This is a genomic window from Sorangium sp. So ce426 (assembly GCF_051475585.1).
Taxonomy (GTDB): Bacteria; Myxococcota_A; Polyangia; order Polyangiales; family Polyangiaceae; genus Sorangium; species Sorangium cellulosum_B.
In genome coordinates this window covers 5,155,188-5,385,873 of sequence record NZ_CP150341.1, presented here as the reverse complement: position 1 = coordinate 5,385,873, position 230,686 = coordinate 5,155,188, and the positions used below count along the sequence as shown (strand labels likewise).

Sequence of the window (230,686 nt, the reverse complement as noted above, 5' to 3'; positions counted from 1 at the left end):
GATGGGCGCCGGCCAGGGCATGGCGCAGGGCGGCGACGGCAGCGGCGTCGCGGGGCTGGGCGCCCAGGTGGCGATCGGCGCCGGCCTGGCGCAGGCGATGAACCCCGCGCTCGCCGCGCAGGGCCAGCCCCAGTTCGTGCCGCCGCACATGCAGCAGCCGGGTGCGCCGCAGGGCTACCCGGGTGCGCCGCAGGGTTACCCGGGTGCGCCGCAGGGCTATCCGGGCGCGCCGCAGGGCTACCCGGGTGCGCCGCAGGCTGCCCCGGCTGCAGCGCCGTCGATCGAGCAGCGCCTGGAGCGCCTCGGGGAGCTCAAGAGCAAGGGGCTCATCACCGACGAGGAGTTCCAGGCCCGCAAGGCGAAGATTCTGGAAGAGATCTGAGTCCTTACCAGGCGGCGCCGGCCGCCGCGCGCGGCGACCCGCGGGGGGGCGCTCCACCGCGGTCGCCAAACTGGCGCCATCTGATCCGAACCACTGAGCGCGCTTTCGGCTAGACTCGATGGGGTGCCAGTGACGCTCCGCATGGCCGGGGATGCTCAGCCCGAGATGACCGCCGGCGAGTCCGAGGCTGCCGAGCTGTTCCATCGGGAAGACATCCCGCGGCTGCACGGAGACGAATCATTTGCTCAGCCTCCGGCGCGCAGCGATGTGCCGCCGGCGCGCAGCGAGGTGCCGCCGGCGCACAGCGAGGTGCCGCCGGCGCGCAGCGACGCGCCGCAAGCGCGCAGCGAGGTGCCGCAAGCGCGCAGCGAGGTGCCGCAAGCGCGCAGCGACGCGCCGCTGCGCAGCGAGTTGCCGTTCCGCAGCGACGTGCCGCCGCGCGCGGATGCACTGCCAGCGCACGTCGGCGCGCGCCCGGCGCTCCCGCCGCTGCCGGCGCTCCCACCCCTGCCGGCGCGCTTCGACGGGCCGGCGCGCCGGGGGAAGGCGAAGCAGACCCCGCGCGCGCGGCGCTGCCCGACCTGCAAGCAGACCTTCTCCGGCGACTCCCGCTTCTGCCCGTTCGACGGCGATCCGCTCGCCGACGCGCCCGACTGGAATCCATCGGCCGATCCGATGCTCGGGCGCACCATCGACGGCCGCTACGAGGTGCAGGCGGTCGTGGGTGAAGGGGGGATGGGGACGGTGTACGAGGTGCGCCACAAGTCGCTCGGCCGCCTCTTCGCCCTGAAGGTGCTCCGACGCGACATCGCGCAGGACGCCGAGCTCGTCGCCCGCTTCATCCAGGAGGCCAAGGCGGCCGCGGCGATCGGCCACCCCAACATCGTCGCGGTGAGCGACTTCGGCGCGATCGAGGTCGAGACGGGGCAGGCGGAGCTGCCGTTCTTCGTCATGGAGTTCCTCTCCGGGACCTCCCTCGCGTCGCTGCTGCGCACCGAGAAGACGCTGCCGGCCGACAGGATCGGGCAGATCATGCTCCAGTGCGCCGCCGCGCTCGGGGCCGCGCACTCCGCGGGCGTCATCCACCGCGACCTGAAGCCCGACAACGTGTACCTCGTCCGCAACGGCGATCAGGAGTTCGTCAAGCTGCTCGATTTCGGCGTCGCGAAGGTGACCGGCGGCAAGCGGCTCACGCGCATCGGCATGGTGTTCGGGACGCCGCACTACATGAGCCCGGAGCAGGCGGAGGGGAAGCGCATCGACGCCCGCGCCGACATCTATGCGCTCGGCGTCCTCATGTACGAGTGCTTCGCGGGGCGCGTCCCCTTCGAGGCGGACACGTACATGGGCGTGCTGACCAAGCACATGTACATGTCGCCCGAGCCGCTCGAGCAGGTGATGCCCGACGCCACAGCGCTCGGCGCGTTCGGCCCGATCGTCATGCGCTGCCTCGCGAAGAACCCCGAGGAGCGCTTCTCCTCGATGGCCGACCTCGTCGAGGCCATTGAGCTCGCCCTCGCTCCGCCGGGCCGCGTGACCTCCGTCGCGCCCCCGGGCGAGCTGCCTCGCCACGAGTCGATACGGCCGCGCGCGACCGAGTCGATGCGGCCGCGCGCGACCGAGTCGATGCGGCCGCGCGCGAGCGAGGAGATGCTCGCCCCGGTCCAGGCGCCCGCGGAGCCGTCCGAGCCGCTCTCGATGGCCGCGCGCGTGGCGATCGCGCTCGCGGCCGTCCTCGTTCCCATCGTCATCGCCCTCGGCGTCCGCGCCTTGCGCGCCTCGGCGCCCGAGGCCGCCGCCGCCGACGCTCCCGGCGGCGCCCTCCCGGCGGAGACGGCGCTCGCCAGGGTGATCGACGAGCCGCCCGCCGCGCCCGCGGCCGCGACGGCGGCGCCCGCGCCGACCGCGCAGGAGCCGCCCCGCACCCAGGGCACAGCCGCCCCGATCCCGCCGAAGCCGACCGCGGCGGCGGCCCGTCCGCCGGCGACCGCGGCGCCCACGGCCTCCATGGTAAGGCCGCAAGCCACCGGCGATATCGTCGATCCCTGGAAGCGCTGATCGCCCGATCGGCGCGCGACGAAACCTGGCCTTCCCAGCCGTCCTGTGTGCACGATGGACGACGTCGATCGCCGGGCCCGCGGCCGCGGGACAAGCGATCGACGGCAGCGGCGACGCTCAGGGCGGAGCGCTTGACAGCGTCCGTTCGGGCTCGCCATCCTTCGCGAGGCGGAAACCTCTAGTGGCCAAGCAACAGCTCCTCCTGGTCGACGCGGATCCGCGCAGCGTTCGGGTCCTCGAGGTCAGCCTGAAAAAGGCCGGTTACAGCGTGACCACCGCGAAGGACGGAGCGGACGCTCTCGCGAAGCTCGAGGTCTCCACGCCGGACCTCGTCCTCAGCGACACGCGCCTCCCCAACGTGGACGGCTATGCCCTCGTCCGCAAGATGAAGGAGCACGCCGACTGGGCCTCGATCCCGGTCGTCTTCCTCACGAGCCAGCGGTCCATCGAGGACAAGATCCGCGGGCTGGAGCTCGGCGTCGAGGACTACCTGACCAAGCCGATCTTCGTGCGCGAGCTCATCGCGCGCGTGACGCTGCTCCTCGCGCGGCGGACGCGCGAGGGGATCACGACGCGCCACTTCTCGACGACGGGGCGGACCAGGTTCTCCGGGTCGATCCTCGACATGAACGTCGTGGATCTGCTGCAGACGTTCGAGGTGAGCCGGAAGAGCGGGATCGTCCACCTGTCGCACGCGGACAACGAGGCGCAGGTCTACTTCCGCGAGGGCAAGGTCGTCGACGCGACGCTCGGCCGGCTCTGCGGCGAGGAGGCCGTCTACCGCGCGCTCCTGTGGAACGAGGGGACGTTCGAAGTCGAGTTCTGCAAGGTCGACAACCCCGACGGGATCGAGACGTCGACGCAGGGCCTCCTCATGGAGGGCATGCGCCGCGTCGACGAGTGGGGCCGGCTCCTCGAGGCGCTGCCGTCGCTCGCGACCGTCTTCGAGGTCGACAGCGAGGAGCTGCTGGAGCGGCTGAACGAGATCCCGGACGAGCTGAACGGGATCCTGCGCCTGTTCGACGGCAAGCGCACGCTGATGCAGGTGGTCGACGCGTCCCCGTTCGAGGATCTCTCGACGCTCTCGACCATCTCGAAGCTCTACTTCGAGGGGCTGCTGGTGCCCGCCGCCGCGCTCCCGCCCGACGACGTGGTGCCGAGCGAGCCGGAGGCGGCGTTCCACGACGAGTTCTCGCCGCTCTCGTCGCCGTCGAGCGCGCGGCGCTCCAACTACCCCGAGGGGGGCCCGGGGAACGCCGGCTCCGACGACCTCGAGGACGCCGCCGTGGTCCCGGCGCCGCTCTCGAACCGGGTCTCTCCCGCGGTGCTCCCGCGCTCCCGGCCCGGTCACGAGCTGCACGCGCCGGCGGGGGACCCCGACGCGGAGTCCCCCGGGCGCCCCGTGACGACCCGCAGCGCGGTGCACGGGCCAGGGGCGGTCGGCCGAGCGGCCAGCGCGAGCGCCGCCGCGGCGCGCTCCGCGCCGTCGGAGCCGCCGCGGAGCGCCGTGTCGGCCGCGACGGCGCGCTCCGGCGCGGCGGGTGGCCGCGCGCCGTCGGAGCCGCCGCGGAGCATCGTGTCGGCCGCGGCAGCGCGCGCCGGCGCGACAGGGGGCCGCGCGCCGTCGGAGCCGCCGGGGAACGCGGTGGCGCGCCCCGTCGCGGCGGGCGGCCGCGCGCCGTCGGAGCCACCGAGGAACGCCGCATCGCCTGCCGAGGCCGCCCGGGTCACGCGGCCGCGCGCCGAGGTCGATCTCGACAAGGACACCACGCTCGCGAGCAGCGATGAGGCCCCGCTCACGCGACCGCTCGTGACGCCGCGCAGCTTCGCGCAGAAGCAGCGATCCACGAGGAGCGACAGGCCCGCGGCCGCGGCCGCTCCCGCCGAGCAGCGCGTTCGCTCCACGCCTCCCGAGGCGCCCGCAGCGGCGCCCGAGGCGCCCGCGGCGGCGCTGCCCGAGCCCGCGGCGCCGCCCGCGCCGGCGCTTGCGGCGGCAGCGGGCGTCGCGTCGCCCGCTGGCGAGGAGCGCACCGCGGCGGCGTCGACGAGCCCCACGCTGCGCCCCCGCCCGCCGAGCGACGCGCCGCCGCCTGTCGCCTTCCCGCGCGCGGCGGAGCGTGCGCAGGCGCCCCAGCCCGTCGAAGCGAAGGCCGGAGAGGCGCGCCCGATCGATGCCTCCCCGCCGCCGCTGCCGGTGCCGGACGCGGCTCCGGCGGCGAGCCTCGCGGCGGCGCCGGACGACGCGCCTCCTGGCGACCCCGGACCGATCAGCGAGAGCGAGCGCTTCTTCCTCGGCGGCGGGGTGGACGCGCCGGAGGGGATGGCGGCGCGGGAGCATCCCTCGGCCGAGGACGCCGACACGACCGCCGGCGCGGTCGAGGCCACGCTCTTCGGGCCCCGCCACGAGGAGCGTCGGGCCCGCATCGCGCGGATCGTCGCCGGCCTGGTCACGGCGCTCGCGCTCGGGGCCGCCGGCGTGTGGCTGGTCGGCCAGACGGGGCGCCCCGTGCCAGCGGCGCCGGTCCATGCGCCCTTGCCGGAGGAGGGGCCGGCGGGGCAGCACTCCGCGGCGGTGCCCGCAGCGGCTCTGGCCGCGTCGGAGCCGGAAGGAGAGCCGGCGGCGGCGGCCGCTGCCGCGGAGGGGCTCTCCGCGGCGCCGCCCGCCGACGCCCCGGCGAGCCAGCCGACCGCGCCGGCCTCGGCGAGCGCGCGGGCGAAGCCTGCCGCGGCGAGCCCCGCGCCGGCCGGAGCGCCTTCCGAGCACGCTTCGCACGCGCCGACCACCCACGCGGCGCCGCCGAGCGCGGCGGCGACCGCGGGCCAGGCCGCCGCACCGACGCGGGAGCCGGAGCCCTCGGCTGCCCCGCCCGCGTCGGCACCTGCCGCGCCCGCGCCTGCCGCGCCCGCGCCCGCTACGCCGGGCGAGGAAAGCGGGCCCCTCTCGACGCGCGTGATGCGCGCCCTGGAGTCGGGGCAGACCGGCAAGGCGGTGCAGCTCGCGCAGCAGCTCACGGCCGCTTCCCCGGGGAGCGCCGCGGCGTGGCACCTGCGCGGCGCCGCAGAGCAGGCGGCCGGGCGCGGCGGGCGGGCCTCGTTCCGCAAGTGCGCCGAGCTCTCCTCGCCCGAGTCCTCGCTCGGCGCCGAGTGCCGCGCGCTCGCCGGCATGCCGTGAGCGTGCGGTCCGCGCTCAGCGCGACCGCGACCTGAGCCGGGGATCGAGGGCCAGGGCCGCCACGTCGAGCGCCACGGTGGCGAGCACGATGGCGGCCGCGGAGAAGAGCACCGTCCCGACGATGAGCGGGCCGTCCCGGTTCTGGAGCGCCTCGACCGCCATGCTCCCGACGCCGGGCCAGCGGAAGAGCTTCTCCGTGACGATCGCGCCGCCCGCCAGCGCCCCGAGGTCGAGCGCGGCGAGCGTGGCGAGCGGCAAGAGCGCGTTGCGCAGCGCATGGACGACGAGCGCGCGCAGGCGAGAGGCGCCCTTGGCCCGCGCGGTGCGGATGAAGTCCTGGCGGAGCAGCGTCCGGAGCTCCTCGCGGACGATGCGCGCGTAGAGGGCGCTGCCGAACACGCCGAGCGTCAGCGCCGGCAGGACGAGGGAGCGCAGGTGATCGGCCGCCGTGGCGCCGTACCCGTCGTACGGCAGGAGCCGGAGCTTGTAAGCGAGCACGTACTGGAGCGCGGGGCCGATCACGAAGGTCGGCGCGCTCGCGCCGAGCAACGTGGCGCCGAGCGCCGCGTCCTCCCAGGCCGTCCCGCGGCGGACCGCCGCGACGATCCCGAGCGAGAGGCCGAGCAGGAGCTGCACCAGCAGGGCGGCCAGCGCGAGCTCGACGGAGCGCGGCACCTTCGCCTCGAGCAGATCCACGACCGGCTTGCGGTAATGGAAGCTGTAGCCGAGGTCGACGTGCAGGCCGAGCGGCCCCGCCGCGCAGCTGCGGTGCTCCGGATCGGCGCGCGCGCCCGCGTGGGCGGCAGGGGCGCCGCCGTCGCCGCCCCCCGCGGGGCCGAGGTGGACGAGCCGCCGGACGAACCGCGCGAACTGCACGGGGACCGGGCGATCGAGCCCGTGGATGGCCCGCGCGCGCTCGAGGTCCGCCGCCGAGGCCTGCGGTCCGACGAGCATCCGCGCGGCGTCTCCCGGGAGGAGGTACGTTATCCCGAACGAGACGGCGGTGACCCCCGCGATGACGATCGCGGCCCAGCCGAGGCGCCGGAGCAGGCGCGCGAGCGCGGAGCCCACCGCGGAGGCGCGGCCCGGGCGGGGCGTGGAGGCACGGCGCGCGGGCGGGGTGCTCATCGGGGGAGGACCGCGCGCGCGAGCAGCGCGCGGAGCGGCGTGGCGGTTCGTGGCGCGGCCGCGCGCGGCCCTCCGCCGGCCCCGGGCCGCGCCGACGGGTCGAGCCAGACCTCGTGCAAGCGCGACGTGAGCGCGGCGGCGCCCTCGTGGCCGCGCACGTAGGGGTGCCAGAGCTCGAGCTGCCGCGCCGTGTACGTGGGCACCCACGGCGCGCGATCGCGGACGATGCGCTCGGCGCGGTCGTACAGCGCGAGGCGCCGCGCGCGATCCTGCTCGGCGTGGGCGGCGTCGAGCGTGCGATCGAGCTCCTCGTCGCTGAAGAAGGCGTAGTTCTGCGAGCCCTCGTCGCGGATGGCGCGCGTGGAGAGCGTCGGCTCGAAGACGCTCGCCGGGTCGGGGAAATCGGCCTGCCACCCGACCCAGCCCATGGGGACGGCGCGGCGCCGCGAGGCCTCGGCGAGGTAGGTCGCCCAGCTGACGAGCCGCAGGCGGACGCGGAGGCCGATCCTGGCGAGCTGCTGCTGGACGATCTCGCCGATCGCCTGCTCCAGCGTGTCCGGGACCGCGATGTAGTCGATGACGCCCGGGTAGCCGCCCCTCCCGGTCGCCGGGTCGTACGGGTAGCCGGCCGCGGCCATCTGCTCGAGCGCCCGCGGGAGGTCGTGCTGCCGCATCGGCGCGTCGCGCGGGGGGCCCGGGATCGACGGCGGCAGCACCCGGTCGAGCGCGAGCAGATCGGGGCGCACCTTCTCGAGCACGGTCGGGTCGAGGGCGAACGCGACGGCGCGCCGGACGGCGAGCTTGTCGAACGGCGCGAGCTCGGTGTTGAGGAAGACGGCGTTGGTCCTGTCCCGCGTCACCCAGCGCCTCTGCCCCTCCCACCCGGGCGCGGCGCGGTAGGCCGCCGCGTCGATCGCGGTCAGATCGCGCAGGACGTCGAGCTCGCCCTCCTCGAACTTGTAGCGCTGGGTCGTCGCGCGCACGCCGGTCTGCCACGCGATGGCGTCGAGGTACGGCAGGCCCGGGCGGAAGTACCCCTCGTGGCGGGCGAGCCCGATGCTCCCGTCCTGGTCCCACCGCGCGACGCGGAACGGGCCGGCGCCGCACGGCGGCGGCGGGCTCGCCGCGTCGACCTCGGCCCCGGACGAGGGGCACACCGGCGCCATGAACGCGAGCGTCATGAGGGGCAGGAACGTCGCGTCCGGCGCGCGCAGATCGATCGCGACGGCGTGATCGCCGAGCACCCGCACGCCGGCGAGGTGCGGCGCCGCGCCCGCGTGGTACGCGGCGAAGCCCTCGATCATGTCGTACTGGCTCGCGCCCGGGCTCGGCGTCCTCGGGTGGAGCGTCCGCTCGATCGACCGCTTCACGTCGGCGGCGCGGAGCTCCGCGCCGTCGTGGAACCGCACGCCCTCGCGCAGCGTGAAGACGTACGTCCGCCCGCCGCGCTCCACCTCGATCGCGCGCGCGAGATCGGGCGTGATGCGGCCGCCCTGGTCCCACGTGACGAGGCGGGCGAAGACGAGCTCCGCGACGGTGCTCGAGAGCTCGTCGTAGGCGATCGCCGGATCGAGCGCGCGCGCGTTGACCGTCGTCGCGAGGCGCAGCGTCCCGCCGCGCACGGGCGCGCCGGGCGCCGGCTCGCCGCCGAGGGGCGCGCGGACGCCGCCCGCCGAGCCGCCCGAGAGCAGGAGCAGCGCCGCGCCCGCGACGAGCAGATCGACCGGCAGGCGACGGCCGCGCGGGAGCGACGCGCCGGCCGGATCGAGCGCGTCGCGGAGCCCCTCGCTCGCGCGGTGGAAGCCGAGCACGGCGAGCACGATGGCGAAGCCCGGCGCGGCCACAAGGAGCGGCCTTACCCCGAGGTACGGCTCGGCCTCGTGCAGCATGCGGCCCCAGGTCGCGGTCGGCGGCTGCGCGCCGACGCCCAGGTAGCCGAGGGCGGCCTCGGCGAGGATCATCTGCCCGGCGCTGATGGTCGCGAGCGCGAGCAGCGTCCCGCCCACGTTCGGCAGGACGTGCCGCCGGACGATGTGCAGCGGCCCCGCGCCGAGCGCGCGCGCCGAGGCCACGAAATCGCGCTGCGCGAGCTCCGCCGTCTTGGCCCGGACGACCCGCGCCGCCCCGGTCCACCCCGTGAGGCCGAGCACGAGCAGGATCGTCCCCACGTCCGCGCGCCCCACGGCGACGCCGATCGCGGTCACGAACAGGAGGTACGGCAGGGCGAGGATCACGTCGACGAGCCGCATGAGCGCGCCGTCGAGCGCGTCCGCCCGCGTGCCGGCGGCCATGCCGGCCGTGACGCCGACGAGCGCGCCGAGCCCCGTGGCGAGGGCCGTGGACGAGAGCGCGACGGCGAGCGAGAGCCGCGCGCCGTGCGCGAGGCGCGCGAGCAGGTCGCGGAAGAGCGGGTCCGTCCCGAGCCAGTGGGCGGCCGACGGCCCGGGCGGCGCGCCGGAGGCGTCGCGGGCCAGGGTGAAGTCGCTCGCGTTCGGGTCGTGGGGGATGACGGCCGGCCCCACCGCGGCGAACAGCGAGAGCAGCGCGACGATCCCGAGGCCGAGCAGCGCCGAGCGGTCCGCGAGGAACCGCCGCGCCGCGTCCTCGCCGAGGACGGCGCGCCCCGCGCGCCCGGCCGCTCGCGCCGCGCCGCGCGAGAGCCGAGCCCAGCGCGCCGCCGCCGTCACCGCTTCCCTTCGAGGAACTGCGTCACGAGCGCGACGAACTCCCCCGGCCGCTCCTCGTGGGGCGAGTGCCCGGCGTCCATGATCTCGAGCATCGCGCCGGAGATCTCGCGGGCGAGCCGCTGCGCGCTCGCCGCCGGGAAGATGCGATCGTCGCGCCCCCACACGACGAGGGTCGGCGCCGTGATCCGGGTGAGGCGCGCGACGACGGGGCGCGCGTCGAGCACCGCGCGCAGCACCGCGTGGGCGCTCTCGCGCGCCGAGGGGGCGTTGAAGAGATCGTAGTGCCGGTCGACGCGCGACAGCGGCACGGCCGCGTCCGCCCGGAACACGTCGTCGCGGAAGTACGACCGGAACGTGCCGCGGCCGTGGAGCTGCTTGAAGACGATGCCGCCCACGACCGGCAGGAGCGGGAGCTTCATCTTGAAGCTCATCGGGAACGGGTAACAGAGCGCGTCCTCCAGGACGAGCCGCTGCACGAGCTCCGGGTGGTTGGCGGCCAGCGTGATCGCGACGGCGGCGCCCATCGCGTGGCCGACGAGGTGCGCGCGGCCGACGCCGAAGGCGGCGATGAGGTCGGCCACGGCCTCGGAGAACGTCTCGATGCCGTAAGCGTACCGCGCCGGGCTCGGCTTCTCGCTCTCGCCGAAGCCCGGCAGGTCCGGGGCGATGACGTGGAACCGCTGGGCCAGCGTGTCGATCACGTCATCGAACTCCAGGTGGCTGACGAGGAAGCTGTGGATCAGCAAGAGCGCCGGGCCGTTGCCCGCGCCGGCGACCAGGACCCGCATCCTGACCCCCCGGGCGGTGACGTCCCTGATGACGCGTTCGACGGGTCGGGGGGCGGCGGGCGAAGCCGAGCTCCGACCCTCGCTGGCGAGGGCCTTGGCCATGGTGGCGGCGAGACTATCAGCCCTTTTGTCTGAAAGGACCGATGTGTGTCAGGGTACGGGGCATGCCGCTCCACGAGCCCCGCTGGGTGTCGGGCGCCCCCCTGCTCGCACCCATTGCACCGTGCGTCGCTTTTTTCCCATCCCGGCCCCCGACCCGCGTCGAGCCGGGCGGGCCGACGCGTCGCTCCGACGGACGAAAAATGTCCGAGGTACGTCAAGAACCCCGGCAAAGCACCGCGTCTCGCGACAGCCACACAATAATCGTAGTCGCGTCAATTGACTGTATTCCATTCAGTGGAATAGAGTCGCCCGCGTCGGTTGGGTAGGGCCTCCGGCAATCGATGGGAGGACCGGTGCAGAGGATCCCTGAGGAGGTGCTTGATCGCATCGAGCGGGAGCACGCCCAGGGGATCACATCGAGCGATATCCTCGAGCTGTTCGCGGCTCATGGCATCAAGTTCAGCGAGGCGACGCTCCGGAAGTATGTGCAGCTCGGCTTGCTCCCGCGCAGCGTGCGGGTGGGGCGCAAGGGCAAGCACCAGGGCTCGCAGGGGATGTATCCGGCCACGGTAGTCCGCCAGGTTCAGCGCATCAAAGAGATGATGGCCCAGGACTACACCATCGAAGAGATCCAGCGTGAATTCCTGTTCGTGAGAGGTGATATCGAGGAGCTCGAGCGCACGATGACCAAGGTCTTCAATGCGCTCAGGGATGCCGCCAAGGAGAGGCGGAGCGAGACGAGCGGCAGGGCGATCGCCCAGGACCTCGCGAGCGCGGAGTCGCTCGCGCGGGAGCTCGTCTCCAAGCTGGCGTTGATAGAAGAGCGCTTGATGGCGCAAGCGCGGCTCACGAAACAGGCGGCTTCCTCTTGAGGGGCCGAGTCGCGGGGCTTTCGTCGTCGTGAAGTACATGGGGCCGCGGGCGCGGCCCCGCCTGGGTTTGATGCGATCGACGGGACGGGCATCGGCTCGTTTCGTCGCGATTTTTTAGGGACGGCATCCGGCTTTACGTCGGGCTTAAGGAGCGGATCCCTCTGCGCTCGAGCTGGGACTCGGACGTACGGGGAGAGACGCGCGCGCTTGAGAGCGGAGACGCTACCAAACGGAGGCAGCGCATGGCGACGGTGTCTGACAGCGAGCTCGAGATCTTCGGCCTGGACGGTGCGGATGCGGCGGAGGGCGATCGCGGCCCAGCGGGCTCGACGGAGCCTGTCGTGGAGGGCGCGCTCGCGCTCCAGGCCGACCCCGCGGAGTCGGGGAACGCCATCACGCGCGAGCAGCGCAGGTCGCGGCGGAAGCGCGAGATCCGGGCGCGGACGATCAGCGTCAAGCGCATGACCAAGCGCGAGCTCGAGATCGGCCGGATGCTCTACCCCGAGACCGACTACTACAAGCCGCGGGCCCGCGCCGAGTGCGTCGACGGCCCGAGGCCGTGCCCGTACGTCTCGTGCCAGCACCACCTCTATCTCGACGTCTCCGCCAGGACGGGCGCCATCAAGCTGAACTTCCCCGATCTCGAGGTCTGGGACATGAACGAGACGTGCGCGCTCGACGTCGCGGATCGCGGCGGCACGACGCTCGAGGACGTCGGGGCGATCATGAACCTGACCCGCGAGCGGATCCGCCAGGTCGAGGTCAAGGCGCTCGCGAAGCTGGAGGCGCTGAAGGACATGATGGCGCTGCGCGATTACGTCGACGAGGGTCCGGTCGGCAAGCGCCGGCTCCCCGTGCTGACCCAGCCGGACGACGAGGACGAGGACGAGGTCGACGAGAACGATGACGAGGCCACGGGCGCGGACAGCGACGCCGACGACGAGGGCCCCGAGGCGACCCGCGCCGGGCGGCCGGCCGAGCTAGAGGACGCCGGCGACTTCGATGGCGGGGAGTGATCAGTCGGGCCGGGCCTCGACGGTCACCATAGCGTCCGCGCCGAGCGCGCCCGCCAGGAAGGCGCGCCACGCGGCCAGCGTGATCTTCGCGGCGGCCGCGCGGGAGGGGCGGCCGTTGAACAGGTGGATGAGCCGGCGCCTGGGCTCCGCGAGCGCGTCGCGCTCCCGCCGGGCGAGGTGGGCCTCGGCGCGGCCGAGATCGGCGTCGGTCACCCGCTGCGCCAGGCCGGCGAGGAGCTCCTTCACGCGGGCCGACGCCTCGCTCAGCTCGCCGGCCTCCGCCCTGATCTCGACGGCGAGCGCCGCCGCGCGTGTCCCGCCGAGGACGCGCGCGCTCGCGCGGGCCGCGAGCGGCCGCTTCGTCGGCGCCGCGCTGGCTGGAGCCGGGGACGCCGTGCTCGCCGCGGGAGAGAGCGCGGCCGCGAGCAGCCCGCCTTCGCCGTTGAGGGCGAAGGCCGTGAGCTCGGCGAGCTCGCGCGCCGTGGGAGAGGCCTCGCGCGCCGCAGGGAGCCGCGCGCCGACGACGGCCTGCGACAGGGCCGCCCCGGCCGGCAGGCGGGCGTCGTGGTGACCGAGCCGGGGCACCACCGCGCCGTCCGGTGAGCCGCACCCGCGCGGGGTGAGCCGCGGCGCGAGCCAGCGCTCGGCGGCCTCCGCCGCGGCGGCCGCCTGGGAAGCGTCGGCGTTCGCGAGGACGGCGAGCCGGAGCGGGCCGGTCGCGAGGGCCTGCCAGCGGAGCTGCACGGTCTCGAGCGCGCCGCTCGCCACCCGGTCCCAGACGCCGAACGGCTCGATCCAGGACGGGTGGTCGGGCGCGATCGCGGAGGCGAAGGCCTCGAGCGCCGCGGCCCGCCCCCCGGAGAGGTGCTCCAGGTGCTGGAGCGCCGCGGCGCGCGCCAGCGTGAGCGCCTCGGGGCCGGGCGTGGTCGCCGCGACCGTGCGCGCGGCGGCGTTCGCCACGCGGCGCCCGAGCTCGGCCGGGGTCTCGCGCTCGTCGCGGAACGGCGCGTGCGCGATCACGCCGACGGCATCCGCCGTGACCCACGGCTCGATCGTGACGTCGAGCTCGCGCCGCCGGGTCTGCACGGCGGCGAGCGCGGCGAGCGCCGTCGCGCCGGCGTCGTACAGCCCTTCCTCGGCGACGCCGCACGGGCTCCCGAGCAGGACCCAGACCTCGCCTTGCCCGCGCTCGACGAGCGCCCGCCGCTCCAGGGAGGGCTGGGCTCCCGGCGCGAGCGCGCGCGAGAGCTCGGCCTCGAAGCGCCGGGCGCCGGCCTCGCCCGGCGCCGCGGGCTTCGGCGGGTCGGCGCTCGGAGGGAGGCCGAGCGCCGTCGCCCACCGCTCCGGCGGCGCGCCCGGGGCGCTCCCCGAGAGCGCCCACCACGAGGCGCGCGCGCCGGCGTCGCGAGGGTCCTGCGCGGTGAGGACCTGACGCGTGGCGACGTCGGGGTTCGACGGCGCCGAGAGGCCGCGGCGGATCTCCTGCCGCGCCACCGCGGCCGCGAGCGCCGCCGAGGCCTCGACGGGCGGGGCCGTGGGCAGATCGGCGGCCTCGATGGTCACGCTCACGCAGCCGCCGCGCGGGCGGGCGACGCCGAGCACCTCGACGGCGCGAAACGGGGAGGGGAGCGCCGAGAGCCGCGCGCGCAGCGGGGACCCAGGCGCGCCGAGCCGCTCCGCCGCGGCGACGGCCGCCTGGGGGCTCGCGACGCGCGCGGCCACGGTCACCCGGGCGGCGCGCCGCCCGAGCTGGTTCGTCGTGTACACGCCGACCGTGTCCGCCGCCGGCCAGGGGTCCGCGGGCGGGCCGCCCGCCGGCCAGGCGTCGATGTCCTCCGCCGCGCGCGCCGCCTCCTCGCAGAACGCGGCCGGGCCGACGGCGGCGATCGAGGTGCGCCCGGCGTGAAGCGCCGCGGCGCGCCACCCCTCGAGCTCCCGCGCGCCCGCGGGCGTCGCCAGATCGACGACGGGCTCGGCGCCCGCGAGGCCCAGCTGGCCGGTGCAGGCCGCGATCGGCGAGAGCTCCGGCGCGTCGAGCGGGCTCGATCGGAGCGCCTGCGTCCGCTCCGCGGCCCGGGCGACCTCCGGGCTGCCCGCCGCGATGGGCTGCGCGAACGCCGCCGACAGCGCGCGCAGGAACGGCGCGACGCGCGCCGCGTCCCTGACGAGCAGGCGCACGCGGAAGGCGCCGCGGTCGATGCGCGCGTCCACGTCGAAGCCGGCGGCGAGCAGGCGCGCCTCGACCACGCTGGCGAGCGCCGTCGTCGCGACCGAGCCGAGATCGGTCGCGACCGAGACGACGAGCGCGGGCGCGGGATCGCCGTCGCGCGAGACGAGCGCGAGCCGCGGCCGGGCGTCGAGGTGGCGCACCTCGATGCGCCCGACGCTGCCCTCGGGCGTCGAGGCGAGGGCGTGCCCCGGCGCCGACGGGCCGCCGGGGGCCGCGCCCTGGCAGGCCGCGAGCAGGACGAGCGGCGAGAGGAGCGCGGGCCTCAGGGAGCGCATGCGTCGTCGGAGGGCAGGGGCGCGCCTTCCAGCTGGAAATCGGCCGGGCAACGCGGGGCGATCTTGAAGCCGTAGAAGTAGGTGAGCACGCCGGTGACGGACCGGAAGGAGGCGCCGTCCGCGAGCGGCGGCCCCTCGCGCTCGAGATCGTAGAGCTCGTTCGAGAGGCGCGGGACGTCGGCGGGGCGCACGCCGGCCCCGACGTCGATCGACGCCGCGTAGCGGCCGTCGCGGCTCGAGGGGGCGCCGGCGATCCTGACGCCCTCGATCCGCACGAGCATGCCGATGTACGGGCGCGCCGACGCGTAGCCCCTCAGGTCGTCGAGCGGCACGCGGATCGGGACGGCGGGGCGGTCCTCGAAGCGGAAGCTCATGGTCCCGCCGAGCTCGGGCAAGGTGCGGCATCCGCCGAAGCGGCCGGCGGAGGGGCCGAGGAACTCGGTGAGCTCGCCGAGCACGTCGACGACGTCGCCCGGGATGAGCCGCAGATCCGGCGGGTCGAACGCGGGCTGGAAGACCGTCATCCCCGAGTAGGGGACCGGCTCGTCGGCGCTGTCTTGCACGTAGTGGTTGCCGCGCGCGCCCTCGCCGGTCTCGTCGAAGCTGTCGATGGCGACGAGGGTGGCGCCGGTGACGTGGGCGCGGCGAGCGGGCGGCGCGGCGCAGCGCCGGCTCTCTTCGTCCTCCGGGTCGAGCCACCCGGCGTCGCCGACGATCTCGGCGACGCGCGCGCCGCCGCCGCGCTCGTCGGCGAGGGGGATCGCGGGGGCGTCTCCGCCGCCGCCGCCGCACGCGCCGAGCAGCGGGGCGGCGGCCGCGATGAGCGGGAGCGCGGAGGAGGTGCGGGGCGGGCGAGCCATCCTCCCCGGCTCATACCACAGGGCCGACGGCCGCCGAGCCCCCTTCGCGGGAGGGAAACGTCACGCCGCGAGGCTGACGCTGGACAGCATCGCCTCCAGGCGGCTCTGGATCTTGTGGCGCTTCGAGTACACCGTCTTCACGCTGATCCCCATCCGCGCCGCGATCTGCTCCGGGGGCAGGCCCTCGGCGAAGTAGAGCGCGACGAACTCGCGGTCCTTGCTGGAGAAGGCGTGGAGCACCCGCCCCACGATCGCGGCGCGCTCGCGGCGCTCGGCCTGCTCCTGCGGCGAGGGGCGCTCGCAGGGCAGCTCGACCGCCGCGTCGTCGAGCGGGGCACAGCGCGGCGCGCGCCTCCTCGAGCGCAGATGGTCGTACGCGCAGTGGACGGCGAGCGTGCCGATCCAGGAGCTCAGCCGCGCGCCGCGGCCTGCGTCGAAGGTCCTCAGCTTGCGCATGTCGTTCGAGAGCAGCTGCACGAGCAGCGTCGCGTGGATGTCGCGGATGTCGTCCTGCGCGACCACAGCGGAGAAGCGGGCGATCACGCCGCTGATGCAGCGGTGGACGAGCCGATCGTAGCGAGCGTGGAAGGCGCGCCAGGCGCGCTCGTCCCCCGCGATCATCGCCTCCACCAGCGCACCTTCGGCGAGCTCGCCGAGGTCTTCGGAGCGTCGGTCGTCGCAGAGAAGCAAGTCGTTGGGCATGCCTGGCTCCTGTGCACCCGACGTGCCAGCGAGGACCGATGCGCGGGGGCGTCGCGGCGCTGCGCGGCGTCCTCGCCCGGCGGCGGCCGTCGTCGCGCGATCTTCCGTGATCTTCCGCGGAGCGCCGGCGCGGCGCGCGATCTCCGGCGCCGCGGAGCTCGGGCGACGAGCGCGCGTCGCAGGGGTCATCGCAGCGGCGGCGGGTCGTCGCGGACCTGCGCGTGCCCGGCGCGCTGTTAACGCGGGTTCACGCGCCCGGCGCCGATCTGGAGACCCCGCGCGCATCGCCTCGGCGCGCGGGCCTGTTTCGGGTTATGGACGGATCGTGCTCTCCGGTCGTGCCCTGGCCCTCGCGGTCCTCGCGTGGTCGTTCCTCAAGGTTACCGTGCGCCGTCTCTTCGACGACGGTCCGAGCGGGCTCGCGCTCTTCCGCGAGAACTACGACGCCGATGGCCTGCCGCCGCTCTCGCCCGCCGAGCGCGCGGCCTTGCCCCGCTTCTCCCGCTGCATCGCGTGCGGGCGCTGCGATCTCGGGGAGGCCGAGCGCATCGCGGCCTCCAGGGGGGCCTACCGCGGCCTCATGACCGTGGTCCTCGCGTCGTCGCGGAGCATGCCGGACTTCGACGCCGCGGCGCTCGCGCTCGCGCACGTGCCGGAGGAGGTGCTCGCCGAGAAGGAGAGGATCTGCCCGACCGGCGTGCCGTTCCGCGCGCTGGCCGGGTTCGTGCGGGCCAAGGCCAGGCCCCAGGCGGCGCCGTCCGCGGACGGGGCGGGGAGCGGCGAGCCCTCGGCCCTGGCCCTCGTCGCCGCGGTGGCCTCGCCCGCGGCCGACCTCGACCCCTCGTCGGCCGATCGCGCCGCGCCCGAGGCGACGTGATGACGCCCCGTGGACGCCGCGGCGCGGCGAGGACGCTCGCCTTCCTCCTCCTCTCTTTCACCCCCGCCTGCTCCGCTCACCAGCCTGCAGCGCCCCGCACGGGCGCCGACGCGCCGATCGCGCGCGGCGTCGCGCCGAGCACCCCGCCGGCGCTCCCGCGGCCCCAGGCCGAGGGCGACGATCCGGACGACACCGACGGCATCTCCACGCCGCTCGCGCCCGCGAGCGCGCGGAGCGCGGCGAAGGGGACGCCGATCCAGCACGGGCGCGCCACCTACTACGCCGACAAGTTCACCGGCCGCCGCACCGCGAGCGGCGAGCGCTACAACCCGCGCGCGCTCACGGCCGCGCACCGGACGCTGCCCTTCGGCGCCGTGGTCGACGTGGTCCGCCGGGACGGCCGCCGCGTGCGCGTGCGGATCAACGACCGCGGCCCGTTCAAGCGCGGAAGGATCATCGATCTCTCGCGCAAGGCCGCCGAGCGGATCGGGCTCATCCAGGACGGCGTCACCCAGGTGACGCTGGAGCTCATCTGGAAGCCGGCGCGGCGGCCGCGCTGACGCGCGCCGCCGCGGCTACTGGACGAGGCTGAGCCGCGGGGCCGCGGCGAAGGCCGCGAGGTGGCCGCTCTCCTCGGCCACGTAGACGTCGCACCGCTCGTCCACCCGCAGGAGATCCGGGATGAGGTCCGTCGGCACCTTGCCGAGCAGCGCGCCGTCGCGCGGCCGGACGACGTGCACCTCGCTCTGCGGCACGAACAGCGCGCCCGAGCGGAGCACCGGCTCGAGGCGCCGCGGCCTGTCGCCCTCGACGCCGCCCGCGATGACGTGCCGGTACCGGACCGCGCCGTCGTGCGCGCCGACCCCGACGATCTCGCCTGCCTCGCTGTTCACGACGACCACATCGTCCACCATGAGGCACGAGGCCGTCGCCGCGCACGCGGTCAGCTCGAAGCGCGTCGCCCCGGTGCGGCGATCGAGCCCCACGAGCCCCGTGCCGCGCCGCCCGTGGGTCACCACGCACACCGTCTCGGGCCCGAGCAGCGGCGCGCCGACCGGCGCCACGTGCTTCGGCAGATCGACCGTCCACCGCGCCTCGCCGGACCACGGGTCGAGGTGGTGCAGCCGCGCCCCGCCGCGGCCGACGAAGGCGCCGTCGCCCGCCAGCGCGAAGAGCGCGTCGTGATCGACCGCCACCGGCGACGCGAACGGGAGCCGGTCGCAGAAGCGCCACACGACCTCGCCGCTCAGCACGTCGAGCGCCGCGAGGGCCGGCTCGCCGCTGCCCACGAGGACGAGCTTGCCCGCGCGGCGGAGCCGGAAGTTCTCGCCGCGCCGCGCGGCGTAGCGCCAGCGCACCTCGCCGGAGTAGAGGTCCACGGCCGCGAGGTGGCGCGTCCCCTCGCTCACGATGAGCATCCGCGGCAGCCCGGGGGCGCTCACCACCGCGCCCGAGGCGTTCGCGCCCACGCGCGGCGAGAGCCGCGTCGACCAGGCGACCTCGCCGCTCGACAGATCGTGCAGCTGCAGCGTGCCGTCGGGCAGGAGCCGCCCGAGGCCGACCGGCGTCATCACCGAGACCGCGCGCGGCGCGGGCTTGCGCCACAGGCACTCGCCGGTGCGCCGATCGATGCACGTCAGCTCGCGCGTCGAGCCCACCACCAGCACGTCGCCGCAGAGGAAGGTGGCGCGGAGATCGAGCGACGGGATCGCCGCGATCCACCGGGCCGTGAAGCGCAGGCGCGTCCTCCCGAACGTGTCCTCGGCGGCGGCCTGCGGGCGCGCCGCCGCCGCGAAGGCGCGGTACGTCTCCGGGGCCACGTTGATCTTCGCGTCGTTGCGCGTGAGCTCGCGGAGCCGCTCGGCGAGCTCGCGGACGCGCGCCCGGAACTCGAACAGGCGCAGGTTCGACGTCTGCCCGCGATCGCGGCGCACCAGGCTGCGCGCGAGCGCCCGCCCGAACGCGACGACGCCCTGGGCGAGCGCCGCCACGTCGACGGCCGGGAAGGTCCAGGTCTGCGCCCGCTCCTCGGCGGCCGCGAACGAGGGTACGCGGCCAGCGCCGGGCGCGCGGGGATCCGCGGAGGGGACGCGGCCCACGCGGGGCACGCCGAGCGTGAGCGACAGCGCCCCCTCGCTGTGCAGCCGGACGCCGAGGATCGCGCCGCCGACGGTCAGCCGCCGGTGGTAGGGCTGGCGCCGCGCCCACGCGTCGAGCGACTCGAGCGACAGCGACGCGAGCTGCTCGGCGAACGGGAAGACGAAGACGTCGGGCAGCTCCCGCGCCTCCTCGCCCACGAGCACGCGGATCTTGCCCCGGAAGAGGAGCGAGAAGAGGTCGGCCCGGAGCACGGCCGGCTGCGTGAGCGCCGCGCCCTGCGACGTGCGCAGGAGCGCCTCGGCCGCGATGGCGATCGGGATCTCGCCGGTCGGCTCGACGCCCACGATCGCGGGCTCTCCCCCCGCCTCGTCGGGCGAGAACGGCAGGGAGGCCGCGAGGCACCGCCGCGCGGCCGGGAGCCGCTGCTCGCCGAGCCCGCCGAGATCCGCGTCGTTGTCGGCGAAGGCGGCGTCGCGGCGCGCGCCTGGGCCCCTGCGCGAGGCGAGCCGGTCGATGGCCGCGAGGAGGCGCGCGCAGAGCGCTTCGCCGTCGAAGCGCCGCTCGTGCAGGGCGACCTCGGGCACGTCCCCGCCCTGGAAGACGGTGACGAGGAGGTCGCGGCCCACGCGCTCCAGCCCGAGCTCCCAGGGGTCGGGCTCGAGGCACAGGCGCACGACCGCGCGCGCGCGGCGTCCGGAGGCGAGCTCCGCCGCGGCCTCGGCGAGCTCGCAGAGCAGCGGCAGCGCCTCGGCCTCGGCGCGTAGCGGCAGCGCCGCTCCATCGAGCGGAGGAGACGCGTTGCGCGCCCCCTCCAGGACGAAGTCGAGCACATCGTGCAGCGACGTGCGCTCGGGCTCCGGTGAGCAACGGGTGTTGTCGGCGACAAGTGACAGTCCGGGCATCCGCCGACGGATGCTAGGCAGCGCGCGGCCCTATCCTAAGTTTTGTGCGCGGATCGCCGCGGAGTGGACAAGCACGTGCCACCTGGCTAGACGGCGCCGGCGCCGGGCGCGCCGCGGCCCGAGGCGCCCTGCGACGCGAGGACGCCCCGGCGACGGCGGCGCGCTCCGCGCAGAATGGTTGGCAATCGAACCGGACGTGCGACACTGCGCAGCCCGAGCGCCATGCCTGCCGAGAGACCGCCCCATTTCTCGATGCTCCGGTCGTTCGCGCTCGCCGACTTCGTCACGCTGGCGAACGCGGCGAGCGGCACGCTGAGCATCCTGCTTTGCCTGAACTACGTGGCCGAGCGCGAGCGCATCTATATCTGGGTGGCCTTCGGGCTCCTGCCGTTCGCGCTGGCGTGCGACGTCCTCGACGGCACGATCGCGCGCTGGCGTCGCAAGCACTCGCCGCTCGGGGCCGATCTCGACTCCCTCGCCGACGTGGTCTCGTTCGGCGTCGCGCCCGCGGTGCTCGGCTACGCGCTCGGCCTGCGCGGGCCGTGGGACGCCGCCGCCCTCGTCTACTTCGTCGCCTGCGGGATCAGCCGCCTCGCGCGGTACAACGTGACGGCGGCCGAGCTGTCGGACGATCGAGGAAAGGTGCGCTACTACGAGGGGACGCCGATCCCCACGAGCCTGCTCATCGTGCTGCTCTTCGGGGTGCTGTTTGCCAAGGAGCGCGTGCACGAGCAGCTCTGGCTCGGGTCCATCGCGCTCGGCCCCTGGGCGTTCCACCCGCTCAGCCTGGTCTATGTCGTGAGCGGCAGCGCCATGGTCAGCGGCACGTTGAGGATACCGAAGCCGTAGCGGGTGAGGGCCGGTGGGCGGCGCGGCGCGCCGACGCGCCAGCGTTCGGGTTCGGCGCGCCACACACCCTTGCCTCTCCCTGGGTGTCCAGGCAGGCTCCGGTCATGGGTCAGCCGGCCGAGAAGCAGCCCCGCGCCACGTACGCCGACCTCGAAGCCGTCCCGTCGACCAAGGTGGCGGAGCTCGTCCGCGGCACCCTGCACGTGTTCCCCCGCCCGGCGCCGCGGCATGCGCGCGCCGCGTCCCGGCTCGGGGGGAAGCTGTCCGGCCCCTTCGACCTGGGCGAAGGCGGGCCCGGCGGCTGGACCATCCTGGTCGAGCCTGAGCTGCACCTCCCCGACCCGCGCACGCCGGGTGAGTTCGACGTGCTCGTGCCCGACCTCGCCGGCTGGCGGATCGAGCGCATGCCCGAGCTGCCCGAGACGGCCTTCTTTCCGCTCGCTCCCGACTGGATCTGCGAGATCCTGAGCCCGTCGACCGAGGACGTCGATCGCAGGGAGAAGATGCCCCTCTATGCGCGCGAAGGCGTGCTCCACGCGTGGCTCGTCGATCCACTCCGGCGCACCCTCGAGGTCTTCTCGCTCGCCGCGGGCAGGAGCTGGGAGCCCGGCCCCGTCCACAGCGGCGCGGCGCGGGTCCGGGTCGTGCCCTTCGAGGCCATCGAGATCGATCTCTCGGTGCTCTGGGCGAAGTAGCGACGTAGCGGAGGCGAGTCCCCGGTCCGGCCGGGCCGCGCGCGGTGGCCCTCGATCACGGGCGCCCGGCGGCGATAGACTGTCCGGATGCGGCCCTGCAGGAGCTGTGGTGCCTCGCTGGAGGCAAGTCGTGATGGGATCGCATGCCCGCGCTGCGGCGCGGATGCGCCCGGCGTCGCCGGCGCGGCCGCGCCGCGGGGCGCGCCAGCGCCGGGGCCATCCCGGGCGACGAAGGTGCTCCTCGCCGCGGCGATGGCCGCGGTCGGGATCGGCTTCGCGGTGATGTTCTTCGCGCGCGTCGACCCGCCGCAGGAGCCCGCGCCGCGCGCGCGCCCGCTCTCCACGCAGCGCGACGCCCTCTGCTTCGTGGACGCGAACGGCGACGACACGCCCGACCCGGTGCTGTGGCAGGACGGCAAGACCCGCGGGCGCGTGGTGGCCGTCGACGGGCGCAGCGGGCAGGGGATCTGGGCCTCGCTGGAGATCGAGGAGCCGGACGCGCTCGCCTGCGCGGACCCGAACACGGTGCTCGCGGGCGGGGGCGACGCCGCGCTGCGCGCGCTGGACGCCCGCACCGGCAAGGCGCGCTGGGTGGCGGACCTCCCCGGGGTCCCCGACGAGATCGCGGGGGGCGATGGCTGCGCGACCGTGGTGATGAAGGACGGCACGGCGACCGGGATCAAGCTCGAAGGGGGCGGGGCGGCCGACTGCCCGACGGCGCCGCAGCCGTCGGCGATCACGGGGCACTTCTGGGAGCGCAAGAAGAACCCCCAGGTGGTCCAGGCCGGCGACGTGGAGGTCGTGCTCACCGCGCCGGCCGGGGGCCCGCCGCGGCTCACCGCCGAGGGGCGGCGCGGCGGCGAGTCGCTCTGGAAGAAGGAGCTCGCCGCGCGCGCGCCGCTCTCCGGCGGGCGGCCCGACCTGTTCCTCGTCGCGAGCGGCGGCGCCGCCGTCGTCGTCGGCGTCGACGTGGTGAACGGCACCGAGCCGCGGATCATCGCCCTCGATCCGGTGTCCGGGGCCGCGCGGTACGAGCGCGCCGCGGCCTACCTCGGCGACCGGCTCACGGCGGCGAAGGCGTCCGGCCCCTACGTCTACGTCATCAGCGGCGCCGCGGTGAGCGGCGCTGCGCTGCGCGCGATCGATCCGGCGACCGGAGAGACCGCGTGGCGCGCGACCACGCTGCCGTCGCCGTGAGCCGGTCGCCGGCGTGGCCCGCGGCGCGCCCTCAGCAGAGGCAGCCCACGAACGTGCCCGAGAACAGCGGTCGCTCCATCACGGCGGCGCCGCACGTCGGGCACGTATCGCCGAGCTTGAGCTCCCGGGGCTGCGGCGCCGGCTTCGTTGGCTGCGCGGAAGCGGAAGAGGACGTCCCCGCGACCGCGAGCGGCTGGAACTCCACGATCGACACGCGCGAGAACCCCTGCCTCGGCGTGGCGCTGCGCTGCGGCGACGCCAGGAGATCCAGCTTGCTGCGGACCGGCAGGATGGGCCGCGACATGTTGATGTACGCGAGCTCGATCGTGTAGAGCGCCGGATCGAGCATGCGCGGGTCCTCCGGCTGGACGATCCCGTGCTGGAAGGCCTCGATCAGCATGTCGACGTCCGTCCTCGCGTTGCGGTTGCGCGCGGCGTCGACCAGGAAGAGGCCATTGCCGTAGTAGGCGGCGTTGAGCCAGAAGCCGGTGCCCGCGGTGTGGTAGCCGCCGGTCGCCCACTTGTACCCGCGCAGCGAGCGCACGTGTGTCGTCAGCGCGTTCGCGAGCGCGTACGACGTCATGCCGAGGGGCAAGAGGCTCACGAGCGCCGCCGGGTGGAAGTTCAGGCAATCGCTGCAACAGACAGGCACCGTCGGCACGAGCGCCTGCGCGGGATCGATGCAGACCTGGACTTCCGATTCGCTGCGATAGCAGCCGGTAAAACACGAATGCCGCTCGACGGCGGCCAGGAGCGCGGCGGGAAGTGCCATGCGGGGAACTATACCGTCCACGAGGGCGCATGGCTGCCACGAGGCGCAGCGCCGCCGCCGTCGTCCGAGGCGTGCGCGCCGCGGCGAGCCCAGGTGTTCGCGACGTTCGCGCGCACGTGCCCGCGTGGTCGCGTCTCGCCTGCTCGCATGATTGTGGGCAGACGAGCGCAATTGCGTCCTTCGTGCGCCTGTCACAGGATCGCTGCGTGCCGATCGCCGTACACCCTGAGCGCTTGCTCCGCTGTCGGTGCGTCCTCGATGGAGAACGCGCAGAGCGGCGCGGGCTCCGGTCCAGCGCGGGCGTCAGCGCCTCGTGTCCATCGGAGTGCCGCGCGGACGCACAGGCGGCGTGACGGGGCGGGAGCGCTCGCTGCTCGTCGCGCTCGCCGGCGCGCTCTCGGCGCTGATCCCGGCGCTCGCGCTCTCGGGGTTCACGGTCGACGACGCCCTGATCACGGCGCGTTATGCGCACCACCTCGCCCTGGGGCTGGGCTACCGCTTCAACGCGGCCGGGCCGGTGACCGACGGCGTGACGCCGCTCGGGTGGGCGTTCGTGCTGGCGCCGTTCGCGGCCGGCGGGCCGCTCGCCGCGCTCGCGGCCGCGAAGGCGCTCGGCGCCCTCGCGTGGACGCTCGCCGCCGGCGTCCTGGCGCTCGCGATCGATCGGGCGTCCGCCCGTCCCATCCGGTTCGCCGCGCTCGCGCTCGTGCCGGCGTCGGCGCCGCTCGCCGCCTGGAGCGTGGCGGGCATGGAGACGGGCGTCGTCGCGGCGCTCGGGGCGCTCGCCGTCGCGTTACCGACGCTCGGCGGCGCGCTCGGCGGCGCGGCCTGCGCCGGGGCCGCGGCGGCGCTCCGGCCGGAGCTCCTGCCGTTCGCGCTCGTCGTCGCGCTCGCGGCCCAGGCGGCTCCGCGCCGCGACGCCGGAGGGGGCGCCCCGCCGCGCCCCGCGTGGGCGCGAGCGCTCGCCGCGCTCGCGCTCGCGGGCCTGCCCTTCGTCGCCGTGGCCGTGGCGCGCCTCGCGATCTTCGGGCGGGCCGCGCCGCTCGCCGCGCTGGCGAAGGCGCCGGACGCGGCGCTCGGGGCCCGGTACGCGCTCGCGTGTTTCCTCCTGACCGGGCCTCTGGCGCTGATCGCGCCGGGCGCGTGGCGCGCGCTCCCCGCGTGGCCGCGCGGGCTGCTCGCCGCGATCGCGGTGCACTTCCTCGCGGTCGCGGCGGCGGGCGGCGACTGGATGCCGCTGTCGCGGCTCGTCGTCCCGGCGCTGCCCGCCGTGGTGCTCGCGGCGGCCCACGTCGCCTCGGTGGCCGGCGCGCGCGCCACGGCGCTCCGGCTCGCGCTCGCGCTCGCGGGGGAGCTCTTCGTGATGGTCCGGGTCGGGCCGACCGCCGCGCGGGTGGGCAGCGACAGGCTGCGCGTCGTCGAGGAGCTCCGCGGCGCGCTCGCCGGGGCGGAGGTCGTCGCGGCGCTCGACGTCGGCTGGCTCGGGGCGGCGACGGGCGCGACCCTCGTCGATCTCGCGGGCGTCACGGATCCGGCGATCGCGGCGCTGCCCGGCGGGCACACGACGAAGCGGATCCCCGGGGCGCTGCTCGACGCGCGCCGGGTGGACGCGCTGGTGCTGCTGCTCGCCGGGGGCGAGGCGCTCGCGTCGCCGTGGCCCGCGTCGCGGTTCGCGCGCGGGGTGGAGCAGCGCGTCGCGCGCCTGCCGGGCGCCGGCGACGCGTTCGCTCCCGTGGCGGTGAGCGGCGTCCCGCACCTCCGCTACGTCGTGCTGCGGCGGCCCGCGGGCGGCGCGGACGCAGGCCAGGCGCCCCCTGACGCGGGCGCGCAGCGCGACAGGTAGGTGAGCCGGCGAGGTGCGCCAGCGTGTGCGCCGCGCCGACGCGCGCGCCTGCGCCGCCATATGCGTCCAGGCGAGGTGGCTCGGCGAGGTGATCGGCCGCGGTGAGCCGGCGCGCACGCCGCGCGGCGTCGAGCGAAGTGACAGTGGACGGACGGCGCGTGCCGCTGGCACGCTGTGCAATAGCGGCAGAGCGCCCGCCAGGAGCGCGTCAGCTCGATGCAGGCAGGAGAGGTCGTCGACGACCGGTTCGAGATCGAGGAGCACGTCGCCTCGGGCGCGACGGCGCGCGTGTACCGCGCGCGCGACCTCCGGTCCGGCGAGCTCGTCGCCCTCAAGCTCCTCCAGATAGCCGCGACCGCGTCGCTGAGCGCCCTCGCGCGCGAGCACCTCGCCCTCGCGACGCTCGCGATCCCCGGCGTCGCCCGTTACGTCGCGCACGGAGCGACGGGCGGGGGCCGGCTCTACCTCGCGATGGAGTGGCTCGATGGCGAGACCCTCTCGGAGCGGCTCGATCGCGGCCCGCTCACGCTCGCCGAGGGCCTCACGCTCGCCGCGCGCATCGCCGAGACGCTCGCCGCCGTCCACCAGCTCGGGTTCGTGCACTGCGACGTGAAGCCGGGCAACCTCATCCTCGAGGGCGGCGACCTCCAGCGCGTCCGGCTCATCGACTTCGGCGTCGCGCGCTTCTCCGGGGATGATGAGGAGGAGTTCCCGGCGCTCGGCGACATCCGCGGCACGCCCCAGTACATGGCCCCGGAGCAGGCCCGCGGCGAGCCGCAGATCGACGCGCGCGCCGACGTGTTCGCGCTCGGCAGCGTGCTCTTCGAGTGCCTCACCGGGCGCGCCGCGTTCGGCGGCAGCGACCCGCTCTCGGTCCTCATGAAGGTCCTCCTCGAGGAGCCGCCGCGGCTCGGGGAGCTCCGCGACGACGTCCCGGCCTGGCTCGATCGGCTCGTCGCGCGGATGCTGTCGAAGGCGCGGGAGTCCCGGCCGCGCGACGCGGGCGTCGTCGCGGCGGCGCTCGCCTCGGAGGCGCTGGACTCGCGCCTCGACGCGGGCCCGCCGTCGCTGCAGCCCCCGTCGTCCCACCCGCCGGCGCAGCGCGGCCGCGAGATCACGACCAGCGAGCGGAAGGTCATGTGCCTCCTGCTCGCCCGGGAGGGCCAGGCCGACGCGGAGGCGACGCTCTCCGACGTCGAGGACGAGGCGAGGGCGCGGGCGATCCGCGAGATCGTCGAGCGCCACCGCGGCCGGATCGAGCTCCTGGAGGCGCGGTGGCTGCTCGTGACGCTCTCGGGATCGGCCGCGCCCACCGACCTCGCGGCGCAGGCGGCCCGCTGCGCCCTCTCGCTCAGGGAGCTGCTCGGCGGCGCCCGCCTCTCGCTCGTCATCGGCCGGGCCGAGGTCGCCGCGCGGCTGCCGGTCGGCGCGGTGATCGATCGCCTCGTGCAGCTCGTGCAGGGCAGCCGCGAGCCGCTCCATCCGGCGGCGATCCGCATCGACGACACGACCGCGGGCCTGCTCGGCGCGCGGTTCGACGCCACCCGGGACGCGTCGGGGTGCTGGCTCCACGGCGCGCGCGAGGAGCCCCAGACGCAGCCCTCGCTCCTCGGCCGGCCGGCGCCCTACGTCGGGCGCGAGCGCGAGCTCGGGCTGATCGAGGCCGAGATCGACGCCTGCGTCCGCGGGGCGGCCCCGGGCGCGGTGCTGGTGACGGGCGCGGTGGGCTCGGGCAAATCGCGCCTCTGCTACGAGCTCGTCCGCGCGCTCGGGTCGCGCGGCGAGCCCCTCGCCGTGTGGCTCGGCCAGGCGGACCCGATGAGCGCGGGCTCCGCCTTCGGCCTGCTCCAGCGCGCGCTCCGCCGCGGGCTCGGCCTGCGCGACGGCGAGCCGATCGACTCGAAGCGGCGCAAGATCCGCGCGCGCGTCGAGCGCCGCTGCGGCGCCGCGGCGGCCGCGCGCGTCGCGCCGTTCCTCGGCGAGCTCGCGGGCGCGCCGTTCCCGGACGACGACGACGTGCAGCTCAGGGCGGCGCGGCGGCACCCGCTCCTGATGAGCGACCAGCTGCGCCTCGCGTGGGAGGATTTCCTCGACGCCGAGTGCGCCGCGCAGCCGGTGCTCCTCGTGCTCGACGACCTGCACTGGGGCGACCTGCCGACCGTGACGCTCGTCGAGGCCGCGCTGCGCAACCTGAAGGGCAGGCGGTTCGCGGTGCTCGCGCTGGCGCGGCCCGGCGTGCACGAGCTCTTCCCGGGGCTCTGGGGGCCTCACCTCGTCCGGGAGGTCCGCCTCGCTTCGCTCGCGCCGTCGGGCGGCGAGCGGCTCGTGCGGGAGGCGCTCGGCGCCCGGGCGAGCGCGGAGCTCGTGAGGACGCTCGTCGAGCGCGCCGACGGCAACGTGTTTTATCTGGAGGAGCAGATCCGCGCCGCCGCCCGCGGCCGGACCGCGGCGCCGCCGGAGACGGTGCTCGCGATGGTGCAGGCCGGGCTCGACGCGCTCGACCCGGAGGCGCGCCGCGTGCTGCGCGCCGCGAGCGTCTTCGGCGAGGCGTTCACCGAGGCGGGGGTCGCCGCGCTCGTGGGCCGGTCGGAGGTCGCGCGCGAGCTCGACGAGCTCGCGCGGCACGAGGCGATCGTGCGGATCGGGCCGCGGGGCGCGGCCGGCGACGCCGCGCTCCGGTTCCGCCACGCGCTCATCCGCGAGGCCGCCTACGGCATGCTGACCGAGGGCGACCGGCGGCTCGGCCACGCGCTCGCGGGCGGCTTCCTCGCGCAGCGCGGCGAGGCCGATCCCATGGCGCTCGCCGAGCACTTCGAGCGCGGCGGCGAGCCCGCGCGCGCGGCCACGGCGTACCTCGCGGCGGCGCGGCAGGCGCTGCGGGGCAACGACCTCGGCGCGGTGCTGGCGCGCGCGGCGCGCGGCGTCGCGTGTGATCCGGCGCCCGCCACCGTGGGCGAGCTCCGCCTTCTCGAGAGCCAGGCGCACTTCTGGCGCGGCGATCTCGCGCTCGCCGAGGAGCGCGCCGCGGCCGCCGCGGAGCACCTCGCGGAGGGCTCCGCCGCCTGGTTCGCCGCGCTGACCCGGATCATCATCGCCGCGGGCGCCACGGGCGGCCTCGAGCGGGTCGAGCGCTGGGCCGCCGTCGCGCGCGACACGCCTGCGCCCCTCGAGGACGGGAGCTCCGCCAAGAGCGCCTGCCTGAGCTCCGCCGCGCTCATGCTGATCTTCGGCGGCCGCTACGCGCTGGCCGACGCGCTGCTCGAGGGCGCGGAGCGCGCGATCGAGGGCGCCCCGGCGCCGGATCTCGAGGCCGTGGCGAACCTCCACGAGGCGCGCGCGATCCGCGCCCACGCGGGCGGGGACCCGGGCGCGAGCCTCGCGGGCATCGCGGCGGCGCTCGCGGCGTTCGAGCAGGCCGGCGACGTGCGGCGGGCGTGCATGGCGCGCATGAACCTCGGCTACTCGTACGGCCAGGTGGGTCAGCTCGAGGAGGCCGAGGCGGCGCTGCGCCAGGCGCTCGCCGAGTCGGAGCGCATGGAGCTGCGCGGCACCACGGCGTACGTCCTCCAGAACCTCGGCCTGGTGCTCTCGTACCGAGGCCGGCTCGACGAGGCGAGGTCGGTCGAGGAGACCGCGTGCGCGATGCTGGAGCGCCACGGCGACGTGCGGATGGAAGGCTGCGCGCGCGTCTACCTCGCGAGCATCCTGCTCCTCGCGGGTGATCCCGAGGCGGCGGCGCGCGAGGCGCGGGCAGCGGACGCGATCCTCGAGCGGGCGCCGCCGATGCGCGCCTACGCCGTCGCGGTGCTCGGGCGCGCGCTGCTCCACCTCGGCAGCCCTGGCGACGCGCTCGCCGCCGCCGAGCGCGCGCGCGCGCTGCTCGACGAGGTGGGCGTGGAGGAGGGCGAGTCGGTGGTGCGCCTGGTCTACGCCGAGGCGCTGTCGGTCTGCGGGCGCGGCGCCGAGGCCGCGCGGGCGATCGCCGAGGCGCGCGATCGCCTGCTCGCGCGCGCCGAGAAGATCAGCGACAGCGCGTTCCGGGCGCACTTCCTGGAGCGGGCCGTGGACAACGCGCGCACGCTCGAGCTCGCGCGGGCGTGGCTGGGCGAGGCGGCGGAGTAGCCGACTCCGGTCGACCGCGCAGCGAGGGATCGATGGCGCCCGATCACCCGGTGTGGGTGAGGTTTGCGCGCGCCATGGCCCCGTTGATGCGGCTCACGGCGCAGCTGATGGCGAATGTCGTCGAGGTGTCGGGCGGCAGGCCGATGCGCGTGCTCGACGTGGCGGCGGGCCACGGCGTCTTCGGGATCAAGATCGTCCCGAACGAGGACCGCGTCTCGCCCCCGAGCGCGGCCGCGTTCGCCATGACGATGCTCGTCCAGACGCCGCGGGGCGACGCGTACACGGACGCGGAGCTCGGCGCGATGTTCGGCCGCGCGGGGTTCTCGCGGACGGAGTTTCATCCGCTGCCGCCCTCGACGCAGCACCTGGCCATTTCCTACCGCTAGCGAGCGGGCGGCGCGGCCTCCTGACGGCGAGCGAGCGGGCGACGCGACCTCCTGACCGCGAGCGAGCGATCGGTGCGACGCCTCGTCGGAGGGCGGGTCGGCCAGGTCGTTTACACTGGGAGGCGGCGATGAGGAGCCGCCCTTTCATCACGCTGCGCCTCCCCAGGGTCGTTCATCCGGGCGAGGCGTTCGACGTCGGGCTCTCGCTCGAGAGCGCCGCGAAGACGCCCATCAACTTCGTGCGCGTGGCCCTGCGGCACACGCACGAGCGGCTGGTTCCGGGCGAGGGGACGTTCGAGGTTCGCGATCTGCTCCTCCTCAGCGAGGAGGTGGCCGGGGAGGGGCGGCTCGGCGAGGGGATTCACCGCTACCGGGTCGCGTTCGCGCTGCCGGGTGATCTCCCGCCGACGTTCGCCGGCGCCTTCCAGGCGTGCCGGTGCGAGGTCCGCGCGCACGTCTCCATTCCGTGGTGGCTCGACGCGCGGGAGAGCCAGGAGGTGCTCGTCCGGCCCAGATCCGCGCAGCGGCCGGACGACGGGCCGTTCATCGACGCGAGCCACCGGGGGCGCGGCGCCTTCGTCGAGGTGTCGCTGCCGGGCCGGACCCTCACCCCGGGCGCGATCGTGACCGGGGCCGTCGCCTTCGGGGGTCTCCCGGGGCGCTACCCCTTCGGGCTCCGCGTCGCGCTGGTCGGCAACGGGGTGGAGCAGGTGAACGCGCGCGGCGGTTCGTACGAGAGCTGCCCGAACGTGTTCTTCCAGGATGTCACAGGCGTCGCCGAGGGAACCGAGGTGCCTTTCCGCATCTCTCTGCCGGGCGATCTCGCGCCGTCCTTCCGCCTCCGCGAGGTTGCCCTGGAGTACGCGCTGGAGGTGACGATCGAGCACCTGGCGGGCGGCGAGCTGGTGCGGCACCGCGTGCCGGTGATCGTCGGCCTGTTCGAGCCGCGGGCCGGGCGCGACGGAAAGCGGCCCCGGATCGGCGCGGATCGCTGGCGCGCGGTCTGGGCGCGCGCGGGGCGGCGGGTGGGGCTCTCGCTGGAGCGGGGGCTGCGGCTCCGCGGCGTGCGCGCGGGTTGCGCTGTCGAGGTGGCCTCTGCCGTGAAGGGGTTGAGGGCCGGCCTGGGCGCGACGGTGCGGTTCGCGGAGCCCTGGGGGTTGCGCCTCGACGTGCAGTGGCGGCGCGTGCTGGAGCTCGATGGGCTGGAGACGGGGGACGAGGGATTCGATCGGCGCTTCCGGGCGGCGGGACGGGACGAGGCGCAGGTGCTGGCCGTGCTCGGGCCTGCGCTCCGGCGCGCGCTGCGTGCTTTCCATCGGGCCGACGTGGACGACAGGGAGGCGTGGGTGTGGAGCGCCGCGGAGGCGTCGGACGAGCAGGCGCTCGACGCGTTCCTGGCGCAGGTCGACGCGCTCGCGCGGGCGCTCGCGCAGGCCGGCGCGGCGCTGCCGCCGCCGGCGGCGATGGCGGCGTGGCTGCCCGCGTGGCGCCGCTTCGCGGAGGAGAGCGACGGGGTGCTCCGGGCGGGTTCGATGCGGCTCTCGGGGACGCTCGAGGGGGCGCGGTTCGAGCTGGAGACGCTGTTCAAGGGGGCCGTTCCTGCGAGGACGCGGGTCTCGCTGCGGCTGGATCCGCCGATCGAGGGCGCGGCCAGGCCGAGGAACGCGGCGGAGCAGGGGATCGCAGCGGCGATGCTGGAGCAGGCGGCGCGCCTCGGGGGCGTTGCGGATGCGGAGGAGGGGGTGGCGGTGGCGCCGGGCGCGATCGCGGTGGTGATCGGGGCGCCGCTCGCGGATCCGGCGGCGGCGCGGGAGGTGCTGCGTCCCATGCTGGCGCTCGCGCGGCAGATGCGGGGGGAGGGGCGCGGCGGGCCGTACCGGTGAGGGGGAGCGAGGGCGGGGACGGGACATGGCCGGGGTCTGGTCGGCAGGGCAGGCGGGTATGTCGGACATGGCCCGGGGTCTGGTCGGCGGGGCAGGCGGGTATGTCGGACATGGCCCGGGGTCTGGTCGGCAGGGCAGGTCGGCATGTCGGAGTTGGCCTGGGGCCTGGTCGGCGAGGCAGGCCGGTATGTCGGAGTTGCCCCGGCGGCTGATCGGCAGGGCAGGCGGGTAGGTCGCGAGTTGGTCCGGGAGCTATCCGGAGCGCGCTCGGAGCTCCGAGACCGCGCGGCGGATGCCCTTCACCACGTCGGTCCAGGCTTCGTCGCGATTCTCCCAGAGGGTGACCGGCTTGCCGTCATTCGGCAGCGCCTGGAGCCTGGCGAAGGGCGCGCTGTGCCAGCAGCGATGATGTGCTGACCGTCGGAGCTCACTGCGCATGCGTTGATGCCATCGGCGTGGCCTTCGAGGGTGGAGAGGTGCCGCCCGGTCAAGTGCTCGTGGCGGCTGCGCTCGATGCCGAAGTCGATGAGCTCTCTCGCCACCGCGGCAGTCTACCAGCGCGCATGCGCCGTGCGGCGCGGACCAGGGATTCGAGCGGCGTGTCCGCGCTCCCGGCCCCCGATCCTCAGTCCCAGCGGTCGAGCTTGTAGGTGACCCGCCCGTTCTTCGTTGTGACGCGGAAGAGGTAATCCCACTTGCCGGTGCTCTTCTGGAGCTTGATCCCGCAGGCTGACGCCTCCTTGGCTCCCGCGATGGTCGCGTTCTTCGCGTACGCCTCCATGGTGGCGCGGATGCCGTGGTACTCGCTTCGCAGGTCTTCCGGGAAGAAGCCGCCGCTGCGCTCGTGGTTCACGTCTCGCGCGCCGTCGAGGAGGAAGAAGACCGACTGGCCCTGGTGCGGGTACTTGTCCGGGCCGTCCCACATCGTCGGCTGGAGCGCGATCGCCGTGACGTCCTGGAGCTGCCCCGCCTTCAGGTTCCACGCGCTCGCCGGCGAGCCGTTGACGTAGAGGTACCAGCTCACCTGGTTCCGCTTTTCTTCGCGATCCCACTGGAGGATGGGCGGTGAATCAGGGTTCGTGGCCGTCACCAGCGCCGCGTACGACGCCTTCTGCTCGGGCACGAAGAACTCGATGCGCTCCGCGTCCGCGAGCACGGTCCGCTGGAACTTCTCCCAGGTCATGACGACCGGCGGCTGCTCCACGGACGCTGCGGCCGTGGCGATCTTGGCCTTCAGGTGGCCGAAGACACCGCCCTTGGGCGCACCCGCCTTCGGCTTCCACAGCGCCTGGATGTCTTCCAGCCTGGCGAACCGGCGTTCCAGCGCGCCGGCCGAGCCGAGCTTCTGCACGATGGCCTCGGCCTGCGCGATGTTGCCGGCGCTCGGCGCCGCCTGGGGGCGCTGGTAGAGGAGCGGGTGCATCTTGGCGTCGAACTTCGCCTTGATGTCGGCGAAGCCGAGCCCGGCCTGGATATCCTCCAGGAGGGTGCCGATCATGCCGCTGCGCACGTGGCAGAACCCGGCCGGCGCGGTCGCCGCGGCGAGCCATGTGATGTTGTCGCGGGCGACGGGGTTCTTCGTCGCCGCGCGCGCCTCATGCAGATCGACAAGCCACTTCGCCACGCCGATGCACTTCTCCGATCGGTAGAGGTTCCCGGTGGTCAGGAGGGTGTACGCCTGCCTCACGACCTCGAGCGGGAACTCGGCGAGCCCTCGGCAGAGGGTGCCGTGGTCCTGGAGCTTCTCGGCGATGACCTGCGAGGTCGTCTGCACGGCGGACGGCTTGAAGACGAGCTCCCGCCCCGGCGCGACGGCCATGTGCTTCCAGGAGAAGGGCGGCGTCTGGCTCTTGTTGCTCGGCATCCCCCACGTGTGCTCGTCGGAGAGGAAGACGCCGGTCACCTTCGCGCGCGCGACGAGGCGCGCCATGGCCTCGACGGAGCTCCGGAAGAACGGCGGCGCTGCATCGGGGGCCCACGCGATCGACGTCGCGGTCCCGTCGGGCGCGACCTTCACCAGCCCGCCGAAGCGATCGACGAAGCGGCGGCACGCGCTGCATGTGTAGTGCTGGCGCCGCTCCGCAGGGAGCCCGACGAGGAACGCGTCGAAGAGGCCGGCGGCGTCCGTGGTGAAGAGGCGCGCGCCGCCGGCGGTCCCCTCGCCGAAGCGGGCGCGGATGGCTTCGAGGAAGGCCGGGTACCGTTCGTCGTCGATCGGCTCAGCCTGAGACGTCGTGATCGCGTCGGACATCGCGTGCTCCTTGATGGGCGTCGGTGCGGCCATCGTAGCTCGGTCCGCTTCGTTTCGAGCGCCGTTCACGGCGGCGCTGCATCCAGCGCCCGCGTCGTCGCTGTCAGCTCCGCCTCGGCCGGGGCGAGCCGCGCCTCTCGAGCGCGGCGGCGAGCCCGCGCGCGCGGCCACGGCGTACGCGTGGTCGTATCCATCCCGTGGTGGCCCGTCGCGACACGGCCTGCGGCCGGTCCGCAATCCACGTCGCTCGCGTGGGGTCCGGGATTCTCTGGACCGCGGTTCGCTGTGTTCGCGCGGAAGCGACCGCGGTGGACCCCGCGGCGCCGACCCTCCGCGGCGCCGCAAATCCTTGGCGCCAGGCCGCGCGCCCGGGCGATACTGGCGTCTTCTCACCCGAGGGACGCCCATGAAAGACATCCTGTCTGCTCGCCTGGAGTCAGGCGCTTTCTCCGCCGACGCGGTCGAGCTGTACGAGCTCACCGGCTGCGAGGTCATCTCGCAGCTGTTCGAGTTCCAGCTCCACATCGTGTGCAAGAGCCCGGAGGGGCTCGACGAGGAGGCGCTGCTCGCGGAGCCCGCCGCCCTGGTGTTCCTCCGGGGCGACCGCGAGGAGCGGCGGCTGTTCGGCGAGATCGCGGTCGTGCGCGACGCGCTCCTCACCGAGGCGTCGCACATGGCGTACACCCTCACGTTCGTGCCGCGCGCCTTCCGCATGACGCTCACCGAGACGTCGGAGATCTTCATGGACCTCTCGGTCCCGGAGATCCTCAAGAAGAAGCTCGAGCGCGCGGGCCTGTGCGAGGGCGACGACTTCGAGCTCCGCCTGGTCGGGTCGTATCCGCCCCGCGAGTACGTGGTGCAGTACCGGGAGACGGATCTCCAGTTCGCCTCGCGCCTGGCCGAGCACCTCGGCATCTCGTTCTTCTTCGAGCACCGGGACGACCGCGACGTCATCGTCTTCACCGACGCGAACAGCGGTTTTCCGCCCATCCCCGGCGGCGGTCGCGCGTACTTCCATCCCCGGGGCGAGCACGTCGGCGTCCACCGGATCGAGGGCACGACGCGCAAGGTCCCGGGCCGCTACGTGGTCAAGGACTACAACTACCGCACGCCGCACGTGCCGCTCATGGCGGCCGCGGCGGTCTCCGACGCGGCCGGCGGCGGCATCGTCGAGTACGGGGCGCACTTCAAGACGCCCGACGAGGGCGAGCGCATCGCGGCCATCCGGGCCGAGGAGCTGCGCGCGGGCCGCAAGGTCTTCGAGGGGGCGAGCGACGTGCAGGCCCTCGGCGCCGGGGCGCGGTTCACGCTCGAGGGGCACCCGCGCGGCGACATCGAGCTCTTGCTCGTCGAGGTGCGCCACAGGCTGCAGCAGGCGACGATGAACATGGGGACGGGCGGCGAGCGCGCCTATGCGAACGAGCTGCGGGCGATCCCCTTCGCCACGACCTACCGCCCGCCGCGCGTCACCCCCAAGCCCAGGGTGCACGGGGCCATCACGGGGGTCATCGACGCGGCCGAGAAGGGCCAGTACGCGGAGGTCGACGAGGCCGGCCGCTACCGCGTGCGCTTCCAGTTCGACACGAGCGGCGCCGAGGACGGCAAGGCCTCCAGGCTGGTCCGCATGGCCCAGCCCCATGCGGGCGCGGGCTACGGGTTCCACTTCCCGCTCCGGAGCGGCGTCGAGGTCATCCTCACGTGCATCGACGGCGACCCGGACCGGCCCATCATCACCGGCGCGGTGCCCAACCCGCAGACCCCGAGCACGGTCGGGGCGAAGAACGGGCGGCGGAACGTCATCCGCACGGGCGGCGGCAACGAGATCAACATCGACGACACCGAGGGGGAGGAGCGCATCAAGCTGTCGACGCCGTTCGGGGGCGCCACGTTCCAGCTCGGCGCGCCGAACACGCCCGAGGCGGGGGCGGCGCTCACGACGACCGAGGCCTTCACGGCGGTCGGCGCCGCCGGCGTCAACACGCTCACCTCGGTCAGCACCACGCTCGCGGACGTGGCGTCCCTCTGGGCCTCGTCCAGCATCACCCATTTCGCCAGCGGCGCATCGAGCATCCGGAGCGCGCTGCTCGGCGACAAAGGCGTGAAGATAGTCAACGGGATCGCGAGCGTCGCGAAGGGCGCGCTCGACGGCTTCAAGAAGTGGGACGCCTACCAGCAAGCCCAGGCGGATGAAGCGGCCGTCGTCGAGGAGGAGCGCATGAAGAGAGCGCTCGCGGAGGCCCAGAAGAAGGATCCCTATCCCGAGCTCGATCCGCCGATGAGGTTCGATCGTTACGGCGTCCCGAGGTCGATGACGAAGGAGGAATGGGAAACGGAGCGGCCCGCGTACGCGAAGGCGGTCGAGGCGACCAGGCGCTTCACCGAGGCGAAGAAGCAAGCAGAGGATCTGAAGAAGACGCTCGCCGAAGAGGACCTGACACGGCGGCAATGGGCCGCGGGGGTCGATGCGGCCTCGGAGCTCGGCAAGGGCGCGAAGGGGCTCATCGATGGCTACAAAGCACGCGAGGACCTCATCAACAACAGCGCACAGCGGGCCGGGAAGGCCGCGGACGCCGCGAGCGTGGCCACGGCGAAGAGCATGGCCGCGGCGACCACCTCCTTCGCCGGCGTGGCCCGCGTCGCGGGCGTGGTGCCCGGCATCGGCTCCCCCCATTTCCTCGGCGGCGCGGTCAACTCGGCCGTGCTGATCGGCATGGCCGACGCCTTCGTCGGCGGCACCGCGAGCGCCGCCCTGTCCTCGGGCGGACAGGCCATCGTCGCCGGGGGTACGGCGGCGATGCTGAAGTCGCCGGTCACCGTCTCGATCGGAGCGGGCGCCAGAACGCTCATCACAGCCGGAGCGAAGCTCGACCTTCTCTCGCGCGGCAGCTACGTGTCCAGGTCGACCGGCCCCTCACGAACTCACAGCCGAGGACCCATGAAAATCTCAACGTCCTCCTCGCTCGACGTCAGCGCCAAGAACACGCAAATCAAGTCCAACGGGGCCATCGCGATCCAGTCCACCGACAAGACAACAATAAGCGCCGCTGCAGATCTGGACGAGACGGGCGCCAACATCAGCCTCAAAGCAAACGCCAAAGCGGAGGTCAGAGGTGGAAGCTCCGTGGAGGTCAAGGGCGGCGACTGGGGAATGACAGCAGTGGCCAGCAAGGTCACCGTAGGCAACGGCGCCGATGGCCTCGAGGTCACCAGCGGGATGACCGAGATCCGCAAGGGCGCATCCAAGTGCACCGTCACCGCGGGCGTCGCCAGGCTGGCAAAGGGAAACAACAGCGTCCAGTGCTCGTCGTCGAAGGTGACGGTGAACGGCAGCCGGATCGACCTCGGTTAGCGCTCAGCGAATCATCAGCCAGGCGACAAGCACGAAGGGGGCCAGGAGCAAGATAGCGATGCAGGGCAGAACGATGGCCATCTGGCGCCGGTCTACTTTGATCCTCTCCTGCTCCTCCCGCCGCCGCTGCTCCTCCTGCTGAGCGAGTGCCTTCTTGAAGGAGGCCATCATTTCTGAACCGGACGGGAAACCGAGATCCTCTCGGCTCGACTTCTTGGGTCTGGGCTCCCTCCGACTGTCGAAGAGCAGCGCGCCCCCCGGATCAAATTTCCATGCGAGCCCCTCCGTACCGAAGAGCCAGAACGCACCATCGGGGCATACGGCAAGGGTCATCTCGTCTCGGGGCAACCCGTCGCGCTTCGACTCCAGGACGATGCTCTGCTCGCCCATCGCGCTGATGCGCACCAGTTGCTCGCGGCGGAGGAGATAGGCATTGCCGTGAACATCAGCACCTAGGTTGCAATATACTGACATCGGCGAGTCGGACGAGATCGCCACGCCGTAGATTTTTCGTCCGCTGGCATCGAATCGGGCTATCTCATCCCGACTTATCAAGTAGACCGACCCGTCCGGACCACAATGGATGCGCGCCCCACAGGCGCACATTTGCACAGGATGGTCGGCAAGCTCACGCGGTCCTCGCAGACTATCGTCCGTGTGCCCCCCTGAAGCGCTGGGAGGCCAGACGGGTATCTCCACGCCGTTCGAAGCAATCCGCCGCAACTTATTCCCTTCCAGGATAAGAAGCGAGCCATCGACGCAACAGGTCAAGTCGTCACCGCCGCTAAGCTCCTCGACGATTCCCTGCGGCGCGCGTTGTGCCCCATCCTCGGCCGTGCCGGTCTCGGAGGACAGCCAGGGTTGCGGTGACTTGTTCTGGACTGTCACGAGGAGCGAGCCCCCGGGGGAGAGCAGGAGGCGCTTGGCCTGCGGGCGACCGCGCTGGATCCAGCGGACGCGCAACGAGGGATCGACGGACCAGAGCAGGTGATCGTACCGGAACTTCGGCTCGAAGTTCTTGCCCGAGAACCAGCGCCCCTGCGTGGCTGCGCAGTACAGGTTGCCCTCCGAGTCGACGGCCACCTGCGGCGGCTCGTCTTCCCAGTCGAACAGCCCCGCCTCGACGGCCTCCGCGGCAGGGGCTCCGTCCGTGATCGACGGATCGAAGCAGAGAAACCAGCTCACCGCCACCTTCCTCCGCCCGCGGAACACGAAGTCGTCCGGCACGTGCACGCTCGCGTTGCAGAACCTGCACACGCACGCGCGCGTCACGCCATCGAACGGCACCGGCGATCCGCACTGCGGGCAGGGAAACGTCGCCGCCTCGGCCGCACCTTCCGACGCCATGGCGGCCGGATCCGGGTCTTCGCCGACCACGTGCGTGATGCTCGGGAGCGCTCCGGCGAGCTCTGTGGGAACCGTTCGCACCCAGGTCCGCTTCGCGCACCGCGCGCACGTGACCGTCGCCTGCTCGCGCACCTCGCGGATGTCCTCGATGGGAATTTCCTTGTCGCAGCCCTGGCAGGAGGGCGCGCGCCGCGTGTAGGCAGCCGAGAGCTTGCCCGCGGACGTGGACCGCCCCTCCTTCAGCAGCATCTTCGGGCCGTCGTGGATCGGATGGCGGAGCAGCGCCTTCCAGAGATCATCGGCGAGCGCCGCGGGCCTTCCGCAGCTCGCGCAGCTCACCTCGCGGGCCAGCGTGTTCACCGGCATCGGCAGCCGGCAGGTGCCGCACTCCGTCTCCACCTTCACCGCGACGCAGATCATGGGTGTCTTCCGCTCCCCGATGCCTCTCGATCACCAGAGGGGCTCCCTCGGGCGTGCTCCGGCGAAAGCGCACCTGACGCGAGGCTATCGTGCCCGTTTTCGCGGGTCCAGCGCGGGGCCTGCCGGCCCGAGCGCGTCCAGGTGTCGCGCTCCATGCGCGGCGTGGCCAGGGGCTGGTCGGCGAGGCGGGCCGGCATGTCTGGACATGATCGCGTGCTGAGCCTGAGGGTTGGAGCGGGACGTCGAGCGGAGCGCCGTGTTTACTCCCGGCGCCGGTCCTCGCGGCGGCCGCCGATCGCCACGGCGACCGTCGCGCTGACGAACACGATCTGCATCAGCGTTCGTGGCACGAGCGGCGTCACCGGGCTGCCGCCCAGCGTGAGCCCCGCGCGCGCGGCATGCACGTTCGCAGGGAACATCGCCACGAGCAGCACCGTCAGCCCCGCAGCCGTCCACGGCGCGAGCCGCGGAGCCAGGAGCGCCGCCGCGCCTGCGATCTCCAGGACCCCCGTCGCGGCCACGAGGACCTCCGGGGAGGGCAGCGCCGGCGGCACCATCGCCACGAGCTCTGCCTTGAGCCACAGGAGGTACAGCCGCAGCGGCACGCCGACGCTCTCCGTGAAGGCGTGCATGAACCGCCCCGGCGAGAGCCGCGCGACGCGGGCCAGGGCTTCGAGCGACGTGTCCGCGTCTCCGGCGCCCGCTCGCAGCTGGCGCAGCACCCGCTGGACGCCCGGGTGCCTCGGCCTCGGCGAGGAGGGCGGGAGCGCGATCCCCAGCGCCTCGAACACGCCGGGCAGCGCCGCCGAGAGCCCGGCCTCTCCGCGCTCGGCGATGCGCGACCGCAGCCGATCCGACGTCTCGTTGCCCATGACCTCGATGGGCGACGCCCCGAGCGCCTGGGCGAGCCCATCTCCGACGTCGCTCTCCGGCTCGATGAACGCGATGAGCACACGGGCGCCCGACGCGTCGATCGCGTGCGCGGTGTCCGGGGCCGTGAGGACGGCGCCTCCCGGCTGGAACGGGCCCCTGTCGGCCGTCCCGACCTGCAGCTCCCCGTCGAGCGCCAGCACGAGGTGCCAGCAATGGTGGGCGTGCAGCGTGCTCCGCTCTCCAGGGCCCCACGTCGCCAGCACGGAGGGCCACGGGCGCAGGGCGCCCGCGGGCGCGGCGAGGCCTGTCGTTCTCGGCGGGAGGAGCATCGGTCCGGAGTCTACCCGGTCGCAGCGGACGCCTTGGCTGGGCGCATCGCGCAAGCGCCGCGCCTCTCGGGCGCGCTGCGCTGCTGCGTGCCGCTCGCAGAGCTGCCGCCCTACCGTCCGATGCGCGCGCGGATGGCGGCGCGCCTCTCCGCCGAGAGCGTGTCGAGGTAGGAATCGGACAGGGGCGCGGCGAACCTCCGGCGCGTGCCGCTCGGAGACGAGCCACCCGCGCCCGCGCGACCACGCCCCGCTGGACAACCGTCGCCGTCCAGGATTCTCTCATCCCGGATGACAGCTCGCCGGTTCAAGCGCGGCAGCCCCGAGCGCGCCGTCGCCTACGTCCGCGTCTCCACGGACGCCGCGTGCGCATCGGCTCAAGAGCAGCGTCAGGCGATCGAGGCCTGGTCCAGCCGGGAACGCGTCGAGATCGCGTCCTGGCACGAGGATCGCGGGGAGGACACCACCGCCCGGCCCGGCTTCACCGCGGCGCTCGAGGGGCTCACCCTCGCCGGCGCCGGCCTGCTCGCGGTCGCGAGCGAGGACCGCATCAGCATCGTGGGGATCAGCGGCCCGTACCGGTTCGCCGCGGGCGAGCGCGGCGCGCGCCTCGTGACCGCCGACGGGCGCGGGATGCCGGACGGGACGCACCGCTGCCCGATCTGCGGCGATCCCTTGGAGCTGTGGCCTCGCCACCCGCGCGTGGTGTGCGGGCTCTGCAAGCATGAGGCCACGGACGAGGGCGGGCGGCCTCTCGAGTTCTTCAACACGACGTTCGACGGCGGCTTCGGGGCGCGCTACGCCGATACCGGCGAGCCTCGGGACGGCCGCGCCTGCGTCATCCGGGGCGTGAGGTGTCGCGCCGACGAGGCCCGGTTCGGCGGGATCGTGATCGAGGCCATCGACGAGACACCGTAGGAGCTCGACGGCGCTTGCCGCGCGCCCCGCGGATCACCGGGGTCGGGCGCGAAGCGCGTCGACCGCGCGCCGGATGCCCTTGGCCACCTCGGTCCAGGCTTCGTCCTGGTTTTGCCAGGAGGTGACCGCCTTACCATCGACCGGAAGCGCCTGGAGCCGGGCGAAGGGGGCGCTGTGCCAGTCGGTCGGCCGGAGAAGAACCGGGATGACCCGGGCTTTGCCGGCGTCGTGGCGCTCTAGGGCGCGCTTCATCTCCCTGTCGAAGCAATAATCGGAGGCGAGGAAATCGGCGCTCACGAGGAGCAGGATCACGTCCGCCTCTTCGAGGTTCCTGTCGATCTGGCCGGCCCACTCGTCGCCGGCTGCAATGCGGCGGTCGTGCCAGCCCCGGACCAGGCCGTCGCGCTCGAGGGGGGCGAGGTGCTTCTCCAGGTCGTTGCGGAGCCCCTCGTCCTCGTGGGAATAACTGAAGAAGAGGCGGACGGGGACGGTCGTCAAGAGGCTATCGCTCGGCGTCGAGGCGCGGAGAGCAGGCGATGCGGAGAGCAGCGGCTCGTCGTCCGGGATGCGCAGACCGGGAAACAGCGCATCGAGCTCGCCCGGCTCGAAGCGGCAGAGGTTGGCGGCGTGCCAGAAGCCGCCTGCGATGTTGCCGCCGAGCTTGTAGCGGCCGTCGGGGCGGAAGGCGACCCAGCCCTCGGGGAGCTTGAGGAGTATGGCGAGGCAGGCGCCGGAGCGCACGTCCCAGAGGCGGATCGTGGTGTCGTGAGAACAGGAAAACAGGGTAGCGCCGTCGGGACTGAATGCCACGCTCGTGACCGCATCCAAATGCCCTGTCAGAACGCGAACGAGCTCACCAGTCGACGCGTCCCAGAGATGGATGCTCTCGTCGAATGAGCCGGATGCGAGAAACGCACCGCTCGGACTGAACGCGACGCTGGCGACGGGGGAAGTATGGCCCAGCAGCATGCCTGTCGCTTCGCCAGTCGCCGCTCGCCACAAGAACACCTTGTGATCGAAGCCGCCTGAAGCAAGCGTCACACCGTCAGGGCTGAAGGCCACGCTCGTGACACTGCTCGCATGCCGCTGAAGCTCGTGCCTCATGCTAGCGTCTGCTATCCGCCAGATCCGGACGGTCCCATCTCCCGAGCCCGAGGCCAAGGCCGCACCGTCAGGACTGAACGTCACGCTCCGGACACCGCTCCTGTCGACTCGGAGCACATGCAACGGCGCCCCGGTCGTCGCTGCCCAGAGTCGCAGTGTGCCGTCCTCGGAGCCGGAAGCCAGCGTTGCGCCATCGGGACTGAACGCGACACTCGATACGGCGAGGAGATGTCCTTCTAGCGTGTGCGCATGCTTGCCCGTGCTCCTGTGCCAGAGCCGGACGGTGTTGTTGTGCAAGCCCGCAGCGATGGTCAGGCCATCGGGGCTGAGAGCGAGATTCGTCAAATAGCCGATGCTCCCCGGTTGAATGCTCGACACGTTCCCCGTCGCCAGGCTCCAGAGATGAATACCGCGTTCGGGGAATGTGGTGGCGGTGGTCATCGTCGCACCGTCACGGCTCAGAGCCATTTTCGTGACGATCTGGGGGCGCCCCTTCAGCACGTGCAGCGTTTCTCCCCTCGACGCCTGCCAGAGCCGTACGATGCCGTCGTCAGCGCCTGTGGCCAGGATCGCCCCGTCAGGGCTGAAAGCTACACTCGGCACACGTCCTGAATGGCCCTCCAGCACGCGCAACGTCTCTCCCGTCGAAGCCCGCCAGAGGCGCGCTGTGCCGTCGCGGGAACCGGAAGCCAGCGTGACGCCGTCGTGGCTGAACGCCACGCCCAGCACCGCACCCGAATGCCCCTCGAGAACGCGCAGCGTCTCCCCCGTCGACACCCGCCGGAGCCGCACTCTGCCGTCGCGGGAGCCGGTAGCGAGCACCGCGCCATCGTGACTGAACGCCGCGCTCGACAGGCGGTCGACGTGGCCACCGAACTCTCGAAGCAGCCGCCCTGTCGACGCTTGCCAGAAGCGCACCGTGGCGTCGTGGGAGCAGGACACCAGCGTGTCCTCCGAAGGACTGAAGGCCACGAACGAGATGCCATGGGGCTGATTTCGTAGCACCCTGACCTCGGTGAAGGTGGTCATGTCCCAGAGCCGGATCTCCTGATCCGAAGAGCCGGAAGCGAGCGTCTTGCCGTCAAGGCTGAACGCCACGCTCATCACGGCCCGCGAGTGTCCCTTCAGCACGCAGAGCGCATTACCAGTAGAAACATCCCATATCCGGACCGTGCCATCCTTCGAGCCGGTAGCGAGCGTCTCGCCGTCAGGGCTGAACGCGATGCTCATGACCGGACCGGAGTGCCCCGTCAGCATGCGCAGGGGACTGCCGGTCGCCAGGTCCCACAGCGCGAGCCCATCCGCATGGCCGGAGGCCAGCAGCGCCCCGTCAGGACTGATCGCCACGGCGCCGCATTCCCCGACCTGCACCCAGGTCGGCTCGAAGCTCGCCGCCTCCGGCATCGCCGCGCCGAACGTATCGCACCCGTCGAACCGCGCGCCCCGCGCCCCCACGAGCTTCGCCCCACGCAGCCTCATCGAGGCGAGCTTCGCCCCCGTCAGATCCGCGCCAACAAGCCGCCCCCGCACCGCCGTCGCCCGCGTAAGATCCGCCCCGCAGAGCGTCGCCCCGGAGAGATCCGCCCCATCGAGCAGCGCCCCCGCCATCCGCGCCCCGCTCAGGTTCGCCCCCACGAGCTTCGCCTCGCGCAGATCTGCTTCTCGCAGATCGCATCCGCGGAGGTCCTTCCCGGACAGATCCTGTCCCCGCAGATCCGCCCCCGCAAGGTTCATCCGCTCACGCACCCCGAGCCCCATCCGCCCGTCGATCCGCAGCGCGTTCCCCGCCGCCACCGCCCCCCACGCCCCAGCGAGCGCGTTCCGCGCCCACCGCGCCGTCGCCCCGCGTCCGGCGAGCGCCCCGAAGAAATCCGCCATCAAGTCGCTCGCCTCCCGCTGCGCGAGCGCCGCTGCCTCCCCGGAGCGCTGCACCTCCTCGGCCGCCGCCCGCGCCACCAGCCACTCGAGCACCGACTGGTGGATGAACCGGAAGTTCTCCTGGTCGTCCCACACGAGCAGCGTCCCCGACCCGATCTGGTGCTTCGTCACATCCAGATCGAGCTCGTGCCGACCGAGCGCCTGCAGCGCCGCGATGAGCTCCACCGGCAGCTCGCGGATGTTCACGCTCTGCTCCGTCCGGTGCCACAGCCGCGTCGCGAGCTCCGTCACCGCGCGCCACCGCTGCGCCACCGACAACCCCGGCTGCGCGCCCTTCGGGTGCGCGCGCTCGTACTCCCAGACGAGCCACCGATCCAGGAGCAGCTTGTAGAGCCCCGCCGAGGTGATCTCGCCGTCTCCCGCCTTCGCTTGCCGCAGCTGCGCCGCATCGATCTCGGCGATGAACCCCAGCATCCGCGGGTTCGCCGACAGGCCGAGCAGGTCCTTCACCTCTGCGAGCAGCTGCATTCGCTCGTCGGCCGCCTCCTCGCTATCGAGCCGGTTCACCAGGAACCTGCGGATCTGCGCTCCTGTGAAAGGCTGCAGACGTGCGAGCCGGTAGCCGGGCAGCAAGGCGGCCTTCTCCGCGAGCGCGGACCTCACCTGCTGCTCCGAGATGAAATGCTGGCTCCGGCTCGTCACCACCACCTTCGCCGCCTTGCCCTGCGCCGCCTGGATCAGCGTGTCGAAGTGCTCGACCGCGCGGTCGTACGTCACGCGGAAGGCGAGCTCGTCGAAGCCGTCGAACAGGAGCGCGATCCGCCCCTCGGCCAGCATATGCCGGAACGCGGGCAGATCGATCTTGCCGAGCCCCGCGAGCGCGAGGTGCTGCGCGATGAGCGCGTTCAGGTCGCGCGCCTTCTCCAGCGCGCGCATCTCGATCAGCACCGGCGTCAGCGGGCCGCCCGCCTTGCCCATCCGCCGCGCGAGCTCGTGCAGGAGGAACGTCTTGCCCGTGCCGAAGTCCCCGAGCACCAGCACGAACCGGCTGTGCTCCGAGTCGAGCAGCTCCGCGACGGCGTCGAGCGCGCGCTCGTGCAGCACGTCCTCCTGGCCCGTCGTGAGCGCGACGCGCTGGTCGACGTAGAGATCCGGCGGATACGTGAGATCCCGCTCGAGGCCCGCGTTCTGCCACGCCAGGTAGCCGCGGAAGTCGATGAGCCCCTGGTACTCGAGGAACCGCACGAGGCGCACGCGCCGCGCGCTCGCGTAACGCACGAGCTCCTCCGGCGCGGGCTCGCCGCCGTAGACCAGCGTGGACACGAGGCCCGGATCCTCGCGCCGGTACGACGCGTCGATGCTCTCGATGAACGCGGAGACCGCCTCGGTCGAGATGCCGCTCTCGAGCGCCGCGAGCGGCGCGATCCGGACGATGCCGCCCTCGTTGACCGAGACGCGAAGGTAGACGCCGAAGGGGAGGGGCGCGTCGAACCACTCGATCTTCACGCCCTCGGGCTCGCGCAGCCTGCACACGCGCTCGACCCGCGAGAGGAAGTCGTCGCTGCGCCCTTCCCCGGGCAGGAGGATGTCGTCGCCGTGCGGCTCCGCGTGATTGCCCCGCACGCGCGCCGGGAAGCGGCGCATCCTCGCGCCTCGCTCGGCGCGCGCAGGCGCAAGAAAACGCCTCAGAAACGCGACGAGGAACTCCGCCGAGGCGCGGCACGCGAACGCGCGGAAGCTGTCGTCCTTGTCGTGATCGGCGTGATCCGAGACGGCCTTCGCGATGATCGACCGCCTCCCGAGGCGCTCCGCGACGTAGCCGATCGCCGCGGCTTCCATCTCGACGCCGAGCACCTTCCGCCCGATCGGCTTCAGCCGCTCGAACAGCCCCGCGTCCTCCTGCACCGCCTTGCCCGTGGCGATCGGGCCGATGTGCACGCGGAACGGCCGGGCCGGCGGCGGGCCGTCCGGGTGGAGCAGGCGATCCCGGCGGACCTGCGCCACGCCCGCCTCCGTGAGCTCGAGGCCGCCGTCGCCGATGCGGAGCGCGCCCGCCGCCTCCAGCTCGCCGATGCGCTCGGTCCAGCCCGGGCACCGCGCCGCGCGCTCCGGCCGCGAGACGGGCGGCGGGCCCCCCTCCACCTGGCTCTCGTAGAGCGCGTGCCGGAGCCACCACGCCTGCGAGGGCTTCGACGGCGGGCGCTCGGCCGCGAACGCAACCTGCCGCTCGAACTCGCGCGCGAAGAGCGCTGCATCCATGTTCCACGTGCGCTCGAGGTTGTACGTCTCGATGTCGTGGAAGAACGCGCCCTCGCTGCCGTGGTGGGCGACGCGCTTGCCCTCGTCGTAGCTGTAGACCCGGTCGGCGACGATGACGTCGCCGAGCGACACCTCGCCGCGCTTGCCGGCGCAGATGCCGCACATCGCGAGGCACCCTGGATCGAGCTCCTCGATGAGCCCCTGCGCCCTCGCCGCCGCCGCGCTCTCGCCCATCCGCCCCGACCACGCCGCGGCGACGCGGAGCGGCTCGCCGCGGTCGTTCGGGAGGTCGCGGACGAAGTACGGGAACCCGCCCGGATCCCGCGCCTCCCGCCAGCCGTCTCGACCACCCTCGCCGAGCGCGAGCACCGCCTCGAGCTCGTCCTGCAGCGCGGTGACGATCAGCGCGTCGACGCGCCCTGTAACGATGTCCGCTGGCACGGGTCCACTCTAACAACAGGCGCTCACGTTCCGGGCTCGGTCCAGGTCGAGACCTGGCCGAGCGCTGGTGGTCAGATCCTGAAGGGACCCTGACCTGGCGGTCCCCCTCGGCTTCGAGGCACCCCCCAGGTCGAGACCTGGCAAAGCGCCCGTCACCAGATCCTGAGCAGGGCCAGACCTGGCGGTCCCCTCGTTTTCGAGGCCCGCCCAGATCGAGATCTGTCCGAGCGCTCGTCGCCAGACGCTGAGCAGGGCCCAGACCTGGCGGTCCCCTCGTTTTCGAGGCCCCGCCCAGATCGAGATCTGTCCGAGCGCTCGTCGCCAGACGTTGAGCAGGGCCCAGACCTGGCGGTCCCCTCGTTTTCGAGGCCCCGCCCAGGTCGAGACCTCCAGCGAGGCTCCCCGGGGGAGCCTCCGGCCAGATCCGAGCCTGGCCGCCCGCCGCGCGGGCCTTCGCTTCTTCCTGGACGACTGCCCTCCCGGGAGGCTTTCATCCCGCCCATGGCGAGGCTCGTCGAGGCGCTCAACCGGTTCTTCGGGCGGGTCGAGATCCTCGCCCTCGGCCTCGAGAACGAGCGCAGCGCCGCCGAGGCCGCGCTCGCGAAGGGCATGCCCCTCGAGGCCCGCGAGCACGCCCGCTCCATCCTCTCCGTGCTGCCCGACTCGGCCGTCGGGCTGGCGCTCTGGGCCGACGCCGCGGAGGACGCGTGGCTCGACCAGGAGGTCGTCGCCTCGCTCACGGATCTCGCGAAGCGCGTCCCGTGGCGCGCCGACGTGTGGCTCCGCCTCGGCCGCGCGGGGCAGCGCATCGGCTGGGACGGCGCGCGCGACGCGCTCGAGCGGGCCACGTCGGCGCCGGAGGAGCGCGACGCGGCGCGCCTCGCGCTGCTCGATCTCTCGGACCTCGACCTCGCCGCGGGCGACCCGGCCCGCGCGCAGCGCTGGCTCGACCGCATCCCGGCGCCGCTCACCACCGTGCCCGACCGCGACGTGGCCCTCCGCCGCGCCGAGTGCGCGCTCGCGTACGGCGATCTCGACGGCGCGCGCGCCGCCGCGGAGATCCTCGGCGAGCCCACCGCGATCGAGGGGCGCGCCGCCCTCGTGCTCGCCCGGCTCGCGCTGGCCGAGGCGAGCGCCGCGGCGGGCTTCTCCGCGGCGGGCTCCTCCGCGGCGGCCCTGCCGCCCGCCGTGGTGGGGCGGGCGCTCGACCTCGGGCTGCGGGCGCTCGTGCTCGACGTCCCCGGCGCGGCGGAGCTCTGCGCCGCCCTGGTCGCCGCCTCCCGCGACGTGCTCGTCGTCGACCGCGTGCGCCGCGTCGTCCGCGCCGCCGGCGCGCTCGACGAGCCGACCTGGGCCGCCGCGTTCGCCTTCGCCGAGGGGCGGCGCGACGACGCGCGGCAGGCGCTCGCGCGCGGGCTCTCCGCGGGCGACCGCGCGGCCGCGGCGGCGCTGCTCCGCATGGCCGTCGAGACCCGCGACCTCGGCGCGCTCGACGCGCTCGCCGCGCGCGGCAAGAACGACCACGACGACGACAAGGCGCCGCGCGGCGCCGCCGCGCCCCCGCTCCCGCCCGACCTCGTCCGGCTGCGCGACGCCGCGGCGATGGCGTCCGCCGGGCAGGGGAGCGGCGCGCTCGACGCGCTCGACGCGGTGACCGGCGAGGGCGCGGCGTGGGCCGACGACATGCGCCGCGCGATCGCGCAGGCGTGGGTGCCCCCCGCGGGCGGCCCGGCCGGGGCCCGCGCCGCCGCCGCGTGGGGCGACGTGCTGCGCGAGCTCGCGCGCACGGCCAAGCTCCTCGACCGGCTCGACCTGCTCGCGGCGATCGAGGCCCTCGCGGTGGAGCGGGAGCGGCCGCTCCGCGCGGCCGTGGTGGGCGAGTTCAACGCGGGCAAGAGCACGTTCCTGAACGCGCTGCTCGGCGAGGACGTGGCGCCGACCGGCGTCCTGCCGACGACCGCGACGCTCCACTGGGTCGCCTGGGCGCCCGATCCGTTCGCGCGCATCGTCGTGCGCGGCGGCCAGGACCGCGTCGTGCCGCACGCGGCGCTGAAGGACACGCTGCGCGCGCTCGCGGCGGCCGGGGACAAGGTCGCGCGGGTGTTCATCTACGCGCCCATCGAGCGGCTCAAGCGCGTCGAGATCCTCGACACGCCCGGCTTCAACGCGCCCGACCCCGATCACATCGCCGAGGCGCGGCGGGCGTTCGACGAGGCCCACGTCGCCGTCTGGCTGCTCGACGCGCCCCAGGCGATGAAGGAGTCGGAGCGGCGGGTGCTCTCCGAGATCAGCGCGCTCGGCGTGCCCGTGCAGATCCTCGCGAACAAGGCCGACCGGCTCAAGCCCGACGCCCTGGAGACGGTGCTCGCGCACGTGCGCGACAGCCTCGCGGCGAGCGCCATCGCGTCGCTCACGCCGCCGATCGCGTTCTCGGCGCGGCTCTCGCTGAAGGGGCGCCTCGGCGACGAGGAGGCGCTCGCGGCGTCGGGGTGGGCCGAGGTCGAGGCGCTCTTCGCCGAGCAGATCGTCGACGCGAGCGACGCGCTCCGCGAGCGCGCGCTCCGCCGCAAGGCGGGCCGCATCGCGGCCGAGCTCGCCCATACGGCGTCGGCGCGCGCGGCCGAGGACCGAGAGGCCGGGCGGAGGGCGCGCGCGGAGGCCGACCGGCTCCGCGCGAGCGCGGCGTACCTGCGCCGCGAGCGGCGCGCGCTCGCGGCGGTGATCGACAAGGCGCTCGAGCCGGCGCGCCGGGAGCTCGCGTCCGACCTGCGCCCGATCGCGGCGCTGCCCGAGGAGCGCAAGCGCGCCGACGCGAGCGTCCGCGCCTACGTGCAGGAGCGGCTCGTGGCGCGGCTGAGCTGGCCGCTCTCCGCCGAGATCGCGAGGGCGGCGCGGGCCGGCGCGGAGCCGGGGGCGCGCGGCGCGAGCGGCGCGCGGGGCGTCGAAGAAGGGGGCGCCGCGCCGTCGCCGCGGGCGGCGGCCCACGTGCGCGCCGTCCTGATGGGCATGGTGGCGGTCCACGACGCCCCCGACGAGCTCGCGGCGCGCCCGATCGAGGGCGTCGTCGAGGCCGCGATCGACGCGTTCGCGATGGCGCTGTCGGCCGAGGCGGAGGCGCCGGTCCCGCCGCCCGCGTCGGCGGCGATCGAGCTGCGCGCGCAGGCGCTCCGGGCCGCCTTCGAGGCGCCCGTCACGCCGCCCTGCGCCTGAGGCGCGACGCGTCGGCGCCCGTCACGCCGCCCAGCGCCCGAGGCGCGAGGCGTCGGCGCCCGTCACGGCGGCCAGCGCCCGAGGCGCGAGGCGTCGGCGCCCGTCACGGCGGCCAGCGCCCGAGGCGCGAGGCGTCAGCGGCTCAGGAAGAAGGCGAGCACCCCGAGCGCCAGCCCGAGCACCAGCGCCAGCGGCACCACGAGCTTGACCATCCACAGGTCCGTGGGGCGCGCGGGCGGGCGGCGGTCGCGCCGGACCGGCGCCGGCGCGATCTCGATGACGTTCTCGGTCGAGGACCGCGAGGGCGGCCGCGGCGGCGCGGCGGCGGCGGTCGCGCCGGCGCCTCGCGGCGCCTCCGGCCTGGGGGACGGCGCGCGGGCGCCCGCGGCGGGGAGGAGCGGCCCGAAGTCCTTGCGATCGTGGATCACGACGTCGCTCGCCGGCGGATCGCTCGTCGGCGCGACGAGCCGCCGCACCGCGGGGAGCGTGCGCGAGAGGTCGTCCGACGTCGGCCCGGCCGGCGCCTCGCGCGGGAGGGGGATGCCGGGGAGCGTCGCGGCGAGCGACAGGATCGCGCTCGACGGCGGCCCGTCCGTCAGCGACGCCTCGCGGAACACGGACTTCGCCAGCACCTCGCCCCGCTGCGCCGGCGGCGGCAGATCGCCCTCGCGCAGCGGCGGCGCGGCCGTCATGGAGCTCCGGAGCGACGGCGGCATCGCCACTTCGAGGGTCGGCGCGTCCTCGGGCGCGCTCGCTCGGGCGGCAGGGAGCAGCGCGTCGGACAGGTGGGGGAGGAGCCGCTCGAGCTCGTCGCGCAGCTCGGCCGCGCTCTGCTGGCGCTGGTTCGGCCACTTCGCGAGCGCGGTGAGGATGATCGCCTCGAGGGCAGGGTGGATCTGCGGCAGGAACTGGCTCGGCGCGGGCGGCGGCTTCCGGAGGTGATCCATCGCCACCTCCCACGCGACGGCCGTGGGCGGGAAGGGGAGCCGGCCCGTGACGAGCAGGAACAGGAGCACCCCGCACGCGTACACGTCGCTGCGCCCGTCGATGACGTCGCCGCGGCACTGCTCCGGGGACATGTACGCGGGCGTGCCGACGACCACGCCGACCGTGGTGACCGAGCCCCAGACGCTGATGGGCGCGCTGTTCGGCCCGTCGTCGCCGCCGCGGGTGTTCCTCTCGACCATCTTCGCGATCCCGAAGTCGAGCACCTTCACGCGCTCGACCGACGGATCCGCGGGATCCCGCATGACCATCACGTTCTCGGGCTTGAGATCGCGGTGCACGATGCCCCGCGCGTGGGCGGCGGCGAGGGCGTCGGTGATGCCGATCAGGAACCGCGCGGCGCGGGCCTCGGAGAAGCGGCGCTCGGCGAGCAGGACCTCGAACAGGTCCTGCCCGGCGACGAGCTCCATCACGATGTACGGCAGGTGCCCTTCCACGCCGGAGTCGAGGATCTGCACCGTGTTCGGGTGGTGGAGGCGCGACGCCGCCTTCGCCTCCCGGTAGAAGCGGGTGACGAACGTCTCGTCGCCGAGCAGCTGCGGGTGCATGATCTTGATGGCGACGTCGCGCGGCTCCGCGTCCTGCTCGCCGCGGTAGACCGCCGCCATCGCGCCCTCGCCGATGAACCCGGTGACGCGGAAGCGCCCTGCGATCGTCTTGCCGATGAGTTGCGGGCCCGCGCTCATGAGCGAGACTTCACCATAAAGTCCACGGAAAGAGCTACCCCGGCCTTCGCGATCTACGGCTTCGCCGGCGCGGGGCGGGGCTCGCCCTTCGCCCCGAGGATCGCCTCCAGGATCGGCCGCGACCCCTGCACGGCGGTGCGCTGCGAGTAGAAATGGAGCCCGCGCAGGCCGCCGAGCTCCTCGCCGCCGCCGGCGCGGCCCGGGCCGCCGTGGATCGTCTGAGGGAGGACGGTGCCCGGGCCGGGCGCCTGATCGGCGATCTTCTCGCTGCCGAGCAGGACGCGGCCATGGTACGGCGCGACGCCGATCAGCACCTCCGCCGCGAAGGCGCGGTCGTCGCTGTAAACGGAGCAAACGAGGCTCCCGCGGCCCCGGCGCAGCAGCGCCACGGCGTGCGCCGCGCCGCCGTCGTACGGGAAGAGCGTGGCGACGGGGCCGAACACCTCGTGCTCGTGCGCGGCGGGCGCGCCGTCGGGGCCGCTCGCGACGAGCAGCGTCGGCGGCACGAAGTACCCCTTGCCCGGGGGCACCCCGATCGCCTCGAAGGGCCCGGCGCCGCCGAGCGCCACCGCGGCGCCCGCCGCGAGGCGCTCGATGCCCGCGCGCACGCCGCGGAGCTGATCGGACGTGGTCAGCGGACCCACCGTGACGCCGTCCTGCGCGGGATCGCCGACGCGCGCGTCGCGGAGGCGGTCGACGAGGTCGTCGCGCACGGCGTCGACGACGGCCGCGGGCGCGAAGATGCGGCGGATCGCCGTGCACTTCTGGCCGGCCTTCTGGGTGATGTCGCGCGCGACGTCGCGCAGGAACATCGCGTACGTCTCGGAGCCGGGGACGGCGTCGGGGCCGAGGACGGCGCCGTTCAGGCTGTCGGCCTCGACGTTCACGCGGACGCCCTCCCGCACGAGGCCCGGCATCAGCCTGAGCGCGGCGCCGGTGGCGCTCGATCCGGTGAAGGCGAGGACGTCCTCGCCGCCGAGGTGCGCGAGGAGATCGCCCGGCGGGCCGGCGACGAAGGAGAGCGCGCCGCGCGGCAGCGGGGCGCGCTCGGTGAAGAGCTTCATCAGCCGGAGCGCGACGAGCGCGGTGCTGGTCGCGGGCTTCGTGATGACGGGCATGCCCGCGAGGAGCGCGCAGGCGGCCTTCTCCGCGAGCCCCCACGCGGGGAAGTTGAAGGCGTTGATGTGCACCGCGACGCCGGGGCGCGGGACGAGGATGTGCTGGCCGAAGAAGCGCGGCGAGCGCCCGAGCTGCACGCCGTCGCCGTCCGTGAGCAGCCGCGCGTCGCCGAGCTGGGCGCCGAGGTCGGCGTAGTAGGCGAGCGTGCCGATCGCGCCGTCGATGTCGAACTTGGCGTCGCCGCGGGTGTTGCCGCCGTTCCGGATGGCGACGTCGATGAGCGCGTCGCGCTCGGCGTGCGCGGCGCGCGACATGGCGCGGAGCAGCTCGCCGCGCTGCGCGAACGTGAGCTCGCGCAGCGCCGGCCCGCCCTCGGCGCGCGCGAACGCCACCGCGGCCGCGAGATCGAGGCCGTCCGTGCTCGTCTCGGCGAGCGGCTCCTCGGTCGCGGGGTTGACGAGCACGTGCGGCGCGCCCTGGCCGGCGCGCCACTGCCCTTCGACGTAGCTCTCGAGCCGCTCCATCGGGCGCGTAGCCTACTCGCGCGGTCGCTCGGCACAACCCTCGCGCGAGGTCGTGGCCGCGCTCGGCGCGCGCCGCGCCGCGGCCGCGCTCGGCGGGCGCACGTCCTGCGCGCACCTCATCTGCACGAGGCGGACGCGAGCAGCGCGGTGATCTTCGCCTTCACCACCTCGAACTCCCGCACCGCGAGATCGAGCTCGGCCTCGCGCTGCCTGCGGCCGGACTCGACGAGATCGAAGCTCGTCGCGGTGCCGGCCTCGAACGCGACCTGCGTGAGGCGCGCGGTCTCGCGCGCGAGGTCGCGCGACTGCTCGGCGACCGCGCGCGACTGCTCGGCGACGGCGACGCCCCGGACCGCCTGGGTCGTCTCGAGCCCCGCGGTGCGCTCCACCGCCCCGAGGCGAACCCGCTGCTGCTCGACAGCGGCCCTGCTGATCTGGAGATCGCCGTAGCGCGCCCCGCCGTCCCAGATGGGGACGGTGAGCACGGCGCCGATGGACCACCCCCAGGACCGCGCCCTCCGGGTGGACTCGTCCCCGATCGCGGTGCGGGCGCTCAGCGTGCTCGACAGATCGACGTACGGGGCGAACGCGAGCTTCGCGTCGGTGAGGTTGCGCTCCGCGATCTCCAGCTCGGCCCGGGCGGCGCGGACGTCCGCGCGCTGATCCGAGCGCGCCTCGGCGCACTCCGATTGCACCTCCGCCGCGATCGCGTTCAGCGAGAAGCCCTGCGGGACGCCGACCTCGCCGCGCTCGCCCAGCACGGCCCCGAGCGTCTCCCGCGCCTTGCGCAGCGCCTCGTCGCCGGACACGAGCGTCGCGCGGGCGAGGGCGACGTCCTGCTCCGCGCGGACGACGTCGAGCTTCGTGCCGGTGCCGAGGCGCTCGCGCCGCCGGGTCAGCTCGAGCCGCTCGAGCGCGCTGCGCAGCCCGACCCGGTTGATCTCGCTGACCCGCTCGGCCGTGACGATCGAGACGACGGCGTCCGCCACCGCGCCGACGGTGACGCGGCGGCGATCCTCCAGGCTCAGCTTGGCGACGTCCACCGAGCGCCTGGCGGTGCCGATCCCGTACCAGGCGCGCGGGGCGAGGATGGGCTGGCGGAGCGTGAGCGACGCCGACGCGGTCGTCGGCGCATCCTCTATCGCCCCCGCGCCCGGCTCCCCTGGCGCGGGGAGCGAGGGGCTCACGCTGCTGCCGCCCGCCAGCTCGTGCGTCACGTCGCCGCGCGCGTCGAGGCTCGGGAGCGCCGCGGCGAGCGCCCGCCGCGCGACCCCCTCGGCGCGGGCGACCTCCTGCACGGCGATGGCGAAGTCGACCGACCGCTGTTCGATCATCGCGCGCGCGTCGTTCCAGCTCGCCAGCGTGCGCGCCGGCGGGGGGACCGGCGCGAGCGCCGGGTCGTTCACCTCGATGCGCTGCGGCATCGCCGCTGGCGCGGCGGCCGCCGTCGTCGGGGCCGTCGCGGGCGCCTGCTGGCCCGGCCGCTGCTGAGCTTGCTGGGCCGGTCGGCCCTGGGGAGGCGCCGGCTGCGCGAGGGCGACGCCTTGGCACAGGGCGAGGACGGCGAGGTGGCTGACAGCGACCATGCGGAGCCGGCGATGGGGCATGCGCGTCTCGATGCGCCGGACAGGGCGCGACGACAAGCCCGAAGCGGGCAGGGGCGCGCTCCCGCCCTGTGCGCGTGTGCGAAACCGTGCGCGCGGCGAGCCCGCGCCGTGCGTCAGGTCGTGGCGACGAACCGAGGATGCGCCACTATTCTGGACCACCGATGCCAAGCCGGTTGCCCCCGATCGACATCTGCCTCGGCTGCGGGACGCGGCGGCGATGTGGCCCCGCGGACCCTTGCGCTCGCTGCGGCGAGCCGCCTCACCGCGCCGTATGGCGGCGGTCCGAGCCGCGCGGCGCGTCGCCGAAGATCGAGCTGTTCCTGAGCGCGATCACGAGCGGGTTGCTGCTCGCGTACACGGCGCTCTACGGGCTGCTCCTCTCGGGCCTGGCCGGGGCCGCGGACGACTCCCTCGCGGCCGCCGCGCTGTTCGCGGCGAGCGTCCTGCTCGGCGCGAGGCTCGCGCGGTGGATCGTGCGGTCGCTGTTCGATCTCTGGGGCACGACGTGGGCTTACTGCTCGGCCGACGGCGCCCGCCGGGGGACCGTGCGCGCGCTCCTCGGGTGGTACGGCGCCGGCGAGGGCGTGAGCCTGACGGGGTTCCACCCGACGAGCCCGGGCTCGACGCTCTTCTGTTCCTCGGACGCGATCGAGGCGGGGCTCCCCGTCGTCGCCGCGAACCTCTCGCGCATCGCGGGGGCGAAGGGCGGCGACGCGTTCTCGCCGTTCGAGGTGCTGATGCTCAGCGCCTTCACGGGCCTCGTCGCGCGCGGCGAGGCGACCATCAGCAGGGCCACGGCGGTGCGCTGGCGGAAGGGCTGGCTCGGCGCGGCGCGGCGCGGCGCGGCGAAGCCGGTGTTCACGATCGAGCGCTCCGGCGATCGCGAGGAGGGCAGCGCGATCGAGCGCGAGATCCTCTCGGCGCTGCAGGCGAAGGCGGACGGCCTCGCGCTCCTCGCGGAGCCCTCGCCGCCGGGGGGCTACCGCGACGCCGCGTGGCGGCCGCCGCCCGCGCGGCTCTGCATCGAGGAGGTGCTGTGCCCCCGCGCGCTCGCGCTGGCGGCGAGGGCGCTCAGGAAGGAGCCCCGCGGCGGCGCGCCGGTCGCGGTCGCCGCGGCGCTCGACGAGTTCGGCAAGCGCGACCCCGCCCGGATGAGCCACCTCCGCGTGCTGCTCGCGGAGCAGCACCGCCGCGCGCTGTCAGCGTGAGCGGCGCCGCGGCGCTCAGTGCCAGACGCCGATGCCGGCGCTCACGCTGTCATAGCGGGGCGCGAAATCCATCGACGCCTGCAGCGTCAAGGCGGTGTCCGGGATCAGGCCCCAGAAGGTCGTCGAGAGCACGCGGACGTCCGCGCCGAACGTGAAGTGCTGCCGGCCGACGCGCCCGCTCCCCAGGCGGCCGAAGCGGTTCGGCTCGTAGTAGCTGCCGAACCGCGTGTGCACGCGGCCCGGGATCGGCTCGGTCTCGATCCCGAACCGCGGCGAGAAGCTCACGTGCGCGCCCGAGGTGCCCACCGCCGACGGGCCGTGCTCGCTCCCGGGCTGCTTCTGCGCCAGGAAGCGCTCCAGGCTCACCCCGTTCGACACCGGGCCCGTGACGAGGAGCTCCGCCGTGATGAGCAGGTGCTCGCGCGGCCAGTTCCAGTAGCGCGCGCGCCGCTCCGCCTCGAGGACGGCCGGCCCCGCGGCGAGCTCGCGCTCGTCGGCGGCGCGCTCGCGCGCCCTCTCCGCCGCGAAGACGCGCTCGCGCCGCGCGCGCTCCTCCGGGTCGTCGATGGCGCGGAGCTCGCGCTCCCTCCGCTCTTCCCGCGCGGCCTGCCTGCGCGCGACCGCCTCGCGGAGCTCCCGCTCCTGGACGCGCGGGTCGATCCACGCCGGGTTGAGCGGGCGCGGTCCGACCTGCACGGCGAGGCCGATCTCGAGCTCCCAGGGGAGGACGACCTCGTTCGGCAGGATCAGCCCGCCGGCGCGGCGGACCTGCCCGTCCATCACCACGCCCTCGCCGAGCAAGCGGCCGCCGTTCACCGGGAAGCGGAACGTGGCGCCGAGCCGGTAGGACGCCCAGTCGGGGCGCACGAGCACCCCGAGCTCCGGGGAGATGCCCGCCATGGTCAGGTCGGTCTGCTCGGCCTGGAGGTTGAGCGTCACCGCGCGCGCGCCGGCGCCCAGCACGAGCGCGTCGCCGAGCAGGCGGACCCCGCCGAGGAAATGGTACTTGCCGATCACGACCGTGGTCTCGGCGCCGGCCTCGTCCGTCAGGGAGTACCGCTGCAGCTCGGCGTTGACCCCGACGCCGAAGTCGCCCGCCTGGAGCTGGCCGCCGAGGGTCAGGTACACGAAATTCGAGTAATCGAGATCGATGTCGCCGCTGTTGTCGAAATCGTTGTTCTCGAAGAGCTCGATGGGCAGCGAGATCGACGCGGCCACGTCCCACTCGAACCAGCGCATGCTGAACGGCTCGCGGAGCGCGGGCGCCGCGGCGTTGGCGACCATGCCGGCGATCCCCTCGGCGTAGCCGGCGTAGGCGCCGGCGATCCCGGTCACGCGCAGCGGCGCCAGGATGGGCCCCTGGAAGAGGTCGATGGTGTAGGCGTTGTCCTGGAGCGGCTGAGCCAGCGCGGCCCCGGGCGGGCCCAGGACGAGGGCCAGCGCGGAGAGCGCCGCAGCGGATCGGCGAGCGATGATGCGGAGCGCCGCGGTCCTGTCGGTCACCTCGCGCTGCTCCCGTCCAACAGCATCTCGTCGCGCCCGCCGCGAGGTGATAGCACTGGCCCGCGCGGAAGGGACCGTGGAAGCGGGGCCCGACCGTCGGCGGCCGCGCACCCCTGCCCGCCCTAGGAATCGCAGCTCCCATGCCCGCTCAAGCTCCCGCGCCCATCGCTCCCGCCCCGGCCGTGCCGGGGACCGGGGCGGGAGCGCCCCCTCCTGGAGCGCGGCGCCGCCCTGGCGGGCCTCGCGCCCGTGGCCGGCGCATCGCGCTGGTCGCGTACTACAGCTTCGCCGCGCTCATCATCACCTCGTGCACCCTCCAGCTGATCCGGCAGGTCTTCTTTCTGCCGGCCGCGCCGTCGCCCTACGCGAGCTGCGAGGAGGGCCTCCTGGCGCTCGTCCGGGCCGTCGAGCGCGCCAGGGAGGCCGCCCCCGGGACCGACGGGGAGGACGCCGCCCTCGCCCGCTTCAGGAGCACGCTCGCTCCGGCGTGGACCTACCGGGACGGAGTGGCCGCCTCGTGCCGGGGCTCGGCGGACAACGAGCGCGCTCTCGACGCCATCGAGCGGCTCCGCTATGCGGAGGAGCACGCAGCGCGGCGCGAGGCAGGCGATCTGGCTCCGCTGCGGCGGCGGGTCCGGGCGATCGTCGATGGCCAGCTTGGGCCCGCGTCCCCGAGATAATACCCCGACGCGGCGATCACGCAGGACGATATGACCGACATGACCGTTCCTTCTCCCCCTGCCGCAGTGGCGGGTGAAGCGCCGACCGGCGACAAGCCCCAGCCGCCGCCTACCTTCGATGTGCTCCCCCTGTCGTCCGAGCTGCGCGAGACCCTCGCGGAGATTGGCTACGTCCACCCGACGCCGGTGCAGCTCGCCGTCTGGGAGCCGGTGACGCGCGGGCGCGACGCGGTCGTGCAGGCGCGCACCGGCACCGGCAAGACGGCGGCCTTCGGGCTCCCGATCGTCGATCATGCCGTGAAGCGCTCGCTCGCGCAGGCGCAGGTGCTCGCGCTGTGCCCGACGCGGGAGCTCGCGCTCCAGGTCTCGGCGGAGGTCGAGCGCCTCGGCAAGCGCAAGGGCATCAAGGTGGTCGCCGTCTACGGCGGCGCGCCGATGCAGCGGCAGATCGACGCGCTCGCCGCGGGCGCGCAGGTCATCGTCGGCACGCCGGGCCGCGTGCTCGACCACCTGCGCCGCGGGACCATCGTCGCCAAGCACATCCGGCTGCTCGTGCTCGACGAGTGCGACGAGATGCTCTCGATGGGCTTCGAGCGCGAGCTCACCGCGATCCTCGCCGAGCTGCCGCCGGAGCGCCAGACGCTCTTGTTCTCGGCGACGCTCCCGCCCGACATCGAGCGCATCGCGCGCAGCAAGCTGCGCTCGCCCGAGTTCATCACCCTCTCGGGCGACGCCGTCGGCGCGCTCCAGATCCAGCACTACGTCTACCTGATCACGGGCGACAAGCTGACGTCCCTCGTCCGCATCATCGAGGTCGAGAACCCCGAGAACGCGGTCGTCTTCTGCAACACGAAGGACGAGACCGAGGCGGTCGCCGGGGCGCTGAAGCGCCAGGGCTACGACGCCGACTGGCTGAACGGCGATCTGCCGCAGTCCGATCGCGAGAAGGTGATGAGCGCGACGCGCGAGGGGCGCCTGCGCTTCCTCGTCGCCACCGACGTGGCCGCGCGCGGCATCGACATCTCGCACCTCACGCACGTCATCAACTACGATTTCCCGCAGGACGCCGAGGCGTACGTGCACCGCACCGGCCGCACCGGCCGCGCGGGCCGCACCGGCACGGCGATCGCGCTGATCACGCCGCAGGACGTCGGGCCGCTCTACATCCTCCGGCTGACGTACAAGATCCGCCCGCTCGAGAAGCAGCTCCCCACGGAGGGGGAGCTCAAGACGCGCGCCGAGGCCGATCTCGTCGCGATGCTCGCCGAGGCGTTCCTGTCGAAGGGCACGCACCGCGACGATCTCTCGCTCGCGCGCCGGCTGCTCACGCACGACCAGGCCGAGGCGATCGTGGCGGGCCTGCTGCGCGATCACCTCGGCGCGCGGCCGACGGCGCAGGAGGAGGCGAGCGCCGCGCGGCGCGCCCAGCAGCCGCAGCGCGCGGCGGCGCGCGAGAGCGAGGGGCGGGGCACCGATCCGTCGACGAAGCCCGAGCCCGCGGCGCGCGGGCGGGCGGCGCGGGAGGCGATCCCCCGCGCGGCCGACTCGGCCGAGCCGCGCTCGCCCGAGACGGAGCGCAGCGAGCGCGAGCGCGAACGCGAGCTGGCCCGCGAGGGCGATCGGGACCGCGGGCGGGAGCGCGATCGGCGATCGCTGCGCCTCCGCCGGGACGAGGGGCGGCGAGGCCCTCGCGGCGCGGACGCGCCCGGGGGGGAAGAGCCGCGCCGGCCCGAGGGGGCGCGGGCGCGCGATGACGGCCCCGTCTCGGTCGAGCCGCTCACGCGGCCGGAGCCGCTGATGCGGATCGAGCCGCCGCGAGCCGAGGGCGGGCCGGGCCGCGGCCCGGCGGAGCGCCTGCGCGATCGGCCCGCCGCGACGCTGCTGTCGGCGCGCCGCGGCGCTGGCGCCGCTGGCGCTGCTGGCGCCGCGCCGGGCAGGCCTCAGGGCGGCGCGTCGGGACAGCCGTTCTCGCGCCACGCCGACTTCACCATGTGGCAGCCGCCCGAGGAGGAGGGCGACGACGAGCCGATCCTCGGCGAGCCTCCGTCTCCGGCGCCCGGCTCGCCGGTGTCGCGCGGCGGCGAGCGCGAGCGCGCGAGCGGCGCCCTGCCGTCGGCCACCGGCGAGGCCGCGGTCGAGATCGAGAGCGGCGAGGCCGGCGAAGCGCCGCGCGCCGAGCCCTCGCGCGACGAGGCGGACGGAGAGTTCGTCGAGGTCTTCATCAACCTCGGCCGCCGCGACGGCGCGCGCGCGGCGGATTTTCAGCGCGCGCTCATCGAGCGGGGCGGGATGGCCAAGGGGGACATCCGGCGCATCCGGGTGCGCGAGCGCAACGCGTTCGTCAGCGTCCCGAAGGCCGAGCTCGCGCGGGTCGTGGCGACGCTGAACGGCGCGACGATCGCGGGCAAGGAGGCGCGCGCGGAGCAGGCTCGGGAGCGCACGTCAAGCGCCGAAGAGGTGGCGGAGGACGCCTGAGCGCGGGTCGCGCGGATCGACGCAAGAGCGTCTGTCCGCTGCCACATGGCGGCGGAGCGGGCTCCACGCGGGCGTTTCAAGCGGTTCCGCGCGGCGCACGACACCGCCTGGCGGCGCAGGTCGATGGTACGTCGGTGGGGGCTTGCGTGCGACGTCGTCCAGGCGTCGCCGCTCGGCGCGCAACGCGCTAGCCAAGCTCGCCCACTGGTCGTATCACGGAAGGGATGGGGCGCAGTGGAGCGGAGGACATCGACCGGCTTCGACGGGACATCGATCGAGCGCTTGCTGACAAGCTCGATGCGGACAGGGTGCTCCCGCTGCTCGCGCGCCTGGCCCGCGCGACGGCGCCCGGGAGCGAGCCGTGGCTCTACGCGCACCGCCACCTCGCGGAGATGGGCGTGGAGCACGATCCGTGGCGCGCCGCGCTCTTCGCGCGCCGCGTGCTTCAGTTCCACGAAGAGGACGACGGCGCCTGGGCGGTGCTGGGCCTGGCGCAGTCGCTGCTCGGCAACTACCGCTACGCCGCGCGCGCCTACGAGCGCGCGCTGGCCATCGCGCCCGAGAACCCCTGGTACGCGCACAACCTGGGGCACCTCTACGACGTCGCGCTGAACCGCCCGCAGGACGCCTTGCCGCTCCTGGCGCAGGCCACCGAGGCGCAGACAGGCGAGGCCGACATCGCCGCGAGCTACGCGCACGCGCTCGCCCGATGCGGCAAGCTGGTGCTCGCCAAGAAGATCTTGAAGCGCGCCATCCGTCACGGGGCGACCGCGGACCAGATGGCGCTGTGGCGCTGGCTCGACGCGGGCGCCCCGACCACGGGCGAGAGCGGCCCGGACCCTCAGCGCCCGGCCGACTCGAAGCGCAAGGCCAAGCGACGGCGCGCTCGCGAGCGTCAGAGCCTCGGCGATTGAGGTGGAGCGACCCGCGCGCGGCTGTGATCACGCAATCCGCGCAGGTGACCGGCGCGCGTCGTTATGGGCGGAACCTCACGTGAGCTTGGACCCTCTCCATCCGCACATCCGAGGAGCGGAAGCAGGAGGTGCGTGCCGACCGAGCTTGGCTGCGCTGCGGCGCGGCATAAGCTGCTTCTGGCGTGCTCGATCGTGACGCGGGGCACGGGCGCGTTTGTGCGGGCACGGGCTACCTCGGCTGGGCGACGGTGGATGCCGTCGCCACAAGCGACACGCATGGCTGACGCGAAGCTTGACGGTGGGTTACCCGGTTGGCGATAAGCTGTGTTTCTCGACTGGTGCTGGACACGGTCCCCGCCTGGGACAGGGCACCCTGCGAGGAGAAGAAATGAGCGTCACGAGCGTGCAAAGGACGGACAGGACGGCGAAGAGCCACGCGCTCTCCGCGGCCGTCTCGTTTCGCCCGCGCGGCTCATCCTCCCGGCGCGCGCATCTGGAGCAGTCCTGCAAGGGGATTCGCCGCGCCGCGCACCGGAGGGACGCGCTGCCTGGCGCCACCCACGGCGCGCGCGGGCTTACGACGGGGAGTTCGCGATGAGCGAAGAAGCTCTGCGGCAAGAGATTGCGAGGCTCACGGAGCGCGTCGCGACGCTCGAGCAGCAGATCGAGGGGCACGAGCGCGCGGCGAAGGAGCAGGCCGCGCAGCTCGACCGGGCGACGCGCGACGCGCGCGAGCGCGGCGAGCAGCTGGCCCGAGCGGACGAGGAGCTGCGGCGACAGGCTGGCATCTTCAAGCTCGTGCTCGACAGCATGGCGGACGGCGTCGCCGTGGTTGACGACAGGGGCGAGCTCCTGATGCGCAACCCGGCCGCGGAGCACATGCTCGGCCGCGCGCCGCTCGACCTCACCTCGGGGGACGACGTGGGGCCCGGCGACGCCACGCTGTTCTTCCCCGATCGCGCGACCCCCTGGCCGATGTCCGAGCACCCGCTGTCGCGCGCGCTGCGCGGCGAGACGGTCGATCAGGTCGAGCTCTTCGCGAGGAAGTCCGCCGACCAGGACGCGCGGGTCGCCCGCCGATCCAACGGCATGACGGGCGGCGCGATGCCGACGCTCGCGCCCACCGCGGGGCCGCAGGGGGACGACGTCGAGCCGCGGTCGGTCCGCGTGCCGCCGGTGTTCTCCGAGCCGCGCATCGAGACCGGCCCGGTGTCCGGCCTGTTCCTGACGGTCAGCGCCAGCCCGATGCGGGGCAAGGACGGGGCGATCTCCGGCGCCGTCGCCGTGTTCCGCGACGCGACCGAGAAGAAGCGCCTCATCGAGGATCTCGAGGCGAAGAACCGCGACCTCGTGGAGAGCGAGAGCGCCAAGAGCGAGCTCGTCGAGCGGCTCCGTTACGCGATCGACGAGATCTCGACGCCCATCCTCGAGCTGTGGGACGACGTCCTCGCGCTGCCGATCATCGGCGTCGTCGACTCGCGCAGGAGCGCCCAGATCATGGAGCGGCTGCTCGACGAGATCGTCCACCGCCAGTCGCGCTACGTCATCATCGACGTGACGGGCGTCGAGGTGATCGACACGCGGACGGCCGACCATTTCATGAAGCTGATGAAGGCGGTCGAGCTGCTCGGCGCGCGGTGTCGGATCACCGGGGTCAGGCCCGCCGTCGCGCAGACGATGGTGGAGCTCGGCATCAACCTCGGCACCGTGCGCGCCGCGCGCAACCTCAAGCACGCGCTGCGCGAGAGCATGGCGCTCGCCGGCCAGAAGCCGACGCCCGCGTCCCTCATGGGGACCCGCCGCGGCGCGGCCAAAGACAACGAGAAGCAGACAGGACAGCCGTACACACCTGGCGGCCCGCGGGCCGCCTTCGATCCGTCGGGCAGCGGTGCAATGACCACGACACAGCTGCAGCTCAGCGCGAGGAAGGAGACGTCCACTTGATGCAAGCGGGTAGGGTCCCCATCGTGGGCCTCTTCGGGAACTTAATCGTCTCGGTGCAGGGCGGGCTCACCGACGGCCAGGTGGAGCAGCTGCGCGACGACGTGACCGGGTCGATCGAAGCGCGATCTCCCCGCGGCCTCATCGTCGACCTCTCCGGTGTCGAGATTCTCGATAGCTATCTCACCCGCGCCATCCGTGACATCGCGCTCACGGCCCGGCTGATGGGCGTCCGGACGGCGGTGTGCGGCTTGCGCCCCGCGGTCGCGATCGCGCTCGTGGAGATGGATCTCGAGATCCCTGGCGTGGTGACGGCGCTCAACCTGGAGCGCGCCGTCGAGATGCTCGCGCCGTCCGCGGAGGACGACATGATGCCGCCGGAGCTCACGAACGAGGTGTCGCATGAAGATCCCTCCTCGTGACGGACCGCCCTCCAGCGGCGGCGCCACGGGGCCGCCGTCGAGCCGGTCCAGCGGACCGGTGTCGACGCGCTTGCCGGGTACGCCGCAGTCGGGGCGCGGCCCCGTGCCGTCGTCTCCGCAGATCGTCGGCCGCTCGATCACCGATCAGATCGAGACGGTGCTGGCGCAGTTCCTCTCGCCCGCGGTGAGGAAGAGCGTCATCGACTGCGGGATCCGGCAGGCGAAGGTCGATCCGCTGGTCGCGCGCGAGGGTGATCTCCGGCGCCTCCTCGTCGAGGTCAAGCGCGGGGTGAAGCTGTTCGTCCGCGACCAGGCGCAGCTCGATCGGTGCATCTCCGAGCTCGGTGAGCTCGATCACGCGGCCCCCGCGCCGCGCGAGATCACCATTGATGTGCGCAACGAGGAGGACGTGCTGCGCGCGCGGTCAGCCGGCCGCGAGCTCTGCATCGAGCACCTCGTCAGCGACGTCCTGCAGACGAAGATCGTCACGGCGATCTCCGAGCTCGGGCGCAACATCGTCAGGTATGCGGGCAGCGGGCAGGTCGTCGTCCGCTCGCTCACCTCGCCGATGCGCGCGATCGAGATCGTCGCGCAGGACAACGGGCCTGGGATCACGAACCTGCCGGAGATCCTGAGCGGCAAGTACCGCTCGCGTCACGGCATGGGCGCGGGCCTCCGCGGCACGAAGGCGCTCATGGATGCGTTCGACGTCAAGACGGCGCCCGGCGCGGGGACGACCGTGACGGTCAGGAAGTACCTCGGATGACGGTCGCCATCGGGACCGCGTGCTGCGTCGCCGCCGGCGAGGAGATCGCCGGCGACGAGGTGGTGGTGGTCCGACAGTCCCCGTGGGTGCTGATCGGCCTCGCCGACGGGCTCGGCCACGGTCCCCACGCCGCGCAGGCGGCTTCCGCGTTCTGCCGCTACGTGGAGGACCACGCGTCGATGCCGATCGAGGATCTCTTGACCGGGGCAGGGGAGCAGCTCGCGTCGACGCGCGGCGCCGCGGCTGCGCTCCTGCGCATCGACGAGAGCGTGGGCGAGCTCGAGTTCTCGGGCGTCGGCAACATCGCGATGAAGGCGATCACGCGGACGGCCATGCCGAGCTTCTGCTCGGCGGGGATCCTCGGGCGGCGCGTGCGGCGGCTCCGCAGCTTTCGCTTCCCCATATCGCCTGGCGATGTCGTGCTGCTCCACTCCGACGGGATCTCCAGCGGCTTCGATCTCGGCGCGTTCCGCGACTTCGACCCCGAGGAGATGGCGCGCCGGATCGTCGACGCCCACAAGAAGTCGTTCGATGACGCCACGTGCGTCGTCGCCGTGGTCCGCGACAGGGGCGCGGCGTGACGCAGCGGTCCCCGCCTGCGTTCAGCATCCCCGTCACGCGCGAGGAGGATCGCTTCGCCTGCGCGGCCGAGGGCGCGCACATCGCGCGCTGGGCAGGGCTCTCGGAGCGCGCCCAGCACGAGCTCGCGATCGCGATCGCCGAGCTCGTGTCGAACGCGGTGCGCCACGGCGGCGGCGGGAGCATCAGCATCCGCGCGATCCGCGACGACACGCAGACGGGCGGCGGTCGGTGGGGCGTCGAGGTGATCGTGCGCGACTCCGGCCCAGGCCTGGACCCGAAGCTGGCGCTGCTCGAGGACGTCGGGCCGAAGAGCGATCGCGGCCCGTCCTCGTCGAGCTCCGCGCGGCTGACGCCGAGGATGCCCGGTCAGGGGCTCGGCGTCGGGCTCGGAGCGGTGCATCGGCTGATGAGCTCCGTCATCATCCGTTCGTCACCCGGCATCAGCACCGAGATCATCGCCGTCAAGTGGAAGTGAGCGCCGGCCCGCGCGCGCGCGGCGCGGCGGTCGTGGCGAGGAGCGCCTCGCCCGAGAGGAGCGCCTCGCCCGATCAGTTGAGCTCTTTCTCGGTCCGCTCGTTCTGCTCGGCCTCGAGGAACGTCGCGGTGATCTCGCGCTCGAGCGCCAGGTTGATCTCGCGCTCCAGCGCCTCGATGCTGCCCGCGAGGCGGGCGACGTTGAGGGCGTAGACGAAGACCCGCGCGCACGGGTGGACCTCGGCGCTGCCGCGGAGGCCCCGCTCCCGCTCGTCGGCGTTGAGGCCGTCCAGGAGGACCAGCGCGCGGGGATCGACGCCCTCGGCGACGAGCTCCATCCCGGGCACGTCGGAGATGTAGAGCTCCGCGCCCTCGACGTAGCGCCGGAGCACGGGGTTGAGCGCGGCGACCGTCTTCTGGGCCAGCGTCACGAAGCCCTCGCGGCTCGGCGCCCAGGGGGGCATGCCGAGCTCGACGTCGAGCTCGCGGGAGCGCAGGAAGGCCTGCGTCGCGCCGCGGACATCGCCCCGCTCGTCGCGGATGAGGCCGAGGTAGTAGTGGGCCTCGGCGTGCCGCGGGTCCTTGAGCGCCGCCTCCTCGATGAGGGCGGCGGCCTTGTCGGCCTGGCCGATCTCGTAGAACGCGCGGCCCACGAGGAAGGTGTGGTTCGGGTTGTCGTAGGGGCCCTCGGGGATCCTCCCCGCGACCTGGGCCGCCTCGTCGAGATCCCCCTTGCCGAGGAGCGCGTCGAACTTCAGGAGGAGCGCGTCGATGATCTCCTCGTCGACCTCGGCCAGGTCCAGCGCCTGGTCGCACATCTCGATCGCCTGGTCGAAATCGCCGAGCGGGTGGATGTAGACCTCGGCGGCGTTGAGCATCGCCTCCAGGTAGGTGTCATCGAGGGCGATCGCCTGGCGGTACGCCTCGATGGCTTCCTCGCCCTCGCCCTCGAGGGCCGCGACGAAGCCGAGCAGGTTGTGAGCCTCCGGCGAGTTCGGATCGAGCTCGAGCGCCCGTCGGGCCGACGCCTCTGCTCCGCGCGTGTCCCCGCGCTGGACGAGATCCCACCCGCGGTCGAGGTGCGCCGAGAACTGGTCCATGGCGGCTCCACAAGTGTGCGAAGGGGAGCCCCGAGTCAAGAGGGAGCCCTGTCAAAGCGACCGTTCGAGCTGTTCCGGGCACGGCCCGCCCGGATTTCCAGCAACCGGCGGAGGCAGGACGGCAGGCGGCTAGGCTCGCCAGGTGGGTCCAGGCGAGGCGCGGCTCCGGCGCGCGCTCGTACCCACGCGTCGCGGCGAGCCCGGTCCGACCGCTCCCGCGCGGCCCGCTCGATGGGGAGCGTACTGTGTTGCTGCGTCCTCGGCCGCGCGGCCGCGCGGCCCGCTCACTCGTGGATGGACACGAGCGTGCCGCGGTTCTCCGGCGTGGCCCAGACCCCGTGCCAGCCGCGCGGGAGCCTGGGCTCGCTCCAGAAGAAGACCTTCTTCGCGTCGAGCGGCGAGAGGTTCACGCAGCCGTGGCTCATCTCCCGGCCGAAGTTTCCGTGCCAGAAGGCGCCGTGGAGGGCGTACGAGCCGTCGTAATACGCGACGAACGGCACGTCCTCGATGCTGTACGGCAGATCGCCCGCGACCGTGCCGTCGCCGTCCATCGTTGTCGCGATGTGCTTCTCGCGGATGCGGAACACCCCCGTGGGCGTGGCGTGGTCCTTCTTCTTGTCCTTCGAGCGCCTCCCCGGCGAGACGAGCGCCGCGAAGACGGGCTTGTCGCCCTCGATCGCGACGAGCGTCTTGCGCGACAGGTTCACGTCGATCCACTTCTCGCCCGGCGCGAGATCCGGCGGCGGGGCGCCGAGATCGGTGTACGTCCCGTCGGCGCCCTTCATCCACCAGCCCTCGGTGGTCTTCCGGTACACCGTCGACCTGTGGGTGTGGCTCTCGCCCGTGAGGCCGAACGCCGCGAAGCGCTCGAGCGAGCCGGCCACGGAGACGGACTTCTTCTCGGCGTCGAACTGGTATTTGCTCGCCGACTTCGCGAGGATGAAGCCGACCGACTTCGCGCCCTCGGGGAAGTCGATGCCCTGCGAGGCCGGCGGCTTGATGATGTACATGCGGTCGCTCGGCGCGACGAGGCCCGCGGTCGTCTTGTACCAGCTGCGGCCGTTCCACCCGAAGGTCTTGTCGACCGCGACGAAGAAGCCCTTGACCATCCGCTTCGCGACCGTCGAGTCGGCGTCCTTGTCGAGATCGGCGAGCGTGACGTTGAGCGGCCTGCCCTTCTCGTCGACGTTCTCCCACCAGGGCTTCTCGGGCTCCTCCTCGACCGGCGCCGGCGCGATGCCGAGCGACGCGGCCGCGGCGACGGCCGCCGCCTTGTCCTCGACTGCAGCCGGATCCGCGGCGACGGCGGCCACCGGCGCGGAGCTCGCGGCGGCCTCGGCGCTCGCCGCGGCGCGCGCGGCGGCCGCCGCGGCGACCTCCTTCTCGGTCTCCTCGTACAGCGCCTCGGCGCGCTGCTTCTCCTCTTCCTTCCGCTTGCGCTTCGCGGAGTCGAGGTACGGCTCGTAGCGCGTCATCTCGTCCTTCGAGGGGACGGAGCGGTAGAGCGGCGTGCCGTGGGTCGTGTTGAAGGCGTACTTGTACGGGAGGACCTCGTCGAGGTTCGGCGGCGTGATGCCGAGGCGGACCTGGGGGTTCGACAGGTCCGTCGTGGCCGACCTCCCGCAGACGTAGCCGCCGTCGAGGAGGCGGTACCAGCCCTTGGCGCAGCTCCCGCCCTTGATCGGCTTCGGATCGACCGGCACCTTGCCGCCGAGCCGGATGTAGCCGAGCCGCTGCTTGGAGAACTCCATCGTCGGATAGACCGACGCTTGCGGCATGATCGAGCCGAGCAGCGGCCCCGTGTACGGCGTGTCGGGCGCGGGCGGCTCCGGGGCCTCGGAGGGCGCGGTGGCCGGGGCCTCCCTGGGCGCCTCGGCGGACGCGGCGGCGCGCGCCGAGGACGCGGGCGCGGGGCGGGGGAGGGACGATGTCCGCTCGGGCGGCGAGTCGCCTTCGGTGGAGGGGCCGGGAGGGGCCTCGCCCTGGCAGCCGCTCGCCCACGCCGCGGTGCCGGCGAAGGCCGCCGCGGCGATGAACCCGAGCGCGCTGGACACGAGCGAGGTGCGCGCGCCGCCGGCGCGTCCGGCGCCAGGCGCCGGTTGCGGGTTCCGCAGGTCGTCGGTGCGGACATTGCCGCTGCCGTGCGATCGTGCGGGGTCCTTCTGCCCGCGGGGGCGGGGCGCCTGAGAGCGGTTCATCGCATCCACAGCGTTGGGCGAGGACCGGCCTTCCCGATCCTCGCGGTCTGATGATCGACCCGTAGGGTCGGGTCGGCTCGGCGGTCTTAGTACCTGGTCACTCACGTGTCGATCCACTTCTCTGCGGAGCGCGCGCCCCTCGAGCTGACGACGGCGGACGCCGGGGCAGGCGACATCGCATGACCATCGCTTGAGCGAACGACGTGCCACGACGCCGCGACGCGCGGCGCGGCCGCGCTCCGGGGCATGGATGCCGTTCGGACGGCTGCTGCTAGGGTACCGCCGTGGCGGAACGGACCCCGGGGCGTGGCTTGAACAACACGACGGAGGCCCAGCGCGTGGGCCGTGGCACCGCGGTCGTCCCGCTCGTTCGCGCCGCGTCCAGGCGGGCGCTCGTCACCGCGGCCGTCGTCGCGGCGCTCCTGCACCTGCCCCTGCTCCCGACCCCGCTGTTCGCGTGGCTCGACGCGATGTTCGCGCTCCGGGGCGAGCTGGCCGACTACGACGCTGGCGAGACGATCGTGCCGATCGATCTCGATCTCCTCGCCGACGACCCCAGCGCGGTCGCGGCGGCGCCCTCCGCGAGCGGCGGCGAGGGGGCGCCTTCCGGGGCGGGCGCCGCTGCGCCCGCGACGCCGCCCGCCGCGTCGGCGAGCGCCTCGCCGGAGGCGCCGGACGCGGGCGCGCCCGAGCGGCCGCGCCGGAAGCCGCCAGGCGACGCAGGCCCGGACGCGTCTGGCGACGGGGGCACGGAGAACGACGGCGACCCCCCGAACCTGCGGACCCCGCTGAGCGCCGCGGGCGCGCCGGGCAAGCTCGCGTCGAAGGACCCGAACGTCCAGGTGCTCATCGCCGGCGACCGGCTCCGCAACCACGAGCTCGGCGCGTGGTTCGGCCGGATCCTGACGACCATCCCCCAGTGGCAGTCCTTCTTCAGCGACACCGCCGTCGACCCGATCCGGGACATCGACCACCTCCTCATCGCCGGGCCGCAGCTCCGCGACTCCAGCAAGGTCGTCGCCGTCATGGACTACCGGGCGCCCGAGGAGACCATGCGCGCGGCCGTCGACGTCATCGTGCAGCGGTCGAACGGCTCGTGGATCGAAGACGCCCCCGTCCCCGCCGCGCGGGCCACCGCCGACCGCAGCAAGCGCATCTTCGCGATGGTCCCGGACCGGCGATTGCTCGTGGTCCTTCCCGCTGCTGAAGAAGATCAGCTGTCCAAGTTGAAGTCCATGAAAGGATTCAACAAATCTTCGACGGCGGGCATCGTCGTCTCGATGCTCACGCCCGCGAACGCGTTCCGCGGGGTCCAGGCGGTCCCGCGCAGCCTCGCTTGGATGCGCCTCACCGTCACGCCGACCAAGGACGGGGGCGCGGACCTCGCCCTCACGGCGGGCGATGAATCCGCTGAAGATGCGCTGGTTCACGCGCAGGAGCTCACGAAGACCTTGAACGCGATCCGGACCATCGACCTGGGGATCACGAGGATCGATGTGGTGGATGAGATCGCCTTCAACACCGACGGGAAGGTCATCTGGTCGAAGCTCCACGTTACGAACCGGCAGCTGAAGCTGATCATGGGCTTCGTGGAGAAGGCGCTCCTGGAGCAGGGCGGCGCGCGGAAGCCGTAGCGCGCGGGGCGAGAGCGGCCGCGCCGGGGCGAAGGCGGCCGCGCCGGGGTCACGGGGGCCGTGCCGGGGCGGAGCGCGGCCCGGGCCGCGCGGAACACTAGCCAAAGCGGCGGCGTTCAGTTAATCCGACCAGCCCGCGCCGATGACGCCCGAACACTCTCCGTACGCCGTGCTCGATGAGCTTGCCGGACACCCCCGCGGCGACGACCTCGCGCGGGTCGTCCACACCGCGGCCTTTGCCGCCGCGGACGAGCGACGGACGACCCTGGAGGGCGGCCTCGCGGAGCTCGTCGACCGGGCGGGCCTGTCGGTCGCCGACGTGGAGACCCGGTTCGGCAACGTGGTCCGGGCGCTCGAGCGCGGCACGAGCGAGGGCGCGGGGAGCGCGACCCGTGTGCTCCTGGCCACGCTGCTCGCGCGCGGGGTCGCGCTCTCGCCGCCCGACGGGCCGGAGGCGGAGGGCCGCGTCGCCGAGGCGCTCGTCTGGCTGGCGACGTACACCTCCGTCGACGCGCTGACCGCGCTGGACGCCGCGCTGGGCGAGCGCGCCGCGGGCCTCTGGCGGTCGATCGCCGCGCTGGTCCGGCGCGCCGACCAGGGCGCGCTGCCGCAGCTCGGCCGGGCGGGCGCGATCATCGCCGCGGCGGCGCTGCGGGGGAGCCCCTCGCCCGATGCGCGCGCCGAAGCCGCGGCGCTGGTGGACGACGTGCGCGATCCGATCGTGCGCTCGCTGCTGCGCGACGCGCTGTCGCCCGCCAGGCGGCCGAGCCGCGCGCCGAGCGCCAGCGGGGCCGCGCAGGAGAGCGCCGGGGCGACCGGGGACGAGAGGTGGGCGCCGGAGCGCGACGGCGGGGCGACGGCGCGGCTCGCGGGCGAGCTGTCACCGCCGCCGCGCGGGCCGGTGGCGCTCGTGCTGCTAGCGGCGACGGGGATCCTGCTCGTGATGCACGTCCTCCGGCTCGCCGGGCGCTTCCTTCTGCGGTACCGCCGGCCCGCCGCGCTGGAGGTCGGCCCGAAGGGCGTGACCGTCCGGAGCCGGACCGAGCTGTTCGGCCGGACGCTGAAGGAGCGGGAGACGTACATCCCGGTCGAGGCGCTCCTCCGGGCGACGCGCGAGGTGCGCTACCCGCGGCTCGCCCTCTACGCGGGGCTCGTCGCGCTGGGGCTGGGGACGTACCTGGGCGTGTCGCTGCTCGTCGACGGCGCGCGCGCGGGCTCCCCGGAGCTGCTCGGCATGGGCGCGCTCGTCTTCGCCTTCGGCGCGGCGCTCGACTTCGGGCTGTCGCACCTGGAGACGGCGACGCGCGGCCGCTGCCGCGTGGTGCTCGTCCCACGGAAGGGCCCGGGGGTCGCGCTCGCGGGGATCGAGCGCGACGCTGCGGACCTCGCGCTGGGCAAGCTGCCGCGCGCCTGAAACTTGGCCGGATCGCGCCGCCTCCGCTAGGCCGATCGGGCGAGGTGATGGCGATGCGCTCGAAGACCGAAGCGATGGCGGGGCTCAGGCGGATGCTGCACGACATGCTGACCGCGCGGGAGGGCGGGGAGACCGCTCCCCGCCTGGCGCGGGTGAAGGGCTGCGTGGACGGCGCGATGCGCGCGCTGCTCGACAGCGGGCAGGCGACCCGGCAAGAGCTCCTCGATCTCGTGGCCGCGGAGCGCGCGCGTGTGAGCGGCCCGGCGACGGCGGAGATCCGCGCGGTGTCGCTGAGCGCCTGACGGCGCGGCGGCGCCGATCACGGCCGCGGGCAGCTCTGGTTCGTTGCGAAATCCCAGCAAGCGCCGCTCACCCCGGCCGCGCCGCCGCTTCCGGGGGAGCCACCGAGACCGGCGGAACCGCCGTTGCCAGCCGTGCCTCCCGTGAACGGCACCTCGGCGGCCGCGGGGCTCGGCGTGACCTTGTAGGCGATGCCCACCGCGTGGCCGCCTCGGCCGCCGCCGCCAGGGCCGCCATCGCCGCCCGCACCGCCCTTGCCACCCATGCAACCCGCGAGCGAGCCAGCGCCGGAGACGCGACTCCCCCCCTTGCCCCCCATGCCGCCCTCGCCGCCGGGGCTTCCACCTCCGCCCTCGCCTCCATGGCCCGCCTTGCCGACGGCGATGGTCACATCGGTCAGCGCCAGCTTGGTCCCCAGGCTGAGGATCCCGATGCTCGACCCACCGGCCTTGCCACCGCCGCCTCCCGTCCCACCGCAGCCGCCGGCCCCGCCGCCGCCGCCGCTGGCGCCCGCGCCGTCGATGTAGCCACCCCCGCTGGACATGCAGAAACGTCCTGCTTTCGCGCCGCCGCCTCCTCCTCCGCCTTGACCGCGCGTCCCGCCGCCGCCTGTGCCGCCGTCTCCTCCGGTGATGCTGGCCAGCGTCAGCGTGGTGCCGTTGCCAGCTGTGCCAGCGCCGCCAGAGGCGCCCCTCGCGCCGCTCGCGCCGTCCCTGCACTCCACCGTCTCTCCCGTCTCTCCGGTCTGCCCGTGTCCGATGCCGCCGATGCCGGATGCGGGCGGGGAGGCCGCACCAGGCGTGCCGTCGCTGCCGGTCTGCCCGCGCCCTTCATCTACAGCGGGCTGTCCACCCAGGCCGCCGGCGCCGCCGCTCGTCTCGCCATCCGCGCACGTCGTTACGCCGGGCTGGCCGCTGTAGACCGCCACGAGGCACGCGCTCGAGACGTCCTCCAGCGCGTCCGCGCCATCCTGCACGACCTCCGGCGTCTCGCCGCTCGCGCCGTTCACCCCGTTCCCCGCGATCACGTCGACCTGCTCGAGCTGCGCGTCGATGTCCGCGACCGCCACGCCGATCGACGACCCGCCCGGAGCCGTCGCGTTGGCCGCGCTGATCGTGAAGCTCCGCACCCGTGCCCCGCCCGCTTCCTCCGTCAGCGTGAGCGCCACCTTGTTCGCGGGCCCGTCGATGGCGCTCCGTGCCGCCGGGCTCCACGCCCAGCCCGCGCCGCAGTCGAAGCCGCCGATCACCTCGACGGCCGCCCTGACCGTGACGCTCTCCGCGAATACGCCGCTCGAGCACGCCAGCACCCGCTTGCCGTTCGCGTTCGCGAGCGCCTCCGAAAGCGACGCGTACGGCCTGGCCTTCGTCCCATCTCCTTCGGACGCCGCGCCCGCGCTCGCGAACACCGCGCACCGGTCCACCACGGTGCTCGCATCCTGGGTCGGGTCCGGCTCGCACGTGGGGCCAGGGCCGTTGCCGCCGCCCGTCGGCTCGGAGGGGCAGTACCTCGAGTCTTCCTTGCAATCCTCGACGTAGGACAGCGGCCAGCACCCGGCGAGGTGCAGCGCCGCGACGGCCGACGCGGCGGGGAACAGCCACAGCGAGAACGGGACGCCGATCCGCCGCCGCGCGGCGCGCCGCGCGGGCGCACCGGCCTGACCCTGCGCTCCACCGGACGGCGCAGGGGATGCGTTGCTCACCGCGTTGCTGCTCGTTCGTTCCGTCGCTCTCATCGTCCCAAGCCTTTCCTGTGACGCTTCGCTCTGCCTGCGGATCCTCGCAGAAGACGCACCCGCGCCCTGGCCGCGCCGACCCAGGAGCATACCCAGTCGGCGGATCGCCTGCTCGACGGCGATCGATCGGCCGAGCGCTCCAGGGGGACGCCGCACGCGGTGATCCCGCCGTCTCACGGCCCAGGCACTCGCGCTCCGGCGCGCGCTTCAGGGGGTGACGAGCGCCACGTCTCCCTTCGTGGTCTGTCCGCCGACGCGCCACCAGTTCGCGATGAGCAGCCGCCCGTCCACCTCCACGATGCGCGAGAAGGCGCCCGCGAACCCCTCCTGCGCGATCTCCTGGATGAGCCAGCTGTGGCCGTCGCCGCTCTTCGTCCCGATCGCGAGCCGCAGGGTCCCGCTCGTCGCGTCCTGGTAGCTGATGCGCACCTCCCCGGCCGCCGTCACGAACACGTTCGCGTCGTCGCCGATGAGGTGCTGCCCGTCCTCGAAGGGGACACCCTCGATCCCGAGCCCGTCGTCCGCCACCTCGGAGGGCTCGACCTCCGTGCCTCCCTTCACCCGCGCGTACCGCAGCCCCTCCGAGCGGCCGTCCGCGTAGGCGAGGTGCCAGTCGCCGGCGCGATCGATGAACAGCGACGTCCCCATGCCCACGTCGCCCGTGTCCGTCCCGTCCGGCGCCGCGCCGTCCACGATGCGGGTCTCCCACGCGCCCATCGACCTCGACGCGATCACCACGTCGCCGTGGATGCGATCGTAGAACGCCAGGCCGAACCCGCCCGCATCGTCGGGCGCCATCGCGATGTAGTCGCCGATCGCCTCGGGGTACGTCTCGATCCGGTTGCCGTCGGAGGTCGCTGCGCACGCCGGCGAGCCGCCGTCGTCGATGCACGCCTGCCCGGAGGCGCACCCCGGCTCGCAGTCGCCGGCCGCGAGCGCCGTCGCGCAGCGCCCCGTGCTCCGGATGCACTTCGCCCCGGCGCCGCAGAGGGAGGCGCGGCACGGCGTCGCCTCGTCCTTCGCCGCGTCCTCGAACCGCCACGCGCCCTCCCCGGGCGTGGCGCTCTCGCCGGTCGCGATCCGGACGCTCGACGTGACCGCGCCGCCCTCGCCCGGCTCCATCGCGAGGTAGGCGATGACGGGCGACCCCTTCACGAAGAGCAGCTTCGCGTAACGGCCGATGTCGCTGCTCGGCGCCTGCTGCACGAAGCTCACCGCCCACGTGCCGCCCTGCCGCTGCGCGAACTTGAGCGCGCGGTTCGTGCGGTCGTAGTAGGCCACCGCCGGATTGCCGTCCGGCCCCACCGCGATCGACGTCCAGAGGCCGACGTCGTCGCCGGGGTCGGTCTGGCCCCCGCGGAACCCGCTCACGTCGAACCGGGCCGGGTCGACCGGGGGCTCCGCGGGCACCCCGTCGATCGCCTCCCACGCGACCGCCTCGCCGTCCCACGTGCCGACCACGAGGTCGCCCCACGCGAACGCGTTGCGCCAGTCGGCCTCCGCGTAGCCGGCGACCCAGACCGTGCGCTTGTCGGCGGCGACCGCGACCGAGGTGTACGCGCCGATGAGCCCGTGCTCCAGCGTCATGCAGTCGGGCGCGACGCACCCCGGCTCCACCTGCTCCGGCTCCTCGCTGCACGAGCATCCGGCGTGCGAGCCGAGGAGCGCCATGACGGCGACCCCGGCCAGCGCGCCCTTCACGCCGCGCGCGCCGCGCGCGGCGTGAAGGGCGCGGCGCCGGGGCGACGAGCCCCGGTCGCCGCGCCGCGCGAGCCGCAAGGCCGCCGCGACGGCGAGGCCGAGCCAGCGGACGCCCGACGGCGTCTCGCCGGCGCCGCCAGCCATGACGCAGCCGCAGCCCGCCGACGGGTCGACGGGGACCCGGCCGCGGAGGATCGCCTGCCGCGCCGTGCCGAGGTTCCCCTCCTCGTCCACGGCCTCGACCTCGATGTCGACCGCGTCGCCGACGTCCACCGACGTCGTCTCCGCCGCCGTCGACCACGGGGACCACGCGCCGTCGTCGAGCCGCACGCGCACCTTCGCGCGCGCGGCGTCCGAGACCCGATCGCGCACCTCGAGCGGCGCCCGGCCGTCCACCGCCGCGCCGACGGAGATGACCGGCGGATCGACGTCGACCACCATCTCGACGGTCGCCGGCGTCGGATCCAGCGACAGGGGAGCGCCCGCGATCCGCGATCGCACCGAGATCACGTGACGCCCCGGGAGCCGCAGCCAGTCGTCGCGCAGCTCGACGATGCGCTCGCGCGTGAACGGGCGCCACACGCCGCTGTCGATGCGGTACGAGTACTCGACGGCCCGCGTGCCGTCGTCGAGCGGCGAGCTCATGACGAGCCGCGCCGTCGGCCCGTTATCGCGGGTCATCGTGGGCAGGCGGAGCCCCTCGGCGCGCACCTCCTTGCGGCTCAGCTCGGCCTGCGTGTCGCTCATCGTCGCGCGCTGCTGCGCCGTCGTTCCGAACGCCGCGAAGATGCCGAGGTAGTTGTCCTGCCCCTTCGTGAGCTTCCGCAGGCCGGGGGAGCCCGCGCCCTCGGCCGACTCCGGGATCACCAGCGAGAGCCCGAGCGCGGAGAGCGACCCGTCGAGATCGATCGCCGGGATGCCGCCGCCGATCAGCTGCCCGAGCTGGCCGCCGAGGAGGCCGCCCAGCGCCTCCGCGATGTTGTCGGGGTTCTCCCGCAGAAGTCCGTTGTTCGTCACCTTGCCGTTCTCGACCCTGAGCGCCTCGATCACCGGCGTGAGCCCCTCGGGGGTGACCGAGAGGTTCATGGGCACATCCACGTCGAACGTCGCCGTCATGAACCGGATGAACCTGTCGAGCGACCAGACGTAGAAATCGAAGCTCGCCCGGTCCAGCTGGATGCGGATCAGCGGGTCGTCGCTTCCGTTCGTGCCATTGCCAAAGGTGAGCCGAGGGGGCACCTGCGGACGGATGACGACCGCGACCTGCTGCGACTCGCGCTGCAGCGCGAGATCCTTTGCGGAGGGGGCCAGCAGCCCCAGCGTGCCAGAGTTGAGGAGAGGCACCGTCTCCGTGGAGATCCCGAGACAGAGCAGGCCGCTGTTGTAGAGACCGTTCATGGCATAATTCGCGAAGCGCTCGGAGATCGCGAGACCGACGTGGGGGCCGGGAAGGTCCGCTGGCCAGTCGGAGACGGTGTTGGCGACGAGCTCATCGGGAATCGGGATGCCCGCCGGGAGCGCCATGTTCGACAGCGGCACACATTTCGATGTCGGCACCGGCTCGGCGCCGCCGTAGAGGCCGAGGGTGAGCCCGTTGCCGACCGGGTTGAGATCGCCCCACGCGAGATCGGAGCCGTCGTCCCGCTCGCCCGTGCCGCCGCCGGCGAGCAGGAGGTCGAACCCGCCCTGCGTGCCCGGGGAGATGCTCGCGAACAGCCGGCCGAGATCGATGTGGCCCTCGACGCCGAGCAGGATCGAGGCGCACTCGTCGTTCGCGTGCGTGCCGTAGCGGCAGACGCCGCCGATGTCGTTCGTGCCGTCGGGGCAGGCCGGGTCCTGCGTCGGCTCCGCCTTCAGACAGAGCTGCTGGTCGAGCTGGGCCTTCAGCGTGTCAGCGAGCGAGCCGGTCAGGAGGGGGAGGACGATTGGGCTCAAGAAATCGAGGATGTCGCCGGCGACGGAGTCGCCGCAGTCGAGCTGCAGCCTCGACTCGAGCTGATCCTGGGCGATGCCGAGCCGGACGATCTTGACGCGGGAGTAGCCCTGCCGCGAGTGCTGCGGATTCACGTCGATCTCGACCGAGAGATCGACGTCGAGGTCGATGTTCGTGAAGGTCTGGTCGGCGGGCGGGCACGCGTCGTTGCCGTTGAGGGTGGCGATGACCGTGCTGTCCGTGACGAGGAAGTCGATCAGGATCGGGAGGTTCTGCAGGCGCACCGGCAGAGACCCCCGGATTCGCAGGTTGTGCGGGGTCCGCGGTTCGAGGTGAAGCGCCGCGCTCCCCACGTCGATCTCCGCTGCGCACCTCGGCGGGCTCGCGTTCGGGTCGGCTCCACCAGGACAGACCGTGTAGTCGACCAGCGCGGACCCGGAGGACCGGGGGATCGGGAAGGTGATGATTCCACCGTCCCCACCCCCGAGGAGCGCGCGCCCGAGGACACCCAGGTTCTGCTCGAGAAACTCGACGCCCGACTGCGTGAGCCGCGCCGCGCCGGCGTTCTCGATGCGGTCCGCGGGCTTGAAGCCGGCGGGGAGGGGAGTCATTCCACAGCCGGCGCACCCGCCGCCCGAAGCGGCACATCCGGCGATGACGAGGAGAACAAGGATGGCGGAGAAATGCGTGATGACGCGGGGCATAAGGAACCCTCCGGGGGAGCACGACCCGCAGCGCCGCGCCCGCTGGGCGCGGGCTCCAGGACGCCACGACAGATCGTACGCTCCCCTGAGAGCCGCCCGCAAGCGCTACTGGGGACAGAGACCGGTAATCTTGACAGCGCTCGCGGCATACTCGCCGCCGAGCGCATAAGCGTCGGCGCACTCGTCCGTCGCGGCCGAGTTCGTCGCGCTGCACCAGTCGCCCTTCAGCACGATCTCGCCGCTCGCGTCGCGCTTGCACGTATTGGGCGTCTCACCGGTGCCGTACTCTCCAATATCGCCCGAGAGCACGACACAGAGGCTCTGCTCGATCCCGGGGATGATCACCCGGTCGACCTCCTCCAGCGTGATGAACGCGGCGAGCTTGCCGCCGTTGATGAACGCAGGGGGATCGCCGTCCGGGCCGGGGAGGCAGGCCTCGATCGGGCTGAGCCCCTCCCGGTTGTACCGTCCGATGCAGTTGTTGTCCGCCGACACCCTCGTGTCGGTGAGCTGCACCTGGTGCATGGGCAGGACGATCGGCTCGGCGGCCACGTCTCCCGAGCCCGTGTCCAGGAAGATCGGGACGTTCAGGATGTCGGACGCGCCGCTCCATGCGCCGTCGGTCAGGGGGGCGTCGATCTCCTTCGGCGCGATCTCGAACTCGCCTGCAGACATGTTGGCGAAGCAGTAGCCCGCGAGCGGGTCGCTCGTGGGCATCGCGCCGCCGGTGCGCAGCTTGCCGGTCGCCGTGTCGAACTCGAGCAGCCAGGAAAAGGTCCCGGTGCCATTCAAGTTGCACACGGGCAGGTTCATCGTCAGGCCCTCGGCGACGAGGCGGGCGATATAGCCGACCGCGAGCACGTCGGGCTTCGTGATCGTCAGCTGCGCCATCCGCAGACCGAACTTCGTCGCGCCCTGATTGTCGTGGACGGCAATGCACTCGGAAGCGACAGCCGTGCAGACCGGGTTCGTCGGCGAGCAGTCGCCTGGAGCCCCGCCGCCGGTCCCTCCCGCCGAGCTCGAGCTCGAGCTCGTCTTGCCGGCGTCGTCGCCCCCGCACCCCGCTCCCGCCGCCGCGCCCACCAGCGCGGACACACCTAATACGCAAAAACCCTTCAGAAACCGCATCTCTCGCCTCCTCTGGTGTTGCAAGGTGCGGAGTATAGGCGGCGGCACTGCGATGACCACGCGGTCGAGGTGACGCCGCGCCGCGTCGCTACAGCCACATTCACGTCACACGCCGATGAGCCCGGCGCGCTTCGTCCGGCTTCGTCCGCGTTGCCGCGCGGCGTGACGCCTAGCGGCGCTCGTAGCGGTCGCCGAGCCGGGCGCCGACGGGGAGCGCGCGCAGCAGGCGAATCATCGTCCACACCGTGCCAGCCAGCTTGCGCAGCTTCGAGGTGCCGACGCGCTCGTTGTACTCGATGGGCATCTCCACCACGCGATAGCCGCACTTCGCGGGGAAGAGCAGCGTGTCGATGGGCAACGCGTCGCCCTCACCGTCGAAATCGAACGCGCGAATCACCGAGCAGCGGTAGGCGCGCATTCCGCTGTGGACGTCAGATGTCGGGATGCCATGCATCGCGTGTGTCATGGCGGCAAAGGCGCGGTTGGCGATGTAGTTCGGGACCGGCATGGCCGCCGGCCTCGTGCGGGTGCGCGCGCAGTTCACCACGTCGGCGCCCTCCTCCTCGATGAGGCGCCTGAACACGGGGATGTTCTCGGCCGGATAGGTGAAGTCACAATCGAGGTAGATGAGCAGATCGCTCCGGGCGGCGGCGCTGTACATGAGGAGCTCCATGGCCGGCCCGTGGCCGCGGGGCGGCACCTGCCGGAGCACGCGCGCCCCGAGGCCGGCCGCGATCTCGGCGGTCCTGTCCCGCGTGGAGCTGTCGACGCAGAGGATCTCCGCGTCGGGCGCCGCCTTCCTGATCTCGCCGATCATGGCGCCGACGCTCTCCTCTTCGTCCATGGTCAGCATGCCGACGGTGAGCCGCATCCGGCGCGGGCGCGGCGGCTTCCTGGCGACGATCACGTGCTGGAACGCGAGGAGGCCGGGCGCGCGGTCGGCGACAACGTCCTCCAGCGGGCGGACGAGCGCGTGATACGCCTTGTAGGGGAGCGAGCTGGCGAGATCGCCGGGGTCGTCTCCTGCGCCGAGGCCGCGGAGGATGAGCCCCTTGGCGGCCCGGACGAGCATCGGGTTCTGCTCGACGCGGAGCACCTCGAGCCCGGCGCGCTCGATGAGCCGGACCGCCGACGCGCGGGTGAAGAAGCGGAGGTGTGTGTCGTCCAGGATGCCGCTCGGCTCGTAGTCGAACCGGCCGGCGAGCAGGCCGAGGCGCACCGGCCAGGCCGCGACGTTGGGGAGCGAGATGATGACGTGGCCGTCCTCGTCGAGGTGGGGCAGGAAGCGGCAGAGCACGGCGAGCGGGTCGGCGGTGTGCTCGAGGACGTCGGCGAACAGGAGCAGGTCGAAGCGCCGGTCGCCGAGCGCCTCGCGCACGGCGGCGTCGCTCGTGATGTCGGCGGCGAGGACCTCGTCGAGCGCCGCGCCGGCGCGCGCGAGCGAGCCGGGCGCGATCTCGATCCCGGTCACGCGCGCGCCCGTGCGCTTGACGGCGGCGCCGTTGAGCCCGATCCCGCAGCCGACGTCGAGCACCGTCCGCGGCCGGCCGGCGACTGCGACGAGGGCCCGGTTCACCTCTTCGACCGCGTACTTGCGCCCGGCGAAGGCCTCCGGCGCGGCGCGGGGCGGCGAGCGCCGGCCCGGGGCGTCCCCGTTGCCGAGAGGGCGGGGCCCGCGGTCTTCGCGGCCTTCGCGGCCTTCGCGGCCTTCGCGGCCTTCGCGGCCTTCTCCGTCTTCCCCGTCTCCTCGCGCGTGGCCGGGCTCGGCGTTCACGCGCGGCTACTTAGCACGCTTCTCCCAGGCGGCGTTGAATTCGCGGATCGTCTCCTCGGTCTTCGGGTTGTGGAGCATCTTCCGCAAGATGGCGGGAGGCACGGTCACGATGTGCGCGCCGGCGTCGAGCGCCTCGTTCACGTCCATGAGGTGGCGGATCGAGCCGACGATGATCTCGGCGCCCAGCCGCTCGCGCTCGATCCTCGCGCGCGTGCGCTCGATGACCGGGGTCGCGGCGTAGCCCATGTCGCGGATGCGCCCGCTGAAGATCGAGACGTACGCGCCGCCGGCGAGCGCCGCGAGGTACGCCTGGTTGAAGCTCATCACGCACGTGACGTTGGTGCGCACGCCGCGCTTCGCGAGGGCGTGCGTCACCTTGAGGCCGACGTCGCTGAACGGCACCTTGACGCAGATCCGCTCGGGCGCCCACGCGTGATAGCCGCGGGCCTCGTCGAGCATCGCCGCCTCGTCCTCGCTCGTCAGCTCGACCGACACGGGCCCCGCCGACGCCGCGAGCACCTCGCGGATGCGCCGCTCGAGATCGACGCAGCCCGCGTCGCGCGCGAGGATGAGCGGGTTCGTCGTCACGCCGGCGAGCACGCCCCAGGAGAAGAGCTCCTTGATCTCGGCCGGGTTCGAGCTGTCGAGGAAGAACATGGAGCGCTCCAGCGGGCTCGCTCGAGCCCCGGCGCGGTCTAGGCCAGTTCGATGCAATAGAGAAGGGGGATAGCGAAGGGGGATAGCGAAGGGGGATAGCGAAGGGGAATAGCGAAGGGGAATAGAGAAGGGGAATAGCGGAGGGGAGAAGGGGAGAAGAGAGAAGTGGAGGAGGAGAGAGAGCGAGACACCGTCCACGCTGCGCGGCTCGCCGCGCCGCCCTGCGGTGACGTTCGCGGTGCGGCCGGTGTGAACGACGTTGCAAAGACGGAGAGTCCGCGCTTCAGTTCTGGTTGTCGGAGATGTCTCTCCTACGGAACGTTTTCTCCACGGCCATGCGTCGATGAGCAGCGGACGATCGTCGAGGGATCCGGTGGCGCACAGCCCGCTGCTCGCGGCTTGCTCGCCGGCCGGGCTCTACGTCGCCGCGCCCGACGGCCACCTCGTCGACTGCAACGAGGTGCTCGCCCGGCTGCTCGGCTATGGCTCGCGGGAGGAGGCGCTCGCGGCGGGCGATCTCCACCTCGGCGGGGGCGCGGCGGGCGCGACGCCGCCGCCGGCCGGCGCGGTCGAGGGCTTCCTCACCCGCCGCGATGGATCGGCGGTCCGGGTGATGAGGACCGAGACCATCGCGGAAGCGCGCGGCGAGCGGCTCGTGGTCGGGGCCGTCGTCGATCTCTCCTCCGCGCGCTGCACGGACGATCGCCAGCGCGAGCTCTCGGAAGGGCTCGGCCAGGCGCAGAAGATGGAAGCGGTGGGGCGGCTCGCGGGCGGGATCGCCCACGACTACAACAACCTGCTCGCGATCATCCTGAACTACACGAGCCTGGTGATAGAGGAGCTCGACGAGCAGAGCCCGGTGCAGAAGGATCTCGCCGAGATCAAGCGCGCCGCGCAGCGGGCCGCGTCGCTGACGCGGCAGCTGCTCACGGTGAGCCGGCGGGGGCTCGCGCAGCCGGTCGTGCTGGATCTGCGGGACGTCGTGCGCGGCATGGACGGCGCGCTCCGCGCCGCCGTCGGCGGCAGCATCGATCTCGCGATCGCGCTCGGTCCGTCGGCCTGCCGGGTGCTGGCGGACGCGGGGCAGATCGAGCAGGTGGTGATGAACCTCGCGCTGAACTCGCGGGACGCGATGCAAGGCGGCGGCCGGCTGTCGATCGAGACGCGCGCGGTCCGCGTCGGCGCTGCGGGGAGCCTGCGCGACGCGCACCCGGCGGTCCCGCCTGGCCGGTACGCGCGCCTCGTCGTGAGCGACACCGGCAGCGGGATGTGCGACGACGTGCGGACGCGCGCCTTCGAGCCGTTCTTCACGACGAAGCCGAGGGGGAAGGGGACCGGCCTCGGGCTCGCCACCGTGTACGGGATCGTCAAGCAGTGGCACGGCCACATCGAGCTCGCCTCCCGGCCCGGGGAGGGCACGCGCGTCGAGATCTACCTGCCGCTCTCCGCGCGCGCGGCGTCCTCGCGGCGAGCGCGCGCGGGGCATCCGCGCCGCGCCGCGCCGCGCCCGGGCGAGGGCGGGACGGTGCTCGTCACCGACGATGAGGACGCGGTGGTCGCGCTCGCGAGCCGGATCCTGGGGCAGAACGGCTACACGACGCTGACGGCGCGCGGGCCGCGCGAGGCGCTGCGCGTCTGCGAGGCGCAGCGCGGGCGCGTCGACCTGCTGCTCACCGACGTGCTGATGCCCGAGATGTCCGGCGGCGAGCTCGCCGCTCGCCTCGTGGAGCTCAGGCCGGACATGAAGGTGCTCTTCATGTCCGGCTACACGGGCGACGCCCTCGACGGCCCGTTCGCCGTCTGCCCTGGCGCCGCGGTGCTGGGGAAGCCCTTCACGGCCGAGTCGCTGCTCCGCGCCGTCCGCAGGGCGCTCGAGGGGGCCGCGTAGGCCGGACGCGCCGGCCTTGCTTACGGCGCCTCACCTCGCTTGATGCCGTAGGTGCGGATCTTCTTGTGGAGGTTCGTGCGCTCGACGCCGAGCAGGACGGCCGCGCGCGAGATGTTCCAGTCGAGGCTGGCCAGCACCTCGACGATGTAGCGGCGCTCGGACCGATCGCGGAACTCGCGGAGCGTGAGGCGAGGGCGCCCCGGCTCGTGGCGGGCCGCGCCCGCGGGCGGCTCGGCCGCGCCGGGGGCGGGGGGCGCCGCCGCGCCGTCACCGGCGGCCCCCTGCGCGTCGTCCTCGAACGGGTTCTCGTGAGGATCCTCCGGGAGATCGGCGATCGTGACGACGTCGCCCGAGAGGATCGCGGCGCGCTCGATCACGTTCTTGAGCTCGCGGACGTTGCCCGGCCAGCTCCGGCGCTCGAGCGCGGCGTAGACCACCGGATCGATGGCCTTCTGCTTGAGGCCGTTCTCGTTGCAGAACGCCGCCATGAACGCGTCGGCGAGCGCGCGCAGGTCCTCCATGCGATCGCGCAGCGCCGGGCTCTTGATGGGGAACACGGCGAGGCGGAAGAAGAGATCCTCGCGGAAGCGCAGCGCGGCGACCTCGCGCGAGAGGTCCTTGTTCGTCGCGGCGAGAACGCGGACGTCGACGTGCCGGCTGTGCTCGCTGCCGACGCGGCAGATCTCGCCCGACTGCAGCGCGCGCAGCACCTTGGCCTGGGCGGCGAGGTCCATGTCGCCGATCTCGTCGAGGAACAGCGTGCCGCCGTGGGCCTGCTCGAAGAAGCCCCGCTTCGGTCCGCTCGCTCCGGTGAACGCGCCGCGCTCGTGGCCGAAGAGCTCGCTCTCGATGAGCTCGCGCGGGATCGCGGCGCAGTTGACCCGGACGAAGGGGCCCCGCGCCCGCGGCGACAGCCGGTGGATGGCGCGGCTGACGAGCTCCTTGCCCGTGCCGCTCTCGCCCGTGATGAGCACGCTCGCCTTCGTGGGCGCGACGCGGTCGATCTCCTTGAACAGCCGCTGCATCGCCGCGCTCTGGCCGATCATCTCGTAGCGCGCCTGCACCTGCGCCTTGAGGTCCTCGACCTCTCGAGCGAGCCGCGAGTTCTGCAGCGCGTTCTTCACGCCCACGAGGACGCGCTCGCGGTTCAGCGGCTTCTCGAAGAAGTCGCTGGCGCCGAGCTTGATGGCCTTCACCGCGTCGTTGACGGTCGCGTGGCCGCTGATCACGATCACCGGGAGCTCGCGGGTGGCGTCGTCCTGGCGCACGCGCTGGAGGAGGTCGAGGCCGTTCATGCCGGGCAGGAGCAGGTCGACGAGGGCGAGGTCGACGGGGCTGTCGCCGTGCGCGAGCAGCTCCAGCGCCGCCTCGGCGCTCGGGGCCTCCGCGACCTGGTAGCCCTCGCCCTGCAGCACCAGCGCGAGGGTGCGGCGGATGTTGCGCTCGTCGTCCACCACGAGCACGGTGGGCGCGGCTGCGCCTCCGGGCGGGGCGGTGGCCACTAGGGCGGGCGGCGGAGAGGAAGCGGGCATGGGTCGACCATACCCCAGCTCAGCCGTGCGCCACGATGCGGGGAGCGAAGGAGCACAGGCTCGGCTCCGCGGCGGAAGCCCTGGCGCGCCGGCGCCGGATTGGGTACGAGGCCTGCTCGATGAGACCCTCCGCCGCTGTCCTCGCCCTCGCCGGGTGCCTCGCTGCCCTCGGCGGGCTCGTGGGCTGCGATTTCGAGTTCAACGACGGCCGCACCGCGACCCTCACGTACACCGAGGACGCGCGCGCCGCGTACAACGAGGCGATGGCCGCCTTCCAGGCCAAGGACTGGGAGGACGCTCGCGCCCTCTTCGGCGAGGTGAAGCGGCTCTTCCCTTACAGCCGCTACGCCCGGCTCGCCGATCTCAGGATCGCGGACCTCGATTTCGAGCAGGGAAAGTACCCGGAGGCGATCTCGGAGTACCGCGCGTTCATCCAGGAGCACCGGACGGACCGCAACGTCGAGTACGCGAAGTACCGGATGGCGAAGGCGCTCTACCTGGACATCGACGACACGGTGTTCCTGCCGCCGGCCGAGGAGCGCGATCAGGCGACCACGCTCGAGGCCTACAAGGAGATCCGGACGTTCCTCCGGCAGTACCCGCGCAGCCGGTACCGCGAGGACGCGGCCTACATGCTCGAGGTCGTGACGGGGCGGCTCGTGCGCCACGAGCTCTACGTCGCGCGCTACTACCTCAAGGAAGACGTGTTCGACGCGGCCCTCGCCCGGATCGACTACGCGCTGCGGACCTTCCCGGGCTCCGGGCTCGATCCGGAGGCGCTCGTCCTCAAGGGCGAGACGCTCCTCAAGATGAAGAAGCCCGACGAGGCGCGCGCCGTGTTCGAGTCGGTCATCCGGGACTGGGGCGGCCCGTTCGCCGTGACCGCGCGCCGGTTCCTCGACGAGATGGGCGGGCCGCGCGGCACGCCTGCCAAGAAGGCGGCGTCGGGCCGCGCCCCCGCGGGGCCGCGGCTGTGACGCAGGCCGTCGGACGGCCGTCCTCCGGCGCTCGCTATGTGCTGGAGCAGGCCGACGCCGGAGATGCGCCAGGGGAGTTCGTGTACCGGGGCCTCGTGCGACTCCCGGACGCGGACGTCCCGGTCGAGGTGCGGGTCGCCGAGGCGACCGGCGCGGCCACGGCGACGGTGGACACCGCGGCCGTCCCGCACGGCGGACCGCATCCCGAGGAGCTCTCCAGGACGGCGGCGGCCCTCGTCCGGAGCGCGACCAAGTCAGCGGACGCCCATGCGCGGCGGCCGCCGCGGAAGATCGTTCGCTGGCGCGGCTAGGCGAAGGCGGCGGGGGCACGCGCTGCGGTCCGGGCGCCTGGCGCCCCGGGCGATCGGCGCGCCCAGGGCCGTCGTCTCCCGGCCGGGAGGCATGCTAAAAGCGTCCCACCATGTCCGAGAAAGTACCGATGACGCCCGAGGGGCAAGCGCGGCTCCGCGAAGAGATGCGACGGCTGAAAGAGATCGACCTGCCGCAGGTCGTCAAGGACATCGGCACGGCCCGGGAGCACGGCGATCTCTCCGAGAACGCCGAGTACCACGCCGCCAAGGAGCGGCAGGGCATGATCGTCGCCCGCATCAGCTACCTCGAACAGACGCTCTCGCGCGCCGAGGTGATCGATCCGTCGAAGCTGAGCGGCAGCAAGGTCCAGTTCGGCGCCAAGGTCAAGCTCGCGAACGTGGACACGGACGAGGAGCAGAGCTTCCAGATCGTCGGGCCCGAGGAGGCCGATCTCAAGGTCGGGCGCATCTCCATCGCCTCGCCGCTCGCGCGCGCGCTGCTCGGCCATGAGGTCGGCGAGGAGGTCCGCGTGAACATGCCCGCCGGGCCGCGCACGTACGAGATCCTCGAAGTCTCGTACGCATGACCGATCGCAACGGGGCCGCTCCGATGCGCCCGCGGGGCCATGGGGGCGCCAGCCGGCCTCCTGGGGGGCCCGCGCCTTCCGGGCGGCCCCTCCTGGGGAGCCGGCCTGACACGGCGGCCGCCGGGGAGGGGATCGCCGGCGTCGTGCCGGGGCCGGCCGGCCACCGGGCCCCGGCGGCGCCGCGCCCGCAGGCCGGGCCGGCGCGCCCGTCCACGCCGGCGCCCGCGCCGAGTCGCGCCACGTTCCCGAGCGGGAACTCCGACGCGCCTCCGAGGAAGCTGGAGACGGAGATCGGGTGGCGCATGGCGGACGCCTACCTCGCGATCGCGGCGCTCGCGCTCGCCGAGCTCCTGGTCGTCGGCGTGTGGCGGTGGCGAGAGCTCCTCGGGCCCTACGAGCTCGGCCGCGCCTTGCGCGACCTCCTGCCGCTCGCGCTCTCGGCCGCGGCGCCGTGCGCCGCCGTCCTCGGCGCGGTGCTCGAGATCGTCATGCGCGCCGAGCGCAAGGCGTTCCGCGCTGCGGCCGCGCTGATCGCGGGCGCGTTCGGCGGCGCGGTGGCCTTCGGGGTCTCTACGGGGCGCATGCTCGAGGGCGGCCGGCGCGCGCCCTTCATCGCGGCGCTCGCGCTCGTCGCCGCCGCCGCGACGTTCGCCGCCGCGCCGCGCGCGGCGCGCGTCCTGAAGCGAGCGCGCGCCGCGGCCTCCGGCAGGTGGCTCCTCCTCGCGGCGATCTGCGCGATCGTCCTGCTCGAGGTCGCGAACGTGCGCGTCTTGCCGCGCCTCTACGCCGCCTTCCACCTGGGGCTCGCGGCGCTCACCCTCGCGGCGGCGACCTTCGCGACGCCGGCGCTGCCTGCCCGCGCGGCGCGCCTGGAGGACCTGCACGGGCGGCGCTCGCCCAGGCTGGTGCGCGCGGCGCTCGCGCTCGTCCTCTTCGCGTTCGGCGCGGCGCTCGCGCCCGGCGCCGCGGACAGGCTCGCGTCGGCGGACAACATCCGGCTGATCTACGCGACGCACGGCCCGCTGCTCGGCCACGTGGTCGAGCTCGCCGCCGTGCTGTCGCCGCCCGAGCCGCTCGACGCCGCGCCGCTCGACGAGCGCGCGAGCGGGCACGCCATCGATCTGCGGGGGCGCGACGTCGTGCTGATCAGCGTCGACGCCCTGCGCGCCGACCACGTGGGGGCGTACGGCTACGACAGGAAGATCACCCCGAACCTCGATCGCCTCGCGGCCGAGGGCGTGCGCTTCGACGCGGCGTACACGCCGACGCCGCACACGTCGTACGCGGTGTCGTCGCTCATGACGGGCAAGTACATCCGCCCGCTCGTGCTGCAAGGGCTCGGGGACGACTCCGAGACGTTCGCGCAGCACCTCCGCCGCTACGGCTACAAGACGGCGGGCTTCTATCCGCCGGCGGTGTTCTTCATCGACGGCGAGCGCTTCGGCGCGCTGCGCGACCGGGCGCTCGACTTCGAGTACCGGAAGATCGAGTTCGCGAGCGCCCAGCTCCGGCTGGAGCAGGTGCGGAGCTACCTCGCCGGGCTCGGGCCGGCGCAGCGCGCGTTCATGTGGGTGCACCTCTTCGAGCCGCACGAGCCGTACGAGGCGCACCCGGAGCACCCGCTCGGCGACCGCGACATCGACCGCTACGACGCGGAGATCGCCGTGGCGGACGCGGGGGTGGGCGCGATCGTGGACGAGGTCCGCAAGGGGCGCCCGGACGCCGTCGTGATCGTCACGGCCGATCACGGCGAGGAGTTCGGCGAGCACGGCGGTCGCTACCACGGCACGACCGTGTACGAGGAGCAGGCGCGCGTGCCGCTCCTCGTGAGCGCGCCCGGCCTGCTCTCGCCGCGCGTGGTCCGGGCGCCGGTGCAGCTCGTCGATCTCCTGCCGACGGTGCTCGCGGGGCTCGGCATCCCGAGGCCGGCGCGCGTGCGCGGCGCCGACCTCGGGCCGCTGCTCGCCTCCGGCGACGAGGCGGCGGAGCAGGGCAAGGCGGCCCCGCCGGGCGGGCCGCCCTCGCTCCCGGGCTTCGCGTTCGCCGAGACGGACACGCAGACGCTGCTCGCCAAGGGCACGCTGCGGCTCGTCTGCGCGCGCAAGATCGGCGCGTGCGCGCTCTACGACGTGGCGACCGATCCGCGCCAGCGGGAGGACATCTCCGCGCTGCGCCCGGCGGAACTCGCCGCGATGCGGTCGGAGCTGCGCGCGATCGAGGCGTCGCACGGGCGTTACGAGGTCCGCGGCCTCCGGCAGGAGGGCAAGGGCTGGCCCGACGCGCTCCGCCGCGGCATCGCGGGCGACGCCGACGCGGTCGTCGAGGTCGCGGCGCTGCTCGACGACGCGGACGTGGCCATCCGGCGCAAGGCGGGCGAGGTGCTGTTCGATCTGCGCCGCTCCGAGGCGGCGCCCTCGCTGCGCCTCGCGCTCGTGCGCGACGAGGACGACGAGGTGCGGCGCTGGGCGGCGCTCTCGCTCACGCGGCTCGGCGAGGGCGCGCCGCTCACCCGCGATCTCGTCGTCGATCGCGATCGCAAGTGGCGGCGCCTCGCGGCGCTCGCGCTGGCGGAGACGGGCGATCGCCGCGGCGACGACGTGCTCGTGGCGTGGCTGCGGCAGGTGGTCCGCGGCCCCGAGCAGGACGGCGGCGCCGACGCGGGCGAGGTGACCTCGTTCGAGCGGGCGCGCGAGATCGTGGACGCGCTCGCCAAGATCCGGGTGAAGGCGGCGCTGCCGCCGCTCATCGCGGCGCTCGGCGACGTGCGGCTCCGCCCGTACGCCGCGGCCGCGCTCGCGGCGATCGGCGAGGACGCCGCGCGGCCGGCGCTCGCGGAGCGGCTGAGCCAGGAGCCGTACCAGACCGCGCGGGTCGCGATCGCGGAGGCCCTCGTGAAGCTCGGCGCCGGCCCCGAGCTCCGGGCGCCGCTCCTGCGCATGCTCGGCACGCCCGATCCGCTGCCGGGGGGGCTCGGGTTCGCGCTCCGGGCCGACATCCTCGACCTGCTCGGCGGGCCGCGCGAGCGCGATCTCGGCCGCCTGCGCCGCTTCGCGAAGAGCGGGGTGGGCCTCGGCGTCGTGATCCCGAAGGCCGGCAACGGCAAGGGCGTGCGCGTCATCTGCCGCGCGCGGACCGACGACGGCCGCCCCGGCGAGGTGCGGTTCGGCAGGCCCACGCGCGCGTGGCGCCCGCCAAAGCGGGACGGCGCGTCGCTCGTCCCGGCCAGCGCGCCGGAGCTCGATCCGGAGCGCGCGGTCACGCTCGCCATCCCGCCGGGGAGCGAGCCGACCGAGGCGTTCGCGGCGCTGCCGCCCGCGGCGGGCGCGCAGGCCGGCAATTACGGCGATTTCGTGGTGTACGCGACCCAGAACGTCGAGGTGTCCGCGTGCGCGGTCGTCCCGCTGAGCGACGAGATCCCGCCCCCGCCGCCTGCGCCCTGGTCGCCCGGGGAGGCCGGGGCGCCGCCGCGCTCGGACGACGAAGCGCCCGCCGTTCACCGGCCAGATTGACGCCGCAGGCCGCGAGACTAGAGTCCGCCGCGTGTCGGACAAGGACCGAGAGCAGGCCGAAGAGAAATCCGCGCGGAGCGACGGCGATGTCGCCACGCGGAGCGATGGCGACGAGGACGGGGCCGCGGAGGCGGCCCCGGCGAGGCCGCCGCGCGGCGCTCCGGTGAAGGACGCCGGCGGCGACGGCGACGACGAGGCCGCGCAGCGCGTGGCCGATGCGCTCGGCGTCGGCGAGGCGGACGAGGCTCCCGCGCCGGAGGCGGCGGGCGAAGAGGCGGCCGAGGCGGCGCCGAACCGCGCGGCCCGCCGCCGCGACGAGGCCACCGCGCGCCGTCGCAAGAAGAAGGCGACCGGCGAGGAGCTGCCCAAGGACAAGAACGCCCGCGCGAAGGAGCTGCTCGCTCGCCGCAGGGAGCAGGCCGAGGGGCGCCGCCCGGTCCAGCTGCTGCCGGGCGAGATGGTCGAGGACGCGCTCAGCCGGATGAGCAGCGGCGCTGGCCGGTGGATCAAGGCGAACTTCCACATCCTCCAGTGGGGCGTGCTGGCGGCGCTCGTCGCGACGGGCGGCGCGCTGTTCTACGTGTCGCGGGCCGAGAAGAAGGACGCCGTCGCTTCGTCGGCGCTCGTCTCGGCCGTCGCCGCGGACCGGGGCAGGGTGCTCGCCGAGGACACGCGCACCGAGGAGGAGAAGGAGCTCGACGTCACGAGGACCTTCAAGACCGCGGACGAGCGGTCGGCCACCGCGCTCGCCGAGTACAACAAGGTCATCGACGAGCACGCCGGCACCGGGGCGGCGACGCTGGCGAAGCTCGGGCAGGCCGGGGTGCTGCTCGACAAGAAGGACTACGCGCACGCGCTGGACGCGTACAGCGTCGTGGTCTCGTCGCCGCTGGCCGGGGCCGATCCCGACGTGAAGGGGCGCGCCATCGAGGGCATCGCCTTCGCCCGCGAGGGCAAGGGGGATCTCGACGGCGCGCTCGCGTCGTTCAAGGAGCTCGAGGCGATCGACATGAAGGGCTACAAGGAGCTCGCGCTGTACCACCAGGCGCGGCTCCACCTGGCCAAGGGCGACACCGACAAGGCGAAGGAGCTGCTCAAGAGCGCGCACGAGAAGCTCCAGGCGCCGTCGACGGAGGGACGCCCGTTCCAGTTCCTCGAGGCGGTCGTCGAGGAGATGCTGCGCAAGATCGATCCGGCCGCCGTGCCGCCGCGCGCCGCGTTCGGCGGTCCGAAGGGCCAGTCGATGACGCCGGAGGAGATCGAGCAGCTGCTCCGCCGGGCGCGTGAGAACGCGGAGAAGAAGGCGGGCGATGCGCCGCGCTAGCCGCGCAGCGGGCGTCGCGCTCGTCTGGCTGGGGCTCGCGCCGCTGAGCGGCTGCGGCAACCTGGGCGTCGCTGCGGCGCCCGACGCGCCGCTCTGGCTGCACCACCCGGGCGGCGCCCTCGGCATCACGATGCGCCGCGAGCTCACCGCCGAGACGCGCAAGGTCGGCGAGGCCTACGAGCGCGGCCGCCCCGAGATCGACGTGGCGCACCGGCGCGTCTTCGTCGGATCGAGCGATCACGGGCTGTACGCGCTGCGCGCGGACACGAGCGACGTCCTCTGGCGCTTCGAGACGCTCGGCCCGGTGCAGTGCGAGCCGCTCTACGACGCCGCGTCGGACGCGGTCTATTTCGGCTCGGACGATGGCGCGCTCTACAAGGTGCGCGCGTCCGACGGCGCGCTGCTCTACCGCTTCATGACCAACGCGAGGGTCGCGCGGCGGCCTGTGTTGCGCGACGGCGTGCTCTACGTGACGAACTCGAACGACACGCTGATCGCGCTCGACGCGGCGACGGGGGCGATGCGCTGGCACCAGCACAGGACGCCGGCGGGCGGGATGGAGATCTCCGGGCACGCGGGGCCGGCGCTCGGCCGGGACAAGGTCTACACCGCGTTCTCGGACGGGGTCGTGATGGCCTACGACCTCAAGAACGGGTCCGAGCAGTGGGCGCTCGTCGACCTGGCTGCCGAGGCCGAGCAGAGCGCGGGCGGCCAGACGCCGAAGTACCTCGACACGGACACCACGCCGGTCCTCGGGAAGATCGCCTCGGGCGATGTGGTCTTCGTGGCGGGTTACGCGGGCGGGGTCTTCGCGCTCGACGCAGAGAACGGGACCCGGGCCTGGATGAACGAGGCGGCGGTCGGCGTGACCGAGCTTCTCCTGTGGGAGCAGCCTGCGCATCAGCCTCGGAGCGGAGGCGGTCCGATGGTGCCCGCGAGGAAGGTGTTGCTTGCGTCCTCCGGCATGACCGGCCTGTGGGCGCTCGATCCGGAGGATGGCCGCACGATCTGGCGCCGGGACCTGCCTGACGGCGGCATCTCGGCCCCCGTGCCGTTCTCGGGGGCGCTGCTGGTGACGACCACGCGCTACGGGATCTTCCTGTTCTCGCCGCTGGACGGGGCCGTGATCGACGGCATCGAGACCGGCGGCGGCATCGCGATGACGCCGGCGGCGTACGGCCGGCGCGCGTTCGTCCTGACGAACGGCGGCTCGCTGCTGAGCCTCGACGTCGAGACGCCCCCGGTTCCGAAGGGCTGAACACACGCACAGGCTGAGGCGCGGCGGCGCGATGCTGGCGGGCCGAAGGGCGCGCGGGGCGTTGCGGACGACGCCTTGAACCGGCTCCGGAGTGGTGCCTCCGGCGTGCTCTCGTGGCGGGCTGAGCCATGGGTGGCGGCGACCGTGGGCGAGGCCGACCGACCCAGGTTGCGGCGACCGACCCAGGTTGCGGCGACCCACCCAGGTTGCGGCGACCGACCCAGGTTGCCGGCGAGGCCGACCGACCCAGGTTGCGGCGACCCACCCAGGTTGCGGCGGGCGAGGCCGACCGACCCAGGTTGCGGCGGGTCGGGTGGCGGTGGGCGAGGCCGACCGACCCAGGTTGCGGTGACCCACCCAGGTTGCGGTGACCGGCGGTGACCGACGGCGGCGACCGCCGCGAGATGCGGCCCGAACGGCCCTCAGATGCATGAATTGCTCGTGAAATCGAGCCGAGCTCCCCTGCCCGCCGCACCGGCCTTGGATCGCATAAGAAACATTATGTCAACTCGCGCCCCAGGCCGGTTTTCCGAGCCCCACGGCTGGCGCGAGCGCAGCCAGGCGAACCCCGGCCGCGCCATCGCGCGCCTCTGCAACCGCGCCCCTTCGCCCGGGCGCCCCCCGGGTCACAACGGCCCGAGCGAACCGTCCGCCCGGCCGGGCTCAGCTCTCGCTGCGCTCGTCGCCCCCGTCGCCCTCGTCCACCGCCTCAGGGCGTTGCGGCGGGATGGCCGCCCACAGGATGACCTCGCCGGCTCGGGCCGGCGGGCTCCCGGAGGCCTCCTGCTCGCTCCACCACGCGCGGACCTTCGCCGGCGCGCCCTCGCCGAGCGGCTCGAAGCCCTTCTTCTCGTAGAAAGCCTGCGCCCAGCTCGCCTTCTCCCTGGAGCGCACAACGACTTGCTCCATGCCGAGCTCGCGCGCTCGATCCTGGAGCTCCGCGAGCAGCCGCGTCCCGACGCCGCATCGCTGGTGGTCCGGGTGCACCGAGAGCTCCTCCAGCACCGCGACCCCAGGCGCCTCGTCACGCCACGCCAGGTAGCCGGCTACCTCGTCGTCCGCCTCTGCCACGCGCACGTCGTGCCGCCGCGTCAGCGCGGCGAGATCGGCGAGCGTCCGCGCCTCGATCTCCGCCGCCCCAGGGCCAGCCTCGCGGTGCGTCGCCGTACAGGCCTGCTCCAGCGCCACGAGCGCCGGCAGCTGGGCCTCCTGCAGTCCTGTCACGCGGATCCGCTTCGGGGCTGTCCGTTCGTCATCCATCCCCCGAGGCTACCGCCGATGCGCGGGATGCCCCACTTCTTGCCGAACGTGTCCCCTCGGCAGCTCAGCTGCGCAGCTGGAGCAGCCGCGCGATCGTCTCGCCGTCCCCGGGGCTCAGCGGGACGAGGATCCCGAGCGCTGCGCCCCGTGGCGGAGCGTTCCTTCCGTCCATCGGGACGAGCCGGAGCTCCCCGGCGCTCGAGATGCCGATCACCGCGATCCGCAGCGCCGGCAGCGGCTCGATCTGCGACGCGGGCAGCCGCGGCGGCGGCGCCTGCCATTCCGCTTCGTACGGCGGATCGTTCCACGACGAGCCCTCCGACGAGCCCCCACGATCGTCCGTGGGGGCTCCCTGCGACCAGGACGCCGCCTCCTCCGCGCTCTGGCCCTGCACCGCGTCCGAGGGATCCCCCGCCAAGGTCGGGTCTCCCTGCCGGTCCGCAGAGGCGATGCCGGCGTCGGCTTCCGCTTCATCCGGCTCGGCCTCGGTCCAGTCGGCGCGGTCGTCGGACGCGTGGCCCGCCTCCGGTGCGGCGGCGGGCGGCTTGCCGTCGCCCGCCAGCTGCTCCAGGGCGAGCATCGGCGTCTCTTCGTCCAGGTCCTCGATCCGGAGCTCCATCAGCACCCGCTGCTCCTGCGGGGTCAGGGGGCGGCGCGCGGTGCCCTCATCGTCCGTGCTCGGCCAGAGGCCTGGGCGCCGCTCGGTCGCCTCCTGCGAAGAGCCCGCGCCGAGCGGGACCGCCGGCCGCCGCGCCAACGCCGCGGCCATGGCCGTCGGCGTCGGCACCGTCGCGCGCTGATCGGCCGGAGGATCCGCGTCGGCCGGCTGCTGCTCCCCGCTGGAGCTCTCGCGCGCGGCGTCCGACGCACCCCACCCCGGCTCCTGGCCAGCGAGCGCACCCGCGGCCGGGAGCCTGACCGCTGGGACCTCCTCGGTCACCGCGGTGGTCGACGACACCCTCCCGTGGGGCGACGCCGCGAAGCTGGTGATCGCACGCGCGTTCGCCGGGACGGCGCGGCCAGGCGATCCGGCCGTCCCCGGAGGGGCGCCGGTCTTCGTCGCCGCGGCAGGGCGCGCCGGGAGCCCTGGTGCGTGGCTCGGTGTGCGCGCCGCGGGCGACAGCTGGGTCGGGGTCACCTCGCGCAGGGCCGCTGCGCTCACCGGCGCCGGGGCGCGCCCCGGCACCACCGACGCCGGCCGGCCCAGCCCCGCCGCGGGCCTGGGCACGGCGCTGTCGCGGAAGGTCGCCACCGCGGACGGGATCGGCCCTGTCGGCGCATCGCCCGCAGGCGCGCGGACCGAAGGCGCTCGCATCGCGGCGGGCGGCGCGCTCGTGCCCGCGCCGCCGCGCTCGGCTCGTCCTGCCTCCACGCCCGGCGGATACGACGGTCGCGCCAGTGCCCCCGGCGCGCTCGGCCTGGGCGGCGGCGCGCTCGCCGCTGCCAGAGGCGCGCCGGACGCCTGGGGAGGCGCGCTCGCGGCCGCATTCGGCGGCGCGCTCGCGGTCGTGGGCTGCGAGGCCGTGGCCGTATCCGCCTCGAGCGTCGCGATCTTCTGCGCCACCTCCGCGGCGGCCTTGAAGAGCTCGAGGGCGCGCAGGTCGGCGTTGGCATCCGAGGCCTGCTCCGCGGCGCGGCGCAGCCATTTCAGGGCCTCATCGCGCTCCCCGCGCCCCCACAGCGCGGTCGCGGTCGACAGCGCCCAGTGCACGTCTTCGTTGTCTTCGTCGTGCGGCGGCGGGATCGGGCGCAAATTGGCTTCCATGAGGCCTCGTCGAGCAGGTCGCTCACCGTGTATCACGACTCCAGCGCCCGCGTCTTCAACGCGAGCTGGCGCACTTTTCGCACCTTTACGCGCACTTTTACACGCGTCTTTACACGCAACGAATCATTCCCGTTCGCCGCACGCGGTTCCCGTCGGTTCGCGTCGGTTCGCGTCGGTTCGCGTCGGTTCGCGTCCGTTCCGATCTCCTCGCGCGCCACATCGATCGCCCCGGCCGCGCTCGCCGCGTCCTCTCTTCGGGCCGCGCTCGCCTACCCTCCGCAGCGATGCGTCCCTCCGAGGCGCCTTCGCCCCCGAGCTTGAGGTCCGTATCCGCTTCGTGGCACCCTGGCTTTGCGGGACCTCCTTCGTGACGTGCAGGCGCGATGGCGCTGCGTCGCTCCGGCAGACGTCGAGGCTACGGGCCTCCACGAACGTAACGGTGGCACTCGAGCCCTACCCCTCCAAACTCCGCCTCCCCATCTAGTAGGACCACCGCGTGCAGATCCTGTCGGACCTCAAGCCTGGAGACACGCTGGGCCGCTACGAGCTCCTCATGCCGGTCGCCCGTGGAGGGATGGCGGCGGTCTGGGCGGCGCGCCTCGTGGGATCCCGCGGCTTCCAGAAGATCGTCGCCATCAAGACGATGCTGCCGGAGTTCGGCGACGACCCGGCCTTCGAGGCGATGTTCCTCGACGAGGCGCGCCTCGCGTCCCGCATCCGGCACCCCCACGCGGTCGAGATCGTCGAGCTCGGCGACGAGAACGGCGTGCTCTACATCGTGATGGAGTGGGTCGACGGCGACACGATCGCCTCGCTGAACAAGCAGGTGAAAACGACCGGCGGCGTCCCGCTGCCGATCCTCCTGCGCATCGCCTCGAGCATCTGCGCCGGCCTGCACGCCGCGCACGAGCTGCGCGACGACGAGGGCAGGCTCGTCGACCTCGTGCACCGCGACATCTCCCCGCAGAACGTGATGGTGTCGTTCGACGGCATCGTGAAGATCGTCGACTTCGGCGTCGCCAAGGCCACGGGCCGCCTGCACGAAACGCACGTCGCCGGCCAGCTCAAGGGCAAGATCCCGTACCTCTCGCCGGAGCAGCTCACGTCGGGCAAGGTCGATCGGCGCGCCGACATCTTCTCGCTCGGGGTCCTCCTCTACACGACCCTCAGCGGCTACCACCCGTTCCGCGGCAAGACGGACGCGAAGACGATGGAGAACATCATCCGCTTCGCCCCCGTCCCCATCCGCGAGCTCGTGCCGGACGTCCCCTTCGATCTCGCGCTGGCGATCGAGCGCGCGCTGGCCAAGGATCCGGCGGACCGCTGGAGCGACTGCGCGTCGTTCCAGCGAACGATCGACCAGATCGCGATCTCTCTCGGCACCCCGGTCACGGAGGGCGACGTCGGCCGCTTCGTCCGCGAGACGCTCGGCGACGCCGTCGCCGAGCGCCGGAAGAAGCTCGCGACGGCGATCCAGCTCGCGGACAGCCGCTTGTCGGCGCGGGGGGAGCTCCGCGCCACGTCCGGGCGGCGAGGCGAGCCGCGCAGCAGCAAGCGGCCGCCCGCCGGGAACACGCCACTCCCGGCCACGTTCGCCGGCATCCTCCCCGTCTCTCTCGACGAGCCGCAGCCCAAGTCGTCCTTCCCGCCGCCGCCCTCCAGCCGCAAGCTGCCGGTCAAGTCCGCGCCTCCGGCCCTGATGACGCCGGCGCCCCGCCGGCGGCGGCGGTGGCCCCGCCGCATCTTCCTCGCCTTGGTCGTGGTCCTGCTGCTCGTCTCGGGGGCGGCGCTCGCCGCCCGCGCCGGCATCCTGCCCGTGCCCGGCGAGGTCCACGACGCCGTTCGCGACGTGCGCGCGCTCCTTCGCGGCGTGCGCGAGCTGCTCCGCGGCGTCCTCGAGCGGCTGAGCGCGCTCCTCGCGGACTAGCTCCGCGCGGCCGTCACTTGATGCCGGCGGACGGCTCCGGCAGGCAGACGCCGAGCGCGCAGAGCAGCAGGTTGACGTCGCCTGCGGCGCAGTACACCTGCCGCGCGCAGTAGTCGTCGTAACCGCAGAGCTGATGGCAGGACGCCTCGTTCCCGAGCGCCCCGGTGAACGTCATGCAGGACCAGCCGCTCGACAGCCAGAGCCCCTCGGGCCGCTTCGTGTCGAAGAGGCACGCGTCGGCGCGCGTCTCCGGGTCGAACACCTCCGCGGTGCAGGCGTCGCCTCCGGACAGCTTGCCCCGCGCGGCGGACATCGTGTTGAGCAGGTAGGTCACGTCGCACGCCTGATCCGAGGCCGAGTCCCGCGCGATCCGGGCGCGCAGCTCGTCCTTCCTCGCCGCGTACGATCGGACCGCGCGGATCGCGCCCGTCACCTGGTTGTTCCCGCCGTCGGGCTTCGTCCCCTCGGCGAGCGCCGCCAGCACCTTCTCGACCAGCTGCTCCGTCTCCGGATCGGCGCCCGCCGAGCCGTCCTTCGCGTAGCCGAGCCGGATGGTCGAGGGCGGCGTGCGCGACGTGCACGGCTTCGCGTGCGCCCAGAGCTCCTCGCTCACGATGGGCGGCCGCTTCGTGAGCGGCTGCTTGCAGACGCCCACCGATCCGGGAGGCAGCGAGCCGGAGGCCCGCGGCGTCGGCTGCCCAGGGCCTTCGTTGACGTACTCGGTCGACGCGCAACCCGCGGCGCCCGCGGTGACGGACAGCGCGAGCAGCCAGCCCACCGAGAGAGCTGCGACGCAGCGATGCGGAGCGTTTCCCACGGCCGCACGGTAGCAGAGCCGGAGCGCGAGCAGAAATTCTCGCACGGCGGCGCGCCTCGGCCGGCGGCCGCCTCTCGATGCACCCCGCCGCCCCGCCGCTCCGCCGCCGCTGGCCCGCCGAGCGCCTCCGCCGGAGCCGCGCGCGGCCGGGAGGAGCCCTCCTCCCGGCGCGCGGCCTCCCCACGGCGGCCTCCGCCGCCGGGCAGCTCTTACAGGCCCAGGCTCGACTGCTCGATCAGGTCGTCGACCACGGCGTGGAAGCTCTTCGTCCGGGCGTAGACCGTGAGCTGGCGATCCGCGCTCGTCCCTTCGTGGAGGATCCTCCGGACCCGCTCGATCTCGCCCTGCGATCCGAAGATCTCCGCCGACTCCTGCACGAACTCGAGGAGCTCGCCGACGAGGTGGCGGACGGGGACCTGCTCCTGCTTCCCGAAGTCGATGAGCTGCCCGTCGAGGCCGTAGCGCACGGCGCGCCACTTGTTCTCCTCGATGAGCTCCTGCCGGTACTCGCGGAACCCGAGGTTGCGCCGGTAGAGGAGGTAGAGCTTGCCCATGACGGCCTGGACGAGCGCGGCCAGCGCCACGGTGTCGTCGAGGCGCGTGGTCATGTCGCAGATCCTCACCTCGACCGTGTCGAAGAACGGGTGCGGGCGGACGTCCCACCAGATCTTCTTCGCGTTGTCGATGCAGCCCGTCTTCACGAGCAGATCGACGAAGCGCTGGAAGTGGCCGTACGACTCGAAGCGCCCCGGGATCCCGGTGCGCGGGAAGCGCTTGAAGATCTCGCTGCGCGTGCTCTTCAGCCCCGAGGGGCGGCCGAGCCAGAACGGCGAGCTCGTGGAGAGCGCGAGGATGTGCGGCAGGAAGTAGCGGACCTGGTTCGCGAGGGCCATCGCCACCTCGCGGTCCTTGACGCCGACGTGGACGTGCAGCCCGAAGATGAGGTTGGCGCGGGCGACGTCCTGCAGGTCCTCCACGATGCACCGGTAGCGCTCGCCGTCGGTGATGTCCTGCTTCTTCCAGTCGCTGAACGGGTGCGTCCCGGCCGCGACGATCCGCATCCCCCCTCGCCGCGCGAGCGCGTTCAGGCTGCCGCGCAGCTCGACGAGCTCTCCCCTCGCCTGCCGGATGTCCCGGCAGACGCCGGTGCCCGTCTCCACGACCGACTGGTGCATCTCCGGGCGGGCCCGGCCGCGCAAGAGCTCGTGGCCCGGCCCCCCCTCGAGCAGCTGGCTCACGTACGACCGCAGCTCGCGCGTCTCCGCGTCGACGATCTGGAACTCCTCCTCGATGCCCAGCGTGAACTGGCCGTCGAGGAGCCCCTCGAGGTCGGTCATGACGACGCCCCGAGCCGCACCTTGCCCACGGAGGGCCGGACGAGCCTCGACCACGCGTAGCCGTCCCGCGTCCGCCGGTCGCCCCGCGAGCACTCCACGGCGAACGCGACCATCCAGTCGACGGCGATATTGAAGTACCGCTCCCGCAGGTGCTCGATGTGCATGTCCGGCGCCGGGTTCGTGAAATCGATCGCGTACGGGACGCCGTCGCGGATCGCGAACTCGATCGAGTTCATGTCGTAGCCGAGCGCCTTGTTGATCTTGATCGCGTCCTCGATGACGCGATCGTGCAGCGCCTTCGGGAGCCACCGCTCGCTGTCGTGCTGCACGTAGCAGCCGCGGAGCCCCGTGGGGCCGATCGCCCTGGGGTCGTACTGGATCGGGAGGATGCGATCCTTCCCGACGCAGATGCAGCGGACGTAGTCGTCGAAGTCGATGAACTCCTGCAGGGTCATGACGTTCTGCCCCGAGGCGTTGTAGGCGGCGAGCAGCTCCTCGTGGCTGCGCACCACCGACACGTCCTTCCACCCGCCGCCGTCCGCGGGCTTGAGGATGGCCGGGAAGCGCACGTAGTCGATGATCGCCTCCCAGTTGAGCGGATACTCGAGGTTGCGGAGGCTGCGCTCCTTGACGATCGCCGGGATGTAGTCGCGCTGGGGCAGCATGACGGTGCGCGGCGTCGCGATGCCGATCTGCGACGCCAGCGAGTAGCCGAAGAACTTGTCGTCGGCGCTCCACCAGAACGGGTCGTTGATCACGAACGCCCCGCCGAGCGCGGCGGCCTTCAGGTAGAAGCGGTAGTGCTTCACCTCCTGGCTGATCCGGTCGATGAGCACCCGGTACGGGCTCTCGAACCGCTCGGGCGTCCCGCCCAGCTTCGCGATCTCCGCCCGGACGCCCGGAATCTTGTTGCACCTCTCGAGGAAGGCCTGAGGGAACGACTGTTCCCAGCCGACGAGGATGCCGATCTTCTCCGCCATACGTTGCTTGCTCCTCCACTACGCGACCACGCGGCTGGCGCCGCTGACGCACAGCGTAGCGCGGACACATGGGAATTTTACGCTGTAAGTGTGTCGATGAGTCAGGTTGTCACACGGTCCAACAGCTCTGTTCGCACGTCCGCCGGCGCGTTCGTGATGGCGCTTGCCATCGCAGCAAACGAGCGACGCGGACGCGAACGAACGCGGACGTGGATCGCGGCGGCGGCGGGACCGGTGCGGGCGCGTGTGGCGGCGCGCGACGCGCGGCGAAAGCCACGGAGATCCAGGGGCAGGCGCGGGCTCGATCAGCCAGGGACGGAGGCCACGAGAAATAAATCTTGACGGACTCCGTTCGGCGAGTACAGTCGCGCACCTCTCCGACGGGGCGGGTAGCTCAGCGGCAGAGCGTCGGCCTTACAAGCCGATGGTCGCAGGTTCGACCCCTGTCCCGCCCACTTCCTGGGCTCAGGGGCCTGGGTGATCTGTAGTGATGTCAGTCTGGGGTGGTAGTTAAGTTGGTTATAACGCCGGCCTGTCACGCCGGAGGCCGCGGGTTCGAGTCCCGTCCACCCCGCCAGCTTTCTTCCCTGTCATCTGAGTCGATGCTCGTCTGAGCCTCCCTCGGTTGGCTTGCATCGCTCGGTGCAGGCCAGGCGAGGAGGTCTGGCTCATAGCGAGCTTGCTCATGGGAAGCAAAGCCGAGCTGGCTCGGCGCTCGCTGAGCGGTCGTATCCCTGACGTCTGGGGTGGTAGTTAAGTTGGTTATAACGCCGGCCTGTCACGCCGGAGGCCGCGGGTTCGAGTCCCGTCCACCCCGCCAACGCTTCTTGAATCGCCGCCGCGCCGCCGTCCGCCGTCCCTCTTCTGACAGGCCGGGCGCTCTGGGCGTGGCGCGCGTGGCGCGCACGGCATCGCGTCTCAGTCGGCGCGCTGCGAGAGCGTGAGCAGCGCCTTGACCTTCGCGTACGAGATGTAGGGGTTGTCCTCGGCGCCCCCGAGATCGTCGGCGTCCTCGCCCGTGCCCTGGGCCCGGACCGGGATCCAGAGATAATCCGGGTGGAGCTCCTTGCCGTTGACCCCGTTCACGATCGAGGGGTTCTTGATCCACTCGCCGCCCAGGATGGTGAGGTTCTGGTCGAGCTCGAGCACGTAGTGCAGCTCCGACACGGAGAGCGGGACGGTGCGCTGCTCGGGCGGCGTGAGCAGCGTCTCGCCGGTGACCGAATCGGAGATCATCCAGAAGCGCGCGGCGACGCGGACGAAGCGCGTCGCGGCCGGGTTGAACCTGTAATTGTAGCAGTCGGCGCCCGCATACGCGCCGCCGCAAAGGAGCCGCGCGGCCTGCCGGACGTCCACCTCCTCGATGACGTCGATCGAGAACTGCTTGACGGGGAAGCTCCAGACCTCGACGTCCCACGTGTGGTCGACGACGAACATGAGCTTCTGTCGCTCGGTCGAGTCGCCGTGGAGCGGCTTTGCTCCGACCCCGAGCAGCCCGGTCATGGCCACGTGCATCGTGGCCGGGTTCAGGTCGCGGCAGGCGGGGTCGACGGGCCTGCCGTAGACGTCGCGCATCGTCCGATCCGCCCGCGTCTCGCAGCGGCGCCCCGAGAAGGTCACCGAGTCGCTGAAGTAGAGCTCGCTCATCAGCGCCTCGATGTCCGCCATGCGGAACAGGACGCAGCCGGTCTCCGCCGCGGCGCACTCGGTCACCGTCGTGCCGGAGAGCTTCACCCGGACATCGCGGCGCGGCCCGGCCCCCTCGGCGGCGACGTAGGCCGACCACCCGTTGCAATGCCCCCACCAGTACTCCGGATAAACACCCTGGTAGAGCCCGTGATGCTGTAGCTCCCAGCGCGTGGCCGGGCCGGCCACGACGACCGTCGGCTGGATATAGGGAGGATTGCGCAGGTAGGGAGGCCTCCTGAGGTCGTCCATGCTCCACGAGGCGATGGCCCCGAGCCTCTCCATCTGCCCCGAGTGGAACAGGACATCGTATTTCTCGACGGGAGAGATGTTGTCCGGGTCGGAGATCCGGTCGGAGTAGTTCTTGTTGGTCGAGTTCCAGCGATCGGCGATGCCGTTCTGCCGCTGCGGCCACCAGTTCGAGGCGAACGCGGTCGACTGCGCCTCGCCTTCCCGGAGCGTCGAGTTGAGCTGGAGCAGGGAGCCCCGGAGCTCGGGGTGCAGGTGCGAGGGCAGGTTGGCGCCGTCGAGCGCCTCGCGGCCGCCGGCTCGAGGGATGAGGAGCTGGTGCGCGCCGCCGAGGATCTGGCCGGTCTCGGGCGAGAAGCCGAGCACATACGGCAGCTCTCCGCCTTCCATGAAGCGGAAGGTCGAGACGTTCAGGCTGCTCGCCGCGGCGGCGACGCTCTCTCCCGGCGCCGGGTCGAGCTCCGCGCAGCCCTGGACCAGCAGCACCGAGCTCACGACGCTCGCCCTCATCCACGTCTTCATCGCCGACCCCCCCGGAGACCGACGCCCGCCGATCTCTCGCGCGTGCTCTGCAGAGGGCGCGCCACCGAGCCCGGCGGTAAAGAGCGCAGCCATTGCACGGCGCGGCGGCCGGACGATTCACCGTGCGCCGATGCGCCAGAGCACGACCTTCACGGTGTCGATGAGGATGGAGATATCGAACCAGAGCGAGAAGCTCTTCATATAATAGAGATCATACTGGAGCTTCTCCAGCGCGTCCTCGGCGGACGCGCCGTAACGGCAGCGCACCTGTGCGTGCCCCGTCACTCCCGGCTTCACGAAGAGCCGCTGCCGGAAGAAGGGGATTTGCTTCTCCAGCGCGGCGATGAACTCGGGGCGCTCGGGCCGCGGCCCCACCATGCTCATCTCGCCGACGAGCACATTCCAGAGCTGCGGCAGCTCGTCGAGCCGCGTCTTCCGGATGAAGCGCCCGACGCGGGTCACGCGCGGATCGTTCTCGGTCGCCCACGCCGCCCCGTCCTTCTCGGCGTCGGTCCTCATCGAGCGGAACTTGTGGATCCTGAACGGCTTCCCGAGAGCGCCTGTCCGGATCTGCGAATAGAGCGCCGGCCCCCTGGAGTCGAGCTTCACGAGGGCGGCCGTGAGCGCCATCAGCGGGAGCGCGAGGACGAGCCCGGCGGTCGCGCACGCGACGTCGAAGATCCGCTTCGCGATCAGCGTCCGCCGCCGCACGCTGAACCCGTGAGAGAAGATGATCTGGCTCGGCTTCAGCTCGCGCACGCAGATCTTGCCCGTCACCCGCTCGTAGAAATCCATGCCCTCCTCGATCTGGACGCCGCGGAGCTTCAGATCGAGCAGCTCTTCCAGCGGGAAGGCGGCGCGGCGATCGGACGTCGCCACGATCACCGCCGCGACGCCGCGCTGCTCGACGAGGCGGCGGAGGTCACGGTACCTGCCCGCGATCTCGGCCTCGTCGATCGGCTCCTCGTCTCGGACGAGCCGACCGGCGAGGCGCAGCCCGAGGACCTGTCCATCCTTCCGGAGGAGGGCCGCGCACGAGCGGGCCAGCTCGCCTGAGCCCAGCACGACCGCGCGCTTGGAGAAGCTCTCGCTCCTCATCACCCGATCACACGCCGCGCGCCACGCGGGGAGCACGAGCGCCGCCGCCCCGAGCGACGTCAGGAGCACCCGGTCGCTGATCTCCGCGTCCGGCACGAGCCAGAACGCGAGCCACAGCACAGCCGCCGCCAGGCCGAGCGCCCGGAACGTCGTCAGGACCAGCGCCCGTGCCCTGGGAGGCTCGGGCCCGTAGAGGCCGTGATAGTAGAGCGACGCCAGCGCCACCAACGAGATGCTCGCTGTCCGTCCGAAGCGCTCCCCATCGAGCATGTGCTCCCAGCCCACGAGCACGCCCGGCGCGCAGCACACCAGGAGCGAGAGCAGGCTGGCCTCGACAAACCACACCATCGCCCGGCGCGGCGACCGGAACAGCTCCAGCATCGTCCCTCCACTCGTCGGCCCCGGGCGATCGCACATCACGGCGCGTCGCCTCTGACGGGGCACCTACGGTTGTAGTTGAACCTACACTAGAGCAGACCGGGGCAGACTGCCAGATGCCTCCGACGAATCTCATTTCATGACGGCGGACTGAGCCGCCGCGCGCGAGGCCGGACCCGGCGAAATTCGCGCTTCTGCGGCCGGGTTGCGGCGATGACGTGCGACCTGTCGTGGGGAGTCGCGGCGCGAGAACGCCGTCGACGGATTGCCTACGTCGAGTCCTTAGCGTCACGTGGACCGAGGCGGAGCCGTCGCGCGGGTGGGCGCGCCGCCCGCCGCGGGGGAGCGATTGGCGTGTCGAGGGGGCTTATCGCGCGTCGCGCGTCGCGCGCGGGCCGGCTTGCGCGGCGCGCGCGGGTGGGGCCTCGCCGGAGGTGTCGCCGCCGTCGTCGGGCTCGCGGCCTGGCTCGGGCGCCTGCCAGCGGCCGGAGGGCATCCCCTGGATCATCGCGCCGCGACGCTCGTCGTCCCATGCGCCGTCGGGATCGCGGCGGAGCGTCCGGTGTCGATCCGTCGATAACGTCCCCGAGATCCCGGCGCTGACGATGCTCCTCAGCGAGCCGCCGGCCTCGCCTGCGCCCGGCGCTGGATCGAGCGCGGCGCGCACGTACTCCAGATCGACGCCGCCGCTCAGCGCGAGCCCGCGAAAGAGGGGATAGGAGATCTCCGCGCCCGCGAGCGCGGTGGTCGTGGACACCGACCCTTCCCTGGAGGGCGCCGCCGCGCCGGGGGTGAGGTGGAGCGGCGGATTGGCGGCGACGGGGGCGCTGCCGGTCGAGAAGCGGGCGACCCCGGTCACGATGAGGTCTCGGGTCGCGCCGCCCCGGGCGGGCCGAAAGCTCGCTTCGAGGGACGCCTCGTGCTCGTGTCCGAATCCGATCCTCGGCCCGAGCGACGTGTAGGCATAGGCATAACCCGCTGTCAGCCGATAGCGCTCCTCCACGTAGGTGAGCCCGAGCCGCGCCGCCGGCGAGATCACCGCGTCGCGCGACGACAGCACCGGAGGCGGGCTCGCGACGGTCACGCCGCCGGCGACGCGCGTCGAGAGGTTCCGCGTGAGCTCGTGAGACTCGGAGAGGAGCGCGGCGCCGGCGTGGACGCGGGCCGCGCCGCGCGTGAGATCGGTGTCGAGCAGCGCGTGATGGTACTGGGTGACCTCGTACCGGAGCTCGGGTGTCAGCGTGTCCAGCGCGCCGAGGTCGAACGAGGTGCTCACCTCGGCGCGCCCCGTGTGCGCGTCGATCCCGACAGCGGCAGGGTCGTCGGCCGAGAGCGCGCCCGCCTGCTCGTAGCCGACGCCGACGCGCACCGAGGAGCGCCGCGACGCCGCGATGGAGAGGGCCGGCGCGGCGGAGAGCGTGTATTGCAGGCGATCGCCGGACAGGAACGGATCGCGCGCGGCGAGCGCGTCGTCGGCGCGCACGCCGAGGCGGGTCGCGAGGTAGCCGGCCGCGGCCATGGAGAGATCCGCGAGCGGCGAGAGCGCCCAGCCCGCTCCCCCGCCGAGCCGCGCCGAGGCGCTGTCGGAGGGCGTGAGTCGAGCCGGGTCGAACGAGACCTGAAATACCCGCTCGTAGCTTCCATCGACGCTCACTCCATAACGAGAGACCTCGCCCCGGAGAGAGCCCTCGAGCGAGCCAACGACGCCAGCCATCAACGCTCCCGAGCCCACGTCCCCGACGTTCGACGCCACGCTCTGCTCCAGCGCCGCCCGCGCCGTCACGTCGGAGTCCCACATCGGCAAGACGAACGAGAACACGCGCCCCCTCGCTGTCGAGCGGCAAGCCCCGCGGCACGGAGCGACCCGAATCGGCCGCCCTCCCCTCCCCGGCAGCACGCCCGGCGCCCGGAGCGTCCCACGTTCGATGGTGTTTGCAACATTACAAATCTGGCCTCGGCGTGCGCGTGCGCATGCCACAGCGTGCAGCGCGCCGGGCTGCGCGGCGCCGCCGGGGACGCCCCGGAGAGCGGGCCAGGTCGTGCCATGCGCGTGCTCGCGGTGTGGACGTGCGCCGACAGGGCAGGACGTACCCCGGAGTCCATCGCTGCCCCGCTGAGGGCGGACCCATCGAATGTAACAAATGTTACACCATGAAGTCGGGTGTGAACGGGGGCATGAAGGGGGCGGGCTGGCCGAGGCCGCTGCGCGTCCTCTGGGTGACGCGCATCTTTCCGAACCGGGTTGAGCCGCTGTCGTGCGCGTTCCAGCGGCAGCAGCTCGCGGCGCTGTCGCGCCGGTGCGCGGTGGAGGTGCTCGCGGCGATCCCGTACCACCCGGGCGTATCGCTCCTGGGCGATCGCACACGCCCGGGCCGGCTGGTGGCGGTGCCCGCGCGCGACGAGATCGACGGCGTCCCGGTGGTCCACGCGCGCGCGCCGTACCTCCCCGGGGCGGGCCGGGTGCTGGCGCCCGTGAACGCGCCGCTCTACCTGGCGGGGCTCCTGCCGTACGTCCCGCGGCTGCGGGGGCGGTTCGACGTCGTGCTGGGGGCGTGGCTCTACCCCGACGCCTGCGCCGCGGCGCTGCTCGCCCGGATGCTCGGCCTCCCTTATGCGGTGAAGGCCCACGGCACGGACGTGAACGTCGTGGCGCGCTGGCGCTCGGTGCGGCCGCTCGTCGGCAGCGCGCTCCGGTCCGCCGCATGCGCCATCGGCGTGAGCCGGCCGATGGTCGAGGCGCTCGTGGCGCTCGGCGCGCCGAAGGAGCGCGCGGTCCTCGTCCGCAACGGGGTCGACCGCGCGCTCTTCCGCCCCGCCGACCGGCGCGCTGCCCGGCGCGAGCTCGGGCTCCCGGCGCGCGGGCGCATCGTCACGTTCGTCGGGCACGTCAGCCGGGAGAAAGGGATCCACGAGCTGCTGAGCGCGTTCGAGGCGCTCGGCAGGGACGGCCGCGACGGAAGCGAGCCTGTCCATCTCGTGATCGTCGGCGACGGTCCGGAGCGGGTTGCGGTCGAGCAGGCCGCCGCGCGGCGCGATCGCGAGCGCGCGCCCGCCGATCTGGGCGAGAGGCGCGGGCGGATCCTCGCGGTCGGGGCGAGGCCGCTCTCCGCGGTCGCCCGCCACCTCGCCGCGACGGATCTTCTGGCGCTTCCGAGCTGGGCGGAAGGAACGCCGAACGTGGTGCTCGAGGCGCTCGCGGCTGCGCGGCCTGTGGTGGCCACGCGCGTCGGGGGCATCCCGGATGTGGTGACGCCGGGGCGCACCGGCCTTCTCGTCCCGTCGCGCGATGCCGGGGCGCTCGGCCGGGCGCTCCGTGAGGCGCTCGCGCGAGCCTGGGACGAGGACGCGTTCACCGAGGCGGCGCCGCCGTCGTGGGAGGAGAGCGCCGAGGCGCTGCAGCGGCTGCTCGCGCGGGCGGCGTTCGGGGACGACGGGCGGGCCGCCGCCTGAGGCGGGATCACCACAAGATCGACCAGGTGCACCGCGGCGCCCCGCGGTGCCTGCAGGCCGTATGCTCGACCGCGCTGCGCCGGCTGCCGAGGAGCGCGAGTCCCGCCTCGACCCAGCCCGAGATGCCATGGCCGCACATGTAGAGCGGCAGGCCGCCGCCCGAGAGCGTGGCCCTCCCCGCCGCGTCGCCGGTGACCGTCACGCTGAAGTCGCCGTACCTGAAGTAGGTCTTGTACATGAGGCCGAAGCGCTTGAAGAGCACCGACGGCGAGCCCACCACCGCCATCGTCTTGTAGGTCGTCGTCAGGTCCTTCCGGGCGATCTCCGCGCCGAGGAAGCGCATCTTCTCCATCCTACCGCCGAAGAGCCCGTGCAGGAGCGCGCAGTCGATCTCGAGGAGCGGCGCCATGTCGTGCCAGGCCAGAGGCATCGGCGGATCGTCGAGGTAGCGGGCCGCCTGCGGCGAGAGCCGGCGGCTCAGATCCGCCACGGCCCGCTCGCCATAGCTCTGCCGCAGGGCCTCGGCGCGGGAGCCGATCAGGGTGCCTTTCACGAGATTCCCCTCGCGCAGGACCCGAGGATCGCCAAGGAACTGGGAGGAGTCTGGCGTCGGCATGCTGCAGAGCGCTCCTATCTTCGCCGAGTATAGCGACAGATCCGCGCGGAGGTGCGGCGGATTCGCGTCATGTGCCCTAGAGCCTCCAGGCGCGTGTCCTCCGAGGTTCCGCGGTGTCCGAGTCTTCCGGGGCCGCGGTGGGGCGCGGAGGCAAGGGCGCACTCCGCCCGCCACTCGATTGCGTTCGCTATTTCTACGTCGCCGCCACCCTGCCCCGCGAAGCGCGAGCGCCACCTCGGCCGCGATGGTGTCGCCTGACCAGGCGAATGGTATGCAGTATCACCACCTGCGCGACGTGCATGGCGCCTTCCTCCGACGGTCGAACACAGGGATGAAGCGCGCGTCTCGGCCCGAGAGTTGATGAGTTCGCCACGCGCGAGCCGCTCGGCGGCGCCGTCGATGTTGGCCATGTGACACGGACGCACACCGCTCAATCCTCGTGACGCGCGATGCGCACGCAAGCACTCGGCACGACGCGTGCTGTTCAGCGTGGGTCAACGCTGGCCGGCGCGGCTGTTCGCGCCCAGCGATACAGAGAACCAGCATGCGACCGATTCACCACATCCTCACCGCCGCGGTGCTCTCCCTGGGCCTTGTCGGGGCGCCGGGGCGCGCCGCCGCGCAGCCTGTCACCGGTCACCCGCGACTCTGGCTCACGAACGAACACCTCCCGAGGCTGCGCGGGTGGGCCGCGGACAGCCGAAACCGCATGTACACGGAAGCCCTGTTGCCCGCGCTCCGGGGTGCGATCGCAGCTTACGAAGGCCGGTTCTACCCGAATGGGCGGCCGAACCCGACGTGGCCGGACGGCGGCACCAACGCCTACGAGCAGTATCCGACCGAGGCGTATGCCGAGTTTTTCGCGTTCATGTCGCTCATCGACGCCGACGTCGCGGCCCGCCCCACCCACGCCGTCAGGGCGCGCAACCTCTTGATGGTCGCCATCGAGGAGGCGAGCAAGGGGAGAGCCGACGGTCAGCCCTTCCGCCGCCCGGGGTTCGCGACCGGCGATCGCTCGCGCTGGTGGGGTGAAGGGTTCCCGCTGACGGTCGATTGGATCTACAACGCGACCGACAGCGGCGGCCGTCCGGTGCTCTCCGCCGGCGACAAGGCCAAGATACGGCAGGTCTTTCTCAGGTGGATTGACGACAACCTCCACGCCTCGACGGCGGGCAACGAGCACCCCCACCCCGTCGGCGTCATGAACGATCCGGCGCTGCTCCGCGATCCGCTCCAGCTCAGGTGGGCTGCGAACAACTACTATCTCGGCCATCTGCGCAATGTCACGCTGATGTCGCTCTCGATGGACGACGCGGACGACCCTCCGCTCGATCCGAGCGCGCCGGCGGGGAAGCTCGGCAACACGCTGCGCAGCTATCGCGCGGACGCGACGGGCGCGTGGCTCTACCAGGCCTTCGCCGTCTTCGAGGCCTCCGAGACCGCGGCCAAGCAGCTCGGGGTCCCGTCCGACGGGCTCGGCGTGGCCAGCGGCGGCATGCCCGTGGAGGGCTTTCTCTACGGCAGCGGCGGCGTCGCGACCCTCCACCAGGCGCTGCTCGGGCTGTATACGGCCGGCTACGGCGCCCAGGCCCAGTCAGGACCTCAGATCGGGCTGCTGCGCAGCGGAACCTGGGACCGCTTCATGGACGGGTTCCTGCACTCGATCGCGCCGGGCCCGGTCACGTACCCGTCGAGGAGGGACCTCGGGCCGGTCTACGAGATGGCGAACTACGGCGACACGCTGCAGAGCTGGGTCGAGCCGCGCTTCGCGGAGCTGTTCGGCTCGCTGGGCGTCTACGACCAGCTCACGGGCAACACCGCGCGCTTGCAGCGGTCGCGCTGGATCGTGGCCAACACGATCGCGGGCGGCGCGCCCGAGCTCTACGCGCGCACGTCCAAGATCTGGGGCTCACCCGCCCCGAGCCGGGCGATCCTGAGCTTCATGCTCTTCGACCCGGCCGCGCCGCTCCCGCCGGATCCTCGCCCGGCGATGCCCACCGCCTTCTTCGAGCGGGCGCAGGGGCGCGGCTCGCTCCGCGCGCGCTCGGACTGGACGGCGGGCGCGACGTGGTTCACCTGGCGGTGCGGCTGGGTCACCATCAACCACCAGATCGGCGACTGCAATCAGATCGAGCTCTACCGGAAGGGAGAGTGGCTGACGAAGGAGCACACGAGTTACTCGAACAACCTGATCGGGGCCACGACCGACTACCACAACACCCTCTCCCTGCAGAACGACAAGCCGTCGAATGTCCGCTGGTACGAGAAGGAGATCGTCGCGCGAGGCGGCCAGTGGCGCGAGGGGCGCGCCGCCGGCGATCCGAAGACGCGCATGACCCGCGGCGCCGGCTACGTGTTCGCCGAGGGGATAGCGACGGATCTGTACAACACCCGCGAGAACGTCTGGGTGCCCGCGGACGCCGCCCGCGACATGGTCCATGCGAGCCGGTCGGTCGTCTGGCTGCAGCCGGACCACGTGGTCGTCTACGACCGCGCGACGTCCCGCACCGCCGGCCGGTTCAAGCGGTTCAACCTGATGACCACGTCGGCGCCGCGGATCGCCGGCCGGACGGCCAGCGCCGTGACCCCGCGGGGGCAGACGCTGTTCATCCAGAGCCTCTTGCCGCGGAGCGCCCGCATGGCGGCCGTGCCGGTCGAGAACGTCAACAAGCCGGCGGCCATGGAGCCGACGACCCACCGCCTCGTCGTGGAGGATCAGGCCGCTCCGGCGGACGTCCGCTTCCTGCACGTGCTGCAAGGCGCGGACGCGGGCGCGGCGATGGATGCGGCGACGCGGATCGACAGCGCGCAGGGCTCCGGCTTCGACGGCGCGCTCGTGGCGGGCACGGTCGTCCTCTTCCGGGCGGATCTGCGCTCGGAGCCGCGACCGAGCTCGGGGCCGCTGTCCTATCAGGTGCCTCGCGCGACGCGCAGGCACGTGATCACCGGTCTCCTGCCGAAGGGCGGCTACGACGTGGCCGTCGTCTCCCGGGAGCCGGAGCTCGCGGTGCGCGTCATGCCGGGCGGGCGCTACACGACGGACGACTCGGGCGTGCTCTCGTTCGACACGCCGTAGCGCGCGGTCGGCGGCGCGGACGGCGCCGGTGCGATGAACGGCGGGGCGCTCCCGTCAGGGCTTCGGGGCGAACACCCTGTCGAGCTCCTCCTTTCCGAACACCGGCGCCCAGGGCAGGAGCTCGTACTGCGCGAGCCCCTTCGCCGTGAAGGGATCGCCGTCCCGGATCCGATCCAGCGTCGCCCCGGCCGCCTCGTCGGGCACCCGGAGCAGGAGCGCCCCGCCGTAGCGGGGATCGAGCGGCCCTGACACGAGCACGAGCCCCTGCTCGATGAGCCCCTTCAGATAGGCGCGGTGGGCGTCGACGGCCGGGAGCACCTCGTCGAGCGGTCGCCTGTAACGAATGATCGCAATCGCGTACATGATGTCGTGAGTCCTCGCGCCGCAATCTACCAGAGCACAGCGCGTCCGGCCGGAGAGTCTGTTCGCGCCAGGGCGCCCTCCGGCCGAGCCTCCGGCGGCGATCGCGGCGATCGCGCGGTCCCCCTTTCCCTTCGCGCTTCTGTCTGGCAGTGTGCGCGCCCTCCGCTGGAGACACCTGTATGGCGAGACCCCCGAAAGCAGCACCTGCTCCCGTTCTCCCGTCCTCGCCGGCCGCCGCGCTCGCTGCGTACGGCCGCGTTGAGCCGAAGCTCCTCGAGCTCGGCCCCGACGATCTCGTGACCGTCTACGTCGAGGTCCCCAGGGCCGTGAGCTCCGTGCTCTCCGCCCTGCCCCACCTGCGCGAGCTCCGCGACGAGATCGTCCGGGATCTCCCGAACCATCCGATCGCGATGCTGGACGAGCTCGAGGACTTCGCCCTCGCGGCCTGGTACGCGGATCTTCTCTACAGCACGCCCGCGAGCGAGCTCGACGCGAAGAAGCTCACGGAAGACGCCGGCACGCTCCGCGAGGCGCTCCTCGTCGCCGCCGAGGCGCTCGGTCACCGGAACCTCCTCGACAAGCAGCGCGTCGCCGACATCCGCAAGGGCAAGGGGCACGCGGATCTCGCGAGCGATCTCATCGCCCTGGCCGAGCTCTTCCGCGGCTCCTGGGACAAGGTCCGCGCCAAGACGGCGGTCGAGGACGAGGAGCTCGAGCGCGCCGCGGATCTCGGCGTGCGCCTCCTCGCCGCGCTCGCCGCGAAGCCCGGCAAGGGCTCGTCCGCGGCGCCGAAGATCACCGACGCCGCCGATCGCCGCGCCCGCGCGATCTCGCTGGTCGCGAAGGCGTACGAGGAGTGCCGCCGCGCCGTCGCGTACCTGCGCTGGCACGAGGGCGGCGACGGCGACCTCGCCCCGTCGCTGCTGCAGAAGCCGCGCGGCCGGCGCCCGAACGCCGAGAAGGCCGCGGCGGCCGCGAGCAGCGCCTCGTCCGAGGCGCCGGCCAAGGCGCCCGACGAGGAGGCGTCCGCGGCAGAGGGCGGCGAGCTCTCGTCCCCCGAGCCGGCGAACGACGCCGCGCCGGCCGCGGGCGCCTGATCACCCGCGCCTCGCGGGCTTGAAGCGAGCGCGCGGGCGAGCGCGAAGCAGAGACGATGCGCGGGCAGCGCGGAGGCTCCTCTGGGCCTCCGGCTGCTCCGCTGCCTCGCCGACCTCGCCGGCTACCGGCTCCGGCTCGACTCCTCGATGAGCTCGACCTTGTAGCCGTCCGGATCCTCGACGAACGCGATCACGGTCTTGCCGTGCTTCATCGGGCCCGGCTCGCGCGTGATCTTCCCGCCCGCCGCCCGGATGCGGTCGCAGGCCGCGTGGATGTCGTCGACCCCGAGCGCGATGTGCCCGTACGCCGTGCCGAGCTCATATCTGTCCACGCCCCAGTTGTGCGTGAGCTCGAGCTCGGCGTGCTCGGGGTTCTTCCCGTACCCGAGGAAGCAGAGCGTGAACTTGCCCTCCGGGTAGTCCTGCCGCGACAGGAGCTGCATCCCGAGCACGTCCCTGTAGAAGCCGATCGAGCGCTCGAGATCGCCGACCCGAAGCATCGTGTGCAAGATCCTCATGCCGATTCCCGTCTCCTTACTCCGGCCCTGGCGCCGCGCGGCGCTCAGCCGTAACGCACCGAGATGAGCTCCATCTCCGCCTCGCCCGCCGGGCGGCGGACCGTGATCACGTCCCCCGCGCGCTTGCCGAGGAGCGACCGACCGACCGGAGAGCGCCAGCTGATGCGCCCTGCGGCGCTGTCGATCTCGTCCTCGCCCACGATCTGGTACGTGCGGCGCGCGCCGTCCTCGTCCTCGATCTCGACCGTCGCGCCGAAGAAGACCTTGTCGCCGCGCTGCTCGGACGGATCGACCACGACGGCCTTCTCCAGCCGCTTGGTCAGGTAGTGCATCCGCCGGTCGATCTCGCGCAGCTTCTTCTTGCCGTAGATGTACTCGGCGTTCTCGGAGCGATCGCCCTGCGCCGCCGCGTCGGCGACCTCCTGGACGATGCGAGGCCGCTCCACGGAGCGGAGCCGCGCGAGCTCTTCGGACAGCCTCCTGGCCCCGCTGGGCGTGATGTAAGCCGGGTCGGACATGGTCGATCGCGAGCGAGCCTACGCCGCGCCGCTCGCCAGTTCAACGCCGTGGATCCCGGCGCGGGGGCCCCGCCTCGGATGCCCCGATCTTCATGGATCTCCACGAGATTCTTCACATGTTGCGGACGGCTGTTGACGCGCCGCGGCGACATGCTAGGCGAATGCAGAACTATGCCGCAGCTGCGCGGAAGACCGGGAAGGGAACCGGCTGCCAGCGCCTCCCTGCCGCGGCAACGAGGAGGTCTCCCATGTCGAACGCTCAAACCCAACAGAACCGCTACAAGGCCGACCTCCGCGAGATCCGCTTCCTCCTCTTCGAGCAATTCCGCCTGGACGAGCTGCTCGGCAGCGCGCCCTACGACGCGTGGGGGCGCGACGAGGTCGGGATGGTCGTCGACGAGGTGTACAAGTTCGCGTGCGACGTCTTCGGCCCGCTCAACGCGGTCGGCGATCGGGTCGGCTGTCGCATCGAGGAGGGGCAGGTCAAGACGCCGCCGGGGTTCAAGGACGCGTGGGACAAGCTGTATGAGGCCGGGTGGAAGTCGGTCTCGGTCTCGCCCACCTACGACGGCCAGGGCGGTCCCTTCACGCTCTACACGGTGGTGGAGGAGTTCCTCTGCGGCGCGAACGCGGCGCTCAACATGTACCCCGGGCTGACGTACGGCGCGGCCGAGGTGATCGAGCACTTCGGGACGCCGAGGCAGCGCGACCTCTTCTTGAAGCGGATGTACGGCGGGCAGTGGAGCGGGACGATGTGCCTGACCGAGCCCCAGGCCGGGTCGGACGTCGGCTCGTCGCGGACGACCGCGGTGAAGCAGAAGGACGGCAAGTACCTCATCCGCGGCACGAAGATCTTCATCTCCGGCGGCGATCAGGACCTCACCGAGAACGTCGTGCACCTCGTGCTCGCCCGCGTCGACGGCGCGCCCCCCGGCACGAAGGGGCTCAGCCTCTTCGTCGTGCCCAAGGTCCGGGTGAACGACGACGGCTCGCTCGGCGGGCCGAACGACGTCGTCGTCGGCAACATCGAGCACAAGATGGGCATCAACGGGTCGTCGACGTGCGTGCTCAACTTCGGCGAGAGCGACGCCTGCCTCGGGGAGCTCGTCGGCACCGTCGAGCACCAGGGCATGCCGCAGATGTTCCGGATGATGAACGGCGCGCGCATCTCCGTCGGCCTGCAGGGCGTGTCGGTCGCGTCCTCGGCGTACCTGAACGCGCTCGAGTACGCGAAGGATCGCAAGCAGGGCTCGTCGATCCTCCAGTGGAAGGACGCGACGGCGCCGCGCGTGCCGATCATCGATCACCCGGACGTGCGGCGGATGCTGCTCGACATGAAGAGCCGCGTGGAGGGCATCCGCGCGCTCATCATCAAGCTCGCGCGCCACCAGGACGCGGTCGCCGTCTACCAGGGCAAGGACGACCGCGCGGCCGCCTACAACCAGGGCCAGGTCGACCTGCTCGTGCCGCTCGTGAAGGCCTACTCGTCCGACCAGGCGTTCCGCGTCTGCGAGACGGCGATCCAGACCTTCGGCGGCGCCGGGTACACGAAGGACTACCCGGTCGAGCAGTACTGCCGCGACGCGAAGGTCTTCTCGATCTACGAGGGCACGAACCACATCCAGGCGATGGACCTCGTCGGGCGCAAGCTCGGCCAGGGCGGCGGGGTCAACCTGCAGGCCTTCCTGAACGACGTGGACGAGTTCGTGAAGGCCAACGAGAAGCACCCCGTCCTCGCCGCGAGCATCAAGGAGCTCCGCGACGCGCACGAGGCCGTCGCCGGCACCGCGATGCGGCTGCTCTCGTGGTTCCAGCTGGGCAAGATGCCGATGGTGCCGCTCGCGGCGAACCGCTTCCTCGAGATGATGAGCGAGCTCGCGATCGGCTGGCTCCTGCTCGACGGCGCGGTCATCGCGCTCAAGGCGATGGAGGGCCTCCCGGCCGGCGACGCCGGCGCGAAGGACCGCGCCTTCTACGAGGGCAAGAAGCACGCTGCCGTCTACTTCGCGGCCAACGTGCTGCCGCACGCGAAGTTCTCGGCCGAGATCCTCGGGCGCGAGGACTCGTCCGCGCTCGACATCCCGGCCGACGCGTTCGCGACCGTCTGACCTCCCTCCCCGCGCCGCCCCGCCTCCGGGCGGGGGCGCGGCGCAGGGTCACGCGGGGACCGTGAGCCGCTCCGCCAGGTCCCGGACGGGCACCGGCATCGTCGGGTCGCGCGAGACGGCCATGATCTCGGCGCGGAGCGCGCGGACCTCCGTCAACCGGAGCCACGAGAGCGCGAGCCGCGTCATGCTCGGCAAGCCTCTGGCGAGCACCGTGCGGACGACGTCGGCCGCGGGGAACGAGAAGGCCACCTCCTCGGGGGGCAGGCCCGCGGCCTTCGCCGCCGCCTCGATGCTCGCGTCGAAGTCGTCCCGCTTCGTCTCCAGCACCTCGAAGAAGGCCCGCCCGCGCTCCGGCGCGATGGCCTGAGCCGCCCCGCCGCCTTCGGGCGCGAAGACCCAGGCGCCCGAGCCGTCCAGCCCCACCCGGGCGCCGGACTCCAGCGTCGCCAGCGGCAGGAAGCGACCGCCGTCGATCGGCTCGCCGCCGCCGGCCTCGATCAGCTCGCGCACGAGGTCCCTCAGGTTCGCGCTCATGGGCCGATGTTCGCACGGAATACCCGGCGATGGGCAACTGGCGGCAACTGGGGGCAACTGGCGGCGACTGGGGGCAACTGGCGGCGACTGGGGGCAACTGGCGGCAACTGGCGGCAACTGGGGGCAACTAGCGGCAACTGGCGGCAACCGAGCCGACACGCCGCGCGCCGGCAGGCGCGGGGCGCGCAGGTCGCTTTGCTTGGAAAACGCGCAGGGCTGACCGGAATAGGAATAGTATGAGGATTCGATTCAAGGTTGATGCATGGGTGGTGGGGTTCATTCCGGTCGTGATGGCGTTGAGCGGCTGCTTCAAGCAGCAGCCGGATAACATCATCGGGATCGCGAACCCCGAAGACGAGGTGTCCGACGAGGCTTGCACTCCGAGCAAGCACGAGACGGTCCCCTCGAAGTGCGGGGTCTGGGTCTCGAGCACCCTGGGGGACGACAGCAACGCGGGGATCCAGAGGGCGCCCGTGAAGACGATCTCGGAGGCGCTCGAGCTCGCCCCGGAGTACGGAAGACGCATCTATGTCTGCGCCCAGACGTTCGATGAGGCGGTGATCGTGCCGGGGGGATACAGGCTCTTCGGCGGGCTCGACTGCGACGACCGCTGGCGCTGGATAGGCGACAAGAAGAAGACCACGCTCACCGCTCCCGAAGGCGAGACGCCGCTCTCGTTCGACAACGGCGAAGGCGCGGCGGTGATCGAGGATCTCCACGTGATCGCGCGCTCCATCCCGGCGACCCACGTCGAGCTGGCAGGCAGATCGGCGATCGCCGCGAACAGCTCCGGGGTCCCTGTCCATTTCACGCGGTGCATCCTCGAGGCGGGCGACGGGGCGCCGGGGGCGAGCGGCGGGGCGTTCGTGGACGGCGCTGCCGCGAATGGGATGCTCGGCAACTTCGGCAATGCCGCGTGCTCGACCACGACGGTCGCCGGCGGGCTCCCCGTGAACAACACCTGCGGTACGCCCGACGATCGATCCGACGACTCGCGCGGCGGCACGGGAGGGACGGGTGGCCTGCAGTCCGGGGGGGATGGAACCAGCGGGGTTCCGAGCGATGTGATGAACGGCGGCAAGGGCGAGACCAGCACCCAGCCCTGCACCGCGGGGCAGGATGGCGCGGACGGGGTGGACGGGAGTCCGGGCGCCGGCGCGACGGGCTTCGGCGATCTGTTCCTGGATGGGTATACCGGCCCGCTCGCTGGCGACGGGACGCCGGGCAGGCGGGGCCAGGGCGGCGGAGGAGGCGGCGGCGCGAAGGGCGGCACCGGCGCGCAGATGTGCCCTTTCGAGGCCTCTGCGGCCGGCGCCGGCGGAGGCGCCGGGGGCTCGGGCGGGTGCGGGGGGCTCGGCGGCCGCGGCGGAGGCGCCGGCGGGGTGAGCATCGCCCTCTTCGTGGGGAGCGCGCCCATCGACTTGAATGACGTGGTCCTGAAGACCGGCCGCGGCGGCAATGGCGGCGATGGCGGCGAGGGTCAGCTGGGCGGCGAGGGCGGCCACCACGGGGCAGCCGGGGCCCGAGGCGAGGCCTCGGGGCTGAACGCCGCCTGCCCTGGCGGTCGCGGCGGCCGGGGCGGCCAGGGCGGCCGGGGCGGCGGCGGGCTCGGCGGCCACTCGATCGCCATCGCGTACGCGGGCACCGAGCCTTCGCTCACGAACACGACCATCGAGCCGGGTGAGGCCGGGATCGGAGGGCGCGGGGCCAGCCGGACCCATGACGGAGCCGACGGCGTGGCGGCGGAGATCTACGATATCGAGCAGCGTTTCCGGCAGTAGCGCGGCGTGAGGTCCGCGCCGCGACGGCGCCCGGCGTTACGCCGGCGCCGCCGGCGCGGGCCAACTCCGATCCTCCTGCATGCAGCGGAGCTGCGTCACGCGCCGTCCCTCGGCGGTGGTCACGACGATCTCCCGGACGGGCGTGTCGCGCCGCGCGCGTCGGCTCAGCTTCTCGACCACCAGGAAGCCCTCCCGCGCGTCCGCGAGGCGGAGGAACTCGTCGAACAGCGCGATGTGCGCGCCGCGCGCGCCCTCGTCGGCCGTCGCGATGCGCCGCTGCGTGGTGACGCCGATCGCCAGCGCGCCGCCCCGGGCCCGCACGACCATCGCAGGATCGAGCCCACGCTGGCTCTCGTCAGGCACCGTCCAGATGTCCGCGACCCCCGCCTCGGTGAGGCGCCGCTTCATGTAGTAGAAGGAAGACTCGAGCGTGTTGTTCCGGTACGGGATCGCCTTCGACTCGATCGGATCGACGTGATTCCGCCAGAACGCGATCAGAGCGCGCGCCCAGCGCCCGCCGTCGAGCCGGCGATCCTGGAACGGCCAGTCCTCCGCCATCGCCTGCGCGCACACGCCGCGCAGCGCCTGCTCGTCGATGCCGCGCGTCGCCAGGCAGGGCGCGCAGTGCATGTAGGCCGTTCCCCTGTCGAGGAGCGCGCCGCACATCGAGCAGATGTCGTTGCCGTAGCCGGGGCCCATGTACCGGAGCCAGCCGGCGCCGAGCTCCTCGTGCGCCGCGCGGCGCTCCTCGTTCCGCTCGATCTCCCGCAGTCCATCCCGGAGGGCCTTCGAGGCCGCGCGCCGCTCGTCATCTCGCTGCTTCATCCGCTGTCCTCCAGCGTGAGCCCGTCCGCGCCGGCTCGGGCAGTGTAACGCCCGAGCCTCCGCCACGCTTCGCAAGGAGGTGGGATCCGCCCGTGCGCGATCCTGCACACCAGCCCGGCGGGCGCGCCGCCCTGGGTTATTGACGCTGACTTTCATTTACGGCTACGGTTCCGGTCGACGACATGGCACGGTTTGCCCTGTTTCTTGCGCTCCCGCTGGTCTTCAATGGGGGTTGCGGCTCGGAGTCCGCTCCCGACGATCCTCTGGCTGGCATCACGCTGATCGGCGATGACCTCACCGACATCCCGCTGCACGGCGCTTCTGCGGAGCAGGTAGCTCGGTTCAAGGACGGCGACGCGCTCTTCGATTTCGTCTTTCGCGAGCGCGATGGCCTCGGGCCGCTCTACATCCGCGCGGCGTGCGCCGGCTGTCACGACGGCGCCGCGCGCGGCCCGGGCGCGGTCCAGAAGATGGCGCTCGTCGAGGACGACGGCGTGACGCCGGCCGCGGATCAGGGGGGGCTCCCCTACGGACACACGTTGCGGCCCTACGCCGTCGGGGGGGCGACGACGCTCTCGCAGCCCGAGACCGAGGCGACGATCAAGGTCTCGAAGCGCCTCGGCCCGCCGGTGTTCGGGCGCGGCTACATGGAGGCGGTCGACGACGCCGAGATCGAGCGGGTCGCGGCCGAGCAGGCCGCGCGCGGCGACGCCATCCGCGGGCGCATCAACCGCGTTGTGTTCCACTCGAAGAAGAGCGGGGACGAGGCGTTCCACGCCTTCGTCGAGGGCGACGAGGACCTCATCGGCCGCTTCGGGTTCAAGGCGCGGGTCGCCACGCTCGACGACTTCACGGCCGACGCCTACCAGGGCGACATGGGCATCACCTCGCCGCTCCGGCCGGACGAGCTGCCGAACCCCGACGGGCTCATGGACGACGCCAAGCCGGGCGAGGACGTGGTCCTCGACACGGTGAACGCCGTCGCCGACTACATGCGCTTGCTCGAGATCCCGAGGCGCGCGCCCGCCGACGCGCGCGGCCAGGCGCTCTTCGCCGAGGCCGACTGCGCCGCCTGCCATGTCCCCTCGCTGAGGACGCGCGCCGACTACCCGATCGCGCAGCTCGCGGACATCGACGCTCCAGTCTACACGGATTTCCTCCTGCATGACCTCGGCCCTGAGCTCGCCGACGGGCTGGCCGACGAGTCGGCCAGCTCCGTCGCCTGGCGGACGGCGCCGCTCATCGGCGTGCGCCACAGCACCTCGTATCTCCACGACGGCCGCGCCAGGACCATCGAGCAGGCCATCTTGCTCCACGACGGCCCCGGCTCGGAGGCCGCCGCTTCGGTCGCCGCGTTCCGCGCGCTCTCCTACGAGGATCGCGGGGCGCTCATCGACTTCGTGCGCTCGCTCTGATCGACGTCCACCGAGACGCACACGCACCCGTCCACATCGCGCGCTCGCCCCACGCGAGCGGTGACAAGGAGCTCGAACATCATGCACATCCCCGCCCGCCTGCGGTCCGGTCTGGCCATCGCCGCCGCCGCCCTCTCGCTTCCTGCGTGCGGAAGCGACAACGAGACGCTGCTCACCGACGCGGAGTACGAGCAGCAGGCAGTGCTCGACGTGAAGGCCTTCATCCAGGACAACATCGACAAGTTCGCCGCCGCCACGGCCGCGCTCCAGGCGGCCGCGCCCGCGCCGGACGCCGACGGGTGGAGCGCGACGAGCGACAAGGAGGCCGTCGATGCCATGAAGGCCGAGTGGAAGAAGGCACGGCAAGCCTACGAGAGCGTCGAAGGGGCCATCGCGGTCGTCTTTCCGGATCTCGACTACTCGACGGATGCCCGCTACGACGCGTTCATCGAGGAGCAGGCCGACGACAACCTCTTTGATGGAGAGGGCGTGACCGGCGTGCACGCCGTCGAGCGCATCCTCTGGGCCGACGCGATCCCGGAGCCCGTCCTCGCCTTCGAGTCCGAGCTCGATAACTACAGCGAGGCAGCCTTCCCTGCCACCGAGGCCGAGGCCGCGTCGTTCAAGGACGAGCTCTGCGCGCGCCTCGCGGCCGACGCGGCGAAGATGCAATCGGATTTCGGCTCGCTCGCGCTCGACGCGCCGTCCGCCTACCGCGGGGTCATCGCCTCCATCGCCGAGCAGGTGGAGAAGACCAGCAAGGCGGCGACCGGAGAGGAGGAGTCGCGCTACGCCCAGTACACGCTCGCCGACATGCGCGCGAACGTCGCGGCCGGCGTGGCGACCTACGAGGCCTTCCAGCCGTGGATCCTGACCAAGGGCGCCGATGGCGCGGAGGTCGACGAGGCGGTGCGCGACGGCTTCGAGCGGCTGTCGAGCGCGTACGACGCGATCGAAGGCGACGCGCTGCCGCCGCTTCCGGAGGGGTGGAGCGAGGCGGAGCCGACCGACGAGCAGCTCGCGACGCCGTTCGGGAAGCTGTTCTCGCTCGTGGAGCACGAGAGCGACGACGCGACCCCGGGCACGCTCGCCAGCGACATGACGAGGTCCGCGGATCTGCTCCGGATCAAGACGCTCCCGTAGAGCGGGGCGCGTCTTCGTGCGCCAAGGCGCGGCGCGCTCGGCCGCGTCAGCCGCCGGCGTTCCACCGCACGAGCACGCACGTGACGTTGTCGGGGCCGCCGTGCTGGTTGGCGCGGTCGATGAGGGACCGCGCCGTCGCGGCGAGGTCGCTCTCCTGCGCGAGCAGCTCGGCGATCTCCAGCTCGGGGACCGGGCCCGAGAGCCCGTCCGAGCAGATCAGCAGGAGATCTCCGGCCTCGGGCCGCTCGACGCGCGTGGCCACGTCGACCGTCTTCCCCATCCCGAGCGCGCGCGTCACGACGTTGCGGGCGAGCAGCGGATCCACATCGTCAGGCAGCTGCTCGCCGGTGTTCAGGTGCTCGTTCCAGAGCGAGTGATCCTCGGTGAGCCGCTCGAGCCGGCGCTTCCGGTAACGGTAGACCCGGCTGTCGCCGACGTGCGCGATGCACGCCGAGCTCCCGTCGACGTAGACGCCCGCGAACGTCGTCCCCATGCCGTAGCAGAGCGGGTCGCGCTGCCCGACCTCGAAGATGCGCTCGTTGGCGCGCCAGATGGACGAGACCAGGCGCAGCTCGAGGGGCGTCACCTCCTCGTCGTACCCCGTCGGCTGGGTGATCTCGCCCTCGCCGTCCTTGCAGAACGAGCGCACGATGTCGACCGCCATCCGCGACGCGACCTCCCCACCGGCGGCGCCGCCGATGCCGTCCGCGACGACGAAGAGGCCGAGATCCAGATCGACCGCGAAGCTGTCCTCGTTCTGCTCGCGCTGGTGGCCAACGTGGCTGTCACCGGCGGCTTCGATGTGGAGCGGGGGGTTCACAGAGCTTCCTCGTCAGCGGGACGCGTGTCGTGCCGGGAGCATCCAGCGGCGGGACGCCTCGCGCAAGTCAGGAAGGAGCTCAATTCGAGTGAAGAGCGCCGGCCTGCTCGGGCACGTGCATGACGCGTGACGCGCGTCACGTGCGCAGCGTGGCGGTCGCCGGCGACTGGAGAGGCGGATGGGCGCCGTGCGGCTCGCTGCGCTGCCCGGCAGGGGGCGGGACGCTGGCCGCGAGGGCCTCGAAGCGGCCGTTCTTCCAGGTCACGAGGCCTCCCGAGAGGCGCGCGGCGCTGCCCGCCCCCGGCTCGGACCTCAGCCAGACCAGGGGGCGCGCGGCGAAGACCGGCTTGGTGCAGGCCACGTCCTCGAAGGCGGCGGACCACGAGCCGGTGTTGCCGAAGAACAGCCCGCCCTCCCACGTGCCCTCGGGCGTGTGCGTGTGGCCGAAGACGACCGCTCTGGCGCGATGGGCGCGGGCGACGTGGCGCGCGGCGCGGCTGACGCGCTGCCACGTCGCGTCGAGCGGGAGCTTCGGCACGAGGCGCTCGTAGACGATGAGCGCCGCCGGCGCGACGAGCGCCCCCGGCGCGAGCCAGAGCGGAGCGAGCACCAGCCACACGAGCGCCACCGCGACCGCGAGCAGCGCCAGCGCGGCCCGGTCGAGCCACAGCTCGCGCGCGACGAGCCCCAGCCGATCCTCCGCCGGGGGCGCGAACAGGCGGGCGTGACGGGCCACGGCGCGGAGCGGGGCGCCCGTCTCCTGCGCCGCGGCGGCGAGGCACTCGCGCAGGCGAGCGCGCCGCTCCGGCTCGCGCCGACGCACGAGCTCGACGAGCGTGCGGAGCGCGCCGAGCGCCCACGCCCCCGCGAGCGAGCGGCTGGAGAACATGTAGTAACGCGCCCAGTGCGCGAGGTACCCGAACGCGGACAGCATGAACGAGGCGTCCACGTGCGGGTTGAAGTAGCCCATCCGCGACACGAGCAGCCGGCACACGAGCGAGCCCATGGTGGGCTGGATCTCGCCCGGTTTACGCCCGAACGGGACCATCGGGTAGCGGTAGCTGCAATACGCGTCGTACTGGTTGCCGTGCTCCACGATGATGCCGTCGGGCGTCTTGTGGAACCACGCGCGAAACACGACGCGCGCGCCCAGCGCCGCGCGCGCGTGCGGGGCGCTGGAGAGCTGCGCGTCGCCCAGCGCGGCGAGCGCCGCATCGACGACGCGGTCCCGGACCAGGTCGCGCACCTCGGGCAACGTGAGCTGGACGTCGTGGTTGCCGGAGATGAACACGACGGTGTGCCCGTCCGCGACGACGCGGCCGAGCGCCTCGATGAACACCGGGTGGTCCGCGAGGATCGCATTCATCGCAGGGACCGCGTGCTCGGCGCTGCGGGGGAGATCGTGAAAGACGCTCTGCTGATCGATCACGCGCGGCGCATCGAAGTCGAACACATCGCCGTTGAGCACGAGCGTGAGCTCATCGCGCCGCGCGCCGCGCGCCGCGCCCTGCCTCATCTCGTCCCGGAGCGCGTCCAGCATCGCCGCGACCTCGCTGTCGGGGGAGTAAGGAGCCTGACGGTAGCGCATCCACAGGCCGTCACCCGGCTCGAGCTCGCAAAGATGGATATCTGAGATCGCCACCGTATGGAGCATTCGATAAGGTGACACACTCGCCCGTCCATGGCCGTCAGGGAACGGTCACGGCCAGGTGTCGGGCGGCGGCGGAGGCGCATGCGGGCGCGGCGCAGCATGACGTGCCGCGGCGCCGCGATCGCCCAGGACTGCGAGGTATCGGCGTCTGCGCGTCCGGGCGGCTGTCGGGATTTGTGGTGTCTTGGGCGTTGTTTCGCTCGTGGTCGTGGCCGTCGCGCCGCGGCGCCGGCGCTTGCTCGCTAGGGCTTTCCCTTGCGCTTGACGATCACGAACTGCACGCGGCGGTTCTTCTGGCGCCCTGTCTTGACGCGGTTGTCCCCGACCGGCTGCTCGAAGCCGTAGCCCTTGGCGACGAGCTTCTCCCTCGGAACCCCGGCGGCCACGAGCCACGAGAGGACCGCGTCCGCGCGCTGCTGCGACAGGCGGAGGTTGTATTCCTCGGTCCCGTTGTCGTCGGTGTGGCCTTGCACCTCGACGAGCTCGATGTCGGGGTTCTGCCGGATGGTGTCGCGCACCTCGTACAGGACCTCGTCGGAGATGGGATCGACCGTCTCGGCGCGCGTCTTGCCGTAGACGACGAACTGCACCGGCTTGGACGTCTTGATCTCGTCGGCGTTGACGCGAACGAACCTGGGGCAGCCGTTCTGTCGTGGATCGGGGTCGGAGGGCCCCCGCTCGTTCGGGCAGGCGTCGGCGGCGCCGCGCACGCCGTCTCCATCCGGATCGGCCGGGCAGCCGTTCTGCTTCGGGTCACGGTTCGCCGGCCCCTTGACACTGGGGCAGGCGTCCGAGGCGTCGGCGATGCCGTCGCCGTCCACGTCGCCAGGGCAGCCGACCTTCTTCGGGTCGTCGCTCGCCCCGCCGCGCACGCTGGGGCAGGCGTCGATGCCGTCATGGAAGCCGTCGTCGTCCGAGTCCTCGGGGCAGCCGTTCTGCGTGGCGTCGGCGCTGCGGGCGCCCGGGGTGCTCGGGCACGCGTCGTCGATGTCGAGCACCGCATCCCCGTCGCGATCCGCCGGAGGACATCCGTCCTTCGCGCGATCGGGCGAAGGATCACCCTTCACGTCGGGGCACGCGTCGATGTCGTCGTTGATGCCGTCGTCGTCCTTGTCGCCCGCGACGGCGGCGGCTTGGCCGCGATCCGGGGCCGGCTTGGGGAGCGGCGTCCAGCCGACCATGCCGACGGCGCGGACCGGCGGTGTGCCGATGGCGTTCGTCAGGCCCGGGCCGACCGCGGCGCCGAACGTGAGGCCGTCGAGGACGCGCAGCTTGGCGCCGAAGAGCAGCTCGGCGTTGACGCCCGCCTCGTCGCGCTGCACCGGCGTACTGGAGAGCAGGAGCTCCTCGCCGAGCGGCGCGCCGCCGTACGCCTCGGCGCCGAGCTGGAGGAGATCGCCGGCGATCAGGAGCCCCGCGGCGCCGCCGAACGTGAGCAGCTGCGGTCGGTTCGGGCCGCCCCCGAGCTCGACGCCGCCGCTCGCGCTCCACAGGAACCCGAGCGACGAGCTCGCCGAGCCGACGCGCCCGCCGAGGCTCGCGTGGACGGCGCCGCGGGCCTCCGCGTCGCCGGTGTACTGCGCCGGCGAGCCGGTGGGCGCGAACAGGTAGCCGCCGATCCCGAGCTGGAACGGGCCCGCGTCTTCCCCGAGCAGGCGGACGCGCGCGCCGAAGCGCAGGTCGCCGAGCTCGGGCGCCGTCAGCTCGGTGAACGCGACGCCGGGGATGCCTGGATCGTCGCCCCCTTGCGCGACGGCGAGGGGGGCGTCGATCGAGAGCAGCAGGCGATCCCACAGCGCGAGCGAGGCGTCGAGGCGGAGGAACGCCTGCGAGGAGACGAGGTCGACCGGGGTCTCACCGCTGGTGTGGATGGGGCGGTGGGCGTAATCGAGCATCACGTAGGCGCGCGGCGCGAGGTGGCCGGGCGCGGCCGGAGAGGGCACGCCGAAGAAGGCGTCTCCAGCGGGCGCCGGCTCGAACCGGTCGAGGGAGAACCCGCCGGTGGATTGACCGCGCGAGGCGCCGGCGAGCGTCATGAGGACGGCCGTGGACGCGACCGCTGCGACGGAGGAAGGCCTCATCGGCCGGGCACGATAGCGGGGGCGCGTGGCGGGGGGCAACATCCGCATTTCTTCCCTGGCCGCGGCGATCCTGGGCGAGGTCAAGGAGACGGCCCGCGACCCGCTCGCGCCGCGTTCGACGTGGCCACGATTCTGGCCACGGACGACGGTGCGCGGAGGGCGCGCCGCGCCACGGACGATCAGACGATCAACGGCTATGGGATGGCCGAGCGCGGCGCGTCACGGACAGTCGCCGAAGGCGCTGTTGGGTACGACGCTGCGCGTGATATCCGCCGTGACGGTGGGGATGTCCTGTGTCCAGACGTGATCCGTGGGAGCCGCGTCGCACGTCCCATTCTGTGAAAGGTCCACGTACCAGTGCATCTTGTACGCTTTGTCGCCGGGTATCTGCCCCGTCACGCTGAACGTGCCGTCGTCCTCGATCGCGTCCGACGCGCTCAGGGCCGGCGCGGCATCGCCGGCAGCGACGACGGCCACGTAGACCATGTCCCCAGCGGTGTAGGCGGGAACGTAACCGGTGCCGCGGAGGGTGAAATTGAAGCTCTCACCCGACGTGCCGCCAGCGCCGCCTGCTCCCGCGCCGCCAGCGCCGCCCGCTCCCGCGCCGCCCGTTCCCGTCCCGCCTGAGCCGCCTGTTCCCGTCCCGCCTGAGCCGCCTGTTCCCGCACCGCCTGAGCCGCCTGTTCCCGCGCCGCCTGAGCCGCCAGCGCCCTCGCCGCCAGCGCCGCCCGTCCCTGCGCTGCTCGTGCCGCCCTCACCCGTGGTGGTGGTCGTCGTGGAGCTCGAGGTCGTCGCGTCCCCCGGGGCCTCGTCACCTCCGCATCCCGCGCCCGTACCGGCGATGACGAGCGCGCCCATCGCCATCCACACCGCGATCCACCGAGATGCCTGCATGAGGGTCCTCCTTGAAGCTCCGTTATGGCGGGGCGCATCTCCGTGCGCCGCGGGCTCATCCGCGCCGTTCGGCTCGCCGAGGCGTACTTTCGTACGCCTCACGCGCCTGCCTGGCGGCTGAGCCCGTATCACACGAATCTGCACCTCGCTATCCAAGATTGACGACATCGGACGGATGCGTCGACGAGGAGCCGCCGCGCTCGCCGGGCGTAGCTCTCAGGTGATCGCCAGAGCCCCGTTTCCGCGGCGTGGCGTCATGCTGCCCGTCGCGGTTGCGGCCGGCCTCGCCACCGGAGCACGGCGGCGAGGATCAGCAGCATCCCCCACGCTTCCCGGGGCATCGGCGCACGTCCCATGCGGCAGTCGCAGCCGCCCTGGAAATCTGGCGACGTCGCGCCGCCGCTGGTCGCCGTCGTCGTCGCGGCCTCACCGCCCATGCCGCCCATGCCGCCAGCGCCGCCCGCTCCGCCGGCCCCTCCGCCGCCGCCGGTGCCGGTCGGATCCGGCGGCTCGCAGGCGTCACCCTGGCCGTCCTCGTCGGTGTCGGTCTGTTCGGGGTTCGCCACGCTCGGGCAGTTGTCGGTGTCGGTCACCACCCCGTCGCCGTCGGGATCGCAGGCATCGCCGAGATCATCGCCGTTCGCGTCTTCCTGCCCGGCGTTCGCCAGGCTCGGGCAGTTGTCGCAGACGTCGCCGTCGCGGTCGCCGTCGGCGTCCGCCTGATCGGCATTCACGATCTGCGGGCAATTGTCGTCCGCGTCAGGTATCGAGTCGCCGTCGGCGTCGTCATCGCAGGGATCGCCGAGGCCGTCGCCGTCGATGTCGGCCTGCGGATCGCCCGGCGCAGGCGGCGGGTTCGCCGCGAAATCGCAGTTGTCGTCCTCGTTGATCACCCCGTCGGCGTCCGGATCGCCGTCTGGATCGCACGCGTCGCCGGTGCCGTCGCCGTCGGCGTCTTGCTGCCCTGCGTTCGCCAGGCTCGGGCAGTTGTCGTCGACGTCGAGCGTGCCGTCGTTGTCCGAGTCGCCGTCGCACACGTCGCCCTTGCCGTCGCCATCGGTGTCGACCTGCGGCTCGCCCGGCGCGGGCGGCGGGTTCGCCATGAGGCGGCAGTTGTCGTCGCCGTCGGGCACGCCGTCGTCGTCCGAGTCGGTGTCCCGGTAGTCCGGGGTCCCATCGCCGTCCGTGTCGATCGCCGGCGTGTTCAGCAGAGCGTCCCCGGCCTCTTCGGAGTCGAGCACCTCGTCGCCGTCGCTGTAGCGGTCCACGGCGTCGATGAACGCGTCACCGTCGGTGTTGTTGGCCGGATCGGCGGGATTGTCGCGGTTCAACACCTCCTCGAAGTCGCCGATCGTGTCGCCGTCGGAGTCGACGCTGGTCGGGTCGGTCCGGAGCGCCGCCTCCTCCGCATCCGTGAGGAGGTCGTTGTCGTCGTCGTCGTCGCAGACGTCCCCGTCTCCATCGCCGTCGGTATCGAGCTGGTTGGTGTTGATGTCGTATCCGCAGTTGTCATCTGCGTCGAGGACGCGGTCGTTGTCGTCGTCGTCGTCGCACGCGTCCCCGAGCGCGTCTTCGGGCCCGGTCTTCGGGTTGTTCTCCTGCCCCGGGTTCGGCGTGGTGCGGCAGTTGTCGCCGCCGTCCGGCACCCCGTCCGCGTCGTCGTCGTTGTCGCACGCGTCGCCCTGCGCGTCGCCGCCCGCGAGGCTCAGGTCGGTGTTGATCTGCGTGCTGTTCGGCGCGAACTGGCAGTTGTCGGCGGCGTCGAGCACGCCGTCGGCGTCGTCGTCATCGTCGCACGCGTCGCCCAGCGCATCGCCGCTTGCAAGGTTCAGATCCGTGTTGGCCTGGGCGCTGTTCGGCGTCGTGATGCAGTTGTCGTTCACGTCGGGCACGCCGTCGGCGTCGTCGTCGTCATCGCAGGCGTCGCCGAACCCGTCGCCGTCGGTCAGGTCCTCGTCCGTGTTCGTCTGATCCAGGTTGCGCTGGAGCGGACAGTTGTCGGTGGCGTCGGACACGCCGTCGGCGTCGTCGTCGTTGTCGCACGCGTCGCCCTGCGTGTCGCCGCCGGGCAGGTTCCGGTCCGTGTTGCGCTGGCTCGTATTCGGCTCGGTCGGGCAGTTGTCGGTGACGTCGGGCACGCCGTCGGCGTCGTCGTCGTCGTCGCACGCGTCGCCCTGCGTGTCGCCGGTGGCGGCGTCGGTGTTCGCCTGGTTCGCGTTAGGCACGTCCGGGCAGTTGTCGCAGGAGTCGCCTCTCTGGTCCCCGTCGCTGTCGTCCTGGTTGTTCGTGTCGTTCGGCCCGTTCGGCGTCGAGGGGCAATTGTCGCAGACGTTGCCGACCCCATCGTGATCCTCGTCGAGCTGGCTGACGTTGGCGATGCTGGCGCAGTTGTCGCAGGCGTTGCCGAGGCCATCGCCGTCGCTGTCGATCTGATCCGTGTTGGCGACCTCGGGGCAGTTGTCGCAAGCATTGCCGACGCGGTCTCCGTCGCCATCGGCCTGGTTCGGGGTGATGAGGCGCGGGCAGCTGTCGCAATCGTCGCCGAAGCCATCGCCGTCCGTGTCGACCTGGGTCAGGGTCGCGACGTACGGGCAGAGGTCGCACGCGTTTCCGAAGGGATCGCCGTCCTCGTTCTGCTGATCGTTCGCGCGGTCGACGCAGTTGTCGCACGCGTCACCGGTCCCATCGAGGTCGCTGTCCGACTGGCTGGGGTTCGACGTGGCAGGGCAGTTGTCGCAGACGTTGCCGAACGCGTCGCTGTCCCCGTTCGCCTGGTCCGCGTTCGCGCGGCTCACGCAGTTGTCGCATGCGTCCCCGACCCCATCGCCATCCGCGTCTTCCTGGAGGCTGTTGGGCGTGCCGGGGCAGTTGTCGCACGTGTCGCCGACCCCGTCGTCATCGCCGTCCGCCTGGTTCTCGTTCGCGTGGCTCGGGCAGTTGTCGCAGGCGGTGCCGATCGTATCGCCGTCGCTGTCCGCCTGGTTGGTGTTGGCCGTGTCAGGACAGTTGTCGCAGACGTCGCCGAAGAGGTCGCCGTCGGGGTTGCGCTGATCGGTGTTCGGGGCGTTTGCGCAGTTATCGCAGTCGTCTCCGATGCCGTCGTTGTCCCTGTCCCGCTGATCGTTGTTGAACGCAGTGGGGCAGTTGTCGCAGGCGTCGCCGTAGTTGTCGCCATCGGCGTTGGCCTGGCTGGCGTTCGAGATGTTGAGGCAGTTGTCGTTGAAGTCGCTGTCGCCGTCCGCGTCGTTGTCGGTCTCGCAGATGTTCCCCCGCCCGTCGCTATCGCTGTCGAGCTGATCCTCGTTGCTGGAGGTGTCGCAGTTGTCGCAGACATCCGGGACGCCATCGTCGTCGTCGTCGAAGTCTGGATCCGCTGCCATGGGTGTGGGAATCGTCGGACACTTGTCGGCGGTGTCCGCTATCCCATCGCCGTCGTCGTCGAGGTCTGTGTCGTCCGGGATGCCGTCGTTGTCATCGTCGTTGTCGCACGCGTCGCCCTGAGCGTCGCCATCGCCGTTGTACTGGCTCGGGTTGCTGACCCCAGGGCAGTTGTCGACGCCGTTCGCGACCTCGTCGTTGTCCGTGTCCCACGGCGCCGCGCTCGCCGGCCGCGGCGCGAGCGCCACGAGCGCGAGCAGGCCCGCGAGCAGCGGCAAGAGCCCGCGTCGCGCGGCGCCGGCGTGCGCGAGGTGGCGGGGCATCCAGGGCAAGGCGGGGAAAGTCATCGCGGCTCCTCCAGACAGATCGCGCCGTACGCGACAGCGCCCCCGTAAGCCTACCCAGTTTCGCCCGCCTCCTGGGGAGGTTTTCCTCGGTCGTGCGCTCGATCGAGCGGCTATCGCCCGCCGCCGCGTCCCCGTGTCGGAGGACACGTCGGGGGAGCCCGCCGCCGCTCTCGACGCGCCGCCTCACTGTTCGGCCGCGGGCCGCCTTCTGTTAGGATGGCCCAGATCCGCCCCCTCACGTCGCGCGCGCCGCGCCGACCACGGAACCACCCTTGCGAAACCACCGCGTGCTGCGACTCGGCTTCAGGCTGCGAACGGCTGCGCTGCTCTCTGCGTGCGCCATTCTCCCCCAGGTCCTTGGCTGCTCCGACGAGGGCGCCTCGCGCCGCTCCCCCCCGCCCGGCCCCGGGTCGCCTCAGGCGGCGCCGCCCGGAGCGCGCGCCCGCATCGCCGCGATCCGCGCGCGCTTCGCCGACGCCATCGCCGCAAGCCCCGTCAAGATCGCCGCGGCGACCCCGGCCGGCGCCCTGCGGGCGGCAGCCCCGGAGGCCGCCGCGGCGTCCGTCGAGCTCCCGGCGCGCGCCGCCGGGCCGGTGCGCCTCGCCGATGGCGCGTCTCGCGTGTCGATCGCCTTCTCCCTCGTCGACGCCGCCGACGTGCCTGCGGCGGTCGACGGCGGCCTCGTCCTCTACGCAGGCGCGCTGCGCGCCGAAGGCGGCGGCGCCCGCGACGTCCTGCACCGCGTCCTCCCGAACGGCACCGAGGACTTCGTCGTCTTCGAGCAGGAGCCGGCGCGCAAGGAGCTCCGCTACCGGGTCGACGTCACCGCCGTCTCGGGCCTCCGCCTCGTGGAGCGCGCGCTCGAGTTCCTCGACGCCGGCGGCTCGCCCCGCCTGCGCGTCGCGCCCCCCTACCTCGTCGACGCGACCGGCGCGCGCGTTCCGGCCTCGCTCTCCGTCGAGGGCTGCGCCGTCGACACGAGCCCTCGCGCCCCGTGGGGCCGGCCGGTCACCCCGCCGGGCGCGCCGGCGTGCACGGTGATCGTCGGATGGCAGCCCGCCGGCGTCCGGTACCCGGCGCTCGTCGACCCGCAGTGGATCGCCACGACGAACCAGATGATCACGCCGCGCGCCGGTCACACCGGCACCGTGATCGATCCAGCGAACCCTGCGAGCCCCGTGCTCTTCGCGGGCGGGTTCGACGCGTCCGGGGGCGCTCTCGCGACGGCGGAGCTGTACTTCCCGCTCGACCGCACGTTCGCGAGCACCGGCGCGATGGACGTCGCGCGCGGCGCCCACACCGCAACGGCGGTCACGAAGCTCGCCCCGGCGGCGCCGTCGGATCCTGCGCCTCCGCCGCCGGCGGTCGTCGTCGTGGGCGGCAGCAGCCAGCGCACCAGCGGCACGCCGGTCGCTGCCGTCGAGGTCTACAACCCGGCGACCGGCCAGTTCGTCAGGGACGCGGGGGCCTCTGTGGGCCGGTTCAACCACTCGGCCACCCTCCTCGATCCAGGCGTGGTCCTGGTCGCAGGCGGCCTCGCGGATCCGCTCAACCAGCCCACGAGCACCGCTTCCCTCTACACCTTCAGCGCCTTCGGACCGAACGGCGGCGCGCCGGTCACGAGCGCGCTCGCCTCCGTGGGCAGCATGGCGACCTCGCGCCACGCCCACACGGCGGTCCGCCTGAAGACGGGGAATGTGCTCGTCGCAGGCGGCTTCGTCCTCTCGGGCGCGGCGCTCACCTCGGCCGAGATCTTCCACGAGGACGAGGGCGTCTTCCGGCCGATCGCCGTCCTCTCGCCCTCCACGACCCCGATGACGGCGCAGATGAGCGCTCTCCGCGGCTTCCACACGGCGACGCTCATCGACCGCGCGGAGGCGCTGGGCGGTCAGGCGGCGACGGCGCTCGACTCAGGCGAGGTGATCCTCGTCGGAGGCACCACCCGGGTCTCTGGCGGCGCCTACGTCCGCACGATCGACATCTACCACGACGGCGTGGCCGATCCGACGAAGCGGGGCTTCGAGCTCCAGCCGACGCCGATCTCCATGGCGAACGCGCGCGCCAACCACACGGCGAGCCTGCTGCCCACCGGCGACGTCCTGATCGCCGGCGGGTTCGACGGCACGACCTCGCTCTCGAGCGCCGCCCTCTACGATCCGCTGACCAGGAAGTTCAGCGCCCTCAGCCTGCCTGCCGGCTCGCTCGCACAGGAGGCCCGTCGGGAGCACGCCGCCGTCGTCGTCAACGCCGGCACCGACCGCGTCGCAGGCCGGGCGGTGCTCGTCGCGGGCGGCATCGGGGCCACGAGCGCGCAGCCGCTCGCCAGCGCGCAGCTGCTCATCAAGGCGAACGGCGAGCCGTGTGCGAACGATCAGGAGTGCGCATCGGGGCATTGCTCCGATACGGAGAACGTCTGCTGCAACGAGGCGTGCGACCAGGAGTGCTTCTCGTGCACGGCGTCGGGCAAGGGGACGGGCAGCGATGGCACCTGTGGTCCTGCGAAGCTCGACACGGAGCTCCCCGTCGTTTGCGTCAACCAGATCGAAGTGCACAACCGCTGCGATGGCCAGGGGCGCGCGCTGGCTCATGAATCCACGAAGGACTGCAAGCCCGGCCGCTGCGGCAGCAACAACAGGTGCATCCTCTATTGCGTGGACGACTGCGGTTGCGACGAGAGCGGCTGGTGCGACGTCGGCGTCGGTGATCCGGACGCCTGCGGTGAGGTCGGCGGCGCCGGAGGTGCATCGTCCGGAACGGGTGGTGGCGGTGCGGGCGGCGCGTCCACCGGCGCGGGTGCAGGCGGCGCGTCCACCGGCGCGGGTGGCGCGGGTGCCGGCGGCGCAGCCGCTGGCTCGGGTGGTGCGGGCGGTGCCTTCGCCGGATCGGGTGGCGCGGGCGCAGGCGGCGCGTCCGCTGGATCGGGTGGCGCTGGTGCCGGCGGTGTAGGCGGCGCGTCCGCTGGATCGGGTGGCGCTGGTGCCAGCGGCGCCTCCGTTGGATCGGGTGACGTGGGTGCCGGCGGCGCAGCCGCTGGAAGCAGCGGAGGTGCAGGTGGCGCGGGCGGAGCGTCCGCCGGATCGGGGGGTGCGCCGCCCGGGTCGGGTCAGTGTCTCGATCGACTCGCCAACGGCGCCGAGTGCACGCGTGATCGCCAGTGCGTCTCGGGCAATTGCGTCGACGGTTTCTGCTGCGATTTCCGGTGCGATGGACAGTGTCAGGCATGCGACGTGGTGAACAACGTCGGCAGGTGCACGAACGTCGGGACGCCTGTCGACCACGAGTCGCCGCACCCCAACGAGGGCGGCACCTTCCAGCGTGAGGCCTGCCCCGGTGAGGGCGCGTGTGCCGGGTACTGCGGCGGCGCCACCGACGCCAAGTGCATGTTCCCTGTGGAAGGGGCGGTCGCGAAGACCTTCACGTGCTCCTGCCCGGACGAGGGCTGCGTCGTGGGTCCCGCGACGCTCACGCGCTTCTTCTGCGTAGGAGACGGCCGTGAGGACGAGCCGGTGGTCGAGCGCTGCGGCGGGTTCAAGTGCGCGGACGAGACCGCCTGCAAGACCTCCTGCGCCTCCGACGACGACTGCATCCAGGACTTCGTCTGCCTCGACGGCGTCTGCGCCGACCTCGAGGCGATCGGACCGAGCTGCGACGGCGAGCACACGCTCCGATCCCCGGGCGTCGACACGGACTGCACCCCGTACAGCTGCCCGCCGGGCGGCAGCGCCTGCGCCTCCCCGTGCAGATCGGTGGCCGACTGCGTCGACGGCATGGTGTGCAACCTCGCGAACCAGTGCGTCCCGCCGATCGATCCGTCGGAGGTCCCGTCCTGCTCCTGCGGCGTCGTCGGCGCCCCCGCCGAGCGCAATGCCGCGCGCTTCTCCGTCCTCCTCGGCGTCGCGGCGGCGCTGGCCGCCCTTCGCCGCCGGCGCTAGAGCGGCGGTCACCCGCTTCGGATACGGGCCCACCTCGACGTTTTCGGTGCTCAGCGCACTGGAGTGCGCTTGCGCGCCGAAAACGCCGATCTGGGCCCGTCTCCTGTGCGGGTGACCGCCGCTCTGCTGCGGCTCTGGATGGCGCAGAGGGGGCGGAAGCCGCTGTAAACGAGCAGGACGTATGCAACGCCGCGCGGCGCGGCCGCGCACCGGCGCGGGCTCGTCAGAACTGGTAACGCAGGCTCGCCCCAGGCGAGAACATCAAGACGAAATCGCCCATGAGCGACTCCGGCTCGTAGGTGCCGATCCCGTCCGTCGAGGCCGACAGCTCGATCGTCCTGTCCCACTTCGGCTTGCTGAGGCCGACCAGCAGCAGCAGTTTCAGGCTGCCGGACACCTCCCACCGCTCTCCGAGCCGCAGGCCGAGCCGCAGATCAGGATCCGCGTAGAAGTAGGTCGCCGAGGCGAAGTCGACCACCGGGAACGTGTTGAACCACTCCCCGCCGGTCGTCCTGAACCTGCCGGTCCGCTCGTCGCGGACCTCGCCGACGAGCACCCCCGCGCCCAGCCGGAGCAGCGCCGGGAAGCGCTCGTCGAGGTCGAAGTGGTACCCGAACGTCGCGCCGGCCAGGAAGCCGCCCAGGCGGAGCGTGTCGCTCGCCGTGCCATCGAGCGGATCCCGGTAGCCGACCGGCCTGAGCGTCGCCGAGCGCTCGTCGATCTGCTGCGCCGCGAACAGGCCGCCGAGCTCGATCCCGACGCCGATCCCCGAGCCGAGCTCGTAACCGCCGTGGATCATGCCGAGCCCGCCGAGGCCGAGCGAGCTGGAGCAACCCGAGCCGCAGCCGTCCGTGATCTCGCCGCCCAGCGTCGGCGCCAGCAGGAACGACGCGCTCACGTCGAGCGTGATCTTCGGCGGCTTGCGCCAGATATCCGCGTCCTCGTCGCGCTCGAGCCGCATGTCGAGGCTCTGGCGCTGGCCCTTCAGCAGCGTCACCGTGCGCGTCCCGGTGACGAACCCGTCGGCCTTCACCTCGACCCGGTGCGCGCCCGCCTTGAGCCGGCCGAGCCAGACGCCGTTGCCCACGTTGACCGAGTTGATCCACACGCTCGCGCCGGGCGGCGTGGGGTCGACCCGCAGCGACGCGTCGAGATCCTCGGCGAGCAGCGACAGCGTCGTGAGCTCCTGCGGCTTCACGGGCGCCGCCGTCGGCTGCGTCCCGAGCTTCCCCGCGCCGCGCAGCGCCACCATGTGATCGCCGACCGACAGCGCGCCGATCCACGGGGTCTGCCCCACGACGACGTTGTCGACGAGCACGTCGACCGTCTTGCCGGCGCGCTCCACCACGCGCAGCCGGCCCGAGCGGGTCAGCCTGCGGAGCTTCGCGTTCACCGTGACGGTCTGCCCGCCGGCGACGTCGACGCGCGTCTCCACCGGCTCGTAGCCCTCCTTGAAGACGCGGACGACGTGCGGGCCCGCCGCCACGCGGATCGGCTTGACAGGCGGGTACTGCCCGCGCTCCTCGCCGCTCACCACGATGGACGCCCCGGGCTCCGCGTTCGTGATGTCGAGCGTCCCCACGAGCGCCCGCAGCTCGGCGATCTCCCGCTGCGCGGCCGCGCGCTCGGCGGCCGACATCGTGAAATCGCGAAGGAAGGTCTCGAACATCTCGAGCGCCTCGTCGTAGCGCTGGAGCTTGCGCAGCGCGATCGCGGCGTTGTTCGTGGCCACGCGCGTCGGGAAGAGCTTGCGCGAGAGGAGGAACTCCGCGAGCGCAGGGCCCCACGCCTCCTCGCGCAGCAGCGTGAGCCCCTTCTCGAAGTGGAGCCGCGCCACCTGCCGGTCCGTCTCGGAGACGGGCGCCTCCTCGGCCGGGACCGCGGCGCCCGTGGCCGGCGCTGCGCCTTCCCTGGCCGGCGCGCCGGCCTCCGCGGCGGGCGCGGCGCCCTCCTTGACCGGCGTGGCGGCGCCCGTGGCCGGCGGCGCCGGCTGCGCGAGCGCCGGTCCGGCGGCGACCGCGACCGCGACCGCGGCCGAGAGCGCGCGCAGCCGCGGCGCTGCGCGGGGACGCCGCGCGAGGGAGAGAAGACGAGAGCCGCCGCGCCGCGTACGCAGATCCATTCGATCGAGCACCGTACTCAGCCTGTCGTTCCGCTGCTACTTTCCGAACTCGTCGGTGTTGTCGATGATCCCCTTGGGGGTCGTGGGCGCGGGCGGCGGCGCCGGCGGCGCGGTCGAGGCGCTCTTCGCCGACGTCGCAGGACCGCCCTTCCCCGACGTCGGCGTGAGCTCGACCTTCGGCGGCAACGCGCCGGTGTCGGTCACCACGACGTCGGCCATCGCCTCGCCTCCCCCCTTCTTGAAGACGCGCACCCTGTGCACGCTCCCGGGCGGCCCGGTGATATCGAGGATCCCGTTGCGCGTCGTCACGCGCTTGCCCTCGACCTCGACCGAGGCGTCGGCGGGCAGGATGACGACCTGAACGCGCTTCGGCTGCGGCTCGACCGCCGCGACCACCTCCGGCGTCGTCGGCGTCGCGGCCGGCGGCGGCGTCGGGGGCGGCGACGTCGGCGTGGCCGCCGCAGGCGGGAGCGTCTCGACGGTCGCCTTCGCCTCCGGCTGCGCGACCGGCTCCGGCGACGGCCGGCTGATGAAGTACACGCTGGCTGAGATGACCGCGGCGGCGAGCGCGGCGCCGGCCACCACCGGCACCCGCGGCACGCCGGGCTGCGTGCCGCGGTGCGACTGCGTGAGCGCCCCCGTCGTCGCAGCGCCTGCGTGGTTGGTGGCCGGAATAATCGGCGCCGGCGGCCCGCTCTGGAGCGGGGGAGGCGCGAACGACGAGTAGCCTCCGCGGTGCTCCTGCGGGACCGCGGGATACCCGCCGCTCTGGTTCGCCGGCGCTGTCGCGGCGTACGCGCCGCTCTGGTTCGCCGGCGAGATCGCGGGGTACCCGCCGCTCTGGTTCGCCGGCGAGGCCGCTGCGTACGCGCCGCCCTGGTTCGCGGGCGGCGCGTTCATCGCGAGCCGCGGCGCGGACTGCCGGTGCACGGCCTCCGGCAGCGGCACGAGCATGCTCTCGTGGATGCCCCAGCCGTACGGAAGGAGCGGCCGGATGGCGCCGAACATCTCCTGCGCGCTCTGGTAGCGCTGCGCGGGGGCTTGCAGGAGGCATCGGTGCACGATCGCCGCGATCTCGGGCGCCACCCACGGGGCGAAATCCTGCACCTGCGGCGGAGGATCCGAGCAGATCGCGATGATCAGCTCACCGAGCGCGGTGATGTGATGGTACGGCGTCCGCCCGGTCAGCAGCTGGTAGAGCACGGCGCCGAGCGACCAGATGTCGGTGCGGTGGTCGATCTCCTTCTGGCCGCGCGCCTGCTCGGGCGACATGTAGAGCGGCGAGCCGATCAGGTTCCCGGTGCGCGTCAGATCGGCGCTCTCGGTCTCGTTCGCCCGGTCCATCTTCACCTTGGCGATCCCGAAATCGAGCAGCTTGACGAGGATCTCGCCGGCGTCGCGGCGCGCGAGGAACAGGTTGTGCGGCTTGATGTCGCGGTGGACGACGCTCGCCTCGTGCGCCTTCTGGAGCCCGATGCACGACTGCGCGACGATGCGCAGCGCGAGGTCGGGCGCGAGCGGGCCGACGCGCTTGATGAGCTCGTGGACGTCCTCGCCCGCGAGGAACTCCATCGCGAGGAACGGCAGGTTCGAGCCGCGATCGACGCCGGCGTCGAGCACCTGGGTGATGTGCTGTGTGTCGATCGCGCCTGCCGCGCGCGCCTCGCGCTGGAAGCGGCTCACGACCTTCGGGTCGCGGGTGAGATCCGCCGAGCTGATCACCTTCACGGCGCAGCGCCGGCCGGTCCCCGTGTGCTCGGCCTCGTAGACCGAGCCCATGGCGCCCTCGCCGAGGAGCTTGCGAATCTGATATTTGCCGTCGATGATCGTGCCGATCACAGCGTTAGCGCCACTCTAAGGGATTGCTCGCGGCGTAGCAACGCCCGTGAAGGCGGCGCCTGCCGCCGGCGCGGGCTCGCTGGACTCAGGTGCAATTCGGCGCAATTTCGCGGGCCGCGCCGCGCTCCCGCGGCGCAGCGCGTCTCGCCTCACCTCGCCATCATCGCCGGCCATCCACCTCCCCGCCTTCCCGCCATCCCGCGCGGGCAGCGGGGCACGGCTGACGGCCGCGTGGCGCCGTCCCCCCTGCGTCCGCGAGCCGCGCTGGCGGCGACGACCTCACCTCACATGGGTCGCCCCCGCCGGCGCGGGCCCAGCCTTTGCCGTTGCGGCCGTTCGAGCGCTGCCGTCACGTCCCCGCCGTCCGCCGGCCGCCGAGGGGGTGAGCCCGAGGCGGCGCAGGCGGAGCTCGCGCGGGAGAGCGGCGACGATGGGCCGACCCGAGATCGGCCATCGAGCGCGAGCGACTCACGCTCTCCCGTGGCGGCCTGCGCGGCGCCGGGCCTGTTTCCTCCGCGCCCCGCGCCGTCGCCGCGGCCGGCGCTAGCAGCCGAGGCAAGAGGCCCCGTTGTTACCAGCCCGGCCCGTTGCCACCGCCGCAGCAGCCTCCCCCGCCGCCGCAGCTCCCCGAGCCCCCCGAGAACCCGAACCCGGGACCGCCGCCGCAGGGGCTGCCCACAAACCCGCCGAGGGAGCCCGGCACGAACCCGCCACCGCAGGGACCAGCCGAGAACCCGCCGTTGAACGGGCCGCCGATGCCGGGATTGCACCCCGAGAACCCACCACCGCCGCAGGGCGGCCGCCGGTTGCAGCAGGGGGGACCGAAGTTGTTGCAGGGGCTGCACGGAAAGCAGTCGGGAGCGAACACGTTGTTGCACGTGGTGCAACTCGTGATGATCGCGGCAGGCACGCCGAAGCCGCCGAAGCCGCCGAAGCCGCCGAACGGCATGCCGCCGAACGGCACGCCGCCCACGCCCGGCACGCCGCCCACGCCCGGCACGCCGCCCACGGGCCCCTGGCCGACAGGCCCCTGGCCGACAGGCCCCTGCCCGACCGGCCCCTGGCCGACAGGCCCCTGCCCCATCTGGCCGATCGGCGCCTGCAGGCCGGGGCTCGCCGGTCCCTGCACGCCGATCGGCCCCTGGCCGAGGTCCATGGGGCCCTGCGCGCCGATCGGCCCGCCCTTGCCACCATCGTACGGCCCCTGATACCCGCCCCTCGCCGACGCGCCAGCCTCGAGCGCCTCGGTGGTCGAATCGACCTGCTCGACCTCGTCGATGCCGGCCTCGTCGAGATCCGCGTCGCTCCCCGCATCGAGGGCGCACCCCGTGCCCAGCGCCGCCATCACCACCGCGAGCCCCAGCACCTTGCCATGAATCGAGAGCATGTGTTGTCCTCCTCAATATCCCGTGATGGCCGGAAGGTCCGAGCCACCTTGGGCTCATCGAAGAGCAGGCTGTGTGCCTCAGCCCTCGTGTGCAGACACTGCCGCTGCGAGCTCGCGTCACCCGCCTTGACGCGTCCGCAAAAAGGCATTCTCTGGATCGACGCCGGCCTTGGTTTTCCGGGTTCTCAACGCGGAGACCGGCGGGACGGCCCCCGATCGGAGGGCGGTTCGCGCGCGGGCCGCGCGTCCCATGCTGGAGATGGCGAACTCAACGCCTCGGGGGCAGGCGCCTCGCGCCGCGCGCCGCGCCTCTCTCGCGGGCTTTCGAGCAGAGCACCTGCGCTCCCGCCCGCACCGCGGCCGTCGTGAACGAGAGCCGTCGAGGCCCGATCGAGGCCCGCTCGCGACGGCGCGCGGCGCCTCCCCGCCGCCCGTCTGACCGGGCCGCAACCCGCGCACGACGTCGGACCCTCTGCGCCTGACGTGCTCAGGCTGCGCCGTTTGTGCCCCAACGGATGCACGACACGAATCGATCGCCTCGGGCCGTAATCGTCTGCCTCCGCCACCGCAACTTCGCGACGGGCGCTCGCAACGAGCCGCGTCAGCGAGATCCTGCGCCCGTGGACCACCCGATGCGCACACGTGGGCTCATGTGGTCAAATCTATGTGGATGGATTCACCTGGCGCCGTGGTGGTCGACACCCTCGCCTCGCTCGGCGCCGTCCGGCGGCGTGATGTCCTTGCAGCAGCGGAATCCAAGGTGGTAGTTCGCGTGGCTGCCCCTGCTCATGAGGCGCGTCGCGTGCCAGTCGGGGGCGCGAAAGCGGCAGTCGTCGGCGTGGACCTCCATCGACGAGAACGCGAACCAGCTGCCCTTCATCTCGGTGAAGCCCCGATCGCCGTGCCGCGCGAGCTCCTCGGGCAGGATGGGCAGGCTCATGTGCTCGGCCACGTTGCCGTGCAGATCGAAGACACCGAGGCTGCTGCGGCATGCGGGGAACGCGCCGGCGGGATACGTGTTGGAGCCGCAGCGGTCCCACCCGCCGCCTGGACAGCCCGGCGTGCGGGAGCTCCCCGTCCCGCAGAGCGCGTGGTCCTTCGCGGGGCCGTAGCTCCACACCTTCTCGCGCAGGAGGTTGTGGTGCCAGCTCGCCTCGTTCCGGGGGCGCGCCCACTCGTACTCGACGTCCGGATCCCGCAGGGCCCCGGCGCACGCCCCCTCCCACTCGTGCGCGTCGCAGATCCGTTTCCCGACCGCCCTGCACAGGAGCGCCGCCTCGCGGGCCCGGACGTGCACCACGGGGTACTCGCAGGGCACGTTCGGGAACTCGAGCTGATCGATGCACGCGGGCGCGTCCGCCGCGGTCTGACCGCGCGTGGGATCGAAGAGCGGCACCATCCCCGGCGCGCCGCAGGCCGGCTCGCGCGCCGGCTCGACGCCCGAGAGCGCTCGAATGCGGCGGCACTCGGATCGTGACATCGGGTGCCGCGTCAGCGCGGGGTTGCCCTGGCCGAGCACCGTCGACGCCGCGAAGATCGCCTCGACCTGCCGCATCGCCTCGTCGGGGAGCGCGAGCTCGCGCCGCATCCGCGCGAACAGCCGGAGGCGCTGCGCTTCCAGCGTGCCGGGCCCCACGTCGTCGTCATCCGCGTCCTCGTCATCCGCCGTGAGCGTCACCCGCTCTGGCGGCGCCGCCGGCGTGCGCTCCGGCAGCGCGCTCGTCGCGCTCGCCACGAGCGGCGCCGCGCTGCGCGCCGCCGTCGCGGGCGCCCCGGTCCACACCGCCACGGCCGCGCTGGTCCACACGGCCGCCCCCGCGCCGGCAGCGCCCGCGGCGACGAGGGCCGCGGCCCTGCCGCGCCGGCGCGCAGGCGCCGCGCGCGCGCCGGTCGAGAGCGCCGGCGGCGGGCCGCTCGACGCGGGTGATCGCAGGGCGCAGGCCGGCTCTATCGGCGTCTCGGTGCAGGACATCAGCGCGCGAACTCGCGCTTACTGCTACGAGCATCCATCGATTCCGGCAACTTTCGGGGCGCGCGCGGTCCGAGCGGCTCCTTGACGGTCCTGCCCGGGGCACGTCAAATGAGGCATGGCGCGAAGGGCGGCCCTCCGAGTCCTCTACCTGGCGCTCTTGCCGGTGCTCGTCCTGCTCGCGCTGGTCATCGTCCCGGCCCTCGTCGTCTCCAGCGTCGCGAGCCAAGGCCGCGTGTGGCGGCCGGAGACATGGAAGAAGATCTCCTACGGGAGCCTCTACTTCCGCTCGTCGTTCCGGGGGAGGCTCGGCGAGGTCGTCGACGTCATCGACGTCGTCCGCGATCGCCTGATCCTGCTGTTCGTCCTCCTCGCCGCGGCCTGCGGCGCCGGCGGGCTCGCCGTGCACGCCCTCGAGATCGGCGTCCCCGCCTGGCTCTCCGCGTGGCTGGACGGGTCGTTCCTCTCCTTCCTCGCGTCCTGGTTCCCCGCGGGCGGCAGGCTCTCCTTCGGCGGCGGGGCCGCGCTCGTCCTGGCCGTGTGCACGGCGCTCGCCGCGCTCGCGCTCGGGCTCTCGCTCTATGCCTGGCTCGCGTCCGCCCTGGGCGAGGCGACCCGCGTGATCCTGCGGTATGGCGGCGCGGCGACGCTCTTCCCCGACCCTGGCGACGCGATCCCCGGCGGGCGGCTCGTGCTCTGCCAGATCTCCGATCTCCACATCACGACGGGCGGCCGCGAGCCGTACGAGATCGAGGAGGGCTCCGCCGCGTGGCCGGAAGGGGCCCCTCGCCCCGACACCGCGGAGCTGACAGGCCGCCTCCAGCGGCTCGTGGCGGAGATCGCCGCCATGAAGCCGCCGCTCGTCGCGCTGACGGGCGACATGACCGATCTCGGGGAAGAGGCGCAGTGGGACGAGCTCGAGGCGGCGCTCTCCGGCATCCCGGCCTCCTCGCAGGTGCTCATGGTGCCCGGCAACCACGATGTCGCCATCAACCTCGGCACGTCGCCCGACCCCTACCTCACGAAGCGGGCGGAGCGCGAGCAGCGCTTCATCGAGGTGCTCACCCGCGTGGAGCGCGGCCCCTTCCAGCCTCCCCTGCACCTCCCGGCCCGCAAGCGCGCGCGGCGGCGGCTGCGCGCGATCGCCGGCCTGTATCCGAGGCGGCTCGATCTCGAGGGCGGTATCCGGATCTTCGGCCTCAACTCCAACCGTTACCGGTCGCGGTTCGTGGGGTCGAGCGCGATCGGGCAGATCGGCGGCGCTCAGCTGCGTCGCCTCGCCCGCGCGCTCCGGCGGGGGTCCGGCCCGGTCATCGTGCTGCTCCACCACCACGTGGCGCGCCTCGCGGGGCCGATCTCGCTCAACGACACGTTCATGATCGCCATGGATGGCCCGCGCCTCCTCGAGATGCTCGCGGCGTATCAGCAGAAGAACCCGAAGAAGAACAGCGCGCTCGTGCTCCACGGGCACAAGCACCTCGCGTTCTTCGGCCACTACCGCTCGAAGAGCGGCGGTCGCGTCAGCGTGTACGCGCACCCCTCGTCGACGCTCGGCCACGAGACCGACGGCCACCTCGACGGCGTCGCCAGGTTCGCGGCGATCCGCCTGACGGACGACGGGATCTGGCGCGTCGAGACCCACCCGCTCCGCCCCGCGCGCTCCGCCGCGCCGGCGCCGGCCCCCGCCGAGGCCGAGGTGTCTTGAGCGACCCGACCCGGGTCGGGTCAGCCCGCCCGTGCGCGTGGACGCGGATGCCCTCGCGCCTTGCGGAGCCCGGGGAGATCTCGGCCGATGAGGATGTAGCGCAGCGCGTTCTCGGCCGCGTTCGCGATCAGGAAGGGTGCACGATCCATGGCCTCGGACAGCGTGCATGGAGCCTCGAGGATCGACGAGAACGAGTCGATGCCGCACGCGTAGTTCACGCGCGCATCGTCGTCGATGGTCCCTGCCAGCGCGATGACCGGCAGCCTGAAGTGCTTTGCGCGTCTGGCCAGCTCCGCCGGCATCTTGCCGCGCGACGTCCGGGCGTCGAGCCCCCCCTCGGCGGTGACGACGAGATCGGCGTCGCGCAGGAGGTCGTCCAGGTCCAGGTGGCGGACGAGGACATCGTAGCGAGGCAAGAGCGTCGCCTTCAGCAGGGCATGAAGCCCCGCGCCGAGGCCTCCGGAGGCGCCTCCTCCCGCCATGGTCCTCACGTCCACGCCCACGTCGCGCGCGATGATGGCGGCATAGCGCTCCAGGGCCGCCTCCAGCCGCTCGACCATCTCCGGCGAGGCGCCCTTCTGCGGGCCGAACACGCGCGCCACGCCGCCGGCGCCGCAGAGGACGTTTCGCCAGTTGCACGCCACCTCGATCTGCACGCGGGGAATGCGGGGGTCCCTGCCTGAGAGGTCGATGCGGTCGAGCTCCAGCAGCGCTCCTCCTCCCGCTCCGATCTCGCCTCCCGCCGCGTTCAGCAGGCGGATGCCCAGCGCCTGGGCCATGCCCGCCCCGCCGTCGTTGGTGCCGGAGTCGCCGCAACCGATGAGCAGCCGCGCCGCGCCCGCGTCGAGCGCGGCGCGGATCAGCTCGCCGACGCCGCGTGTCGTCGTGGCCATCGGGTTGCGCGCGTGAGGCGGGACGAGGCGGAGCCCGGCGGCAGCGGCCATCTCGAGCACCGCCGTCCGTGGTCCGGCGCCGCCGAGGAAGCCGAAATGGGACGCGACAGGCTGGCCCAGCGGACCTGTCACGATCGCGGGGTGCAAGGAGCCGCCCGTCGCCTTGACCAGCGCCCGCGTGAAGCCCTCGCCGCCGTCCGTGAGCGGCGCCTTCAGGAGGCGCGCCTCCGGCAGCGCGCGCCGGAGGCCCGCCGCGATGGCCTCGGCGACCTGCTCCGCGTCCAGGCATTCCTTGAAGCCCGACGGAGCGATCAGGATGCGCAGGGGGCCCGTCATGGCGCGAGCCCCATCCAGCGCCAGCAGGTGAAGTGAAAGACGGCGATCAACGCCAGGTGGATCGGGAGCATGACGGCGCTGAGGAGCAGGAGATCCGCCGGGCGGAACGTCTCTCCGTCGAGCCCCTGGAACATCAGGAGCGCCTTGGAGCTCACCGGGAACGTCAGGCAGTAATCGATGCCGACCGTGCCGATGAAGATCACCGCCGCGGGGTCGAGATCGCGACCGGCGGCGAGCTGCAGCAAGACGGGGCCGAGCGCGACGATGCGAGCGACGTGGGAGGTGAGGTAGAGATGGGACGTCAGCGACATCACGCCGACCGCCACGACGAGGAACAGGCGCCCTCTGGCGCTCTCGATACCGCTGTTGCGGAGCAGCGCCTGAAAGAGCCAGCCGGACGCGCCCGTGTCGATCAGCGCGCCTCCCAGGACGAGCGCCGCTCCGACGAAGAGGAGGAGGTTCCAGTCGACCGCCTTCACGCCTTCCTTCCAGCGGAGCGCGCTGCCAGGCGCCGTGAGCGCGAGCGCGCCGGCCAGCGTGACGGTGGCGCTCTCGTAGCCGTGCCACCGCTCCGAGAGCCAGAGCACGACCATCGTCGCGCCGACGGCCAGGGTGATCCGCTCCGATCGCGACAAGGAGCCTCGCGGGCGCCGGGGGACCCGGATGCGTCGCCCGCGGCGCTCGCCGTCGAGGAAGAGCGCCATGATGACCGCGCAGGCGGCGCCGCTGGCCACCATGCCGAACGGCATCCCGTAGAGGACCCACTCGCCGAAGGACAGCCGACGGCCGGTGACCTGGCTCAGCAGCTGGTTCGCCACGAGGTGAGACCCCGCGCCGACCAGCGAGCCGATGGTGCTGACCAGGATCACGGTGGGGAACAGCAGCGCGAGGGCGCGGGTGATGCGCGGATCCGCCGTGATGGAAGCGACGCTGCGGAAGATGGGAATGGCGATCACGGCACGGCCGGAGACCGACGGGACGAAGAGCGACGACGGGATGAGCACGGCCGTCAAGCACCAGAACAGGCCGCGCACGGTGCGGGCGCGCTCGACCACGCGCTGCGCCAGCCGCATCGCCAGGCCGGACTGCTCGACTGCGCCGCCCAGGATGAACGCGCCTATCATCAACCAGATGACGTCGGACGCGAGGGAGTCGAAGAGCCGTTCCTGGGGGCTGACGCCGGTCAGGAGGAGGAGCAGCGCCGCGCCGAGCCCGACGTACGCCACGTCGAGCGACGTGGTCGACCAGAGGATGATCGCCAGCAGCACGGCGAAGAGCGCGATCCGGGCGGGCGCCGGCAACGTCGCCGGCAGGACGACGGCGATCCCCGCAGCGATCGTCAGCGAGAGGGGCAGGAGGACGCGAACCCGATCGGCCGGGCGCGGCGGGGCCGGCCGCGAGGGCGGCGGGCGGACGGCCACGGCATTGCTGCGATCCGCGGCGCTTTCGAGGTCGGGCGCATCCTCATGATTTGCGTCGCTCGATGACATGAAGATCGCCCGCTAGGAGGAAGGCATAGTCCGTGCCCCCCTCCTGCAACCGCGCTGACGAGGCGGGCTGCTCGCGCGCCGCGATCACGGCCGCGGACGCGCCCGATCCAGGCCCGGCGCGGCGTCGTTCTCGTCCGGCGCCAGGGTCGGCCCCGTCGACGGCGTTGCCCACCAGAGCCGGCGCTCTCAGCCCCTTCCACACACCGGGCGTCGCGCACCGAGCTGTGGTGAGAAAGGAGACCACACTTCAAGGAATGCCGGGCCGCGGCAACACTTGCCGGACCGCGTTGGCGGAAAGCATCATTTCTGATCCGTGCGTCGTCCGGCTGCCATGTTGGTCAGCTATGCTTCCCGGATGACGAGCACCGGGAGCGAGCTTCACGGCCGTGTCTGCTCCGGGTGCCTCACGCAGAATCAACGGTGCTGGCGCCGGCGACGCGCGCCGGGCCGCCCTTGATGGAGGGTTCGACTTATGAGATTGCCCACGATGGCCATTGTGTTGCTGACAGTGGGTGCGATCGGCGCTGGATGTGGGGGCAATGGTGCCAGCGACGGGAGCTCGCAGAGCGGCGGCCCGGGGAGCGGGGGCTCGGGCCAAGGGAGCTCCCAGAGCACGAGCGGCGATTTCGGATCGGGCGGTCCGGGCGCAAACGGCTCCTCGGGGCAAGGCGGCTCCTCAAGCAACGGCAGCTCCTCGGGCCAAGGTGGGGCGTGCGCCACCCAGTCGGCCAGCGCCGACCTCCAGCCCGTGTACCTCGCCTTCGCGTTCGACGTGTCCGGCAGCATGGGCATGGGCGACGAGCCCTGGTACGATAAGGAGCTCAAGTGGGATCCCGTCGTGGCGGCGACGAAGCAGTTCTTCAGTGATCCCCTGTCCGAGGGCATCAACGCGTCGCTCAGGTTCTTTCCGAGCGACGACGAGGACCGCGACGAGAAGTGCTCGGCCGAGACGTACGAGACACCGGAGGTCCCGATGACGCCGCTGCCGTCTCCGCGCTTCGAGGAGGCGATCACCGCCGTCACCCCGGCCACCAGCGCCGACTGGCGCGGCGGCACGCCGACGCTGTTCGTCATGCAGGGGACGATCTCGTACGTCGAAGACCAGCGGCGGGCCACGCCTGGCAGGTACGCCATCGTCCTCGTCACGGACGGCTATCCTGCGGGCTGCGGCACGGAGTCCAACAGGATCCAGCGCGTGTCGGACGCCGCGGCCGGCGCGCTCGAGGACGGCGTCCCGACGTACGTCATCGGCGTCGACAACCCGCCGATCGAGGGCGCGCCGCACGACCTCGACAACCTGCACCAGATCGCCGACGCGGGCGGGACGGAGCGAGCCTACCTGATCGACACGGGCAATCCCGGGGCGACCTCGGCTGCCTTCAAGGCGGCGATCGACGCGATCCGCGGCGCCTCGGTCTCCTGCACGGTCGAGATCCCGCCCGCTCCCGACGGGCGGAGCTTCGACGCGCAGCGGGTCCGCGTGACGTACCAGAGCGGCGGAGGTGACCCGACGGCGCTCTCCTACGACCAGGAGTGCGCGAGCGAGAACGCCTGGCGTTACGACAGCGCCGCGAACCCGACCCAGATCGTGCTCTGCGACAGCACGTGCGCCACGATCCAGTCGGACCCCGAAGCGGCCCTGGGGGTCGATTTCACCTGCGAAGACGTGATCGTGATACCGCAGTGAAACGCGGACGACGCCCAGCACCTGCGCTCGGCGTCGTCCGTCTCGGCGGTTCTTGACACCCTGCGACATTCCCGCCCACGATGCCTCGGTGACACCTCGCTCGCCGAAGTCGCCCGCGGCCCTCGCTGTCCCGCGCCTCGCTGCCCGCCCGCCCGCCGTCCTCACCATCGCGCTGTCGCTGTTGGCCGGCGCGTGCCAGGGCTCGTCGACGAGCGCGAGCCCGCCCTCGGAGAAGACCGCCGGCCCCGGCGCCGCGGCGCCGGCGAGCGCTGCGCCCGCGGCGCCGGCCGCCGCATACAAGGTCGGCATGGTGCTGGTCGGCCCCTACAACGACAAAGGGTGGAACCAGGCCCATCACGACGGCATCCGGTCGGTGCTCGCCAAGATGCCGGACGTCGGCTTCGAGTATGTCGACAAGGTGAACCCGTCCGACCGCCCGAACGTGAAGGGTTCCCAGGTCGCGGACGATCTCATCTCCCGGGGCGCGCGGTTCGTCGTCTACAACTCCGACGATTACAAGGACGACGCCCTCGAGACCGCGCGCAAGCACCCGGAGGTCACGGTCATCCACATCTCCGGCGATTACGCCTGGAAGGAGGGCAAGAACCACAAGCCCCAGCCCAACCTGGGCAACCTCATGGGGCGTATCGAGACGGCCCAGCACATCGCCGGGTGCGCCGCGGCGCTCGGCACCGAGACGGGCAAGATCGGGGTTGTCGGCCCGCTCGTGAACGACGAGACCCGCCGGCTGGTCACCGCGGCGTACCTCGGCGCGCGGTACTGCTGGGAGAAGTACCAGAAGAAGAAGCCGGAGGACCTCACGTTCAAGGTCACGTGGATCGGCTTCTGGTTCAACATCCCGGGTGTCACCCTCGACCCAACCAAGGTGTCCGACGACTTCATCGGCGGCGGCTTCGACGTGCTGATGACCGGGCTCGACACGCCCGAGGCCGCGCTGCAGGCCAAGAAGGCGAGCGGCGCGGGCAAGAAGGTCAAGTACGTCCATTACGACCACAGGGCCGGCTGCGACCTGGCGCCTGAGATCTGCCTCGGCGTCGCGTACTACAACTGGGCGCCGCTCTACCGCGAGGCGATCGAGAAGGCGCGCGCGGGCAAGTACGCGAGCGAGTTCGTCTGGCGAGGGCCGGACTTCCGCGATCTGAACGGCGAGTCGTCGGTCGTCGGCTTCGGGCCCGGCGCCGCGCTGGGAGAGGCGCAGGCGCCGCTCGGCGCGTTCGTCATCGAGCTGGCCAACGGGCTCGACCTCTTCAAGGGGCCGCTCAAGTTCCAGGATGGCACCGAGTTCCTGAAGGACGGCGAGGCCGCGACGCCCCAGCAGATCTGGTATCTGCCGCAGCTGGTCCGGGGGATCACCGGGCCGAGCAAGTAGCCGTCTCCGGGCGGTGATCCATGCGGATCGAGATCGAGCGCGTCGCGAAGCGGTTCGGCCCGGTCAAGGCCAACGACGGCGTGTCGCTGACGATCCAGGCGGGCGCCGTCCACGGGCTGCTCGGCGAGAACGGCGCCGGCAAGAGCACGCTCCTCCGCATCTTGGGCGGGCTCCTCCGCCCGGACGCGGGCCGGTTGCTCTTCGACGGCCGCCCGGTGGCGCTCGCGAGCCCGGCGGACGCGCTCGCCGCCGGCGTCGGCGTGCTCCACCAGGAGCCGCTCGACTTCCCGCCGCTCACCGTCCTGGAGAGCTACCTGGTCGCCCGGCCCCGCGCGGGCGGCGCGGGCGGCGTCGCGGGCGTCTTCCTCCCCCGGCGCGCGGCGCGCGAGGAGCTGCTCGCGCTCGCGGCGCGCTTCGGCTTCTCCGTCGATCCGGACGAGCAGGTCGCCCGGCTCACCCTCGGGGAGCGCCAGCAGATCGAGCTCTTGCGGCTCCTCGCGCTGGGCGTCCGAGCGCTGCTTCTGGACGAGCCCACGACGGGGATCTCCGGGGCGCAGCAGGAGGCCCTGTTCTCCGCGCTGCGGCGGCTCAAGGCGGACGGCAAGGCGATCGTCCTCGTGTCGCACAAGCTCTCCGACGTCGAGGCGCTCTGCGATCGCGTGACGGTGCTGCGGCACGGCAAGGTGGCGGGAGAGGCGGAGATGCCGGCCGGGGCCGATCGCCTCGTCGCGCTGATGTTCGGCGAGGCGCTTGCGCCTCGGGAGCGGTCCCCCGAGGAGGGCGGCGGCGCGCCGCTCGCGCCCCTGGAGCGCCTGCCCGGGCCGAGCGGCGGCGCGGCGCCGAGCGGCGGCGCGGCGCTCACCCTCGAGGGCGTGGCGTTCGGGGATCACCGGCTCGACGTGCGCATCGCCCACCTGGCCGTCCGTCGCGGCGAGGTGATCGGGCTCGCGGGCCTCGAGGGGAGCGGCCAGCGCCTCCTGCTGCGCGCCTGCGCGGGGCTGCTCCGGGCGCGGCGGGGACGCGTCGCCGTGGGCGGGGCCGACCTGACCGGCCGCCCCTACCCGGCCTTCCTGCGCGCCGGCGTGGGCTACCTGCCCGCCGATCGCCGTCGCGAGGGCCTCATCGCGGGTCTCTCCATCGAGGAGCACGTCGCGCTGCGCGCGCCGCGGCCCGGCTTCTTCCTGCGCCCGCGGGAGATCCGGCGCGCCGCCGAGCGGGCGATCGAGGCGCTCCGGATCCGGGGCCGGCCCGACACGCCCGTCGAACGGCTCTCCGGCGGCAACCAGCAGCGCACCCAGCTCGCGCTCCTCCCGGCGGGCCTCGCGCTGCTCCTCCTGGAGCAGCCGACCCGGGGGCTCGACCTCGCGTCGGCGCGCTGGGTGTGGGAGCAGCTCCTCGCGCGGTGCCGTGCCGGCGCGGCGCTCCTGTTCGCGTCGTCCGACCTCGACGAGCTGATGCGCTACAGCGATCGCATCCTCGTGTTCAGCGGCGGGCGCGTCTCGCCGCCCGTCCGCGTCGCCGACCTCACGCTGGACCGGCTCGGGCGGATGATCGGCGGCGAGCTCGACGGCGCCGCCCCGCCCTCGGCGCCTGGCGCACCTGCGCCGCCGCCAGCGCCTGCGGGGTCCGATCGATGAGCTCCGAGCCGAGCGCCCCAGCCGAGCCCGCCGTGCGCCGCGCGCCGCGCCGGGCCGTATTCCTGCTCCTTCGCCTCGCACCGCTCGCCCTGGCGTTTGCGCTCGTGGCGGGCCTCTGCGCGCTCCTCGGCGCCTCGCCGGCGGCGGTGGCCGCGGGCCTGTGGCAGGGCGCGTTCGGCTCCACGGATCGCGCCGCGCGGGTGCTCGTCACGCTGGCGCCGCTGCTCCTCTGTGGGAGCGGCCTGTTGTTCACGTTTCGCGCCGGGCTGTACCACCTCGGCGTCGAGGGGCAGCTCGTCCTGGGCGCCGTCTGCGCCACGGGCGCGGCGCGCGCCCTGTGGCCGCACCTCCCGGCGGGCGCCGTTGTCGCGCTCTGCGTCGGCGCGGGCGCGATCGGCGGGGCGCTCTGGGGCGCCCTCACGGGCGCGCTGCACACGCGGGTCCGGGTGAGCGAGATCTTCGCGGGCCTCGGCATGAACTTCGTGGCCCAGGGGCTGGTCCTGTACCTCGTCTTCGGCCCGTGGAAGCGCCCTGGCGTCGCGTCCATGGCCGGCACCGAGCCGCTCGACGGCGCGCTCCGGCTCTCCACGCTGGGCGGCACCGATCTCAGCCCCGTCGCGCTCCTGCTCGGGGTCCTCTCGCTCCTCGGGACGGCCGTCGTGCTCGGGCGGACCCACCTCGGGCTCCGGCTGCGGGCGGTGGGGCTGAGCCCGCCGGCCGCGGAGGTGCTCGGCGTGCGCGCGGCGCGGCAGGTGCTCCTCGCGTTCGCGGTCTCCGGCGCGCTCGCCGGCGTCGCCGGCGCGCTGCAGGTGCTCGGCACGTTTCACCGGCTCATCCCGAGCATCTCGAGCAACCTCGGCTTCCTCTCGCTGCTCGTGGTGATGCTCGCCGGGCGGCGCGCCGCGCTCGTCGCGCCGATCGCCCTGTTCTTCAGCGCGCTCAACGTCGGCAGCCTGGAGCTCCCGATGACCCTCGGGCTGGAGTCCTCGCTGTCGGGCGTGCTCCAGGGCGCGCTCGTCCTGTTCGCGCTCCTCGCCCCCAGGGCGGCGCGCGGCGGCGGCCGGCCGGAGGTGGCGTGATGGGACGAGGCCCGGAGGGACGAGGCAGACGGAGGCAGGCCTGATGGAAGGACGCCTCCGATGGAAGGAGCAGCCCTCATGAGCGACGGCGGCGCCGAGCTCCTCTCGCTGCTCGCGACCGCGCTCGCGGCGTCGACGCCGCTCGTCTACGCGGCGGTCGGCGAGACGCTGACCGAGCGGGCCGGGGTCATCAACCTCTCGGCCGAGGGAGCGATGATGCTCTCGGCGATGGTCGGCTTCGCGGCCGCCCTGTCGACCGGGAGCGTCCTCGCCGGCTTCGCCGCCGCGGCCGCGACCGGGGCGCTCGTCGCGCTCGTCGTGGCGATCGGCGGGATCTACCTCGGCCGCTCCCAGATCGCGGTCGGCTTCGTCCTGGCGATGCTCTGCGCGGATCTCTCGTCGGTGCTCGGCGGCCCGTACGTGCGCGTCCCCGGGCCGACGGTGCCGGCGGCGTCGATCCCGGTGCTGCGGGACGTGCCGCTCGTGGGGCCGCTGCTGTTCCAGAGCGATCCCCTGGTGTATGGCAGCTACGTCCTCGTCGCCTGCGCGTGGCTCTTCCTCTATCGCACGCGCGCGGGGCTCCTCCTCCGCGCGGTGGGCGAGCAGCCGGCGGCGGCGCACGCGCGCGGGGCGCATGTGACGCGGGCGCGCACGGCGGCGACGCTCGTGGGCGGGGCGCTCGTGGGCATCGCCGGCGCGGCGTACTCGCTCGATTTCAAGGCGGGATGGAGCCACCGCCACACGGCGGGTTACGGCTGGATCGCGCTGGCGATCGTGATCTTCGGCGGCTTCCATCCGGTGCGGGCGGCGCTCGGCGCGTACCTCTTCGGCGTGCTGTCGTCGGCGGCGAGCCTCGGCCAGAGCGCTCTTCCATCGGTGCCGACGCAGGTCTTCAGCGTGGCGCCGTTCGCGCTGATGATCGCGGTCCTCGGGCTCACCTCGAGCGGGCTCCTGGAGCGCGCCTCCGCGCTGCTGCCGCGCGCCGCGCGCCGCCCGCTCCTGCGCGCGTTCGACGCGACGCCTCCCGCGGCGCTCGGGCAGCCCTATCCGGCGGACGGCGCAGCGGAGGGGCGGCCGCGCCGCGTGGATCAGAGCGCCGAGGAGCGGTCGTGTGATGTGGGTGACGGGGCGGAGGGGCGGCCGCGCGGCGTGGATCAGCGGGCGAGATAACAGACCTCGAGCCAGGGGCGGTCGCTCTGGAGGGGGTGATCGCTCGAGCGGTACGACGTGCGCCCGTCCGGCCCTTCCTCGACGAGGAAGCCGTAGTTCGGGGTCGTGCCGTCGACCCACGCCTGGACGAGCCCGGTCAGATCGGCGCTCATGGCATAGGGGTCGACATAGGTGAGCTCCGCCGCGGCGGCCTTGTCGTAGCTCGCGGCGAAGCTCTGCCAGGTCACGGTGTCCTCGCGCCACGGCGCGGTGATCCGGTGAGCGCGGACGGTCTGGTCGCTCGATCCGAAGGCGACGACGCCGAACTCTGCCGACGTGACGGTGGCCCCGGCGGGGATGCCGTCGAGCCCGAACCGGTAGAGCGCCTGCTTGCGCGCGCCGTTGGCGTCGCCCGAGTAGTTGTAAGGGACGTGGCCGTCGCTGTAGCGGGGGAAGGCTTCCCAGATACCGGCGTCCTCGACGTCGCCGAGGGCGCCTCGCTGCAGGGTGACGCACACGTCTTTGCATGCGTCCCCGAGGCCGTCACCATCGCTGTCGAGCTGGTCTGGATTCGCGGCAGCGGGGCAGTTGTCGCAGGCGTCGCCGATCCCGTCGAGGTCGCTGTCGGTCTGGTCCCAGTTGGCGACGCTGGCGCAGTTGTCGGTCGCATCGCAGAACGAATCGCCGTCGCTATCGCCGAGCGGACACGGATCGCAGGCGTCGCCGATCCCGTCTCCGTCCGCGTCGGCCTGGTCCGGGTTGTCGCGGTTGGCGCAGTTGTCGCAGCCCGCGCCCAGGCCGGGCGCGATGTCGTCGCTGTCGTCGCTCGCGAGCGATGACAGCCCCACCTCGTAGCCGTCGCAGACGTCGCGATCCGCGCAGGGGATCGGGCCGGAGACCGCATCGTACAGGCAGAGGAGCGACGCGCCTTCGGTCGCCTCGACGTACACGCGGGCGAAGCCGACGGCCGTCGACCCGCCGTCGACGACATCGACCTGGAGATCATTGCACGCCGCTGGATTGTAGAGGGCGAGGACGCCGGGCTCGGTGAACGTCCTCTGGAGCGTCGCTGAATTGCAATCGCAGCCGTTGGTGCTCGCGACCGTGTCGAGGTGGACCCCATTCAGGTACAGCGAGAACGCGCCGGCGCCGCAATCGGCGTGGTTGATGGTGAACGTGATCGCGGTCGGTGCCCCGAACGCCGTCCCGGGGATCCCTGCGAGCACGAGAAGAGAGAGGCAAGCGCTAGCAGCGCTCGTATGGAAATATCGCATGATTCTTCTTATATTCTTAGTTTAGACAACATACAATGGCCCTGAGCGGTTTTTGGTTCGCTGGTGCGCTGGTGCGCTGGTGCGCGGGTGTCGCGTGTCGCGTGTCGCGTGGCGCGCAGTGAACAGCGGGGTACACGGCGCGTAGTGAACAGCGGGATACGCGCCGTGGGGTGAACAGCGGGATACTCGACAGGCGGTGAACGACGGGGCACACGACGCGCAGTGAACTGCGGGATACGCGATGCGCAGTGAACGGTAGGGCACGCGCCGCGTAGTGAACAGCGGGGTACACGACGCGCAGTGAACGGTAGGGCACGCGCCACGGGGTGAACGTCGGGGTACGCGACGCGGGTTACGGGTCCGGCGGTCATATCGTCTGGGGCGGGCTCCGGCAGTGCCTTCGCGCCATCACCGTCCGCATTCGTGGTGATGCCGCGCGTGGTGCCGGTTTCAAGGGGACGTTGCGGGCGTTCAGGCGGCTTTCGGCATTGACGATTTCTTACGGCGCTCGCCGCGAGCGTCGGGCGCGACGGGACGCCGGAGATCGCGCAACAGCAGCAGCAGCTCGCGCCCATCGGGACCTGGCGGCCGGCGGCGGCGCGGCGCCAGGCGGCGGAGGCGCCGGCTGCGGCGGAGCCGACCCGGGTGGGTGCCGGCGCGGAGCCCGACGCCGTAGGCCCAAGAGGACGGGCGACGTCCGGGTCGGCCTGGGATGGTCCGGACCAGGCGCTGTCCGGGTCGTGCCCATGGGGCATCTCTATCGAACTGGGCGGGCGGGGCCAGCCATCCGCGCTGCGAGCGGCCCGAAAGCGCCGTGAGCGAGGAGTTACCGCTGGTGCGCTCGCTCCCGGACGACCGTGCGGCGTCGCCGGCGCTCAGGAAGGGAAGTCTTGGTCCAAACGAGCGATCAGGTCTATCCGATCGATCCTTTGCCATGCGCTGCGCGCGGCCTCGACATGCTGGTGCTGGGTGACAGCGTCGGGCGCGACGGCGGCAAGATGATGATGGGTCCGACCGATGGAGCAGGGCTCCGGGATGCGCTGGTACAGCGCGAGAGCTTCTTCGTAGCGAGCACGGGCCGCGCTGGCATTGCCGTGGGCTCGAGCGATCTCTCCAAGGCGCCTGATGCAGTCGGCTTCGCCGCGCACAGACCCCACCTGCCGGTAGAGCGGCAGCGCTTCTTCGTAGCGCGCCCTCGCCTCGTCGTGCTGCGAGCGCGCGAGCGCGACGTCTCCAAGGCTCTGGGCGCACAGCGCCTCTCGCCGCCCGTCCCCTGTGCGCTGCGCCACCTCCAGCGCCCGACCAAGGGGCAATGAAGCCGCGTGCCCGGAAAAACGCGCGAAGTTGGTCAACGCCGTCGCCGTGTCGATCCATCGCCCTGGTTCGACCTCCGTGAGCCCGCGTCGGATCACCGAATCCAGGTTCGCCGTCTCCGGCGCGAGCCGCGCCGCCGCCTCTGTGCCGCCGCGGCTCCCCGGCACCGGCCCGAGCGTGCACGTGAGCTCCCCGTAGTGCTCCATCGCCCGCCCCAGGTCCTCCACGACCGGCGGGTACTCCGCTGCCACGTACTCGCGCACCGGCGAGAGCATCTTGAGCCGGCCGCCCTCGAAGTAGGCCAGCCCCACCTGCGCCAGCGCGCGCGCCGCCGCCGGCCCGATTCCCGGCAGGAGCACCGCGAGATCCCGCTGCGCGATCCCGTCCGGCAGCATCGCCAGCACCGAGAGCAGTCGACGCGCGCCGGCTGTCATCCGCGGCGAGCCGATCGAGAGATCCAGTGACGCCTTCCAACTCCGGAGCCGATTGCGCGCTCCGCCGTCGCGCTCCAGCACCGCCGTGCGGCGCGCCTCCCACTCGTCCTTCAGGTTGATGAGGTCGTTTCCGTGGGTCGCGTGCGCGAGCAGCGCGATCGCCAGCGGAATACCCTCCATCAGGGAAAGCAGCGCCGAAAGTGCCGGCTTGCTCCGGTGCTCCTCGCCCGCGATGGCGCAGAACACTGCCTCCGCCTCGGGGCGTCGCAGCGGCCGGAGCTCAATCGGCGAATTCCAGGTCACCCTCCCCGGCCGGCCCGCGCCGCGCACCGACGCCACGAGAGACAGGTCCGGCACGGCCGCGAGCTCCGCGAGCAGCGCTTCGGTCCCAGGCTGGTCGTCGCCATCCCAGGGCGTCTCCAGGTTGTCCAGCACGAGCACGGCCGGGCCTGCTGCGAGAAATGACATCGCCTGCTGCCACAGGTCCGGGCCGGAGGCGATGCGCAGCGCTCCGGCCAGCGCGACGGCTGCAGACTCGGCATCTGGCGCAGCGTCGAGCCGCGCGAAGAAGCGCCGCTCCCCGAAGCGAGCCACCACCTCCGGGCGGTGCAGGACCGCCAGGCTGATCGTGCTCTTCCCGACGCCCGCCGCGCCGAGGAGCAGCACGCGTCCCGGCGGCTTGCCCACCAGCGCCGCGACGATGGCCTCCACCTCCAGGCCCCGGCCGATGCACAGCTCCGCCGGTGGCAGCCCCGCGGCCAGGGCGCTCCGTCCTCCCGGAGCCGCCCGCCGGCTCATCACGCGTTCGACCACGGCGCGCAGGCCGCGCACCACCTCGGTCCAGGCCTCGCCTCGAACCGGCCAGCCCTCCACAGGCCGCCCGCCCTCGGGGAGCGGAGCAAGCTTGCCGAACTCGGTCCAACCCCAGTCGCAAGGTCGGACAGGCACGGGCACGACGACCACCTCGCCCGCGGCGCGCCGGGCGAGAGCGCGCGCTGCCTCCTCATCGAAGTGACGATCGGAGGCGAGGAAAGCGGGACTCACCAGCAGGACCACGACCTCAGCCGCCTCGATCTGCGCGCGCGCTTCCGCCGCCGGTTCTCCCCCTGCGGCGATCCGGTCGTCGTGCCAGACCTCGATCAACCCGCTGCGCTCGATGGGCCTCAGGTGGACCTCCACCTCGGCACGCAACGCGGCGTCCTCCGGGGCAGACGAGATGAAGAGACGAACCGGCTTCGGCATGCGCGTCCAGAGCTGCAGTCTGCTCCGGCGAGTTTACAGACCTCTCCCTGGGCTGGATAGCCCAGGACGCCCGCCCGATTGCATGGACGGCCGGGTGCCGGCGGGCAGATACAGCGCAGCAACTCCGCTCGTCGCGCCGGAGAGGCCGCAGTAGATCTGCCGCGGTGGGCCGCGGGTGCGAAGTGCCCCGTCCGCGTCCGGGCCGAGGCGATGGCGGCCCTGCCGGACGGCGAGGTGCTCGCGGTCGAGCGCTGGGCGCCCGGTCGCGCCGACTCCATGGTGATCCCCCTGCCCGCCTGGGACGGCAAGCTGCTCCGCGCCACGGTGCTCGCCACCGAGCGCGATCGCTACGTCGTCGCGCGCTTCGAGGCAGCGAGCACCCTCGCGCGCAACGGCGGCCAGCGCATGCTGGGCGCGAGCGCCCCGGACGCGGCCCGCGCCGAGGCGCTCGCGGTTCACCTGCGGGAGCGCGTCAAGGGAGCGTCGCCCGCGGTCGCCTGCTTCACCCCGGCAGAGGTCCTCCGCGAGGTGAGGCTCGCGGGCGCGCCGTGACGGCTCAGCTGATCCCCATGGGCGCGCCGCCCTCGGCGACGAACCGATCGGCGATGTCCACGAGGAGCGCGTCGGTGGCGGGCTTGCTCTTCACGGTGACCTGCGTCTCGTCGGGAAGCAGCACGAACGAACCGACCACCTTGCCGTCGAGCCGCACCTCGTGGCTGCCGCCGGGCGGAGCGGGCGCGACCTCGTAGACCTTGCCGTCACGTGCCTTGATCTTCATGCCCTAGCGGTAGCACGCAGCGGCCGCGCGGGGTGCGCCGCGCCGCGGCGCGCGAGCCCAGCCCGCCTCGGGCAAGAGCCCCTCCACCGCGGGCGGATTGCGCGGTAGGATGGGGCTGCGCGCCGCGCGCGAGGAGTGTTCACCGTGCCGAGATTCGATCTGGTCCCGAGCCCGTCGCTCGCGTCGACGACGGCGCGGGAGCGACCCGGGGAGAGCGTCATGACAGCGGCCTCCGCGCGCGCCATCGAACCACGGACCCACGCCGCGGGCCGCCCGCTCGACGCCGATCGCTGATGCTGATGCCAGAGCCTGGCCAGCCCCCCGAAGCCGGCGGCGGATGGATCGTCCTCGGCGTCCTGAACGAGATCCTCCTCAAGCTCGCCAGCCAGCCGGACCTGCGGTCGCTGTGGGAAGAGGTCTGCGCGAGCGCGCGCTGGATCGTCCCGTCCCAGCGGCTCTGCGTCGTCCTCGCCAAGGACGGCGGCGGCGCCAGGATCGCGGCGAGGTACGAGCGCGGCACCTTCGAGTACGGGGCGCCCGAGGGCGGCGGCGTCGTCGTGGACGCCTGGATGGTCGCGGCGCTGGAGGCGCAGCGCCCCGCCTGGTTCAGGGGGCCGTGGGACGAGGCGCGCGAGGCGGATCGCGCGCGCGCGTGGCTCCTCGCGGACGACCCCGACGTCGTCTTCCATGTGCCGATCCAGGTCTACAAGAAGACCATCGGCACGATGCTCTTCGCCCTGGAAGACCAGCGCCAGATCGACCGGAAGGCGCTGGCGAGCGCGACCACGTACGCCCTGTACGTCGGGGCCACGTACACGACGCTCAAGAACTCGCTCGACCTCGCCGCCGCGAGCGCGCAGCTGCGCGAGCAGAACGACGAGCTCGAGCGGGTCCAGATCGAGCTGCGCCTGCAGCTCGACCGGGTCCGCGCGGCGCACGAGGCGATGCTCGAGATGTCGACGCCGATCATCCAGGTGTGGGACGGCGTGCTCACGCTGCCCGTGATCGGCACGATCGACAGCGCGAGGGCGGCCCGCATGATGGAAGAGGTGCTCGACGCGGTCGTCCGGCACGGCGCCCGCTTCATGATCGTGGACCTGACCGGCGCGCAGGCGACGGACACCTCGACCATCGATCACCTGCTCCGGATCTTCGCGGCGACGAGGCTGCTCGGCAGCCGGTGCATCGTCTCGGGCGTCCCCACGGCGATGGTCGGGCGCATCCTGGAGTCCGGCGGTAGCCTCGACGGGATCCCGGTGTTCAGCACGCTGAAGAGCGCGCTCGAGCACGCGGTGGGCGCGATCCGGCAGCAAGCACAGCCGGCGCGCCGGTAGCCGCCGCGGCCGGAGGAGCGCCCGGACCGGAGCGGTGAAGGCCGCGCGCCGCGCGCCGCCCGCTGTGATACGCCCGCGATCCCACACAGGAGCATGACGGATGAAGCTCGCGATGATCGGACTCGGCAGGATGGGCGCCAACATGGCGCGCCGGCTCATGCGCGGCGGCCACGAGGTCGTCGCGTTCGATCTGAACCAGGACAGCGTGAAGCGGCTGGGCGAGGAGGGCGCGGCGACGGCCTCCTCCCTGGGCGACGCGGTGGCGCAGCTCGAATCGCCGCGCGTGGTCTGGGTCATGCTGCCCGCGGGCGCGCCCACCGAGCGCGTCGTGGAGGAGCTCGGCGAGCAGCTCGGCGCCGGCGACGTGATCATCGACGGGGGCAACACCTACTTCAAGGACGACGTCCGCCGCGCCAGGGCGCTCGCCCCGAAGGGCATCCGCTACGTCGACGTCGGCACGAGCGGCGGCGTGTGGGGGATCGACCGCGGCTACTGCCTCATGGTGGGCGGCGCCCCCGAGGCGTTCGCCCTGGTGCAGCCGATCCTGCGCACGCTCGCGCCGGGGCCGGGGGACATCCCGCGCACGCCGGGCAGGCAGGAGGCCCAGGGCGGCGCGCAGAGCACGTCGGAGGAGGGCTACCTGCACTGCGGCCCGGTCGGCGCCGGGCACTTCGTGAAGATGGTCCACAACGGCATCGAGTACGGCCTCATGCAGGCCTACGCGGAGGGGTTCGACATCCTCAAGAACGCGGCGGGGGAGCGCCTGCCCGAGGAGCACCGGTACGCGCTCGACCTCGGCGAGATCGCCGAGGTGTGGCGTCGAGGCAGCGTGGTGGGGTCGTGGCTGCTCGACCTCACCGCGATCGCCCTCGCCGAGAGCCCGGAGCTCGCCGCGTACAGCGGCTTCGTGCAGGACTCCGGCGAGGGCCGCTGGACCGTGATGGCGGCGATCGAGGAGGCCGTCCCCGCAGAGGTGCTTTCCTCGGCGCTCTACGCGCGCTTCCGCTCACGCCACGATCATACCTTCGCCGAGAAGGTCCTCTCCGCGATGCGGCACAAGTTCGGCGGACACCTGGAGCGCCCGACGGGGGGCTGAGCGGCGTCCCTGCCTGCCGATCGAGTGAGGATCCGGGAGCGCTCCCTGCGCGCCCGGGTGCGCGGCGCCGCGGGGAGAACCTCATCCTCTTGAAGAGGCTCACGAGTAGGTGTCAAATTATTGAATTTATTATGTTTTATCCTCACGCTCAGAGGATCTCCGACGAGTCGCGCTCGTCGGGTTGCGCGCGCTGGCCGGCGGCGAGGAGCGCCTCGGCGAGGAGCATCGCGTCGACCGGCCAGAGCTCGGGCGGACGCCGGTGCTTCGCCCCTGCCTCGGGGAGCGGGCGGCAGCTGAGCACGAGGCGGCGGAAGCGGTCCGGGACGGCGTCCCGGCCGTGCGCCGCGCCGAGCAGCGCGCCGGCGATCGCGGCGTTCGTGTCGGTGTCGCCGCCGGCCATCACCGTGTCGACGAGGCCCCGCTCGAGCGAGGGCGCGTGGAGGAGCTGGTAGAAGGCGTTCTGCAGGGCGATGAGCACCCAGCCGGCCTGGTGCGAGAAGCTCCGGGGCGGGGCGCCGCGCGCGGCCGTGAGCGCGGCGACGACCGCGCGCTCGCCGCTGCGCTCCGCCTCGTCGAGGGCGGCGGCGCAGGCGCCCTCGACGCCGGCGCCGCCCACCACCGCGGCGATGGCCGCGACGAACGCGGCGGAGGCGGCGCAGCAGACCGGGTGGGGGTGCGTGAGGGCGCTGTCGTCGCGCGCCCAGGCCGCGGCCTCCCGCGGGCGGCCCGCGCCGAGGACGCCGAGCGGCGCCGCGCGCATCACCGAGCCGTTCGCCTCGCTGGTCAGGCTCGCGGCGGCGCGGGCGCGCTCGCGCCGCGCGCCGGGCAGCGGCGCGCCCGCGGCGGCCCTGAGCGCGGCCGCCGTTGTGTTGCCGATGTCGAACGGGCCGGAGCCGTACCAGTGCACGTAGGCGTCGAGCGCGGCCTCCGCGACGAAGCCGCGCTTGCGGACGATCGAGCGCGCGAGCATGAGCGCCATCTCGGAGTCGTCGGTCGGCTGCCCGGCCAGCGTGCCCCACGTCCCGCCGTCGGCGAGGTCGCGGACGCCGTCCGGGTAGAGCGGCGCGATCGCCTCCGCGGTGCGGAACTCGACGAGCGCGCCGAGCGCGTCGCCCGCGAGCTGGCCGAGCAGGCAGCCCTGCGCGCGCGCGAGCGTGCCTGCGCCCTCGACGAGCAGGCTGCGCGAGGGGCGCAGGAGCCCGTACGTGCCCTGCGGCGGCGGGATGCGGCCGTGGATGACGGCGTTCCACGGGCGGCGCGCGAGCTCGCGCACGACCGCGGGGGCGCCGCCGAAGAGGCGGCAGACCTCGCCGTCGCCCTGCGCGGTGTACGCGACGGGCGCGCCGTCGTCGTCGACGAGCTCGCCGCCCGCGGCGCGCACGAGCGCGTGCCCGGCGGCGTAGTCCCAGCTGCGGGGCCGGCTGAGCGAGACCGCGGCGACGCCCTCGCCGGCCGCGGCCAGGGCGAGCCGGTAGGCGAGGCTCGGGAGCGCGAGGAACCGCGCGGGGGCGACGCAGCGGGCGTTGCGGGCGGGGAGGTAATCCGCCGACTGCGACAGCAGCACGACCGCGTAGCGATCGAGCGCGCCGCCGGCGAGCGACGTCGAGACGGCGGCGCCGTTGCGCCGGATCGGCCCGGCGCCCTCGGCCCACGCGATGAGATCGCCGTCGTCGTCGGGGTAGGCGTACGCGAAGACGACGCCGAGCACCGGGGTGCCCTCGCGGAGGAGGCCGATGGAGACCGAGGCGCCGCGGTAGCCGTGCAGGAAGGACGCGGTGCCGTCGTGCGGATCGACGACCCAGCGGTGCGACGGGTCCGCGCCGTCCAGGGCGCCGGTCTCCTCCCCGAGGAACGCGTACGGGGTGGCCCGGGTGAGCGCGTCGCGCAGCAGGAGCTCGACCTCCACGTCGACGTCGGCGCTCGTCCCGGCGCCGCGTGGGCCGCCCGGGCGGTGGAACTCCGCGCGGAGGAGCGCGCCCGCGCGGCGCGCCGCGTCGACGGCCAGCGCGAGCTCAGCGTCGTAGCCCATGCCGTTCCCCTGGCTCCACGCGAGGCACCCTACCCCAGGTCGGCGCGCTGGCGGTGGCCGGCGTCGAGATCGCCCGGGGGAGGCGCGGCGCCGTAGCCGCGCACATCGGCGACGGCCGCGTCGACCTGGGCGACGATGGTGCGGGCGTGGTCGAGGAACGCCGCGCCGGCCGGCAGGAGCCGCATGCCGCGCGCGGTGCGCTCGAACAGCTGCGCGCCGAGCTCGTCCTCCAGGCCGCGGATCTGCCGGCTGAGGGGCGGCTGCGCGATGTGGAGCCGGCGCGCGGCGCGGCCGACGTGGCCCTCCTCGGCGACGGCGATGAAGTAACGGATCTGCGAGAGGCTCACGCGGCCGATTCTAGCCCGAACCCCGCGCGCGGGGAGCCGCGCGCGGGGGCCCGAGATCAAAACGGTATTGGATGGCCGCTCGCTGCCCGCGCATACGCCTCGCATGAACGTGGACATCCTCAGGCCTCACGCGTGCGAGGCGATGCGGCGCGCAGGGCGCGCGGCGGCGGCGACGCTCTCGGCCGTCGGGGCGCGGCTCCAGCCCTTCGTGACGACGGCGGACATCGATCAGTGGGTGCGCGAGGACACGGCGCGGCGCGGCGGCCGCCCGAGTCAGCTCGGCTACAAGGGCTTCCCCGCGGCGGTGTGCACGAGCCGGAACCACGTCGTGTGCCACGGGATCCCGCGGCGCGACGAGGTGCTCCTGCCGGGCGACATCGTCAACGTCGACGTGACCACGGAGCTCGACGGCTACCACGGCGACACCTCCGCGACGTTCTTCATCGGGGAGCCGAGCCCCGAGGCGCTGCACGTGGTGGACGTCGCCAGGCGCTGCCGGGACGCGGGCATCGCGGTCGTGCGCGACGGGGCGCGGCTCGGCGACATCGGCGCGGCGATCGAGGAGATCGCGCGCGCGGAGGGGTGCGGCGTGGTCCGCGAGGTCGGCGGGCACGGCATCGGACGGAGGATGCACCTGCCGCCGCACGTCGCGCACACGGGGGTGCGCGGGGCGGGCATGCGGCTCCGCGCCGGGATGGCCATCACGATCGAGCCGATGGTCAACCTGGGCTCGCACCGCATCCGCACGCTCGACGACGGGTGGACCATGGTCACGGAGGACGGCAGCCTCTCGGCGCAGTTCGAGCACACCGTGCTCGTGACGCGGGACGGCTGCGAGATCCTGACGCTCTGAGGGCCGCGCAGCGCGCGTCGGACCTGGAGCGCCAGCTCGCCGAGGCGCTGGCCGAGATCGAGCGCCTCCGCCGCAACTGACCGCGCCCGCGCCGCGCGCGAACGCGGCGGCGTCACACCCCCTTGGTCACCCAGGCCCAGACGAACTCGCACTCCATCGGCGACGCGCCGCTCTCGTCGGTCACCGTGACGACGACCGCCACGTCCCCTTTCGGCTGATCCAGGAAGGACTGGCGCTGCTCGGGCGTGAGGGTCGCGACCGCGCGGAGGCCGCCCTGGGCGCGGCGCTTGTAGTCGATCTTCATGCTGCGCAGGAGCGGCAGCTTGTCGTCCGGCAGGTTGACGGCGACGACGAAGCCGGTCGCCGTCTCGGCCAGGAGCCCCGCCGCGGCGGCGTGCACCCCGCCGATGTGGTTCCGCACCCTGCGCCCGTTGGCGAGCCGCAGCGCTACCCGATCCGAGCTCACCTCGTCGAACTGGATCCCGGCGGTCCCGGTGAACGGCACCATGCGCTGGAACAGCACGGACTGCGCGCGCGTGCGCAGGAAGGACGGGAGCGCCTGGAGCGGCGCGAGCGAGCGGGAGATGAAGTTCAGCTGGGACATGGATCCTCCAAAGGGCCGCGAGCTTAGCGCATGCCGGCCGGCGCCTCGTCAGGCCGTGGGCGGCGCGGCTCCCTCGTCAGCGCCGCCGCCGCTGGGGCTTGTTCACCGCGACCGCGGCCTCTTCTTCCGCTTCCGCCCGTTCCGCCCGCTCCGCCGTGGAGCGCGCGGTGTCCGTCTCGACGCGCAGCTTGCCCTGACGGTCCCCCCCCTCCTCCGCCGCGCCGATGCGCTGGCGCGGGGCCGCCGCAGGGCGCCAGTCCTTGCCGATCGCCCTCGCCATGGCCACCTCGTGCCTGCGGCGATGCTGCTCGTGCCACCACTGCATGCGCTCGGCCTCCTCGGCCCAGTCGTCCTCGTGCGCGGTGAACGCGACAAGCCCGTGGATGGCGACGCCGATCGCCCAGCCCAGCGGGATGATCGCCGCCCAGAGCACGACGCCGAGCGGCAAGGCGAGCGTGAGGAGCGCCGCGTTGACGATGAGGTAGACGCCGAGGTGCCGGTAGAAATCGCGGCGCTTGCGCCGGAGCCACGTGGCGCGCTCGGCGGCGGTCGCCGCGCTCGACCTCCGCTTCACGTCATCGCGCTCGCGCGCGCGAAGCGCGCGGCTCGCCTCGCGCAGCGCCTCGGGGCCCACGCCCACCTCCTCCGCCGCGGCGAGCAGGTCGTCGAAGCCGAGGCGCGCGTCGCCCCGCGGGGCGCGCGCCAGGCCTCCGTCGGCGGAGGCCTGGCGCTCGATCGCCTGCGCCAGGACGTCGCGGACCTCCTCGGTCGAGAACCGCTGCGCCGCGGTCTCGCCGCCGCGAGGCGCCTCGCTCCGCTGCGCGCCGGGCGCCTGCGCGGGCGGCGCGGCGGCAGGCGCGACGGGCGCCTCGCCCCTCCCGGCCGCCTCGAGCACGCGCAGGAGATCGTCCATGGACGCGAACCGATCGTCGGGGCGCTTCGACAGCGCGCGCAGCACGACCGCGCTCACCGCGGGCGGAACGGCGGCGGCGTCGAGCAGGGCGCGGTCGGCCTCGTCGGTGAGGATCGACGCGACGACCGCGAGCATGTCGCCGGCGCCGCGCCAGGGTAGCCTGCCGGTGAGGAGCTCGAAGGCGAGCACGCCCCACGCGAACTGGTCCGCGCGCCCGTCGAGCTCGGCGCCGCGGATCTGCTCCGGGGCCATGTAGACGGGCGTCCCGAGCTTGACGCCGAGCGAGGTCAGCGTCGGCAGCGCAGGGGCCTCGGTGGACGCGTTCGGATCGGCGTCGCCTGCGGCGCGGCGCGCGATGCCGAAGTCGAGCACCTTGATCACCCCGTCGTCCCGGACCATCACGTTCTCCGGCTTGATGTCCCGGTGGACGAGCCCCCGCCGGTGCGCCGCCGCGAGCGCGCGGGCGACGTCGGAGAGCCAGGCGATCCGCGTCGACGCCGGCGCGTCGGCGCCGCTGATGGCGCTGCGCAGGGTGCGGCCCGGGACGAGCTCCATCACGATGAACGGCGTCCCCTCGAGCTCGCCGACGTCGAAGATCGAGACGGCGTTCGGGTGATCGAGCGCTGCGGCGGCGCGCGCCTCGCGGAGCAGGCGCGCGCCGGCGTCCTCGTCCACGGCGCCGCCCGCGATCACCTTGACCGCGACGCGCCGCCCGAGCCGCGCGTCGTGCGCCCGGTAGACGCAGCCCATCCCCCCCTGCCCGATGGCGGCCTCGATCGTGTACCGCTCGAACGAATCGCCCGGCTTCAGCATGGCCGGCCGGGAGCCTAATGGATCCGCGTGGGCTTGGACAGGCGGCCCTTGGCCCGCGGACGGCGCGTGCGGAGGTCGATCCGTGGCCGCAGGACGCCCCGCTGGCCGTCGAGGGCCCGAGGGCGTGGCGTCAACTCCGCGGATCGCGGCGCCGCGGCTTGTGTAAGGTGGCGCCATGTCATCGCATCGAACGATGCTGCTCGGCGTCGCGGTCGGGGCGGCGGGCGGTCTCACGGCGAACGCTGTCGCGGCAGGGCACCCGGCGCTCACCTGGATCGTCGATCACATCACCTACCCGGTGGGCCAGATCTTCCTGCGCCTGCTGTTCATGCTCGTGCTCCCGATCCTGTTCTCGGCGCTCGTGATGGGCGTCTGCGAGCTCGATCTGAAGCACGTCGGCCGGCTCGGCCTGCGGACGCTGGGCTACACGGCCGTCGTCTCGAGCATCGCGGTGCTGATCGGCCTCGTCCTGGTGAACCTGATCCGCCCGGGCGACGGCCTGCCCGAGGCGGTCCGGGGCCTCGCGCACGGCGGGGGGATCAAGGCGGCGACCGCGCCGGCCGACACATCGCCGGTCGGGATGATCATCGCGATGGTGCCGGACAACATCTTCAAGGCCGCGGCCGGGGGCGACGTGCTCGCGGTGATCACGTTCTCGCTGCTCTTCGGCATCGCCCTGTCGCTCACCCAGACCGGCGCGGCGGCGCGGCTCCGCGAGTGCATCCAGGGGCTGCTCGACGTCTCGATGCGGCTCATCGAGGGGGTGCTCCGGTTCGCGGCGATCGGCGTGGGCGCGCTGCTCTTCACGATCACGTCCCGCATGGGCATCGGCATCATGCAGCAGCTGGCGGCGTACGTGCTCACGGTGCTGCTCGGCCTCGGCCTGCACATGTTCGTGGTCTATTCGCTCTCGGTCCGTTTCCTTGGCGGGATGTCGCCGGTCGCGTTCTTTCGCGGGAGCCGGACGGCGATCGTGACGGCGTTCTCGACCGCCTCGTCGAACGCGACGCTGCCGACCGCGCTGAAGGTGGCCGAGGAGGAGCTGAAGCTGCCGCCGTCCGTGGCGCGCTTCGTGCTGACCGCCGGCGCCGCGATGAACCAGAACGGGACGGCGCTGTTCGAGGGGGTGACCGTGCTCTTCCTGGCCCAGGTCTACGGCGTGTCGCTGAGCTTCGGGCAGCAGGCGACCGTGATGCTCATCTCGGTGCTCGGGGGGATCGGCACGGCGGGCATCCCGGCCGGCTCGCTGCCCGTCATCGCGATGATCCTTGGGATGCTCGGCATCCCGCCCGAGGGGCTCGGTCTGGTCCTCGGGGTGGATCGGTTCCTCGACATGTGCCGGACGGTGATCAACGTGGTGGGGGATCTGGCAGCGGCGGTGTTCGTCTCGCGGGATCAGCACCCGAAGCCGCAGGAAGCAGCCGGCGCGTGACGGGACGGGGCGAGCGCCCACGCGCGACGCTTCGCAGCGGAGGCGTCGCGCCCCGCGGGTCTGGAGCGCCCGCTCCCGACCGTCGGGGCTGAGCCGCTCGCCGACGTTCCTTGGTTCAGGCCGCCATCTTCATGGCGGGCATCATCATGCCCATCATGTTCGGCATCATCATCGCGGGCATCATCATGCCCATCATGCTCGGCATCATGCCCATCATCGGCATCATCGGCATGTTCATCATGGCTCTCCCCTGGGTCAGTCGTCGCGGGAAGTGGAGTAACTCCCTGACCGGATCGGAGTAATGTTGAAGACTTGCAGCGCCGTGTTTTCCTCCACGGGAGCGGACAGGGCTTCGGACGGAGCGGATGGACGGCCAAGCCAAGCAGAGGAACATCCACGATAGCGGCAGCCGTCGCTGCCGCCCCGGCCGAAACAGGGTCCCGTGAGGCGGGCGTGCTCAGGATGGGCGTCTCGGAGAACAGGCGCCGGAAGGCTGTTCCGTCGCGGTCGAGGTGTGCGCGGAAACGGGGAGCCGGTGGACGGTGCCGCCCTCCGTCACTCGAGGGTGAACGTCGCTCCCGTCACCGGATCGCACACCAAGATCGGCGCGTCCTCGCCGGCGCTCTTCAAGCGCGCCCGCGCCTCCTCGATCGCCTCGTCCACGGCTGCCTCCGCCGCCCCCTGCGAGGCCTCCCCTGCCCCCTCGCCGCTCGCGCCGAACTGGGCCGCCCGCTGGTCCTCCTCGGCCCGCTGCGCCCGCTCGCGGTTCGCCTCGGTATCGAGGGCGTCGCTCGTCTCACCGACGGGCACCACCTTCACGAGGAAGTCACCCACCCGCAGGCTCATCGGATCCGGCTTCTTCGGGTCGCTCACGGCGTCTGTCCTCCCGCCACGCATGAGCTTGCCGTAAATCCGCGCGATCCACCACCCTGACCGCCGCGCCGATCGCGAGGCGCACGCGCACGCCCCTCAGGAGAACGACCGGTGCTCCGGCCGGTAACGAGCGCTGGCTGTCGTCGTGGCGTACGAAGAACGGTAGTCCGTCGCGAGCCAGACCAGGCCGACGGCCACGCCCGACACGAGATAGAAGCTCCTCGCCGCGGGCTCCTCATCGAAGCCGAACAGCCACGGCGCCGCGACGAGGAGCACGGCGACCGTGGCCTCGATCGCCCCGTGGACAGGGAACGGGATGAGCTTCGCGGCGCCCAGCGGGAACGCGGTGAGCAGCGTCATCCCGAGGTGTGCGGCGCCCAGGATGTAGCAGAGCGTCTCGGGGAGCCCGCCGAAGCCGAACAGCGAAGGGGCCAGCAGGAACAGGGCCGCAACCGCATAGTCCACAAACCCATGAGCTCGAGGCGACAGCATCTTCATGACCGACTCCTTGCAAAATCGATATCCGGATTGAGTGCCTTCGTCGGTCCGGAAATTTGCAAGGGGTATGCCGCCAAGAGGCTCGCGGGAGAGAGCTTGTCCTCCCGGCGACCTCGGCGGCCATTCGATCATCCATCGGCCCGGGAAGGAAGATCAGCGGGCGTGCGCCTGGAGGCGCCGGCCGCTTCGACGGCCGAACCCGAGCCACATTTCCGCCCGGGAGAGCTCAGCCATGAACGCGCTTCGTGTGGCACCTTGCCCCGCCGTGCGTCACTTCGCGGCGGAGATCAGGAGCTCTGGATCGACGCGTGTCTCGAAGAGATTCATGCGCCAGTCGAGGTGCGGTCCGTTCGTGCGGCCGGTCATCCCGACGGTCGCGATGACCTGCCCCTGCTTGACCTCGTCGTTCACCTTCACGGCGAAGCCGTGCAGATGGATGAACGTGGAGGTCAGTCCGTGCCCGTGATCGATGATCACGGTGTGACCGCTCAGCGGGAGGTCCTTCTCGACGAGCACGACCTTGCCGCAGGCAGGCGCGCGCACCGGCGTACCGACGGGCACCGCGATGTCCACGCCCCAGTGGATCCCGCCGTCCGTGCCGTTGAGCAGGCGCGGCTGGCCGTACCGAGAGGTGATGGGGCCCTTGGACGGCCAGATGAAGCCGTTCTTGTAACAGTTCCTCTTCGTGTACTTGCTCCGGAGCGCGTCGAGCTTCTTGTCGGTCTGCGCGAGCTTCACGCGCGTCGCCATGTCGAGCTTGACCATGTTCTCCGGCAGGCGGTCGACCTTGTCGACCTCGAACTTGCGAGGCTCCACGTCGAAGATCTTCTCGAGCACCTGCCCGTCGTCGAACGTGATGGTCAGCTTCTCCTGCGCTGGCGCGTTGCGCGAGAAGGCGATCAGGAACTCTCCCTCGTCGCTGACGGTCACGCGATGGCCGGGGAACGCCATGCGGCGCAGCTTGCCGTTCAGCTTGGCGCGCAGGAGCCCTCCCTGGACGGCGCGCCCTTCCACCGAGAGGCGGCTGTCGTCGGCCGCGGGCGGCCCGGCGTCGGCCGCCGCGCTCGCCGCGGCATCGGCGGTGTCGGCCGCCGCGGGAGCGGCGCTGGCGTCGGGCGCCTCGGCCGGCGCGCTGCTCGCGGAGGCGACCGGGGCGGCCGAGGCAGTCGGCGCCGGATCGGCGGAGGCCTGGGCGCCCGTGGTGGACGAGCTCGAAGAAGGAGCTCCGCGATCGCAGGCAGCGATCGTGAGCAGGCTTACAACGATGACGGGGACGCGCATGTCAGCGATCGTGCCAGAGTTTCCGCACATCGACGAGATAATGTCGAAGCGCGTCATTCAGGCATGGTCCGGTCGCAAACGACGTGCGCGCCTGGCAGACGACCTGCGCGCGCGACGAGCGCCAACGAGCACCGGGCTCGCGGTACCGCGCGCATCAGGCGATGCGCGGCGTGATGGATCGAGCGCGGCGGGCAGCGCGGTGAGGATCAGTTGTCGACGCGAGGGGTGTCGTGCCGCGGCAGCGGCCGTACCGCGGGCTGCGCCTGCGCCGCGGGCTGCGCCTGCGGCCGAGCGTGCCCCTGGGGGTGTGGGCGGCCCTGTCCCTGCGGTCGGCCCTGCGCCTGCGGCCGAGCTTGCCCCTGGGGGTGCGGCCGGCCCTGTCCCTGCGGCCGGCCCTGTCCCTGCGGCCGAGCGTGCCCCTGGGGGTGTGGACGGCCCTGTCCCTGCGGCCGGCCCTGCGCCTGCGGCCGAGCTTGCCCCTGCGCCTGCTGTGCGGGCCTGGGATCGATCTGGAAGACGGGAACCCCGGGGTCGGCCAGGAGAGGGAGGCGCTTCTGGATGAGGCGCTCGATGTCGGCGAGGTAAGCGCGCTCCTCGCTGTCGCAGAACGAGAGCGCCACCCCGGACGCCCCGGCGCGCGCCGTGCGGCCGATGCGGTGCACGTAGCTCTCCGGGATGTTCGGGAGGTCGTAGTTGATCACGTGCGAGATGTCGTCGATGTCGATGCCGCGCGCCGCGATGTCGGTCGCGACGAGCACGCTCGTCGTCCCCTGCTTGAAGCTCGCGAGCGCCCGCTCGCGCGCGCCCTGGGACTTGTTGCCGTGGATGGCGACCGCCTCGATGCGCGCACGGCTGAGCTGCTGGACCACGCGGTTGGCGCCGTGCTTGGTGCGGGTGAACACGATCGCCCGGCGGAGCGCGGGATCCTTGAGCACGTGCTCCAGCATCGCGCGCTTGTCCGACCGCTCGACGAAGACCACCCGCTGGTCGATGTTCTCGGCCGTCGTGGCGATCCGCGCGACCTCGACGCGCACCGGGTTGCGCAGGATGCTGTTCGCGAGCTTCAGGATGTCCGGCGGCATCGTGGCCGAGAACAGGAGCGTCTGCCGGCGCTCGGGCAGCATCGCGAGCACGCGCCGGATGTCGTGGATGAACCCCATGTCCAGCATCCGATCGGCCTCGTCGAGGACGAGCGTGTCGAGCCGACCGAACGGGGCGATGCCCTGCGAGCAGAGATCGAGCAGCCGGCCCGGCGTCGCCACGAGCACGTCGACGCCGCGGCGCAGCGCCTCCATCTGGGGGCGCTGCCCTACCCCGCCGAAGACGACCGCGGTCCGCAGGCCGAGGTTCTTGCCGTAGGTGGTGAAGCTCTCGGCGACCTGCGCCGCGAGCTCGCGCGTCGGGGTGAGCACGAGCACGCGGAGCCCGCCCTGCCTCGGCCCGCCGCTCTGCGCGAGGCGCTGCAGGATCGGCAGCGCGAACGCGGCGGTCTTGCCCGTGCCGGTCTGCGCGCAACCGAGGAGGTCGTTGCCCTCCAGGATGGGCGGGATGGCCTGCTGCTGGATGGGCGTCGGGGCGCTGTACCCCTCGGCCTCGATGGCGCGGAGGAGCGGTTCGATGAGCTTGAGATCGGCAAATTGCATGGACATCGGGCTGGAATCGGGCTGGAGCACAGCCCCTCCTGAGCAAGGGCGGAAAGGACGCCGCGGCACCGCGCCCTCCCTGTGGAGAGGGTTCGATCACGGAGAGCTGCCGCCTCGCGCCGCCTTGAGCGGAGGCTGCGAGGACCATTGACAGCGACCGAGCACCGCGACCCGTGCCAGGTCAGTCCGAGGCGGCGACTCTAGTACGGCGTGGCGAGGAAGTCGAGCCGCGACCGCGAGCCAACGGCGAGCCGCGAGCCAACGGCGAGCCGCGAGCCAACGGCGAGCCGCGAGCCAACGGCGAGCCGCGATCGCGTCGCTCCGCTCGGGGCGCGCTGAGCGGCCTCCGCGCGCGCGGCGCACCATGCTAGACCGTCGCCCGAGCGGAGGGCCCGCTTCTCGTGCGCTCGCGCTCGCAGGTCGCCCCGCGTCGCCCGCGACCTCCAGCGTCTTCCCGCCCCTTCGAAGCACTGCAGCACGCCATGGCCGAAACCGCCGAAGCCTCGAAAACGCCGGCCCAGGTCGGGCACTCCGCTCCGGAGCGCCCCGTCCTTCGGTCGCCCCGATCCCGGCTTCGACGCTGGGTTCTCGGTGCCGTCGCCGTCCCGATGCTCTCCGGGGCCGGGTTATGGATCGCGGTGCACCGCATTCCATGGATGGGCCCGCTCGTCGCGAACGGGCTGCGTTCGGTGATCGGGGCCGAGAACGTGACGGCGCTCGAGGAGACCGCCTACACCCTGGAGGATCGCGTCCACCAGCTCTGGCGCAAGGACGAGCCGCCGAAGACGTACTGGGAGGTGCCCGAGCAGCCGGGCCCTGCCGCGACCGCCTCGCCGCCTTCGGCCACAACGCCGAGCCCGGCCGCGGGGGACACCGGCGCGGCGGCGTTCCGGCCGACGGACGTCGGCCCCTCGCACGCGGCCTGGTCGGCTCCCGGCGACGGGCGGTGGGTGCCCATCGCGGATCACGCCCATCCGAGCGACGCCCCGCGCCTCCACAAGACGCTGCTCCACCCGGATCCGAACCGCTCCTGGGCGGAGCTGTTCATCGTGGCGGTGGATCTCGCGCGGGTCGATGTGCATCTCGTGGCCGGCTCCCGCGAGCCGGCGGCGACGACCGAGGAGGGCAAGCCCTACGAGCGGCCCGCGAAGATCCCCGAGGCGGACCACGGGCGGCTGCTCGCGGCGTTCAACGGCGGCTTCATGACCGAGCACGGCCAGTGGGGGATGCGGCTCGACGGCGTGACGCTGGTGCGCCCCCGGGACCAGGGCTGCACGCTCGCGCGGCGCCGCGACGGGCGGCTGCAGATCGCGCCATGGACCAGGCTTTCGGCGGGAGAGAGCGACATGCAGTGGTGGCGGCAGACGCCGAGCTGCATGGTCGACGAGGGCGAGCTGCACCCGCTGCTCCGCGCGCCGCAGGTCCGCAACTGGGGCGCCACGCTGGACGGCAACACGGTGATCCGCCGCTCCGCGGTCGGGCTCGACCGCGACGGCAAGGTCCTCTACGTCGGGATCAGCAATCACACGACGGCGCCCGCCATCGCGCTCGGGATGCAGCACGCCGGCGCCTCGGCGGTGGCGCAGCTCGACGTGAACTGGTCGTACCCGAAGTTCCTCCTCTACGAGCCGGGTGAGGGCGGCGCCCTCGCGCCGGTCGCGCTGGCGAGCGGCTTCGAGTTCTCGGAAGACGAGTACATCCGCAAGCGCTCCCTGCGCGATTTCTTCTACCTGACCCGCAAGAGCCCGGCGCCCTCGACCGCGACCCCGTGACCTCGTGATGCCTCGCGGCGGCCGGCGGTCCCCTCCGGACCGGGGCTCGCGCCCGCGCGTACAGGCTCGGGTCGAGCATTTTTTTGCCACACGGGCGAGCCCGTCGAGCCGCATTGCATCGAGCGAGCGCCTTTTGCCACGGGACAACGACTTTTACGCATCGCGACGCATTGCGATCAGCCCACCTCAATTTCCAACCATATTTTACCAAGACTGCTGGTATCCGCGATTGACAGCGCGAGGGAGCTCGATAGGTAAACGACACCTCACGGCGGAACACCATGCGTTTCTATGCAGACCTCCATGTGCACTCGAAGTACTCCCGCGCGACGAGCGGCGATTGCGATCTCGCGCATCTGAGCTACTGGGCTCAGCGCAAGGGCATCGCGGTGCTGGGCACGGGGGACTTCACCCATCCAGCGTGGATGGCCGAGCTCCGCGAGCACCTCGTGCCGGCCGAGCCCGGGCTCTTCCGCCTCCGGGACGATCTCGGCCGCGCGGTCTCGGAGCGGCTCCCCGGGGCCTGCCGCGGAGCGACGCGCTTCGTCCTCTCCGTGGAGATCTCGACGATCTACAAGAAGGGAGATCGGACGCGGAAGATCCATCACCTCCTCTACGCGCCCAGCTTCGACGCGGCGGAGCGCATCGTCCGCGCGCTCGCCAAGATAGGCAACCTGACCGCCGACGGGCGGCCCATCCTCGGGCTCGATTCGCGCCACCTGCTCGAGATCGTGCTGGAGGCCGGCGAGGGCTCCTACCTCGTGCCGGCGCACATCTGGACTCCCTGGTTCTCGGTGCTGGGCTCCAGGGCGGGCTTCGACGCGGTCGAGGAGTGTTATGGCGATCTCGCGCCGCACATCTTCGCGCTCGAGACCGGGCTCTCGTCCGATCCTGCGATGAACTGGCGGATCTCCGGGCTCGATCGGTACCGGCTCGTCTCGAGCTCGGACGCGCACTCGCCCGCGAAGCTCGGGCGCGAGGCCACGGCCTTCGACGCCCCGCTCGACTACTTCGCGATCCGGCGCGCCCTGGAGACCGGTCAGGGCTTCGGGGGCACGGTGGAGTTCTTCCCGGAAGAGGGCAAATACCACCTCGACGGCCACCGCAAGTGCAATGTCGTGCTCTCGCCGGCGGAGGCGCGGGCGCTCGCCCTCGCCTGCCCCGTGTGCGGGCACCCGGTCACGGTGGGCGTGCTGCACCGGGTCGAGGAGCTCGCCGATCGCGACGAGGGCGTGCGCCCCGAGGGCGCGAGCGAGTTCCGCAACCTGGTGCCGCTGCCCGAGGTGCTGGCCGAGCTCCACGGCGTCGGCGCCTCCAGCAAGGTGGTGCAGCGGAGCTACGACGGGGTGCTGTCGCGCGTCGGCCCCGAGCTGTTCCTCCTCGGCGACGCCCCGCTTGACGAGATCGAGCGCGCCGGGACGCCCCTGCTCGCCGAGGCGATCGCGCGGATGCGCGAAGGGCGCGTGATCCGCGACGCAGGCTACGACGGCGAGTACGGCGCGATCCGGGTCTTCCAGCCGGAGGAGCTCGCGCAGCGCCGCGGGGGCGGGCTCCTCTTCCAGCCGGAGGCCGCGGCGCCGCGGCCTCCTCCCGCGGGGGCGCGCGCTCCCGCGGCGTCACGCCCCCCTCCGCGCCGCGGCCGGGCCGACGCGGCGCCTCGCCCGGCGCCGGCCGGCGAGGTGTCCCGCGGCGCGCCGCCCGCGCCGGGCGGCGCAGCGCCGCTCGATGCGCTCGACCCGGAGCAGCGGGCGGCGGCGGAGATCACGGACGGCGCGCTGCTCCTCCTCGCGGGGCCAGGCACGGGCAAGACCCGCACGCTCACGCACCGGATCGCGCACCTCGTCCTCGATCTCGGGGTGCCGCCGGAGCAGTGCCTCGCGATCACCTTCACCCGCCGCGCCGCCGACGAGCTGCGGGAGCGGCTCGGCGCGCTGCTCGGCGAGGCCGGCGGCCGCGTCCCCGCCATGACCTTCCACGCGCTCGGCCTCTCGCTGCTCCGCGAGCACGCGCAGGGCGCGGGGGCCGCGCCGCCCGCGATCGCCGGCGAGCGCGAGCGGACGGCGCTGCTCGCCGCGGCGCTCGGCGTCCCGGAGCGGCGGGCGGCCAGGTTGCTCGCCGACATCGCCGCGCTGAAGCGGCGCTGCCCGCGCCACGCCGACGCGCACGGGTCGCCGGCCGCGGGCGGCGAGATCGACCGCCACGTCGACCGCGCGTGGAAGGTGTACGAGGACGAGCTCGCCGCGCGCGGGCTCCTCGACCTCGACGACCTGATCGGGCACGCCGTCCTGCTCCTGGAGCAGCAGAGCGGAGCGCTCGCCGCGGCGCGCGGGCGGGCCCGGTATCTCTCCATCGACGAGTACCAGGACATCGATGAGCGCCAGTACCGGCTGGTGCGCGCGCTCGTCGCTCCCGGCGGGAACGTCTGCGCCATCGGCGATCCCGATCAGGCGATCTACGGATTCCGCGGCGCGGACGTGGGCTTCTTCTTCCGTTTCCAGCAAGATTTCCCCGCGGCGCGCGTGGTGCGCTTGAAGCGGAACTACCGCTCGTCGCGCCCCATCGTCGAGGCGGCGCTCCAGGTGATCGCGCCCTCACCGACGCTCGGCGCGCGGGAGCTCCTGCCGAGCGCGGGCGGCGTGGAGCTCGTGGCGGTCCACGAGTCGCCGACGGAAGCCGCCGAAGCCGAGCGCGTGGTCCACACGATCGAGCGGATGCTCGGCGGGTCCACGTTCTTCTCGATGGATAGCGGGCGGGTGAGCGATCCTGCCGGGAGCGGCGAGGTTTCCTTCTCGGATTTCGCGGTGCTCTACCGGACCGAGGCGCAGTCCGAGCGGCTCCGGGAGGCGTTCGCCCGCTCGGGGATGCCGTTCCAGCGGCGGTCGGATCGCCGCGTCGCCGAGCGCGCGGGCTCGGAGGCGCTCGCGCGGGCGCTCGCTGGCACACCGCCGGGGCCGCTCACGGCGCGCCTGAAGGCGGCCGCGGCGCGCCTCCGCGAGGAGGTGGCGCAGCCCGGGCTCGCCGGCGCTCCGCCCGCGGCGGGCGCGGCCGAGGAGGGCGGGGCGAGCGCGGCGTGTCTGCGCGAGGCCGACGTGGACGCCGCGCTGGAGCTGCACCTCGCGCTCGCGGAGCGCTGCGGCGGCGACGTCGATCGCTTCTCGATCGAGCTCGCTGTGTGCTCCGAGATCGACGCGTGGGATCCGCGGGCCGACCGCATCTCGCTGCTGACGCTGCACGCGGCCAAGGGGCTCGAGTTCCGGGTGGTCTTCCTCGTGGGGTGCGAGGACGGCCTGCTCCCGCTCCGGTTCCCCGGCAGGGACGAGACGGACGTCGCCGAGGAGCGCCGGCTCTTTTATGTGGGCATGACGCGGGCGCGAGAGCGGTTGTTCCTGACCCGCGCCATGCAGCGCGCGCGGCACGGCAAGGTGGTTGAGACCGAGGTGTCGCCGTTCGTACGCGAGGTGGAGGAGCGCCTGCTCCTGCGGGTCGGCCCGTCGCCCGAGGCGCAGAGGGGCTCACGCGCCGGGGCCGATCGTCAGATGAAGCTTTTTTAGCGGGGCGCGCCGCCGAGCCGCTTCTGGGCCGCGCACGCCGCCTTGTCCTGCGTCCGAACGCACTGGTCTGCGTAGAAGGTCCGGGCCCGATCCTTGTCCTTGCGCTCCAGGAGCGGGCCGAACGCGTCACACGCCTTCTTCTCGCCCCACTGCGTGCAGGCCTTCTCGTAGAGCGAGTAGGCCCGCTCCGGATCGGCGGTCACGCCCTCGCCGCGCTGCCAGATCTCGGCGGCCCGCACGCAGCCGCCGGTGCCACACACCTTCTCGTAGAGCGCCGCTGCGCGCGGCATGTCCTTCGGAATGCCGCTCCCCTTCTCGTACATCCCGGCGAGGCTCAAGCACGCCTCGGCCCCGAACCCCTTCTCCGGACAGCCCTTCTCGAAGAACGAATACGCCTTCGCGACGTCCTTCGGAACGCCGTCGCCCTGCGCGTAGACCGAGCCGGCGGCGTTGCAGGCGTGCATGTCCCCCAGGCTGCAACCGTGGCTGTACGCCGCGATCGCCTTCACCCCGTCCTTCGGCGCCCCCTGCCCCTTGCGCAGGATGTCGCCGAGATCGACGCAGTCCTCGGACTGGCCGCCCTGGCACGCGCGCTGGAGCACGCCCACGGCGACCCCCACGTCCTTCGCCGCGAGCTTCCCCTCGACCAGCATCTTGCCCAGCGCGCTGCAGCTCGGCCCGTGCCCGAGATCGCAGCCGCGCCGGAGGAACGCGACCGCGCGCGTCGGGTCCTTCGGGAGGACCGCCTGCGGGCCCTCGCTGAGGTACCACTCGGCCACGCTGAAGCACGCCCAAGCGTCGCCCATCTCGCACGCCTTGTCGGCGAACTCGCGCACCTTGGCCCGCCCCGCGGCGTCCGGGGGGACCTTGGCGCTCTTCATGTCGCGCAGGAGCTGCTTCGCCCTCGCGTAGCAAGCCTGCGTGACGCCGGCGCCGCACGCCTTCTCGAACAGCTCCGCCGCCCTCGCGTCATCGCGCGGAAAATCCTTGCCGCCCAGGTAGTGAATCCCGAGGTGATAGCAGCTGCCGACATCGCCCTTCCCGCACTCCGCCGCGCAGGCTCGGGCGTCGGTGGGCTCGCACAGGTGCGCGGGCGCGAGCGCAGGCGGGGAGCACTTCGCCCCGTTCGGCACCGTCCCGAGCGGGCACAGGCTCGACAGCTTCGGGAACTCGTCTTCCGCCTGCTTCACCGGAGCCTCGGCCGCCGCCGCCCTCTTCGTGAGCAGCGGGACGAGCTCGAGGCGCAGCGGCGCATGGCAGCGCTCCGTCGGCGCCTGCGCGTCGGGCTTCGCGGCCCGGCAGGCGTCGAGCTCCCCTTCCTTGCTCGTGGTGCCGCCCTGGCTCGCCGTCGCGGCCGCCCCGACCGCCCCGAAGACCTGATCCACCGTCCGCGCCGTGCCCCGGCTGCCTGGCGCCATCGCGAAGGCCCCGAGGAGCGCGGCGCGCACGAAATGCGTCGCGCCCTCGCAGCTGCCCGAGAGATCCTGCGCGGAGGAGGAGGCCACCGTGGTCGCCATCTTCCCCGTCGGCACGAGCGCCACGTCGATCGCGGCCGAGCCGCCGCCCTCGATCGCGGTGCTCAGCGCCGGGGCTCCGAAGGGGACGTTCGCCTGCATCTCTGCAGGGTTTGTTAATTGTATTACTTTTTCTGCCCGGGTCACGCCGGCGAAGGAGTAGCTCCCTGGGAGCTTGCACTGCGTGAGGAGCTTCAGCGTCGTGCAGTCGTAGGAGACGACGGCGATGCCGTCTTTCATCGCGAGCCCGAGATCGGAGCGGCGTGTCGTGAGCCAGTCGACGATGAGCGGCTCCGCGTGGCCGATGGCCGGACACCCGCCGCTGGTCGTGCTGGCGGTGCTCTCCGGCGAGGCAGTGGGCCGGGGAGGATGCACGACCACCTCGGGTTCCAGGCCCGGCCCACAGGCCATCGCTCCGAGCGAGAGCCCAACCACGCACAAATCGAACGCGCGCTTCATCGAGCCGACAGAACCATGAGCCATGGGGTCTGGTCAATACGGCGAGCGCGACCGCACGCGGCATACGACCGGCCGCGCGCCCGCGCTACGATCCTGGCATGGACGCCGCCCCCGCCCCGCAACGGCCGCTCGTCGCGATCCGCTATTGCCCGAAGTGCCGCTGGCTCACGCGCGCGGCCTGGCTCGCTCAGGAGCTGCTGATCACCTTCCCCGATGAGATCGACGTGCTCCTGTCGCCGGGCGAGAGCGGCACCTTCGACATCACGCTCGACGGCGCGCCGCTCTTCTCGCGCGCCGTCGAAGGGCGCTTCCCCGAGCCCAAGGAGCTCAAGCAGGCGATCCGCGATCGCGTCGCCCCGGAGCGCCCTCTCGGCCACTCCGATCGATGAGGCGCGCCCCCGCCGCTGCACCATGCAGAGCAGAGCGGCGGTCTAGATGTCGAAGTCGAGGATGCTGTCCAGATCGGAGCCGCTGACGGCGGGCGTGCCATGGGGCGGCGACGCGACGCGCAGCCTCGGGGCCTCGAGCGCGACGCGCTGGCCACCGGCGACGCTCTTCGTGAGGAACACCGAGCCGCCCACCACGCTCCCCTGCCCCAGCACCGTCTTGCCGCCGAGGACCGTGGCGTTCGCGTAGATGGTGACGTTGTCCTCCACGGTGGGGTGGCGCTTCAGGCCGCGCGCGCCCCGCGAGTGCTGCGGCAGGGACAGGGCGCCGAGCGTCACGCCCTGGTAGAGCTTGACGTGCTCGCCGATGTCGGTCGTCTCGCCGATCACCACGCCGGTGGCATGATCGATGAAGAAGCTGTCACCGATGTTGGCGCCCGGGTGGATGTCGGCGCCCGTCCTCGTGTGCGCCCACTCGCTCATGATCCGGGGCATGAGCGGCACGCCGAGGAGGTACAGCTCGTGCGCGACCCGGTGCACCGTCACGGCGAGGAGGCCTGGATAGGCCAGGATGATCTCGTCCATCGAGGCCGCCGCGGGATCGCCGTCGTAGGCCGCCTGCACGTCGAGCAGGAGGCGCCGCCGGACCTCCGGCAGCCGGGCGATGAACAGCCGCGCCACGTCGCGCCCCCGCTGCCGGCACCTCGGGACGTCGAGGCGGCCCGCGTCGACGGTCTCGTCCTGGAAGCACAGACAGCGCTCGATCTGTCGCTCCAGCTTGTCGCGCAGCGTCGAGACCAGGGTGCCCACGTGGTAGAGCAGGTCCTCGTCCGACAGGTCCTGCCGCCCGTGATAGCCCGGGTAGAAGATCTGGAGCAGGAGATCGATGATCTCGGTGATCTCCTGGCGCGACGGGGTGAAGCGCTTGTTGATGTGATGCCCGCGCGCATCCGCCCGGTAGCTCGCGATCAGCGCGTCGACGATGCCGTGCAGGTCGGCGGGCGCCTCGGAGGGGGCAGCATCACACTTCTTGCTCACGTCGACCTCACGAGGCCTTCATGGCCTCGACCTCGGAGAACATTCCTTCGAAGAGGGGCCCAGAGAGGTACCGCTCGCCGGCGTCCGGGAGGATGACCACGATGGTCTTTCCTTCCCACTTGGCATCCTTCGCGAGCCGGCTCGCCGCGACCATGGCCGCGCCGCAGGAGACGCCGCAGAGGATACCCTCCTCGGACGCGAGCCGCCGCGACATGGCGATGGACTCGTCGTTCGAGACCGCCTCGACCTGGTCCACGAAGGAGAGGTCGAGGTTCTTCGGGACGAAGCCGGCGCCGATGCCCTGGATCTTGTGCGGGGACGGGGTGAGCGGCTGGCCGGCGAGCGTCTGCGCGATGACCGGCGAGTGGACCGGCTCCACCGCGACGGAGTGGAGGGCGCGGCCGCGGCCGCGCTCGAAGTAGCGGCTGACGCCGGTGATCGTGCCGCCGGTGCCCACGCCCGAGACGAGGACGTCGACGTTGCCGCCGGTGTCCTCCCAGATCTCGGGGCCGGTGGTGGTCTCGTGGATCGCGGGGTTCGCCGGGTTCTCGAACTGCCGCATCAGCACGTACCGTCCGGGGTCGGAGGCGGCCAGCTCCTCGGCCTTGGCGATGGCGCCGTTCATCCCCTTGGGGCCCGGCGTCAGGAGCAGCTTGGCCCCGAGGGCGATGAGCACCTTGCGCCGCTCCATGCTCATCGTCTCGGGCATGCTGAGCACGCACTCGATGCCCCTCGAGGCGGCGGCGAAGGCCAGCGCGATGCCGGTGTTGCCGCTGGTCGCCTCGACGATCGCCTTGCCAGGGCCGAGCACGCCCCGCTGCTCGGCGTCCCAGACCATGGCCGCGCCGATGCGGCACTTGACCGAGTACGCCGGGTTGCGCCCCTCGATCTTCGCCAGCACCGTCGCGCGCGCGCCGTCGATCACGCGGCGGATGCGCACGAGCGGCGTGCGGCCGATGCTCTGGGTGTTGTCGTCGTAGACGCGGGGGTAGCTGGTCATGGGGGGCCCGTGCAGGTGAGTGGGGAGGAAAGAGGAGATCCAGAGGCGCCCCGCGCTGTCAAGGTTCACGTGCGCCGCGCCCCGGGCGCGCCGCATTTCCAGCGCGCAGCGCGGCGTCGTCCGTCGGCGACGTCCGGCGCGTCAGCTCGCCCGGCGGGCGCGCGCCGCGCTCAGCGCGCCCCCTCGTCGGCGAACCGTTGGACGTGCAACGGTCGACGCGCGCGGGCCGGCGAGACACCCCGGCGCATGGAGGTCAGTCGGACCATGAGCGAGCGGTGCGGTCGTACGGTCGATGGCGCGAAGTCGATTACGCGCTCTGCGCGCAGCGCAGGAGCCAACCAGAATCCCGGAACCACGGGGCTGCGCGCGCAAGCAAGGTGCTTCCCTGGGCGCTTCCCTGGGCGCTTCCCTGGTCAAACAATGAACCACCATGGGACTACGTCGGACCAGGTCCACTTCCTTGACGCATGCGCATGCGAACCTATCATGTAGAATTTTAGCGCTTGCCATGAGTGGCATAGGCCTCGCATCATCGCTGACATGTTCCCCGGTGAGCCCCCTTGCGCGGAGGTCCAACTGCCCCATGACGAGGATGAGCCCACTTTAATTTTCCGTCGTCCGCCGGCGTCGATTGGGGGCATGGCGATGCCGTTCGAATCGCCGGCTCCGGTCATGGCATCTCCGACGCGGCGTTCCACGTCGCGCTTGATCGCCTTGAGCGCGGGTGCCGGCCTGGGCTTCGCGGCGGTGGTGGGCGGGCTCGTCTCGATGCAGCTCGGCGCGGCGGGCTTCGATCTCCGCGCGGGCTCGGCGCTCCAGCCGGCCGCGGCCGCCGCGGCCATCCTGCGGTCGACGAGGGGGGCGGCGCGGGTCGAGGCGAAGGCCGGAGCGGCCGCGCCGCTCCATGCGACGCCAGCGACGGCGGCGCCGGCCCTCGCCCCCGCGGATCGCGCCGACGCGACGCTCGATCGAACGGCGGTCATCCCCATCCCTGACGGGATCATCACCATCCCTGCGTCGTTCGCCTCGGCCGATGGAGCGTACGATCTGGTGATCCATTTCCACGGGGTCAACGACGTCGTGCAGGCGGGCTTCGATCGCGCCCGGGTCAACGCGGTCGTGATGATCATCAATCTGGGCATCAGCTCTGGCGCGTACGAGACCCAGTTCTCGATCCGCTCCTATCTCCCGGCGTTGATGGCGAAGGCGCAGGCGGCGCTCGAGGCCCGTGGGCTGCGCGGCGCCCGGCTCCGGCGCGTCGCGCTCACGGCGTTCAGCGCCGGGTATGGCGCGGTTCGCGGGCTCCTGAACCAGCCGGGGTTCACCGACAAGGTGGACGCCGTGCTCCTCCTGGACGGCATCCATACCGGCTACATGCCGCTCGACCACAGCCTGGACATGGAGCGCCTCAAGCCGTTCAGCCGCTTCGCCGAGCTGGCGGCCGCCGGCAAGAAGATGATGTCGATCACCCATTCGGAGATCACCCCGAACGGCGATTACGCCGGTACTCACGAGAGCACGGACGCGCTCCTCAAGCTCACGGGCGCGCAGCGCTCCCCGGGCGCGGGCGCGGACGAGCAGGCGATCTACGACCTGACCGGAGAGGCGAGCGAGGCGAAGCTCCGGTTCGCGCCCCTGTCCGAGGCGCACAGGGGCGCGTTCCATGTCCGCGGCTATGCGGGCACCCAGAAGCCAGATCACGTGAGGCACCTCACCCGCATGGCGGAGACCGCGCTGCCTGATCTGGTGCGCCACTGGAGCGAGCCGCCCGCGCAATGATGGGTCGCGCGTCGGGGGCGCGCAGCCATCGGCACGGAGAAGCGTATTACGGAGATCGCGGCGTCTTCATTTGAGAATTCGTCGCGGTGCGGCCTTGCGAGGCTAGAGTGCGAGTGCCGGTGAGAAAGCCGGTCAGCGGATCTCGCTGATCTGCGATTGGCTCTGGCTCCTGCGATCGTCCTCTGCTACCGCGCAGCGCGATGGGTCAACGCGATGGGTCAACCGGACCTGTTCGCCAAACGAACGTTCGCCGAAGAGACGGAGCGCCTCACTGGAGGCGCCATCACCTGGCAGGATCCACCGGAGATCCGGCTCGAGAAGGTGCAGTGCGATGGCCTGCTCCTGATCCACCGCCCGGCGCTCCTGGTGGAGCTGGCAGCGCCTTGGCCCGAGGCGCGTGGCCACGAGGAGGTGATGGTCGAGCTGAAGCTCGCCGGGGATCACGTGGACCGGAAGGCGATAGAGCGGGCCCTCTTGCGGCGGCAGGCGAGGCAATTGCAGCGGGTCGAGCAGGGGGAAGAGGCGCCGCCCTGGGTGGGCCACGAGCCGCTCTGGCTGGTCGCTCCTCACGTCCCGGAGTGGCTGCAACGGGTGTACGCGCCCACGCGCTTCGCGCCCGGCTGCTACCGCGTGGAGCCGCTCGGGCGCTGGGTGCTGTGGGTTGCAGCGAACGAGCTCCCCCTGCGTGACGAGCTGATCGCTTTCCTGGTCGCCCGTTCCGGGCGAGCCCTGGACGAGTTCGGCCGGTGGGTAGCTGGACGCCGGCCCATCGAGTGGGTGCTGGCCATGCTAGAGTACCTGGCGATGTCAGCGACGACCCGAGAGGAGCTCCTGTGGAGGTTCGGCAAGGCCGAGGACCCGGAGGTGGAGGCCCGGCGACAGCGCATCCTCGAGGTGCTGCTCGAAGCGAGCCCGCAGGTCCAGGAGCGGCTCATCGAGAAGGGCATCGAGAAGGGCATCGAGAAGGGCATCGGCAAGGGACGTCTGGCCGAGGCCCGCGCTGCCCTGCGACGTGTGCTCGCTCGCCGGCAGCTCGCGCTGAGCCCGTTGGACGACGCTCGCATCGAGGCGTGCGTCGAGCTGGCGACCCTGGAGCGGTGGCACGACCAGGCCATCACCGCGACGAGCGTCTCCGAGGCACTGCAGTAGCTCGGTCCGGCACCGGGCGGACCCCTGTCGCTCGCCCCTCACGGCAGCGCTTGACCCGTTCACGCCGTCCGGAACGACCATCCGACGAACACTGCGGCGGCAACGCGCAGCACCATCGTTGCAGCATCCTTTCTATCGTCGACTTCCTCGAGTCCGTCCTTCCTTGATCTAAACCACCCGCGCGGTCCTGCGCGCCTGTTCATTCCAGGCGCCGTGGCTGGCAGGCGTGGAAACTCGGATGTTGCGCGGGCGCCTGTGCGCCAGGATCCGAGGAGCTCCGCTGCGCAGAGCCGCGGCTGATGCGCCAGGGGGAGGACACGTGCGTGGCAGATCGCCGCATTCTGAGGCGCGCATGTCGAGCTCAGCCGGCCGCGCCATGGTCTGGGAGCTGGAAACCACCGGCAGGCGACGATGCCATTGCGGTATCGGAATTGCTTTTTCCACCAAAAGAGACGGTGGCATGATGATGGCCGGACAAAGACAGGCACAAGGCGCGGCGCGGCGGACTCAAGCGGTGCGACAAGCAACCCTGACCGCCCGTCGCAAACGCGGGGTGACGGCGGCCGACGTGGACAGCCAGCGCTCGCCCGCGGCGACGGGAGAGGCGAACACCACCGCAGCGACCCCGCGCCCGACGCTGACCTACGCGGATGCGCTCGAGGGCGCCCGGAAAGGGCCGTTCCCGGGCGAGATCGAGCCCCAGCTCGCGACGCTCGTCACCGGGCCACCCCCTGACGAGGGGTGGCTCTACGAGGTCAAGCTCGATGGCTATCGCATGCTCGCGAAGCTCCGCGGGGGGCGCGTGACGCTCCTGACCCGCCGCGGTCAGGACTGGACCGAGCGGTTCGCGGGCGTGCGCGACGACCTCGCCCAGCTGCCTGCGCGGGAGGCCGTGCTGGACGGCGAGATCGTCGTCGTGAGGCCGGACGGCGTGACCGACTTCCAGGCGCTCCAGAACGCGCTCAGCGACGGCAATGGCAGGCGCGAGGGGCGCCTGATGTACTTCGTCTTCGATCTGCTCTACCTCGACGGCCGCGATCTCCGCGCGTGCACTCAGGTCACGCGCAAGCGGGCGCTCGAGGCGCTGCTCGCGGAAGCGCCCGAAAAAGGGCACCTGCGCTACACGGAGCATGTCGCGGAGGACGGCTCCGCCGTCGTCCAGCACGCGTGCGAGCTCGGGATCGAGGGCGTCATCGCGAAGCGCCCGGAGGCTCCCTACCGGAGCGGGCGCGGCGACAGCTGGCTCAAGGTGAAGTGCGGCCGGCGCCAGGAGTTCGTGATCGTCGGCTGCACCGAGCCGTCCGGCGCCAGGAAAGGGCTGGGGGCGATCCTCGTCGGCGTGAACAGATCAGGCAAGCTCGCCTACGCCGGCAAGGTGGGCACCGGCTTCACGAGCAAGACGCTGACGACCCTGCGCAGCCGCCTCGACTCGATCGTACGCGCCACGCCCGCCTGTTCAGGGGCGCCGCGCATGCGGGGCGCGCGCTGGGTCGAGCCCAGGCTCGTCGCGGAGGTCCGCTTTTCCGAGTGGACGCGCGACGGACGGCTGCGACACCCCTCCTTCGAAGGGCTCCGCGAGGACCGCACCCCGGAGTCGGTCACCGTCGAGCGCGAACAGCCGCCGCCGCGATCGCCGCCCGGCGAGGCAGCGGGCGCGGCGCCAGGCAGCGGGGCCGGCGCCCCGCCGAGGAGGACAGCGAGCACGACGGGGAGCAAGGCCCCGCGCGGGGGCCGGAGCAGCGGCGGCGCGGGGCGGGTCGAAGTCGCCGGGGTATCGCTGACGAACCCCGACAAGGTGCTTTATCCCTCGCAGGGGATCACGAAGCTCGCGCTGGCCCGGTATTACGAGCAGATCGCCGACCACATGCTGACCCACGCCGAGAAGCGGCTGCTCACGCTGGTCCGCTGCCCCGCAGGCCAGGGCAAGCCATGCTTCTTTCAAAGGCACGAGGCCGAGGGGCTGTCCGAGGCGATCCAGCGGATGGCCGTCGAGGAGGACGGCGGCGAGCGCACCTATCTTTATATCGAGACCACCGAAGGGCTCGTGTCGCTCGTCCAGATGGGGGCGCTCGAGCTGCACCTCTGGGGGAGCCGCGTGGACCGGATCGAGCAGCCCGACAGGATGGTGTTCGACCTCGATCCAGCGCCGGATCTCCCGTGGGAGCGCGTGGCGGACGCGGCGAGGACGGCGCGGCGCCTCCTTTCGTCGCTGGGGCTACAAAGCTTCGTCAAGACGACCGGCGGCAAAGGCCTGCACGTCGTGGCCCCGATAGCGCCACGCAGGGGCTGGGACGAGGTGAAGGCGTTCACGAAGGCCGTGGCCGACGCGCTCGTGCGCTCCGATCCGGCGCGGTACACCGCGACGATGTCGAAGGCGAAGCGCGCCGGCAAGGTCTTCATCGACTACCTGCGGAACGGGCGCGGCGCCACCGCGGTGGCGCCCTACTCGACGCGGGCGCGCCCCGGCGCGGCCGTCGCGACCCCGCTCTCGTGGGACGAGCTCGACGCGCCGCTCGATCCCGCCTCGTTCACCATCGACACCGTGCCGCAGCGGCTCGCCGCGATCCGGGACCCATGGGCAGAGCTCACGAGCGTGCGCCAGTCGATCACCAGCGCGATGCTGAAACAGGTCAAGCTCTGACCTTCTTCCAGACGCCCCCGACAAACTCGGGAGCCGGTGAGCTCACCGAAGAAGAACGACACCAGCGACACCGGGAATGGTTCTCACTGACGTTCCGTTCAGCATGGTCGTAATGACGCAGAAGGGCGGGGTGCGCTTGGTTGACGGCGCTGGGCGCGCGCTGCATCGTCCCCTGGGTCGGCCATGGCGAATAAAGATCGGGACTCCAGCGCCCTTTCGGAAATTGCAGAGCGACTCCACCAGTTCGACGGTGAGCCGCTGCGGGTCGAGTTCCTGACGCGCGGCATCGACGCGCTCACCCAGGTCGCGGAGCGGCTCGATCAGAGCGAGCTTGGCGAGGTGGTCGCGTCGCCCAGCAACGCGGACGCCCTGGTGACAGCGCTCACGCAGCCGAGCGCCGTCGGCCTCTTCTCCGCCGCGGATCCGCTCACGCCGGCCCGCCTCCGCGGTCTGCAGGCGAGGGACGCGCTCCTCGCGGCCGAAGGGGGCACGCTCACCGCCGAGGAGGTCGGCGAGGGGCTCCACCTCCCGCCCCGGGCGATCGAAGCGCAGCGCGCCGCCGGAAGGCTGCTGGCCGTCAGCATCGGCGCTCGTGGCCACCTCTACCCCGCATGGCAGTTCGCGGACGAGGGCCTGCTGCCGGGGATGGAAGAGATCCTGGCCCTGCTCGAAGAGCACCCCCCGCTGGCGAAGGTCCGCTTCTTCCTCTCCGGCAACCTCCGCCTCGACGGCGAGCGGCCGCTCGACTGGCTCCGCCGCGGCGAGCTGGACCCCGTGCGGCTCGCCGCGCGCACCTTCGGTGAGCAAGGCGCGGCCTGAGAGCGCGCCGCGATGACGACGACGCTCGGGGCGCATCCGGACCCGCCCCTCGACCTCGCGACGTCGCCGCTCCCCATCGCGATCTACCGGCGGAGCTGGTTCCGGATCCACTGGCTCGCGCGTGAACCGCTGCACTTCGGTCGCTCGGGCGACAACCGCTTCGACGCGCCGGACGGCGAGTTCGGCGTGCTGTACGCCGGGAAGGACGCGCGCTGCGCCTTCATCGAGGTGTTCGGCCACGCGACCGGCGTGCGCTTCGTGGAGCAGAGCGAGCTCGCCGCGCGGGGGCTCGCGCGCATCGCGCCGCGGCGGCCGCTGCGGCTCGTGAACCTCACGGGAGAGGGGCTGGCGCGCCTCGGGGCCGACGCCCGCCTGACCTCGGGGGAGTCCTATCGGGCCGCCCACCGCTGGGCGCGCGCGATCCACGACCACCCGAGGCGACCCGACGGCATCGCGTACGTCGCGCGCCACGATCCGACCCGCGTCTGCGCCGCCCTCTTCGAGCGCGTCAGCGCCGAGCTCGAGGTGACCCGGCTCGGCTCCCTCGCGGATCCGGCGAACGCGGTGCTCCTCGCCAGGCTCCTTGACACCTACAAATTCGGGCTCGTCTGAGCCTGGACGAGCGGGCGGCGGCGCGGCGGCGCGGCGGCAGACGACGCTCCGCCGAGCGCGATGGCGGCGCAGGGCGCGCGTGCGGGCTCCGCGCGCGCGCGCGCCGGCACAACCGGTGCTTCTCCTCGAAGCAAGCGCGCCGCCGCGGCGCCGCGATGGGCGGAGATCGCGGGACGCACGGCCGAGAGGCGGGGGTCCGATGAAAATCAAGAATCTGCGGCTGGAAACAGGCTATCTCGTGGAGCCCATCCCGCTCCAGAAGGGGATTTCGGTTCATCAGATCCAGATCACCACGGTGGGCGAACAGGGGTCGTCTCGGGTCCGGATCTCGCTCGATCCCAACCGCTGCACGGTGGACAGCTTCGGCGAGGCCAAGGCGTGCACGCGGGTGGCGCCGGTCCAGATCGAGGCGGACGTGGAGCTCCTCGAGGAGTGCGACGAAAAGCAGCTGCTCGCCCTCAAGTTCGAGGGGGGCCGCGGGCCAGCGGTCCGGCTCGCGCTCCTGCCCCTGTGTGGCACGGGCAAGGAGGCCATCGTCGCGCGGCTCCTGATCTTCGGGGAGACCGGGGAGATCCTGGCCATCGTGCCGATGCAAGGGTCGTCGGCCGGCTGCCTGATGGCGTGAGCGAGCCCGGCGCGGCACCGCCACGCCGGGCTCGCCGTGCGCCCTGCCGACCTCAGGGACCGGGACAGGGGCGGTACACGAGGCCGTACGCGATCCGGACCTGGACGTCGGTCGTGTCGTTGGTCAACACCCCGGAGCTCGACGGCGCAAACCGGTTCGTGACATAGAGGCTCGTCTTGATGTTGAGCGGCCGCACGGTGCCGCACTCGGACCAGACCGTGGTCGTGAAGGTGTCCGTGCGGGAGAAGTCGCTCGTGAACGGCCCGATCATGCTCCACGTGAGCGGCCCCGAGGTGAGCGGCGACCCCGAGAAATAATACGATGTCTCGTGGAGCCCCTGGACGCCCCCCTCCAGGTCGGCGAACCCCCGGTACGTGGCGTCGAAGACCGCGACTTGCCACCCCGGATCGAACCGGAGATCCACGGCCAGCTGGCAGAACGCGCGGTTCGAGGCGCGGCCGATGCCCGGGCCGGCGTGCGCCTCGAACTGGTCGAAGATGACGGTCAGCGCCTTCTGATCAGGCGAGATCACCCCCGCGGCGGAGCCGACAGGGCAGCCGCTGCCAGCATAGGTGAAGTTCGCGATCCGCGTATTCTGCGCCAGCGCAGGAAAGGCAAAGAAAAACGCCGAACAAAAGCCGAACGCCCATCGCAGGAACATCGTCCCCCCCTTTCGCCGTCAGGCGACATCACGTCGCCGTGCGTCGTCGTAGGCGCGCGCATCACCGCTGTCGCACGCCGGCCGACATGTCGTGACGAGCATGCGATCGCGGCGCGCTCCGCGCAACCCGAGCGGGGCCCCCTCGCCCGTCGCGGCGCCGCAGACTGGCCGGAATCCATCGAATGATGTGAGGCCTGTGGGGCTCACGGACATTCGGCCAGAGCCGGAGCGCAGGCGAAGCAGACGAAACGAAGGAGAGGCCTGTCACGGGGGCGCGGCGACGCGGAATACCGGGACGAGATTCACGCGCTCGTCCCAGGACGGATGGCGCTTGTAGAAGAAATCGAGGCGGGCCTTCGCGTCGTTCGCAAACGCAGGATCGCGCAGGCGCGCATTGAACTCGTTGCGCAGCGCAGGATCCGCGGCGAGCATGCTGCGCGCCTCCTCCTCGGCCACGTAGGCTTCCATGTATTCCTTGCGCTCGAAGGAGGCGTTGAAGAAGCCCCAGGCGACGAGGGAGTCGGGCGCGAGCGGCTCGAGGAGGTGCAGGACGAGGGGCGCCCGCGGCTGCGCGATGGGAACGAACAGCGAGCCGGCCGGAAGATCCTGCCGCTCCGGCCGGAAGGCGCCCTGGAGCTTCACGCGCGTCCGACCCTCGAAGGGCCGCTCGAACGTCACCGCGTCGGCCCGGAACGCCTCGACGGGAAAGCCGGGGCGAGCCTGGGGGAGGATCTGGTAACGCACGCCGTGCAGGCGCAGCTTGTCGGCCACCCAGGCCGCGTGCGCCGCCGGGATGACGTAGCCGGCCTCGGGCGCGGTGACCGTCAGGTCCGGCTGGATGCGGTCGAACAGCGGCACGCGCCAGATCTCCGGGCGGGACTCGTCGTAACGGGTCCACGTGCCGCCCGAGATCTCCGAGGCGCGCTTCTCGTAAGCGAAGCCGCGGAACGGGAAGATGCGCGAGACCGGCCCCGCGCGGTGCGTGAGGGCGAAGGGGGCGCCGGCGAGGCGCGCGCTCGCGGCGTCCGCGCGCTCGGCCGCGGCGCGGAGGGCGCCCGCGCCGGAACCGGAGGAGACGCGCTCGAAGAGCGCCGCGAGGAGGTCGTGGACCGCGCGCACGCGCTCGGCGTGGGTGGCCCAGCTGTGCGTCTCGACGAGCACGCCGATGCGGTTGCGGGCAGCGCTGTAGGACTGCGAGAAGCGCGGCGGCCCCGGCTCGGTGGAGATCCCCGACGAGGGATCGTCGTCCTCGCGGAATGCCGGGTAGAACGGGAGCGGCAGGTGACCGAGCGCCGAGAGGCGCGCCTGGAGCTCCCCCGAGAGGGCGCGCGCCACGGCGTCGAGCCCGCCGGGGTGAGGCACCGAGGGCTCCACGACCACCGCGATGTCGTGCTGGAACTTCGCGCCGTCGGTCGTGTGCAGGTCGACCTGGACCACCGGATCCCAGGCGTCGAGGAGCGCCAGCATGGCCCGCATCTCGGGCGCCTCGGCCTTCATGGTATCGCGGTTCAGGTTGAGGTTCTGCGCGGTGGCGCGGAAGCCCATCTCCTCGGGGCCGCGCTGGTTGGGCCGCTGGTTTCGACGGAACCGCTCGTGGCCGTCGACGTTGAACACCGGCACGAACACCGCCGTGGCCGCCGCGAGGGCGCCCGGCGCCATCGCGCCCTCGAGCAGCTCGCGGAGCGCCCAGAAGCCGCCGTCCTTGCCGTCGATCTCGCCGGCGTGGATGCCGCCCTGGAACAGGATCACCGGGCGCCGCCTCGCCCGCGCCGCCGCGGGGTCGAGCGTGCCGTCGTCGGAGGCGGCGATCGCGAGCATGGGCCTGCCCTCGGGCGTCGTACCGAAACGGACGCAGCGGGCGCGGCCCGGATAGGCCCGCTCGAAGTCGCGGCATAGCCGCTCGACCTCGGCATAACGACCCGTGCGCCGGAAGCCGGTCCGCTCGGCCTCGGTGACGAGCGAGGGCGCCTCGGGGCGCGCGGACGGCGCTGGCCCGCCGCCGGCCGGCGCGCCGCGCGCCGGGGCCTGGCGGGGCGCGAGCAGCGCGGCCAGCGCGATCCCGAGGGCGATGTGGCGGCGGCCGAGGGAAGCGAGGCGGCCGGGGGCCGCGATGCAGGAGCGAGACATCGGGGGAGTCGAGCAAATTCCGTGTCGAACGGCAATGGCGCGATCCCTGGCCAGAAGCAGGCCAAGCGCGATGCCGGCCAGTCAAGCCGGACGCTGATCACCCGCGTTCGCGCGAATATCGAAAATCATGGTGGAGCACCGGTTCGCGAAGAGCCTGGCTGGCCGTCATCGTGCCGACGTCGTGCCCAGCGAGCCTCGAGCGCGGGCTAAGGGGGCCTCGCCGCTGATTTGACAACCAGCGCGTGGGGGAGGCCACCGGCGTGAACGCGGCCCCTTGGATGCATGGAAACCATTGTTGATACAGCGTCATTTCCCAGGAGGAAGGCGTATCGCGCCAGAAAAACTCCCGTCGCCTGAGGTGAGCCTGGCGATTCGCCCTTGGTCTCCTCGAATCGTTTCGCCTCTCCTTTCCCCGGGGCGGCGCGGGCTGGTCGAGCTTGGCGCTGGTATCAGTTCTGCATGAGCACTCGGTGGGAGCCAACAGCACACTCGAACCAAGAAATTCGATATTCGTTTGATCGTTTGCCATGTGTCACGTCCGGTCATTGACGTTGCCGTCACCGGTGGCGCGTCGCTGGCGCTCGGACTCGTGTCGGATCACCACACCAGGAGTACCCCATGATCTGGAAGTCTTCACGCTCGCTCTTCACAACAGCTACCATCGGCGCAGCAGCCGTCATCGGCGCGGCGACGGCTCCGCTCGTTCTGGCCACGCCGGCCATGGCCGGCGACGCCGGCGCCCTGACCCGGAGCGTATCCACGCCTCTTGTCGTCTTCCGGGGAAGTGTTCCCTCGCAGGAGGAGGGCAGCGTTCCCTCCGATGACGCGGGCGAGGATCTCGCCGATGACATCGATGTCGAGGAGGTGCAGGGTGATGCCGTGCCGACGCAGGAGGAGGCGCTGGTCGAGGCACCCAGCTCCCGATTCAGCGTGCGATCGGCCGCCGGAACCGCTGCCGTCCAGACGTTCAGCTACACCATCGGAGGCGCCACCATCAACGTGCCTACCGGGTGCGCCCTCACCCACGTGATCAAGGGCTCCGGGCGAAAGATCACGGACCAGATCGCTGGCGTGGATTGTGTCGGTCCCGCTGCCCTCCTGAGCCGGTTCTGCAACGCCCGGATCGAATTCCACTACGCCGATACGTCCGGCAAGACGTACAGGATCACGCGCGGGCCCCTGCACACCACGTGCAAGGTCGGCACTGTGCCGACCTTCAATATCAAGAAGGACCGCACGCTCCCGAAGTTCGGCAAGGCGTGTGCGCAGCTCTTCGTCAACGGCAAGCGCCGCGCCGTCCAGTGCCATTTCATCACCAGGTAGCCCCATGAGGATGGACATGGTTCGGCCACGGTCGGCCGGCCGATGACAGCCCTTGGTGAGGACGCGAGCGCCTGGCGGGCAGAGGGGCACAAGCGCATCATTCCTGATCGCTGGCGTGCCGGACGGCCGCGCAGGGGTCGGAGGTTCTCCGAAGGCGTCCGCCGCGGAGGTGGGCGGCGATGGTTAGCCGGTGAACGGCGGGCCGTTCAGTGCGGCGCCGGGCCCCGATGGCGCCGCCGTACCCGTGGGCGCCGCCGTACCGGTCGGTGCCGACGCCGTCGGGGCAGCGGGGGCCTCGTCTGCCGGCGCGGCGGCGGCATCGCTGGACGACGCCGCGCGGCCCGTGCGGCCCTTGTAGAGGGACGGGGCGATCGCATCGGCGTCCCCCTCGTCCCAGCGCAGGTACGTGACGGCGCGGCGGGTCTGGTCGTAGGCGTGGACGAGCAGCGAGAACGCCCGCGCCCTCCTGTCCGCGGCCTCGGTCGGCCCGGGACCTTTGCCGTGCTCCCTCACGCCGAGGGCCGCGAGGATCTGCGGCCCGATCTCCCCGGCGCGCTTCACTTCTTCCTCGGTCGCCGCCGTCCTGCCGGTGACCTCCGACCAGCTCGCAGTGAAGAGCGCCGAGAGGGCGACGAGGTCATTCGCCGTATCGATATACCCCTGTCCGGCCCGGATCTCCGCCACCGTGTCTGCGTCGAGCAGGCCGCGGCGGGCCAGCGCCTCGGCGTCGCTCAGCAGGTTCTCGCGCAGCGGGGCCGCCTCCGCGAGCAGCGGCTTCAGCGCGTTCTCGGCGCCTCCGCTCGACAGCCACGCGATGTGCGCGTACCAGGCCGCGAGCGCGTAAGTCTCGAGCCGGTCGAGCGACGCGAGCTCGTGTGTCGGCAGGCGCTCCGCGATGGCGGAGCGCAGCGCGAGGAGGCCGGGCAATACGCCCAGCACCTGGGAGACCACACGGGGAATATCGAGGTTGATGGCGATGAGCCGATCGGGGCTGAGCGCCTCGATCTCGGGCAGGGTCTCGTCGAACGCCGCCGCCGCCTGGGGCGGGGCCGCGGGCTTCTTGGGAGCGGGCTTCTTCTTGAGCGGAGAAGGCTTCGTCATGAGGGGATGACCTCTCGTTGTTCGTCGTCGCGGAGCAGCGGAGAACAGGTACGGTGCGCTCCTCACCCCCGCGCGCTGGACGTGTCGAGAACGTCTGGCGCACACCGGACATTCCGGGCAGGAATAATCACCCCCCCACCAAGTCGTCAATCGACCTCACGGCTGATTTCTGATGGCGTGCCGCCGAACGTCGTAATCTTGCGCCATGGCGCTCGGGCCCGCGCGGGGCTGGATAGCGACGTCGCCCTGCCAGAAGGGAGCCCGGTCCTTGCGGAGCGCGAGCCAGTGGCTCGGGTGCTGCTCGCTCCGTGACAGGCGCGCTGGATGTGGCGATGGTTGGATGGCACGTGCTGTGCCATGAACCAGAGAGCACCGTTACGGGCCACCGTCTCCCGTGCCACGAAGGCTGCGGGGAGCCTCTCCCCGACCGTGTCCGGTGCCACGAAGGCTACGGGGAGCTTCCCCTGGCCCGTGTCCGGTGCCAGGAAGGCTACGGGGAGCTTCCCCCGGCGCGTGTCCGGTGCCACGAAGGCTGCGGGGAGCCTCCCCCGGCGCGTGTCCGGTGCCACGAAGGCTGCGGGGAGCCTCCCCCCGGCGCGTGTCCGGTGCCACGAAGGCTGCGGGGAGCCTCCCCCGGACCGTGTCCGGTGCCACGAAGGCTGCGGGGAGCCTCCCCCCGGCGCGTGTCCGGTGCCACGAAGGCTGCGGGGAGCCTCCCCCGGCGCGTGTCCGGTGCCACGAAGGCTGCCAGGCTGCCCGGTTTCTCCTAAGCTCCGCCAGAGATGAGCGCGCTCCCTTCCCGCCGTGCGCTGACCCTGGGCGCGGCCCTGATCGGCGCTGCGGCGCTCCTCACGCCGCTCGGCATCGCCTCACTACGCCACGCTTCGGAGGAGCCGGTCGATGCCCCCGCAGCGGCGGCGCCCGCGCCCCCCGGTGCAGCGACGGCGCTCGCGGATGGCGGGGACGGCCCTCTGGAGGGCGACGCCGACGCGCCTGCGCCTGCGGACGGCGCGGCCGCCCTCCTGGACGGCGGCTGGGACGCGGGCGGCGCGCGGTTCGAGCTGCCCGCGTGGTCCGCCTCGTCGCGCGCGGCCACCTACGGGGCGCTCTCGGCCGACGCGTGCGACAGGGAGATGAAGCGCCGCGGGATCCCGCACGCCCCGGCGCGCGGCGCCTCGCTGGTCGACCGGCCGGTCAGGATCACCGGCGCGCTGCACGGGGTCACGTTCCGCGGCGACGGCGTGGCGAAGCCCAGGTCGGCCTCCCCGTTCGACATCGCCGATTGCCGGCTGGTCCTCGCGCTCGACGATCTCGCCGCCTTCCTGACGACGCGCGGGATCGTCGAGGTTGTGCACTTCAGCATGCACCGGCCCGGTCCAGCCGGCGCCGTGGCGCCGCCGAAGGCGCCCGCGAAGCCGCCGGCAGGCAAGAAGACCCTGAAGGCCGCCGTCAAAGCGGCGAAACCGGGCGAGCGCGCCGCGAAGAAGCCGGCGGCGGCGCCCAGGCGCCCCAACCAGCACGCCCTCGGTCTCGCCATCGACGTCGCTGCCTTCGTGAAGGCCGACGGGACCCGACTCGACGTGAAGGCCGACTGGCTCGGCGCCATCGGCGCGCCGCCGTGCGGCCCCGGATCGGAGCCGAAGGCGCCCAGCCCCCACGCGCTCGAGCTGCGGGAGATCCTCTGTTCCATCTCCACGAGCGGGCTGTTCAACGTCGTTCTCACGCCCAACGCGAACGAGGCGCACGCGGACCACTTCCATTTCGATATCAAGCGAGACGCGCGCTACTTTCTGGTGGAGTGAGCGCGCGTCACGGCGCGGTGTCGCTCCGCTGCACTGGACGGATCGAGCGCCCGCCGGAAGCGAAGAGCCCGCACATGCCGCTGACCCGCGGGTCGCATTGCGTTATCGAGAGACATTTTCCACGGACAAATGCATCCTTGATGCCGTTCCTGCGTGTTGACGCCGAGCGGCTGGCGCAACTACCGTGCACGCGGAATGCGGAACGAGCGCAACGCGACCAGGCGAGTATCCGTTGTGGCTGTTGTGCTCTGCGCGTGGAGCGCGAGCACGTCGACCGCGTGCCGTTATTCCGATGCTTGCTGGGAAGGGCTGGACTGCGCCCCCGATCCGGAGCCCTCGCCCGGACCGTGCGAGGGAGAGCCCGGCAAGGCGCAGGCGCTCGACGCGTGCGGGGTCTTCGCCAGCGAGCACGGCGACGACGACCACGCCGGCACGAAGGACGCGCCGGTGAAGACGCTCCAGCGCGCGGTCGAGCTGGCCACGACCGGACGAGGCGGCGGCGAGGCGCCGACCCGGCGCGTGTACGCCTGCGGCGAGGTGTTCGAGGAGGCGATCTCCCTGCCCTCGGGCGTCGATCTCTGGGGCGGCCGACGCTGCGACGGAGGCGACTGGTCGTTCGGCGGGCCCGCTCAGCGGACGACCATCGCGCCGCCCGGGGGAGTCCCGCTGCGCGTCATCGAGGGAGAGGACGCGACGTCGACGATCTCCGGCGTGCGCGTCGTGGCGGCGGACGCCTCGGCGATCGACGGCAGGTCGTCGATCGCGGTGATCCTGAGCTACGGCGCCAGGGTGAAGCTGGTGTCGAGCGTGGTCATCGCGGGCAACGGCAAGGACGGGGAGCCCGGCGAGGACGCGCCGAGCGCCCGCGCGCAGAGCGGGCAGTTCGGGAACGACGGGGCGGATGCCTGCACGGCGGACGCCGCGATGGGCGCCCTCCCGGTCGTGACCGCGTGCGGCGAGGGCATCGAGTCGACGAGCGGGTACGGGGGCGACGGCGGGATCGAGCAGGGCGGCGACGGCGCTCTGGGACAGCCCGAGCCCGCACCGAACCCCGAGGGCAAGGGCCTCGGAGGAGCCGGCGCCGGCAGCACGGCGTGCAGCGACGGGAAAGCTGGCGCGCCCGGCGAGGACCGTGGCCGCGCCGGCGGCGCGGCCGGAATTGGCTATCTCAACGACGACGGGTGGATCGGTGTCCGCGGTGACGACGGGGAGCGGGGCGGCGTCGGCCAGGCCGGAGGCGGCGGGGGTGGAAGCAAGTCGCGCGACGGCGTGAGTCTCCCCGTGTGCCCGGCCTCCCGACCCCAGACCGGGGCGGCCGGCGGCTCGGGGGGCGGCGGCGGCTGCGGTGGCCTTGGCGGCAAGGGCGGCGGCTACGGCGGCGCGAGCATCGGCATCGTGGCGCTGGAGGGCACGGAGCTCACGATCGAGGCCACCGAGGTGGTCACGGGCCGCGGCGGGAACGGGGGGACCGGCGGAACGGGCCAACCGGGCGGCTTCGGCAAGCACGGTGGGTACGGTGGCAAGGGGTTCGTGCCCGGGATGTTGGACGCCTGCCATGGCGGCTACGGCGGCAACGGCGGCCGCGGGGGCGACGCCGGCGGCGGGCTCGGCGGCCCGTCCATCGGCGTCGCCTACGTGGTCCCCAACCTGGCCCTCCGGCCCGGCGCCGTCATCAAGTTCGGACCGGCTGGCGAGGGCGGCCTCGCGGGGAACGCCGGCACGCTCGATGTGGCTGGCAAAGGCGGTTCCGCTCCTTCGGCGGAGACCCAGGCGTTCAGCGGGCCGAACGAGCTGCCCCGTTAGCGCCTTGGATAGCGTGCGTCCCCAGGGACGCTTCCGGTGAGGCATGCCCATGCGCGTGAAGTCCGTGTTCCTTCCGTTCGTCGTCCTGTCGCTCGCCATGGCCGGTTGCGGGAACTCTCCGGAGGTGAACGAGCCGGGCGGCGCACCGCCGTGCGACGCTCCGTCCGCCTGTCCGGGCGATGCCGTCCCGGAGTCGACGTGCCTGGAGGAGCTCGCCGCGGATCGCGCCATGGACGGCTGCGGGGTGTTCGTCAACAGCGAGATCCTCGACGGCAACGACGCGAACCCCGGCACGAAGGACCGGCCGGTTCGCTCGGTCCAGCGGGCGATCGAGCTCGCTCGCACCGGGCGCGGTCGCGTGTTCATGCCCACCGATACCTTCGTGGGGGCGATCAGGCTTCCTTCCGGCGTGGACATCCATGCCGGCTTCGACTTCCTCGAATGGCGGCGCCGGAGCAGCGACAGCCGCGGCCGCATCAATTCCGAGGTGGATGAGCGGATCGCGGTGATCGTCGAGCCGGCGCGCCCCGGCGACACGGGGGCCGCGGACGGGGTCTCGACGCTCGATCACGTGTGGGTCCTGAGCGGGGCCCCCATCGGGGTGCTCGTTCAGTCCAACACCGCGGTGGAGATCGTCCGCAGCGAGATCAGGGCGCTCAACGGCGGCAGGGCGGGCCACGACGGGGAGGCATGGCCGAGCCGAGCAGCGGCCGGCCCCGATGGCCTGCTCGGTGAGAACGCGTGCTCCGCCGCCAGGATCCCCGGAGGCGCGGCGGTGACGAACCCGTGTGACGACGGAACGTCGAGCACCGGCGGCAAAGGCGGTGATGGGCTGCCCGCGCGGGCCGAAGACGGAGACACCGGCGAACCGGTGCCGGCGGCCGACCCGACCTCAGGCCTCGGCGGCCACGCGGAGCGCGAGGGGAGCGCCTGCGAGCACGGCCGGTCCGGGCGCCCCGGGACCCCGGGAGCGGCGGGAGCGGCCGGCCAGGGCATCGGGCGCCTCACCGAGACGGGATGGGAGGGCGACAAGGGGACGGACGGCGGTTGGGGAACGCCGGGCCAGGGCGGAGGCGGGGGCGGCGGCCGGCGCGGCGGGCTCGCCGTGTGCACGGCGGCGGACAAGGGAGGGGCCGGCGGCGGCTCCGGAGGCGCTGGCGGCTGTGGCGGCCGGGGGGGTCGAGCCGGCGAGAACGGCTCGCCGTCGATCGGCATCGCCGCGCTGCACGCCAGGGTGACGGTCCGGGACAGCGTCATCAAGGCGCCCGCCGGCGGGGCGGGAGGCGACGGAGGGCCGCCCCAGCAAGGCGGCCAAGCCGGACGAGGCGGGTACGGCGGCGACGGCTACGACGGCGCGCGGGCGTGCAGCGCTGGCCGCGGCGGCGACGGCGGCGACGGCGGCTACGGCGGCCCCGGGCGCGGCGGCGACGTGATCGGGATCGCCTACCTCGACGAGGACCAGCTCACGCTGGAGGGGGTCACCTTCGAGCTGGGCCTGCCGGGCCCAGGCGGCACCAGCTGGAGCCACGACGGCACCATGACGACAGGAGAGGATGGCGTCGCCGTGGAGACGCTGCGCTTTCCTGAGTAGGCCGTGTCGCGAGCGAGCTCTTACGCTGGCGGGCGCCTCGTCACTTCTGCGTATCAGGAGCAGATTCGGTGCCGCGACGATCGAAGATCTTCAAAATAGACTCGATCATCGTCCGCAGCTCTTGTGGAGGCTGGCGCGTAGTCGTCCACTCCAGCACCAAGCCGACCAACCTTCGCACGAAGTCACAGTCAGCCTGCCGCACGACTAGCGTCGTCGTCACCTCTCTGGATAGAATCGCATCGAAGGCGTCTCCCATCGCGCACAGAGTCCCCAGCCATTCATTCGTCGGGAGCTCGGACACCGACGCACCGACGTCGAGCGACTCCACGATCGCAGAGAGACAGTTAAGCCCCTCGGAGAGCGCCTGCGCCACTTGCCGCTCACGCGTCATTTCCCCGTCCTCTACTTGTCAAACTGATATCGACAAAGCCAAGTTCCAATTGGATTGATGATGGTGCAGTTGTCTCCATTTGAATACTGATAAGAGCATGTCCACGTGGGTTTGCCACCTTTGCACCAGTACAGATCGCCAACCCCGCTGCTCGGGCTGTACGGATGCGAAGCGTGATGAACGCAGTAGGCACCGATCGCCTCGCACTGGTCTACGCACGTATTGCTGCCGGGGGATGCGCAATTCACCTGGGCTGCTGCCTCAACGGCTTCACTGCACTCGGAACGCTCCAGCTCGTCTTGCGGATCCGGTGGCGCATCTCCGAAGCCTCCGGCCCCACCCGGGGTGATGACGCCTGCGCCGACGCCCTCACCACGATCATCCCGAAGGTAGCACTCACCCATGTCGTAGTTGCACGCAGCAACGAAGCCACAGATCAGAATTACACTGGCCTTCATGTCGCCTCCAGTCGCAAAACTGGTCCGACGGTTGAGCTGACCGCCATATCGTCAGGGAGCATCTGCCCGCATGGAGACGACGCTATCATAGGGAGCCTCTGCATGGTGCAATGCCCACCTTAACACTATTGCTGGAGGTTGCCCCAGATCAGCCGGCAGACCACCATGACGCCAAGGCCGCCAAGAGGAGATAGTAAGGGCCGTCCCGGCATTTCGCCTCCTATTCCCCTGGTTCCTTGGCGTCATGGCGGTTTGCCTCGCAGCTCGACTTCCCGCAGTAGAGTTAAGCTCACGCCCCGCGGCTCGCCGCAGGTTCGCTGACGAGCCGCACCACTCGAGACTCTTCTCAGTCGAGCGTGGCGTCAATGGGCAACCAGGCGTACAAATTCTGTCCGTGCGCCAGTTGGGGCGGCCGGCCGAGGCATCGGGCGCCTGACCGAGACGGGATGGGAGGGCGACAAGGGGACGGACGGCGGCTACGGCTGCCCCGGGCGCGGCGGCGACGTGATCGGGATCGCCTACCTCGACGAGGACCAGCTCACGCTGGAGGGGGTCACCTTCGAGCTGGGCCTGCCGGGCCAAGGCGGCACGAGCTGGAGCCATGACGGCACCATGACGACAGGAGAGGATGGCGTCGCCGTGGAGACGCTGCGCTTCCGGGAGTAGGCCGTGTCGCGGGCCAGCTCGTTCGACGGATCGGGCGGTCTTCTCCATCGCGCCAGAGCTCGCCCCCGGCGCCGTCCTCCGCGCCCACGCCGCCCTGGCCCGACCGCAATCGGCCGGCGCCTCAGCGCGACCGAAGAGCGGTTCTGCATCGATCTCGATGAGCTACGGACTCGCCGGCTCATCGACCCTCTCGCCGAGCCTGCGCTTTATCCAAGCTGGAGCACCTCGACCCCCGTCTGCTTCACGCACGAAGTCGTGCGCAAAGACGATTACGGACTTGGTTGGTCGAAACGCGGCAGGATCGGAGCGTGGTCCAGCATCTGGCCCGGCATACCATCCGATCTCTCCACTGGGGAGCTTTCGTCCGATGATGAGGCCGTCAGCGTCGGTCGGCCAATCGTCGGGTCTATGGATGCCGATCGTTCCATCCGCCTCTTGAACGATCACAGCCTCGGGTAGGCTGTCCAGACGACCGTGATAGCTCCTGATCTCTTCGGCGATGATCTCTTGGAGGGTCGGCTCGACGTTGGAAGCTGGAGGCTCCGGCTCGGGGGTCTCAGGAACGCTGGACGGCGCGGCCTCTGGCTCCGCCGTGTCAATGGCCATGCACACATCCAATTTTTGCCTGGTCGAGGCCAGGGCGCTTCGTTCGGCCTCGCACTCATCGTCGGCAGGCGTCGTGCCCGGAGACGTGGGTGACCCCCTAGCATCCGCTGCGACACCTGGCGCATCGTGGGGTACGGCGCGTCCGAGGAAGACGCCAAGGATGCCAGCCCCGGCAATGATGACGAACCCGAAGGCGCGAGAACTTGTCATGGCGCATTCTCACTGCGGCGGCTTCGACGGTTGTTCGATCTTTCCGCCGAACATGAACTGCACGCCAGGGCTCGCAGGCTTTCCGTCGATTGTGATCGTCCCATCCGGTTCACGCTTCCAGACGCGTCGCGGAGGGATCGGAGGATCCCAGGGCCGGAATGCGTCGGGATCTGTGCGTGGTCCGGCGTCTGGCCCTGCATAAACTCCGAGCCGTCCGCTGGGCAACTTGCGCGCGACGATGTACCCATCGCCGTCATCCGGCCATTCGTCAGGTTTGTAGACACCGGTTCTCCCATCATGGTGCTGGACGACCACGGCCTCGGAATAGCTGTCCAAGAGCCGGCGATTCCGACGGATCTCTTCGACCTTCGACATGCGCTGGTCGAAGGGCTGGGATTCCGGAGGATCGACCTCGGATGGATTGGCAACGCCAGATGGCTCGGCCTCGGGAACCCGCGAACGAAGGGCCATGCAGAGTTCCAGTTGTGCCCTGGTCGAGGCGAGAACGGCGCGTTCCTCTCTGCAGCCACGGCCGGGAGATGCCGCCGTCGAACTCGGGGACGATGCGCTCGGAAATGCTTGTGCGCCTGGCGCGTCGCGCGGCGAGGCGCGTCCAATGAAGGCGCCAGCGATACCGGCAACAAGCGCGAACACAAGGCAGCTGCGACTTGTCATTGCACCGCTCGCTACTACGCGCAGGCTGGGGGCGCGGGACGACGTTCTCTAGCGGCTCCCTCCGGCGGCGGCTCCCTCCGGCCGGGCGAGGGGGAGCGTGAAGAACAACGTGGCGCCAGCGCCGAGCTGACTCTCCGCCCAGATCCTCCCGCCGAGGGCCTCCACGAAGCCCTTCGCGATGGTGAGCCCCAGCCCGGTCCCCAGACGCGCGGTCTCCGACACCTGCCAGAAACGATCGAAGATGTGAGGGAGCTCGTCGGCGTGGATCCCCGCCCCCGTGTCCGTCACGGCGAAGAGCGCCTCGTCGCCGCGTGGCTCCGCTCGGACCGTGATGGCCCCTCCCTCCGCGGTGAACTTGATCGCGTTGCCGATCAGGTTCGCGAAGACCTGGAGGACCCTCTCGCGATCGCAGCGCACCTCGAAGTCGCCCCCGCCGCGGATCTCGCCCTCGAGCACCAGGTGCTTCTGCGCCGCCAGCGCCCGCTCCATCTCGATCGCGTCGTGGACGAGCGCGCCCGCCGCGTGCATCCGCTTCTCCACCGACAGCCGGCCCGCCTCGATGGCGGCGACGTCGAGCAGATCACCGATGATCCGGAGCATCCGCTGCGCGGCGAGGAGAATGACCTCGGCCTTCCTCCTGTCGTGCGCTCCCGCCTCGTCGGCCGGCAATGTCCGCATGAGGAGAGCCGCGGCCGTCAAGATGGCGCTCAACGGATTCTTGAGATCGTGAGAGACGATGGCGAGGAAATCGTCCCGCGTGCGAATGGCGCGCTGCGCGTGCTGGTACAGGCGCGCATTCTCCACGGCCGTGGCGGCCCGGCGCGCCACCTCCTCGGCCACCACCAGATCGGCGGCGGAGTAGCGGCGGCTCGGCTCCGCCGTCACGAACGTGAGCGTGCCGATCGTCCGCCCGCGGGCCACGAGCGGCACCACCATCACCGCTCCCGAGCCTCCTGCGCGGAGAGACCCTCGATGGCCCGGATCGTGGGCGGCGGCCCCCACGGCAGACTCGGTGATTTCAGGGATGAGGAGCGGCTCGCCGTTCCGCAGCACCCGCGCCTGCGGGGTCTCCCAGCCCGGCCGCTGGGCGAAATCCCCCATCCGCTCGGCCAGCCGTTGCTTCGCGGGATCGGCGGACGTCGGCGCGAGGCGCTCGACACGGCCATTCTCGTCGACCAGGTCGACGAAGTAGAGATCGGCCAGGGCGTGCACCGACAGGCGCGCCACCGAGGAGACCGTCTCCGCGTAGTCGAGCGAGGAGGCGAGGACCGCGCTGACCTCCGCGAACAATCGCTGCACCTGCTCGGCTCGCTTCACCTCCATGATATCCCGGAAGACGAGCACCGCCCCCGAGACCTGCCCTGCTCGCTGCAGAGGGGCGAACGTGCAGCTGACGTGCAAGGCCGCTCGGTCCCGGCGTGAAACCACGTCCTCGTCGCTCCGGACCGGCTCGCCCGTGTGGATCGTTCGCAGCGCGGGGTGATCCTCGTCAGGTATGGACGTCCCATCCGCGCGTCGAAACCGGACGACCTCCTGGACGCGCCGCCCCACGACCTCCTCCGTCGTCCAGCCGAGCAAGCGCTCGGCCGCGGGGTTGAAGAAGGTGATCCGCCCTTCGCGATCCATCGCGATCACGCCCTCGCCGATGCTGCCGGTCACCGCCCGCGTGAACTCGAGCTGCTCACGGACCCTCGCCTCCACCTCCTTCGCGGGGGTGACGTCCATCGAGACACCTTGAAGCCGAGGCGCGCCGGCGCTGTCCTTCACCAGGTGCATGCCGGTGTGGAGCCAGAGCACGCGACCGTCCGCCGTCCGGCAGCGATGGTCGCAGCGCTGGTCCCGCTCGGCGGCCAGCGTCCTCCGGAGCGCCCGCTCGAGCTCGCAGCGATCGTCCGGCTCGGCGCAGCGGCTCCAGAAGTCGGGCTCCGCGAGCCACCGCGCGCGCGGATAGCCGAGGAGCTCCTCGGCCCGCGCGCTCACGTACAGGACCTGGAGCGTGCGCGCGTCGGCCTCCCAGACGAACGCTCGAGCGAGGTTGTCCACCAGCGCCTCGTAGCGCTGCCGCAGCGCCTCGGCGAGCGCCCGCTGCTCGTCGGCCTCGGCCTGCCTCCGCTGGGCCGCTGCACGCGCCTCCTCCGCGACCGCCTGCTTGGCGTCGATGATCGCCTGGCGATCGAGCGCGATCGCGAGCTGGTTGACCGCCGCGTTCATGAACACGAGATCCGGCTCCTCCAGACGGGCGGCGCCCTCGATCTGGAGAGCGCCGAAGATCGGCCCGCGGTCGATGACGAGAGGGAGGACGAGGAAGCACCCGCGCTCCTCTGCCTCGGCCCGCGGGGCCCCGGCAGGCTGTCCGGAGGGCGCGCTCGCCGCGGCCGGCCCGCCGTCCGGATCGGCCGGCCGCGCGGCCTCCGAGCCGGTGAGGTAAGCGTACGAGGTCGCGGCACGGGATCTCGCTGCCTGGAGTCGATCGGCGCCGACACCTTCGGCGCTCCAGACGATGGTCTTGACCCCGGGGCGACCCGGGACTCCCAGGAGGACGAGCGCGGTGCGGAGGGGGAGCGCCCGCGCGAGGGTCGCGAGGACCGACGGGACGGTCCGCTCGGCGCCCTCGAAGCGCGTGAGCTGCTTGCTGATCTCGTAGAGGTACAGGACGCGAGGGTACGCGCGCTCGAGGCCTCCGGCGGCCGGAGCCTCGCCGCCGCGCCGCGCCGGCTCCTGCTCGCCGCGCGCGTCGTCGCTCCTCGCCTCTCTCTGGTGCGCTCTCGGCGGTTCCTTCTTCCGGCGGCCGGTGCTCATCCCCGCCTCCTATTTCGTCGTTCGCCTCCGGCGCTCGGTGTTCTTCGCCGCCAGAGGGGCACCCAGGTCAGCGCGCCGCCCGATCCGGGCGCCGCCCTTCCCCACGGTGAAGTGGTAGGCGCCGAAATCGTGCTCGCTGCCGCGCGTCTTCACGACCATGAGGGTCGGCCTGATCTCGCCCGGCATGGGCGTGTACCGGAGCACGACGAGGTTGTCGGCCACCGGAGAGAACCTGCGGTCGGTGACGGTCTCGCTGGAGTACATCACGCTCGACTCGAGCGTGAGCAGGGTGGTCACGCCGAGCGCCTTGAACCGCGTGATCAGCGCGTAGAGGAGCTGCCGCAGCTCGTCGTCCGGGATGCCCTCGGCCGCGAGGTGGCTCACGCTGTCGAGGACGAATCGACGCGTCTTCTGCGTGCGGATCTTGTCGGTCAGGAGCGAGAGGAGCTGGCTCGGGCGGACGCGCTCCCGCGAGAGGTAGATGACCTCGGCGAGCCCCTTCTCGATCGCCTCTTGGAGCGGCAGCCCCAGCGCCTCCGCGGTCCTGATGAGCTGCGCGGGCCCCTCCTCGAGGGCGAGGTAGAGCCCCGGCTCTCCGCGGCGGCAGCCTTCGAGGAGGAACTGCAGCGACAGGGTGCTCTTCCCGATGCCCGCGCTCCCGGAGAGGAGGGTGACGCTGCGCTCGAGCAGCCCTCCGCCGAGCAGCCCGTCGAGCCCGGGCACGCCGGAGGGCAGGCGCCGCGCCGTGTCCAGGGGGGGCGGCGGCTCGCCGAACGCCGCCTCCGCGTTGTAACGGGGATAGACGATGAGCCCGCCCGGGCCGATGTGGATGCTGTGCCGGCCCCTGAGGTGGGCGGTGTTCCTGAGCTTGTAGATCTCGATGTAGCGCTGGCGCTCGAGCCCTTCCTCCGTCGAGGAGAGGAGGATGACCCCGTCGACCACGGTCTCCTCGACGCCGAAGCGGCTGATCTGGTTGGTGCCGTAGGGGATGTCGGTGGCGAGGAAGCCGACCGCCTGCGCGTTGTGGATGACGCTGGCGAGCTGGAAGATCTTCTCTCGGTCTACCTGCGGGTCCTTGACCTTGTGCAGGAAGACCGAGACCGAATCGACGACCACACGCCGCGCCTTCATGCCGAGGATCCGCTCGCTGAGCATGAGCAGGTGCCCCTCCACCAGGATGTCGGGCTGCGGGATGAAGACGATCTCGACCATCCCGCGCTCGATCTCGGCGTCGAGGTCCCAGCCGAGGCCACGGGCGGTGGCGCGCAGCCGCGCGTCGCTCTCCTCGAAGGAGAAGAATATCCCCTTCTCGCCGGCCTTCGCGCCGCGGTAGATGAACTCGAGCGAGAGCACCGTCTTGCCGGTCCCCGCCACGCCGGCGATGAGGAGGCTGGAGCCGCGCGGGATCCCGTCTCCGAGGAGCTCGTCGAGCCTCGAGATGCCCGTCCGGAGGCGCGGCTCCTTGCCCTCGACGGCCGCCCGGTGGATGGTGAGGCGGGGCGCGAACACGTCGATGCCGGCCCGCGTGATGGCGAACGAGTGCTCCTCGCGGCTGTGGTCGGTGCCGCGCATCTTGACGATCTGGATGACCCGCCGCTGCTCGCCGGACTCCTGGCGCTGGTTGATCATGATCAGCCCGTCGACGATCGAGAACAGCGGGTTGGTCTCGATGTCGCCGTGCCCGAACTCTCCGAGGAAGAAGGTGGTGGTCTCCCACGCCATGAGGTTGATCGCGAGCTCGTAGCCGAACTTCCGGAGCTCTTCCTTGGACTTGGCGAGGTCGTCGAAGACCTTGAAGCTGTCGATGACGACCATGGACGGCTTGACCTTTTTGACGTGATCCATGACGAGCCGAAAGGCGCCGTCGAGGCCCTTCGTCCGGAGGATGGCGCCGAGGTCGACGAACTGGATTCCCCCGTCGATCTTCCCGGCGTCGAAGAAGTCGAACTGATTCAGGTAGCGCAGCGTCTTCGCGGTCGGCTCCGAGAGCGTGCTGAAGTAGAGGACCCGGGTCCTGGCCGAGGCGTTGTGGAAGCAGATCTGCTGGGTGAGGATCGTCTTGCCCGCGCCCGGCGGGCCGGCGACGACGACGATCGACCCCTTCGGCAGCCCCCCCCCGAACAGCCCATCCAGGTTTCGCACCCCCGTCTCGATGCGCGCGATGGCCGTCTTCTTCGTCATGGCTCCACTTCCTCGCCGTCCTCGCCCTCGGAGATCCCGGGCGCGCTCTCCGACGCTCTCTCGATCCCACCCCCCTCCCCCTGCGCGACCTTCGAGAGCTCCGCGTGGAGCGCCGGCGTGAGGATCTCCGCCGTCAGGTTTCCGAGGACCGTGAGGAACTCCACCAGGATAAACCGGAGCCCCTCCTCGATCTGGTCGCGGCGCACGCCCCCGGCGCGCTCGTGGAGCTCCACGCAGCAGATCCCGCCCGACTCCATCCTGAGCGACGAGAGGACCGGGGATCGCTCGGAGGCATAGTAGAGAACGCGATCCACGATGGCGCCGAGCGTGACCTCCCCGAGGGTGACGTGGGCGCGCCACCACAGGGCGTTGAACGCTCGTTCGAAGAGCTGGATGAGGCGGTCGGGCGGCGCGCCCCGAGCTGCCCGATCCATCCAGGCGTCCACGCAGGCGCTGTGCTCGTTCGCGTCACGCATGGGCGCTACGTCGCCTCGACGGTCGCCAGGGAAGAGCAATGTTCATGCCGGTGCCGCATCGCGCGCTCGATCAGGGGGTCGCGCGCGGGCAGCGTCGCCATGGCGCTCGCGCTTCAGGCCGGACGGTCGCGGCGTTTGCGCTCGGGACGCTCGCCGGATCCGCCGACGGTGCGAGCTGTGCCGGCCCTTCAGCGCGGCGCGGTCGCGGGCTCGAGTCCGCGCTCGATCGCCGGGCGACTCCCCGCCGAGCGCGTGGAGCGCGCCGTCCGCGGTGCGCTGCGCCGCACGCAACGAGATGCCCGCCGACCTCCGCGCGGCGCGGAGATCGTCGACCAGATCCCGCACGCGATGGATGTCCTGCGCGCTTCCGGCGGAGGCGCGGAGCGCGATGATGGATTCGAGCCCCTCGAGGACGTGACGGACGACGCGGCGCGCGGAGGTCGCCGCGTCAGCCGCCTCGCGCAGCATCGCCCGCGCATCCTGTGAATTTCTCTCGAGGTCTCGCATCTCGTCATCTCGTGCAGTTCGCGAGGGGAAGGGCCGCTCGGTCCATCGCGATGCCGCTGCGGGAGGGCTCGCGGAGCGAGCCTCTTCGCGCTCCACGCCCGCTCGCGGCTCGACCTTGCGCGGCCTGACACCGCGGGGTTCAGGCTGGCACAGCGGCGGCCCCACGTCTCTCGTTATCGCCCGGTGGCGGCGCCTTGTGCCGATTCGGGCACGGGAGACGGTCGAGCGCTGCATGGAACTCCTCTTCTTTTTTCTTGCCCCGTCCTCCGGGACGAGGGGCGCCGCCGCGGCGGTCGAGCGCGAGGCTGGCCCCCGAGGAGCGCGGCGGGCTGGCCTTGCTGACCGTTCGACGGCGGCGTCGATGAGCAGCCGCACCTGGGCGGCCGCCTGTGCGCTTGGCGCGTCGCGCGGAGCGGCACATCCAATGACGGCGCCAGCGACACCGGCAATGAGCGCGAACACAATGCAGCCACGAATTGCAATCGCGCCTCTCGCTACGATGCGCAGCCTGGGGGCGCAGGCTGGCAAATCGCATCATGGTGATGCCCTCCGGGGATCACCATGATGCGCCCAGCACGGCGTACGCCGGCGCTGCAAAACCCACATCGGACGCGAAGCTCGCTTCGCGGCACCCCCTCCCCCGAGCTTCCCATCCCAGCTGTGCAATCTGGACAGACGCGGCACTTCGTGCGAACTCTTGATGAAGAACATGTCGGTCACGTGTCGCAGCCATGTTCGCGTCCTTTCTGCTGGCGAGGTCCACTGGCAAGAGTGGACCCCCTCCCGGAACGGCGGAGCGGACCAGCGCCCCGTGGTCCTGGTACACGGCCTGTCCGATAGCTGTCGGACCTGGAACCGCCTCGCCCCCGCGCTCGCGGCGGCGGGGCGCCGGGTCGTCGCGCTCGATCTGCCCGGCCATGGCGACTCGGCTCGGCCCGACGCGCCCTATACGGTCGCGTGGTATGCGGGCGTGGTCGCTGAATGGATCCGTGCCCTCCGGCTCGGCGATTTCGATCTGGTGGGGCACTCGTACGGCGGCAGCATTGCAATGTGCGTGGCCACCGAGCGGCCAGGGCGCATCCACCGCGTCGGGCTGGTCGCCGCGGGCGGCATCGGCACCGAGGTCGCGCTGCCGCTGCGCCTCGCCGCGGTGACGGGGCTGATCGAGCTGGCCGCGCCGGTGCTCATGGGCGTCGGCACGCACGCGGGGGTGCTGGTGCTCGGCGGCGATTTCAACGCGGAAGAGCGCAGGCACCTCGCCAGGATGAACGCGCGGCCCGGCACGGCGCGCGCCCTGTCGCGCACGCTCCGCCACGCGATCGATCTGCGCGGCCAGCGCCATCACCTCATGGACATCGCTCATCGGCTCCCGGAGATACCGCCGCTCGCCGTCTACTGGGGCGAGCGCGACCAGGTGATCCCGGCGCGCCACGCGGCGGATATCGACCGCTACATCGAAGGCGCGGCCGTGCGGCGCTTCGCCAAGGCGGGGCACTACCCGCACCGGGAAGCGGTGCGCGATCTCGCCCCCGATCTCCTCCGCTTCCTCGACGAGCCGCGGCCCGCGCCGCGCCTGCGCGCCGGGGCGCGCGCCCCGCGCGCATCCGCCGCGGCGGCCCGCTCACCGCAGGCAAGCGCCCGCTGGCAGCCCTGGCCGGACGCCGCGGTCAGGCGCTGGGCGCGGAGCCCGCTGTCTCCGCTGATGCGGCAGACACCGCAGCAAGACACCGGCGACTCGGCATCTCCCGCCGACCTCGGGAGCCGCCCGCCGCCCGTTCCCTGTTGACGGCGCGCGGCGCGTTCTCGGTGACGCCGCGCACGCCTCTCCTGTCGACGCCACGCCACCCCTTCCCTGTTGACGCCGCGCCCCCCGGTGCGGTTCTCTCGGGCGCCGGTGCAACTCGAATGTGAGACCTGCGGCGCCTCGCTGCGCGTCGAAGCGGACCAGAGGACCGCGGTGTGCCCCTACTGCGCGTCGCCCTCGGTGGTGGAGCGGCCGCCCTCCCAGGATCGGCCGTCGCCGCACTTCGTCGTCGGGTTCACCACGACCCGGGAGAGCGCGCAGGGCGCTGTCAAGGCGTGGCTGGGAAAGCGGAGCTTCTTCGTGCAGTCCAGCGTCAAGACGGCGACGATCGACGCGATCCGCGGCGTCTACACGCCCGCCTACCTGTACTCGGCGATGGCGCAGACGCGCTACGCGGCGCAGATCGGCGAGGACTACCAGCAAACCGAGACGTACACGACGACCGACGACAAGGGGAACAGCGTCACCCGGACGCGCGTCGTCACGAGGACCGAGCACCGGCACCTCGAAGGCCAGCACGCGACCTACGTCATGGACGTGCTCGTCGTGGCGTCTCGCGCCGTCCCGAACGCCGAGCTCGAGGCGATCGAGCCGTTCGACCTCCGCACGATGCGGCGCTACACGCCCGCGGTGCTCAGCGGCTGGATCGCCGAGGAGCCGACGATGACCCAGGCCGAGTGCTACGGCCTCGCGCGGCGGGAGGCGCTGGAGAAGATCGGCCGCGACCTCTCGGGCTTCATGCCCGGGGACAGCCACCACGGCCTGACGCACGAGACGCACCTCGACCGCGAGACGCTCGAGCTGCTCTATGTGCCCCTCTGGGTGCTCGCCATCCGGCACGACCCGCAGAAGCCGCCCTTCCGGGTCCTCATCAACGGCCAGACCGGCGCGATCCACGGCAAGGCCCCCCTCTCCTGGATCAAGATCGCCCTCGCCGTCGTGCTCGTGATCGCGCTGATCGCAGCGCCGTTCGTCCTCGCCGCGGCGCGCGACCGGGGCCGCGATCCGACCGAGCGACGCGGCGCCGCGAGGCCGCCCGCCGCCGCCCCCGCGCCGACCGAGCGCGTCCGCCCCGGCGAGAGCAGGCCCGCACCGACCGGAGGGGCGCGATGAGCGTGAACATGGACGTCGCCTCGGCCACCACGAGCGCCACGGGGCCGTGCTGCGCGCGCTGCCAGGGGCCGCTGGAGGCGGGGGACCTGCGCTGCGCCGTCTGCGGCCTCGCCGCGCCGCAGGGCCGCGCCCCGGCCCCGCAGGCGGTGCAGGTGCTGCGGTGCACCGAGTGCGGCGCCGCGGTCTCGTACTCGGCCGAGGCGCAGGCGCCGAAGTGCCGCTTCTGCGGCGCCGTCACGCGGATCGAGCAGCCGGTCGACCCGATCGATCAGGCCGACTGGCTGCTCCCGTTCGGGGTGCCCCCCGATCAGGCCGATCAGGCGCTGCGGCGGTGGATGTCGACGCTCGGCTTCTTCCGGCCGTCGGATCTCTCGCGCGCGGCGACGGTCGAGGGGCTGCGCCCGATCTGGTGGGCGGGCTGGCTCGTCAGCGCGGACGCCGTGGTGAGCTGGACGGCGGACTCGAACGCGGGCGCCCGGCTGAGCAGCTGGGCCCCGCACGCCGGACAGACGCAGCTGCCGTTCCGCAACCTGCTCCTGTCCGCCTCACGCGGGCTCTCGCTCGACGAGGCCCGGGAGCTCGCGCCGTACTTCCGGCTCGACCTGGCGGTGCCCGCCGCGCACCGGACACAGCAGCAGCTCGGACCGCCCGACGCGGTGCTGGAGCAGTTCGACGCGCAGCGCTCGGCGGCGCGCAAGATCGTCAGCGAGCGGATCGCCGCCAGCGCGGAGGACGCCCTGACGCGAGGCGTGATCCCGGGGTCCACGTTCCGCAACGTGCACGTGGCGGTGCTCTTGCACGCGCTCGAGACGCGCCGGCTGGCGCTGCCATCGTATGTGCTCGCTTACCGCTACAAGGGACGCAGCTACCGCGCCGTCGTCCACGGCCAGGACGCGAGCCACGTCACAGGCACGGCGCCCATCGCGTGGGGCAAGGTGGCGCTGGTGGTCGCCGGCGCGCTCGCGCTCATCGTGCTCGTGATCGGGGCGCTCGTGCTCGCCCGCGCAGCGTAGCTCCGCCCGCCCTCGGTCCTCTCCCCCTCCTCCTCCCCGCTCCCCCAGCTCCAGCGCTGCGCGGGCGCGGCGGGCCGCGCCAGACGCTGTGGCGGAATGCCTCGAGCGCACGCTCGGTGCGGCACGGCAGAGCCATGATCCGCGCCCTCCACCGCGCGCCCCGGCCATGGTCCGGATCTGGCACTGAGGCCGGAGCTCGATGGAGGAAACCATGGAAACTGGATCGCGGGAGAAGCTGCTGGAGATCCTCAAGAAGTTCCGGACTGCCATGCTCGTCACGCACGCCAGCCACGGGGCGCTGCGGGCGCGTCCGATGGCGCTCATGAAGGTCGACAGCGACACCGGGGACGTCTGGTTCATGACGAGCATCGACTCGGGCAAGGTCGATGAGATCGAGTCGCAGCCGGAGGTGAATGTGACCCTCCAGGAGGGGCGCCGCTTCCTGTCGCTGTCGGGCAGCGCCTCGATCGTGCGGAGTCGGACGAAGATCGAGGCGCTGTGGTCGGAGCAGGCGAAGGTGTTCTTCCCGCAGGGCAAGGACGATCCCTCCCTCGCGCTCATCCACGTGAGCCCGCGCGAGGGCGAGTACTGGGACAACGAAGGCGCGGCCGGGCTCAGGTTCCTCGTCGAGGCCGTCAAGGCGTACGTCACCGGGACGACGCCGAAGACCGACGCCGCCCAGCACGGCTCGGTGCCGCTGAACGGCGGGCAAGCCGGCGATGCCCGGGTGTCCGCGCGATAGCGATCCACGCCGTCGCGCCGCGGATCGGGGCGGGACGGAGCGTGGCGCATCCCTTGCTCCTCGCGGGACTGCGTCACCTCCGCTCCACCGGAGCGGAGGTGACGCGAGAACCCGTCAGCAGCGAGGTTGGGCATGGGGATCTTCACGATGTCTCGTCGAGCTCAGAGGGTCGTGGTCGCGGCGGCGGCGGTCGTCGTCATCGTCGGGCTGCGCCACGCCGAGCCGTTCCTCGTGCCGGTGCTGTTCGGCGTCGCGCTCGCGGCGATCTCGTCGCCCATCGCGACCTGGGTGACCCGCCGCGGGCTGCCCGCGGCCCTCGGGGCGCTCGCCGCGCTCGTCGTCGATCTGGCGATCCTGGTCTTCGTCGGGGCGGTGGTCACCATCGCCGGGGTGGAGCTGGAGGAGAAGGTGCCGGTCTACCTGGTCCGGATGTCCTCGATGACCGAGGCGCTCGCCATGACGCTCACGGAGCGCGGCCTCCCGGTGAACCCGGAGCTCCTCTCGCGCACGCTGCACACGGCGTCCCTCGTCCCCCTCCTCGGCGGGGCCGCGGTCACGGTCGCCAGCGCGGCGTCGAGCCTCGGGGTGGTGCTCCTCGTCGTGTTCTTCGCGCTCTGCGAGGGCGCCGGCGCGGGCGCGAAGGTGCGGCGGCTGCTCTCGACCCCCGCGCGCGGCCTCGAGCACGTCGATCGCATCGTGCGGGAGGTGAAGAAGTACCTCGTGGTGAAGACGCTGACGAGCCTGCTCGTCGCCGTCCTCGCCTATGTGCTCCTGGTCCTCCTCGGCGTGGACCTGGCGCTCCTTTTGGCGTCGAGCCTGTTCGTCCTGCACTTCATCCCCAACATCGGCGCGGCTGTCGCGACGATCCCGGCCGTGCTCGCCGCGCTGGCCAGCCAGGGCCCCGGCACCGCGGCCCTCGTGGCCATCGGGTACCTCCTGATCAACCTGCTGGTGGGCAACGTGCTCGAGCCGCGCGTGCTCGGACGGACCCTCGGCCTGTCACCGCTCGCCGTCCTGATAGGCATGCTCTTCTGGGGCTGGCTCTGGGGGCCGGCGGGAGCGCTGCTGTCGGTGCCCATCATGATGGTCGCGAAGATCACGCTGGAGAACGTGGAGGGACTGTCGTGGGTCGCGCGCATCATGGAGCCCGCGCCGGAGGAGCCAGAGACAGCGCCCGTCAGCGGCGAGCCGGCGCCAAGCTCGCTGCTGCGGCCGAGCGTCGCGGGGGCGCGACGATCCGGGTAGCGATGGGTGATGTCAGGCACCAGGTCTTCTCTTGAAGATCTGGCCATGACCACGAGCCTCATCACGCGCAGAGCGTCGCATCAGCGATCGGAGAGCGAGCAGGCGCCGCCAGCGAGCCCCGATTTCCGCGCGATCTTCGAGGGGATCCCGGGAAACTACGTCGTGCTCCGTCCAGACTTCACCATCGTCGCCGCGAGCGACGCCTTTCTCCGGGCCGCGAACACGCGGCGCGAGGAGCTCCTGGGTCGCAATGCCTTCGATGCCTTCCCCGACAACCCGGACGATCTGCACGCGACCGGCACGACGAACCTGCGCGCCTCGTTCGAGCGGGTGATCCAGACGGGCGCCCCGGACAGCATGGCCGTGCAGAAATACGATATCCCGCGCCCCGAAGCGGAGGGAGGCGGCTTCGAGGAACGGTACTGGAGCCCCTTGAACTCGCCCCTCCTGGGGCCGGATGGCAAGGTCGCGTACATCATCCACCGCGTCGAGGACGTCACCGAGTTCGTCCGCCTGAAGCAGCGCGGGATCGAGCAGTGCCGGCGCACCGAGGAGCTGAAGACGCGGGCGGAGCGGGTCGAGGCCGAGGTCTTCCTCCGGGCGCAGGAGATCCAGCGCGCGAACGAGCAGCTCCGCGTGGCGAACGAGCAGCTCAGCCGGCTCGACGAGCTCAAGACGAGGTTCTTCTCGAACGTGAGCCACGAGTTCCGGACGCCGCTCACGCTCATGCTCTGCCCGATCGACGAGCTCCTGACCGGCGCGCCCGGCGACCTCACCGGCAAGCAGCGCGAGCTCGTCGAGCTCGCGCGCCGCCACGCGCGGCGGCTCCTCAAGCTCGTGAACACCCTGCTCGACTTCGCCCGGATCGAGGACGCCCGGATGAAGATGGTCTACGAGGCGCTCGACCTCTCGGCGCTGACCGCGGAGGTGGCGAACGCGTTCCGCGGGGCCATGCAGCGGGCGGGGCTCCGGCTCGTGATGGACTGCCCGCCGCTTCCGGAGCGCATCTACGTCGATCGCGAGATGTGGGAGAAGATCGTCCTCAACCTGGTCTCGAATGCGTTCAAGTTCACGTTCGAGGGCGAGATCGCGATCTCGCTCCGGTGGGGCGGCGAACACGTGCTCCTCGAGGTCCGCGATACGGGGACGGGGATCCCCGCCGACGAGCTCCCCCGGATCTTCGAGCGCTTCCACCGGGTGCACGCGGCGCGCGGGCGGAGCCACGAGGGCTCCGGCATCGGCCTCGCGCTCGTGCGGGAGCTCGTCCGGTTCCACATGGGCGACGTCCAGGCGACGAGCGAGGTCGGTCGTGGCAGCACGTTCACCGTCCGCATCCCCGCCGGATCCGCGCACGTGCCTGCGGAGCGCATCGGCGCCGAGCGGGAGCTCGGCATGACGGCCGTGACGGTCCAGGCGTTCGTGGAGGAAGCGTCGCAGTGGATCTCCGGGCCCGCGCCGCCGGCGGAGCTGCCGCTCGGGCCACCGGCAAGCGCGGGAGACGCGCGCCCGGCGGAGGGCCCGGCCGGCCACGTCCTGCTCGTCGAGGACAACCCCGACATGCGGAGCTACCTCCGGGAGATCCTCGCGGCGCGGTGGACCGTCGAGGCCGTCGAGGACGGCGAGGCGGCGCTCTGCGCCGCGCGCGCGCGCGCGCCCGATCTCGTGCTCACCGACGTCATGATGCCCGGGCTCGACGGGTTCGGCCTCCTCCAGGCGCTGCGCGCCGATCCGACGACGCGGCTCGTCCCCGTGGTGCTCCTCTCGGCCCGATCCGGGGAAGCGTCGCGCGTGCACGGCGTCGAGGCGGGCGCGGACGATTACCTCGTCAAGCCGTTCTCGGTCCGCGAGCTGCTCGCGCGGGTCGGCGGGCGCATCGAGATCGCCAGGCTGCGCCGCCAGGTCGACGAGGACGTCGAGCGCCTCCGCGAGAGCGAGCAGCGCTTCCGCTCCCTCGCCGACTGCGCCCCTATGATGATCTGGATGTCCGGGCCCTCCGGCGGGTGCGAGTACGTCAACACGACGTGGCTGCGCTTCACGGGGCGCTCCCTCGACGAGGAGCTGGGGGACGGCTGGCTCGACGCGGTCCACCCGGACGATCGCCCGCTCGTCGCGAGCGCGTGCGCCGAATCGATCGAGACGCACGAGCCGTTCACGCTGGAGTGCCAGATGCTCCGCCGGGACGGCGAGAGCCGGTGGGTCGTGACGCAGGGCGCCCCGCGCTTCGGCGCCGCCGGGACGTTCCTGGGGTTCGTCGGCTCGTCCCTGGACATCACCGAGCGAAAGCGCGTCGAGGACGCGCTGGCCGACGCGGATCGCCGGAAGGACGAGTTCCTTGCCATGCTGGGGCACGAGCTGCGCAACCCGATGGCGCCGATCTGCGTGGCCGTGGAGCTCCTCCGGCGGCGGAGCCGCGGCGGGCCGCCGGACAAGCACGTCGAGGTGATCGCGCGGCAAACGAGGACCTTGATGCGCCTCGTGGACGATCTGCTCGACGTGTCGCGCATCACCCGGAGGAAGATCGAGCTCCGCAAGGAGCGGATCGACGTCAAGGCCGCCGTGGCGCGCGCCGTGGAGTCGACGCGCGAGCCGATCGAGGCGCGGCGGCACCAGATCCGGCTCGCGCTGCCGGCGGCCGCCGTCCACGTCCTCGGGGACGCCGTCCGCCTCGAGCAGATCCTCGTCAACCTGCTCACCAACGCGTGCAAGTACACCGACCCCGGGGGCCACATCGGGGTGACGGTCGCGCAGCGCGGCGACCAGGTGGAGCTGCGCGTCCGCGACGATGGGATCGGGATCGCGAGGGAGGTGCTGCCCCATGTCTTCGACCTGTTCCATCAGGCGGATCGCAGCCTCGATCGGGCGCCCGGCGGCCTCGGAATCGGGCTGACCATCGTCCGCGATCTCGTCGCCCTCCATGGCGGGAGCATCGAAGCGACGAGCCCGGGGCCAGGGCAAGGCAGCGAGTTCATCGTGCGTCTCCCCGTTGCGGCGGAGGAGCGCCTACCCGCCGCGGCCGCCGGGGCGACGGCCGCGCCCTCGAAGGACGCAGAGCAGCCGTCTCCGGCGGCGAGGAAGCTCCGCGTCCTCATCGTCGAGGACAACGTGGACGCGGCGAGCACCCTCGCCGACGCGTTGCTGGCCCTCGGGCAAGAGGTGTGGATCGCCGATGACGGCCCGCGCGCGTTGAAGGCCGCGGCGGAGCATCGGCCCGATCTCGTGCTCCTCGACATCGGGCTCCCTGGGATGGACGGCTACGAGGTGGCGCGGCGCCTGAGAGAGGCTGAGCTGTGCTCGGGCGCGCTCATCGCGCTCACCGGGTACGGGCAGGCGTCGGATCGCCGCCGCGCCGAGGCGGCAGGGTTCGACGCCCACTTCGTCAAGCCGATGTCGCTGGATGCGCTCGCCGGGATCGTCGACGCTGCCGCGGCGTCTGGAGCGCGTCAGGGCGCCGCGGACGGCGCCGGCGCGAGCCCGAAGACGCGCTCGTGACGGGCGCTCACGTGGCAACCCATGCACGAGGCGACCCGGCCGGCGGAGGTCACCTCGCCCGCGGGCGTGACCGTGCCGTAGACCCAGCCCGCGTCGGTGCCGGGCGTGTCCGGCGCGACCTTGAGCACCACGTAGGCGCCGGCGAGGCGCGACGCGCGGTAGACGCGATCGCCGTCGCGCAGGAGGGGATCGAAGTGGTCCGCGGCGTCCGGCGGCGTGGCGCCGGCGCCCGGGAGGGCGGCCGCCGCGCCGTCCTCCACCAGCTCGGGGACAAAGCTCTCCTTGACCAGGACCTGCCCGACCGGCTGGGCGACGGGCGCCTGCCCATCGACGAGCGGATAGCGATCGCGGTGCTTGGCGAACACCGAGTAGAGCTTGCGGGCGTGGCCGCCGTCCTCGGCGGCGCTCATGCGGACGCGGCCGGGCAGCGGCATCCGGCACAGCCAGGGCGCCCAGCGGAGCTCGTCGTCGACGCGCCCCCAGGGCTTGTAGTCGCGAAAGGCGGCGGCGATGAGCGGGGCGAGGCGGGGGTCGATCTCGGCCTCGGCGGTGCCCGTCTCGGGCGGCGAGCCCGGCGCATCCGCCGAGGCCGAGGAGGAGGAGACGGGGGCCGGAGGGGGCGTTGCGCTCCCGGCGTCGTCCGGGGTGACGGGCTCGTCCAGGGCGTGGCTGCACCCGGGCGCGAGCGCGAGGAGCAGGAGCAGGGTGAGGCGCATGGAGCGGATCGTACGATCGGAGCGCCGGAAAGGTCTGCCGGGCAGCACGGTTGCGCGCGCCGCGCGATCACCGGGGGTGTGCTGGCGTTCGCGCGCGCGCCGCAGCGCGGCCCGACGGCGGCCGTGGTCATGGCGCGGACGGAGCAGGCCCGGCCGGCGGCGCGGCGCGGGTCGGCTGGCAGCGAGGACAGAAGTAAGTCGACCGCATCATCGTCCCTTGCCGGCGCATCTGGATCGCGGCGCCGCAGTCGTAGCAGGCGTACCCCTCGCGGCCGTACACGCTGACTGGCCTCCTGCGGTCTCCGCCGGCGCGCGTCGTGCGTGTGGTCATGTAATGTGCGGTCGGCCCACGGTACGCGCTGGCGGCGTCCCGCGGCTCGACGTTGGCTTGCAGGAGGCGGCGGCCGACGTCGAGCATCGCGGAGAGCTCCTCGTCGGAGTACGCCCGGACCGGGGCGAAGGGGTCGAGCCGCGTCCGGAAGAGGAGCTCGCTCTTGTAGATGTTGCCGATGCCTGCGACGACCCGCTGGTCCATGACGGCGACGCCGAGCGGCGCCTCGTCGAGGGCGCGCAGGCGGCGGAGCGCCTCGGCGGCGTCGAAGGCGCCGCCGAGCAGATCCGGGCCCAGGCCGCCGAGGAGGCGATCGCCGCGCAGGGCGCTCGCGCGGAGCAGGCGCGCGACGGGCGCGCGGAAGCAGACGGCGACGTAGCCCGGGACCGCGAGGATGGCCGACGCCGTCGCCTCGGACCGCCTCCAGCGCTCGCCCTCGCGGTAGAGGTGCCAGGCCCCGCTCATGCGCAGGTGCGTGTGGAGGACGGTCCCCTCGTCGAAGAAGATCAGGAGGTTCTTGCCGCGCGCCTCCACGCGCTCGACGCGGCGGCCGACGAGCCGGCGGCACGGCTGGTCGCTCCGGGGCAGCTCCAGCGCGACGACGGGCGCGCCCGTGAGCGCGGGGCCGAGGGCGGCGGCGATGCGGAAGAGGGTGTCGCCTTCAGGCATGAGCGGTGTCCGGAGGCTCTGGTGCGGACCGGCCGGATCGCAAGGGGCACGAGCGGAAGGGTCAGGCCCTCACCGCATCGCCAGCCTCGTCTCGCGCTCGTCCGAACATGGTTGCTCCCTTCCTCGGTCCGCGGCAGTCGAGCGTCGCGACCCTGGAGAACCCCTCGATGCCTCACCCGACCTGGTGCCCCGTCGTCCTGCTGGCAGCGTCGCTCTGCGCGTGCGCCGCGCCTGCGCCCGCGCGCGTCGACCGAGCGCCGACCGAGCGCCCGATCGCCGTACCCATCGCGCCCGCGGCGCCGCCCGTCGCTCCGGACGCCCCGCCCGACGCGGCCTCGCCGCCGGAGGTCGAGATCCGAGGCCGCCAGATCCTCCTGGACGGCCGGCTCGTCGGCGACGCGAAGAGCATCGTCGAGATCGGCCGGCTGACCAAGATCGATGAGCTGTTCGTGCAGCTGGACGCGCGCCGCGCCCGCGAGAGCGACCGCGGCGCGCCCGCGCAGGGCGAGATCGCCGTCGTGGCGGACGAAGCGGTCGCCTGGATCGTCATCGAGAGCGTCTCCCGGACGGCGGCCTTCGCGGGCTACCCGGTGGCGCTGCTGCGCACCGGCGCGGGCGGGCTCCGTTTCCGCGCGCCCGTGCCCGGATCTCCGGGTGAAGACGCCTCGGAGCCGCCGTGGCCCGAGATCGCCGTCGATGTCCGCGGACGGCTCCGCCGCGCTCAGGCCCTTCGATCCGCGCGCGGGCTGATCACATACCCCTTCCGCGCCAGCGCGTGCCGGAACCCGGCTTGCAGGTCCCGGTGCGTCGCGAGCTTGCCGAGCTCGATGCCGAGCTCGATCACGGTGCGGGCGATGCTGGGCGAGGCGCCGACGACGCTGCACTCGGCCCCGAGGAGCCCCGCGGCGCGCGTGGCCTGGAGCAGGTGGTTGGCCACCGCGGTGTCGACCGACGTGACGCCGGTGATGTCGATGATGACGAACTCGGCCTGGTGCCGCTCGACCGCGGCGACGAGCGACTCCACGAGCTGGGCGCCGCGCGCGCTGTCCATCTGGCCGACGAGCGGGACGACGAGGATGCCCGGGTGGATGGGGATGCTCGGCGTCGAGAGCTCCTGGATGAGCTCCATCAGCCGCCGCTGGGTCTCCAGGAGGATCGACTCCTGGCGCTGCGCGTCCTCGATCTTCTTGCGCTCGGTGATGTCCTCGACGAGCCCGAGGAGATAACGGCCCTTGCCCACGGCGTCCTCCATGGGGACGAACCGGGCGCGGCCGATGCGGTCGCCAAAGCGCGCCGAGGGGACGCGGAGCTCCGGGACCTCGACCGGCACGCCCCCCGCGAGCACGGCGCGGCTCTCGGCGTCGATCTTCGCGGCCAGCGCCGGCGGCAACAAGTCGCTGGCGCACAAGCCGATCAGCTCTCCTGGCGCGTGGCCATGGAACTCCTCGAAAGCCTTGTTCACCCGTACATAGCGGAGCTCCGCCGCATCCTTGACGAAGAGCATCAGCGGGAGGTGCTCGACGATGCTGTCGAGGAGGAGGCGCGCGTTCTCGAGCGACGCCTCCGTCGCCCTGCGCTCGGTGACGTCGTCGTAGACCACGGCGGCGCACCGATCTCCCACGGCGAACGACCACGTCGTCATGACGCGCGTGCCCTCTTCCCAGGGGACGATCACCTCGCTCTCGTCCGTCCCGCCGCAGCGGATCAGCTCCGCCAGGCGCTGCGGAATGCCGATCTGCCGGAGGCTGGGGACGCTCTCGTCCATGGTCCGGCCCAGCATCGCCGCGGTGGGCCTGCTGGCGATCCGCTCGGCGGCGCGGTTCATGTAGACGTACCGGAGCGACCGGTCATCCTCCGGGTCGTCGAGGGTGATGAACGTGCAGCCGAGGTGCATGGACTCGACCACCTGCGCGCACCGGCGCTGGTGCTCCCGGACGCTGCGTTCGCCTCCATCGATGAGGCGGAGCAGGGCGCCGCGGCCGCCGCCGATCGTGCAGGCGAGCCCGCGGAGCATCCACCGCGGCGCGCCGCGGCCCTCGTCCGGGAGGTCGATCTCGGCGCGATCGACCTCGCCCGAGAGGATCGCCTGGATCCGGGCGACGTCGGCGGCCGCGGGCGCCAGCGACAGGAGCACGCGATCGCCCTCCGGCGTCAGCGGCAGGCTCGGCGCCCCGAGCCCCGAGAGGAGGCGATCGAGCTGCTCGTTCTTGCACAGGACGCTGCCCCGCGCGTCGATGACGAGCGCGGGGTCGTCCAGGGCCTCGATCAGGAGACGTGGATCGATGTGAAGAGTCTCTGCGCGATCTTCGGCCGTCGTGTGCACGCACCCACCCCGTGAGCCCGATGCGAGGGCCCATCGCGGCCCCCGCTGCTGGAACGTCACAACCGGCCGCATCATCGCTCCGTTCTCGCGCTTCTGCACCCTCCGGGTGAGCACATCCGCCGAAAAAAGGGCGACAGCGTCGCACCGGAGGCGTCTTCCGGCGCCGGTGCGAAGCCCGAGCGGCGCTGGGGCCGCGCGTGGACCGTCAGCTGGCCGTCACGCTGGCGCGGTTTTCCCGAGGCGGCTGCGGCGCCATGCGCCGGATACAGTAGCTCAGGGCAGCCCGCAGATCGCGCTGCGTCGAGATCGTCGAGAGATCGAGCCCCAGCGCGACCATCGTCTGCGCGACGTTCGGCTTGATGCCGGCGACGATGCCTTCGGCGCCGAGCAGGCGGATCGCCGCCACGAGCTCGATGAGGTGGCTCGCCACCTTCGTGTCCACCATGTCGACCCCGGTCAGATCGAGGATCGCGAAATGGGCTTGTTTCTCCGTGATGCGCGCGAGCAGCGCATCCATCACCTCGGCCGTCCGCATGCTGTCGACCACGCCGATCATGGGGAGCGTCAGCACGCCGTTCCACACCTCGATGATCGGCGTGGAGAGGTTGCGGATCACCTCCTGCTGCTTCTCGATCTGAGAGAGCCTGGCCCGCAGCTCTTCCTGCGCGCGCTTCACCGCGGTGACGTCGAGCGAGAACCCGAGCACCGCGTCGACCTCGTCGCGCTCGTTGAGCACGGGGACAACCCAGCTCTCCCAGTGGACGCCGTGCGCCGTGTTGTGGTCATGGGCCATCGCGCCGGCGAGCGCTCTCCGCAGGACGATGCGGTCTTTCTCGGGATAGAGCTCGAGCAGGTTCTTCCCGAGGAGCGCGCCCCTCGCGAGCCCGGCGGCGTCGAGCCCCTTGCCGTCGTGGTAGATGACGGTCCCCTCGGTGTCGATCGCCCAGAGGACGACCTGGAGGTTGTCTGCCAGACCGTCGAGGAGCCGCTCCTTGAGGCTCGGCTCTGCCGGGCTGCGCTCGCCGTCGGCGTCGGCCTGCCGCAGCGACCCGTGGATCGTGCCCCCTTCGGGCGCCCGGCTCGCGTTGCACCTCAGACGCCGGTAAGCGCCCTGGGCGTCCATCAGGCGCACATCGACCTGCACCGGCTCTGTTTGCTCCTTCAGCCGGCTCCACGCAGCGGCGAAGTCGGCGCGATCCTCCGCATGGACGAGCGCCGAGAGCGAATTGCCATGCGTTATCCCGGCCCCCAGCGCCTGACGGAGCGCGCCGCTCGCGTGAAGCACATCCCCATCGATCCCCGCGATGAAGAGCATCTCTGGACAGGACGCGAAAAATGTGTGCAGCAGCGCCGAAGAGGCGTCCATTTCGTTCGCCATCGTCTCCCTCCCGTTTATGTCCCCCTCAGACAAGATGGCTTGTATCAGAAGCGCATCGCTGTTGAGAAGCCGCGCTCGCGACCGGATGACGTTGGTGCGATGGGCAACGGATCATGCAGCTCCGGGGCTGCTCGGCGCGCGTCACCCGCGCCGCGCTCCGGTGATCGCTGCGGTCAGCGGCGCGGCCGCACCTTGAACCAGAGCTCGAGGTCCACGCGGCCGTCCTTCGGCTCGTCCGTGACGTAGCGCTCATAGGAGGTGAAGTCGTCGGGCGCGAGGCTGCTCTCCCTGAACCAGCACGAATAGATGCTGCGATACGCCTCTGGGATCCCGGACACCTCGCCGGCATAGCGGAAGACGGCGTAGCGGCCCTCGCTCATCCGGCCGCGGAAGAGCGGGGGCGGCAGCGGGACGGCCTCCGGACAGGGCACGCAGGCGTGGTATCGGCACAGCTCGGGGGCGGTGATCTGCGGGCTGTCGTGCGGTATTCCCCAGGCATCCACGGCGTCTTCGCAGAGCCCGAGCTGCCGGGCGGCGGCGATGAGGTCCGACCAGAGGTGCTCGAGGGCCGGGACGTCGTACCCGCCCGGGCTGGCGAGGCACGCGAAGTCGAGCCCGCTCGTGGTCTCGAAGCGGACCCGCCCGCTCCACGCCGCCGCCTCGCGGCGCCGCTCGTCGACCCCGCGCTCGGGCGGGAGTGTATAGAGCTCTTCCGGCCGAAAGTCCTTTCCGTAGAGCGACGTCAGCTTCCCGATCGCGACGGGGAGGCCGCGCTCCGGGCTCCGCACCTGCGACGGGCTGCAGCCGAAGTGCGCCGCGAACGCCTTCGAGAAGTTCGATGCGGACGAGTACCCGGACGAGAGCGCCACATCCATGACGCTGCGGTCCGGCTCGTACGCGAGCCGCAGCGCCGACTGCTCGAGCCGCCTCCGGGTGATGAACCGCCCGATCGGCTCGCCGACCGCCGCGTGGAAGACCCGGTGGAAATGGAACTCGCTGAGGCGCGCCGCGCGCGCGACGTCCGCGACCGTGATGGGCCGCTCGAGGTTCGCGGCGATGAAGCGGAGCGCGCGCTCGATCTCGGGCCGGTGGGCGGACTCCGTCACGACGACCTCCGCGAGGCGGCCCCGGCGAGGGCGAGCGGCGTGCCCGGTGCGCGCGGGCCTTCGAGTCGCATGCCCGCATTCTAGAACGGCTCCGGCCGGAGAGGCGCTCTCCGGCGCTCCGAGCGCGGGCGCGCGGCGGTCGACGCTCCAGCGAACGAACGAGGCGGCGGGCGCCTCGGGGGTCGCCTGGAGATGCACCCGGCTGGTAGGGTTGGGTTGCCATGGATGTCCGAGCCACGCTGCCGGTGACCCCCACCCTCGATCTCCTCGACCTCAATGTATCCTACGCTTACACGCACGCTGTCCGGCTCCTCAGCCTGGACAGGGCGGCGCCTTTCTGGCCCGATCTGGGGCTCCGCATCGATGACGTCGAGGCGGTGAAGACGGCCGCGCGCCGCTGCGTCCGGGCGGAGATCGCGATCGAGGCGCTGGACGACGAGGAGCGGGACTACGAGGGCATGATCGCGGTGCACATCGCGGCGTTCCTCGCCGACGTGGAGCGCTCCCAGGGCACGGCGGCCGCGGCGCAGATCCGCGCGTGGATCGAGGAGCGCTACTTCGTGCTCGACCGGCTGCCGGACTGGCGGACCATGTGGCAGGTGCTCGTCGTGTGGCTATCGCGCCGCAAGGAGCACCGCGTCGCGCGGTTCGGCCTGCCGCTCGACAAGATCGCCAAGCTCTTCCAGATCGCCCGAGCGTGGGCGGAGGCCGAGGACACGCTGGATCGGCGCATCGCCGAGGCGGAGGCGCTCCCGCTGGAAGGATGGGACGCCGAGGCCTACGCGGCGTACCGCGGCGACGACTCCGACCTGAGCCCCCTCACCGCGCTGTCGCAGCACCTGTCCGCGCTCGAGTTCGAGCGCACCTGGGGCGCGATCCGGCGGCTGCTCGGTCCGGCGGAGATGGACGCGCTCGAGCGCTGGGGTCAGGTCGAGGTGCTGGCCCACATGGAAACGATCTCGCCCCACTCGGCGTGGATCCCGCCCGAGGGCCGCAGCCTGTCGTGAGCGCGGCGCTCGCCGCGGGAGCGCCTCCGTCCCGTGCGCCGGGCGGTGCGATTTCCAAACAGACCCGAAGAGCTCCCCGCAATTCTGGGTATGAGCACCCACGTTCCTTCCGCCGACGCCTCCCGCACCGCGACATGGAATTCCGTTCACGCCGCAGCGCTTGAGACGCTCCCGCGCTCGCTCCGGCTCCTGGGGGTCGCCGCGCCCGACATCGACGACCTGGTCCAGGACGTCCTGCTTGCGGCGTACGAGAGCCTGGATCGGTTCGATCCCGACTACCCCGCCTCCGCCTCGCCGCCGCCTCCGCGCGAGGCCGACGCGGCCGGCGATCCGCCGCAGCGGGACGGCCGGCGCCCGCGCGGCAACGCGGAGGCCCGGTGGCTCTTCGGGATCGCGTGGCGGAAGGTCAGCAAGCACCTGGAGCGCGCCTACCGCCGCCGCGAGGTGCCGGACGGCTTGCACCTCGGGCCGCGCGGCCAGGCGGTCGAACCCGGGCCGAGCGGCGAGCAGCGCGTCCTGGAGCGGGAGCGGCTGGAGCTCGCGATCGACGTGCTGGGCACGATCGCCCCCGAGCGGCGGGTCCTGCTCGTCCTGCACGAGGCCTTCGAGGTGCCGATCGTCGAGATCGCGCGCGAGCTCGGCATCAACTACAACACCGCCGCGAACCGGCTGCGCCTGGCCCGAGAGGACTACCGCGCCGCCGTCGCGCGGCTCCGCCCGGACCAGCGGGAGGCGCTGCGCGGCTGCTGGCTCGCGTTCCCGGTGGCGTCGGAGTTCCTGGCGCGCGACGGCGGCGCGAGCACCTCGGCGCTGGCGGCCCCCGCGCCGCCGGCGCCTGCTCCGCCCGCGGCATCCGCGCCGCCGGCACCGCCGCCGGCAGCGCCTGCGCTGCCCGCGGCATCCGCGCCGCCGGCACCGCCGCCGGCAGCGCCTGCGCCGCCGGCTCCGCCGGGACCGCCGCCGCGTTCGCCTGCCACCGCGACGCTGCCACGGAGGCCAGGAAGGATCGCCCTCGCCCTCGGGTCGGCTGCCGCGGGCGTCGCTGGAACGGTCGCCGTGCTGCTCGCCCTCGCGCCGCCGCCGGCCCTCTGGGCTCGCCGCTTCGGGCCGGTGCTGCCCGAGCTGCGGGCCGAGCTGCTGCCCGCGCGCACCGCGTGCCTTGCAGCGACGCCGCAGCAGGCGCCGGAGCGGGAGCCCGTCGCCCCCGCGCCCGAGGCGCTCCACCGCCCGTGCCCTGCTGCTCCGCGGGCGGCGCCGCGGGCCGGCGGGGCCAGCGAGCGCGATGACTCGTTCGTGGAGGAGCTCCGGCTGCTCGACGTGGCGCGGGAGCGCCTCTCCGCCGGTGACCCGGCCGGGGCGCTCCGCCTGCTCGACGTCCACGAGGCCCGGTTCCCCGCAGGCCGGCTGAAGTCGATACGGGAGCGGCTTCGCGCGGTCGCCCGGACGCGCCTCGCCCCCCCGGCGCACGGCGCGTCGGGAGGAGCGCCCTCGCGATGATCAGGCCCGCGGCCAGACAGGGGCTCGGCGCACATCACGCCCGACGCACCACCCGATCCATCCGATCTCGCCGGCGCGCGGGGCGCCTGGCGCGCGCCGCCGTCGGGGTGGCCATGATCCTGCTCTGCGGCGTGGAGGCGCGCGCCGCGCCGGAGCCGCCACGGGCTTCGATGCGGATCGAGGTGGTGCGAGGCCGGGGCGCCGAACGCTGCCCCGACGAGGCGTTCCTGCGCGCGGAAGTGGCGCGCGGGCTCGGCGCCGACCCCTTCCAGGACGACGCGCCGCGGGTCCTCACGGTCAGCGTCGCGCCGGACGGGCCGGAGCTCACGGCCTCCATGGCGCTGCGTGACAGCGAGGGCGAGACGATCTGGGCCGAGGGGTTCAGCACCCGCAGCGGCTGCGAGGAGCTGCTCTCCGGCGTGGCCCTGGCCATCGTGGCGCAGATCCTGGGCGCGCCGGAGCGGGCTCGCCCGCCAGCCGAGGCGTCGCCGCGGTCCGACCCCTCGTCGCCGCCCTCGCCGCCGCCTGCGCCGGCGGCGCCAGCACCGCCGGAGGCGGCGCCGCCCCCGCCGGAGCCGCTGCGGTTCGAAGCGGGGCTCGGGGCGACCGTGGGCCTGGGGATCACGCCGGGGGCCGCGGCTGGCATGACGCTGTCGCTTGGCGTTCGCCGGTCCGGATGGTCGATCGCGATGGAGGGGCGGGCGCTCGTCTCGCTGGCGCAGGAGGTGAAAGAGATGACCATCAGCTCCAGGGCCTTCACGGCGGCTGGTGTGGGCTGCCTGCACGGCCATCACCTTTTCGGCTGCGGGGTCGCGACCGCCGGCTTCGTCCGGTTCGTGCCCCGACATCCGTGGGACATGACGGTACGTGACGACCATCTGTTCAGCCTTGGAGCGCGGCTTGGTAGCGCCTGGGCCATCTCGGACAGCTGGAGCGCGCACGGATACGCCGAGGCCAGCGCAATCGTGGCGGACGCGGTGCTCCGGCGCCAAGGCGGGCGGCGGGAGAGCGCTGGATCCATCCGATGGTCTTCGCCTCCGGTCGCCGCAGCGCTCGGACTCGGTGTCACGGCGACGTACTGAACGACCTTGTGGAGCCCGGCTCTCCTCGCCAACGATGTGAGAAATTTCAGAAGGAAACCACAATGCTCGGTGCCATCGATTCTCTCGTGAAATCTGCCTGTTGTGAACGCGTGCCAGCTCTACGTATCTTGTCCGGCATGCGAACCTTTATCCCCCTGCTCGTAGGATCCCTCTTCTTGCCTGGCTGTTCCGGAGAAGATCCGACCGTCTACGGTCCCTGTCAGCCGCAGGAATATGGCCTCCCAGGTTGCCCATGGCCCGAGGAAGGCGGCGGTGGGGCCGGCGGCGAGGGTGGCGGGGGCGGGGGCGGGAGCGGCGGGACCGGCGGCGGCGATGAGACCGCCTGCGCCGGCGATTGCGTCCCACCGGCGCCGCTCGGCTGGTTCGGCCCGGCGCTCCTCTGGTTCGGCCCGCGGGACCAGGTGCCGGACTGCCCCGCCGCCGCGCCGAACATCGGCTACGAGGGGTTCGCCGATCTCGCGCCCGCACCCCTCGCCTGCGCGGCCTGCCTGTGCGATCCGCCCGACGCGGCCACCGCCTCGTGTCAGCTCCCGCTGGGCTGGTCGGTGCACGCTTCTTCAACGTGTCCCGGCGATCC

At 72.7% G+C, this 230,686-nt stretch carries 161 protein-coding genes, 3 tRNA genes and 2 pseudogenes (2 of these 166 only partly in view); 86 read left to right on the top strand and 80 right to left on the bottom strand.

Annotated features, from left to right (window positions below; genetic code table 11):
• From WMF44_RS19920 to WMF44_RS19910, 3 genes are all read left to right on the top strand, one after another.
• Positions 1-382, top strand: the 3' end of a protein-coding gene (locus WMF44_RS19920) for an SPFH domain-containing protein (RefSeq protein ID WP_437300700.1). The gene continues 854 nt to the left of window position 1, outside the view; 382 of the gene's 1,236 nt are visible here — the last part of the coding sequence; its start codon lies off the left edge, out of view; the stop codon is at positions 380-382.
• Between the two features lie 123 nt (positions 383-505).
• Positions 506-2,440 (top strand): protein kinase domain-containing protein, encoded by a 1,935-nt coding sequence (locus WMF44_RS19915; protein ID WP_437300699.1) that lies wholly within the window; start codon positions 506-508, stop codon positions 2,438-2,440.
• Between the two features lie 181 nt (positions 2,441-2,621).
• Complete coding sequence (locus WMF44_RS19910; protein ID WP_437300698.1) at positions 2,622-5,612, top strand: response regulator; 2,991 nt, start codon at positions 2,622-2,624, stop codon at positions 5,610-5,612.
• A gap of 15 nt (positions 5,613-5,627) precedes the next feature.
• Here WMF44_RS19910 and WMF44_RS19905 read toward each other — a convergent pair whose 3' ends face one another.
• From WMF44_RS19905 to WMF44_RS19895, 3 genes are read right to left on the bottom strand one after another with little or no spacing between them, the layout of a single operon-like run.
• Positions 5,628-6,740, bottom strand: a complete 1,113-nt coding sequence (locus WMF44_RS19905; protein WP_437300697.1) for an ABC transporter permease — start codon at positions 6,738-6,740, stop codon at positions 5,628-5,630.
• The gene (locus WMF44_RS19900; protein WP_437300696.1) at positions 6,737-9,427 is read right to left on the bottom strand and encodes an ABC transporter substrate-binding protein; all 2,691 of its coding nucleotides are present in this window, start codon (positions 9,425-9,427) and stop codon (positions 6,737-6,739) included. Before WMF44_RS19900 ends, WMF44_RS19905 begins: the two co-directional genes overlap by 4 nt.
• The gene (locus WMF44_RS19895; protein WP_437300695.1) at positions 9,424-10,215 is read right to left on the bottom strand and encodes an alpha/beta fold hydrolase; all 792 of its coding nucleotides are present in this window, start codon (positions 10,213-10,215) and stop codon (positions 9,424-9,426) included. The genes WMF44_RS19900 and WMF44_RS19895 overlap by 4 nt, the downstream gene beginning before the upstream one ends.
• 455 nt (positions 10,216-10,670) lie before the next feature.
• Between WMF44_RS19895 and WMF44_RS19890 the strand changes: the two genes are divergently transcribed.
• The gene (locus WMF44_RS19890) at positions 10,671-11,189 is read left to right on the top strand and encodes a MerR family transcriptional regulator (RefSeq protein WP_437300694.1); all 519 of its coding nucleotides are present in this window, start codon (positions 10,671-10,673) and stop codon (positions 11,187-11,189) included.
• A 242-nt stretch (positions 11,190-11,431) separates the two neighbouring features.
• The gene (locus tag WMF44_RS19885) at positions 11,432-12,205 is read left to right on the top strand and encodes a sigma factor-like helix-turn-helix DNA-binding protein (RefSeq protein WP_437300693.1); all 774 of its coding nucleotides are present in this window, start codon (positions 11,432-11,434) and stop codon (positions 12,203-12,205) included.
• On the opposite strand, the gene WMF44_RS19880 is transcribed toward WMF44_RS19885, so the two are convergent.
• Genes WMF44_RS19880 through WMF44_RS19870 form a run of 3 tightly spaced genes read right to left on the bottom strand, consistent with a single transcriptional unit; the run spans position 12,206 to position 16,272 of the window.
• Entirely contained in the window at positions 12,206-14,710 is a 2,505-nt protein-coding gene (locus WMF44_RS19880) for a hypothetical protein (RefSeq protein WP_437300692.1), read from the bottom strand.
• Complete coding sequence (locus WMF44_RS19875) at positions 14,698-15,570, bottom strand: hypothetical protein (RefSeq protein ID WP_437300691.1); 873 nt, start codon at positions 15,568-15,570, stop codon at positions 14,698-14,700. Before WMF44_RS19875 ends, WMF44_RS19880 begins: the two co-directional genes overlap by 13 nt.
• A 60-nt stretch (positions 15,571-15,630) precedes the next feature.
• Positions 15,631-16,272 carry an RNA polymerase sigma factor gene (locus tag WMF44_RS19870; RefSeq protein WP_437300690.1) on the bottom strand — a complete coding sequence of 214 codons (642 nt, stop codon included), beginning with the start codon at positions 16,270-16,272 and terminating at the stop codon, positions 15,631-15,633.
• A 325-nt stretch (positions 16,273-16,597) separates the two neighbouring features.
• On the opposite strand from WMF44_RS19870, the gene WMF44_RS19865 reads away from it, so the two are divergent.
• Both WMF44_RS19865 and WMF44_RS19860 read left to right on the top strand, forming a co-directional pair.
• Positions 16,598-17,149, top strand: coding sequence for a hypothetical protein (locus WMF44_RS19865; protein ID WP_437300689.1), 552 nt, complete (start codon positions 16,598-16,600; stop codon positions 17,147-17,149).
• Between the two features lie 200 nt (positions 17,150-17,349).
• Entirely contained in the window at positions 17,350-17,709 is a 360-nt protein-coding gene (locus WMF44_RS19860; protein WP_437301582.1) for a septal ring lytic transglycosylase RlpA family protein, read from the top strand.
• Between the two features lie 15 nt (positions 17,710-17,724).
• On the opposite strand, the gene WMF44_RS19855 is transcribed toward WMF44_RS19860, so the two are convergent.
• Positions 17,725-20,151 carry a PQQ-binding-like beta-propeller repeat protein gene (locus WMF44_RS19855; protein ID WP_437300688.1) on the bottom strand — a complete coding sequence of 809 codons (2,427 nt, stop codon included), beginning with the start codon at positions 20,149-20,151 and terminating at the stop codon, positions 17,725-17,727.
• A 222-nt stretch (positions 20,152-20,373) separates the two neighbouring features.
• Between WMF44_RS19855 and WMF44_RS19850 the strand changes: the two genes are divergently transcribed.
• The 3 genes from WMF44_RS19850 to WMF44_RS19840 all read left to right on the top strand — a co-directional run bounded on the left by WMF44_RS19850 (position 20,374) and on the right by WMF44_RS19840 (position 22,892).
• Positions 20,374-21,000, top strand: a complete 627-nt coding sequence (locus WMF44_RS19850) for a CDP-alcohol phosphatidyltransferase family protein (RefSeq protein WP_437300687.1) — start codon at positions 20,374-20,376, stop codon at positions 20,998-21,000.
• Positions 21,001-21,104: 104 nt separating this feature from the next.
• Complete coding sequence (locus WMF44_RS19845) at positions 21,105-21,695, top strand: Uma2 family endonuclease (protein WP_437300686.1); 591 nt, start codon at positions 21,105-21,107, stop codon at positions 21,693-21,695.
• 87 nt (positions 21,696-21,782) lie between these two features.
• Positions 21,783-22,892, top strand: a complete 1,110-nt coding sequence (locus tag WMF44_RS19840) for an outer membrane protein assembly factor BamB family protein (RefSeq protein WP_437300685.1) — start codon at positions 21,783-21,785, stop codon at positions 22,890-22,892.
• A 31-nt stretch (positions 22,893-22,923) separates the two neighbouring features.
• On the opposite strand, the gene WMF44_RS19835 is transcribed toward WMF44_RS19840, so the two are convergent.
• On the bottom strand, positions 22,924-23,664 hold the full coding sequence (locus WMF44_RS19835; protein ID WP_437300684.1) for a hypothetical protein: 741 nt from the start codon (positions 23,662-23,664) through the stop codon (positions 22,924-22,926).
• A gap of 313 nt (positions 23,665-23,977) precedes the next feature.
• Here WMF44_RS19835 and WMF44_RS19830 point away from each other — a divergent pair, with 313 nt between their 5' ends.
• From WMF44_RS19830 to WMF44_RS19815, 4 genes are all read left to right on the top strand, one after another.
• A complete protein-coding gene (locus WMF44_RS19830) occupies positions 23,978-25,507 on the top strand; it encodes a hypothetical protein (protein WP_437300683.1) in 1,530 nt (509 codons plus the stop codon).
• Between the two features lie 216 nt (positions 25,508-25,723).
• Positions 25,724-29,629 (top strand): serine/threonine-protein kinase, encoded by a 3,906-nt coding sequence (locus WMF44_RS19825; RefSeq protein WP_437300682.1) that lies wholly within the window; start codon positions 25,724-25,726, stop codon positions 29,627-29,629.
• Positions 29,630-29,703: 74 nt separating this feature from the next.
• Positions 29,704-30,015 (top strand): hypothetical protein, encoded by a 312-nt coding sequence (locus WMF44_RS19820; protein WP_437300681.1) that lies wholly within the window; start codon positions 29,704-29,706, stop codon positions 30,013-30,015.
• A gap of 128 nt (positions 30,016-30,143) precedes the next feature.
• Positions 30,144-31,898, top strand: a complete 1,755-nt coding sequence (locus tag WMF44_RS19815; protein ID WP_437300680.1) for a hypothetical protein — start codon at positions 30,144-30,146, stop codon at positions 31,896-31,898.
• Between the two features lie 625 nt (positions 31,899-32,523).
• Here WMF44_RS19815 and WMF44_RS19810 read toward each other — a convergent pair.
• A complete protein-coding gene (locus tag WMF44_RS19810) occupies positions 32,524-34,182 on the bottom strand; it encodes a hypothetical protein (RefSeq protein WP_437300679.1) in 1,659 nt (552 codons plus the stop codon).
• A gap of 373 nt (positions 34,183-34,555) precedes the next feature.
• Between WMF44_RS19810 and tssI the strand changes: the two genes are divergently transcribed.
• Complete coding sequence (tssI, locus tag WMF44_RS19805; RefSeq protein WP_437300678.1) at positions 34,556-37,498, top strand: type VI secretion system tip protein TssI/VgrG; 2,943 nt, start codon at positions 34,556-34,558, stop codon at positions 37,496-37,498.
• A gap of 3 nt (positions 37,499-37,501) precedes the next feature.
• Here tssI and WMF44_RS19800 read toward each other — a convergent pair whose 3' ends face one another.
• Complete coding sequence (locus tag WMF44_RS19800) at positions 37,502-39,094, bottom strand: hypothetical protein (RefSeq protein WP_437300677.1); 1,593 nt, start codon at positions 39,092-39,094, stop codon at positions 37,502-37,504.
• 431 nt (positions 39,095-39,525) lie between these two features.
• Positions 39,526-39,840 (bottom strand): annotated as a pseudogene (locus tag WMF44_RS19795) (DoxX family protein); the annotation flags it as partial.
• Between the two features lie 915 nt (positions 39,841-40,755).
• On the opposite strand from WMF44_RS19795, the gene WMF44_RS19790 reads away from it, so the two are divergent.
• Positions 40,756-41,382 carry a recombinase family protein gene (locus WMF44_RS19790; RefSeq protein ID WP_437300676.1) on the top strand — a complete coding sequence of 209 codons (627 nt, stop codon included), beginning with the start codon at positions 40,756-40,758 and terminating at the stop codon, positions 41,380-41,382.
• Between the two features lie 33 nt (positions 41,383-41,415).
• On the opposite strand, the gene WMF44_RS19785 is transcribed toward WMF44_RS19790, so the two are convergent.
• The gene (locus WMF44_RS19785; protein ID WP_437300675.1) at positions 41,416-47,064 is read right to left on the bottom strand and encodes a pentapeptide repeat-containing protein; all 5,649 of its coding nucleotides are present in this window, start codon (positions 47,062-47,064) and stop codon (positions 41,416-41,418) included.
• A 501-nt stretch (positions 47,065-47,565) separates the two neighbouring features.
• On the opposite strand from WMF44_RS19785, the gene WMF44_RS19780 reads away from it, so the two are divergent.
• Positions 47,566-50,274 (top strand): dynamin family protein, encoded by a 2,709-nt coding sequence (locus WMF44_RS19780; protein WP_437300674.1) that lies wholly within the window; start codon positions 47,566-47,568, stop codon positions 50,272-50,274.
• Positions 50,275-50,408: 134 nt separating this feature from the next.
• Here the strand turns inward: WMF44_RS19780 and WMF44_RS19775 are convergent, their stop codons facing one another.
• From WMF44_RS19775 to WMF44_RS19765, 3 genes are all read right to left on the bottom strand, one after another.
• Positions 50,409-51,965 carry a protein kinase domain-containing protein gene (locus WMF44_RS19775; RefSeq protein ID WP_437300673.1) on the bottom strand — a complete coding sequence of 519 codons (1,557 nt, stop codon included), beginning with the start codon at positions 51,963-51,965 and terminating at the stop codon, positions 50,409-50,411.
• Positions 51,966-52,018: 53 nt separating this feature from the next.
• Positions 52,019-53,608 (bottom strand): 3,4-dehydroadipyl-CoA semialdehyde dehydrogenase, encoded by a 1,590-nt coding sequence (locus tag WMF44_RS19770; RefSeq protein WP_437300672.1) that lies wholly within the window; start codon positions 53,606-53,608, stop codon positions 52,019-52,021.
• Between the two features lie 116 nt (positions 53,609-53,724).
• Positions 53,725-55,215, bottom strand: a complete 1,491-nt coding sequence (locus WMF44_RS19765) for a TolC family protein (protein WP_437300671.1) — start codon at positions 55,213-55,215, stop codon at positions 53,725-53,727.
• Between the two features lie 161 nt (positions 55,216-55,376).
• Between WMF44_RS19765 and WMF44_RS19760 the strand changes: the two genes are divergently transcribed.
• A complete protein-coding gene (locus tag WMF44_RS19760) occupies positions 55,377-56,423 on the top strand; it encodes a hypothetical protein (protein WP_437300670.1) in 1,047 nt (348 codons plus the stop codon).
• Between the two features lie 15 nt (positions 56,424-56,438).
• On the opposite strand, the gene WMF44_RS19755 is transcribed toward WMF44_RS19760, so the two are convergent.
• Positions 56,439-57,926 carry a hypothetical protein gene (locus WMF44_RS19755; RefSeq protein ID WP_437300669.1) on the bottom strand — a complete coding sequence of 496 codons (1,488 nt, stop codon included), beginning with the start codon at positions 57,924-57,926 and terminating at the stop codon, positions 56,439-56,441.
• Positions 57,927-58,066: 140 nt separating this feature from the next.
• Here WMF44_RS19755 and WMF44_RS19750 point away from each other — a divergent pair, with 140 nt between their 5' ends.
• From WMF44_RS19750 to WMF44_RS19715, 8 genes are all read left to right on the top strand, one after another.
• Complete coding sequence (locus WMF44_RS19750; protein ID WP_437300668.1) at positions 58,067-58,606, top strand: hypothetical protein; 540 nt, start codon at positions 58,067-58,069, stop codon at positions 58,604-58,606.
• A 39-nt stretch (positions 58,607-58,645) separates the two neighbouring features.
• On the top strand, positions 58,646-61,081 hold the full coding sequence (locus WMF44_RS19745; protein WP_437300667.1) for a DEAD/DEAH box helicase: 2,436 nt from the start codon (positions 58,646-58,648) through the stop codon (positions 61,079-61,081).
• A 224-nt stretch (positions 61,082-61,305) separates the two neighbouring features.
• The gene (locus WMF44_RS19740) at positions 61,306-61,995 is read left to right on the top strand and encodes a hypothetical protein (RefSeq protein WP_437300666.1); all 690 of its coding nucleotides are present in this window, start codon (positions 61,306-61,308) and stop codon (positions 61,993-61,995) included.
• A 594-nt stretch (positions 61,996-62,589) separates the two neighbouring features.
• A complete protein-coding gene (locus tag WMF44_RS19735) occupies positions 62,590-63,939 on the top strand; it encodes an STAS domain-containing protein (protein WP_437300665.1) in 1,350 nt (449 codons plus the stop codon).
• A 23-nt stretch (positions 63,940-63,962) separates the two neighbouring features.
• Positions 63,963-64,358, top strand: coding sequence for an STAS domain-containing protein (locus WMF44_RS19730; protein ID WP_157906757.1), 396 nt, complete (start codon positions 63,963-63,965; stop codon positions 64,356-64,358).
• Positions 64,339-65,124 carry an anti-sigma regulatory factor gene (locus WMF44_RS19725; RefSeq protein ID WP_437300664.1) on the top strand — a complete coding sequence of 262 codons (786 nt, stop codon included), beginning with the start codon at positions 64,339-64,341 and terminating at the stop codon, positions 65,122-65,124. Before WMF44_RS19730 ends, WMF44_RS19725 begins: the two co-directional genes overlap by 20 nt.
• The gene (locus tag WMF44_RS19720) at positions 65,121-65,705 is read left to right on the top strand and encodes a SpoIIE family protein phosphatase (RefSeq protein ID WP_437300663.1); all 585 of its coding nucleotides are present in this window, start codon (positions 65,121-65,123) and stop codon (positions 65,703-65,705) included. The genes WMF44_RS19725 and WMF44_RS19720 overlap by 4 nt, the downstream gene beginning before the upstream one ends.
• Positions 65,702-66,181: an ATP-binding protein gene (locus tag WMF44_RS19715; protein WP_437300662.1), complete on the top strand. Its 480-nt coding sequence runs from the start codon at positions 65,702-65,704 to the stop codon at positions 66,179-66,181. The genes WMF44_RS19720 and WMF44_RS19715 overlap by 4 nt, the downstream gene beginning before the upstream one ends.
• A 73-nt stretch (positions 66,182-66,254) precedes the next feature.
• Here WMF44_RS19715 and WMF44_RS19710 read toward each other — a convergent pair whose 3' ends face one another.
• Both WMF44_RS19710 and WMF44_RS19705 read right to left on the bottom strand, forming a co-directional pair.
• A complete protein-coding gene (locus tag WMF44_RS19710) occupies positions 66,255-67,280 on the bottom strand; it encodes a tetratricopeptide repeat protein (protein ID WP_437300661.1) in 1,026 nt (341 codons plus the stop codon).
• A gap of 284 nt (positions 67,281-67,564) precedes the next feature.
• Positions 67,565-69,478 carry a L,D-transpeptidase gene (locus tag WMF44_RS19705; RefSeq protein ID WP_437300660.1) on the bottom strand — a complete coding sequence of 638 codons (1,914 nt, stop codon included), beginning with the start codon at positions 69,476-69,478 and terminating at the stop codon, positions 67,565-67,567.
• A gap of 284 nt (positions 69,479-69,762) precedes the next feature.
• Between WMF44_RS19705 and WMF44_RS19700 the strand changes: the two genes are divergently transcribed.
• The 3 genes from WMF44_RS19700 (at position 69,763) to WMF44_RS19690 (ending at position 72,828) form a co-directional block, all read left to right on the top strand.
• On the top strand, positions 69,763-71,112 hold the full coding sequence (locus WMF44_RS19700; RefSeq protein ID WP_437300659.1) for a hypothetical protein: 1,350 nt from the start codon (positions 69,763-69,765) through the stop codon (positions 71,110-71,112).
• Positions 71,113-71,254: 142 nt separating this feature from the next.
• Positions 71,255-72,526 (top strand): hypothetical protein, encoded by a 1,272-nt coding sequence (locus WMF44_RS19695; RefSeq protein ID WP_437300658.1) that lies wholly within the window; start codon positions 71,255-71,257, stop codon positions 72,524-72,526.
• 53 nt (positions 72,527-72,579) lie between these two features.
• Complete coding sequence (locus WMF44_RS19690) at positions 72,580-72,828, top strand: hypothetical protein (RefSeq protein ID WP_437300657.1); 249 nt, start codon at positions 72,580-72,582, stop codon at positions 72,826-72,828.
• Positions 72,829-72,845: 17 nt separating this feature from the next.
• On the opposite strand, the gene WMF44_RS19685 is transcribed toward WMF44_RS19690, so the two are convergent.
• The 5 genes from WMF44_RS19685 to WMF44_RS19665 all read right to left on the bottom strand — a co-directional run bounded on the left by WMF44_RS19685 (position 72,846) and on the right by WMF44_RS19665 (position 82,458).
• A complete protein-coding gene (locus WMF44_RS19685; RefSeq protein WP_437300656.1) occupies positions 72,846-74,561 on the bottom strand; it encodes a hypothetical protein in 1,716 nt (571 codons plus the stop codon).
• A gap of 207 nt (positions 74,562-74,768) precedes the next feature.
• Entirely contained in the window at positions 74,769-78,899 is a 4,131-nt protein-coding gene (locus WMF44_RS19680; protein ID WP_437300655.1) for a hypothetical protein, read from the bottom strand.
• 105 nt (positions 78,900-79,004) lie between these two features.
• Entirely contained in the window at positions 79,005-79,994 is a 990-nt protein-coding gene (locus tag WMF44_RS19675) for a hypothetical protein (protein ID WP_437300654.1), read from the bottom strand.
• A 202-nt stretch (positions 79,995-80,196) separates the two neighbouring features.
• Positions 80,197-81,801, bottom strand: a complete 1,605-nt coding sequence (locus WMF44_RS19670; RefSeq protein WP_437300653.1) for a methyltransferase domain-containing protein — start codon at positions 81,799-81,801, stop codon at positions 80,197-80,199.
• Between the two features lie 6 nt (positions 81,802-81,807).
• Positions 81,808-82,458, bottom strand: a complete 651-nt coding sequence (locus WMF44_RS19665) for a transaldolase family protein (RefSeq protein WP_437300652.1) — start codon at positions 82,456-82,458, stop codon at positions 81,808-81,810.
• A 343-nt stretch (positions 82,459-82,801) separates the two neighbouring features.
• Here WMF44_RS19665 and WMF44_RS19660 point away from each other — a divergent pair, with 343 nt between their 5' ends.
• Positions 82,802-84,346, top strand: coding sequence for an ATP-binding protein (locus WMF44_RS19660; protein ID WP_437300651.1), 1,545 nt, complete (start codon positions 82,802-82,804; stop codon positions 84,344-84,346).
• A gap of 20 nt (positions 84,347-84,366) precedes the next feature.
• Here the strand turns inward: WMF44_RS19660 and WMF44_RS19655 are convergent, their stop codons facing one another.
• Positions 84,367-85,878, bottom strand: a complete 1,512-nt coding sequence (locus WMF44_RS19655) for a sigma-54-dependent transcriptional regulator (protein ID WP_437300650.1) — start codon at positions 85,876-85,878, stop codon at positions 84,367-84,369.
• A 119-nt stretch (positions 85,879-85,997) separates the two neighbouring features.
• On the opposite strand from WMF44_RS19655, the gene WMF44_RS19650 reads away from it, so the two are divergent.
• The 6 genes from WMF44_RS19650 (at position 85,998) to WMF44_RS19625 (ending at position 93,844) form a co-directional block, all read left to right on the top strand.
• On the top strand, positions 85,998-86,855 hold the full coding sequence (locus tag WMF44_RS19650; RefSeq protein ID WP_437300649.1) for an outer membrane protein assembly factor BamD: 858 nt from the start codon (positions 85,998-86,000) through the stop codon (positions 86,853-86,855).
• Positions 86,852-87,166 (top strand): hypothetical protein, encoded by a 315-nt coding sequence (locus WMF44_RS19645; protein ID WP_437300648.1) that lies wholly within the window; start codon positions 86,852-86,854, stop codon positions 87,164-87,166. Before WMF44_RS19650 ends, WMF44_RS19645 begins: the two co-directional genes overlap by 4 nt.
• A 110-nt stretch (positions 87,167-87,276) precedes the next feature.
• Complete coding sequence (greA, locus tag WMF44_RS19640; protein WP_012236225.1) at positions 87,277-87,753, top strand: transcription elongation factor GreA; 477 nt, start codon at positions 87,277-87,279, stop codon at positions 87,751-87,753.
• A complete protein-coding gene (locus tag WMF44_RS19635; protein WP_437300647.1) occupies positions 87,750-91,262 on the top strand; it encodes a sulfatase-like hydrolase/transferase in 3,513 nt (1,170 codons plus the stop codon). Before greA ends, WMF44_RS19635 begins: the two co-directional genes overlap by 4 nt.
• Before the next feature lie 31 nt (positions 91,263-91,293).
• Positions 91,294-92,586, top strand: coding sequence for a hypothetical protein (locus WMF44_RS19630; protein WP_437300646.1), 1,293 nt, complete (start codon positions 91,294-91,296; stop codon positions 92,584-92,586).
• Complete coding sequence (locus tag WMF44_RS19625) at positions 92,573-93,844, top strand: outer membrane protein assembly factor BamB family protein (protein WP_437300645.1); 1,272 nt, start codon at positions 92,573-92,575, stop codon at positions 93,842-93,844. The genes WMF44_RS19630 and WMF44_RS19625 overlap by 14 nt, the downstream gene beginning before the upstream one ends.
• Before the next feature lie 663 nt (positions 93,845-94,507).
• Here WMF44_RS19625 and WMF44_RS19620 read toward each other — a convergent pair.
• Both WMF44_RS19620 and WMF44_RS19615 read right to left on the bottom strand, forming a co-directional pair.
• Positions 94,508-95,104, bottom strand: coding sequence for a GNAT family N-acetyltransferase (locus WMF44_RS19620; RefSeq protein ID WP_437300644.1), 597 nt, complete (start codon positions 95,102-95,104; stop codon positions 94,508-94,510).
• A gap of 64 nt (positions 95,105-95,168) precedes the next feature.
• The gene (locus tag WMF44_RS19615) at positions 95,169-96,869 is read right to left on the bottom strand and encodes a hypothetical protein (protein ID WP_437300643.1); all 1,701 of its coding nucleotides are present in this window, start codon (positions 96,867-96,869) and stop codon (positions 95,169-95,171) included.
• 496 nt (positions 96,870-97,365) lie between these two features.
• On the opposite strand from WMF44_RS19615, the gene WMF44_RS19610 reads away from it, so the two are divergent.
• Positions 97,366-98,796, top strand: a complete 1,431-nt coding sequence (locus tag WMF44_RS19610; RefSeq protein ID WP_437300642.1) for a serine/threonine protein kinase — start codon at positions 97,366-97,368, stop codon at positions 98,794-98,796.
• 13 nt (positions 98,797-98,809) lie between these two features.
• On the opposite strand, the gene WMF44_RS19605 is transcribed toward WMF44_RS19610, so the two are convergent.
• The 3 genes from WMF44_RS19605 to WMF44_RS19595 all read right to left on the bottom strand — a co-directional run bounded on the left by WMF44_RS19605 (position 98,810) and on the right by WMF44_RS19595 (position 101,930).
• On the bottom strand, positions 98,810-99,658 hold the full coding sequence (locus WMF44_RS19605) for a hypothetical protein (RefSeq protein WP_012236218.1): 849 nt from the start codon (positions 99,656-99,658) through the stop codon (positions 98,810-98,812).
• Positions 99,659-99,822: 164 nt separating this feature from the next.
• Complete coding sequence (locus WMF44_RS19600) at positions 99,823-100,950, bottom strand: carboxylate-amine ligase (protein ID WP_437300641.1); 1,128 nt, start codon at positions 100,948-100,950, stop codon at positions 99,823-99,825.
• The gene (locus tag WMF44_RS19595) at positions 100,947-101,930 is read right to left on the bottom strand and encodes an ATP-grasp domain-containing protein (RefSeq protein WP_437300640.1); all 984 of its coding nucleotides are present in this window, start codon (positions 101,928-101,930) and stop codon (positions 100,947-100,949) included. Before WMF44_RS19595 ends, WMF44_RS19600 begins: the two co-directional genes overlap by 4 nt.
• 383 nt (positions 101,931-102,313) lie before the next feature.
• Between WMF44_RS19595 and WMF44_RS19590 the strand changes: the two genes are divergently transcribed.
• The 3 genes from WMF44_RS19590 to WMF44_RS19580 all read left to right on the top strand — a co-directional run bounded on the left by WMF44_RS19590 (position 102,314) and on the right by WMF44_RS19580 (position 102,750).
• Positions 102,314-102,385 (top strand) — tRNA-Val (locus tag WMF44_RS19590).
• A 45-nt stretch (positions 102,386-102,430) separates the two neighbouring features.
• Positions 102,431-102,507, top strand: a tRNA-Asp gene (locus WMF44_RS19585).
• Positions 102,508-102,673: 166 nt separating this feature from the next.
• Positions 102,674-102,750 (top strand) — tRNA-Asp (locus WMF44_RS19580).
• Between the two features lie 98 nt (positions 102,751-102,848).
• On the opposite strand, the gene WMF44_RS19575 is transcribed toward WMF44_RS19580, so the two are convergent.
• The 3 genes from WMF44_RS19575 to WMF44_RS19565 all read right to left on the bottom strand — a co-directional run bounded on the left by WMF44_RS19575 (position 102,849) and on the right by WMF44_RS19565 (position 107,682).
• Positions 102,849-104,387 (bottom strand): hypothetical protein, encoded by a 1,539-nt coding sequence (locus WMF44_RS19575; protein ID WP_437300639.1) that lies wholly within the window; start codon positions 104,385-104,387, stop codon positions 102,849-102,851.
• Between the two features lie 117 nt (positions 104,388-104,504).
• A complete protein-coding gene (locus WMF44_RS19570; protein WP_437300638.1) occupies positions 104,505-105,866 on the bottom strand; it encodes a sugar transferase in 1,362 nt (453 codons plus the stop codon).
• Between the two features lie 364 nt (positions 105,867-106,230).
• Positions 106,231-107,682 carry a hypothetical protein gene (locus WMF44_RS19565; protein ID WP_437300637.1) on the bottom strand — a complete coding sequence of 484 codons (1,452 nt, stop codon included), beginning with the start codon at positions 107,680-107,682 and terminating at the stop codon, positions 106,231-106,233.
• Between the two features lie 332 nt (positions 107,683-108,014).
• On the opposite strand from WMF44_RS19565, the gene WMF44_RS19560 reads away from it, so the two are divergent.
• Positions 108,015-109,313 carry a glycosyltransferase family 4 protein gene (locus tag WMF44_RS19560; RefSeq protein ID WP_437300636.1) on the top strand — a complete coding sequence of 433 codons (1,299 nt, stop codon included), beginning with the start codon at positions 108,015-108,017 and terminating at the stop codon, positions 109,311-109,313.
• Positions 109,314-109,320: 7 nt separating this feature from the next.
• On the opposite strand, the gene WMF44_RS19555 is transcribed toward WMF44_RS19560, so the two are convergent.
• Positions 109,321-109,929: a hypothetical protein gene (locus WMF44_RS19555; RefSeq protein ID WP_437300635.1), complete on the bottom strand. Its 609-nt coding sequence runs from the start codon at positions 109,927-109,929 to the stop codon at positions 109,321-109,323.
• A gap of 544 nt (positions 109,930-110,473) precedes the next feature.
• Between WMF44_RS19555 and WMF44_RS19550 the strand changes: the two genes are divergently transcribed.
• Positions 110,474-113,005 carry a hypothetical protein gene (locus WMF44_RS19550; RefSeq protein ID WP_437300634.1) on the top strand — a complete coding sequence of 844 codons (2,532 nt, stop codon included), beginning with the start codon at positions 110,474-110,476 and terminating at the stop codon, positions 113,003-113,005.
• Between the two features lie 54 nt (positions 113,006-113,059).
• On the opposite strand, the gene WMF44_RS19545 is transcribed toward WMF44_RS19550, so the two are convergent.
• Positions 113,060-113,368 (bottom strand): YciI family protein, encoded by a 309-nt coding sequence (locus WMF44_RS19545; protein ID WP_437300633.1) that lies wholly within the window; start codon positions 113,366-113,368, stop codon positions 113,060-113,062.
• Between the two features lie 179 nt (positions 113,369-113,547).
• On the opposite strand from WMF44_RS19545, the gene WMF44_RS19540 reads away from it, so the two are divergent.
• Positions 113,548-114,465, top strand: coding sequence for a hypothetical protein (locus WMF44_RS19540; protein ID WP_437300632.1), 918 nt, complete (start codon positions 113,548-113,550; stop codon positions 114,463-114,465).
• 122 nt (positions 114,466-114,587) lie between these two features.
• Here WMF44_RS19540 and gloA read toward each other — a convergent pair whose 3' ends face one another.
• Together gloA and greB are read right to left on the bottom strand one after the other, a co-directional pair.
• Entirely contained in the window at positions 114,588-114,983 is a 396-nt protein-coding gene (gene gloA / locus WMF44_RS19535) for a lactoylglutathione lyase (RefSeq protein WP_437300631.1), read from the bottom strand.
• 44 nt (positions 114,984-115,027) lie between these two features.
• Positions 115,028-115,501, bottom strand: coding sequence for a transcription elongation factor GreB (gene greB, locus WMF44_RS19530; RefSeq protein ID WP_272099185.1), 474 nt, complete (start codon positions 115,499-115,501; stop codon positions 115,028-115,030).
• 248 nt (positions 115,502-115,749) lie between these two features.
• Between greB and WMF44_RS19525 the strand changes: the two genes are divergently transcribed.
• The gene (locus WMF44_RS19525; RefSeq protein ID WP_437300630.1) at positions 115,750-117,609 is read left to right on the top strand and encodes an acyl-CoA dehydrogenase; all 1,860 of its coding nucleotides are present in this window, start codon (positions 115,750-115,752) and stop codon (positions 117,607-117,609) included.
• A 48-nt stretch (positions 117,610-117,657) separates the two neighbouring features.
• Here WMF44_RS19525 and WMF44_RS19520 read toward each other — a convergent pair whose 3' ends face one another.
• On the bottom strand, positions 117,658-118,143 hold the full coding sequence (locus WMF44_RS19520; RefSeq protein ID WP_437300629.1) for a hypothetical protein: 486 nt from the start codon (positions 118,141-118,143) through the stop codon (positions 117,658-117,660).
• Positions 118,144-118,379: 236 nt separating this feature from the next.
• On the opposite strand from WMF44_RS19520, the gene WMF44_RS19515 reads away from it, so the two are divergent.
• Positions 118,380-119,924, top strand: a complete 1,545-nt coding sequence (locus WMF44_RS19515; RefSeq protein WP_437300628.1) for a PGRS family protein — start codon at positions 118,380-118,382, stop codon at positions 119,922-119,924.
• A 36-nt stretch (positions 119,925-119,960) separates the two neighbouring features.
• Here WMF44_RS19515 and WMF44_RS19510 read toward each other — a convergent pair whose 3' ends face one another.
• Positions 119,961-120,749, bottom strand: coding sequence for a hypothetical protein (locus tag WMF44_RS19510; RefSeq protein ID WP_437300627.1), 789 nt, complete (start codon positions 120,747-120,749; stop codon positions 119,961-119,963).
• Between the two features lie 182 nt (positions 120,750-120,931).
• On the opposite strand from WMF44_RS19510, the gene WMF44_RS19505 reads away from it, so the two are divergent.
• Positions 120,932-122,164 (top strand): di-heme oxidoredictase family protein, encoded by a 1,233-nt coding sequence (locus tag WMF44_RS19505; RefSeq protein ID WP_437300626.1) that lies wholly within the window; start codon positions 120,932-120,934, stop codon positions 122,162-122,164.
• Positions 122,165-122,245: 81 nt separating this feature from the next.
• Entirely contained in the window at positions 122,246-123,307 is a 1,062-nt protein-coding gene (locus WMF44_RS19500; RefSeq protein WP_437300625.1) for an EfeM/EfeO family lipoprotein, read from the top strand.
• Between the two features lie 46 nt (positions 123,308-123,353).
• Here WMF44_RS19500 and WMF44_RS19495 read toward each other — a convergent pair whose 3' ends face one another.
• The 5 genes from WMF44_RS19495 to WMF44_RS19475 all read right to left on the bottom strand — a co-directional run bounded on the left by WMF44_RS19495 (position 123,354) and on the right by WMF44_RS19475 (position 132,478).
• Positions 123,354-124,127: a PP2C family protein-serine/threonine phosphatase gene (locus WMF44_RS19495; protein WP_437300624.1), complete on the bottom strand. Its 774-nt coding sequence runs from the start codon at positions 124,125-124,127 to the stop codon at positions 123,354-123,356.
• A 136-nt stretch (positions 124,128-124,263) separates the two neighbouring features.
• A complete protein-coding gene (locus tag WMF44_RS19490) occupies positions 124,264-125,769 on the bottom strand; it encodes a hypothetical protein (protein WP_437300623.1) in 1,506 nt (501 codons plus the stop codon).
• A gap of 251 nt (positions 125,770-126,020) precedes the next feature.
• Positions 126,021-127,859 carry an OmpA family protein gene (locus WMF44_RS19485; protein ID WP_437300622.1) on the bottom strand — a complete coding sequence of 613 codons (1,839 nt, stop codon included), beginning with the start codon at positions 127,857-127,859 and terminating at the stop codon, positions 126,021-126,023.
• Between the two features lie 219 nt (positions 127,860-128,078).
• Positions 128,079-128,753, bottom strand: a complete 675-nt coding sequence (locus WMF44_RS19480; RefSeq protein ID WP_437300621.1) for a hypothetical protein — start codon at positions 128,751-128,753, stop codon at positions 128,079-128,081.
• Positions 128,754-129,007: 254 nt separating this feature from the next.
• On the bottom strand, positions 129,008-132,478 hold the full coding sequence (locus tag WMF44_RS19475) for a thrombospondin type 3 repeat-containing protein (RefSeq protein WP_437300620.1): 3,471 nt from the start codon (positions 132,476-132,478) through the stop codon (positions 129,008-129,010).
• Between the two features lie 272 nt (positions 132,479-132,750).
• On the opposite strand from WMF44_RS19475, the gene WMF44_RS19470 reads away from it, so the two are divergent.
• Positions 132,751-136,410: a Kelch repeat-containing protein gene (locus WMF44_RS19470; RefSeq protein ID WP_437300619.1), complete on the top strand. Its 3,660-nt coding sequence runs from the start codon at positions 132,751-132,753 to the stop codon at positions 136,408-136,410.
• Positions 136,411-136,633: 223 nt separating this feature from the next.
• Here WMF44_RS19470 and WMF44_RS19465 read toward each other — a convergent pair whose 3' ends face one another.
• The 4 genes from WMF44_RS19465 to WMF44_RS19450 form a co-directional block, all read right to left on the bottom strand.
• Positions 136,634-138,532 (bottom strand): PEGA domain-containing protein, encoded by a 1,899-nt coding sequence (locus WMF44_RS19465; protein WP_437300618.1) that lies wholly within the window; start codon positions 138,530-138,532, stop codon positions 136,634-136,636.
• Between the two features lie 36 nt (positions 138,533-138,568).
• Entirely contained in the window at positions 138,569-140,371 is a 1,803-nt protein-coding gene (locus tag WMF44_RS19460; protein ID WP_437300617.1) for a serine/threonine protein kinase, read from the bottom strand.
• A gap of 571 nt (positions 140,372-140,942) precedes the next feature.
• Positions 140,943-141,758, bottom strand: coding sequence for a hypothetical protein (locus WMF44_RS19455; protein WP_437300616.1), 816 nt, complete (start codon positions 141,756-141,758; stop codon positions 140,943-140,945).
• A 676-nt stretch (positions 141,759-142,434) separates the two neighbouring features.
• Entirely contained in the window at positions 142,435-143,730 is a 1,296-nt protein-coding gene (locus tag WMF44_RS19450; protein ID WP_437300615.1) for an SUMF1/EgtB/PvdO family nonheme iron enzyme, read from the bottom strand.
• Positions 143,731-143,845: 115 nt separating this feature from the next.
• On the opposite strand from WMF44_RS19450, the gene WMF44_RS19445 reads away from it, so the two are divergent.
• A complete protein-coding gene (locus WMF44_RS19445; protein WP_437300614.1) occupies positions 143,846-145,432 on the top strand; it encodes a metallophosphoesterase family protein in 1,587 nt (528 codons plus the stop codon).
• A gap of 20 nt (positions 145,433-145,452) precedes the next feature.
• Here the strand turns inward: WMF44_RS19445 and WMF44_RS19440 are convergent, their stop codons facing one another.
• Together WMF44_RS19440 and WMF44_RS19435 are read right to left on the bottom strand one after the other, a co-directional pair.
• A complete protein-coding gene (locus WMF44_RS19440; protein ID WP_437300613.1) occupies positions 145,453-146,661 on the bottom strand; it encodes a glycerate kinase family protein in 1,209 nt (402 codons plus the stop codon).
• Positions 146,658-148,151: an SLC13 family permease gene (locus WMF44_RS19435; RefSeq protein WP_437300612.1), complete on the bottom strand. Its 1,494-nt coding sequence runs from the start codon at positions 148,149-148,151 to the stop codon at positions 146,658-146,660. Before WMF44_RS19435 ends, WMF44_RS19440 begins: the two co-directional genes overlap by 4 nt.
• 472 nt (positions 148,152-148,623) lie before the next feature.
• Between WMF44_RS19435 and WMF44_RS19430 the strand changes: the two genes are divergently transcribed.
• The 6 genes and pseudogenes from WMF44_RS19430 (at position 148,624) to WMF44_RS19405 (ending at position 155,114) form a co-directional block, all read left to right on the top strand.
• Positions 148,624-149,838 (top strand): vWA domain-containing protein, encoded by a 1,215-nt coding sequence (locus tag WMF44_RS19430; protein ID WP_437300611.1) that lies wholly within the window; start codon positions 148,624-148,626, stop codon positions 149,836-149,838.
• An 88-nt stretch (positions 149,839-149,926) separates the two neighbouring features.
• Positions 149,927-151,228 (top strand): BMP family lipoprotein, encoded by a 1,302-nt coding sequence (locus WMF44_RS19425; protein WP_437300610.1) that lies wholly within the window; start codon positions 149,927-149,929, stop codon positions 151,226-151,228.
• Between the two features lie 83 nt (positions 151,229-151,311).
• Positions 151,312-151,755: pseudogene (locus WMF44_RS19420) on the top strand (ATP-binding cassette domain-containing protein); the annotation flags it as partial.
• A gap of 174 nt (positions 151,756-151,929) precedes the next feature.
• Positions 151,930-152,865 (top strand): ATP-binding cassette domain-containing protein, encoded by a 936-nt coding sequence (locus tag WMF44_RS19415; protein ID WP_437301581.1) that lies wholly within the window; start codon positions 151,930-151,932, stop codon positions 152,863-152,865.
• Positions 152,862-153,944, top strand: a complete 1,083-nt coding sequence (locus WMF44_RS19410; protein ID WP_437300609.1) for an ABC transporter permease — start codon at positions 152,862-152,864, stop codon at positions 153,942-153,944. Before WMF44_RS19415 ends, WMF44_RS19410 begins: the two co-directional genes overlap by 4 nt.
• A gap of 60 nt (positions 153,945-154,004) precedes the next feature.
• Positions 154,005-155,114, top strand: coding sequence for an ABC transporter permease (locus WMF44_RS19405; RefSeq protein ID WP_437300608.1), 1,110 nt, complete (start codon positions 154,005-154,007; stop codon positions 155,112-155,114).
• On the opposite strand, the gene WMF44_RS19400 is transcribed toward WMF44_RS19405, so the two are convergent.
• Together WMF44_RS19400 and WMF44_RS19395 are read right to left on the bottom strand one after the other, a co-directional pair.
• On the bottom strand, positions 155,099-156,367 hold the full coding sequence (locus WMF44_RS19400; protein WP_437300607.1) for a DNRLRE domain-containing protein: 1,269 nt from the start codon (positions 156,365-156,367) through the stop codon (positions 155,099-155,101). The two genes, WMF44_RS19405 and WMF44_RS19400, sit on opposite strands and share 16 nt — an antisense overlap.
• A gap of 875 nt (positions 156,368-157,242) precedes the next feature.
• The gene (locus WMF44_RS19395) at positions 157,243-159,357 is read right to left on the bottom strand and encodes a tetratricopeptide repeat protein (RefSeq protein ID WP_437300606.1); all 2,115 of its coding nucleotides are present in this window, start codon (positions 159,355-159,357) and stop codon (positions 157,243-157,245) included.
• Positions 159,358-159,567: 210 nt separating this feature from the next.
• Here WMF44_RS19395 and WMF44_RS19390 point away from each other — a divergent pair, with 210 nt between their 5' ends.
• Positions 159,568-159,909: a hypothetical protein gene (locus WMF44_RS19390; RefSeq protein ID WP_437300605.1), complete on the top strand. Its 342-nt coding sequence runs from the start codon at positions 159,568-159,570 to the stop codon at positions 159,907-159,909.
• A gap of 4 nt (positions 159,910-159,913) precedes the next feature.
• On the opposite strand, the gene WMF44_RS19385 is transcribed toward WMF44_RS19390, so the two are convergent.
• Positions 159,914-160,135 carry a hypothetical protein gene (locus WMF44_RS19385; protein WP_012236178.1) on the bottom strand — a complete coding sequence of 74 codons (222 nt, stop codon included), beginning with the start codon at positions 160,133-160,135 and terminating at the stop codon, positions 159,914-159,916.
• A gap of 144 nt (positions 160,136-160,279) precedes the next feature.
• On the opposite strand from WMF44_RS19385, the gene WMF44_RS19380 reads away from it, so the two are divergent.
• The 3 genes from WMF44_RS19380 to gnd all read left to right on the top strand — a co-directional run bounded on the left by WMF44_RS19380 (position 160,280) and on the right by gnd (position 162,565).
• Positions 160,280-160,429 (top strand): hypothetical protein, encoded by a 150-nt coding sequence (locus tag WMF44_RS19380; protein ID WP_437300604.1) that lies wholly within the window; start codon positions 160,280-160,282, stop codon positions 160,427-160,429.
• Between the two features lie 5 nt (positions 160,430-160,434).
• On the top strand, positions 160,435-161,469 hold the full coding sequence (locus tag WMF44_RS19375) for an STAS domain-containing protein (RefSeq protein WP_437300603.1): 1,035 nt from the start codon (positions 160,435-160,437) through the stop codon (positions 161,467-161,469).
• Positions 161,470-161,569: 100 nt separating this feature from the next.
• Positions 161,570-162,565 (top strand): phosphogluconate dehydrogenase (NAD(+)-dependent, decarboxylating), encoded by a 996-nt coding sequence (gene gnd / locus WMF44_RS19370; RefSeq protein ID WP_437300602.1) that lies wholly within the window; start codon positions 161,570-161,572, stop codon positions 162,563-162,565.
• Positions 162,566-162,713: 148 nt separating this feature from the next.
• Here gnd and WMF44_RS19365 read toward each other — a convergent pair whose 3' ends face one another.
• Positions 162,714-164,594, bottom strand: a complete 1,881-nt coding sequence (locus tag WMF44_RS19365; RefSeq protein ID WP_437300601.1) for an inositol monophosphatase family protein — start codon at positions 164,592-164,594, stop codon at positions 162,714-162,716.
• A gap of 29 nt (positions 164,595-164,623) precedes the next feature.
• On the bottom strand, positions 164,624-164,941 hold the full coding sequence (locus tag WMF44_RS19360; protein ID WP_012236172.1) for a LysR family transcriptional regulator: 318 nt from the start codon (positions 164,939-164,941) through the stop codon (positions 164,624-164,626).
• Positions 164,942-165,044: 103 nt separating this feature from the next.
• On the opposite strand from WMF44_RS19360, the gene map reads away from it, so the two are divergent.
• Positions 165,045-165,794 (top strand): type I methionyl aminopeptidase, encoded by a 750-nt coding sequence (map, locus tag WMF44_RS19355; RefSeq protein WP_012236171.1) that lies wholly within the window; start codon positions 165,045-165,047, stop codon positions 165,792-165,794.
• Positions 165,795-165,906: 112 nt separating this feature from the next.
• Here map and WMF44_RS19350 read toward each other — a convergent pair whose 3' ends face one another.
• Together WMF44_RS19350 and WMF44_RS19345 are read right to left on the bottom strand one after the other, a co-directional pair.
• Entirely contained in the window at positions 165,907-166,398 is a 492-nt protein-coding gene (locus WMF44_RS19350; RefSeq protein ID WP_437300600.1) for a hotdog fold domain-containing protein, read from the bottom strand.
• 76 nt (positions 166,399-166,474) lie between these two features.
• Positions 166,475-168,124 carry a protein kinase domain-containing protein gene (locus WMF44_RS19345; RefSeq protein WP_437300599.1) on the bottom strand — a complete coding sequence of 550 codons (1,650 nt, stop codon included), beginning with the start codon at positions 168,122-168,124 and terminating at the stop codon, positions 166,475-166,477.
• Between the two features lie 175 nt (positions 168,125-168,299).
• On the opposite strand from WMF44_RS19345, the gene WMF44_RS19340 reads away from it, so the two are divergent.
• The gene (locus WMF44_RS19340; protein ID WP_437300598.1) at positions 168,300-169,556 is read left to right on the top strand and encodes a dicarboxylate/amino acid:cation symporter; all 1,257 of its coding nucleotides are present in this window, start codon (positions 168,300-168,302) and stop codon (positions 169,554-169,556) included.
• Between the two features lie 115 nt (positions 169,557-169,671).
• Here the strand turns inward: WMF44_RS19340 and WMF44_RS19335 are convergent, their stop codons facing one another.
• The 5 genes from WMF44_RS19335 to WMF44_RS19315 all read right to left on the bottom strand — a co-directional run bounded on the left by WMF44_RS19335 (position 169,672) and on the right by WMF44_RS19315 (position 173,851).
• A complete protein-coding gene (locus WMF44_RS19335; RefSeq protein WP_437300597.1) occupies positions 169,672-169,797 on the bottom strand; it encodes a hypothetical protein in 126 nt (41 codons plus the stop codon).
• Between the two features lie 314 nt (positions 169,798-170,111).
• Entirely contained in the window at positions 170,112-170,429 is a 318-nt protein-coding gene (locus WMF44_RS19330; protein WP_437300596.1) for a hypothetical protein, read from the bottom strand.
• Between the two features lie 96 nt (positions 170,430-170,525).
• Complete coding sequence (locus WMF44_RS19325) at positions 170,526-170,927, bottom strand: SPW repeat domain-containing protein (protein ID WP_012236164.1); 402 nt, start codon at positions 170,925-170,927, stop codon at positions 170,526-170,528.
• Positions 170,928-171,197: 270 nt separating this feature from the next.
• The gene (locus WMF44_RS19320; RefSeq protein WP_437300595.1) at positions 171,198-172,208 is read right to left on the bottom strand and encodes a M23 family metallopeptidase; all 1,011 of its coding nucleotides are present in this window, start codon (positions 172,206-172,208) and stop codon (positions 171,198-171,200) included.
• Positions 172,209-172,414: 206 nt separating this feature from the next.
• A complete protein-coding gene (locus tag WMF44_RS19315) occupies positions 172,415-173,851 on the bottom strand; it encodes a DEAD/DEAH box helicase (protein ID WP_437301580.1) in 1,437 nt (478 codons plus the stop codon).
• Positions 173,852-174,459: 608 nt separating this feature from the next.
• Between WMF44_RS19315 and WMF44_RS19310 the strand changes: the two genes are divergently transcribed.
• Both WMF44_RS19310 and WMF44_RS19305 read left to right on the top strand, forming a co-directional pair.
• Positions 174,460-175,623 (top strand): hypothetical protein, encoded by a 1,164-nt coding sequence (locus tag WMF44_RS19310; RefSeq protein ID WP_437300594.1) that lies wholly within the window; start codon positions 174,460-174,462, stop codon positions 175,621-175,623.
• A 281-nt stretch (positions 175,624-175,904) separates the two neighbouring features.
• Positions 175,905-179,174: a UvrD-helicase domain-containing protein gene (locus tag WMF44_RS19305; RefSeq protein ID WP_437300593.1), complete on the top strand. Its 3,270-nt coding sequence runs from the start codon at positions 175,905-175,907 to the stop codon at positions 179,172-179,174.
• On the opposite strand, the gene WMF44_RS19300 is transcribed toward WMF44_RS19305, so the two are convergent.
• Positions 179,171-180,790: an SEL1-like repeat protein gene (locus WMF44_RS19300; protein ID WP_437300592.1), complete on the bottom strand. Its 1,620-nt coding sequence runs from the start codon at positions 180,788-180,790 to the stop codon at positions 179,171-179,173. The two genes, WMF44_RS19305 and WMF44_RS19300, sit on opposite strands and share 4 nt — an antisense overlap.
• 455 nt (positions 180,791-181,245) lie before the next feature.
• Here WMF44_RS19300 and WMF44_RS19295 point away from each other — a divergent pair, with 455 nt between their 5' ends.
• A complete protein-coding gene (locus WMF44_RS19295) occupies positions 181,246-181,536 on the top strand; it encodes a SelT/SelW/SelH family protein (RefSeq protein WP_012236157.1) in 291 nt (96 codons plus the stop codon).
• A gap of 42 nt (positions 181,537-181,578) precedes the next feature.
• Here the strand turns inward: WMF44_RS19295 and WMF44_RS19290 are convergent, their stop codons facing one another.
• On the bottom strand, positions 181,579-182,571 hold the full coding sequence (locus WMF44_RS19290) for a serine O-acetyltransferase (protein WP_437300591.1): 993 nt from the start codon (positions 182,569-182,571) through the stop codon (positions 181,579-181,581).
• A gap of 7 nt (positions 182,572-182,578) precedes the next feature.
• Positions 182,579-183,571 (bottom strand): cysteine synthase A, encoded by a 993-nt coding sequence (gene cysK, locus WMF44_RS19285; RefSeq protein ID WP_437300590.1) that lies wholly within the window; start codon positions 183,569-183,571, stop codon positions 182,579-182,581.
• 714 nt (positions 183,572-184,285) lie between these two features.
• Between cysK and WMF44_RS19280 the strand changes: the two genes are divergently transcribed.
• From WMF44_RS19280 to WMF44_RS19255, 6 genes are all read left to right on the top strand, one after another.
• The gene (locus WMF44_RS19280; protein WP_437300589.1) at positions 184,286-185,350 is read left to right on the top strand and encodes a hypothetical protein; all 1,065 of its coding nucleotides are present in this window, start codon (positions 184,286-184,288) and stop codon (positions 185,348-185,350) included.
• 213 nt (positions 185,351-185,563) lie between these two features.
• Positions 185,564-186,499: a hypothetical protein gene (locus tag WMF44_RS19275; RefSeq protein ID WP_437300588.1), complete on the top strand. Its 936-nt coding sequence runs from the start codon at positions 185,564-185,566 to the stop codon at positions 186,497-186,499.
• Positions 186,500-187,013: 514 nt separating this feature from the next.
• A complete protein-coding gene (gene ligD / locus WMF44_RS19270; protein WP_437300587.1) occupies positions 187,014-189,140 on the top strand; it encodes a DNA ligase D in 2,127 nt (708 codons plus the stop codon).
• A gap of 183 nt (positions 189,141-189,323) precedes the next feature.
• Entirely contained in the window at positions 189,324-189,959 is a 636-nt protein-coding gene (locus tag WMF44_RS19265; protein ID WP_437300586.1) for a hypothetical protein, read from the top strand.
• Between the two features lie 12 nt (positions 189,960-189,971).
• The gene (locus WMF44_RS19260) at positions 189,972-190,571 is read left to right on the top strand and encodes an RES family NAD+ phosphorylase (RefSeq protein WP_437300585.1); all 600 of its coding nucleotides are present in this window, start codon (positions 189,972-189,974) and stop codon (positions 190,569-190,571) included.
• Between the two features lie 199 nt (positions 190,572-190,770).
• Positions 190,771-191,196, top strand: coding sequence for a hypothetical protein (locus tag WMF44_RS19255; protein WP_437300584.1), 426 nt, complete (start codon positions 190,771-190,773; stop codon positions 191,194-191,196).
• 52 nt (positions 191,197-191,248) lie between these two features.
• Here the strand turns inward: WMF44_RS19255 and WMF44_RS19250 are convergent, their stop codons facing one another.
• On the bottom strand, positions 191,249-191,857 hold the full coding sequence (locus WMF44_RS19250; RefSeq protein ID WP_437300583.1) for a DUF4360 domain-containing protein: 609 nt from the start codon (positions 191,855-191,857) through the stop codon (positions 191,249-191,251).
• Between the two features lie 264 nt (positions 191,858-192,121).
• A complete protein-coding gene (locus WMF44_RS19245) occupies positions 192,122-193,984 on the bottom strand; it encodes a M14 family zinc carboxypeptidase (RefSeq protein WP_437300582.1) in 1,863 nt (620 codons plus the stop codon).
• A gap of 618 nt (positions 193,985-194,602) precedes the next feature.
• On the opposite strand from WMF44_RS19245, the gene WMF44_RS19240 reads away from it, so the two are divergent.
• Positions 194,603-195,307 (top strand): hypothetical protein, encoded by a 705-nt coding sequence (locus tag WMF44_RS19240; RefSeq protein ID WP_437300581.1) that lies wholly within the window; start codon positions 194,603-194,605, stop codon positions 195,305-195,307.
• A gap of 183 nt (positions 195,308-195,490) precedes the next feature.
• On the opposite strand, the gene WMF44_RS19235 is transcribed toward WMF44_RS19240, so the two are convergent.
• A complete protein-coding gene (locus tag WMF44_RS19235) occupies positions 195,491-196,408 on the bottom strand; it encodes a hypothetical protein (RefSeq protein ID WP_437300580.1) in 918 nt (305 codons plus the stop codon).
• 782 nt (positions 196,409-197,190) lie between these two features.
• Here WMF44_RS19235 and WMF44_RS19230 point away from each other — a divergent pair.
• From WMF44_RS19230 to WMF44_RS19220, 3 genes are all read left to right on the top strand, one after another.
• Positions 197,191-198,210 (top strand): extensin family protein, encoded by a 1,020-nt coding sequence (locus WMF44_RS19230; protein WP_437300579.1) that lies wholly within the window; start codon positions 197,191-197,193, stop codon positions 198,208-198,210.
• 234 nt (positions 198,211-198,444) lie between these two features.
• The gene (locus WMF44_RS19225; protein ID WP_437300578.1) at positions 198,445-200,013 is read left to right on the top strand and encodes a hypothetical protein; all 1,569 of its coding nucleotides are present in this window, start codon (positions 198,445-198,447) and stop codon (positions 200,011-200,013) included.
• 49 nt (positions 200,014-200,062) lie between these two features.
• Positions 200,063-201,604 (top strand): hypothetical protein, encoded by a 1,542-nt coding sequence (locus WMF44_RS19220; protein ID WP_437300577.1) that lies wholly within the window; start codon positions 200,063-200,065, stop codon positions 201,602-201,604.
• Positions 201,605-201,644: 40 nt separating this feature from the next.
• On the opposite strand, the gene WMF44_RS19215 is transcribed toward WMF44_RS19220, so the two are convergent.
• Both WMF44_RS19215 and WMF44_RS19210 read right to left on the bottom strand, forming a co-directional pair.
• Positions 201,645-201,995 carry a hypothetical protein gene (locus tag WMF44_RS19215; protein ID WP_437300576.1) on the bottom strand — a complete coding sequence of 117 codons (351 nt, stop codon included), beginning with the start codon at positions 201,993-201,995 and terminating at the stop codon, positions 201,645-201,647.
• An 11-nt stretch (positions 201,996-202,006) separates the two neighbouring features.
• Positions 202,007-202,453, bottom strand: a complete 447-nt coding sequence (locus WMF44_RS19210; protein WP_437300575.1) for a hypothetical protein — start codon at positions 202,451-202,453, stop codon at positions 202,007-202,009.
• Positions 202,454-202,957: 504 nt separating this feature from the next.
• Between WMF44_RS19210 and WMF44_RS19205 the strand changes: the two genes are divergently transcribed.
• On the top strand, positions 202,958-203,119 hold the full coding sequence (locus WMF44_RS19205; RefSeq protein ID WP_437300574.1) for a hypothetical protein: 162 nt from the start codon (positions 202,958-202,960) through the stop codon (positions 203,117-203,119).
• 162 nt (positions 203,120-203,281) lie between these two features.
• Here WMF44_RS19205 and WMF44_RS19200 read toward each other — a convergent pair whose 3' ends face one another.
• From WMF44_RS19200 to WMF44_RS19180, 5 genes are all read right to left on the bottom strand, one after another.
• Positions 203,282-203,725 (bottom strand): hypothetical protein, encoded by a 444-nt coding sequence (locus tag WMF44_RS19200; protein WP_437300573.1) that lies wholly within the window; start codon positions 203,723-203,725, stop codon positions 203,282-203,284.
• Positions 203,726-203,944: 219 nt separating this feature from the next.
• Entirely contained in the window at positions 203,945-204,406 is a 462-nt protein-coding gene (locus WMF44_RS19195) for a hypothetical protein (RefSeq protein WP_437300572.1), read from the bottom strand.
• A gap of 252 nt (positions 204,407-204,658) precedes the next feature.
• Positions 204,659-207,409: a sensor histidine kinase gene (locus WMF44_RS19190; RefSeq protein ID WP_437300571.1), complete on the bottom strand. Its 2,751-nt coding sequence runs from the start codon at positions 207,407-207,409 to the stop codon at positions 204,659-204,661.
• Positions 207,410-207,418: 9 nt separating this feature from the next.
• Positions 207,419-209,590 (bottom strand): ATPase domain-containing protein, encoded by a 2,172-nt coding sequence (locus tag WMF44_RS19185; RefSeq protein ID WP_437300570.1) that lies wholly within the window; start codon positions 209,588-209,590, stop codon positions 207,419-207,421.
• Positions 209,587-210,066: a hypothetical protein gene (locus tag WMF44_RS19180; RefSeq protein ID WP_437300569.1), complete on the bottom strand. Its 480-nt coding sequence runs from the start codon at positions 210,064-210,066 to the stop codon at positions 209,587-209,589. The genes WMF44_RS19185 and WMF44_RS19180 overlap by 4 nt, the downstream gene beginning before the upstream one ends.
• Positions 210,067-210,243: 177 nt before the next feature.
• Between WMF44_RS19180 and WMF44_RS19175 the strand changes: the two genes are divergently transcribed.
• From WMF44_RS19175 to WMF44_RS19145, 7 genes are all read left to right on the top strand, one after another.
• On the top strand, positions 210,244-210,552 hold the full coding sequence (locus tag WMF44_RS19175) for a hypothetical protein (RefSeq protein WP_437300568.1): 309 nt from the start codon (positions 210,244-210,246) through the stop codon (positions 210,550-210,552).
• Between the two features lie 832 nt (positions 210,553-211,384).
• The gene (locus WMF44_RS19170) at positions 211,385-212,359 is read left to right on the top strand and encodes an alpha/beta fold hydrolase (RefSeq protein WP_437300567.1); all 975 of its coding nucleotides are present in this window, start codon (positions 211,385-211,387) and stop codon (positions 212,357-212,359) included.
• 69 nt (positions 212,360-212,428) lie between these two features.
• Positions 212,429-213,490: a hypothetical protein gene (locus WMF44_RS19165; protein WP_437300566.1), complete on the top strand. Its 1,062-nt coding sequence runs from the start codon at positions 212,429-212,431 to the stop codon at positions 213,488-213,490.
• Positions 213,487-214,503, top strand: coding sequence for a zinc ribbon domain-containing protein (locus WMF44_RS19160; RefSeq protein ID WP_437300565.1), 1,017 nt, complete (start codon positions 213,487-213,489; stop codon positions 214,501-214,503). Before WMF44_RS19165 ends, WMF44_RS19160 begins: the two co-directional genes overlap by 4 nt.
• A gap of 211 nt (positions 214,504-214,714) precedes the next feature.
• Positions 214,715-215,245: a pyridoxamine 5'-phosphate oxidase family protein gene (locus WMF44_RS19155; RefSeq protein WP_437300564.1), complete on the top strand. Its 531-nt coding sequence runs from the start codon at positions 214,715-214,717 to the stop codon at positions 215,243-215,245.
• Positions 215,246-215,392: 147 nt separating this feature from the next.
• Positions 215,393-216,490, top strand: coding sequence for an AI-2E family transporter (locus WMF44_RS19150; RefSeq protein ID WP_437300563.1), 1,098 nt, complete (start codon positions 215,393-215,395; stop codon positions 216,488-216,490).
• Positions 216,491-216,535: 45 nt separating this feature from the next.
• Positions 216,536-219,979 (top strand): ATP-binding protein, encoded by a 3,444-nt coding sequence (locus WMF44_RS19145; protein WP_437300562.1) that lies wholly within the window; start codon positions 216,536-216,538, stop codon positions 219,977-219,979.
• Here WMF44_RS19145 and WMF44_RS19140 read toward each other — a convergent pair.
• The 6 genes from WMF44_RS19140 to WMF44_RS19115 form a co-directional block, all read right to left on the bottom strand.
• Entirely contained in the window at positions 219,931-220,695 is a 765-nt protein-coding gene (locus WMF44_RS19140; protein WP_437300561.1) for a hypothetical protein, read from the bottom strand. The genes WMF44_RS19145 and WMF44_RS19140 overlap by 49 nt on opposite strands.
• Positions 220,696-220,822: 127 nt before the next feature.
• A complete protein-coding gene (locus tag WMF44_RS19135) occupies positions 220,823-221,695 on the bottom strand; it encodes a DNA-formamidopyrimidine glycosylase family protein (protein ID WP_437300560.1) in 873 nt (290 codons plus the stop codon).
• Between the two features lie 172 nt (positions 221,696-221,867).
• Positions 221,868-222,245, bottom strand: a complete 378-nt coding sequence (locus WMF44_RS19130; RefSeq protein WP_437300559.1) for a hypothetical protein — start codon at positions 222,243-222,245, stop codon at positions 221,868-221,870.
• A gap of 171 nt (positions 222,246-222,416) precedes the next feature.
• The gene (locus WMF44_RS19125; RefSeq protein ID WP_437300558.1) at positions 222,417-224,018 is read right to left on the bottom strand and encodes a PAS domain-containing protein; all 1,602 of its coding nucleotides are present in this window, start codon (positions 224,016-224,018) and stop codon (positions 222,417-222,419) included.
• Positions 224,019-224,223: 205 nt separating this feature from the next.
• Positions 224,224-225,396 (bottom strand): PAS domain-containing protein, encoded by a 1,173-nt coding sequence (locus WMF44_RS19120; protein WP_437300557.1) that lies wholly within the window; start codon positions 225,394-225,396, stop codon positions 224,224-224,226.
• A gap of 173 nt (positions 225,397-225,569) precedes the next feature.
• Entirely contained in the window at positions 225,570-226,502 is a 933-nt protein-coding gene (locus WMF44_RS19115) for an AraC family transcriptional regulator (RefSeq protein ID WP_437300556.1), read from the bottom strand.
• 221 nt (positions 226,503-226,723) lie between these two features.
• Here WMF44_RS19115 and WMF44_RS19110 point away from each other — a divergent pair, with 221 nt between their 5' ends.
• The 4 genes from WMF44_RS19110 to WMF44_RS19095 form a co-directional block, all read left to right on the top strand.
• Positions 226,724-227,509: a hypothetical protein gene (locus WMF44_RS19110; RefSeq protein WP_437300555.1), complete on the top strand. Its 786-nt coding sequence runs from the start codon at positions 226,724-226,726 to the stop codon at positions 227,507-227,509.
• A gap of 90 nt (positions 227,510-227,599) precedes the next feature.
• Positions 227,600-229,006 carry an RNA polymerase sigma factor gene (locus tag WMF44_RS19105; protein ID WP_437300554.1) on the top strand — a complete coding sequence of 469 codons (1,407 nt, stop codon included), beginning with the start codon at positions 227,600-227,602 and terminating at the stop codon, positions 229,004-229,006.
• A 113-nt stretch (positions 229,007-229,119) separates the two neighbouring features.
• Positions 229,120-230,088, top strand: coding sequence for a hypothetical protein (locus tag WMF44_RS19100; RefSeq protein WP_437300553.1), 969 nt, complete (start codon positions 229,120-229,122; stop codon positions 230,086-230,088).
• Between the two features lie 137 nt (positions 230,089-230,225).
• Positions 230,226-230,686, top strand: partial view of a hypothetical protein gene (locus tag WMF44_RS19095; RefSeq protein WP_437300552.1) — the beginning only. The gene runs 676 nt beyond the window's last position; the window shows 461 of its 1,137 coding nt (coding positions 1-461); it begins with the start codon at positions 230,226-230,228; the stop codon falls past the right edge of the window.

Bases quoted from the DNA above. Each gene is read 5' to 3' on its own strand.
- WMF44_RS19905 (WP_437300697.1), bottom strand. From the start codon at position 6,740: ATGAGCACCCCGCCCGCGCGCCGTGCCTCCACGCCCCGCCCGGGCCGC.
- WMF44_RS19895 (WP_437300695.1), bottom strand. From the start codon at position 10,215: ATGCGGGTCCTGGTCGCCGGCGCGGGCAACGGCCCGGCGCTCTTGCTG.
- WMF44_RS19885 (WP_437300693.1), top strand. From the start codon at position 11,432: ATGGCGACGGTGTCTGACAGCGAGCTCGAGATCTTCGGCCTGGACGGT.
- WMF44_RS19880 (WP_437300692.1), bottom strand. From the start codon at position 14,710: ATGCGCTCCCTGAGGCCCGCGCTCCTCTCGCCGCTCGTCCTGCTCGCG.
- WMF44_RS19875 (WP_437300691.1), bottom strand. From the start codon at position 15,570: ATGGCTCGCCCGCCCCGCACCTCCTCCGCGCTCCCGCTCATCGCGGCC.
- WMF44_RS19870 (WP_437300690.1), bottom strand. From the start codon at position 16,272: ATGCCCAACGACTTGCTTCTCTGCGACGACCGACGCTCCGAAGACCTC.
- WMF44_RS19855 (WP_437300688.1), bottom strand. From the start codon at position 20,151: ATGCCCGGACTGTCACTTGTCGCCGACAACACCCGTTGCTCACCGGAG.
- WMF44_RS19850 (WP_437300687.1), top strand. From the start codon at position 20,374: ATGCCTGCCGAGAGACCGCCCCATTTCTCGATGCTCCGGTCGTTCGCG.
- WMF44_RS19845 (WP_437300686.1), top strand. From the start codon at position 21,105: ATGGGTCAGCCGGCCGAGAAGCAGCCCCGCGCCACGTACGCCGACCTC.
- WMF44_RS19840 (WP_437300685.1), top strand. From the start codon at position 21,783: ATGCGGCCCTGCAGGAGCTGTGGTGCCTCGCTGGAGGCAAGTCGTGAT.
- WMF44_RS19835 (WP_437300684.1), bottom strand. From the start codon at position 23,664: ATGGCACTTCCCGCCGCGCTCCTGGCCGCCGTCGAGCGGCATTCGTGT.
- WMF44_RS19825 (WP_437300682.1), top strand. From the start codon at position 25,724: ATGCAGGCAGGAGAGGTCGTCGACGACCGGTTCGAGATCGAGGAGCAC.
- WMF44_RS19820 (WP_437300681.1), top strand. From the start codon at position 29,704: ATGGCCCCGTTGATGCGGCTCACGGCGCAGCTGATGGCGAATGTCGTC.
- WMF44_RS19815 (WP_437300680.1), top strand. From the start codon at position 30,144: ATGAGGAGCCGCCCTTTCATCACGCTGCGCCTCCCCAGGGTCGTTCAT.
- WMF44_RS19810 (WP_437300679.1), bottom strand. From the start codon at position 34,182: ATGGCCGCACCGACGCCCATCAAGGAGCACGCGATGTCCGACGCGATC.
- tssI (WP_437300678.1), top strand. From the start codon at position 34,556: ATGAAAGACATCCTGTCTGCTCGCCTGGAGTCAGGCGCTTTCTCCGCC.
- WMF44_RS19800 (WP_437300677.1), bottom strand. From the start codon at position 39,094: ATGCTGCTGAAGGAGGGGCGGTCCACGTCCGCGGGCAAGCTCTCGGCT.
- WMF44_RS19790 (WP_437300676.1), top strand. From the start codon at position 40,756: ATGACAGCTCGCCGGTTCAAGCGCGGCAGCCCCGAGCGCGCCGTCGCC.
- WMF44_RS19780 (WP_437300674.1), top strand. From the start codon at position 47,566: ATGGCGAGGCTCGTCGAGGCGCTCAACCGGTTCTTCGGGCGGGTCGAG.
- WMF44_RS19775 (WP_437300673.1), bottom strand. From the start codon at position 51,965: ATGAGCGCGGGCCCGCAACTCATCGGCAAGACGATCGCAGGGCGCTTC.
- WMF44_RS19770 (WP_437300672.1), bottom strand. From the start codon at position 53,608: ATGGAGCGGCTCGAGAGCTACGTCGAAGGGCAGTGGCGCGCCGGCCAG.
- WMF44_RS19765 (WP_437300671.1), bottom strand. From the start codon at position 55,215: ATGCCCCATCGCCGGCTCCGCATGGTCGCTGTCAGCCACCTCGCCGTC.
- WMF44_RS19760 (WP_437300670.1), top strand. From the start codon at position 55,377: ATGCCAAGCCGGTTGCCCCCGATCGACATCTGCCTCGGCTGCGGGACG.
- WMF44_RS19750 (WP_437300668.1), top strand. From the start codon at position 58,067: ATGCCCGCTCAAGCTCCCGCGCCCATCGCTCCCGCCCCGGCCGTGCCG.
- WMF44_RS19745 (WP_437300667.1), top strand. From the start codon at position 58,646: ATGACCGTTCCTTCTCCCCCTGCCGCAGTGGCGGGTGAAGCGCCGACC.
- WMF44_RS19740 (WP_437300666.1), top strand. From the start codon at position 61,306: ATGGGGCGCAGTGGAGCGGAGGACATCGACCGGCTTCGACGGGACATC.
- WMF44_RS19735 (WP_437300665.1), top strand. From the start codon at position 62,590: ATGAGCGAAGAAGCTCTGCGGCAAGAGATTGCGAGGCTCACGGAGCGC.
- WMF44_RS19725 (WP_437300664.1), top strand. From the start codon at position 64,339: ATGAAGATCCCTCCTCGTGACGGACCGCCCTCCAGCGGCGGCGCCACG.
- WMF44_RS19720 (WP_437300663.1), top strand. From the start codon at position 65,121: ATGACGGTCGCCATCGGGACCGCGTGCTGCGTCGCCGCCGGCGAGGAG.
- WMF44_RS19710 (WP_437300661.1), bottom strand. From the start codon at position 67,280: ATGGACCAGTTCTCGGCGCACCTCGACCGCGGGTGGGATCTCGTCCAG.
- WMF44_RS19705 (WP_437300660.1), bottom strand. From the start codon at position 69,478: ATGAACCGCTCTCAGGCGCCCCGCCCCCGCGGGCAGAAGGACCCCGCA.
- WMF44_RS19695 (WP_437300658.1), top strand. From the start codon at position 71,255: ATGACGCCCGAACACTCTCCGTACGCCGTGCTCGATGAGCTTGCCGGA.
- WMF44_RS19690 (WP_437300657.1), top strand. From the start codon at position 72,580: ATGCGCTCGAAGACCGAAGCGATGGCGGGGCTCAGGCGGATGCTGCAC.
- WMF44_RS19685 (WP_437300656.1), bottom strand. From the start codon at position 74,561: ATGAGAGCGACGGAACGAACGAGCAGCAACGCGGTGAGCAACGCATCC.
- WMF44_RS19680 (WP_437300655.1), bottom strand. From the start codon at position 78,899: ATGCCCCGCGTCATCACGCATTTCTCCGCCATCCTTGTTCTCCTCGTC.
- WMF44_RS19665 (WP_437300652.1), bottom strand. From the start codon at position 82,458: ATGTTCTTCCTCGACAGCTCGAACCCGGCCGAGATCAAGGAGCTCTTC.
- WMF44_RS19660 (WP_437300651.1), top strand. From the start codon at position 82,802: ATGAGCAGCGGACGATCGTCGAGGGATCCGGTGGCGCACAGCCCGCTG.
- WMF44_RS19655 (WP_437300650.1), bottom strand. From the start codon at position 85,878: ATGCCCGCTTCCTCTCCGCCGCCCGCCCTAGTGGCCACCGCCCCGCCC.
- WMF44_RS19650 (WP_437300649.1), top strand. From the start codon at position 85,998: ATGAGACCCTCCGCCGCTGTCCTCGCCCTCGCCGGGTGCCTCGCTGCC.
- greA (WP_012236225.1), top strand. From the start codon at position 87,277: ATGTCCGAGAAAGTACCGATGACGCCCGAGGGGCAAGCGCGGCTCCGC.
- WMF44_RS19635 (WP_437300647.1), top strand. From the start codon at position 87,750: ATGACCGATCGCAACGGGGCCGCTCCGATGCGCCCGCGGGGCCATGGG.
- WMF44_RS19625 (WP_437300645.1), top strand. From the start codon at position 92,573: ATGCGCCGCGCTAGCCGCGCAGCGGGCGTCGCGCTCGTCTGGCTGGGG.
- WMF44_RS19620 (WP_437300644.1), bottom strand. From the start codon at position 95,104: ATGGATGACGAACGGACAGCCCCGAAGCGGATCCGCGTGACAGGACTG.
- WMF44_RS19615 (WP_437300643.1), bottom strand. From the start codon at position 96,869: ATGGAAGCCAATTTGCGCCCGATCCCGCCGCCGCACGACGAAGACAAC.
- WMF44_RS19600 (WP_437300641.1), bottom strand. From the start codon at position 100,950: ATGACCGACCTCGAGGGGCTCCTCGACGGCCAGTTCACGCTGGGCATC.
- WMF44_RS19595 (WP_437300640.1), bottom strand. From the start codon at position 101,930: ATGGCGGAGAAGATCGGCATCCTCGTCGGCTGGGAACAGTCGTTCCCT.
- WMF44_RS19575 (WP_437300639.1), bottom strand. From the start codon at position 104,387: ATGAAGACGTGGATGAGGGCGAGCGTCGTGAGCTCGGTGCTGCTGGTC.
- WMF44_RS19570 (WP_437300638.1), bottom strand. From the start codon at position 105,866: ATGCTGGAGCTGTTCCGGTCGCCGCGCCGGGCGATGGTGTGGTTTGTC.
- WMF44_RS19560 (WP_437300636.1), top strand. From the start codon at position 108,015: ATGAAGTCGGGTGTGAACGGGGGCATGAAGGGGGCGGGCTGGCCGAGG.
- WMF44_RS19555 (WP_437300635.1), bottom strand. From the start codon at position 109,929: ATGCCGACGCCAGACTCCTCCCAGTTCCTTGGCGATCCTCGGGTCCTG.
- WMF44_RS19550 (WP_437300634.1), top strand. From the start codon at position 110,474: ATGCGACCGATTCACCACATCCTCACCGCCGCGGTGCTCTCCCTGGGC.
- WMF44_RS19545 (WP_437300633.1), bottom strand. From the start codon at position 113,368: ATGTACGCGATTGCGATCATTCGTTACAGGCGACCGCTCGACGAGGTG.
- WMF44_RS19540 (WP_437300632.1), top strand. From the start codon at position 113,548: ATGGCGAGACCCCCGAAAGCAGCACCTGCTCCCGTTCTCCCGTCCTCG.
- gloA (WP_437300631.1), bottom strand. From the start codon at position 114,983: ATGAGGATCTTGCACACGATGCTTCGGGTCGGCGATCTCGAGCGCTCG.
- greB (WP_272099185.1), bottom strand. From the start codon at position 115,501: ATGTCCGACCCGGCTTACATCACGCCCAGCGGGGCCAGGAGGCTGTCC.
- WMF44_RS19525 (WP_437300630.1), top strand. From the start codon at position 115,750: ATGTCGAACGCTCAAACCCAACAGAACCGCTACAAGGCCGACCTCCGC.
- WMF44_RS19520 (WP_437300629.1), bottom strand. From the start codon at position 118,143: ATGAGCGCGAACCTGAGGGACCTCGTGCGCGAGCTGATCGAGGCCGGC.
- WMF44_RS19515 (WP_437300628.1), top strand. From the start codon at position 118,380: ATGAGGATTCGATTCAAGGTTGATGCATGGGTGGTGGGGTTCATTCCG.
- WMF44_RS19510 (WP_437300627.1), bottom strand. From the start codon at position 120,749: ATGAAGCAGCGAGATGACGAGCGGCGCGCGGCCTCGAAGGCCCTCCGG.
- WMF44_RS19505 (WP_437300626.1), top strand. From the start codon at position 120,932: ATGGCACGGTTTGCCCTGTTTCTTGCGCTCCCGCTGGTCTTCAATGGG.
- WMF44_RS19500 (WP_437300625.1), top strand. From the start codon at position 122,246: ATGCACATCCCCGCCCGCCTGCGGTCCGGTCTGGCCATCGCCGCCGCC.
- WMF44_RS19485 (WP_437300622.1), bottom strand. From the start codon at position 127,859: ATGAGGCCTTCCTCCGTCGCAGCGGTCGCGTCCACGGCCGTCCTCATG.
- WMF44_RS19480 (WP_437300621.1), bottom strand. From the start codon at position 128,753: ATGCAGGCATCTCGGTGGATCGCGGTGTGGATGGCGATGGGCGCGCTC.
- WMF44_RS19475 (WP_437300620.1), bottom strand. From the start codon at position 132,478: ATGACTTTCCCCGCCTTGCCCTGGATGCCCCGCCACCTCGCGCACGCC.
- WMF44_RS19465 (WP_437300618.1), bottom strand. From the start codon at position 138,532: ATGGATCTGCGTACGCGGCGCGGCGGCTCTCGTCTTCTCTCCCTCGCG.
- WMF44_RS19455 (WP_437300616.1), bottom strand. From the start codon at position 141,758: ATGCTCTCGATTCATGGCAAGGTGCTGGGGCTCGCGGTGGTGATGGCG.
- WMF44_RS19450 (WP_437300615.1), bottom strand. From the start codon at position 143,730: ATGTCCTGCACCGAGACGCCGATAGAGCCGGCCTGCGCCCTGCGATCA.
- WMF44_RS19445 (WP_437300614.1), top strand. From the start codon at position 143,846: ATGGCGCGAAGGGCGGCCCTCCGAGTCCTCTACCTGGCGCTCTTGCCG.
- WMF44_RS19440 (WP_437300613.1), bottom strand. From the start codon at position 146,661: ATGACGGGCCCCCTGCGCATCCTGATCGCTCCGTCGGGCTTCAAGGAA.
- WMF44_RS19435 (WP_437300612.1), bottom strand. From the start codon at position 148,151: ATGTCATCGAGCGACGCAAATCATGAGGATGCGCCCGACCTCGAAAGC.
- WMF44_RS19430 (WP_437300611.1), top strand. From the start codon at position 148,624: ATGAGATTGCCCACGATGGCCATTGTGTTGCTGACAGTGGGTGCGATC.
- WMF44_RS19415 (WP_437301581.1), top strand. From the start codon at position 151,930: ATGCCGGCCGGGGCCGATCGCCTCGTCGCGCTGATGTTCGGCGAGGCG.
- WMF44_RS19410 (WP_437300609.1), top strand. From the start codon at position 152,862: ATGAGCTCCGAGCCGAGCGCCCCAGCCGAGCCCGCCGTGCGCCGCGCG.
- WMF44_RS19405 (WP_437300608.1), top strand. From the start codon at position 154,005: ATGGAAGGAGCAGCCCTCATGAGCGACGGCGGCGCCGAGCTCCTCTCG.
- WMF44_RS19400 (WP_437300607.1), bottom strand. From the start codon at position 156,367: ATGCGATATTTCCATACGAGCGCTGCTAGCGCTTGCCTCTCTCTTCTC.
- WMF44_RS19395 (WP_437300606.1), bottom strand. From the start codon at position 159,357: ATGCCGAAGCCGGTTCGTCTCTTCATCTCGTCTGCCCCGGAGGACGCC.
- WMF44_RS19390 (WP_437300605.1), top strand. From the start codon at position 159,568: ATGGCGGCCCTGCCGGACGGCGAGGTGCTCGCGGTCGAGCGCTGGGCG.
- WMF44_RS19385 (WP_012236178.1), bottom strand. From the start codon at position 160,135: ATGAAGATCAAGGCACGTGACGGCAAGGTCTACGAGGTCGCGCCCGCT.
- WMF44_RS19375 (WP_437300603.1), top strand. From the start codon at position 160,435: ATGCCAGAGCCTGGCCAGCCCCCCGAAGCCGGCGGCGGATGGATCGTC.
- gnd (WP_437300602.1), top strand. From the start codon at position 161,570: ATGAAGCTCGCGATGATCGGACTCGGCAGGATGGGCGCCAACATGGCG.
- WMF44_RS19365 (WP_437300601.1), bottom strand. From the start codon at position 164,594: ATGGGCTACGACGCTGAGCTCGCGCTGGCCGTCGACGCGGCGCGCCGC.
- map (WP_012236171.1), top strand. From the start codon at position 165,045: ATGAACGTGGACATCCTCAGGCCTCACGCGTGCGAGGCGATGCGGCGC.
- WMF44_RS19350 (WP_437300600.1), bottom strand. From the start codon at position 166,398: ATGTCCCAGCTGAACTTCATCTCCCGCTCGCTCGCGCCGCTCCAGGCG.
- WMF44_RS19345 (WP_437300599.1), bottom strand. From the start codon at position 168,124: ATGCTGAAGCCGGGCGATTCGTTCGAGCGGTACACGATCGAGGCCGCC.
- WMF44_RS19340 (WP_437300598.1), top strand. From the start codon at position 168,300: ATGTCATCGCATCGAACGATGCTGCTCGGCGTCGCGGTCGGGGCGGCG.
- WMF44_RS19335 (WP_437300597.1), bottom strand. From the start codon at position 169,797: ATGATGAACATGCCGATGATGCCGATGATGGGCATGATGCCGAGCATG.
- WMF44_RS19325 (WP_012236164.1), bottom strand. From the start codon at position 170,927: ATGAAGATGCTGTCGCCTCGAGCTCATGGGTTTGTGGACTATGCGGTT.
- WMF44_RS19320 (WP_437300595.1), bottom strand. From the start codon at position 172,208: ATGCGCGTCCCCGTCATCGTTGTAAGCCTGCTCACGATCGCTGCCTGC.
- WMF44_RS19315 (WP_437301580.1), bottom strand. From the start codon at position 173,851: ATGCAATTTGCCGATCTCAAGCTCATCGAACCGCTCCTCCGCGCCATC.
- WMF44_RS19310 (WP_437300594.1), top strand. From the start codon at position 174,460: ATGCTCTCCGGGGCCGGGTTATGGATCGCGGTGCACCGCATTCCATGG.
- WMF44_RS19305 (WP_437300593.1), top strand. From the start codon at position 175,905: ATGCGTTTCTATGCAGACCTCCATGTGCACTCGAAGTACTCCCGCGCG.
- WMF44_RS19300 (WP_437300592.1), bottom strand. From the start codon at position 180,790: ATGCAGGCGAACGTCCCCTTCGGAGCCCCGGCGCTGAGCACCGCGATC.
- WMF44_RS19295 (WP_012236157.1), top strand. From the start codon at position 181,246: ATGGACGCCGCCCCCGCCCCGCAACGGCCGCTCGTCGCGATCCGCTAT.
- cysK (WP_437300590.1), bottom strand. From the start codon at position 183,571: ATGACCAGCTACCCCCGCGTCTACGACGACAACACCCAGAGCATCGGC.
- WMF44_RS19275 (WP_437300588.1), top strand. From the start codon at position 185,564: ATGGGTCAACCGGACCTGTTCGCCAAACGAACGTTCGCCGAAGAGACG.
- WMF44_RS19265 (WP_437300586.1), top strand. From the start codon at position 189,324: ATGGCGAATAAAGATCGGGACTCCAGCGCCCTTTCGGAAATTGCAGAG.
- WMF44_RS19260 (WP_437300585.1), top strand. From the start codon at position 189,972: ATGACGACGACGCTCGGGGCGCATCCGGACCCGCCCCTCGACCTCGCG.
- WMF44_RS19255 (WP_437300584.1), top strand. From the start codon at position 190,771: ATGAAAATCAAGAATCTGCGGCTGGAAACAGGCTATCTCGTGGAGCCC.
- WMF44_RS19250 (WP_437300583.1), bottom strand. From the start codon at position 191,857: ATGTTCCTGCGATGGGCGTTCGGCTTTTGTTCGGCGTTTTTCTTTGCC.
- WMF44_RS19245 (WP_437300582.1), bottom strand. From the start codon at position 193,984: ATGTCTCGCTCCTGCATCGCGGCCCCCGGCCGCCTCGCTTCCCTCGGC.
- WMF44_RS19240 (WP_437300581.1), top strand. From the start codon at position 194,603: ATGATCTGGAAGTCTTCACGCTCGCTCTTCACAACAGCTACCATCGGC.
- WMF44_RS19235 (WP_437300580.1), bottom strand. From the start codon at position 196,408: ATGACGAAGCCTTCTCCGCTCAAGAAGAAGCCCGCTCCCAAGAAGCCC.
- WMF44_RS19230 (WP_437300579.1), top strand. From the start codon at position 197,191: ATGAGCGCGCTCCCTTCCCGCCGTGCGCTGACCCTGGGCGCGGCCCTG.
- WMF44_RS19220 (WP_437300577.1), top strand. From the start codon at position 200,063: ATGCGCGTGAAGTCCGTGTTCCTTCCGTTCGTCGTCCTGTCGCTCGCC.
- WMF44_RS19215 (WP_437300576.1), bottom strand. From the start codon at position 201,995: ATGACGCGTGAGCGGCAAGTGGCGCAGGCGCTCTCCGAGGGGCTTAAC.
- WMF44_RS19210 (WP_437300575.1), bottom strand. From the start codon at position 202,453: ATGAAGGCCAGTGTAATTCTGATCTGTGGCTTCGTTGCTGCGTGCAAC.
- WMF44_RS19200 (WP_437300573.1), bottom strand. From the start codon at position 203,725: ATGGCCATTGACACGGCGGAGCCAGAGGCCGCGCCGTCCAGCGTTCCT.
- WMF44_RS19195 (WP_437300572.1), bottom strand. From the start codon at position 204,406: ATGGCCCTTCGTTCGCGGGTTCCCGAGGCCGAGCCATCTGGCGTTGCC.
- WMF44_RS19190 (WP_437300571.1), bottom strand. From the start codon at position 207,409: ATGAGCACCGGCCGCCGGAAGAAGGAACCGCCGAGAGCGCACCAGAGA.
- WMF44_RS19185 (WP_437300570.1), bottom strand. From the start codon at position 209,590: ATGACGAAGAAGACGGCCATCGCGCGCATCGAGACGGGGGTGCGAAAC.
- WMF44_RS19180 (WP_437300569.1), bottom strand. From the start codon at position 210,066: ATGCGTGACGCGAACGAGCACAGCGCCTGCGTGGACGCCTGGATGGAT.
- WMF44_RS19160 (WP_437300565.1), top strand. From the start codon at position 213,487: ATGAGCGTGAACATGGACGTCGCCTCGGCCACCACGAGCGCCACGGGG.
- WMF44_RS19155 (WP_437300564.1), top strand. From the start codon at position 214,715: ATGGAAACTGGATCGCGGGAGAAGCTGCTGGAGATCCTCAAGAAGTTC.
- WMF44_RS19150 (WP_437300563.1), top strand. From the start codon at position 215,393: ATGTCTCGTCGAGCTCAGAGGGTCGTGGTCGCGGCGGCGGCGGTCGTC.
- WMF44_RS19145 (WP_437300562.1), top strand. From the start codon at position 216,536: ATGACCACGAGCCTCATCACGCGCAGAGCGTCGCATCAGCGATCGGAG.
- WMF44_RS19140 (WP_437300561.1), bottom strand. From the start codon at position 220,695: ATGCGCCTCACCCTGCTCCTGCTCCTCGCGCTCGCGCCCGGGTGCAGC.
- WMF44_RS19135 (WP_437300560.1), bottom strand. From the start codon at position 221,695: ATGCCTGAAGGCGACACCCTCTTCCGCATCGCCGCCGCCCTCGGCCCC.
- WMF44_RS19130 (WP_437300559.1), bottom strand. From the start codon at position 222,245: ATGACGATCCAGGCGACCGCTTCGTCCGCCACGACGGCGATCTCGCCC.
- WMF44_RS19120 (WP_437300557.1), bottom strand. From the start codon at position 225,396: ATGGCGAACGAAATGGACGCCTCTTCGGCGCTGCTGCACACATTTTTC.
- WMF44_RS19110 (WP_437300555.1), top strand. From the start codon at position 226,724: ATGGATGTCCGAGCCACGCTGCCGGTGACCCCCACCCTCGATCTCCTC.
- WMF44_RS19105 (WP_437300554.1), top strand. From the start codon at position 227,600: ATGAGCACCCACGTTCCTTCCGCCGACGCCTCCCGCACCGCGACATGG.
- WMF44_RS19100 (WP_437300553.1), top strand. From the start codon at position 229,120: ATGATCCTGCTCTGCGGCGTGGAGGCGCGCGCCGCGCCGGAGCCGCCA.